164 protein-coding genes, 1 tRNA gene, 4 pseudogenes and 4 riboswitches are annotated in these 168,969 nt (G+C 39.0%); of the genes and pseudogenes, 113 read left to right on the top strand and 56 right to left on the bottom strand.

All coding sequences use genetic code 11. From position 1 onward, the window contains the following. Positions 1-182: 182 nt before the first annotated feature. On the bottom strand, positions 183-1,319 hold the full coding sequence (locus AB1471_RS08645) for an IscS subfamily cysteine desulfurase (protein WP_367779357.1): 1,137 nt from the start codon (positions 1,317-1,319) through the stop codon (positions 183-185). A 119-nt stretch (positions 1,320-1,438) separates the two neighbouring features. On the opposite strand from AB1471_RS08645, the gene nadB reads away from it, so the two are divergent. The 3 genes from nadB to nadA are packed head-to-tail and all read left to right on the top strand — an operon-like array spanning position 1,439 to position 4,956. Continuing rightward, on the top strand, positions 1,439-3,034 hold the full coding sequence (gene nadB, locus AB1471_RS08650) for an L-aspartate oxidase (protein WP_367779358.1): 1,596 nt from the start codon (positions 1,439-1,441) through the stop codon (positions 3,032-3,034). Then, the gene (gene nadC, locus AB1471_RS08655; protein WP_367779359.1) at positions 2,988-3,848 is read left to right on the top strand and encodes a carboxylating nicotinate-nucleotide diphosphorylase; all 861 of its coding nucleotides are present in this window, start codon (positions 2,988-2,990) and stop codon (positions 3,846-3,848) included. The genes nadB and nadC overlap by 47 nt, the downstream gene beginning before the upstream one ends. Next, positions 3,841-4,956 carry a quinolinate synthase NadA gene (gene nadA / locus AB1471_RS08660; RefSeq protein ID WP_437342349.1) on the top strand — a complete coding sequence of 372 codons (1,116 nt, stop codon included), beginning with the start codon at positions 3,841-3,843 and terminating at the stop codon, positions 4,954-4,956. The genes nadC and nadA overlap by 8 nt, the downstream gene beginning before the upstream one ends. A gap of 164 nt (positions 4,957-5,120) precedes the next feature. On the opposite strand, the gene AB1471_RS08665 is transcribed toward nadA, so the two are convergent. Then, the gene (locus AB1471_RS08665; protein WP_367779360.1) at positions 5,121-5,411 is read right to left on the bottom strand and encodes a hypothetical protein; all 291 of its coding nucleotides are present in this window, start codon (positions 5,409-5,411) and stop codon (positions 5,121-5,123) included. Positions 5,412-6,387: 976 nt separating this feature from the next. Between AB1471_RS08665 and AB1471_RS08670 the strand changes: the two genes are divergently transcribed. From AB1471_RS08670 to sinI, 17 genes are all read left to right on the top strand, one after another. Then, positions 6,388-7,206 carry a purine-nucleoside phosphorylase gene (locus AB1471_RS08670; RefSeq protein WP_367779361.1) on the top strand — a complete coding sequence of 273 codons (819 nt, stop codon included), beginning with the start codon at positions 6,388-6,390 and terminating at the stop codon, positions 7,204-7,206. A gap of 318 nt (positions 7,207-7,524) precedes the next feature. Continuing rightward, on the top strand, positions 7,525-7,638 hold the full coding sequence (locus AB1471_RS08675; protein ID WP_367779516.1) for a hypothetical protein: 114 nt from the start codon (positions 7,525-7,527) through the stop codon (positions 7,636-7,638). A gap of 129 nt (positions 7,639-7,767) precedes the next feature. Further along, positions 7,768-8,160, top strand: coding sequence for a hypothetical protein (locus tag AB1471_RS08680; protein ID WP_367779362.1), 393 nt, complete (start codon positions 7,768-7,770; stop codon positions 8,158-8,160). Positions 8,161-8,486: 326 nt separating this feature from the next. Then, positions 8,487-8,684, top strand: coding sequence for an NETI motif-containing protein (locus AB1471_RS08685; RefSeq protein ID WP_367779363.1), 198 nt, complete (start codon positions 8,487-8,489; stop codon positions 8,682-8,684). A gap of 78 nt (positions 8,685-8,762) precedes the next feature. Continuing rightward, positions 8,763-8,864, top strand: a riboswitch (purine riboswitch). Positions 8,865-9,011: 147 nt separating this feature from the next. Further along, positions 9,012-9,503 carry a 5-(carboxyamino)imidazole ribonucleotide mutase gene (gene purE / locus AB1471_RS08690; protein WP_367779364.1) on the top strand — a complete coding sequence of 164 codons (492 nt, stop codon included), beginning with the start codon at positions 9,012-9,014 and terminating at the stop codon, positions 9,501-9,503. Next, entirely contained in the window at positions 9,496-10,623 is a 1,128-nt protein-coding gene (purK, locus tag AB1471_RS08695) for a 5-(carboxyamino)imidazole ribonucleotide synthase (protein ID WP_367779366.1), read from the top strand. Before purE ends, purK begins: the two co-directional genes overlap by 8 nt. 15 nt (positions 10,624-10,638) lie before the next feature. Next, a complete protein-coding gene (gene purB / locus AB1471_RS08700) occupies positions 10,639-11,937 on the top strand; it encodes an adenylosuccinate lyase (RefSeq protein WP_367779367.1) in 1,299 nt (432 codons plus the stop codon). A 72-nt stretch (positions 11,938-12,009) separates the two neighbouring features. Then, positions 12,010-12,726: a phosphoribosylaminoimidazolesuccinocarboxamide synthase gene (gene purC, locus AB1471_RS08705; RefSeq protein WP_367779368.1), complete on the top strand. Its 717-nt coding sequence runs from the start codon at positions 12,010-12,012 to the stop codon at positions 12,724-12,726. After that, positions 12,723-12,977: a phosphoribosylformylglycinamidine synthase subunit PurS gene (gene purS / locus AB1471_RS08710; RefSeq protein ID WP_367779369.1), complete on the top strand. Its 255-nt coding sequence runs from the start codon at positions 12,723-12,725 to the stop codon at positions 12,975-12,977. The genes purC and purS overlap by 4 nt, the downstream gene beginning before the upstream one ends. Next, positions 12,974-13,660, top strand: coding sequence for a phosphoribosylformylglycinamidine synthase subunit PurQ (gene purQ, locus AB1471_RS08715; protein WP_367779370.1), 687 nt, complete (start codon positions 12,974-12,976; stop codon positions 13,658-13,660). The genes purS and purQ overlap by 4 nt, the downstream gene beginning before the upstream one ends. After that, complete coding sequence (gene purL / locus AB1471_RS08720; protein ID WP_367779371.1) at positions 13,644-15,860, top strand: phosphoribosylformylglycinamidine synthase subunit PurL; 2,217 nt, start codon at positions 13,644-13,646, stop codon at positions 15,858-15,860. The genes purQ and purL overlap by 17 nt, the downstream gene beginning before the upstream one ends. After that, positions 15,845-17,266, top strand: a complete 1,422-nt coding sequence (gene purF / locus AB1471_RS08725) for an amidophosphoribosyltransferase (protein ID WP_367779372.1) — start codon at positions 15,845-15,847, stop codon at positions 17,264-17,266. The genes purL and purF overlap by 16 nt, the downstream gene beginning before the upstream one ends. An 11-nt stretch (positions 17,267-17,277) precedes the next feature. Further along, positions 17,278-18,312 (top strand): phosphoribosylformylglycinamidine cyclo-ligase, encoded by a 1,035-nt coding sequence (gene purM / locus AB1471_RS08730; protein WP_367779373.1) that lies wholly within the window; start codon positions 17,278-17,280, stop codon positions 18,310-18,312. A gap of 18 nt (positions 18,313-18,330) precedes the next feature. After that, positions 18,331-18,939: a phosphoribosylglycinamide formyltransferase gene (gene purN, locus AB1471_RS08735; RefSeq protein WP_367779374.1), complete on the top strand. Its 609-nt coding sequence runs from the start codon at positions 18,331-18,333 to the stop codon at positions 18,937-18,939. Positions 18,940-18,941: 2 nt separating this feature from the next. After that, the gene (gene purH / locus AB1471_RS08740) at positions 18,942-20,477 is read left to right on the top strand and encodes a bifunctional phosphoribosylaminoimidazolecarboxamide formyltransferase/IMP cyclohydrolase (protein WP_367779375.1); all 1,536 of its coding nucleotides are present in this window, start codon (positions 18,942-18,944) and stop codon (positions 20,475-20,477) included. Between the two features lie 127 nt (positions 20,478-20,604). Further along, positions 20,605-21,864 carry a phosphoribosylamine--glycine ligase gene (gene purD, locus AB1471_RS08745; RefSeq protein WP_367779376.1) on the top strand — a complete coding sequence of 420 codons (1,260 nt, stop codon included), beginning with the start codon at positions 20,605-20,607 and terminating at the stop codon, positions 21,862-21,864. 346 nt (positions 21,865-22,210) lie between these two features. Further along, positions 22,211-22,306, top strand: a riboswitch (cyclic di-GMP riboswitch). Between the two features lie 34 nt (positions 22,307-22,340). Beyond that, positions 22,341-22,457, top strand: a complete 117-nt coding sequence (sinI, locus tag AB1471_RS08750; RefSeq protein WP_367779377.1) for a DNA-binding anti-repressor SinI — start codon at positions 22,341-22,343, stop codon at positions 22,455-22,457. A gap of 72 nt (positions 22,458-22,529) precedes the next feature. Here the strand turns inward: sinI and AB1471_RS08755 are convergent, their stop codons facing one another. Both AB1471_RS08755 and AB1471_RS08760 read right to left on the bottom strand, forming a co-directional pair. Further along, positions 22,530-22,850: a helix-turn-helix domain-containing protein gene (locus AB1471_RS08755; protein ID WP_367779378.1), complete on the bottom strand. Its 321-nt coding sequence runs from the start codon at positions 22,848-22,850 to the stop codon at positions 22,530-22,532. Positions 22,851-23,104: 254 nt separating this feature from the next. Beyond that, a complete protein-coding gene (locus AB1471_RS08760; RefSeq protein WP_367779379.1) occupies positions 23,105-23,383 on the bottom strand; it encodes a YgaP family membrane protein in 279 nt (92 codons plus the stop codon). 156 nt (positions 23,384-23,539) lie between these two features. On the opposite strand from AB1471_RS08760, the gene AB1471_RS08765 reads away from it, so the two are divergent. From AB1471_RS08765 to AB1471_RS08795, 7 genes are all read left to right on the top strand, one after another. After that, on the top strand, positions 23,540-25,273 hold the full coding sequence (locus AB1471_RS08765; protein ID WP_367779380.1) for an adenine deaminase C-terminal domain-containing protein: 1,734 nt from the start codon (positions 23,540-23,542) through the stop codon (positions 25,271-25,273). Between the two features lie 43 nt (positions 25,274-25,316). Continuing rightward, entirely contained in the window at positions 25,317-26,333 is a 1,017-nt protein-coding gene (locus tag AB1471_RS08770; RefSeq protein ID WP_367779381.1) for a DUF3048 domain-containing protein, read from the top strand. 24 nt (positions 26,334-26,357) lie between these two features. Beyond that, positions 26,358-26,657, top strand: a complete 300-nt coding sequence (locus tag AB1471_RS08775; protein ID WP_367779382.1) for a YerC/YecD family TrpR-related protein — start codon at positions 26,358-26,360, stop codon at positions 26,655-26,657. Positions 26,658-26,932: 275 nt separating this feature from the next. Next, a complete protein-coding gene (pcrB, locus tag AB1471_RS08780) occupies positions 26,933-27,607 on the top strand; it encodes a heptaprenylglyceryl phosphate synthase (protein ID WP_367779383.1) in 675 nt (224 codons plus the stop codon). A 183-nt stretch (positions 27,608-27,790) separates the two neighbouring features. Then, positions 27,791-30,028 carry a DNA helicase PcrA gene (gene pcrA / locus AB1471_RS08785; RefSeq protein WP_367779384.1) on the top strand — a complete coding sequence of 746 codons (2,238 nt, stop codon included), beginning with the start codon at positions 27,791-27,793 and terminating at the stop codon, positions 30,026-30,028. 17 nt (positions 30,029-30,045) lie between these two features. Continuing rightward, entirely contained in the window at positions 30,046-32,064 is a 2,019-nt protein-coding gene (gene ligA, locus AB1471_RS08790; RefSeq protein WP_367779385.1) for an NAD-dependent DNA ligase LigA, read from the top strand. 5 nt (positions 32,065-32,069) lie between these two features. Next, complete coding sequence (locus AB1471_RS08795) at positions 32,070-33,290, top strand: CamS family sex pheromone protein (RefSeq protein WP_367779386.1); 1,221 nt, start codon at positions 32,070-32,072, stop codon at positions 33,288-33,290. A gap of 97 nt (positions 33,291-33,387) precedes the next feature. Here the strand turns inward: AB1471_RS08795 and AB1471_RS08800 are convergent, their stop codons facing one another. The 6 genes from AB1471_RS08800 to putP form a co-directional block, all read right to left on the bottom strand. Beyond that, positions 33,388-35,787: a glycogen/starch/alpha-glucan phosphorylase gene (locus tag AB1471_RS08800; RefSeq protein ID WP_367779387.1), complete on the bottom strand. Its 2,400-nt coding sequence runs from the start codon at positions 35,785-35,787 to the stop codon at positions 33,388-33,390. Between the two features lie 5 nt (positions 35,788-35,792). Then, complete coding sequence (gene glgA, locus AB1471_RS08805) at positions 35,793-37,232, bottom strand: glycogen synthase GlgA (protein WP_367779389.1); 1,440 nt, start codon at positions 37,230-37,232, stop codon at positions 35,793-35,795. Beyond that, a complete protein-coding gene (locus tag AB1471_RS08810) occupies positions 37,229-38,254 on the bottom strand; it encodes a GlgC family sugar phosphate nucleotidyltransferase (protein ID WP_367779390.1) in 1,026 nt (341 codons plus the stop codon). The genes glgA and AB1471_RS08810 overlap by 4 nt, the downstream gene beginning before the upstream one ends. Then, a complete protein-coding gene (locus AB1471_RS08815; RefSeq protein ID WP_367779391.1) occupies positions 38,251-39,408 on the bottom strand; it encodes a glucose-1-phosphate adenylyltransferase in 1,158 nt (385 codons plus the stop codon). Before AB1471_RS08815 ends, AB1471_RS08810 begins: the two co-directional genes overlap by 4 nt. Before the next feature lie 43 nt (positions 39,409-39,451). Further along, positions 39,452-41,314: a 1,4-alpha-glucan branching protein GlgB gene (gene glgB / locus AB1471_RS08820; RefSeq protein ID WP_437342350.1), complete on the bottom strand. Its 1,863-nt coding sequence runs from the start codon at positions 41,312-41,314 to the stop codon at positions 39,452-39,454. Between the two features lie 375 nt (positions 41,315-41,689). After that, entirely contained in the window at positions 41,690-43,174 is a 1,485-nt protein-coding gene (gene putP, locus AB1471_RS08825; RefSeq protein ID WP_367779517.1) for a sodium/proline symporter PutP, read from the bottom strand. Positions 43,175-43,654: 480 nt separating this feature from the next. Between putP and AB1471_RS08830 the strand changes: the two genes are divergently transcribed. Together AB1471_RS08830 and AB1471_RS08835 are read left to right on the top strand one after the other, a co-directional pair. Then, entirely contained in the window at positions 43,655-43,879 is a 225-nt protein-coding gene (locus AB1471_RS08830; RefSeq protein ID WP_367779393.1) for a hypothetical protein, read from the top strand. Between the two features lie 546 nt (positions 43,880-44,425). Further along, positions 44,426-44,953 carry a hypothetical protein gene (locus tag AB1471_RS08835; protein WP_367779394.1) on the top strand — a complete coding sequence of 176 codons (528 nt, stop codon included), beginning with the start codon at positions 44,426-44,428 and terminating at the stop codon, positions 44,951-44,953. Positions 44,954-45,536: 583 nt separating this feature from the next. On the opposite strand, the gene AB1471_RS08840 is transcribed toward AB1471_RS08835, so the two are convergent. The 3 genes from AB1471_RS08840 to AB1471_RS08850 form a co-directional block, all read right to left on the bottom strand. Further along, positions 45,537-46,145: a hypothetical protein gene (locus AB1471_RS08840; protein WP_367779395.1), complete on the bottom strand. Its 609-nt coding sequence runs from the start codon at positions 46,143-46,145 to the stop codon at positions 45,537-45,539. A gap of 180 nt (positions 46,146-46,325) precedes the next feature. Beyond that, the gene (locus AB1471_RS08845) at positions 46,326-46,877 is read right to left on the bottom strand and encodes a hypothetical protein (protein ID WP_367779396.1); all 552 of its coding nucleotides are present in this window, start codon (positions 46,875-46,877) and stop codon (positions 46,326-46,328) included. Then, positions 46,874-47,629, bottom strand: coding sequence for a hypothetical protein (locus tag AB1471_RS08850; protein WP_367779397.1), 756 nt, complete (start codon positions 47,627-47,629; stop codon positions 46,874-46,876). Before AB1471_RS08850 ends, AB1471_RS08845 begins: the two co-directional genes overlap by 4 nt. Positions 47,630-48,066: 437 nt before the next feature. Here AB1471_RS08850 and AB1471_RS08855 point away from each other — a divergent pair, with 437 nt between their 5' ends. The 6 genes from AB1471_RS08855 (at position 48,067) to AB1471_RS08880 (ending at position 53,854) form a co-directional block, all read left to right on the top strand. Then, positions 48,067-48,510, top strand: a complete 444-nt coding sequence (locus tag AB1471_RS08855) for a YueI family protein (protein ID WP_367779398.1) — start codon at positions 48,067-48,069, stop codon at positions 48,508-48,510. Positions 48,511-48,755: 245 nt separating this feature from the next. Further along, entirely contained in the window at positions 48,756-49,046 is a 291-nt protein-coding gene (gene gatC, locus AB1471_RS08860) for an Asp-tRNA(Asn)/Glu-tRNA(Gln) amidotransferase subunit GatC (RefSeq protein WP_367779399.1), read from the top strand. A 12-nt stretch (positions 49,047-49,058) separates the two neighbouring features. Beyond that, on the top strand, positions 49,059-50,513 hold the full coding sequence (gene gatA, locus AB1471_RS08865) for an Asp-tRNA(Asn)/Glu-tRNA(Gln) amidotransferase subunit GatA (protein ID WP_367779400.1): 1,455 nt from the start codon (positions 49,059-49,061) through the stop codon (positions 50,511-50,513). A gap of 14 nt (positions 50,514-50,527) precedes the next feature. Next, complete coding sequence (gene gatB, locus AB1471_RS08870) at positions 50,528-51,961, top strand: Asp-tRNA(Asn)/Glu-tRNA(Gln) amidotransferase subunit GatB (protein WP_367779401.1); 1,434 nt, start codon at positions 50,528-50,530, stop codon at positions 51,959-51,961. Between the two features lie 221 nt (positions 51,962-52,182). Beyond that, entirely contained in the window at positions 52,183-52,737 is a 555-nt protein-coding gene (locus tag AB1471_RS08875; protein ID WP_367779402.1) for a thioredoxin family protein, read from the top strand. Positions 52,738-52,918: 181 nt separating this feature from the next. After that, positions 52,919-53,854, top strand: a complete 936-nt coding sequence (locus AB1471_RS08880; RefSeq protein ID WP_367779403.1) for a diacylglycerol kinase — start codon at positions 52,919-52,921, stop codon at positions 53,852-53,854. Positions 53,855-54,105: 251 nt separating this feature from the next. Here AB1471_RS08880 and AB1471_RS08885 read toward each other — a convergent pair whose 3' ends face one another. Beyond that, entirely contained in the window at positions 54,106-54,546 is a 441-nt protein-coding gene (locus AB1471_RS08885; protein ID WP_367779404.1) for an NUDIX hydrolase, read from the bottom strand. Between the two features lie 229 nt (positions 54,547-54,775). On the opposite strand from AB1471_RS08885, the gene rlmD reads away from it, so the two are divergent. The 8 genes and pseudogenes from rlmD to AB1471_RS08925 all read left to right on the top strand — a co-directional run bounded on the left by rlmD (position 54,776) and on the right by AB1471_RS08925 (position 64,275). Beyond that, positions 54,776-56,164 (top strand): 23S rRNA (uracil(1939)-C(5))-methyltransferase RlmD, encoded by a 1,389-nt coding sequence (rlmD, locus tag AB1471_RS08890; protein WP_367779405.1) that lies wholly within the window; start codon positions 54,776-54,778, stop codon positions 56,162-56,164. Positions 56,165-56,502: 338 nt separating this feature from the next. Next, a complete protein-coding gene (locus AB1471_RS08895; RefSeq protein WP_367779406.1) occupies positions 56,503-57,042 on the top strand; it encodes a DUF3967 domain-containing protein in 540 nt (179 codons plus the stop codon). 697 nt (positions 57,043-57,739) lie between these two features. After that, positions 57,740-58,504, top strand: a complete 765-nt coding sequence (locus AB1471_RS08900) for a CAP domain-containing protein (protein WP_367779407.1) — start codon at positions 57,740-57,742, stop codon at positions 58,502-58,504. Positions 58,505-58,851: 347 nt separating this feature from the next. Next, on the top strand, positions 58,852-59,061 hold the full coding sequence (locus tag AB1471_RS08905) for a hypothetical protein (RefSeq protein WP_367779408.1): 210 nt from the start codon (positions 58,852-58,854) through the stop codon (positions 59,059-59,061). Between the two features lie 109 nt (positions 59,062-59,170). After that, the gene (locus tag AB1471_RS08910) at positions 59,171-59,908 is read left to right on the top strand and encodes a Bax inhibitor-1/YccA family protein (protein ID WP_437342352.1); all 738 of its coding nucleotides are present in this window, start codon (positions 59,171-59,173) and stop codon (positions 59,906-59,908) included. A gap of 35 nt (positions 59,909-59,943) precedes the next feature. After that, a complete protein-coding gene (locus tag AB1471_RS08915) occupies positions 59,944-60,147 on the top strand; it encodes a hypothetical protein (protein ID WP_367779410.1) in 204 nt (67 codons plus the stop codon). Between the two features lie 207 nt (positions 60,148-60,354). Beyond that, positions 60,355-62,244 carry a BglG family transcription antiterminator gene (locus tag AB1471_RS08920; RefSeq protein WP_367779411.1) on the top strand — a complete coding sequence of 630 codons (1,890 nt, stop codon included), beginning with the start codon at positions 60,355-60,357 and terminating at the stop codon, positions 62,242-62,244. A 174-nt stretch (positions 62,245-62,418) separates the two neighbouring features. Further along, positions 62,419-64,275, top strand: a pseudogene (locus tag AB1471_RS08925) (fructose-specific PTS transporter subunit EIIC). Between the two features lie 55 nt (positions 64,276-64,330). Here the strand turns inward: AB1471_RS08925 and manA are convergent. After that, positions 64,331-65,281 (bottom strand): mannose-6-phosphate isomerase, class I, encoded by a 951-nt coding sequence (gene manA, locus AB1471_RS08930; protein ID WP_367779412.1) that lies wholly within the window; start codon positions 65,279-65,281, stop codon positions 64,331-64,333. 141 nt (positions 65,282-65,422) lie between these two features. Here manA and AB1471_RS08935 point away from each other — a divergent pair, with 141 nt between their 5' ends. Next, positions 65,423-65,686: a hypothetical protein gene (locus AB1471_RS08935; RefSeq protein WP_367779413.1), complete on the top strand. Its 264-nt coding sequence runs from the start codon at positions 65,423-65,425 to the stop codon at positions 65,684-65,686. Positions 65,687-65,996: 310 nt separating this feature from the next. On the opposite strand, the gene AB1471_RS08940 is transcribed toward AB1471_RS08935, so the two are convergent. The 5 genes from AB1471_RS08940 to AB1471_RS08960 all read right to left on the bottom strand — a co-directional run bounded on the left by AB1471_RS08940 (position 65,997) and on the right by AB1471_RS08960 (position 68,981). Beyond that, positions 65,997-66,488: a hypothetical protein gene (locus tag AB1471_RS08940; protein WP_367779414.1), complete on the bottom strand. Its 492-nt coding sequence runs from the start codon at positions 66,486-66,488 to the stop codon at positions 65,997-65,999. Beyond that, positions 66,485-67,078, bottom strand: a complete 594-nt coding sequence (locus AB1471_RS08945; RefSeq protein WP_367779415.1) for an ATP-binding cassette domain-containing protein — start codon at positions 67,076-67,078, stop codon at positions 66,485-66,487. Before AB1471_RS08945 ends, AB1471_RS08940 begins: the two co-directional genes overlap by 4 nt. Beyond that, positions 67,075-67,473, bottom strand: a complete 399-nt coding sequence (locus tag AB1471_RS08950; RefSeq protein WP_367779416.1) for a hypothetical protein — start codon at positions 67,471-67,473, stop codon at positions 67,075-67,077. Before AB1471_RS08950 ends, AB1471_RS08945 begins: the two co-directional genes overlap by 4 nt. A 113-nt stretch (positions 67,474-67,586) precedes the next feature. Next, complete coding sequence (locus AB1471_RS08955) at positions 67,587-68,597, bottom strand: hypothetical protein (RefSeq protein WP_367779417.1); 1,011 nt, start codon at positions 68,595-68,597, stop codon at positions 67,587-67,589. Positions 68,598-68,699: 102 nt separating this feature from the next. Then, complete coding sequence (locus AB1471_RS08960; protein WP_367779418.1) at positions 68,700-68,981, bottom strand: uberolysin/carnocyclin family circular bacteriocin; 282 nt, start codon at positions 68,979-68,981, stop codon at positions 68,700-68,702. Between the two features lie 183 nt (positions 68,982-69,164). On the opposite strand from AB1471_RS08960, the gene AB1471_RS08965 reads away from it, so the two are divergent. The 5 genes from AB1471_RS08965 to AB1471_RS08985 all read left to right on the top strand — a co-directional run bounded on the left by AB1471_RS08965 (position 69,165) and on the right by AB1471_RS08985 (position 75,048). Further along, entirely contained in the window at positions 69,165-69,365 is a 201-nt protein-coding gene (locus tag AB1471_RS08965) for a hypothetical protein (RefSeq protein ID WP_367779419.1), read from the top strand. Between the two features lie 458 nt (positions 69,366-69,823). Further along, a complete protein-coding gene (locus AB1471_RS08970) occupies positions 69,824-71,209 on the top strand; it encodes a YjiH family protein (RefSeq protein ID WP_367779420.1) in 1,386 nt (461 codons plus the stop codon). A 20-nt stretch (positions 71,210-71,229) separates the two neighbouring features. Then, positions 71,230-72,531: an aspartate aminotransferase family protein gene (locus AB1471_RS08975; RefSeq protein ID WP_367779421.1), complete on the top strand. Its 1,302-nt coding sequence runs from the start codon at positions 71,230-71,232 to the stop codon at positions 72,529-72,531. A 43-nt stretch (positions 72,532-72,574) separates the two neighbouring features. Next, positions 72,575-73,576: an agmatinase gene (gene speB / locus AB1471_RS08980; protein ID WP_367779422.1), complete on the top strand. Its 1,002-nt coding sequence runs from the start codon at positions 72,575-72,577 to the stop codon at positions 73,574-73,576. 62 nt (positions 73,577-73,638) lie between these two features. After that, the gene (locus AB1471_RS08985) at positions 73,639-75,048 is read left to right on the top strand and encodes an NAD-dependent succinate-semialdehyde dehydrogenase (protein WP_367779518.1); all 1,410 of its coding nucleotides are present in this window, start codon (positions 73,639-73,641) and stop codon (positions 75,046-75,048) included. Positions 75,049-75,416: 368 nt separating this feature from the next. Here the strand turns inward: AB1471_RS08985 and AB1471_RS08990 are convergent, their stop codons facing one another. The 7 genes from AB1471_RS08990 to AB1471_RS09020 form a co-directional block, all read right to left on the bottom strand. Continuing rightward, the gene (locus AB1471_RS08990) at positions 75,417-76,454 is read right to left on the bottom strand and encodes a YheC/YheD family endospore coat-associated protein (protein ID WP_367779423.1); all 1,038 of its coding nucleotides are present in this window, start codon (positions 76,452-76,454) and stop codon (positions 75,417-75,419) included. 197 nt (positions 76,455-76,651) lie between these two features. Then, positions 76,652-77,095 (bottom strand): CotY/CotZ family spore coat protein, encoded by a 444-nt coding sequence (locus AB1471_RS08995; RefSeq protein WP_367779424.1) that lies wholly within the window; start codon positions 77,093-77,095, stop codon positions 76,652-76,654. A gap of 16 nt (positions 77,096-77,111) precedes the next feature. Further along, complete coding sequence (locus tag AB1471_RS09000) at positions 77,112-78,326, bottom strand: ATP-grasp domain-containing protein (protein WP_367779425.1); 1,215 nt, start codon at positions 78,324-78,326, stop codon at positions 77,112-77,114. Between the two features lie 704 nt (positions 78,327-79,030). Beyond that, positions 79,031-79,123, bottom strand: coding sequence for a YjcZ family sporulation protein (locus tag AB1471_RS09005; RefSeq protein WP_367779426.1), 93 nt, complete (start codon positions 79,121-79,123; stop codon positions 79,031-79,033). 615 nt (positions 79,124-79,738) lie between these two features. After that, positions 79,739-79,927 (bottom strand): hypothetical protein, encoded by a 189-nt coding sequence (locus tag AB1471_RS09010; RefSeq protein ID WP_367779427.1) that lies wholly within the window; start codon positions 79,925-79,927, stop codon positions 79,739-79,741. Between the two features lie 217 nt (positions 79,928-80,144). Beyond that, a complete protein-coding gene (locus AB1471_RS09015; protein ID WP_437342351.1) occupies positions 80,145-80,894 on the bottom strand; it encodes a CsxC family protein in 750 nt (249 codons plus the stop codon). Between the two features lie 698 nt (positions 80,895-81,592). Then, positions 81,593-82,459 carry an HAD-IIB family hydrolase gene (locus tag AB1471_RS09020; RefSeq protein ID WP_367779428.1) on the bottom strand — a complete coding sequence of 289 codons (867 nt, stop codon included), beginning with the start codon at positions 82,457-82,459 and terminating at the stop codon, positions 81,593-81,595. A 443-nt stretch (positions 82,460-82,902) separates the two neighbouring features. Here AB1471_RS09020 and AB1471_RS09025 point away from each other — a divergent pair, with 443 nt between their 5' ends. After that, positions 82,903-83,160 (top strand): DUF2573 family protein, encoded by a 258-nt coding sequence (locus AB1471_RS09025; protein WP_367779429.1) that lies wholly within the window; start codon positions 82,903-82,905, stop codon positions 83,158-83,160. A gap of 251 nt (positions 83,161-83,411) precedes the next feature. Here AB1471_RS09025 and AB1471_RS09030 read toward each other — a convergent pair whose 3' ends face one another. Both AB1471_RS09030 and AB1471_RS09035 read right to left on the bottom strand, forming a co-directional pair. Beyond that, a complete protein-coding gene (locus AB1471_RS09030) occupies positions 83,412-83,732 on the bottom strand; it encodes a spore coat protein (protein WP_367779430.1) in 321 nt (106 codons plus the stop codon). Positions 83,733-83,744: 12 nt separating this feature from the next. Next, positions 83,745-83,966: a hypothetical protein gene (locus AB1471_RS09035; RefSeq protein ID WP_367779431.1), complete on the bottom strand. Its 222-nt coding sequence runs from the start codon at positions 83,964-83,966 to the stop codon at positions 83,745-83,747. 195 nt (positions 83,967-84,161) lie between these two features. Between AB1471_RS09035 and AB1471_RS09040 the strand changes: the two genes are divergently transcribed. The 18 genes from AB1471_RS09040 to sufB all read left to right on the top strand — a co-directional run bounded on the left by AB1471_RS09040 (position 84,162) and on the right by sufB (position 101,823). Continuing rightward, positions 84,162-85,079, top strand: coding sequence for a proline dehydrogenase family protein (locus tag AB1471_RS09040; protein WP_367779432.1), 918 nt, complete (start codon positions 84,162-84,164; stop codon positions 85,077-85,079). A 343-nt stretch (positions 85,080-85,422) separates the two neighbouring features. Next, complete coding sequence (locus tag AB1471_RS09045) at positions 85,423-87,804, top strand: 3-hydroxyacyl-CoA dehydrogenase/enoyl-CoA hydratase family protein (protein ID WP_367779433.1); 2,382 nt, start codon at positions 85,423-85,425, stop codon at positions 87,802-87,804. A 35-nt stretch (positions 87,805-87,839) separates the two neighbouring features. Then, complete coding sequence (locus AB1471_RS09050; RefSeq protein ID WP_367779434.1) at positions 87,840-89,018, top strand: acetyl-CoA C-acetyltransferase; 1,179 nt, start codon at positions 87,840-87,842, stop codon at positions 89,016-89,018. A gap of 31 nt (positions 89,019-89,049) precedes the next feature. Then, a complete protein-coding gene (locus tag AB1471_RS09055) occupies positions 89,050-90,834 on the top strand; it encodes an acyl-CoA dehydrogenase FadE (protein ID WP_367779435.1) in 1,785 nt (594 codons plus the stop codon). Positions 90,835-90,985: 151 nt separating this feature from the next. Then, positions 90,986-91,345: an arsenate reductase family protein gene (locus tag AB1471_RS09060; protein WP_367779436.1), complete on the top strand. Its 360-nt coding sequence runs from the start codon at positions 90,986-90,988 to the stop codon at positions 91,343-91,345. Positions 91,346-91,430: 85 nt separating this feature from the next. Beyond that, positions 91,431-91,814 (top strand): glycine cleavage system protein GcvH, encoded by a 384-nt coding sequence (gcvH, locus tag AB1471_RS09065; protein WP_367779437.1) that lies wholly within the window; start codon positions 91,431-91,433, stop codon positions 91,812-91,814. Between the two features lie 206 nt (positions 91,815-92,020). After that, a complete protein-coding gene (locus AB1471_RS09070) occupies positions 92,021-92,374 on the top strand; it encodes a toprim domain-containing protein (RefSeq protein WP_367779438.1) in 354 nt (117 codons plus the stop codon). Positions 92,375-92,382: 8 nt separating this feature from the next. Continuing rightward, positions 92,383-92,694 carry a thioredoxin family protein gene (locus AB1471_RS09075; protein ID WP_367779439.1) on the top strand — a complete coding sequence of 104 codons (312 nt, stop codon included), beginning with the start codon at positions 92,383-92,385 and terminating at the stop codon, positions 92,692-92,694. A gap of 190 nt (positions 92,695-92,884) precedes the next feature. Beyond that, a riboswitch (SAM riboswitch) is annotated at positions 92,885-92,991 on the top strand. Between the two features lie 215 nt (positions 92,992-93,206). Beyond that, on the top strand, positions 93,207-94,232 hold the full coding sequence (locus tag AB1471_RS09080) for a methionine ABC transporter ATP-binding protein (RefSeq protein WP_367779440.1): 1,026 nt from the start codon (positions 93,207-93,209) through the stop codon (positions 94,230-94,232). Continuing rightward, on the top strand, positions 94,225-94,893 hold the full coding sequence (locus AB1471_RS09085) for a methionine ABC transporter permease (RefSeq protein WP_367779441.1): 669 nt from the start codon (positions 94,225-94,227) through the stop codon (positions 94,891-94,893). The genes AB1471_RS09080 and AB1471_RS09085 overlap by 8 nt, the downstream gene beginning before the upstream one ends. 26 nt (positions 94,894-94,919) lie before the next feature. After that, entirely contained in the window at positions 94,920-95,765 is an 846-nt protein-coding gene (locus tag AB1471_RS09090) for a MetQ/NlpA family ABC transporter substrate-binding protein (protein ID WP_367779442.1), read from the top strand. A 212-nt stretch (positions 95,766-95,977) separates the two neighbouring features. Then, complete coding sequence (locus AB1471_RS09095) at positions 95,978-96,118, top strand: hypothetical protein (RefSeq protein WP_367779444.1); 141 nt, start codon at positions 95,978-95,980, stop codon at positions 96,116-96,118. A gap of 131 nt (positions 96,119-96,249) precedes the next feature. Then, positions 96,250-96,408, top strand: a complete 159-nt coding sequence (locus AB1471_RS09100) for a YuzK family famiily protein (RefSeq protein WP_367779445.1) — start codon at positions 96,250-96,252, stop codon at positions 96,406-96,408. A 213-nt stretch (positions 96,409-96,621) separates the two neighbouring features. Then, positions 96,622-97,404, top strand: coding sequence for a Fe-S cluster assembly ATPase SufC (sufC, locus tag AB1471_RS09105; RefSeq protein ID WP_367779446.1), 783 nt, complete (start codon positions 96,622-96,624; stop codon positions 97,402-97,404). A gap of 17 nt (positions 97,405-97,421) precedes the next feature. After that, on the top strand, positions 97,422-98,729 hold the full coding sequence (gene sufD / locus AB1471_RS09110) for a Fe-S cluster assembly protein SufD (protein WP_367779447.1): 1,308 nt from the start codon (positions 97,422-97,424) through the stop codon (positions 98,727-98,729). Further along, positions 98,729-99,958 carry a cysteine desulfurase gene (locus AB1471_RS09115; protein WP_367779448.1) on the top strand — a complete coding sequence of 410 codons (1,230 nt, stop codon included), beginning with the start codon at positions 98,729-98,731 and terminating at the stop codon, positions 99,956-99,958. The genes sufD and AB1471_RS09115 overlap by 1 nt, the downstream gene beginning before the upstream one ends. Next, positions 99,948-100,385 (top strand): Fe-S cluster assembly sulfur transfer protein SufU, encoded by a 438-nt coding sequence (sufU, locus tag AB1471_RS09120; RefSeq protein ID WP_367779449.1) that lies wholly within the window; start codon positions 99,948-99,950, stop codon positions 100,383-100,385. The genes AB1471_RS09115 and sufU overlap by 11 nt, the downstream gene beginning before the upstream one ends. A gap of 40 nt (positions 100,386-100,425) precedes the next feature. Continuing rightward, entirely contained in the window at positions 100,426-101,823 is a 1,398-nt protein-coding gene (sufB, locus tag AB1471_RS09125) for a Fe-S cluster assembly protein SufB (RefSeq protein ID WP_367779450.1), read from the top strand. 157 nt (positions 101,824-101,980) lie between these two features. On the opposite strand, the gene AB1471_RS09130 is transcribed toward sufB, so the two are convergent. Beyond that, on the bottom strand, positions 101,981-104,101 hold the full coding sequence (locus AB1471_RS09130) for a LysM peptidoglycan-binding domain-containing protein (protein WP_367779451.1): 2,121 nt from the start codon (positions 104,099-104,101) through the stop codon (positions 101,981-101,983). A gap of 437 nt (positions 104,102-104,538) precedes the next feature. Between AB1471_RS09130 and AB1471_RS09135 the strand changes: the two genes are divergently transcribed. From AB1471_RS09135 to lipA, 9 genes are all read left to right on the top strand, one after another. Next, positions 104,539-105,384 (top strand): DUF72 domain-containing protein, encoded by an 846-nt coding sequence (locus tag AB1471_RS09135; RefSeq protein ID WP_367779452.1) that lies wholly within the window; start codon positions 104,539-104,541, stop codon positions 105,382-105,384. 18 nt (positions 105,385-105,402) lie between these two features. After that, the gene (locus tag AB1471_RS09140; RefSeq protein ID WP_367779453.1) at positions 105,403-106,227 is read left to right on the top strand and encodes a sulfite exporter TauE/SafE family protein; all 825 of its coding nucleotides are present in this window, start codon (positions 105,403-105,405) and stop codon (positions 106,225-106,227) included. Between the two features lie 22 nt (positions 106,228-106,249). Next, positions 106,250-107,647 carry a bifunctional metallophosphatase/5'-nucleotidase gene (locus AB1471_RS09145; RefSeq protein WP_367779454.1) on the top strand — a complete coding sequence of 466 codons (1,398 nt, stop codon included), beginning with the start codon at positions 106,250-106,252 and terminating at the stop codon, positions 107,645-107,647. A 289-nt stretch (positions 107,648-107,936) separates the two neighbouring features. Further along, positions 107,937-108,194, top strand: a complete 258-nt coding sequence (locus tag AB1471_RS09150; RefSeq protein ID WP_367779455.1) for a hypothetical protein — start codon at positions 107,937-107,939, stop codon at positions 108,192-108,194. 297 nt (positions 108,195-108,491) lie between these two features. Beyond that, the gene (yunB, locus tag AB1471_RS09155; protein ID WP_367779456.1) at positions 108,492-109,247 is read left to right on the top strand and encodes a sporulation protein YunB; all 756 of its coding nucleotides are present in this window, start codon (positions 108,492-108,494) and stop codon (positions 109,245-109,247) included. Between the two features lie 63 nt (positions 109,248-109,310). Further along, positions 109,311-109,492: riboswitch (Lysine riboswitch) on the top strand. A 118-nt stretch (positions 109,493-109,610) separates the two neighbouring features. Continuing rightward, the gene (locus AB1471_RS09160) at positions 109,611-111,236 is read left to right on the top strand and encodes a Na+/H+ antiporter NhaC family protein (RefSeq protein WP_367779457.1); all 1,626 of its coding nucleotides are present in this window, start codon (positions 109,611-109,613) and stop codon (positions 111,234-111,236) included. 238 nt (positions 111,237-111,474) lie between these two features. Continuing rightward, complete coding sequence (locus tag AB1471_RS09165) at positions 111,475-113,007, top strand: sodium-dependent transporter (RefSeq protein WP_367779458.1); 1,533 nt, start codon at positions 111,475-111,477, stop codon at positions 113,005-113,007. Between the two features lies 1 nt (position 113,008). Beyond that, positions 113,009-113,116 carry a MetS family NSS transporter small subunit gene (locus tag AB1471_RS09170; RefSeq protein ID WP_367779459.1) on the top strand — a complete coding sequence of 36 codons (108 nt, stop codon included), beginning with the start codon at positions 113,009-113,011 and terminating at the stop codon, positions 113,114-113,116. 219 nt (positions 113,117-113,335) lie between these two features. Beyond that, complete coding sequence (gene lipA, locus AB1471_RS09175) at positions 113,336-114,256, top strand: lipoyl synthase (protein ID WP_367779460.1); 921 nt, start codon at positions 113,336-113,338, stop codon at positions 114,254-114,256. Between the two features lie 71 nt (positions 114,257-114,327). Here lipA and AB1471_RS09180 read toward each other — a convergent pair whose 3' ends face one another. Next, positions 114,328-115,005 (bottom strand): YhcN/YlaJ family sporulation lipoprotein, encoded by a 678-nt coding sequence (locus AB1471_RS09180; protein ID WP_367779461.1) that lies wholly within the window; start codon positions 115,003-115,005, stop codon positions 114,328-114,330. 113 nt (positions 115,006-115,118) lie between these two features. Here AB1471_RS09180 and AB1471_RS09185 point away from each other — a divergent pair, with 113 nt between their 5' ends. Beyond that, complete coding sequence (locus AB1471_RS09185) at positions 115,119-115,400, top strand: YutD family protein (protein ID WP_367779462.1); 282 nt, start codon at positions 115,119-115,121, stop codon at positions 115,398-115,400. A gap of 129 nt (positions 115,401-115,529) precedes the next feature. Here the strand turns inward: AB1471_RS09185 and AB1471_RS09190 are convergent, their stop codons facing one another. Next, positions 115,530-115,772 (bottom strand): cytosolic protein, encoded by a 243-nt coding sequence (locus AB1471_RS09190; RefSeq protein ID WP_367779463.1) that lies wholly within the window; start codon positions 115,770-115,772, stop codon positions 115,530-115,532. Between the two features lie 178 nt (positions 115,773-115,950). Between AB1471_RS09190 and hepT the strand changes: the two genes are divergently transcribed. The 3 genes from hepT to AB1471_RS09205 all read left to right on the top strand — a co-directional run bounded on the left by hepT (position 115,951) and on the right by AB1471_RS09205 (position 118,270). Continuing rightward, on the top strand, positions 115,951-116,388 hold the full coding sequence (gene hepT, locus AB1471_RS09195) for a type VII toxin-antitoxin system HepT family RNase toxin (RefSeq protein WP_367779464.1): 438 nt from the start codon (positions 115,951-115,953) through the stop codon (positions 116,386-116,388). Between the two features lie 131 nt (positions 116,389-116,519). Beyond that, positions 116,520-117,287: a TIGR01457 family HAD-type hydrolase gene (locus AB1471_RS09200; protein WP_367779465.1), complete on the top strand. Its 768-nt coding sequence runs from the start codon at positions 116,520-116,522 to the stop codon at positions 117,285-117,287. A 20-nt stretch (positions 117,288-117,307) separates the two neighbouring features. Beyond that, positions 117,308-118,270 carry a 2-hydroxyacid dehydrogenase gene (locus AB1471_RS09205; protein WP_367779466.1) on the top strand — a complete coding sequence of 321 codons (963 nt, stop codon included), beginning with the start codon at positions 117,308-117,310 and terminating at the stop codon, positions 118,268-118,270. Positions 118,271-118,358: 88 nt separating this feature from the next. Here the strand turns inward: AB1471_RS09205 and AB1471_RS09210 are convergent, their stop codons facing one another. After that, positions 118,359-118,595 carry a NifU family protein gene (locus tag AB1471_RS09210; protein WP_039810717.1) on the bottom strand — a complete coding sequence of 79 codons (237 nt, stop codon included), beginning with the start codon at positions 118,593-118,595 and terminating at the stop codon, positions 118,359-118,361. Between the two features lie 102 nt (positions 118,596-118,697). Here AB1471_RS09210 and AB1471_RS09215 point away from each other — a divergent pair, with 102 nt between their 5' ends. After that, a complete protein-coding gene (locus AB1471_RS09215; protein WP_367779467.1) occupies positions 118,698-119,030 on the top strand; it encodes a YuzD family protein in 333 nt (110 codons plus the stop codon). A 77-nt stretch (positions 119,031-119,107) separates the two neighbouring features. On the opposite strand, the pseudogene AB1471_RS09220 reads toward AB1471_RS09215, so the two are convergent. Then, positions 119,108-119,331, bottom strand: a pseudogene (locus AB1471_RS09220) (hypothetical protein); the annotation flags it as partial. 159 nt (positions 119,332-119,490) lie between these two features. Continuing rightward, a complete protein-coding gene (locus AB1471_RS09225) occupies positions 119,491-120,558 on the bottom strand; it encodes an NAD(P)/FAD-dependent oxidoreductase (protein WP_367779468.1) in 1,068 nt (355 codons plus the stop codon). 245 nt (positions 120,559-120,803) lie between these two features. Between AB1471_RS09225 and AB1471_RS09230 the strand changes: the two genes are divergently transcribed. Further along, positions 120,804-121,040 carry a YuzB family protein gene (locus AB1471_RS09230; protein WP_367779469.1) on the top strand — a complete coding sequence of 79 codons (237 nt, stop codon included), beginning with the start codon at positions 120,804-120,806 and terminating at the stop codon, positions 121,038-121,040. Between the two features lie 341 nt (positions 121,041-121,381). Continuing rightward, positions 121,382-121,744, top strand: a complete 363-nt coding sequence (locus AB1471_RS09235; protein WP_367779470.1) for a HesB/IscA family protein — start codon at positions 121,382-121,384, stop codon at positions 121,742-121,744. A 97-nt stretch (positions 121,745-121,841) separates the two neighbouring features. On the opposite strand, the gene AB1471_RS09240 is transcribed toward AB1471_RS09235, so the two are convergent. Together AB1471_RS09240 and AB1471_RS09245 are read right to left on the bottom strand one after the other, a co-directional pair. Then, entirely contained in the window at positions 121,842-122,489 is a 648-nt protein-coding gene (locus AB1471_RS09240) for an SDR family oxidoreductase (protein WP_367779471.1), read from the bottom strand. Between the two features lie 70 nt (positions 122,490-122,559). Next, positions 122,560-123,555, bottom strand: coding sequence for an NAD(P)/FAD-dependent oxidoreductase (locus AB1471_RS09245; RefSeq protein WP_367779472.1), 996 nt, complete (start codon positions 123,553-123,555; stop codon positions 122,560-122,562). Positions 123,556-123,929: 374 nt separating this feature from the next. Between AB1471_RS09245 and AB1471_RS09250 the strand changes: the two genes are divergently transcribed. From AB1471_RS09250 to AB1471_RS09270, 5 genes are all read left to right on the top strand, one after another. Beyond that, positions 123,930-125,144 (top strand): NAD(P)/FAD-dependent oxidoreductase, encoded by a 1,215-nt coding sequence (locus AB1471_RS09250; RefSeq protein ID WP_367779473.1) that lies wholly within the window; start codon positions 123,930-123,932, stop codon positions 125,142-125,144. A gap of 71 nt (positions 125,145-125,215) precedes the next feature. Next, positions 125,216-125,701: an NUDIX domain-containing protein gene (locus AB1471_RS09255; RefSeq protein ID WP_367779520.1), complete on the top strand. Its 486-nt coding sequence runs from the start codon at positions 125,216-125,218 to the stop codon at positions 125,699-125,701. Between the two features lie 185 nt (positions 125,702-125,886). Then, a complete protein-coding gene (locus AB1471_RS09260; RefSeq protein WP_367779474.1) occupies positions 125,887-126,009 on the top strand; it encodes a YuiA family protein in 123 nt (40 codons plus the stop codon). 223 nt (positions 126,010-126,232) lie between these two features. Next, positions 126,233-126,550, top strand: a complete 318-nt coding sequence (locus AB1471_RS09265; RefSeq protein WP_367779475.1) for a YuiB family protein — start codon at positions 126,233-126,235, stop codon at positions 126,548-126,550. A 244-nt stretch (positions 126,551-126,794) separates the two neighbouring features. After that, positions 126,795-127,451, top strand: coding sequence for a hypothetical protein (locus tag AB1471_RS09270; RefSeq protein ID WP_367779476.1), 657 nt, complete (start codon positions 126,795-126,797; stop codon positions 127,449-127,451). 150 nt (positions 127,452-127,601) lie between these two features. On the opposite strand, the gene AB1471_RS09275 is transcribed toward AB1471_RS09270, so the two are convergent. After that, positions 127,602-128,420: a cobalamin-binding protein gene (locus AB1471_RS09275; RefSeq protein ID WP_367779477.1), complete on the bottom strand. Its 819-nt coding sequence runs from the start codon at positions 128,418-128,420 to the stop codon at positions 127,602-127,604. A gap of 32 nt (positions 128,421-128,452) precedes the next feature. Beyond that, positions 128,453-128,923, bottom strand: coding sequence for a divergent PAP2 family protein (locus tag AB1471_RS09280; protein WP_367779478.1), 471 nt, complete (start codon positions 128,921-128,923; stop codon positions 128,453-128,455). 148 nt (positions 128,924-129,071) lie between these two features. Between AB1471_RS09280 and AB1471_RS09285 the strand changes: the two genes are divergently transcribed. The 4 genes from AB1471_RS09285 (at position 129,072) to AB1471_RS09300 (ending at position 133,525) form a co-directional block, all read left to right on the top strand. Next, positions 129,072-130,577 carry a leucyl aminopeptidase gene (locus AB1471_RS09285; protein WP_367779479.1) on the top strand — a complete coding sequence of 502 codons (1,506 nt, stop codon included), beginning with the start codon at positions 129,072-129,074 and terminating at the stop codon, positions 130,575-130,577. Between the two features lie 701 nt (positions 130,578-131,278). Beyond that, positions 131,279-132,607, top strand: a complete 1,329-nt coding sequence (locus tag AB1471_RS09290) for a Na+/H+ antiporter family protein (protein WP_367779480.1) — start codon at positions 131,279-131,281, stop codon at positions 132,605-132,607. Positions 132,608-132,703: 96 nt separating this feature from the next. Then, the gene (locus tag AB1471_RS09295) at positions 132,704-132,862 is read left to right on the top strand and encodes a hypothetical protein (RefSeq protein WP_367779481.1); all 159 of its coding nucleotides are present in this window, start codon (positions 132,704-132,706) and stop codon (positions 132,860-132,862) included. Positions 132,863-133,138: 276 nt separating this feature from the next. Continuing rightward, the gene (locus AB1471_RS09300; protein ID WP_367779521.1) at positions 133,139-133,525 is read left to right on the top strand and encodes a hotdog fold thioesterase; all 387 of its coding nucleotides are present in this window, start codon (positions 133,139-133,141) and stop codon (positions 133,523-133,525) included. A gap of 87 nt (positions 133,526-133,612) precedes the next feature. Here the strand turns inward: AB1471_RS09300 and mnhG are convergent, their stop codons facing one another. The 9 genes from mnhG to AB1471_RS09345 all read right to left on the bottom strand — a co-directional run bounded on the left by mnhG (position 133,613) and on the right by AB1471_RS09345 (position 141,205). Then, entirely contained in the window at positions 133,613-134,002 is a 390-nt protein-coding gene (gene mnhG, locus AB1471_RS09305) for a monovalent cation/H(+) antiporter subunit G (protein ID WP_367779482.1), read from the bottom strand. After that, positions 133,986-134,270 carry a Na(+)/H(+) antiporter subunit F1 gene (locus AB1471_RS09310; protein WP_367779483.1) on the bottom strand — a complete coding sequence of 95 codons (285 nt, stop codon included), beginning with the start codon at positions 134,268-134,270 and terminating at the stop codon, positions 133,986-133,988. The genes mnhG and AB1471_RS09310 overlap by 17 nt, the downstream gene beginning before the upstream one ends. Next, positions 134,270-134,746 carry a Na+/H+ antiporter subunit E gene (locus AB1471_RS09315; RefSeq protein ID WP_367779484.1) on the bottom strand — a complete coding sequence of 159 codons (477 nt, stop codon included), beginning with the start codon at positions 134,744-134,746 and terminating at the stop codon, positions 134,270-134,272. Before AB1471_RS09315 ends, AB1471_RS09310 begins: the two co-directional genes overlap by 1 nt. 6 nt (positions 134,747-134,752) lie before the next feature. Then, positions 134,753-136,234 carry a Na+/H+ antiporter subunit D gene (locus AB1471_RS09320; protein ID WP_367779485.1) on the bottom strand — a complete coding sequence of 494 codons (1,482 nt, stop codon included), beginning with the start codon at positions 136,232-136,234 and terminating at the stop codon, positions 134,753-134,755. Then, complete coding sequence (locus AB1471_RS09325) at positions 136,227-136,568, bottom strand: Na(+)/H(+) antiporter subunit C (RefSeq protein ID WP_367779486.1); 342 nt, start codon at positions 136,566-136,568, stop codon at positions 136,227-136,229. Before AB1471_RS09325 ends, AB1471_RS09320 begins: the two co-directional genes overlap by 8 nt. Next, positions 136,568-136,993 (bottom strand): Na(+)/H(+) antiporter subunit B, encoded by a 426-nt coding sequence (locus AB1471_RS09330; protein WP_367779487.1) that lies wholly within the window; start codon positions 136,991-136,993, stop codon positions 136,568-136,570. Before AB1471_RS09330 ends, AB1471_RS09325 begins: the two co-directional genes overlap by 1 nt. Next, the gene (locus AB1471_RS09335) at positions 136,990-139,395 is read right to left on the bottom strand and encodes a Na+/H+ antiporter subunit A (RefSeq protein ID WP_367779488.1); all 2,406 of its coding nucleotides are present in this window, start codon (positions 139,393-139,395) and stop codon (positions 136,990-136,992) included. The genes AB1471_RS09330 and AB1471_RS09335 overlap by 4 nt, the downstream gene beginning before the upstream one ends. 422 nt (positions 139,396-139,817) lie before the next feature. Then, complete coding sequence (locus AB1471_RS09340; RefSeq protein ID WP_367779489.1) at positions 139,818-139,973, bottom strand: hypothetical protein; 156 nt, start codon at positions 139,971-139,973, stop codon at positions 139,818-139,820. Positions 139,974-139,996: 23 nt separating this feature from the next. Next, entirely contained in the window at positions 139,997-141,205 is a 1,209-nt protein-coding gene (locus AB1471_RS09345) for an MFS transporter (protein ID WP_367779522.1), read from the bottom strand. A 485-nt stretch (positions 141,206-141,690) separates the two neighbouring features. Here AB1471_RS09345 and kapD point away from each other — a divergent pair, with 485 nt between their 5' ends. Continuing rightward, complete coding sequence (gene kapD, locus AB1471_RS09350; protein WP_437342353.1) at positions 141,691-142,263, top strand: 3'-5' exonuclease KapD; 573 nt, start codon at positions 141,691-141,693, stop codon at positions 142,261-142,263. 187 nt (positions 142,264-142,450) lie between these two features. Here the strand turns inward: kapD and kapB are convergent, their stop codons facing one another. Then, the gene (kapB, locus tag AB1471_RS09355) at positions 142,451-142,852 is read right to left on the bottom strand and encodes a kinase-associated lipoprotein KapB (protein ID WP_367779491.1); all 402 of its coding nucleotides are present in this window, start codon (positions 142,850-142,852) and stop codon (positions 142,451-142,453) included. 94 nt (positions 142,853-142,946) lie between these two features. Between kapB and AB1471_RS09360 the strand changes: the two genes are divergently transcribed. The 3 genes from AB1471_RS09360 to AB1471_RS09370 all read left to right on the top strand — a co-directional run bounded on the left by AB1471_RS09360 (position 142,947) and on the right by AB1471_RS09370 (position 145,384). Then, a complete protein-coding gene (locus tag AB1471_RS09360; RefSeq protein ID WP_367779492.1) occupies positions 142,947-143,687 on the top strand; it encodes a peptidylprolyl isomerase in 741 nt (246 codons plus the stop codon). A gap of 63 nt (positions 143,688-143,750) precedes the next feature. Next, positions 143,751-144,980 carry an aminopeptidase gene (locus AB1471_RS09365; RefSeq protein WP_367779493.1) on the top strand — a complete coding sequence of 410 codons (1,230 nt, stop codon included), beginning with the start codon at positions 143,751-143,753 and terminating at the stop codon, positions 144,978-144,980. A gap of 197 nt (positions 144,981-145,177) precedes the next feature. Next, positions 145,178-145,384 carry a hypothetical protein gene (locus tag AB1471_RS09370; RefSeq protein ID WP_367779494.1) on the top strand — a complete coding sequence of 69 codons (207 nt, stop codon included), beginning with the start codon at positions 145,178-145,180 and terminating at the stop codon, positions 145,382-145,384. An 80-nt stretch (positions 145,385-145,464) separates the two neighbouring features. Here the strand turns inward: AB1471_RS09370 and AB1471_RS09375 are convergent, their stop codons facing one another. Next, positions 145,465-146,319, bottom strand: coding sequence for a MurR/RpiR family transcriptional regulator (locus AB1471_RS09375; RefSeq protein ID WP_367779495.1), 855 nt, complete (start codon positions 146,317-146,319; stop codon positions 145,465-145,467). 118 nt (positions 146,320-146,437) lie between these two features. On the opposite strand from AB1471_RS09375, the pseudogene gnd reads away from it, so the two are divergent. The 4 genes and pseudogenes from gnd to AB1471_RS09395 form a co-directional block, all read left to right on the top strand. Further along, a pseudogene (gene gnd, locus AB1471_RS09380) lies at positions 146,438-147,190 on the top strand (phosphogluconate dehydrogenase (NAD(+)-dependent, decarboxylating)); the annotation flags it as partial. Positions 147,191-147,202: 12 nt separating this feature from the next. Beyond that, complete coding sequence (locus AB1471_RS09385; protein ID WP_367779496.1) at positions 147,203-148,543, top strand: GntT/GntP/DsdX family permease; 1,341 nt, start codon at positions 147,203-147,205, stop codon at positions 148,541-148,543. Between the two features lie 65 nt (positions 148,544-148,608). After that, entirely contained in the window at positions 148,609-150,144 is a 1,536-nt protein-coding gene (gene gntK, locus AB1471_RS09390; protein WP_367779497.1) for a gluconokinase, read from the top strand. A gap of 186 nt (positions 150,145-150,330) precedes the next feature. Continuing rightward, complete coding sequence (locus AB1471_RS09395; protein ID WP_367779498.1) at positions 150,331-150,591, top strand: DUF1871 family protein; 261 nt, start codon at positions 150,331-150,333, stop codon at positions 150,589-150,591. A gap of 129 nt (positions 150,592-150,720) precedes the next feature. On the opposite strand, the gene AB1471_RS09400 is transcribed toward AB1471_RS09395, so the two are convergent. Beyond that, positions 150,721-152,061, bottom strand: a complete 1,341-nt coding sequence (locus AB1471_RS09400) for a sodium-dependent transporter (RefSeq protein ID WP_367779499.1) — start codon at positions 152,059-152,061, stop codon at positions 150,721-150,723. Between the two features lie 179 nt (positions 152,062-152,240). On the opposite strand from AB1471_RS09400, the gene AB1471_RS09405 reads away from it, so the two are divergent. The 3 genes from AB1471_RS09405 to AB1471_RS09415 all read left to right on the top strand — a co-directional run bounded on the left by AB1471_RS09405 (position 152,241) and on the right by AB1471_RS09415 (position 155,101). Next, on the top strand, positions 152,241-154,439 hold the full coding sequence (locus AB1471_RS09405) for an RNA polymerase sigma factor sigma-70 region 4 domain-containing protein (protein WP_367779500.1): 2,199 nt from the start codon (positions 152,241-152,243) through the stop codon (positions 154,437-154,439). A gap of 225 nt (positions 154,440-154,664) precedes the next feature. Next, a complete protein-coding gene (locus AB1471_RS09410) occupies positions 154,665-154,928 on the top strand; it encodes a hypothetical protein (protein WP_367779501.1) in 264 nt (87 codons plus the stop codon). 38 nt (positions 154,929-154,966) lie between these two features. Next, on the top strand, positions 154,967-155,101 hold the full coding sequence (locus tag AB1471_RS09415; RefSeq protein ID WP_367779502.1) for a hypothetical protein: 135 nt from the start codon (positions 154,967-154,969) through the stop codon (positions 155,099-155,101). Positions 155,102-155,313: 212 nt separating this feature from the next. Here AB1471_RS09415 and AB1471_RS09420 read toward each other — a convergent pair. After that, positions 155,314-155,439: pseudogene (locus AB1471_RS09420) on the bottom strand (IS3 family transposase); the annotation flags it as partial. Positions 155,440-155,675: 236 nt separating this feature from the next. Between AB1471_RS09420 and yugI the strand changes: the two are divergent. Continuing rightward, positions 155,676-156,062, top strand: coding sequence for a S1 domain-containing post-transcriptional regulator GSP13 (gene yugI / locus AB1471_RS09425; RefSeq protein WP_367779503.1), 387 nt, complete (start codon positions 155,676-155,678; stop codon positions 156,060-156,062). A 113-nt stretch (positions 156,063-156,175) separates the two neighbouring features. Here the strand turns inward: yugI and AB1471_RS09430 are convergent, their stop codons facing one another. Then, positions 156,176-157,561: an AAA-type ATPase lid domain-containing protein gene (locus tag AB1471_RS09430; RefSeq protein ID WP_367779504.1), complete on the bottom strand. Its 1,386-nt coding sequence runs from the start codon at positions 157,559-157,561 to the stop codon at positions 156,176-156,178. A gap of 156 nt (positions 157,562-157,717) precedes the next feature. Between AB1471_RS09430 and pruA the strand changes: the two genes are divergently transcribed. The 3 genes from pruA (at position 157,718) to AB1471_RS09445 (ending at position 161,952) form a co-directional block, all read left to right on the top strand. Continuing rightward, complete coding sequence (gene pruA / locus AB1471_RS09435) at positions 157,718-159,262, top strand: L-glutamate gamma-semialdehyde dehydrogenase (RefSeq protein WP_367779505.1); 1,545 nt, start codon at positions 157,718-157,720, stop codon at positions 159,260-159,262. Positions 159,263-159,427: 165 nt separating this feature from the next. Then, positions 159,428-160,618 (top strand): ornithine--oxo-acid transaminase, encoded by a 1,191-nt coding sequence (locus tag AB1471_RS09440; protein ID WP_367779506.1) that lies wholly within the window; start codon positions 159,428-159,430, stop codon positions 160,616-160,618. Positions 160,619-160,707: 89 nt separating this feature from the next. Beyond that, on the top strand, positions 160,708-161,952 hold the full coding sequence (locus AB1471_RS09445; RefSeq protein ID WP_367779507.1) for a Glu/Leu/Phe/Val family dehydrogenase: 1,245 nt from the start codon (positions 160,708-160,710) through the stop codon (positions 161,950-161,952). 62 nt (positions 161,953-162,014) lie between these two features. Here the strand turns inward: AB1471_RS09445 and AB1471_RS09450 are convergent, their stop codons facing one another. Then, complete coding sequence (locus AB1471_RS09450) at positions 162,015-162,248, bottom strand: DUF378 domain-containing protein (RefSeq protein WP_367779508.1); 234 nt, start codon at positions 162,246-162,248, stop codon at positions 162,015-162,017. Between the two features lie 159 nt (positions 162,249-162,407). Between AB1471_RS09450 and AB1471_RS09455 the strand changes: the two genes are divergently transcribed. The 3 genes from AB1471_RS09455 to AB1471_RS09465 all read left to right on the top strand — a co-directional run bounded on the left by AB1471_RS09455 (position 162,408) and on the right by AB1471_RS09465 (position 165,842). Continuing rightward, the gene (locus tag AB1471_RS09455; RefSeq protein WP_367779509.1) at positions 162,408-163,571 is read left to right on the top strand and encodes an iron-containing alcohol dehydrogenase; all 1,164 of its coding nucleotides are present in this window, start codon (positions 162,408-162,410) and stop codon (positions 163,569-163,571) included. Between the two features lie 290 nt (positions 163,572-163,861). Then, complete coding sequence (locus AB1471_RS09460) at positions 163,862-165,211, top strand: glucose-6-phosphate isomerase (protein ID WP_367779510.1); 1,350 nt, start codon at positions 163,862-163,864, stop codon at positions 165,209-165,211. A gap of 223 nt (positions 165,212-165,434) precedes the next feature. Continuing rightward, positions 165,435-165,842 carry a YugN-like family protein gene (locus AB1471_RS09465; protein ID WP_367779511.1) on the top strand — a complete coding sequence of 136 codons (408 nt, stop codon included), beginning with the start codon at positions 165,435-165,437 and terminating at the stop codon, positions 165,840-165,842. On the opposite strand, the gene AB1471_RS09470 is transcribed toward AB1471_RS09465, so the two are convergent. Further along, a complete protein-coding gene (locus AB1471_RS09470) occupies positions 165,830-166,678 on the bottom strand; it encodes a potassium channel family protein (protein WP_367779512.1) in 849 nt (282 codons plus the stop codon). The genes AB1471_RS09465 and AB1471_RS09470 overlap by 13 nt on opposite strands. A 4-nt stretch (positions 166,679-166,682) precedes the next feature. On the opposite strand from AB1471_RS09470, the gene AB1471_RS09475 reads away from it, so the two are divergent. Next, positions 166,683-166,754 (top strand) — tRNA-Ala (locus AB1471_RS09475). A gap of 248 nt (positions 166,755-167,002) precedes the next feature. Here the strand turns inward: AB1471_RS09475 and AB1471_RS09480 are convergent. Continuing rightward, on the bottom strand, positions 167,003-167,695 hold the full coding sequence (locus tag AB1471_RS09480) for an MgtC/SapB family protein (RefSeq protein WP_367779513.1): 693 nt from the start codon (positions 167,693-167,695) through the stop codon (positions 167,003-167,005). A 116-nt stretch (positions 167,696-167,811) separates the two neighbouring features. Between AB1471_RS09480 and AB1471_RS09485 the strand changes: the two genes are divergently transcribed. Continuing rightward, positions 167,812-168,726 carry a DMT family transporter gene (locus AB1471_RS09485; RefSeq protein WP_367779514.1) on the top strand — a complete coding sequence of 305 codons (915 nt, stop codon included), beginning with the start codon at positions 167,812-167,814 and terminating at the stop codon, positions 168,724-168,726. The last annotated feature ends 243 nt before the right edge of the window (positions 168,727-168,969 follow it).

Here is a 168,969-nt window from a genome sequence, read left to right on the forward strand (position 1 = left end):
CAGCGCCGATGGTAGTTGGGGGACTCCCCCTGTGAGAGTAGGACGTCGCTAGGCACATGATAAAAAAACCGTTCCCGTTGGGGAGCGGTTTTTTTCTTTTCAATTGGCCCTTTGTCCATCAATGGACCGGGACCATGCGAGTGTTTCGAGTGGCAAGGAGCTCGAGGAAGTGAAGTTAGATCTTATAATGCGATTTTATTCTTTAATTGAAGATAAGGTAACAGTGCTTCATATAGCTGATCTAGGTGTTGTTCTGTTGTATTGGGACCAAACGAAATGCGTATGAATCGGTTGGCTTCGTCGACGGTTTTGCCGATTGCTGTCATAGTAGTGGCTGGATTTTGTTGTCCAATGTGACATGCACTTCCTGTAGAGACAGCGAGTTGCCGACGGTTGCACTCCAGCATGAGCAATTGGCCTTGGACGTTTGAGCTTGTCATTCCAACAATAGAGGGAAGTTGTTGTGCTCCCTCGATAGTGATTGATTTTGAGTAGGGTTGGATGAGATCGGTCCATTTTTTACGTAATAACAAGTAGTGTTGCTGATGATCGGTCATTTCATTTATGGCAATTTTAGATGCCGTGACAAATGAGGCAATTCCAGGGACATTAATGGTTCCAGGTCGAAATCCTTGTTGGTGTGTAGCGAGTTTATAAACGGATTCCCAGTGTAAATTGGGATTGATGTAGACGGCTCCAACGCCTTTTGGTCCTCCTACTTTATGACTTGAGATGGATAAGCTATCAACATTGAGTTGTTTTACATCAATTGGAAGTTTTCCGAAAGATTGAACACAATCGCAGTGAAATGGTATTCTCTTTGATTTTAAAAGAGCACCAATTTCTTGAATGTGCTGAGTGGTTCCAATTTCGTGATTGACATGCTGAATGGATACTAGAATAGTGTGAGCGGTAATGTTTTGTTCAATCACTGACAGTGAAATAAGTCCATCGGGTTGAACGGGAAGATAGGTTATTCGAAAGCCTTCTTCCTCAAGTGTAGAGAACGCCCCGAGAACGGAGGGATGTTCGAGCTTACTTGTTACAATGTGTCGGCCGCGATGGGCATGGCCTTTTACGATGGAACGAATGGCGAGGTCATTGGATTCTGATCCTCCACTTGTAAAAAAGATTCCGTTTTTTTCGCCATTTAATAATTCAGCAAGTTTTAGCTTACAAGTTGAAAAAAGATCCTCTGCTTCAGAACCGGTGTCGTGTAGGCTGCTGGGATTTCCAGGGAAATGGTTGGTGGCTTGAATATACGTTTCTACGGCTTCTTCTCTCATGGGTGTAGTGGCCGCGTAATCTAAGTAAATCATGTTTTCATTCCTCATTTCTACTAGATGAAAATGTTTCTCAAGATTAGGTATTGTATTTAGTGTAATGATATGTAAAGATAGGTGTCAAGACAATTGTAAAGATAGAAAGGTGAATCTTGATGCACTATGATGTCATAATCGTGGGAAGTGGAATCGCCGCATATGCTGTGGCACGTCGGTTAGCAGCTGAAAAGAGGGTAGCGATCGTTACAAAAAGTGCTCAGACAACCAGTAACTCAATGCTCGCTCAAGGTGGCATCGCTTCAGCATTTAGTGAAGAAGACCATTGGAAGGTTCATTATGAAGACACACTTAAAGCTGGGGATAATCACTCAAATAAGCTAGCTGTTACTTACCTTGTTCAGCAGGGGCCGAGAGTTGTCCGAGAATTAATTGCGGAAGGGATGGAATTTGATCAGGATGAATCCGCAGAGTATTTATTAGGAAGTGAAGGGGCACATTCGTACCGGCGGATTTTGCATGCTGGGGGAGATGCAACAGGAAAAAAATTAACGTCATTTTTATATAAAGAGATCGATCATCAAATTGATCTAATTGATTATTGCGCGGTAGTAGAATTAGTAGTTGAACAAGAGAGATGTGTTGGAGTTAAGGTTGTAGAGTCTAGTGGAGAAATCTTAAGTTTTTATAGCGATCATGTGGTTTTAGCAACAGGTGGATGTGGGAATCTTTTCACGCATTCTTCTAATGCAGCAACAGCAAATGGTGAAGGGCTGTCTTTAGCGTATTATGCAGGAGCTAAATTGGTAGATTTAGAGTTTGTTCAGTTTCATCCGACAGTATTAGAGGTGGATCATGGTTCTTGCGGGTTAATTTCGGAAGCGGTACGAGGAGAGGGTGCGTTATTAGTAACAGCTGCTGGAGAAAGAATCATGGAACACGTTCATCCGCTTAAAGATTTGGCGCCGAGGGATATTGTCGCAAGAGAAGTGTATCGCAGGATGATGGGAGGAGAAAAAATTTATTTATCGATCAATCATGTGAAAAATTTCACAGGAAGATTTCCTACCATTACATCATTATGCATGCAAGAAGGGATCGATTTGTCTAATGGAATGATTCCAATAAAGCCAGGCGCTCATTTTCATATGGGTGGGATTCAAGTGAATCAGGTTGGTCAAACGTCTGTTAATGGGCTTTATGCTGTTGGAGAAGTAGCGTGCACGGGTGTTCATGGGGCAAATCGACTGGCGAGTAATTCGTTACTAGAAGGTCTTGTGTACGGAGAATCACTAGCAAATTTTATTTTAGATCAACCCATATCGCATAAAAGAATCCCCCATGTGCACATGCGATCCGGTAATAAAGTGCTTCTATCGGCTCCTTTTTTAGCAAAGATAAAAGAACTGATGACGCATCATGTTGGGATTGAACGCACATCCAAAAAACTAGGAGACCTTGTGGGGGAACTTGGTGACCATTTATCCAAAGTGGATGTCGAGGATCTGGGTGGGTACCGTGCAGATGAGATTTTGCGCATTCATCAAATGACAGCAGCTTATTTAATCGCGAAATCAGCTTATGAGCGCGAAGAAAGCAGAGGCGCACATTATTGTGTGGATTTTCCTGAGAAAAATAAGGAATGGGAAGGTCGACAAATTGTTCAATTTATAACGCGAAATTTAGAGAGTGGGGGAAAAAAGACCAATGAATTTGTTAAAAGCGAGAAGACTGCTCGAGCAGTTTTTACATGAAGATCTTGGTGATCATGATTTAACAAGCCAGACCTTATTTACAGTAAATGACCATGGCAAAGCAGATTTTATTCTAAAAGATGATGGTGTGATTGCTGGACTGCCTTTGATTCAAGAGGTGTATCATCTGTTAGATCCGAGTGTTCGCGTTGAGTTATTTACACAGGATCGTCAAAAAGTAAGGGGTGGTGAACGCGTAGCTGAAGTTACCGGTCCAATTCAATCATTGCTTGCTGGCGAGCGGGTAATATTGAATTTACTTCAACGGATGAGTGGCATTGCAACGCTAACGAATCAAGCAGTAACAGCACTGAATAGCTGTCATACAAAAATATGTGATACAAGAAAAACAACTCCTGGTTTAAGAATGTTTGAAAAATACGCTGTGCGCTGCGGAGGTGGAGTTAATCACCGCTTCGGTCTTTACGATGGGGTCATGTTGAAAGACAACCATATTGCGTATGCAGGTTCGATCAGGCAAGCGGTTGAGACGGTTCGAAACCAAGTCGGTCACATGGTGAAAATTGAAGTGGAAATTGAGACGGAAGAACAGCTTCAACAAGCCATTGAATCAAAAGCGGATATCATTATGTTTGATAATTGTTCTGCAGAGACAATTCGTCAATGGATTAATCAAGTGCCACAATCGATTGTGACGGAAGCTTCAGGTGGAATATCCATTGATCAATTGAATGAGTATGGAAAATCGGGTGTGGATTTTATTTCGCTAGGTTTACTTACTCATTCAGTAAAAAGTTTGGATATTAGTCTTGATTTAAAGATGATGGGAAAGGAGAGAGCAAGGTATGCTTGATATGATCACGATGATGCCAGCTGAATATAAAGAGGCAAGCCATTTTGAGTTGATCACACGCGTGACAGCGATAAAAAAACGCATGGGAGACAGACTTTTTATACCAGGTCATCATTATCAAAAGGATGAAGTGATTCAGTTTGCCGATGCAACGGGTGACTCGCTTCAGCTTGCTCAGGTGGCAGCAAAGCAATATCAAGCAGAATTTATTGTATTTTGCGGTGTTCATTTTATGGCTGAAACAGCTGATATTTTGGCTACTCCTCATCAAAAAGTGATATTGCCTGATATGAGAGCAGGATGCTCCATGGCGGATATGGCAAATATCAACCAAACCGAACGCGGATGGGAGAAACTCAAGCAGCTTTTTGGCGATACGATTCTTCCGGTGACGTATGTGAATTCCACAGCAGCCATAAAAGCATTTGTCGGTCGTAACGGCGGTGCCACTGTAACTTCCTCGAACGCAAGCAAAATGGTCGAATGGGCTTTTGAGCAAAAGGATCGACTCTTTTTCTTGCCAGATCAGCATTTAGGAAGAAATACAGCTTTTGACTTAGGCATTCCGCTTACACAAATGGCCGTATGGGATCCAATTCGAGAAAAGCTTGAGTATGAAGGCGACCTTGATCAAGTAAAAGTGATTTTATGGAAAGGGCATTGCTCGGTTCATATGAACTTTCGGGTAGATCATATTGAACAAATTCGTCGTGAGGATCCTTCCATTTCGATTATTGTGCATCCTGAATGTACGAGAGAAGTGGTCGGTTTAGCAGATGACGCTGGATCAACAAAGTATATTATTGATACAATCGCACAGGCTGAAAAAGGGTCAAAATGGGCGATCGGTACAGAGATGAACTTGGTGAATCGATTGAAGAACGACTATCCAGACTTGCACATTCGTTCATTAAATCCAACTATGTGTCCGTGCCTTACAATGAATCGAATCGATCTCCCTCATCTTGCATGGATACTAGAGTCACTCGAGCGTAATGAAATACATAATCAAATAACGGTCGATAAAGACATTGCATACGATGCAAAACGTGCACTAGATAAAATGCTTTCGTTATCGAGCAAAAAACAGGAAAGTGTACGATTGTAAGAGGGTGAACGAAAAAAGAACATGGGGAAATCATTCCCATGTTCTTTTTCATGTCAGTATCTCTTCAGTGAAATAATCTAACACCATACATCCAGCTCCTTGAGCTACGATATTGTAGGATCCAGCTGATTTAGTAATCTGGACATGACTATTAGGATACTGAATCATTCGCTTTTCTGCTGTCTCAAAGGCGGCATCGTAGAAGAGTGGTTTTGGCACCAGAACTCCTCCGCAGATTCTATATTGGGCTGAAAAAGGAAAATTAAATTAGTAAGACCCATGCCAAAATAATGAGCGGCTTCCTTCACTACTTCTAAACAAAGTGGATCTTTCCTATCTAAAGCTTCTAAAACATGGTGAAAATCTAACTCATCCATATCATTAACTTCTTCTTGGAGAGAGGAGGCTTTACCACGTTTCAACCGTCTGATGACTTCGTCTCGAATGGCTGGCAAGCTGCTCTCCCGTATATTTTGAATCCATCTTTAATTTTTTAACGTCTAAGATCTTTAATTTTAAGTCAAGTTGCAATACTGTAGTATATAAACTTGTAATTTCTACCCCGATTAAGTAGTAATCGTTGGGGTTTATAACGTACATTAATGGTTTTCTTCCTCCACTTGATTCCCCGACTCCACTATCATATATAAGTCCTTCCTGTACGAGTTCATCTAATAAACGTGCACAAGTCGCATGTTTGTAACCTGCTAGTTCAGGTAAATGTTATACGAATTAAACTATATAAAAGTTTTAAACTCTTTTCTTTTGGTGATGTTAAGTTAACGAATTGCCTCAGTATATTTCTTCCAGAATCTAATTTTTATAGGTAATAAATTAAATGAATATGTAGAAATGAGTATGAAGCAAACAAACTTTTACTATTGAGGGAATCCTTCCTATCCCCATTATAAGACAGGAATCCGATTTGACATGCAAGATTTTATGATTAAGAACCTAAGTGGAGGGAGCTATGATTTCTTCTAAAGAGGTGTTGAATGGATAAATGCTATTTGATAGAGATTTTCCATTTAAATAATGATCGAAAAAGCTAAACTTCGTATTGCTCTAGTCACACTTTTCTACAACCCTTCAAAGCTATCCGTAGACCTTTAAAAAAGTAGGGTCTGAAACTTTTAAAAAGAAGTAATTATGAAATTTACTCAATTAGTATTTTAACAGGTTTCATAAAAAGACGAACTAGGCACTCTGGGTTTTTATCAAAAATAAAAAAAGAGTATGTTTTTTTATTTAACTATCACGTGTATTCTCGTTTTTTGTTGAACTTTTTATCATAATGATTTTTTCGTATTTACAATCGCTATAGACCTTATTATAATTAAAATGAGAATATTCAAAAATATTTAACAGGAGTTGATTTAATACTTTAAAAGTTTGATAAGATACATCTATTTCATTTAGGAGGAATTATTAATGCACGTATTACAAGATATTTTAGAAGCTAGAGACTTCATTATGAGCAAATTAGATGACCGCCCTACGATTGGATTGATTTTAGGATCTGGTCTAGGAATATTGGCTGATGAAATTGAAAACGCTATCACTATTCCATATAGTGAAATTCCTCATTTTGCAAAATCCAAAGCTATTGGACATGCTAATGAGTTAGTAATTGGACAGTTAAAGGGAAAAACTGTTGTAGCGATGAAGGGGCGTTTTCATTATTATGAAGGTTTTACACTAGATGAAGTTACGTTTCCAGTGCGTGTGATGAAGGCACTAAATGTAGAAGAATTGATTATTACCAATGCATGTGGCGCGGTCAATACAGATTTCCAACCTGGGGACTTAATGTTGATTTCCGATCACATTAATTTAGTTGCTACTAACCCTTTAATTGGGTCAAACAATGATGAGCTTGGAACTCGTTTTCCGGATGTGTCCAAAGTATACAATCCTGAATTACGAAGCATTGCTACGAAAGTGGCTAATGAACAAAACATTACTCTGCAAAATGGTGTATATGCTTGGTGGAGTGGACCAGCCTATGAAACTCCGGCAGAAATTCTTATGATTCGTACCTTAGGCGCAGATGCCGTTGGGATGTCAACCGTACCTGAAGCACTTGTGGCTGTTCATGGGAACATGAAAGTTTTAGGTATCTCTTGTTTAACAAACATGGCATGTGGAATTTTGGATCAACCATTAAATCATGATGAGGTAATTGAAGTAGCTGGTAAAGTTAAAATGAAATTTCTCGAATTAGTTAAGGGCGTTATAGAAGAAATTTAATTAGGGAAGATGTTCAAAGCTCTCGCATTGGGAGGATTTTCAGTTTCAGTTTTTTTTAGGTATGATTGGGTGGATTGTATTGAAGTTATAGAGTTACATGAAACTAATGGAATTACTAGTTTCAGTACCCAAATTTGCAACCTTTTTATTAAACTTTTTGTGTAGGAATTAATTGAATGTTTATCTATCATAAATTGGAATTGATTTCCTCAACTGATGAGTTTGAGGTAACAACTGAGCCCAGGTGGAAAGGTGAAGAGCTAAATAGAAAAGTACGAGGTGCTATAGAGGGATATCTAATGGGGCATATGTGGAATCATTGCCATTCTTGGTAGCACTCTTATTTTTTCTAGCTATCGAAAGTCTATTAATTTACGAACTGTTTTTGGTGGTTTAGCCATCCATTATTGGGTTACTGGTCTTAACATTTGAAAGTTTTTCAGCGAAGAACTCCAAGATACCAAATAAATGTCTGCACTAAGTAAAGTGATTCTCTTTCAAGGCGAGCAACATTACCTTATATGTCTAAGAATAAAGCGTTTCCTTAAAGGGAAGCGCTTTTTGCGTGCGACGGGCATTCCCACGATCGAAGATCGAATCGTTCAACAAGCGGTCGTAAATGTTCTTGAACCGAAGTTTGAAGAGTTCATCTTTCGCAAACGCTTAAGAGTAGCGATGATTCATCATCATCCAACCCAACGAAAAGGGTGGGCAATGATAACAAAAAGGACCATTGAATTTTTTGCGAAAATTGGTTTAGTGCCTGCGTACCAGTATTACTATGGTAAGCAGTATGGTCACAGTCTCGAAGAGTATGTTCAGCATTTGAAAGAAAAGAGCATAAAGAAGCGTGAGCGACTGATCCAACGAAAAAAAGAACGCAGGGAAGAGTACTATACTCCACAGCGCATCCGCCAAATATACTATGCAAAACAAAGGTTAGCAAAGAACTGATTAAAACGTCAAACACATTGGTAAGCCGTATGCCTTAATAGGGCACGTACGGTTTGATGAGGGGGTAGCCTTGAAAAAGGTTACCCTACTCTGCAAGTAATGTTTTTTTAAAAAAACAAATCAACTTTACTTTTTCCCTTGTGACTAGTAGGATTGCTTTTAAGTTATATCGGCAGAGTGTAGGGAACAATATGTAGGAGATGGATTGTAATCAATCTCTTTTTATATTTAATTTTTTATGAAGCGGACATTGTCACGCTTAAAAAGAAACTATATTTTGTAGCGGTGTCGTTTGAAGAGGGAAAATAGCACAGGAGGAAAGAAAAATGAGCAAGAAAATGTGGTTTGATGTTGAAGAACAAGAATCGATTGATGATTGTTTGAAAAGGATGACGGATCTTGGCTTTCGTCCGATTCGTCGTATGGAAGAACCAGTTTTTCAAGAAGTGAGAGAGGGATCTTCTGTAAAAAGAGAACCGATACGGCAAAAAATTCGATTTCAAGGAACGAAAAGCGAACAATAAATATTTTTTAAATAATAATGTTCGTTCTTAAGGTTGACGACTCCATGTCACCTTGTTATGATAAATACGAAAATACGACACGAATAAAGCATACGACCTCATATAATCATGGGAATATGGCCCAGAAGTTTCTACCCGGTTACCGTAAATGACTGGACTATGAGGGAAAGTGATGCCTTGGAATCCACTATGTCCTATCTAGGTACATAGGTATGCATTCGGAGCCCAGGTGAACAACTTTCCTTCATAAAAAATGGGGAATTTGTTGACCTGGGCTTTTTATGCATGAGGGAATGTAAGTTTAAAATAGATAATTGGAGTGAGACGATGACAGCTGTAGTTGGCGTGATTATGGGAAGTACATCAGATTGGCCTACGATGAAAAAGGCATGTGAAGTGCTAGATGAACTAGCCATTCCTTATGAAAAACAGGTAGTAAGTGCACATCGTACACCGGATCTAATGTTTGACTATGCAAGCCAGGCGCGGGAAAAAGGACTTAAAGTCATTATTGCTGGTGCAGGTGGGGCTGCCCACCTTCCAGGAATGGTTGCAGCGAAAACGACATTACCCATTATTGGTGTTCCGATTCAATCAAAAGCACTGAACGGACTTGATTCATTGCTATCAATCGTCCAAATGCCTGGCGGTGTTCCTGTAGCAACGGTAGCGATTGGAGAAGCTGGCGCGACAAATGCAGGTTTATTGGCTGCTCAAATGTTATCAGCGTTTGATTCTTCTATTGCAGATAAACTACAAGATCGCAGAAAAGTGAGCGAAGAAAAAGTGCTGAAAAGCAGCGGTGACCTGCATGAATAAAATTTTACCTGGACAAACGATCGGCGTGATTGGGGGCGGGCAGCTAGGTCGAATGATGGCTCTTGCAGCTAAGGAAGCAGGCTTTAAAATCGCTGTACTTGACCCAGGAGCAAACTCTCCTTGTGGTCAAATTGCTGATATAGAAATCACGGGAGCGTTTGATGACCGAGAGGCTCTGCAGCAGTTAGCGAAAGTCAGCGATGTCATCACGTATGAATTTGAAAACATTGATGCAGAAGCACTAGAATGGCTTTCATCGATTGCTCATATTCCACAAGGTTCAGAACTGATTCGGATCACTCAAGACCGGCGACTTGAAAAAGAAATGTTAGATCAAGCAAAAGTTCCTGTTGCATCCTATCAAATTATTAAAAACGAACGAGAATTATATGATAAGATAGAAACGTTCGGGTTTAACGCTGTATTAAAGACGTTAACAGGCGGTTATGACGGAAAAGGGCAGGTAAAAATAAAAAGTGCGTCAGATTTAAGGGATGGCACATTATTAATACAGAAAAATGGACCGTGCGTACTAGAGTCATTCGTTGACTTTACAAAAGAAATATCAGTGATTGTTCATCGTAATGAAAGGGGTCAAACAACGACTCTTCCAATCGCCGAAAACATTCATGTGAATCATATATTACATGAATCAATCGTGCCGGCAAGAATGGAACAAGCTGAACAAGATTTAGCGATAAAGCTTGCACTACAAATAGCAGATACAATTAAGCTTGTTGGAACACTAGCTGTTGAGATGTTTGTTACTGCATCTGGTGAAATTTACGTGAATGAATTAGCACCAAGACCTCATAATTCAGGTCATTATTCGATTGAAGCATGTGAAACGTCTCAATTTCACCAGCATATTCGAGCGATTACGAACTGGCCGTTAAAGAGTACAACTTTAGTCAAACCTGTTGTTATGGTAAATGTGCTAGGGCAACATGTTAAGCCAGTTCTAGAAGCGTTGGATGATTCGCCTGAATGGTCGATTCATTTATACGGCAAAGCAGAGCCGAAAGAGAACCGCAAAATGGGTCACGTTACGATTTTAACAAATGACATTGATCAAACTTTACAGAAAATTGATGAATCACAAATTTGGAAGACAACATAACTGGAGGTATAGACGATGATCGAACGTTATACACGCCCTGAAATGGGCAGTATTTGGACAGAACAAAATCGTTTTCAAGCTTGGTTGGAGGTTGAAATTTTAGCTTGTGAAGCATGGGCAGAGATTGGTGATATTCCGAAAGAAGACGTTCAAAAAATTCGTGCGAATGCTTCATTTAATGTGAATCGCATTAAAGAAATTGAAGAAGAAACACGTCACGATGTTGTAGCGTTCACACGCGCAGTATCTGAATCGCTTGGAGAAGAAAAGAAGTGGGTACATTACGGCTTAACTTCAACAGATGTTGTAGATACAGCAACTTCCTACCAATTAAGACAAGCAAATGAGATCTTGTTAAAAGACCTTGAGCGTTTTGTTGAAATTTTAGCCGTGAAAGCAAAGGAACATAAATTAACGGTCATGATGGGGCGCACGCATGGTGTGCATGCTGAGCCAACTACGTTTGGTTTAAAACTTGCTTTATGGCATGAAGAAATGAAACGTAATCTTGATCGTTTTAAATTAGCTGCTACTGGAGTGGAATTTGGCAAAATGTCAGGTGCTGTTGGAACCTATGCCAATATCGATCCGTTTGTTGAGTCGTTTGTATGTGAAAAACTAGGCTTGCAAGCTTCACCGATTTCAACACAAACACTTCAGCGTGACCGTCATGCAGATTATCTGGGTACACTTGCACTCATTGCTACCTCGATTGAAAAATTTGCTGTCGAAGTACGCGGACTTCAAAAAAGTGAAACACGCGAGGTTGAAGAGTTCTTTGCGAAAGGTCAGAAAGGATCTTCGGCAATGCCTCATAAACGTAACCCAATTGGTTCTGAGAATATGACCGGACTTGCACGTTTGATTCGTGGCTATATGCATACTGCGTATGAAAATGTACCACTTTGGCATGAGCGTGACATCTCTCACTCATCTGCTGAGCGCGTGATTCTACCAGATGCGACGATTGCCTTAAATTATATGCTAAACCGCTTTGGTAACATCGTGAAAAACTTAACGGTTTTCCCTGAAAACATGAAACGTAATATGGATCGTACACTAGGACTTATTTATTCACAACGTGTTCTTCTTGCTCTTATCGATAAAGGCTTATCACGTGAAGAAGCATACGATACCGTTCAACCAAAAGCCATGGAAGCGTGGGAAAGACAAGTGCATTTCCGTGAACTAGTTGAAGGTGAAGAAGCGATTACATCAAAACTTTCACCTGCTGAAATCGAAGACTGCTTTGATTACAACTATCATTTACAACATGTAGATATGATCTTCACACGACTTGGCCTGAACGAATAGTAGTAAAAGGGAGGTGTGATCCTCTCTTCTTATAATAAGTGAAATTATCGAATTACGAGGAGTGAACTTCACATGGAAAAAGGGCAACTGCTCTATGAAGGAAAAGCGAAGAGATTGTATTCGACAAATGAAGAAGGGATTCTTTGGCTAGAATACAAAGATTCTGCAACAGCTTTTAATGGTGAAAAAAAAGCTAGTATTGACGGTAAAGGGCAGTTAAATAACCTAATAACGAGCTTGCTTTTTGACAAGCTAAAGGAACAAGGAATTGATTCTCATTTTGTTCAAAAGCTTTCAGATCATGAGCAGCTTGTGCGCCATGTGGAGATTATTCCAATTGAAGTAGTCGTAAGAAATGTCGCAGCTGGTTCGTTAGCCAAAAGAATTGGGCTAGAAGAAGGGCAACCGCTGAAGCAAACGATTGTTGAATGGTATTACAAAGATGATGATCTAGGTGATCCGCTGATCAATGAAGATCATATTGCGATTCTCTCTTTAGCCCAACCAAAAGAATTACCGATTTTACGTGAAAAAGCACTTGAAATTAACCAGATTCTTACTGGTTTTTTCAACAACATTGGTGTAGACTTGATCGATTTTAAATTAGAATTTGGCAGAGCGAAAGATGGTTCGATTCTTTTGGCGGATGAAATTTCACCAGATACTTGCAGACTATGGGATTCAAAAACGAAGCAAAGACTAGATAAAGATGTATTTAGAAGAGATTTAGGTAGTTTGAAAGATGCATATCAAACGGTATTTACACGACTGGGAGGGGTTTCATCATGATGAAGGTAAAAATCTACGTAACGTTAAGAGAAAGTGTACTAGATCCTCAAGGAACTGCTGTTAAAAGCTCGCTTCATGCAATGAATTACCATGAAGTACAAGATGTTCGTATCGGTAAGTATTTAGAGGTGACAATCGCACCGTCAGATCGACCAATTGATGAAGTAGTAAGAGAAATGTGCGAAAAACTTCTCGCAAACACAGTCATTGAGGACTTCGAGTATGAGGTGGAGGAGGCCATCACACAATGAAATTTGCGGTGATCGTGTTCCCAGGATCAAACTGTGATATTGATATGTTTCATGCGATTAAAGATGAGCTAGGTGAAGAAGTAGAGTTTGTATGGCATGATTCAGAAGATTTAAGTGGTTTTGATGGAATCTTACTACCAGGCGGATTCTCGTATGGAGATTACTTGCGCTCTGGTTCCATTGCCCGTTTTTCAAATGTTATGAAAGAAGTAGTGAAGGCAGCTGAACAAGGGAAACCAGTACTCGGCGTGTGCAATGGCTTTCAAATTCTACTAGAAGCAGGGTTACTACCAGGTGCGATGCTTCGCAATACTAATTTAAAATTCATGTGCCGTACAGTGGGGCTACGTGTTGAAAATAATGAAACGATGTTTACCACAAGCTTTGATCACGGACAAACGATCCAAATTCCGATCGCCCACGGCGAAGGAAACTACTATTGTGATGACGCAACGTATAAACAGTTACTAGAAAACGGTCAAATTGCTTTTACTTATGAAGGCACCAACCCAAATGGCAGCTTAGGAGATATTGCGGGGATTACGAATGCACAAGGCAACGTACTTGGCATGATGCCACACCCTGAGCGAGCAGTTGATTCGCTCCTCGGAAGCGCAGATGGACTTAAATTGTTTCAATCGATTGTGAAGCATTGGAGGGACTCAAATGTCGTTACAGCTTGAACCAACAGCACAGAATATAAAAGATGAAAAGATTTATCGTGAAATGGGACTAACAGATGAAGAATTTGGCATGGTTGAATCAATTTTAGGTCACTTGCCTAACTATACAGAAACAGGCTTATTCTCCGTCATGTGGTCAGAGCATTGTAGCTATAAAAACTCAAAACCATTATTGAAAAAATTCCCGGTTACTGGCGAACACGTTTTGCAGGGACCAGGTGAAGGAGCCGGTATCGTTGATATTGGTGACGGGCAAGCGGTAGCATTCAAAATCGAAAGCCATAACCATCCTTCGGCAATCGAACCTTACCAAGGGGCTGCAACAGGTGTAGGTGGAATTATACGTGACGTATTTTCAATGGGAGCAAGACCAATCGCGGTTCTTAACTCTTTACGTTTTGGAGAATTGGAGTCTGCTCGTGTTAAATACCTTTTTGAAGAGGTAGTCGCAGGGATAGCAGGCTACGGCAACTGTATTGGGATTCCTACCGTTGGCGGCGAGATTCAATTTGATGCTTCATATGATGGTAACCCGCTAGTCAATGCTATGTGTGTTGGATTAATTGACCACAAGGATATTCAAAAAGGTCAAGCAAAAGGTGTAGGCAATACGGTTATGTACGTTGGCGCGAAAACAGGCCGCGACGGTATTCACGGTGCAACGTTTGCTTCAGAAGAATTAAGCGACACTTCTGATGAAAAGCGTCCAGCTGTTCAAGTGGGCGATCCATTTATGGAGAAACTGCTTCTTGAAGCATGTCTTGAATTGATTAAATCGGATGCGCTCGTTGGTATTCAAGATATGGGTGCAGCCGGGTTAACGAGTTCATCAGCTGAAATGGCTAGTAAAGCAGGTTCAGGAATTGAAATGAATCTAGACTTAGTGCCGCAACGTGAAACAGGTATGACTGCGTATGAAATGATGCTGTCTGAATCTCAAGAACGTATGCTCATCGTCATTAAAAAAGGACGCGAAGAAGAGATTCAAGAACTTTTCCATAAATACGACCTTGATGCAGTAGCTGTTGGTCACGTAACAGACGATAAAAATCTACGTTTGATTCATAAGGGCGAAGTAATTGCAGATGTACCAGCTGATGCATTGGCTGAAGATGCACCTGTGTACCATAAACCTTCAAGTGAACCGAGTTATTATCGTGAATTCCAAGCGATGCATAACGAGGAACCAGTTGTAGACAACATTGAAGAAACGCTTAATGATCTTTTGAAACAGCCAACCATTGCAAGTAAGGAATGGGTTTATGATCAATATGATTACCAAGTTCGTACAAATACAGTTGTCACGCCTGGTTCTGATGCAGCAGTGTTACGTATTCGTGGAACAGAGAAAGCATTAGCGATGACGACCGACTGTAACTCTCGCTATCTTTATTTAGATCCTGAAGTCGGTGGCAAAATTGCTGTAGCTGAAGCAGCGCGTAACATCGTTTGTTCTGGTGGAGTACCACTTGCCATTACAGATTGCTTAAACTTCGGAAACCCAGAAAACCCAGAAATTTTCTGGCAAATGGAAAAAGCAGTTGATGGCATGAGTGAAGCGTGTCACGATCTTGAAGCACCAGTCATTGGTGGAAATGTATCACTTTACAACGAAACAAATGGCACAGCTGTTTACCCAACACCTGTTGTTGGCATGGTCGGTCTAATTGAAAATGTCGAGCACATTACAACTCAGGTGTTTAAAAACGCTGGAGACCTTGTATATGTAATTGGTGAAACAAATACAGAGTTTGGTGGTAGTGAACTACAAAAACTCGTGCATGGTCGTATTTTTGGACAGGCACCAGCACTTGATTTAACAATTGAGAAAAGTCGTCAACAACAATTGTTACAAGCCATTCAACAAGGTCTTGTATCCTCAGCTCACGATCTTGCTGAAGGTGGACTTGCAGTGGCGCTTGCTGAATCAACATTTGGTACGAACGGTCTTGGCGTAGAAGTAGACTTAAAAGGTTCTGCTGTAACAGCTTTATTTAGTGAAACACAATCTCGCTTTTTAGTGTCTGTTGCACCTGAACAACGAAAGGCGTTTGAATCGACAGTAGATGCTGAACTAATTGGCATGGTAACTGACCAAGCTGCAATCATCGTCCGCAATGAAGGTCAAACGGTTGTGAACCGTTCAGTGAAAGAATTTGAAGAAAGCTGGAGAGGAGCGATTTCATGCTTGCTGAGCTAAGAGGGCTTAATGAAGAGTGTGGTGTGTTTGGGGTTTGGGGTCACGAGAGAGCTTCACAATTAACGTACTATGCACTTCAAAGCTTACAGCACCGCGGGCAAGAAGGCGCAGGGATCGTCGTATCTGACGGTCAAAAGCTGAATAGCCATAAAGGAGAAGGGCTTGTAACAGAAGTGTTCAGTCAACAGCAGCTTGATGAGCTCGAAGGTCATGGTGCGATTGGTCACGTACGTTATGCTACAGCTGGTGGTGGTGGCTATGAAAACGTCCAGCCACTACTCTTTCGCTCACAAACTGACGGACTAGCACTTGCGCATAACGGTAATCTAGTAAATGCAAATGCTCTAAAGCATCAACTTGAGCGTCAAGGAAGTATTTTCCAAACAACTTCTGATACAGAAGTGTTAGCTCATTTAATTAAACGTAGTGGCTATGAAAACTTAAGCGAGCGTGTGAAAAATGCGTTAACCATGCTAAAGGGAGCCTATGCGTTTGTTGTTATGACCGAGACTGAGCTTATGGTCGCACTTGATCCGAATGGTTTGCGCCCTCTTTCTTTAGGGCAAATCGGTGATGGGTACGTGGTTGCATCTGAGACATGTGCTTTTGATATTATTGGCGCTGAATATATTCGATCTGTGGAACCTGGAGAACTCTTGATTATCAATGACGAAGGAATTCGTTCAGAGCGTTTCACATATGCAACGAACCGTTCGATTTGTTCCATGGAATATGTGTATTTTTCAAGACCAGACAGTGACATTGATGGTGTTAACATTCACAGTGCACGAAAACGTCTGGGAAAGCAGCTGGCAGTGGAATCTCCGATTGAAGCGGATGTTGTAACAGGTGTTCCAGATTCTAGTATTTCTGCAGCGATCGGATACGCTGAAGCGACAAATATTCCCTATGAAATGGGCTTGATTAAAAATCGTTACATCGGACGTACGTTTATTCAGCCATCACAAGAGCTACGCGAACAAGGCGTAAAAATGAAGCTGTCACCTGTTCGTGGTGTAGTAGAAGGCAAGCGTGTTGTCATGGTGGATGATTCAATCGTCCGTGGAACAACAAGTCGTAGAATCGTGAACATGTTAAAAGAAGCGGGTGCAACAGAAGTTCATGTTGTGATTAGCTCACCACCGATCAAAAATCCATGTTTTTATGGCATTGATATAAGTACACATGAAGAATTGATCGCAGGTTCAAACTCTGTTGAAGAAATTCGTCAAATTATCGGAGCCGACACGCTAAGCTTTTTAAGCGTTGAAGGCATGGTTAAAGCGATCGGACGCCCGGATAGCGATGAAAATCGTGGTCAGTGTGTAGGGTGTTTTACTGGTAAATACCCGACCGAAATTTATCCAGACACGCTTCACCCTTATGAAAAAGAGCTTACTCAATAGGAGGAACTAAAATGTCTAATGCGTACCGTCAAGCAGGTGTTGATATAGAAGCGGGATACGAATCAGTAGAACGGATGAAAAAACATGTGAAGCGAACGAATCGTCCTGGTGTGATGGGTCCTTTCGGCAGCTTTGGTGGTATGTTTGATTTATCATCACTGGACTATAAAGAACCTGTGTTGATTTCAGGTACAGATGGTGTTGGCACAAAGCTGCGATTGGCATTTGCGATGGATCGTCACGATACGATTGGCATTGATTGTGTTGCGATGTGTGTCAATGACATTATTGCACAGGGAGCAGAGCCTCTTTATTTCTTAGACTATTTAGCAGTTGGTAAAGCCGTTCCTGAAAAAATCGAGCAACTTGTAAAAGGGATTGCTGATGGCTGTGAACAATCTGGCTGTGCACTCATCGGTGGGGAAACAGCTGAAATGCCAGGTATGTACGAAGAAGATGAATATGATATGGCAGGTTTTGCTGTAGGAGCTTGTGAGAAAAAAGAGATCGTCACAGGTGAGTCCATTGAAGAAGGTCATGTGCTAATAGGCTTACCGTCAAGCGGGATCCATAGTAACGGTTATTCCTTGGTTCGAAAAAGTCTTCTTGAAGATAAAGGTTATGTGTTAACAGACACGATTGATGGCTTAGATCAACCACTAGGTGAAGTTTTACTCACACCAACGAAACTGTATGCAAAAGCTGTTTTACCGCTTTTAAAGAAGGTTGATGTGAAAGGGATGGCGCATGTAACAGGAGGAGGCTTTTATGAAAATCTTCCTCGTATGCTGCGTGATGATTTGAGCGTTTCGATCCAATTGGGTAGTTGGCCAATTCATTCGATCTTTGACATCATTGGAGAAACTGCCTCTATGACACAAGATGAGCTGTTTCATGTTTTTAACATGGGAATCGGATTTGTTCTTGTGGTAGATAAAGAGGATGTCGATGAAACACTATCTTCTTTAAAAGCAACAGGTGAGACAGGGTATGTTATTGGAGAAGTTACAGGTGCAAATGAAGTCCGCGTATCATTTAAAGCGTAAAAGAGAAGGGGTGACATCATGACGAAAATAGCTGTATTTGCTTCAGGGAGTGGCAGTAATTTCGGCGCGATCTTACAAGCCATTGAACGCAAAGAGCTAGATGCCACAGTTGAGCTCCTCATTTGCGATAAACCAAATGCTTATGTAATGGAGAGGGCACGACAAGCTGGAGTTGATTCTTTTGTTTTTCAAGCGAAATCCTTTTCTTCAAAAGAACAGTATGAGCGAGTGATTCTTGAACAGTTGCAGTCAAAAAATGTCGAATGGATCGTACTCGCGGGCTACATGCGTTTAATAGGAACGGTATTGCTAACGTCGTATGAAAAGAGAATCATCAATATTCACCCCTCTCTATTACCTGCGTTTGCTGGCAAGGACGCGGTTGGACAAGCTATTGATTACGGTGTAAAAGTGATGGGTGTGACCGTTCATTTTGTGGATGAAGGGATGGACACAGGTCCGATCATTTCCCAGCAGTCCTTTCATGTTCAAGGTGACATGAGTCGTTCAGTGATTGAAGACCAAATTCATTTCATTGAACATGAACTGTACCCTGAGACACTCCAACAACTATTTACTAAAAAGGGCGTTCATATGGTGAATGCTAACGAAAGGATGGAGGAATGACGATGGCAAAGCGAGCACTCATAAGCGTATCGGATAAAGCAGGGATTGTGGAATTTGCTGAAGCACTCCACAATCTTGGCTATGAAATCTTGTCAACAGGTGGCACGAAAAATCTGTTAAAAGAAAACAATGTAGCTGTTACAGGTGTCGATGAAATAACAGGCTTTCCTGAAATTCTTGAAGGACGCGTGAAAACGTTGCATCCTTCCATTCATGGAGGACTTTTAGCGAAACAAGATAATGAAGCACATTTAGCTCAGTTAGAAGAACAAGGCATCCAACCAATCGATCTTGTTTGTGTAAATCTTTATCCTTTTCAACAAACAATTGTGAAGCCAAATGTTACAACTGATGAAGCGATTGAAAACATTGATATCGGTGGACCAACGATGCTTCGTGCTGCCGCAAAAAACCATGCTTACATTACGGTGGTAGTGGACGCGCTTGATTACGACACCGTTCTTGAGCAACTAAAAGAAGATGGCGCAGTTGATTTTGCTACACGACGTAAGCTCGCGGCGAAAGTTTTCCGTCACACAGCTGCGTATGACGCTTACATTTCTCAGTATTTAACCAAAGCAGTTGGGGAAGAAAATCCTGAGCGCATGACACTTACATATGAAAGACAGCAGGATTTACGGTACGGTGAAAATCCACACCAACAAGCTGCTTTCTATCGTAATCCACTGGGCTCTGAATTTTCGATTGCACACGCGAAACAACATCATGGAAAAGAGCTTTCGTACAATAACATTAAAGATGCGGATGCTGCACTTCAAATTGTAAAAGATTTTGATGAACCAGCAGCAGTAGCAGTGAAGCATATGAACCCATGTGGTGTTGGTACGGGAGAAGGTCCTTTTGAAGCCTTTCAAAAAGCGTTTGAAGCTGACCCAACGTCGATTTTTGGTGGGATTGTCGCTTTCAATCGTGAAGTAGATGGAAAAACAGCTCAAAAGCTTGTTGATATCTTTTTAGAAATTATTATTGCTCCTGCCTTCACAGAGGAAGCAATGGAAATTTTAACAACAAAGAAAAACCTTCGCTTACTGACTGTTCCATTTGACCGTAAGAAAGAGCATGAATTAATTTACACATCCGTTGAAGGTGGATTACTTGTACAAGAACAAGATCATTTCACACTCCAAAATGCAGATGTTCGAGTGGCAACGGATCGCAAGCCTACTGAAGAAGAATGGGCAGCTATGAAGATGGCTTGGAAGGTTGTGAAACACGTTAAGTCCAACGCAATCGTCGTGGCTGATGCTTTCATGACCCTCGGAATCGGAGCGGGTCAAATGAATCGCGTCGGTGCAGCTAAGATCGCACTAGAACAAGCGGGAGAAGGAGCGAAAGGTGCTAGTCTGGCATCTGATGCATTTTTCCCGATGGATGATACCGTAGAAGCCGCAGCCAAAGCGGGAATTACATCGATCATTCAAACTGGAGGCTCCATTCGTGATGAAGACTCCATCCGTAAAGCGAATGAATATGGGATTACAATGGTTTTAACGGGTGTTCGTCACTTTAAACACTAATTACTGATCTGTAAGATGTTCCATGTCCAAAGCATCTTACTCATGTCCATGTCTATTCGGCTGACTCGCTCAATTTGAGTCAGCCCCTTTTTTAATCTAAAAGATAAAGAGTAAAAGGAGTGTCACCATGAATGTTCTTGTGATTGGTCGAGGAGGAAGAGAACACGCAATTTGTTACTCGTTGTCAAAAGCTCCCTCTGTTAAAACGGTTTTTTGTGCCCCTGGGAATGCGGGTATTTCGGATGTAGCAGAACGTGTGGCAATCGAAGAAAATAACCATGCAGCTTTGGTGAATTTTGCTAAAGAAGAAAACGTGGAATTAACGATTGTGGGACCTGAACAACCTTTAGCTGAAGGGGTTGTAGATGTATTTTTAGCAGAAGGTCTGGCTGTTTTTGGTCCAACAAAAAAAGCGTCAATCATTGAAGGAAGTAAATCATTTGCGAAAGACTTAATGAAAAAGTATAACGTCCCAACGGCAGCTTATGAAACGTTTACTGATGCTGACCAAGCAAAGAGCTATATACAAAAGCAAGGTGCCCCGATTGTCATTAAAGCAGATGGCTTAGCAGCTGGAAAAGGTGTGATTGTTGCGATGACACTCGAGGAAGCGATAACGGCAGTAGATGATATGCTCGTTCACGGTCAATTTGGCTCCTCATCTGCACAAATTGTCGTTGAAGAGTTTTTACAGGGTGAAGAATTTTCTTTAATGTCTCTTGTTCACGAAGATGTTATCTTGCCACTAGAGCTCGCACAGGATCATAAACGAGCATATGATGGCGATCGTGGACCAAATACTGGTGGTATGGGAGCTTACTCACCAATACCACATTTGCCAAGAAATTTGACGTCAGATGCACTTGAAACGATTGTACAACCAGTCGTTGATGCGATGATTGCAGAAGGTCGTCCGTTCACAGGAGTTTTATATGCTGGATTGATTATGACAACGGGAGGACCAAAAGTCATCGAATTTAATGCACGCTTTGGAGACCCAGAAACTCAAGTGGTCCTTCCACGGTTAGAATCCGATTTAGCACAGGTGATTTTACAGTTGCTAAAAGGAACAAAGCCAGAAGTTGTTTGGTCAGAAAAATCACTGGTAGGCGTCGTATTAGCCGCCGAAGGCTATCCGGGAAAGTATGAAAAAGGTCTGTCATTAAACGCTTTTGAACAACAAGATCAAGAAACGATGATTTTTCACGCGGGTACGGAATGGGAAGAAAATAAACTTATTTCAACTGGTGGAAGAGTATTGCTCCTTGCTACAGCTGGTGGAACCATTCAAGAAGCTCAACAAAAGATATATGAAAAAATAGAGAATAAAAATACTGCAGGCCTTTTTTATCGAAATGATATTGGACATCGTGCAATAACAAAATAATTTTAAAAATGAACCTGATTATGGGTTCATTTTTTTATTTAAATAGTAGTGTTGACCGCTGGAGTTGTTTTGTCTCTTTTCTAGAGAAAATCTTTTTGCACCGATCGTTCTACAAAGAAAGGTCGTTTTATGAAGTAAATGAACATATCGTACATACTAATCGACACCAAAAGTTAACTTATTATATGAAGCGTAAAAAAGCGCTCATAAAATGTTGGAAAAGTCAGATAGTTTAGGTCTTTATAACTATTTAAGGTATATAGCAACTGATGATAATATAATAGCAGAGAAATTAAGAAAATGACTCTTTTAAAATCTGAACGGCTGTAATCAGCTTGATGATCACACCAGATAAAGGCAAACCAATTGAAAAGTTGGGACGCAAAGCCAACGGGTCTACGGCATATCAAGAAATGAATGCCAAGACGGCTGGGCTGCCTGAGGTACTGCACATTAGTATTTTAGGAGGGGGATAAATGGGTCAGACAATAGAACTTGATTTAGAATGGGTAGCCTTGATTCAAGAAGCGTTAGGAGCAGGTATTACTGAACAAGAAATTAATGATTGTTTAAAAGGGAATGACTGCCAATAAGAGGCGTGTTTGCAGGAGCATTTTTACTTTCATAAATGAATGAAAAATGACCTAAGCGAAAGCTCGCACAGGTCATTTTTGATTTTTTCGCCATTTATTGAACTCAATAAATTCTTTAAACTGGTCTTTTGAAATGCCTGAATCCATTGCTGATTTAGCTAAAATTATCCACTCTGTGTCCATGTTCGTTTGTTTATCGTCTGGGTCTAGTAAAGAATTAACCTTCACACCTAATACTGGAGCAATCTTTTCTAAGAATTGAATGGAGGGATTTTGTTGAAGATTTCGCTCTAATGAACTTACGTATGATTTTGCAACACCCGCTTTTTCAGCTAGTTCAGAAAGCGAGATTTTTTTTTCTTTACGTAAAGACTTTACCCGGTCACCAATCATAAACATCACCTACCTTGAATCGTATTGATTTTCAATATAAAGTAATTTTACCATACTCCTTTAGAATGGACACTATAACGCACGAATAATTATAAAAACCACAACTCCAATTTATGGGTTAGATGATAAATTTTACATTAAGAAGGCTTTTTAAAATTTTCACTCAAAAAAGCGCCAAAAGATAATTTCCTTTTGGCGAATGAGTATAGGGTATTATAAAATTGTCTTGCGATCATTCCCGCTTGAACTTTTATTTATTCCCCTACTTCTGTTGTTTCGTTATAAAGTGAGTTGCATGTTTCGTTTTCCCATCTTAGTGCATCGTCCATCCAACGGTCTTTTCGATCCCATAATGCGACGATCGGACAAAAGTGAAGAAAACCTTCTGCTATCTTCATGGCACCAAGGAAAGCAAGTAAAGCATAAGGTTGTCTCCAAGGTTTTCTAATCATTCGATCGATGGCAATACTTAATAATGAAAATCCAATTACCGTGCGAATAAATGAATTTGTACTTCCGATGTTTGGTTGCATAGCATCCATCTCCTAATGTGTAAGAATTGTGAAAACGCTTCATTTTTAATACCTAACTTCCGCTTTTCTTTAGTGCAGTAATTCACAAGATATGGTACGATGAAAATAAAATGGATACTTTTTTTCTAGCACAAGTGCCAGGAGGGATCAATAAGAATGAAACAACGATTTCCATGGAAAATTCAACATCTACGACAGCATACAGCGATTCTTGACGGCAGTGTGGCGCCGACCCTTGTCTTAAAGGATGCAAATTACCTTAATTCATCACTTAAAATGTGGCAAAAAGGGAATATATGGATTTATAAAGATCGCATTGTTTACGTGGGTAAAGATTTTCCATCCAATAGTAAAAATTGTGAAATCATTGATATGACGAATAATTGGGTTGTCCCTGGATATATTGAGCCCCATGTTCATCCTTTTCAGCTTTATAATCCCCATTCTTTCGCTGAATATGCATCGCAAACAGGCACGACAACATTTATACAAGACAACCTTATGCTTCTTTTACTGAACGACAAAAAGAAAGCGCTTCCTTTTATTCAGCAGTTTAAATCTTCACCGCTATCTTTTTACTGGTGGACCAGACTTGACTCACAAACTGAACTTGTGGAAGAGGATGAATTATTTACAAATGGAGAAATCAGAAATTGGTTGGATGATCCGAGTGTTCTTTTAGCAGGGGAACTAACAAGCTGGCCAAGACTGATGGATGGTGATGATTTGCTTCTTAGTTGGATGCAAGAAGCAAAGCTGAATTATAAACGGATAGAGGGACATCTGCCAGGTGCATCCGAAAAAACGATTGCCAAAATGACATTGTTTGGTGTGACAGGTGATCATGAAGCGATGACTGGAGATGAAGTGTGGACGCGTCTCGAACAAGGATTAGCGGTCACATTAAGACATTCGTCCATCAGACCGGACTTACCAAGATTGATTAAAGAGTTAAAAGAAAAAGGTCTTCGCTCGTTTGATAATTTCATGTTGACAACAGACGGTTCAACGCCGACTTTTTATAAAGAAGGTGTCATGGATCGTTTAATTTCAATAGCAATTGAAGAAGGAGTGGACCCGATTGAAGCGTACCATATGGCTTCTTTTTCGATTGCGAAATATTACCGTATGGAATTTATGCAAGGAATGATTGCGACGGGGCGAATGGCAACGTTAAATATTTTAACATCTCCTCAAAATCCAACCCCAGTTTTCGTTCTGTCGAAGGGTCAGTGGATGAAAAGGGATGAAGAACTCGTTTCTAACACGAAACAACCTGATTGGTCTACAATTAAAGCTTTAGATATAGATTGGGTCTTACAAGAAGATGATCTTCAATTCTCTATGCCTTGTGGAATTGAAATGATTAATAATGTGATTACAAAACCATATTCGATTCAGCTTGATGCATCAAGAGAAGAATTGAATCGCTCAAATGATGAATGTTTTTTACTGTTAATAGACCGCAATGGTAAATGGAAAATCTCTACGTTGTTAAAAGGGTTTGCCCGTGATCTTGGGGGTCTTGCTTCTTCATACTCAAATTCAGGTGACATTATTGTACTCGGCAAAAGTAAAAAAGACATGATAGCAGCCTTTGAGCGAATGAAACAACTTCAAGGGGGAATCGTTGCTGTTGATCAAGGTGAATTGATTCATGAAATTCCTTTATCCATTGGAGGCGTTATGTCTAATGATCCAATGGAGAAGATCATAGATGATGAAAGTCGTTTAAGAGAAGTGTTACAAGAAAGAGGATATATGCATGAAGATCCTGTATATACTTTGTTATTTCTTTCGTCGACTCACTTACCATATATCCGTATTACACAACGTGGTCTTTATGATGTAAAAAAGAAAACGGTACTCTTTCCTACGATAATGCGTTAAAATAAGAAAGTAAGTAAATCCCTATATAAGAGGTGTACTTTACATGAAAATCATTTTATTTATTTGTATGGCATTGATTTTAGTAGGCTGCAGCCAGGATCAAGAACAGTCACAGCAAAATCCAGTAGGCACATATGAAGAGGGAGATACTAATACCGATCTTTACCCACTTACTGGAGAAGAAATGCAAACGGCAAATGATCAGCGAGCTGTTTCGGTCGTGTTAAACAATCACCCAAGTGCTCGTCCACAAAGTGGTCTTGCAGAGGCAGATGTTGTGTATGAAATACTAGCAGAGGGGAAAATTACTCGACTACTTGCGATTTATCAAAGCACTTATCCAGAGCGGACGGGTCCGATTCGCAGTGCGCGTGATTACCACATTAACGTAGCAAATGGCTATGATAGTTTTTTTGTTTCTCATGGTTACAGTCCAGATGCTTTAGAAATGCTCGATAATGGTGTGATTGAACATATGAATGGTATTCAATACGAAGGGCAATGGTTTGTTCGTTCATCAGATCGTGTAGCTCCGCATAATTCATATAGCGGGCGAGAATTAATCGAAGAAGGTGCTGAACAAAGAGGAATTTCGCTCGAAGGTACCCCCGCTGGAATGGCGTTCACACAAGGCGAGGAAGTAGTTGATGACGGGCAATCTGCACAATCGTTCACAGTGTCCTATGATGATACTAGTGATTTATACACAAGCACTTACGATTATGATACCTCAACGGGTACATACTCACGAATAAACAATGGTGAAACAACGATTGACCAAGAAACAAATGAAGCAGTAGCCATTTCAAACATTATCGTTTTAGAAACTGATCATCAGGTAATTGATCAAGAAGGACGCTTAATAATTGATTTGGTTTCTGGTGGAGATGCTTATGTGTTTCAGCAAGGACAGTGGACAGCGATGACATGGCGTGATGTTGATGGGCGAATGGTTCCTTATTTAAATGGAACACCTGCACCATTATCGCCGGGTATGAGCTGGATTCACATTATCCCAACATCAAGTGGATTTGAACAATCCGTTACGATACACGAATAATTTTAAAGGAGTAGTGCATACATTATGCAAATTGAAAAACTAAGAGGAAAAGAACTAGACCAGTTATTTAATGCGGTTTTGTCACTTAAAGACTTAGATGAATGCTACGAATTTTTTGACGATCTTTGTACGATCAATGAAATTCAATCACTCTCTCAACGCCTTGAAGTTGCGCGCATGTTACGTAAAGGTAAAACATATCATAAAATAGAAACTGAAACAGGTGCAAGTACAGCGACTATTTCACGCGTTAAACGCTGCCTGAACTATGGCAATGATACCTATTCAATGGTGTTGGATCGCGTTGGTGATGAAGAGGAGTAACAGAAATGAAATAATGTACGAATCTAACTGGAACAAGCGCTTCCTCCTTCTGAGGGCGCGCTTTTTTGTTTTATTTCGGCGGCCACAAGCAGTCCTCATTCCGATGTTTAGCCATAGTCTACCGACCGAATCGATTATTTGAACATTTCTACACTTTATTCCAATAATTCTCACCTTTTTTCTCCCACGCTCTCATCTTTAAGCTTCACCCTATCGATGCTATAATGAAACGGATAAAGTTTCACGAAGAGTGTAATGAAATGGAGGATTCACCTATGTATGACGTCCAGGAATGGAAGCACGTATTTAAACTTGATCCGGCTAAAGAGCTTTCAGATGAAGCTGTAGAAAAAATCTGTGAGTCAGGTACGGATGCAGTCATGATTGGGGGTTCGGACGGCGTGACACTCGATAATGTATTAGATTTGTTGGTGAAAGTTCGCCGCTACACCGTCCCTTGCGTGCTAGAGGTATCCAACCTTGAGTCGGTCACACCTGGATTTGATTTATACTTTATCCCAACAGTGTTAAATTCGAACAATCCTAAGTGGGTTACTGGATTACATCATGAAGCCCTAAAAGAACATGGCGACCTAATGAATTGGGATGAAATTATGGCAGAAGGCTATTGCATTGTTAATCCTGATTGCAAAGCAGCAAAACTGACTGATGCCCAAACGGACCTAACAAAAGATGATATTATCGCTTATGCACGAATGACAGAGCGCCTATTTCAGTTACCGATATTTTATTTGGAATATAGTGGCGTGTACGGCGACCCTGAGATTGTCCAAGCCGTTCAAAATGAGGTGACCAATGCAACGTTTTTCTACGGTGGAGGAATAACATCTAAAGAAAAAGCAACTGAAATGGCAGCACACGCTGATGTGATCGTCGTTGGCAATTTAATTTATGAAAACCTTTCAGAAGCATTAAAAACAATCGTGTAAGAGGTTGAAGTGAGAATTTTTTGTCCAACAAGCAGTTGGATGCGACTAGAAAGCAGTTCATTGTCGGCATTTGAAAGTAATTAATCAAAATCAACATTCTTATGAGAAACTAGATTTTCAACAAGCTAGTAAAAGAGATGATTTTACATTATAATAAGAACAAATGTTCTAGAGGGTGAGAAAATGCAATTTTTAACGGATCGATTACTTAAAGGAATGAATCCTGAACAAGCAGAAGCAATTAAAGCAACAGAAGGTCCCCTGTTAATCATGGCGGGTGCTGGATCTGGAAAAACACGAGTGCTTACTCATCGTATCGCGTATTTAATGATTGAAAAAGGGATCGCTCCTTACAATATTTTAGCCATTACCTTTACAAATAAAGCAGCTCGAGAAATGAAAGACCGAGTGGGTCAAATTCTTGGAGGAGATTCAGAAAACGTATGGATTTCTACCTTTCACTCCATGTGTGTAAGAATTTTACGTAGAGACATCGACCGCATTGGTTATAACCGCAACTTTACTATTTTAGATTCAACGGATCAGCAGTCGGTTGTGAAAAGTATTTTAAAAGATAAGAACTTAGACCCGAAAAAATTTGATCCTCGTGGCATTTTATCAGTCATTAGCTCAGCGAAAAATGAACTGGTAACGCCTGAGCAGTTTTCAAAAGATACAGGAAGCTTTTACGAAGAAACAATCAGTGAGGTTTTTACTGAGTATCAGCGCAGACTTCGTAAAAATTCAGCTCTAGATTTTGATGATTTAATTATGCAGACGATTCACTTGTTTGAACGAATTCCTGAAGTGCTAGAGACTTATCAACGAAAATTTCAATATATTCACGTGGATGAGTATCAAGATACGAACCGTGCACAATATATGCTCGTAAAACAGCTGGCTTCTCGATTTAAAAACCTTTGTGTAGTGGGTGATTCTGACCAGTCGATTTATCGCTGGAGAGGAGCAGACATCGCAAACATTATGTCGTTTGAAAAAGACTATCCGAATGCACAAGTGATCATGCTTGAACAAAACTATCGTTCAACGAAAAAAATTCTAAACGCAGCAAATGAAGTCATTCAAAATAACCCGAATCGCAAGCCGAAAAATTTATGGACGGATAATCAAGATGGCCATAAAATTACCTATTTTCGGGCAGATAGCGAGCAAGGTGAAGCGCAGTTTGTCACGGGTAAGATAAATGAAATGGTTCAATCAGGCAAACGTAAACGCTCAGATATCGCGATTCTTTATCGCACAAATGCTCAATCGCGTGTGATGGAGGAAGTGCTGATGAAATCCAACATCGATTACACGATTGTTGGCGGCACGAAGTTCTATGATCGTAAAGAAATTAAAGATATTTTAGGTTACTTGCGCTTAGTCGCAAACCCAGCGGATGACATTAGCTTAACCCGAATTATTAACGTACCGAAACGTGGGGTTGGGGCAACTTCAGTTGATCGTATCGGAAATTATGCGAGAGATAACGACATGTCCATGTATGAAGCGTTGGGGTTAGGGGATTTTATCGGAATAAGTCCTAAAATCGCTAAAACCGTTATGGACTTTCGAGATTTCATCACTAACTTCACTCAGATGCAGGAGTATTTATCAGTAACGGAACTCGTAGAAGATATTTTAGAAAAATCAGGCTATCGTGAAGCGCTAAAAAAGGATAAAACAATTGAATCACAAAGTCGTTTAGAAAATATTGATGAGTTTTTATCTGTTACAAAAGCATTTGAAGAGGCGAGCGAAGATAAAAGCTTAATTGCTTTTTTAACAGATCTTGCGCTTGTTGCAGACATTGACCAATTAGATAAAGTAGAAACGACGTCAGAGCTTGTTACATTGATGACTCTTCACTCAGCAAAAGGGCTTGAATTCCCTGTGGTCTTTTTACTCGGCTTAGAAGAAGGTATTTTCCCTCACAGCCGATCGCTAACGGAAGAGGTAGAGATGGAAGAAGAACGTCGTCTTGCATATGTGGGGATCACACGTGCGGAAGAAGAATTATTCATCACCAATGCTCAAATGAGAACCCTTTATGGGCGAACCAACATGAATCCAGTTTCTCGTTTTATTGCTGAAATCCCTGTTGAACTGATCGAAGAACCGATGAAAAAGGAATCTTCTTCAAATCCATTTGGCATGAGAGGGAAAAGCGGTAGTTCGTTTAGTCAAAATAGACCACAATCTCGTAGACCGGTTAGTCGCCCAGCCCCAAATACAACAGGTGGTAGCGATATCAGTTGGGGTGTTGGAGATAAAGCGGAGCACGGTAAATGGGGAACTGGAACGGTCGTCAGTGTAAAAGGTCAAGGGGACTCAATGGAGTTAGATATCGCATTTCCAAGTCCTACAGGTGTGAAGCGTCTGTTAGCTAAGTTTGCTCCTGTGAAAAAAGTGACTTGATGAAAGGAAATAGGCCTATGCCACGTTCAACTGTTGAAAAAAGAGTATCAGATCTTCAGGATTTACTAAGTCAATACAATTATGAATATCATGTTTTGGACAAGCCATCTGTTCCAGACGTTGAGTACGATAAACTTTTACATGAATTAAAAGAACTAGAGGAGAAACATCCAGATCTGATGACACCAGATTCTCCTACGCAGCGGGTTGGAGGAGCGGTGCTTGAGCAATTTACAAAAGTAGACCACCGATCGCCGATGCTTAGTTTAGGTAACGCGTTTAATGAAGATGATTTGCGCGATTTTGATCGCCGTGTCCGTAAGATAGGTGATAACGATAACCTGTCTTACATTTGTGAGTTAAAGATTGATGGATTGGCCATTTCTTTGCGTTATAAAGATGGGTTATTTGTTCAAGGTGCGACGCGTGGAGATGGTTCTGTTGGAGAAGACATCACGGCTAATTTAAAAACGATTCGTTCGATTCCATTACGTCTTAGAAAGCCTTTTTCAATCGAGGTTCGTGGTGAAGCGTTCATGCCGAAAAATTCCTTTGTTGCGTTAAATAAAGAAAAAGAAAAAAGAGAAGAAGAACCGTTTGCTAATCCGAGAAATGCAGCTGCAGGATCTTTGCGACAGCTTGATCCAAGAATTGCAGCGTCACGAAATTTAGATTTATTTTTATATGGAATTGGCGATCCAGGTGAAACAGGGATCACATCGCAAAGTCAAGGATTGGATCTATTAAGTGGTCTTGGATTGAAAACAAATAAAGAACGTAAAAAATTAAACACTATTGAAGAAGTAATCGATTATATCAATGAATGGACGGATAAACGGGCAGACCTGCCTTATGACATTGATGGTATTGTCATAAAGGTAGATTCACTTTCTCACCAAGAAGAGCTCGGTGCAACAGCAAAAAGTCCGAGATGGGCAATCGCGTACAAGTTTCCAGCTGAAGAAGTTGTTACGGTTTTGCATGATATAGAGTTAAGCATTGGCAGAACGGGGGTTATCACACCTACAGCCCTTTTAGAGCCAGTAAGAGTGGCAGGCTCCACGGTTCAACGTGCATCGCTGCATAATGAAGACTTCATTCGTGAAAAAGATATTCACTTAGGTGATCACGTAGTTATTAAAAAAGCAGGTGACATTATTCCAGAAGTTGTCACTGTAATTTTAGATCGAAGAACAGGAGACGAACGTGAATTTAAGATGCCAACGCATTGTCCTGCTTGTGAAAGTGAACTCATACAGCTAGATGGGGAAGTAGCATTGCGATGTTTGAATCCGAAATGTCCTGCACAAATTCAAGAAGGTCTCATCCATTTTGTGTCTCGTAATGCGATGAACATCGATGGACTTGGCGAAAAAGTTATCACACAGCTTTTTAGAGAAAAGCTCATTGTAGACGTAGCAGATTTGTATCGTTTAACTATGGAACAACTCGTAGGATTAGAACGCATGGGTGAAAAATCAGCTTCGAATTTGATTAAAGCGATAGAGAGTTCAAAACAAAACTCACTTGAAAAACTTTTATTTGGACTAGGTATTCGTCATGTTGGAGCAAAAGCGGCAAAAACAATTGCTCAACATTTTGAAACGGTGGACGATCTAGTGCAGGCAACAGAAGAAAAACTTCTTTTGATCAATGAAATTGGTGACAAAATGGCTTCCTCGATCGTCACTTATTTTAACAAAGAAGATGTGCAAGAACTCATTGAAGAATTAAAAGAGGTCGGTGTTAATTTAACCTATAAAGGACCTAAATTGCACAGGGCTCAGAACGTTCATTCATTCCTCTCTGGCAAAACCATCGTGTTGACTGGAAAATTGACCAAATTGACACGAGAAGGTGCTAAGGAGAGAATAGAAATACTAGGTGGTAAAGTGACAGGAAGTGTTAGCAAAAAAACGGATCTACTCATTGCGGGAGAAGATGCGGGATCAAAACTGTCCAAAGCGCAGGACCTAGGTATTGCCATTTGGGATGAAAATCAACTCCTAGAAGAAATCAACGAACAAGAGGTGTAAGTCATATGAAAAAATGGATAGCATCAACAGTGGGTGTTTCGATCCTACTTGGAGGATGTATACCTTCATTTCAAAAAGATGATAAAGTCACTCCAGAAAATGGACCAGAAGATGAAAGCCAAACGGTTATCATCCCTGATTTTCAAATATCAGATGAATATTATAAAACACCTGTCCCTTTTGAAGCATCCTTGTCCAGAGGAATGGTCGTACAAAATATTGATTCAAACTATGATATTGCCGAGTTTGAGAATGGGCTTCTGAGAATTGCTAAAAGAGAATTTTCCACTGGAGATTACTATTTTAAAGAAGGTCAGTTCTTGGACAGTGAGACCGTTTCCAGCTGGTTAAAACGTGAATGGACAGACGACCAGCTAAAAGAGCAGCTAGAAGATGATGAAGATGATATCACAACTGTAGAAAATCTTGGTCTAAATCCAAAGGATAGCCCCAGTGATGATCTAACCCGCGAAGAACGTGCAAAAAATAGTCCGGAGTATTTGGCTCAAATCTTGGAACATAATTTATATGGGGAAGAAGATGGTCAACTAGGTGGCGTTGTTATTGGTCTCGCGATGAACTCAGTTTATTATTATCGAGATGATGACGATCCGTTTGGACCAAGGTATAAAGAAGAGATTTCACAAGGTAAAATTGAAGAAGAGGGACAAAAAATTGCACAAGAAGTCATAAAACGCTTACGTGAAATATCTGCAAGCTCTCCTGATAAGAAAGAACTTGCTGAAGTTCCCATCACAATTGCACTTTTTAAACAAGAGCCAGAAGGCTCTGTTATTCCAGGTACTTTCTTTTATTACGCATCAGCAAATGAAGGTGAAAACACTTTAAGTGATTGGACGCCGGTTAAAGAGGATTATGTATTATTCCCATTACCTAAAGCAGACGAAAAATTTCTTGACGATGACACAACCTTCAAGAACTTTAAACAAGACATTGAATCCTATTTCCCGAAAGATAATAATGTCATAGGAAGAGGGTTTTACCAAGGAGACAAAATGTCTAAGTTGAAAATTGATATTTCAATTCAGTTCTATGGCAAGGCAGAAATCATTGGCTACACACAATATGTCGCGGGGAAAATTATAGACGACTTTCCTTCATCTTTGGATATTGAAGTGAATATTACATCAGGCAATGGACAAGAAGCGCTCATTTTAAAAGAGCCAGATGATACAGAACCATGGATTCATATGTTCAATAATTGAAACTAAAGAGCAAGCGGCTCGTTATTCTACAAATTTAATCAATTAATATTTTATGAACAGTAAGAAAGAAGGAGGGCAACATGCCCTCCTTCTTTTTTCATTGTTGTGGTTGTATATTCCAAATGTCTTTTGCATACTGACTCACAGTACGATCGCTAGAAAAGAATCCGGATTGAGCGATATTGTGAATGCTCATTTGGAGCCATCTATCACGATCACTATAGGCATCTGCCACATTTTCTTGTGCTTTTACATAAGCGTGGAAATCTTTTAATAAAAAGTACTGGTCATTCTCCATTAAAAGAGAATCAGAGATTGTTTCAAAATCATAAAAAGAATCACGAAAGAATCCTGATGTCAGTTGATCCACAACTTTTTTGATTCGACGATCATTATGATAGTAATCATGAGAATGGTAGCCACCGTGCTTTTCATATTGCATAACTTGATCAGCCTTCAGACCAAAGATAAATATGTTTTCAGGACCAACTAAGTCTGCAATTTCTACGTTTGCACCGTCTTGTGTGCCCAGTGTGATCGCACCATTCATCATGAACTTCATGTTCCCAGTTCCTGAGGCTTCTTTACTTGCAGTGGAAATTTGTTCGCTAACATTCGTTGCAGGAATGATTTTTTCCGCTAATGAAACATTGTAGTTTTCTAGAAAAACAACTTTTATATAATCTTTTGTCACAGGATCATTGTTCACTACTTTTGCCACAGAGTGCACTAGTTTTATTATCTTTTTTGCATAATCATATCCTGGTGCTGCTTTTGCCCCGAAAATAAACGTACGAGGGTAGGGCTTGTAAGATGAATTCTCTTTCATTTGATTGTATAAATACATGATATGTAACAAATTTAATAGTTGGCGTTTATATGCATGTAACCTTTTAATTTGAACATCAAAAATTGAGTTTTCATCAATTTTTAGATTGTTTCGGTCATGAATGATTCGTGCTAATTCCTGCTTTTTCTTAAGCTTAATCTCGTTAATTTGCTGTTGGTAGGAGGAATCATTTGCATATGAAGATAGCTTTTTCAATTCTTCTGTGCGATACACCCAGTCCGGACCAATTGCATTAGAAATGGCTGAGTTAAGCTCAGGATTTGCTTGCACCAACCAACGACGATGCGTAATTCCATTGGTTTTATTATTAAATCGATCAGGGTAGAACCCATAAAAATTTTTCATTTCCCTCATTTTCAAAATTTCAGTGTGGAGCTTTGCAACTCCATTTACACTATGACTACCAACAATTGAAAGATGCGCCATTTTCACATAACCGTGAGCGACAATGGCCATTTGTTCGATACGATCCCAATCCCCAGGATATTGTTCCCATAATTCTTTGCAAAAGCGTTTGTTGATTTCTTCAATGATCATGAAAATACGAGGAAAGAGAGGCTTGAACAACTCAACCGACCATTTTTCTAATGCTTCTGAGAGAATAGTGTGGTTCGTATACGAAATAGTATTCGTTACGATACTCCACGCTTCTTCCCATCGCATACCTTCCTCATCAATCAAAATGCGCATGAGTTCTGGGATGGTGAGAGCAGGGTGAGTGTCGTTAATGTGAATCGCTACATATTCGTTAAAATGATACAGGTGGTCATGATTCTTCTTGTAATCTCTAATAATGCTCATTAAACTAGCTCTTACAAGGAAGTATTGTTGTTTTAAACGCAAAATTTTCCCGTCATTTGAAGTATCATTTGGATAAAGATATTCTGAAATTTGCTCGGTGTCTCGTTTGTATTGCATAAAGTCTTTGTGGGGAGGGAAGTGTTTAGCTGGTTCTGCTCCCCAGAGTCTTAATGTATTTACTCGATCCGTGTCATAGCCGATCACGGGCATATCAAACGGCACAGCCAGGACTGTTTCAGCATGCTCATGAACGTAGGTTAGTTTTCCGCTTTTGTCGATCCATTGAACATCGCCCCAAAACGGAACTTCAATAGCAAGATCAGGTTTGCGAACTTCCCATACATTGCCGTTTCGTAACCACTGCTCTGGTAGCTCAACTTGGTATCCATCGATTATTTTTTGCTCGAAAAGACCGTGTTTATAACGAATTCCATGTCCATAACCTGATAGTTTGAGTGAAGCCATAGAATCAAGAAAACAAGCTGCTAGACGACCCAATCCACCATTACCTAGGCCTGCGTCTGCTTCCTCTTTTTCTAATTCACGAAGATCAATGCCTAATTCTTCTAACCCTTGTTGAACCATATCTTTTACGCCAAGATTAATAAGAGAACTAACGAGTAGACGGCCGAGTAAGAACTCAATAGAAAGATAATACACTTCTTTATGCTCGCCTTTACGCGATTCCTCATTTGATGCGATCCAATTCGTGCTGACGTGTTCACGCACCATCATGCCAAGTGCTTGATAGTGGTCTCGTTTTGTTGAGTTCTCAAAGGAGACACCGGATGATTGTTCCAGACGTTGTAGAAATGACGCTTTAAATCTTTCTTTATCATTGAACATAGATTTTAGCGCCTCCTTTGTAACTTAGAATAAAGATTAACATATTCACTTGCTGATCGAGCCCAGCTATAATCTCCTGACATCGCATTTTCCATGAGCGCAGGCCATGCTTTTTTATGCTGATAGAAGGATAGAGCACGCTTAATGGAGTGCTTCATATCGTGTGCGTTGTAATCGGTAAATGTAAAGCCATTTCCAGATAAATAAGTCTCATTTAACGATTGAACGGTATCATTTAAACCACCTGTTTCACGCACAATGGGGATGGTTCCGTATTGTAGCGAGATTAACTGACTTAATCCACATGGTTCGAATAATGATGGCATCAAAAAAAAGTCAGCGCCAGCATAAATACGATGCGCGAGCGCCTCACTGAAGCCGATGTAGACGCCTGTTTTATCTGGATAAGTGGAGGCTAAATGATTAAAATATTCTTCAAATTCAGGGTCACCACTTCCTAAAACAACGAGTTGAATGTTTTCTTCTTCTAAAAGCTCATGCATTATACGCTTGACAAGTGACAGTCCTTTTTGTTCAGTAAGCCGAGTTACCATAGCAATAACTGGAGTATCTTGAACGAGCGGTAGGTTAAACTCTTCTTGTAATGCTGCTTTATTTTCAGCTTTTTTTGCGAGCGTTGTGTGACTATAATTCGCTTCAATGAGCGGGTCTTTTTCTGGGTGATAGCTATCTGTGTCGATGCCGTTAATAATGCCCTGTAGCTTGAATGATTGCTCACGTAACAGTCCATCGAGATTTTCACCAAAGAATGGTGTTTGGATTTCATTTTTATATGTAGGGCTGACAGTAGTCAATGCGTTTGAAGTTAGAATGGCACCTTTCATAAAGCTTACAGAGCCATTAAATTCTAACTCACCTGAATGAAAATAGTGTGAATCTAAACTTAAAAGATCCTCAAGAATGCCTTGAGGGAATAAACCTTGAAACTGTAAATTGTGAATCGTAAATACAGTGCGAATATCACGGTAATATGGATCGTTACGGTATTTTCGATCAAGAAGGAATGGCACCATACCGGTATGCCAATCGTGACAGTGAATAAGATCAGGTTTAAAAGGGATCATTGGAATTGCTTCTAAAATAGCTTGGCAAAAAAATGAAAAACGTTCTCCATCGTCGTAGTGACCATACAGAGAATCGCGTTTAAAATAATATTCGTTATCGATGAGATAGTAAGTAATCCCGTCGTGAATGAGTGTTTCAATACCGCAAAATTGCTTTCGCCAGCCAACTTGCACGGTCAGTGATGTGACTTTTTTCGCTTTTGTTAACAGTTCATCGGGAATCAACGAATACTTTGGCAAGATTACGCGCACATCAGCATTTAGTTTTTTTAGTTCTTTAGGTAGAGCCCCAGCTACATCACCGAGGCCTCCGGATTTTACAAATGGTGCACATTCTGCCACTGCGAATAGGACTCTCACTTACTCACCGCCATTTCACGAACACTGCCCTTTCGAAGAACGAGTGGCTTGTCTGGTGTTCCCTTTAAAGTAACGCCATCTAATACACGTACATTTTTATCTAGAATGACATACTCTAGTGTACAATTTTCTCCAATATGACTTTTTTGCATGACGATACAGTTTTTAACGAGAGCTCCTTCGCCAATTTTCACAGCTCTAGAAATAATACTGCTGTCAACGTTGCCTTTGATCGTTGCACCATTAGCAATCATCGAATTTGTGACAACAGATTCTGCCGAGTAGCGGGTAGGAGGTTCATCTTTTACCTTTGTAAAAACGGGTCTGTCGCTTGAAAACAACTGGTTCCAAACCGAATGATCAAGAAGATCCATGGAGTGGTTGAAATAGGATCTTATCGAATTCATGACTGCAACATAACCATTATGGTTATACGTACCGATGTTGTAGTTATGCAATGTTTGATTGGCGACATCCGAAATACTAATAAATTGAGAGGTTTTGCGATTTTCAATAAGTTCAATCAGCAAGGATTTCTTCAAAATATACATTTCAAGGGATTGGTCATGGCTCATCAGCTCTGTGATATCGTGATCGTGAATCAAGTGCTCGGCCAACGCTTCCTCAATATCAACGTTTGTAATCACATAGCTATTGGCAATAAAGACATAATCTTGATGGCTGCGTTTGAAAAAATCAATATGTTGCTCTAATCGAGCAAATGAACCTACACTACTATTTTCATTCGGTTCAAAACAGGGAGGGAAGAAAAACAAGCCATTTTTTTTTCGATCTAAATCCCAATTTTTACCTGAACCGATGTGATCCATTAATGAACGGTACTGATGCTTCGGAAAAATGGCCACACTCTCAACGCCTGAGTTGACCATATTTGAAAGAATGAAATCAATGAAACGATAGCGCCCTGCAAATGGAATAGAAGCAGCAGAGCGGTTTAATGTAAGATCTTGAAGGCCTTCAATCAAATTGGTTGCATCGATAACTCCTAACAAGCGGCTCATGCGATCACGTCCTTTCTTAGCTGTTCAACCATATGTTCGGTCACCAGAATGATTTCTGTGGAACCATTTTCAGGTTCGATGGTGACCCCATCTGGAATAGTAATTTTCTCTGGTACGATGGCCCGTCTTACAATCGCGTTTTGTCCAATGACGGCATCAGGCATAACAACTGCTTCTTCGATAAAAGTTCCTTTTCCAATTTCTACGCCTTGAAAAATTACTGAATGTTGTACCTTTCCTTCGATATAGCAGCCTTCATTTACAAGTGATTCTCGAACCTCTGCCAAAGAGGATAGGTATTGTGTTGGTCGGTTAGGGTTTTGTGAATAAATTCGCCAAGAATGATCGAATAAATTCAATCCAGGATTTTCTTCGAGAAGGTCCATGTTGGCTTCCCACAAGCTTTTCACAGTCCCAACATCTTTCCAATAACCTTCAAATGGATACGCCATCAATCTTTTTCCTGCATTTAAAAACAAAGGAATGATATCTTTACCAAAGTCATGAGTTGAAGCAGTATTGATGTTATCCATTTCTAAGTATTTCTTTAAATATTCCCATTTAAAGATATAGATTCCCATTGATGCGAGGTTGTTTTTTGGATGAGCTGGTTTTTCTTCAAATTCTGTAATTTCCATATTACTGTTTGTATTCATAATCCCAAATCGACTTGCCTCATCCCAAGGAACTTCGATAACTGAAATTGTGGCTTCCGCTTCATTTTGAATATGGTAATCAAGCATTTTGGAATAATCCATTTTGTAAATATGATCGCCTGATAACACAAGAACGTATTCGGGGTTATAGTGCTCGATATAATTCATATTCTGATAGATTGCATTTGCTGTACCACTATACCATTTAACACCTGAAGCTTCTGTATAAGGAGGAAGGACAGTCACGCCTCCATTACGTCGATCAAGGTCCCATGCGCTTCCTATACCGATATACGAGTTTAATACAAGAGGTTGATACTGTGTGAGAACACCTACTGTATCAATCCTTGAATTCGTGCAGTTACTTAGAGTGAAATCAATAATGCGGTATTTTCCTCCAAATGGAACAGCAGGCTTAGCAATGCTTGTTGTGAGTGAGTGGAGCCGGCTCCCTTGTCCTCCTGCTAATAGCATTGCCACACATTTTTTCTTTACCATAATGTCACACTCCTTAGTCGCTAGTTTGGAGATCACTGAAAGGTCACTTTGACGGTTTCCATACGGTTATGCCGTATGGAGGTATTTGAATGGAAAAAGATTGATTACGGTTGTGCGCGTTTATATTTTGCGTCGCTATTTTGCTTTTATGGTCTTTACCTGTCCCTCCATAAGATTCAAGATTACTGTTAAACACTTCTTGCCACTTTCCTTCAAATGGAACACCAATTTGAAAGGAATCATAGGTGGTGTTGGTAAAATTGCACGCGATCAGAAGGGTTTGGTTTTTACGTTTACCTCGACGAATGAAAGTGAAAATACTTTGTTCAGCGTTATCTGCATCAATCCATTCAAACCCTTTTTGATCATGGTCGTATGCATGTAGTGCTTTCTCTTTGTGGTAAAAAGATAAAAGATCCTTTGTAAAACGATCCATTTTCGCATGAGACTCATAATCTTTTAAGAACCAGTCTAAACCTTGGACAAACTTCCATTCATCATATTGTCCAAACTCGGCTCCCATGAATAAAAGTTTTTTCCCAGGGTGGACCATCATAAAACTTAACAGCAGGCGAAGCTGCGCAAACTTTTCCCAATACTCTCCGGGCATTTTATGCAAGAGAGAGCGCTTTCCATGCACAACTTCGTCATGAGAAAGTGGTAAAATAAAATTTTCTGTATATGCATAAAGGAGTGAGAAGGTCATTTTATGGTGATGATGTTTTCTTTCGGACGGTGGCAGTTCCATATACGCCAACAGATCATTCATCCAGCCCATATTCCATTTATAATTAAAGCCTAATCCACCTTCGTGAACAGGCGATGTTACTTTTGGCCAATCAGTAGAATCCTCAGCCATCATCAGGAAATGAGGGTTCTCATTAAAGACTGCAGTATTCAACTCTTGTAAAAATTCAACCGTATACGGATTAGGTGCAGGTGGTTCACTGTTTGCCCAATAAAGCATATTGGCCACTGCATCCACACGTAAACCATCAATACGGAACATTTCCATCCAAAAAAGAGCATTCGAAATTAAAAAGCTCCGAACTTCTCCTTTAGCTAAATTAAAATTCGCTGTTCCCCATTCCAAATTTTCTCGATCGCTAAAGGTGTCATATTCAAACGTTGGTTCACCATCGAACATATAAAGACCATGAGCATCCTTGCAAAAATGTCCAGGCACCCAATCAAGCAAAACCCCAATATCCGCTTGATGGCAGTGATCAATGAAATACATTAAATCGTGCGGTGTGCCAAAACGACTTGTGGGAGAGAAGTAGCCAGTTCCTTGATACCCCCATGATGCGTCTAAAGGATGTTCAGTAAGCGGGAGTAGTTCAATGTGTGTGAACCCCCGCTGTTTAACATAAGGAATCAATTCATCAACAAGTTCTCGGTATGTAAAATAAGAGCCATCTTCTTTTGTTTTCCAAGAATTTAAGTGTAGTTCATAAATCGAGAGAGGTCTTTCGTAAATAGGGCGTCTTTTGCGGACACGTTGCCGATAAAGCTTGTCGTTCCAAGAGTAACCCTTGAGATCATACACAATCGAGGCGGTATTTGGACGGACCTCTGAATAAAAAGCATAGGGATCTGCTTTTAAAATTGTTTCACCATTTTTTGTAGTAATCGCGTATTTGTAGAGCTCCCCTTCTAAGTTATGATCGATGAGAAGTGTCCAAATGCCTTCATCATTCAATTTTTCAAGGGGATGATGAGTGCTGTTCCACTGATTAAAATCCCCAACAACTGAAACCGACTTTGCGTGAGGAGCCCAAACAGTAAAACGTGTAATAATATCTTTACGTGATTTAACCAACTGAGCACCGAAAAATCTGTGAGCTCGATGTAGTGTACCTTCATGGAATAAATGAACATCAAATTCGCTAGGTGCTAAGATCATGGATGGACCACATCCTTTCAAAAGATTTTCTAGTACTCTAGTAGTACATATTCTACAAAGACTTAGAAAAACCCTTGATAAAATTGCATTTTTTTAGAATTGTTCAAATTTTATTATTGGAAGCGCTTTAAAAATGATGGAGTGAGTTGAAGAGGAGAAATCTTGACGTGAGTGCTTTGCGAAAATTTGCACTTTTTTTCCATTCAATGGGTGAATACATGCAGGTTTTGCGCATTTACGTGCCGGGGTCTGTTACTACATTTACCAGTATTCCATAATGCTGAAAATGAGAAATATAGATAAAAAAACCGGAATGTGGGGAACCACATTCCGGTTTCATTTTGTAAAGAAATCCTACTTACGCTTCTGTTCTAATTATTTGTTTGATTCAACTTCATGAACTTTTTCAAATGAGTCATAACCTGCACGAGTAACTTTTCGAGATCCACCAGTCATCTTGCTGACTAGAATGATTGCAAGTAAGCTCAAGAAGAATCCTGGGATCATTTCATATAAGAATCCGCTTAGGTCGAATACATATACCCAAAGGATAACCGTAATTGTACCAACAAGCATACCTGCAAGAGCTCCCCAACGGTTCATCCCTTTCCAGTATAGACTCAAGAGAATTGCTGGACCGAATGCAGAACCAAATCCTGCCCATGCATTACTAACAAGGTCCAAAATTGAACTATCAGAATTAAGTGATAGTGAAACAGCGACAATTGCAACCAAAAGCACAGACACGCGTCCGACGAATACTAGCTCTTTATCTGAAGCCTTACGTTTCAAGAACGTGTTATAAAAATCTTCTGTCAACGCACTTGATGTTACAAGAAGCTGTGAAGAAATCGTGCTCATAATTGCTGCTAAGATGGCAGCTAATAAGAACCCAGAAATCATTGGGTGGAACAGTACTTGAGAAAAGAACACGAAGATTGTTTCTGGATCCGCTAGCTCTTCTCCTTTAGTCGTTACATAAGCTAATCCAGTTAATCCAGTAAATACAGCACCAATGACGCCTATAACCATCCAACTTATACCGATACGACGAGCTGTTTTTAATGCTTTTACATCGCGAATCGCCATAAAACGTACGATGATATGAGGTTGTCCAAAGTAACCAAGTCCCCATGCCATTAATCCAAGAAATCCTAAAACGGTTGTTCCTTCAAAGAACGATGTTAAGGTAGGATCGATACTGTTTAGTGTATCGAATGTTGGACCAACCCCACCAAGTTCGATAAATGCAACAATAGGTACAAGAATCAGTGCAACAAACATGATACACCCTTGAACAAAGTCAGTCATACTTACAGCTAAGAATCCACCAAAAAGTGTGTAAGCAAGTACTACACCTGCTGTAACAATTAATCCAGTGAAGTAATCAAAACCGAAAGCACTTTCAAATAATACGCCGCCTGCTACCATTCCTGATGAAGTATAGACGGTAAAGAAGATAATAATTACAATTGCAGATACAAAACGTAAAATTTTCGTGTTATCTACGAAACGGTTTTCAAAATAATCCGGAATTGTAATTGAATCATTTGCCACTTCTGTGTATGTACGTAAACGAGGTGCGACAAAAACATAACTTAAATAAGCCCCGATTGATAAACCAACCGCTATCCACATGCCCGATAGACCGGAAACATAGATCGAGCCTGGTAAACCAAGTAACATCCAACCACTCATATCAGATGCTCCTGCTGACAATGCTGTAACGGCAGGGCCTAACTTTCTACCTCCCAACATGTATTCTGACAAGTCGCCAGTAGATTTTTTGTAGGCATACAAACCAATACCAAGCATAACTACAAAATAAATAGCGAGTGAAAGGTAAATTTCAAATCCTATTTCACCGGTTCCCACCAAATCTCCCCTTCGAAAAATGAATTTTTTTGTCTAAGATCCTTAAAAGATACTTATAGTTGAATAACCTATCAAATAAAGAACCTTAATTCAAGTGAGTTTAACTAAGAAGCGGATAGTGAATTAGTCTTAAGTCCCTATAACAATAGGGTTCAGGAGACTTTCATAAAAAAAAAAAAATAATAATATTCTGAATATTTAAATGCGATATTTGTCATATTTTTGGGGAAGTTTGTAAGTGTTGGGGAGTTAGAAAAACATTTTTAAGTACAGAGAAACAACATGACTATTTACATAAAATAGGTAAAGAATTTAAATTGTATTTTTTAGATGGAAAAACGTTAAAAGGGAAACTGTTAAAGGTGTTAAATACGAAATCATTTTGGAAGTGGAAACTATTCAAGGTGAGATAAAAGAAGCTTCAGTGTTTAAAGGTGCGATTAAATACATTACTTGAGTTATAGCATGGAAATTGTTTCGTTTGATATAATGGAAGCGCAATCAAATAGCGATATTGTGATTACTAGATTTGCACAAAGGGGAATGTATCAAATGAAATCTTTTAGAAAAATTGAAGTGTTAGAATCAAAAGGTCTTGTTATTGACGACGAACTTAAAAAACAAGCTGAAGATTACGGTTTTATACTCAAGTATAGAGCACCTGCTTCATTATCGTGGTCTTGGCAATGAGCCAATTAAAACTTATGATCGTAGCATTTATTACAATGCTTGTGGTTTTTCTGATTATAGAATGGCTATTTCCAACAGAAATAACTTTTCGTTATGTATTTAGTTACATTATGATGTTTTTTGCATTGTCTCTTGGAAACTATATTGGTCAGAAGAGACGAAAGAAATCTTAAAATTGTGTAAGATTAGTATTGTGGCGAAAAAGAGTGACCCCCCTTGGGTTTGCTTTTTTTCGTTAATCGCTCATTTTCTAATCGAGATTAGAATGCCTTAAGGTGTGTTTGTTACCTATAAGGGGTAAACATAAGGGGAACAACCTAAAAAGGGCTATATGAGCCTTATATGGCGTCTGTCAATGGTGAATGTCTGACTGAAGGGGTAACGGAGGGGGATTTAAGGAGTGGATTGACTCACTAGACCCCGAACCCTCTTATGGAATAACGTAAACAGATTGCAGCTGAAAAGAAGCGTGGGTTATTGTCGTGGTTGTTTGGTGTGAGGTATGGATGTAAATAAGGGTTATAAATATTTAGCGGGGTGCTTTTTATGAATGAAATTGATTACTCTTTGTGGTTATCTGCTGGTGCGGTTGCTCTATCTGCATTTACATTTTACGAGAAACTGTATAAATCTAGAGCAGTTATTAAAATAGCAGAAAGTAGTTCGAAGCTTTTTTATTCAAAACTAGAACCTACGGAGGGCGATCCGTATTATTTATTGATGAGCACGACAATCATTAATAAAAGTAGTGAGCCTATCTCTATTCATCGTTTTGAATTTCTCAGCAATGAAACTGGACTTCTAGTACATGACCCTTTTTATTCTGTGGAAGATGAATACACTTTAGGAAATGGTATATATGTGGAAGTTTCAACAAACCAGCATATTCTACCAGTAAAGACCTTGAAGCCATATGAATCTATCACAGGAATCATTGCTTTTCATCACTATGGCGCCAATAGTTACGGGGTCATTGAAGAAGGAATAATAAAAGGTAAATTAACTCTACGTACTTCTAGAAAATCATTTTCTAAAAATATTAACGTAGCATCGGAAGGTTTTATAGACATTTGAAAACCGGGCTATACATACTTGTCGATAATAAATCGTGTAGTGGTTACTCATGGGAATTTACGTAATATCCATTATGTCGCTTAACTACACTAAAGTGCGTCCCTGCATAAAAGGCTTTTTACGGTTCTCATTAATTACGTCCATTCATTTTTTTATGCAGCCTCTATAAAGAAACAATCAAACACCGTCAAATCAACGTTTACCATTCATTACCTTTGATATAAATCTGCATAAAATACTGTATATTTTTTGTCAAGATACAACAAAAAAGCCATGAAGGAATGATCCTACACGACTTATTGCGCTTTAAATTTGTGAGAATAAAATTGATAATTGATCAAACTAACTGCATTGAAACTTATAGCCCCATGAACTCTATAATCACAGAATTGTTCAAGTTTCACAACATTTTCTCTTTTAGTTACTTCTCTATTTACTGCATTCACGTTTATGTTCATGCTCTTGTTATTTGGATCCATCATCATTTCAACCATTTTGTCTACAAGATCATTGTGCTTTAAACTTTCATACCCAATATGCTACATTTTTGATTGAGATAGAATTGATCTTGCTGCTCCGTAGACTAGTAGGGCATAGATACTTGATAATACGCCTTCCAACCAGCATCTCCATCATTATTTGCATAAGGTGACATAATTAGAGTAGCCATTCTCATATTTCCTTGTAAATCAATATAACTTAAATCATATGCCATTTGATTTAAATAAATAGGTGGTGCCTCTTCCACTCTGTACCGTTCTGATCCAGAAAGGAAATGAAAACCATCATGCATAGTAAACGATCTTTGGTTAAGGCTAAGAATTTCGATTCCATCACCATGATTAAAAATGGTTGATGTAAAATTCATATCCGCTACATGGGCAAATTGATTTATAGAAGTCGTTTGGTATTCAACGTTAAACTGAAACATATTAGGTACTAATTCATCTACTTCTACTATCAGTTTTCCTAATCCCATAGGAGCTTCCATCTCAAAGACACCTTCACTCATTTCATACTCATACATAGTCAGCCACCAGTCAGCAAAAGGAGTATTTTGTTGGTTCATAAATGGAGATCCATCTTTTTCTAATTGCTCATCCATTTCACCTGTACTAGCTGAAGCATCCACTGGTAGATAAAAACCAAATACGAGAACAGCAAACAAAAACACCTTACTAATCATCTTCATTCAAAAAACCTCCTATACTTATTTGTATCAATTTACAATACTATCATGTTGCTAGATAAGAATGTAAGCGCTTTAATAAAAGGAGTAAAAACAACAGAACGTGAAATGCGGGTGAAATTTTTATTATTTTACATAATAAAACCGACTACACCTTAAATATGTAGCCGGTTGGCTGTCAATCTATTCAAGAAAATCCAAGTATTTTTCAATCTCTTGTTGTGCTAATTCTAACTCATCAAAAAAATCTTTCTCGTATTCTTCTAATTCCCGCTCAAACTCATCTATATCAATATGATTAGGATCAATTTCATCTACATCTATTTTATGAAAATAGTGAATAGCAATTTTGTTCAAATGTAGTGCGGCAGATGCTAATGGTCCAGTTATATACGGGCTGTTTTCTTTATAACCCTCGTAATCAAATTCGGTCAATTGTTCCATATTACCGTGTATAAACATCATTTCAAAAAAATCAATGTCAAGACCAAACATATTATGTTCGGGTTCTTTACCCGCTTCAATTGCCTCATAGTCTTCTCTTAAAAAATTTTCAATAGCAATCAATGAATCATAAATTTCTTGCGGTGATTTCGGTTCTCTTTCCTCTTCTTCTTTGGACTCATTTCCCTCTGTTGCGTCTTCTGTGGCCTCTGTGGATGTGACTGTTTCTTTTACTCCACATGCAGCGAGTAATAAAATTAATGCTGTAAACAATATCGTCATCTTTTTCATGATGGTAGATCCTCCTTCGTTAGCCACTCTTTTGTTCTATTTTGTCCTGTTTCAAATGCTTCTTTAGCCACTTCAAAGGATACGTTAAACTTTTCAGCAACTAATTCTGTTCGCTCGTCATCGTCTAGATCATCGTAATCCTCATGGTAAGCCAACTCCCACCAATAGAAAAACATTTCAAATTGTTCTTCTGTCGGATAGGTGTCTTTATTCATTGCGACCTGACTTGTGCCAGCCGCTCCGTAATCGTATTCAAATTTTCCATCTTCGTAAACGGTTCGCCCCATTGAGTAGCCACCCGCATCATATTGCCTTTCATCATCGATAAAGAATATAAATGTTTTATTTTTCGATCCTTCATTTACGAGTTTTTCAGAAATTAATTGCATTCCCTCTTCGTCGATTGAAAAAATATCGTTTGGAATGATCCAGTAGTTATGAAATCCATTTGGCAGAACTTCATGTTCAACCACCGGATAGCCCGGAACGTCTTTATTTTGCTCTGTGTCGTCTTTTTCTTCTTCTTTGGACTCAATACCTTCTGAATCGTCTACGACCTTTGTAGAGACTTCTGTATCTTCTGTCGGCATCATGACCGAACCCGCTACAAGCAAAACGGAACCGATGACCAATTTTTTAAGCGTAGCCTTTGATACTTTCGTCCCTTCTGCTTTTCTTTTCCTCCAATCAATAAATACAAAGATTAGTAATCCTAACCCTATAATTGCTAGTGTTGATGCTAAAAGTTCCATGCTGTTAGTTCCTCCTGCTGTGTTGTGTTCTTGTCAAAACTTTATTAATTTGACGTTGAACGCAGAAGAATAGCAGTTTCATATTCTTTTGTAAAATGTTGTTTTTTTCTGATGATTTTATTAACAAGAAACGCCCTGCTGCATCCACACGGACACCGGCAAGGCGTTTTTAGTGAACATCAGCCATGTATTGGTTACTCATGGGAGCGTCCATTCCGGTCAATCAATCATCATTTAGGCTCTAGCCAATTGTAAAATTGGACCTTTTTAACCAATGGTCTATTTAGTTCACGTTCACGTATAGTATTGCTTTTACAACACTACCTATACTTTTATCGGTTTAGGAATATACTTAGTGCAATAAACTGCATTATTTTCGACATTGATCTAAATGTTATTTATAATAATAATTATTATTTGATTGAAGAGGTGACAAGATGGCTGAAGGAAAAAAGAACGTCGATGACTATTTGCAAGAGGGTATTTATGGAGCGAAAGATACGTTGCCTGATGAACGAAGAATGTACCTCGGTACCATTCGAGAGCGTATTGAACTCGTACTGTTACAAAATCAATTACGTGAAGATGAGTTATATCCTGAGGTGGAGCAAGCAATTAAGGCTTACCCGGATATTCATTTATATCTAAATGGCAACATGGCTTATCGATTTTTATCAAAATACATTCAGCTTGCGTCAAACACAAATGCTTCTTATACAGTTGTTACAAACAAAGAGCATAACTCGCCGTACGGTTTAGTAGCAGCCCATGGTGCAGCCGTTGAGAGAGAAGAAATTGACATTCAAAAAAGAACTTCAAAGGACGATAAGAATAAATCAAAGGGATCTTTTTTCAGTAAGTTATTTGGGGAAAATAAATAATAAAAACAACTGTGGCTGCCGAGAAATTATCGGTAGCCAAATTTTTTTCTTCTATTGAAAAAGGGCGAGATTCTGTTCCATTCATACTATCGAATCTTTGCATGATTGAAAGGTTTCCACAGCTCTATCCTTTGTTAGCCCTAAAAATAGCGAACATCTCGACTTCTATTTGCCTTATAAAGCGCCTTTTTGGTATGATAAACAGTATTGTGAGTGTTCGAACATAAGCGGAGGTGACTGACACAATGACGAAAATTACAACAGATGAAGTAAAGCACGTAGCACATTTGGCTCGGCTATCCATTACAGAGCAAGAAGCAGAAAAATTTGCTGATCAATTAGGTGCCATCATCACCTTTGCAGAGCAGCTTAATGAACTAGATACAACGAACGTTGAACCAACAACTCATGTACTAGATATGAAAAATATTATGCGTGAAGACAAATCAATCGAGGGACTTCCTCGTGAAGATGTATTAAAAAATGCTCCAGACCATCAAGATGGCCAAGTTAAAGTGCCAACAATTTTAGAATAAGGAGGGACAGCGATGTCTTTATTTGATCATAAGCTAGCAGATCTTCAAGCGCTTCTACATAAAAAAGAAATCACTGTTACAGACCTTGTTAGACAATCTTACAAGCGTATTGCTGAAGTGGATGACAAAGTTCAAGCGTTCTTAACACTAGATGAAGAACGTGCATTAGCTCAAGCTGAAAAGCTACAATCTAAGGTTTCATCAAGCGATAATGGTCTTTTGTTTGGTATGCCGATTGGTGTAAAAGATAACATTGTCACAAAAAACTTACGCACAACTGCAGCGAGTAAAATTCTTGGCAACTTCGATCCGATCTATGATGCAACCGTCGTGAACAAGCTACAAGCGGCTGACGCAATTACAATCGGTAAGTTAAACATGGATGAATTTGCAATGGGATCTTCAAATGAAAATTCTCATTTCGCGAAAACAAAAAATCCATGGAATCTAGAAACGGTTCCAGGTGGATCATCAGGTGCTTCTGCAGCATCTGTAGCAGCGGGAGAAGTTTTGTTTTCACTTGGATCAGATACAGGTGGTTCAATCCGTCAACCAGCATCTTTTTGTGGAGTCGTTGGATTAAAACCAACTTACGGTCGTGTTTCTCGTTTCGGCTTGATCGCATTTGCATCATCACTTGATCAAATTGGTCCAATCACACGAAACGTTGAAGATAATGCTTATTTATTACAAGCGATTGCTGGACTAGATCCAAACGATTCGACGTCAGCAAACGTTTCTGTGCCTGATTATAAAGCTGCACTTACAGGTGACATTAAAGGATTAAAAATTGCTGTGCCGAAAGAATACCTAGGCGAGGGTGTAAGTGAAGAAGTACGCCAATCGGTCCGTGAAGCTTTGAAGGTTCTTGAAGGACTTGGCGCAACGGTTGATGAAGTATCACTTCCTCACTCGAAATACGGTGTAGCAACGTATTACTTGCTTTCTTCATCTGAAGCATCAGCGAACCTGGCACGCTTTGACGGTATTCGTTATGGCTATCGTGCTGAAAATACAGAAAATCTTGTTGATCTTTATAAAAAAACACGTGCTGAAGGCTTTGGCGATGAAGTAAAACGTCGTATCATGCTTGGTACGTATGCACTTAGCTCTGGTTATTACGATGCGTATTACAAAAAAGCACAACAAGTACGTACGCTAATCAAAAAAGATTTCGATGATATTTTCGAACAATATGACGTTGTAGTTGGACCGACAACACCAACACCTGCATTTAAAATTGGTGAAAAAATCGATGATCCACTGACGATGTATGCAAATGACATTTTGACCATCCCAGTAAACTTAGCAGGCGTACCTGGAATCTCCGTACCAGCTGGATTCTCAAATGGTTTACCACTAGGCTTACAAATTATCGGAAAACATTTTGATGAAAGTACCGTTTACCGTGTTGCTCATGCTTTTGAGCAAGCGACAGATCACCATAAACAAGGACCAGGACTGTAGGAGGGAGAACAAACATGACGAACTTTGAAACGATCATTGGGCTTGAAGTCCACGTAGAACTTAAAACAGATTCGAAAATGTTCTCTCCTGCACCTGCTCACTTTGGTGCGGAGCCGAACACAAACACGAATGTTATTGACCTAGGATATCCTGGCGTTCTACCTGTAATCAACAAGCGTGCAGTGGAATGGGGAATGAAAGCAGCACTGGCACTAAACTGTGAAATTGCCGATCATACGAAATTTGATCGCAAAAACTATTTTTACCCGGATAATCCAAAAGCCTACCAAATATCCCAATTTGATCAGCCAATCGGTGAGCACGGTTGGATTGAAATTGAAGTGGATGGCTACAAGAAAAAAATCGGGATTACACGTCTCCATTTAGAAGAGGATGCAGGTAAATTAACACACACAGATAAGGGCTATTCTCTTGTCGACTATAACCGTCAAGGAACACCACTTATTGAAATTGTGTCAGAACCAGACCTTCGTACTCCAGCGGAAGCCTATGCCTATTTGGAAAAAATCAAATCGATTATCCAATACACAGGTGTCTCCGATTGTAAAATGGAAGAAGGCTCACTTCGTTGTGACGCCAACATTTCATTGCGACCAGTTGGTCAAGAACAATTCGGTACAAAGGCAGAGCTTAAGAACTTGAACTCATTTAACTACGTGAAAAAAGGACTTGAGCACGAACAAATTCGTCAAGAACAAGTACTTTTATCTGGAGGAGAAATCCAACAAGAATCACGTCGTTTTGACGAATCAACGGGCAAAACGTTGCTTATGCGTGTAAAAGAAGGCTCAGACGATTACCGTTACTTCCCAGAGCCCGATCTTGTATCCATGTTCATTGATGAAGACTGGAAAGAAAGCGTTCGTGCTTCGATTCCTGAACTTCCAGATGTGCGTAAAAAGCGTTATGTTGAAGAACTTGGACTACCAAGTTACGACGCAATGGTCTTAACACTGACTAAAGAAATGTCTGATTTCTTTGAGTCAACACTTGAGCAAGGTGCTGATGCGAAGCAAGCATCTAACTGGTTGATGGGTGAAGTTTCAGCTTATTTAAATGCAGCACAAAAGGAACTGAAAGATGTAGCTTTGACGCCACAAGGATTGGCAGGTATGATCAAGCTAATCAAAGACGGTACAATCTCATCTAAAATTGCCAAAAAAGTATTCAAAGAGTTGATTGAAAAAGGCGGCGATCCGCAAAAGATCGTAAAAGAAAAAGGCCTCATTCAAATCTCGGACGAAGGCGAATTACTGAAATTCGTTTCGGACGTTCTAGATGCGAATCCACAATCAATTGAAGACTTTAAAAACGGGAAAGATCGCGCAATTGGTTTCCTTGTTGGGCAGATTATGAAAGCATCGAAAGGTCAAGCGAACCCGCCGATGGTGAATAAGATTTTGAATGAAGAGATTCGGAAAAGATAATGAGCAAAAAAACCGCCTTTTCGGCGGTTTTTGCTGTTTTTGGTCACTGGTGTGCTATAGGTGACAATGATTCCTATTGTGGATAATAAACATGGGAAAGTGATGGAAACATGCGCGGAATTCTGATCGAAATCTAATTCTAGCTTACACGCCAATCAAATTAGTAGGAATTAATCTAAACCTATGGCATTCTTAAATAAAATACAATATGAGGTGATCACATGACAACCCTAAACGAGTGGTTTGAAAAAGGTTTAACAACGGAGCAATACATAGATCAAATGTCGACCAATAAAGAAAATATGGCATCCGTATTAAACAAATTTAATTTACCAGAGGATCAAGCATTTTTTGACGAGCTTTCAAAGCGTAATTTGAAAGCGATCGCAATTACAGAAGACTGGTGTGCCGATGCCATGATGAATAATCCGGTGCTTATAAAGCTGGCTGAAAAATCAAATATAAAAGTCCGTTTTATCCAAAGAGATTCAAACCTTGAATTAATGGATCAATATTTAACAAACGGAACAGCACGCTCCATTCCAATCTTTGTTTTTGTAAACGACTTGGGAGAAGAAGTTGGCAAATGGGGTCCGCGCGCAGAAAAAGTTCAAGCATTTGTGGGAGATGCATTCACAAATCTTCCAGCAAAAGAAGATCCTACATTTAAAGAAGAACAGCAATTACTAATTAAAAAACTCACTGATGCCTACAAAGAAAGAGAAGATTTTTGGCTATTTGTTTATGAAGATTTGAAGAAAACGCTCCAATCTTAGCCAGAAATTTCGTTATATAAGTAGAAATAAACGTTAATAAAAGGTATGCTAATGATAAGTCGAGAATCGGCTTATTATTTTTTATGAAAAATCCAGATCATAACTCCTCAAGGTGGGATCAGCCCACTAAAAGAGAGCATACTGAAAAGATTGTAACTTATAAAGAGTAGGATGATTGACAGTGAAAAGAGCGAGAATTATTTATAATCCTACATCTGGTCGAGAGCTGTTTAAGCGTCGTTTACCAGATGTTTTAATGAAACTTGAACAAGCTGGATATGAAGCGTCATGTCACGCTACAACGTGTGAAGGGGACGCAACCAATGCTGCTGCGATTGCAGTCGAACGGGGCTATGATTTAGTCATTGCAGCGGGTGGAGATGGAACACTGAGCGAAGTAGTAAATGGCATGGCTGAAAAGTCGTATCGTCCGAAAATGGGCTTAATTCCGACGGGAACAACCAATGATTTTGCCCGCGCCCTCCATATCCCACGTGACATCGACAAAGCACTGGATATCATTTTACAAGGCGATACCATCCCGGTTGACCTTGGCCGAATGAACGACAAGTACTTTATCAATATTGCAGGCGGCGGTCGTATCACTGAATTAACGTATGAGGTGCCAAGTAGGTTGAAGACGATGCTTGGTCAGCTTGCTTATTATTTAAAAGGAATTGAAATGTTGCCTTCTTTTAAGCCATCTGACGTTCGTATTGAGTATGATGGCAAGGTATTTGAAGGAGAAGTCATGCTCTTTTTAGTTGGCTTAACGAATTCTGTTGGTGGCTTTGAAAAGCTTGCTCCAGACGCGTCCATGAACGATGGATTATTTACGTTAATGTTTTTGAAAAAGACGAACTTGGCAGAGACCATCCGAATTATTTCGCTCGTATTACGAGGAGATCATCTGAATGATCCGCAGCTTGTATATGTGAAAGCGAACCATATTAAAGTGACAGCGAAAGAGAAGGTTCTGCTTAATTTAGACGGAGAATATGGCGGCGTACTGCCAGCAGAATTTCAAAACTTGTATCGCCATTTAAGGTTTTTTGCACCACTGGACCAGCTTCGTGAGCAGGATCGGGTAGAGGAAGAAAAGTTCGTTGGAAATTAGTTTGTCGAATAAAAAGATTGCTCCTAGGTTAGTGAGTAATCTTTTTTTGTGGGGTTTTTTTGAAGCGGGGCGTAGGTCTTAGGATACAATCCGCGGATATTGGCGGTGTAGACTTCGATATCATCCTTGCAAGCTTCGATAACCACGACATAAACTTCGATACCGTATTCACAAACTTCGATAACTACGTATCAAACTTCGATAACAAACCACACAAAAAAGCTAGCAACAAAGCTAGCTTTCGCACAATACTATAACCAATCTACCGCATTATCTTGATTCGCAGCTAAATGAGTCGCCTCGTCAATTGGTGCCCATTGAAACTTAAAATGGAGTCCACCATCTTCCCCATCTCCATCAACAATGTGTTCCCATTCATCAGCTGTATCAGCTGTTACTTCTAAATGAAAGAAGTTCCGCTCATAATATTTCGCTCGATCCTCTGAGTAGTACATGTGTTTGTGAAGCTTTCCTTGAAGGTGAAGTTCCTCTCGCTTTAATCCGCTCTCCTCTTCCACTTCTCTATAAAGAGCGTCAATAAGAAGCTCAGAGTCTTCGACGGTTCCACCTGGTACTTGGAGTCCGGCTTCAGGGTGCTCGCAATGTTTAAAAACAAGCAACTCCTTTTGGTCGTTGTGCTCGCGTGTGATGTACGCCAGCACTTTTCTTTTAACGATTGGTGCATGTCCCATCCGTTGGTCCTCCTTCCGTTAGAATATTTAGAATTAAGAGAATAGTTTCTTTAGTTTACATAGTTCTATTGGATTAATCAACCTTTTTTTAAGAATTATATTGAGTGAATTAGGTTTCCCCGTTTCCATTAAACGTATACTCTACGCTTTCAAATCGCAGAAACGATCATAGTATGCTACAATGAACACCGATATTATGGACGTGATTTTAACGTAAAGGAAGATAAAAATGGCTAAAAAGCACGGGGGAGCACTCCCTGTTAAGAAGAACGATCTGATACAACTAACCATAGAAGATTTAACACATGAAGGGCATGGTGTCGGAAAAGTAGATGGCTATCCATTGTTTATTCCAAACGCATTGCCGGGTGAAAAAATAAATGTAAAAGTAATAAAAACCTCCAAGAATTATGGGTTCGGCCGTTTGATGGAATGGCATGAAAAAAGCCCAAATCGCGTAGAACCACCTTGTCCAGTCTACGATCGCTGCGGCGGTTGCCAACTACAGCATCTAAGCTACGATGGACAGCTTGCAGCAAAACAAAAACAAGTACAAGATGTGATGGCCCGAATCGGTAAGTTGCCTCATGTACCTGTTCACCCAACGATGGGCATGGAAGAACCTTGGCGTTACCGTAACAAAAGTCAAGTTCCACTAGGCATGAGTAACGGCAGCGTAATCGCTGGCTTTTATGCGAAAAGAAGCCATGAAATCGTCGATGTGAATCATTGCATCATTCAAGAAAAAGTAAGTGATGAAGTCATGTCACTTGTTAAACAAAAAGCGAATGAACTTGGCATTCAGCCATATGATGAAACTCACCATAAAGGTGTGTTGCGTCATGTCGTTATTCGCTACGGACGTACAACAGGCGAAGTGATGGTTATCCTTGTTACTCGAACGAATGACGTACCACATATGATGGAGTTAATCGACGTTCTTAAAGAAAACATTAAAGGCTTAACATCCATCATTCACAATGTTAATAAACAGAAAACAAATGTGATTATGGGTGAGAAGACTACGACTTTGTGGGGAAGAGATGTCATTTATGATTCAATCGGCGACATTCGCTTCGCTATTTCCGCAAGAAGCTTTTATCAAGTGAACCCAGTGCAAACAGAAGTCCTTTATAAAAAAGCGCTGGAATATACACAACTAACAGGAGAAGAATCAGTCGTAGACGCCTATTGTGGCATCGGCACCATCTCACTTTTCCTCGCCCAAAAAGCCAAGAAAGTATATGGCGTTGAAATTGTAGAGCAAGCAATAGAAGACGCGAAGCAAAATGCCGAATTAAATGGCATCGATAACGCTGAATTCGAAGCGGGACCAGCAGAAGTCGTCATCCCTAAATGGCACAAAGAAGGCAAAAAAGCAGACGTCATCGTCGTCGACCCACCACGAAAAGGCTGTGACGAAGCCCTGTTGGCTACAATTCTAGCCATGAAACCAAAGCGAGTAGTATATGTATCATGCAACCCTGGAACGTTGGCACGTGACTTGCGTGTGCTTGAAGAAGGTGGGTATGAAACGGTTGAAGTTCAGCCAGTGGATATGTTTCCGCAGACGAGTCACGTGGAGTGTGTGGCGCAGATCGTTTTAAAAAATGATTGATGGGATTAATGCCTCTCAAAAATTAAAATTTAGGAACTTATTATTATGTTCTATGATGGAGTAGAACTTTACCTATGATCTTTAAATCTCTAGTTGTGTCGAAAGAGTACTCCTTACTCCCGCACAAAGATTAGTCATCATGAAGTCTGACATTAAAAGTCAGGCTTCTTTTTTATATCCATTAACTCCTATGACATCAAATCTAACCTGTAACCTCCTACATCAATAATTGTAACTGTGAAACGTCTATACAAATAAATGTGACCGTGAACAAGGGATTCTATTGATACATGTAGAATACTTGCTATAAGAATATATGGTGAAAGGATGCGTGATCAATGAACGAAAAGAACAAGTGGTATAATGTTTTGGAAGCTGAAAAGGAAACCAAGATCCCTGATGCTACGATTCGGAGATACATACGTAACCACGGACACCATTTAAATATAAGAAAACGTGGTAAAAGTTATTTAATTGCTCATGATTCGCTTTCGATCATTAACAAGATACGTGAACTATATGACGATGGAAAACAGTTGCATGACGTTGAAGATACACTCAGAATGATGAACGTTCCTATGAATATGACTGTAGATGATGGTGAAAAAGGTGTGACTGTTACCGTAAGTGAAACCCTGATACAGCTACAAAAAGGCATAACTGAAGCTAATAAGTACATGGCTGAACAAATGGAATTTAATCAGTCATTACTTGAGGCGATTAAAAAGCAACAAGATTACATTGATACGAGAATGAAAGAACGCGATCAAAACCTTATGCAATCACTAAAAGAATCAACGGAAGCACGAAAAGAGATTGCTTCAGCTAGTGAAGAAAAGAAAGGTAGTATTTGGTCGCGAATGTTTAACAGACGATAATGACTGTTTAGAAGTAGAGGAACGGAAATTTTTCATTAAAAAGCAAGCTATATATTAAGAGGACCTCTAAGCCGTGGGTACATTCCTACGGTTTTTATTTTATTATTTCTAAGCTTATAAACCACTACCTGATCTCGGTGTTCGTTAAGATAATGATTACTTTTCATATTTCAACGAACGACTGAACCTTAATCAAGGCCACTTCGTTAAACTAATCGTTAATTATGTAGTTGTTTCAAGATAATATGGATGATGCAAGACATATCATAGGGATTAATGACGAAATCAATAAGAATTTGGAAGAGATCGCCGAGACTTAGTTATTAGCTATTAAATACCAATTTAGTAAATGTCGAAAATGCACCTGTTAATTAACTAAATATGGAATAATTCGTCATACTGCTGTCATATTTGTAAAAGGTTTTGCTGTCTAAAAACTTGTCAACACTAAAATAGCAGTAATAATATGAAAAGACTAATAAAACTACTAAATAATCATGTATTATCCTATATAGGAAAAATAATGGTAAACCCATTGAAGTCAATGGGTTTGCCATTTAATTTTGTCTAAATCTAACAATCTTACTGTGATAGAAACGAAGGTTGCACTTTATCCATTTTTAACCACGTTTATGACAAAAAAAGAATGATAGGATGAGTGTGTCGAAGAGACAACAACTAACGAGGAGGAGTTAACATGAAAGGTAAATCACTTATTATTTCAGGAGCTGTGGCGATTGCACTTCTAGTCGCTCCAACAACAACTCAAGGAGCAACTCCAGATTCTAAAAAAGAGATTCAAAAGCAGCAAGACATAGAATGGATGATTAAATGTCTTGATGAGAATAATCTATCTTTACAAGGATCTAAACTTAATAGTGAGGAAATTTTAGCTCAATTTAAAAAAGGGAACATCGATCTTTCTACTATAAAAGAAAACAAAGCTCAAGCAACACCTCAAAAACAAGAGCAACCAGTTGAAAAACCACAAGTAGAAAAGCCTGAATCACAAGATGTCGCTCAACCATCAAAGGAACAAGAAGCAACACCTAACAAATCAAATGAACAAGAAGATGCATCAGACGTATCAAGCTTTGAACAACAAGTAGTTGACTTGACGAATGCTGAAAGAAGTAAAGAAGGTTTAGCACCACTTCAACTAGATGTTGAATTAAGCAAAGTGGCAAAAGACAAATCAAAAGATATGCAACAAAATCAATATTTCGATCATAATAGTCCAACTCACGGTTCCCCATTTGATATGATGAAAGAATACGGAGTAAGTTACAAAAGCGCTGGAGAAAACATTGCTATGGGACAAGGTTCACCAGAAGAAGTTGTTCAAGCATGGATGAACAGTGAAGGACACCGTAAAAACATCATGAGTTCATCGTACACTCATATTGGTGTCGGCCATATTAAAGAAGGAAACTACTGGACACAAATGTTCATTGAAAAGTAATTTAAACAATAGAAGCTAGTCGCAAATGCGACTAGCTTTTTTTGGTGCGCTAAGTATGTTCATCAACTTACATCTTTTGGATACCTTTTACCTTTACAAGAAGATATGATTAGATTAGAAAATAGAAATAATACGTTGCTTGTGTAACCATCAAAAGGTTATAACCAACTGTAAACAGAAACAGAAAGTAATTACATAATAAGTTTTGGAAACCTTTTAAGAATAGGGGCGTATATAATGACAGTTGAAAAAGTATATAACAAACTAGTAAGAGATAACATACCGCAAATTGTTAGACAGAACAAGAGCCAATTACTTACGTAGCTACGGAAGAAGAAGTTAAGCCTATGTTATTGCATAAATTAATAGAGGAATTAGAAGAATTTAAAGCTACGCCTAACGAAGAAGAGTTAGCTGATATACTGGAAGTTATTGATGGGATAGTACACGCATACAATTTTGACATGGATAAAATATTAGCGTTAAAAGCTCAAAAAAAAGAAGAGCGTGGTGGATTTATAGAACGTATTCTTTTAGAAAAGGTAATACAAAAATGAGGGGAATAAGCGATTAGATGAGACAATTTTAATTAAATGACATAGCCTTTGAAGGGCTAAGGTTCATTTTAACCTCGTAGTTAAATTTTAATAAAGGGAGATGATGAACATCAGAACTGGAAATCCAACATTAAAAAACACCACCTTTGACCGTTTTCGTGGACAAGGGTTAGAAAACGGTATGACGATTCAAGGTACAGTGAATAAAACCTTGCTGCTTTTATTATTTTTGATGATAACGAGCATCTATTCATGGAACACTTTTTCCGCTAATCCAAGCGGTGCTTCTCTATTAATGATCGGAGGCGCTATTGGTGGGTTTGTTGTCGGATTAGTTACCATTTTTATTCCGAAAATTTCACCTATCACCGCTCCTATTTATGCGTTGCTACAAGGGTGTTTTATTGGGGCTATTTCAGCCTACTATAACACCGAGTTTGAGGGGATTGTTATCCAAGCCATCTTACTTACCTTTGGTACACTGTTTAGCTTATTGCTTGCCTATAAATCAGGATGGATCAAGGTCACACAAAAATTCAGACTCGGGATCTTCGCCGCAACTGGTGCAATCTTTGTCGTTTATTTAATCTCATTTATTGGTCGTTTTTTTGGTTTTACAGTCCCTCATCTTCATGAGGCAACGCCCATCGGTATTTTAATTAGTGTAGTGATTGTTATCATTGCTGCGCTAAATTTGGTGTTGGATTTTGATTACATTGACACGGGAGCCAAACAAAACGTGCCGAAATATTTTGAGTGGTATGCGGGATTTGGGTTAATGGTGACCCTCATTTGGTTATACATTGAAATCCTTCGTTTGTTAGCAAAAATACGAAGTAGAAAATAATTTTAAGTTAAAAGATAGCAGAAGGAGATGTATGGATGAAGTTTGGAATGCGGAAGCCAAGCTTGAAAAAGAGAGTTTCGGCTAGAACGAGTATAAAGCGACAAGTCGTTCATCGAGCTGGTTTGAAGATGCCAAGAGGGTACGGATGGGTTAGAAATCCTAAAAAGTATGCCCACAACAAAGTGTATCAGAAAACAACGTTTGATATTTTTAAGCTAATTAAAAAGTTGTTTAAATAATATACAACATCAAATGAACCTTGCACGCTAAAAGGATTTCCTGAGAATAGGGGAGACTTTCTCTAGTCTAAGAGTTAGCTCTTGTCGACTAAGGAAGGTACTCCTTTTTTAGTTTTAGGCACCATGTGGATTAGATGTATGAAACTTATGTTAAAGTGTAGATATGTTAATAATTAAGGTTTGATTAGGTAAATAGGAGAGAGCGAGATGGATGAAAAACAGTATAAACTACTAACCATATGTTTAAATGAGCCTCATAAAAAATTTTCCACACTTGAACTTTCAGAAGAACTTGACTGCTCTGAGAAAACAATCCGAAACTACTTTAAACAATTAGATGATTGGATGTCTGAGTACTCAAGCTGTCAGGTTATTCGTAAACCGAATCAAGGGATTTGGATAGAGGGCTCTGTTCAGAATATACAAGCGACGAAAAGATATTTAGAAAAACACCGTCACCTTATTGTAGATCGAGAAAAAAGCAGAACGGATTTAATGAATATCTTGTTTAATGAAACTAAAAAGCAATCAATTAAGGATCTTTCTGAAAGATTATTTAGGAATGCAGAAAGTATAAAAAAAGACATTGGTTCTCTTCAGCAGGAGTTAACCAAATATTATTTAGAAGTAGTCATTCGTCAGAAAGAAGGAATATCCATAGTAGGGAAGGAAGCGGATATTCGTGCTGCTTACGTACATTTCCTAATGGATATTTGGCATTCCGGTGGGTTACAATCCATCTTTGTTTTTATTTCTCAAAAGGATTATGAACTTGTATCTCATTATCTTTTGCAGTTACTGAGGGAAGAAAATGCACAGCTAACAGACGAAGCTCAAGTTCAATTCACTTTAATCGTTCTTTATTCTATTAAGCGAATAAAGCAAAGAAAAAGATTATGCTCGTTGTTATATGAACAATCTAGTATGACTTTATCAACGACACGATTCTTTGATCAAATCGAACGGACATTTACGTGTTCTTTAGATCATGAAGAAAGAAAATACTTATACTCTCTATTAACTCGGTCCAGGAAATTAAAAATGTCTAAAGATGATAAGAGCATTTCCGTAGATGCTTATCATTTTACTAAGTGGCTTGTTAAAAGACTTTCAGACCGTTGTCTTATTCCTTATGATCAAGACACACAGTTAATCAATCCTCTCTGTTCGCATATTGAGACAACGTTGACGCAAGGAGATCAATCTGTTTTTTCTTATAACCCGATGAAAGAAAAGGTTAAGAAAGAATACTATTACACATATGATCAAATCTATTCTTTGTTAGAGGAAGAAGCCCCTGAGTATTTAAAGATTTTCACAGATAGTGAAGTGGCTTACCTGACTCTTTATTTCGAATCGTCTTATGAAAGGCTAAGGAAAACAGACGGCAAAAATAAACGAGTTGTATTAGCATGCGCTAGAGGGATGGGAACAAGCATGTTATTGCAAGCCAAATTGGAACGTAAATTTCATTCGCTACAAATTGTAAAAACGACTTCATTTTCACACTTAAGAAAAGTGATAGAAGAAGAAAATCCTGATTATGTTATTTGTACAAAAGAACCAGATAACCTGTCGATTCCTTACATTGTTCTTTCACCAGTTTTAGACAAAGACGAGGAACAAAAACTAATTAATTTTATGGACACTTTCCATGATCAGAAAGTGAAGTACCCTGTGATCAAACGAGTACTTTCATCTAAGACGATTTTTCCACACCAATCATTCTCTAGTCCAATTGAAGCGATAAAATTTGCCTGTAGCGAGTTAGAAAAGAAAAAATTCGTTACTAAAGAATATGTCGAGACTGTTATCCAACGAGAAAAGCTATCCGCCACCACCTTTGAAAATGGTACGATGATTCCTCATGGAAGTGATAAAGAGGTGTTATCCTCTGTCATTTCAATTATTCATCTTTCAAATCCTATACTTTGGAATGATAAAAAGGTAAGTATTTTATTTTTACTTGCTTTAAAGGGAGATGAAATAGAAAGACGTGAGCTGTTTCGAGAGTTGCTGTCAATTTGTGAAGACAAAAAGCTTCTTCAACACATGAGGAACGTAGATAGTGCAAAGGAACTCTTGGACCTTTTGTGATGCGAATGTTTTTGGAGTTAAGCTGACTCATCACTTGATTGCTATGTTATTTTGAAAACGCTATCGATTTTTGCCGTTTAATACGGTAATAAAACGAATTTATCTTCTTTCTTGTTATTGTATTCTAGATATATAGAAAACAGTAAATCATTAAGAAAGAGGATGGTGTCAATTATGAAGTTAGTAGCTGTTACTTCTTGTCCTGTTGGAATCGCTCATACGTATATGGCTGCAGAGAAGTTACAAAAGACAGCCGAGGAGTTTGGCTTTGAGATAAAAGTAGAAACTCAAGGGTCTGTGGGGATCGAAAATGGATTAACAGAAGAAGATATTCAAAAAGCTGATGGTGTCATTATCGCTGCCGACAAAGGGATCGATATGAGCCGATTTGCAGGAAAGAAATTAATTGAAACGACGACAAAGGAAGCACTTAAAAATTCGAAATCGTTAATTGAACAGTTTAAGACTGGAAATGTTGAAGTTTATGGAACATCAAATGATGCTGTAAAAGTAGAAAAAAAAGAACGTAAATCAGCTCAAAATCCGATTTATAAACATTTAATGAATGGTGTCTCTTATATGATTCCATTTGTTGTCCTTGGTGGTTTATTAATCGCCATTGCATTAGCTTTTGGCGGAGATCCAACTGGAGATGGGTTAGCGGTTGTTGAAGGGTCTATTTGGGAAAAGATTCTTGATGTAGGTAGCGCTGGATTCTTATTTATGGTGCCAATTTTAGCTGGATTTATTGCTTATAGTATTGCAGATCGTCCTGGTCTTGCTCCTGGTATGATCGGTGGTTACATTGCAGCAAATGGAAGCTTTTATAATAGTGAAGCAGGTGCAGGGTTTCTTGGTGGAATTGTTGCTGGATTTTTAGCAGGTTATGTTGTTCTTTGGATTAAAAAATGGAAAGTACCAACTATGATTCAACCGATCATGCCGGTTCTCATTATACCAATTGTTTCAACTCTTATTGTCGCTTCTTTATTCATTTGGGTCATTGGTGCACCGTTTGCATCGATCATGACAGGTTTAACTTCTTTCTTAGATAGTATGTCTGGTTCTAGTACGGTGTTATTAGCATTAATTCTAGGCGCAATGATTTCATTTGATATGGGTGGCCCTGTAAATAAAGTAGCGTTTCTGTTTGGTAGTAGTATGATTCAAGCAGGGAACACTGAAATTATGGGTGCGATTGCGGTTGCTATCTGTATTCCTCCGATTGGAATGGGTCTTGCAACGATGATCAATAAAAAGAAATACGAAAAAGAAGAGATTGATGCAGGGAAAGCAGCTTTCACAATGGGGTTTGTAGGAATTACTGAGGGAGCTATTCCATTTGCCGCTAAAGATCCCCTACGTGTTATTCCAAGTATTATGGCTGGTTCAATGGTAGGTGCAGTGATTGCTATGCTAGGTCATGTAGGTAACAGTGTACCGCATGGAGGACCAGTAGTAGCCGCATTAGGTGCGGTGAGCAATTGGGGATGGTTCTTGATTGCCATTGCAGTTGGTGTTCTTGTAACCGCAATAATGGTTAACTTACTAAAGAAAAACGTTGAGGTGTAGAAAATGAAATTGATTGATTTAGTAACGGAAGACTTAATTTTACTAGAAACAACGGGAGATACAAAGGAACAAATCGTCAGTGAAATGGTTGAGTTAATCGATAACAACAATGGTTTACTAGATAAAAATTTATATGAAAAAGCTGTCTTTGATAGAGAAGCGATTAGCACGACAGGAATCGGCTTCGGGGTTGCTGTTCCTCATGGAAAATCAGAAGGTGTGACAAAAGCAACGGTAGCTTTTGCAAAACATCGTGCTGGAGTTGATTGGCAGAGTTTAGACGATGAACCTGTTCATTTAATCTTTTTAATAGCGGTTCCAACATCAAGTGCGGGAGACGATCATTTGAAAATTTTACAACTTCTTTCTAGAAAGTTAATCCATGACGAGTTCCGAGAGGGATTATTGGAAGCTACTACGAAAGAACAAGTACTAGAAATATTAAAAACAGTCGAATAATATAGTTGAAGGGTGATAGGCGCTTGTCAAATGACAGGCGCTTATCACCCTCTTTTTATGGATGAGATACAATCAATTGAATATTACCAGTGATTTCGAGTTCTCCTAAATCATTAGGTAAAATGAAATGATCTCCTTTGTGTAGATCGAATGTCCCTTGTTGTGTGGTAATCGTTCCTTCACCTTCAATCACGCTTACTAGCATGTATGGTTGATCTTGTTGGAACACCGCATTACCATTGATATCCCACTTATAAACGGAGAAGTAGGTTGCTTCTACATATGTGGTAACGGTGCCACCATTGATATCTTCCTTTGTTGGTAAAGTTGGCGAATCTTGATGTGGGATGGTCGTTACATCAATTGATTTTTCTAAGTGAAGCTCGCGTTTTTGACCATCATTGCCAACTCGATCATAATCATACACGCGATAGGTCGTATCTGAACTTTGTTGTGTTTCTAAGATAAGCACACCCGAGCAAAGGGCATGGATCGTGCCACTTGGGACGTAAAAGAAGTCACCAGGCTTTACTTTCACTCTTTTTAAGAGCGTATTCCACTCATGATTGTTTATCGCAGAAATGAATTCTTCTTTTGTTTGGGCATTATGACCAAAGATGATTTCAGCCCCTTCTGCGCAATCAATCACGTACCAACATTCGGTTTTTCCAAGTTCTCCATTCTCGTGTTCTTTCGCATAAGTATCATCTGGATGAACTTGTACGGATAAATCATTACTAGCATCTAAAATTTTTGTTAATAACGGAAAAACTTCCCCGGATGAATGTCCAAATAATTCTTTGTGATTCTTCCATAACTCTGCAAGTGTTTTTCCTTTATATTCGCCTTCTATTACAGTACTAGGACCGTTCGGATGAGCGGAAATGGCCCAGCATTCCCCTGTGTGATCAGAAGGAATCTCATAACCAAAGCGGTCTCTTAATTGTGTACCTCCCCAAATGCGTTCTTGGAAAATAGGTTGTAAAAATATAGGTGCTCTATTCAACATTATCACTCCTAAATAAGAAAAGTTCCTCCTTTATTATTTTGGAAAAATGACATGAAGTCAAATGTAAAACCGTAATGGATCAGATAAAACCCTAATGATGGACGATAAACTGAATCTATTAGTTAAAGAGGCTACCCTTTGGTTCTTCCACCCTTACATGATATGGATGTTTATATGACGGTTGACCCGGATACTTATAGGTTATTTCGAAAAGGAGAGATGAAAGTTAAAACAGTATATAAAATTATAGGAGGATTCGTTGTTTTTGTCGGTTTTGGATTTGGAACGTTTGTTTACTTAGATCATCATTTCAATAAAGAATCAGTACCGAGTGCAGAAGATATTGCGAGTAATAACAACCGTTCTAACACTGCAACGTATATGTCTCATGAGGATGAATGATTATCGTTCTAAACGTTCAAGGAGGATATTAACCCTATGTTAATCGATGATAAAGACATTACCGATGAACAGGTTTTAAAAGCTATTCATGGAATGTCCCATCAAAAGGTTCGATCAGAAGAAAATTTGATAGCATATTATTAACATAGGATCGTGTAAATTTTCTACACATTGAATTCTATACGAGTTTCTGTACGATTCACCCCCTTTTTATCCCCCTTTTTTTTAAAATAATATCGATAGTATAGAAAACCTTCTATCCAATAGAGACAGTACCAGTAAGGTAAGTTTTTCCTAATTTCGCAGTATCCTATATATAGTTGTTATAGGCTATAATGAATAATTTCTGAATTACTAATAAGAAAGCTTGGACACCAAAAACACCTACATTAAATAAAACAAAATCTTTTAACTTCAACTTCATAATCACCGAAAATAGAATAGCAAAAACTAACGGTGTAATATATTTCAGATTTTGAAGTGTATATATAAGCGTTTCATCAAATAAGAGAAGTAGGTATAAGGCTAAAAACAGGATTTGATTAACAATAAAAATACTGTTAAGAACTTTCTCTTGATTTTGTTCATAGTCAAGATCAAAAGAAGTTAAATGTCTAAGTATAAAATTAAATAAAATATTAACAAACATAATCAAAATCAGCATGGAAAAAAAGAACGCGAAAACTGTGATGATTAAGTTTTGAAATGTAGCTTCTAGATCAAATAAGTCTTTAACTTCTACCAAGATTAAGATGTTAATGGCTAGTAATGACAAAAGATTTATTAAAGTGATCTTTTTCATAGTGAGATTCTCTCGAATCTCACATTAAGATTCTCTTCTAATATGTACTCTTTATGATTAATCAACATAACAAGAGAATCGGATTTTAAAATTTTCTCTCTTAAAATAGAACAAGTATCCATATCTAAATGCTCAAATGGCTCATCCATAAACAAACAGTCCCAATCGTAATCTGTAAACAATGGGGAGATGATGATTTTTTGAATGGTTCCTTTTGATAGATTTTTACAAAGCGTATTTTTATGATCCTGCAAAGATAAAGTAGATAAAATCTTATCAATATTGATTTTATCATCTGGTATTTTAATCATTTTTTTTAGATAAAACTCTATAAAATCCCCGAGATTTAAGTATGGTTCGTAAAACGGCGTTGACGGAATAAAAAGGGTTTTTCTTTTATCATATTCTAATGTGACTTTGCCATTTTTGGTTTTCAAAATTCCCAAAAGAATTTTCAGTAATGTAGTTTTCCCTGTCCCGTTTTTCCCCTGCAACAAATACTTCTTCTTATGTGTTAAGGATAAACTGAAGTTCTTAAAAACATAACTTCCTTCTTTGTAAAAGAAATCAACGTTGCTTAGTTCAATCAAAGAAATAATCCCCTTTCAGCAGTTTCAATAATTGCAGACACCAATAATAAAATTAATGATAGGATAATCAAAACAAATATATGTTTGTGTTTGTCTTTATTTTCATTATTTTTATTTTTAATAATAAATGTGCGGAATAGCAACCAAGATAAATAAACCCATATTGTCATAGCATAAAATTCCACAAAAAAATGTGGTAAAAAGAGCTGAATAAGGTCTACTGCTTCGTTGTTTGTCAGAAAAACCTTTACGGAGAAAGTAGTGATATATATGTCAAGTAAAAATTTCCCTGCTCCCAATATAGGTATAACATACGGAATAACCGCAATAAAGTTATTAATAAATATTCCACTTGCGTCATGCAATAAACTTCCATGTTCATTAAATTCTTCCAAGGAGGAATTTTCCGGTATTGTTTTATCACTTATTAAAAAGATAAAACATAAAAATATCAGGATGTTAATTAAAAATAATATATTGATATGTTTTAGTAATGTTTTAATAATAATCACCTAACAAGAAAGACATTTATTACAACAAAGATAAAGAATATTTCGATTACCACAAAATAAAGAAAAAAGTTTTTTTGACTTATATAAGCTTCATACATTACTGTTTTGTAATTTAGGTAAAGTAAAACAATATAACCTACCACTAAATTTATCATGTAATAAAAAATAGCGATTGTCTCAAATTGCACTTTAAACAAAAAGAGAATGACTAAAATAGCTATACCTAAATATAATGGGTATGTTCGCTTAAATAAGACAGATTTATTCCAGGTGATAAAAAAAGGTGTTTTCAAATACTTATACATGAAGAAAAGTTGTTTATAATCAGAATCAAGGATGATTAACTCTGAGTATATAAAGAGATTTGCTATTAAATATAATAATGGTAAGTTAACTACCACATAATTAGGTACTGCACCTAACTGTAACCAATTTTCAGACACGGAAAACAACAGTATTCCAAATACTAATAAGGTTATAAGATACTTAACTACCCCAGAAATTTTCAGTTGTCCTTTAGTTACATAGTGGATATAAAAAACATTGATAGATAAACCTACTACAAACAATAGGATGGGAGCTAATAAGCTTTCAATGGTCAATAGTTTAATAATTGTGCTATGGATAATTATCACTTCAAACAAAAGAATACTAATCAAAATATAATATTTTTCTTTGATGTAAAAAAACAAAAAGGAATTTTTACTTCCGTAAAATGCATAAAAATCGTTTTTAAATATATGGATAATATTTTTATTACCACTAATCAGTGTTATTAAGAGAATGATATTTACTGGATTAATAGAAATGGAAAACACGTTTATATTTAACAAGTGAACTAAAGTTAAAATCTGTATCGGATAGAAAAAATAAAATAATAGTAAAAGTACTATAAAAAGGACAGACAGGTATTTTATAAACAATAAATTTGTCTTAGAATCGATATCTAGACTTTTTAGTGAGTTTTTAAATTCCGCTGATTTGATATTTGTAATTGTTTTTATCATTTGTTTACCTCTACTAATCTCAATACTGTATGACTAAATAGAGGGGATCTCTAAAAAGAAATCACCCCTATTTAAAATTATGAGTATTTTACATATGAATGATTACCAAGTTGTCGCGTAACCTGTACCGAATTTTGCAATGACTTGTTTAGCAGTAATTACTAGTGCCGTAGAAACAACGCCATAGCCTACGATGACACCTAATAAACTAACAATAGTAGCAATCGTACTATAAGTATCAATAGTAGTAATGATTACACCTGCTACAGCAGTAGAAATACCAAGGTTAGCCGCTAATAAAGGAAAAGATACGACTAATAAAGCCAAAGCCATTGATACACCTAAAACGTAAACCATTTGCTTTTTGTTTGAAGTAAGAGACATTAGATTTCCCCCCTTTCATATATTAGGATACTCATAACTATGTAAGATAATGGGTATCCTGTCAATACTATATATGGAATTTTTGGATTTATTTGTTTTTTGAAATTCAAGTGAACCTGTTATCTTGGATTGAATAGAGATCAACCCACTATGATTTACAAGACTATTAGGAGGAATGAACCTATGGTAAAAGAAGATGAAACGCTAGAGCAACTATGTGATCGAATAACCGAAGATAACCGACACGAATTTATTGAATGTGGCGAAGTTGGTAAGGAACGTGATCCATCTACCGATCAAAAGGATAACAGGGACAAACCTTTAGAAAAAGACTTATTCAGAAAAATCGAACCAAACGAACACCATGAGGACAAATACTATTAGTATATTTATCATTTAAAACTACACACAAGCGAACCAGTGCGTTATTTTGGCTATCTACAATAAGTGCAGTTATATTCGAATGAACTGTGTGTGAAAGCTATGTGAATAGCAAGTGAACCGTGTATGTGTAAACCACGTGTGAAAGTCTGTTCACCCAAGTGAAGCTCATTCAATGTTGTGATGGTGTGAAACAACTACCGCCCTTCGGTTGCTTAGGTCTTCCATGAATTCGCAAGAAAACCACTTACGATATCATTTCAGCCCCTGCGCCCTCAAACAACAATAAATTATGTGGAGATATCCTGTTCTACCGAAACGTTTCGAGCTTTATCTCTTTAAATAACCGAATAATCTAAATAAATTGACAATATATTTTCTCTTTGATAAATTAGCCCTTAGTACGTAAAAGCATCGAAGAGAGTAAGGTTATGCCATTTTTTAAATCAGAGGGGGAGTTTATGGGACTAGAAAACAGAATATTAAAACCGGAAGAGCAACCACCTTCAAAAACGACGAAAGATGTAATGAAATTTTTGATTCCATCCTTAGCAGGTCTCTTGTTATTCCTAATCCCGGTTCCGTTTCAAGGAAAGTGGACAATTGGTATTGGCATACTTGCTGAGAGTGTTCAAAACGTTTTTAATCCTTCTCTACCTTATTTAATGACTGGAGTTTTGTTTCTATCGGTTTTGCTAACCTTTGTGGCAAGATTCACTAAATCTGAAAGAATCCATCAATCCCCTTTTCTATCAAGCTTATTTAATGTTCATTGGTTTTGGTTGTCAATGAGAGTGGTTGGATTGATTTTTGCCTTATGTACGTTATTTAAAATTGGACCAGAAGTTATTTGGTCTGATGTAACAGGTGGAACGGTACTTTATTCTTTAGTACCTGTGTTAACAACGTGGTTTTTATTTTCAGCTTTACTCATGCCTCTCCTCCTTGAGTTTGGATTGATGGAACTCATTGGTACAGCCGTTCGTTCAGTCATGAAACCGGTTTTCAAGCTACCTGGACGTTCCTCTATTGATGCGCTTGCCTCTTGGATGGGAAGTGGAACGGTTGGGGTTTTAATCACTACGAAGCAATTTGAAGAAGGGTATTATACAAAACGAGAAGCTGCGGTCATCGCTACCAATTTTTCCGTTGCTTCAATCGCTTTTAGTTTAGTCGTGATTAGTTTCATTGATTTAGGTCATCTCTTTGTCCAGTTTTATGTAACCGTTGTCATCGCTGGTCTGGTAGCTGCATTTATTTGTCCACGAATTCCACCGCTGTCAAGAAAAGAGGACATTTACTATGAACCTGTTGGACAAAAGATTTCAGAAGATGTTCCAGAAGGAGTTGGGCGTACTAAGTGGGCATTTGACAATGCAGTCAATAAGGCATCTGAAGTAAAAAGTGCGAAGGCGGTTGTGAAGAAAGGGATGGAAAGTGTACTAGATATTTGGTTGGGGCTTATTCCTTTAGTTATGGCTCTTGGGACAATGGCTCTTATGTTAGCTGAATATACAAGCTTGTTTAATATTTTGTCCTATCCACTTGTGCCGGTATTAGAGTTGTTGCAAATACCAGAAGCAACGGAAGCTGCTCCAGCAATGCTTGTTGGATTTGCGGATATGTTTTTACCTGCAGTTGTTGGGTCTGGAATTGAAAGTGAGCTCACTCGTTTCGTTATCGCAAGCGTATCGCTAACACAGCTCATCTATATGTCTGAGATTGGTATCTTACTTTTAAAATCTAAAATCCCCTTGAACTTGCTCGATTTAGCGCTAATTTTCCTTCAAAGAACCATTATTACATTGCCAATTATCGCGCTAATGGCACATGTGTTTTTCTTCTAAATAGAAAGGTGTGATGGGATATGTCAAATATGTCAGTTAAACCAAGAGACCTCAATCAACAATGGGACGGTCTACTAAGCAAGTTATCGAAGAGATTAGCCCCTGGTATGGCGAAGGATCACCCAAATCTCCCAGTCGTGAAGGAAGAAGGAAGTTACTATTTTGGTTTAGATGGAAAAAAATATTTGGATTTTTCTTCAGGAATTGCAGTAACGAATGTCGGACACAGACACCCCAAAGTTGTTCAAGCAATTAAAGATGGAGCAGATAAACTTTTGCATGGTCCATCCGGGGTTATTATGTACCGCTCGATTCTACAGTTAGCAGATGAACTTGCGGAAATTATGCCGGGTGACATTGATTGCTTCTTCTTCGGAAATAGTGGGACCGAAGCGATTGAAGGAGCGATAAAATTAGCAAAGCATGTGACCGAACGACCTTATATCATCTCGTTTGTAGGGTGTTTTCATGGCAGAACACAAGGTTCTTTAAGTGTGAGTACCTCTAAAAGTAAATACCGTAAGCATTTGCAGCCGAATGGACTAACGTATCAAATTCCTTATTTTGATCCGTCACTTTCAATGTCTGAGGAAGAGGCCATTCAAAAGCTTGAAAAAGACTTCGAACAACTTTTCCAACATCAGGTCACTGCAGATGAAGTGGCAGCGGTCATTTTAGAACCTGTTCTTGGAGAAGGAGGTTATATCGTTCCACCTAAGAGTTGGATGAAGAAAATTCGAGAGATTTGTACACAACATAATATCCTTCTTATTTTTGATGAGGTACAGACAGGATTTGGACGAACGGGTGAGTGGTTTGCAGCAAATACATTTGATGTGAATCCAGACATCATCGCAGTTGCGAAAGGAATTGCTTCAGGACTTCCTTTAGGTGTGACAGGAGCCTCTTATGAACTCATGCAAAAGTGGCCATTAGGTAGTCATGCAACAACATTTGGTGGAAATCCTCTATCATGTGAAGCCGCATTGGCGAGCCTATCTGTCATTCGAGAGGAGCAATTACTCGAACATACAAAGGAAATGGGGGCCTATGCAAAATCGTTGCTCCTCCATCTGCAAGAAAAACACGATCTCATTAAAGAAGTCCGCCAAGTGGGACTAATGATTGGGATTGAAATTGCAGAGCCTTCTGCAGTCATCGAGCTTCTAAATTTATCTTTAGAAGAAGGCGTTCTGTTCTATTTATGCGGGAACAAAGGAGAGGTTATCCGAATGATTCCTCCTTTAACGGTGTCACAAGAGGAAATTAAAGAAGGAATTGAAAAATTAGATCTCGCATTAACAAAGTATAAACAGCTGTAAACAAAAGCTGACTAGATGAAAACTTACATAGGAGGGGATTTACATGTATCAACCAAAAGATTCATCCCAATCACCTAGATTTACGGGTGTACGTACATTTATGAGACTAGAAAACATTCAAACGACTGAAAATGTCGATTTTGTCGTTGTAGGTGTTCCATTTGACACAGCTGCATCAAATCGAGTAGGTACTCGATATGGTCCGCAACACATTCGAAATGCTTCCGTGCTATTACGTCCGTACAACCCTGATCAGGATATCAATATTTTTGATTATTGTTCAGGTGTTGATTACGGTGATATCGATGTGATTCCAGGAAATGTTTTGCGGACGTATGACCAAATGCAACAAGGGTTAAAACCAATTTTGGATGAGGACATTACCCCAATTATCTTAGGTGGAGATCATTCAATATCACTTGGAAACCTCCGAGCTTTTCATGATAAATTTGGTCCGATTGCGCTTGTTCATTTTGACTCACACGGGGACACGTGGGATCAATATTATGGCGAAAAATATATGCACGGTACACCGTTTAGACGAGCGGTTGAGGAAGGACTTTTAGATGTAGATCATTCCATACAAGTGGGCATGCGAGGTCCTTTATACGGACCTGGAGATATTCAAGATGCCAAGGATTTAGGGTTTGAAGTGATTACGATGAGTGAAACGAGAAAGCTTGGACAGCAAGAAGTCATTCGGCGAATTCATGAGAGGGTTGGAAAAGATCGTCCTGTGTTTGTCACATTTGATATCGATTTTGTCGACCCAGCGTATGCACCAGGTACGGGGACACCAGAAGTCGCAGGACCAACCAGTCATGAAGCGCTGGAATACGTACGTTCTTTAGATGGGTTAAATCTTGTTGGTTTCGACCTAGTAGAGGTTCTCCCTGCGTTTGATTCTGGTGAAATCACAGCGGGTCTCGCCTCTGCGGTTGCCTTTGAGATGATTAGTTTAGTAGCATTGAAAAAAAGAAGATTACTAGAAGGAGGTTCGGGTACACCTTCTAAAACTTTACTACAAGGGGCGGACAATCTATGACAAAGAATGATGTAGCGATTCAACAACAAGTGGCAGGGCTAAAGGCAACAAAAAGTAAACCAATTTATATCAATGGAGAGTGGCTTCGGTTAGATCAACAGATTGACGTAGTGAACCCATCGAATAAGAATGTCATTGCTTCTGTATCCTTTGGGGGAAAAGAAGAAGCGAACCATGCCGTGGAAGCGGCTTATGCAGCATTCCCTGAATGGTCTCAGCTGGTCGCTGGAGAACGATCTAAAGTCCTAAAGAAATGGTACGAATTAATTGATCAACATAAAGAAGAACTAGCAGAAATAATGACACGCGAACAAGGAAAGCCATTCAAAGAAGCATTAGGTGAAGTACTATATGCGAATAGTTTTGTTGAATGGTATGCAGAGGAAGCGAAACGAGTATACGGAGAAACCATCCCTAGTTCGCATACCAATAAGCGATTATTTGTAATCAAGCAACCAGTTGGAGTCATGGCGGCCATTACGCCTTGGAATTTCCCTGCTGCGATGATTACAAGAAAAGTTGCCCCAGCATTAGCAGCGGGTTGTACTGCAATCGTAAAGCCAGCAGAACAAACGCCATTAACTGCTCTACGATTGGCAGAACTTGCCCATGAAGCAGGAATACCAAAGGGTGTGTTTAACGTCATCGTCGGTGATCCGAAGGAAATTGGTGAGGTTTTTCTTCAAGATGATCGAGTGCGTAAACTGTCATTTACAGGTTCAACAGAGGTTGGAAAATTATTGATGAGAGGTGCAGCAGAAACGGTAAAAAAAATCTCCCTCGAGCTAGGAGGTCACGCTCCACTTATCGTTCTAGAAGATGCAGATCTTTCAAAAGCGGTTGAGGGACTAATTGGATCGAAGTTTCGTAACGCCGGACAGACATGTGTGTGTACGAACCGCGTCTATGTTCACCAGTCAATCTATGAGCCTTTCATGGACAAACTGACAGAAGCGTTTAAAAAGTTAACCATTGGTGACGGGTTTGAAGAGAATACAACGATCGGTCCTTTAATCGATAAAGATGCCGCTCAAAAAGTCGAAGAGCATGTTCAAGATGCTAAAGACAAAGGAGGAGACATTGTCGCAATTGGACAAAAGATCGACCATCTAAATGGCTATTTTTCTGAGCCAGTTCTAATTGGAAATGCAACAGATGATATGCTTTGCATGCGTGAAGAAACGTTCGGACCAGTTGCCCCTGTATCCACTTTTGACACAATTGGAGAAGTAATCGAACGTGCAAATAATACGCCATATGGACTTGCAGCATATGTATTCACAGAGAATATTTCTACGGCTATCAGCATTTCTGAACAATTAGAATATGGAATTATTGGACTAAATGACGGACTCCCATCAGTAGCACAAGCTCCATTTGGAGGATTCAAAGAAAGTGGACTCGGACGTGAGGGAGGGCATTATGGAATAGAGGAGTACCTGGAAGTGAAGTATGTATCTCTTGGGCTATAAGGTGGAGATTAGAATAGCATAGGCGAAAAGAGCGTGCTAATATGTAGGATTCATTGCATCCGAATTTAGTCTTGTGGAGTATTAAACCAAACGAAAGTAGCTTCAACAAAACCGGACACGTAGAATCAGGAGGAAAACAATCTTATTCTTTTTCACCTTATTGCACAGGTTTATGAAGTTTTGTCTACGTCTAAAAAATGTTTATAAAGCGAGTAAGAAATGATTCCAGGTTCGAGGGATGTTTATTTAAACAAGGCTAGTCGCTTTCTTCAGACGCAAAACAGTAAAGGGTATTGATAACTGAATCGAAGCGGGACCAGTCGAAGTTGTCATCCATGTATACTTTGTATAATCGTTATTTGACTATTTTAGAGGGGGGGTCGGTTATTAGTGGCTAAATATTTGGCGTAGTGAATGGTATTTCTCGCTACGTCTAATTCACCATTAAAAATCATCGGGACTCCAGGCCGCCAATTTACTTCAAATACCCACAATTTTTGGTTGTCATCGATGCCAACGTCGATTCCTAGTTCATCGAATGAGGTACCGTCGTATAAAGTATCAAAATGCTTAGAAAAGCTTAATGAGAAGTGCTCAAGTGTTTTTTTGACATTGAACCAGTCATCATTAAACTCTTCTTGTAAAAGGCGATCAAGATATGCAGTATAACCGCCGTTGCCTAAATTTGATGTAATGCTTCCTAAAGGTCCTATACGAGGGTAAATGGATGTTATGACCCATTTGCCTTCTCCATTTTTTTGAACATGCAACCGGAAGTCGTATACATGGCCAGATTTTATTTGGCATGAAATAAACTTTTGAACCAAATATTCTTCTTTCTGCATTTTAAGCAATGTCAAGGCCAGCAATTCTCGTTTCGTATAAATTGAAATATTTCCTGCCTCATTAATTTTGAATGTTTCATCATCCCCTTTTTCAATGAAAAGGATGCCGCTGCCTTGGTGCCCTGAAAGAGGTTTCATGATGATTTTTGGATATAGATTAATCATGTCCAGTAACATTTTTACATTCGTTAATTCGAGTGTTGGGATTAAAAATTCTTTAAATTCCTTACCTTTCATAATTCTTTCATAGACACTCACCTTATCTCCGATTGAATGACTGGTAAAGGGAATCCTATCATATAAATAATCTACGATTCGCTCTGCTTTCTCAGTCAGAGGATAGCTTGCATTATAAATGACATCTGGAAATGGATATTCCTTGTCGATCCACACACCATTTTCATAATATTTCCCGAGGATTGTCTCGTTTTCAATATCAACTTTACCTGGTGTAAAGTAAAAAAACTCCACACCTTCTGCTTTAGCCACACCTGAATAGGCATACGCCTTCTTTACTTTATTAGGGTCTGCCCGATGATGCAGCATACCAATTAAGGTCATGTTTTTCCAACTTCCCTTCTAAAAAATGCCCTTCTAAGAAAATGATTAGAAAAGCACTCTGTCCAAACATGAAGTCTTTTTAATTAGAATCACTGAACAGCTTTATCTATTTGTCTGGAATGTCTCATCGTGTTTGGATACGTGATTGTGAAAAAACTATCCATATTATGTTGCTATTAAAATAAACCGTGTCGGAGTTAACATTTTTGTTCAACAATGAGGACTCGGCGATTTACTAATTTAGGACTGATACATTGAACAGCACAAAAATTATTTATCGGTAAAGTTACTTTGAGGTTCGTTTTTTCTAACCGATGTGGAATACATATGGTATCTATATAATTTCCTTCTTCATCGGCTGGACGTAATAAAGACAAGCAGACATCCGATTTGTTTAATTTTTCAATTCGGAAAAAGCAGGTTTTCAATGGGCATTCTGGAGTTGAGGTAATACCATAGGCATAATACCGTTCTAATGTCGAGTAGGAATATAAAACAATTGGAATCGTTTCTGGTAGTACATCTTTAAGGACCGGTAAATTTGCTTTGTTCTGTATTTCATCAATCGATTTCAAAGTAGATCTCACACAACAAACTGATTCATCTTCTTTACGTTCTTCATATTTGTCTTCAATCATCATTTAATCACTCCAAAACTTATATAGGATCAAGATAAAAACGAATCTCTTTGGCGGCGTCCTTAGCAAACCTCATAGCTTCTTCTTTATTGTCAGATGATGCCAACACATACCCATATCGATGACCCATAGATAAAGGTGGCTGTAGGATCTTCCCTTTTTTAGGTTTAATGAAAACTTCTTCTACCCCAGGTAGTCGAGAACAGCGATTTTTTCCTGTCACCTTTAGTAATTTACCTGTAGCATTACTCGTTAAATAATGTGCATAAACAGACCTGTTAAATTTCTTTTCAAGGTTAGGCTTTTGTCTTAAAAATATTTTTATCGTTTCTTCTACTAAGTTAATTCCATAGGCGGTTTCAATGATTTGGTTCATTGCCCCCCCTGATATTCGTGGATTTATTTCAATTAGTCTCCACTCGTCATTAACCAATCTCATTTCTAAGTGGAAAGCGCCATTTTTCATGTTAAACCGTTTTAAAATCAAACGAACTGCATCATAGATTTTATTGTAAAAAACTTTATCTATATATCCGCTCAAACCATAACCGGTAACAATAAATCGTTTGGAAAACGTTATTTCTTGTTCAATCACTGCAACAATTTGAATTCTTCCATTGTAGACACATGCTTCAACCAAATATTGAGGACCCTCTAAATATTCTTCGATCAATACCTCATTGTTCTCTGTGTTTAATAACCTATCTATGGACTGTTCTAGTTGCCATTCATTTTTGGCAAATAAGACATCTTTAGATCCAGTTGAGATAGGTGTTTTCACAATAACAGGAAAGGCTCTTTTTTGTTTATTGAAATCTTCTAAGGAATCACCTTTTACATATCTTGCAAAAGATGGGGATACCGGAAGATCTTTTAAAAGTTCACGTGTTAAAACTTTATCTTCCATTTTTACTAAAGGGTCGGGGGAAATTGCAGTTATGCCTAACTCCTTTGCCAACTTTGCGGCTACGTGGACAAAAGGGTCAATAAAACTTAATATAGCTTCTATTTTTTTCCCTTGTTCTTGTAGTTCTTTCACCTTTGCTTTTAATAAATCATAATCAGTTAATTCCGTGCGAATCATTTGATGGACATCAGGAAAGTCAAGTCTGTTTTCGAAGAAGAGCTCTCTATCGGTAAGTAATACAGTAAAAAAACCGAGCCGTTCAGCGGCTTTTATTGCCTCCCTACTTGATCCAGATTTATTACTACCGATAAAAACAATTGTTTTCATAAAGTAAACTCATCATCCTTCCAAGTAGAAATGGTGGCATCTTTTAGCTATTATCTATATACAGAATATTAAATAGGGACTTGTTTGGTATAGGCCATTCAATAAAATAGGCTTCTCCTAACAATGTTTGTGTAATGCTGTGATAAAAGCATTACATACTGAAAATACTAAGTAACTTATTTACGTTTTTGTCCACGCTTGTCTAATAAAAATCGTGTCCTTGTGCAAGAAACAATTATGAATTTCATGTTCGTTCCTACGAAAAAATTCGAAAGATATATTACCGATTTTGGAGTGGTCTATTTTGGCGAATATTTAAGAATTTTGGCAGGTGCTAATTGCGGACAGGAGTTCAGTTGTTACAAAGTGATTGGGTATGAGTTTGAGAAGGATAGGTACTTTGCTGAACTTTCACGGTGAAGAGGAAGCACCAAGAACGGGCGAGGGGCACCTCTGCGAATTCTTCCCGAAAAAGACCGATTTTGATTTTCCATGTTCACAGAAAAAGAATGGGAACGATCTTTACATGTCGGGAGAATATCTTGGTTGGCCAGTGAAGCTTTTTTTGAGCGAAATGTTGCACTTGGATAGATAATTCACCTCATTAAAAAGAGACGATCTATAATTAGATCGTCATAGAGGAGGTATTACAGGGTAGGAACATGAGAAACTAGCTAAAACAAATTGAAGTGATTTGTTTTTTTCTAGTAACCGCCTCTACCACATGCACAACCCACGATAATCAAAAGAACGAAAATCACGACAACTAAAGCAAAACCGCTTCCGCCTCCAGACATACATTTCACCTCCAACAAGTAAATTGAGATACATTTTAAGCACTCCATATACTCTATGCTTCATTGGATTACGGTGGATAGATGAATGACACAGCCCTGGATAAAAACAAACAAAAATGAAAGTACTTAATGGCTGTTGATTAGTTAGTACCCATAACCGTTGCGCATTTCATTTTCAAAGATGAACAACATTCCATCATCGAAAAGAATATGTAGATGTCGCACGCAAATGTGGTGTTCGCGATCGGCTTGATTTCCTTTTCGCTGCTGCATTAAAGAAATAGAGGGGGTTCTGTAATAGGACTGGAACGATGATCTCGATCAGATTGAAAAGAACAGCCATTTAATGGAAAGAAAAAAGTAAGTGAGGTTCGGTATAGGATTATTAAAGACGTGATCATTTGATCGTCAGCCGATGCAATCAGGAAATTTGTTGTCACTCGCTATTTCTCTCCTTGTCCTTATTTGTCTACTAAAAAGATGGTAAAGAAATCGCGAGTTTTTTCATGTTTACATCAATTTTTTCACAAAAAGTGAGGGTGAATCAATGATAGAAAGATCCTCTCTCTATCAAATATTCCATTATAGGTGTGGTTGTCTGCTTTTTAACTAATGCTAGAAAATTCTTCTAAAAAGGCTTAGTAAAATAATGGTACGAATAAGCCTTCTAGGACGAAAAATTCTCCTACCACCAGAACCTCGAAGCCATACACCTTCGGACGTTTCTCCCATCATAACCCCATCAACATATCGTCCGTTATATTCCATTACTCTAACTGGTTGACCATAATATCGAGAATTCATATTATTCTTCTCCTCCTCTCCACTCTCTCTATTATGGTATGCATGCTATTTTGTGTTGTATAGATGTGTCACCAGTATTATCGAATTATTACTAAAATTTATCATCACACCTATAGAGTATGAAAAGAAAATAAAACGCATCTTCTCCATGTTGCATATGATAAATAAAGGGCAACTTCACCTACAGGTTGAGTCAGCGCGGATATAATAATATCGATCATTTTTTAGCTTGTGTTTGAAGATCAATTTGTCGTACTTGTAATACTGTAAGAGAGAGATCAACGACAATTTTTTCGCGTAGCTTATTAAATGTTTCATTCGCATCTACATGATTGGGAGAAAAATCAAGTTCAAAGAAATTTGCACTGACTAACTCACAATATGGTTGTTCATTATAAAAAACACTATTTTCAAAGAAGTATTGATCCTGGCGTGGAATCGTACTGTTTTTCTGATTAATAAATCGAGAACTGCTGCTTCTTGAAGATTCACCTAATAATGGTAGCAGGAAAAAATCATCATCATCATCTCTAAGGTCTGTGAAACCAGAAAATGGAACATCAGCAATTCGATCACGAATGACTCCATTACAGTCCGCTGTGGAGTATTCAATCTTTTTACGAATAAATCCTTCTACAAACAATTTGGCTCTTGTTGCTTCGCGGGGACTTAGACCTGGGGTTCTTATGTCATCACGAAATGCTACAGGTAAAAGTTTACATTGCGTTAGGAATATATCTTTCAACACTCGCTTAATCTCTAATGCTGGTGGATCAAGTGCAATATCTGCTTCTACTACGATTTGAAGTGTGGGCTCGGCTAATACAGCTGGAACTTTAATAAACCGTGCAAAAGTAGCAAAAGGTGTTGATGGTTCATTGGTTAAGGGGACTTCTGTCATTGATTCTATTGGACAAGGACTTTCAATGGAACGATCACTATTATTTGAATTATGTTGTTCGCTCATAATTATCCTCCATTTAGTATTTTGTGATGGCAGTAGTGTGTAACCGTATTGATAATCACATCGGTCACCATGGCATACGAAAGGATCAAAGCTACCCTCAGAAGTGAAGGAAGGATACCATGTATCTCGTCCTCGAATTGATCGCATCATGCATGAACGTCAGGAGGTACGCGTACAAATTGTTTAATTTTCCATTAGACATTTGTCTATTGATACATACACGGAAGACCTTCCCACTTAGTAAATTGTATTCTAATTGATAAGATTCCAGTCCGTGCAAAAAAAGAAGTATAGTTGTTTGAAACGATTCAGTATTTTATTTTTTTGGGGATATCTCTTATTTAAAAAGTTAACAGCTGACTTATTAAATCGATTCTTAAGTGTCTTTTCAAGACTTGTGTCAAAGTTACAAGAGAACTAAATAACTGTTAGAATTGCCAGTACCCTATAAAATGCTCTTCTTTGTGATTTCCCAAACTGGCAGAGGAGAGGGAATGAAAGGATGTTAGACGCGCTCCCACGACTTTAAGACATTCAATGATTTTTATACCAGAACCATCAAAAAAGCACCCCGAAGGATGCTAAGTAAAAATATACCGTCTTGGCGTACTCATCGTGTGAGACTCTTTAATGAAAAATAACCTTGTGCCTGATGATTTTGCAACGATTCAAAAGGCAGTACCTATGCCTTTTAACATTTACTCCTCAATAATAGATTTTAGTGTATTTAAAATCCCTTCTGAGTATTCACCCATTGCAACATTTGAATGAAAGCTTTTAGCTTCTCCTGTTGCATTTTCAACAAGATAACCATGTTTGACTGACTTAAGCATTTGTAAGTCATTGCCGCTATCACCAAAAGCGAAGGAATTCCCTAAACTTACTCCGTATTTTTTCAACATAAACGCTACAATTTTATCTTTACCAGTATCAAAAGGAATAAAGTCTACATCATAACTATCTTCTGGATCACCAGCGAGAGGGTTACATTTATTAATATTTACACTAATACCGTGCTGTTCAGCTTTTTCTCGAATGATTGAAAGGTTATGCTCATCAATGGTCGTATTATGCTCTTTGTAATAAAACTCTTTGTAATAAAAATTGTTCTTGAAGCGTGAACTGCCTAATTGCGTTTGTGCTTCCAAATAAATCTGGTAGTCTTGTTGTAATGATTGGACAATTTCTTGTACTTTCGACATTGAATAGTTTGTCTTTTGTAAACGTAAATTCCAATCTAAATCAGACTCCCCATAGTTCTGTTTGCTGAAATAGGTTATTTCTGTTCCTAAATTACTCGCTATAAAATGAGGGGATAATCTGAAGTTCCCTTTTTCCATTTTGTCTAATACAGACTCGATACTACTGCCTGTAACCCATCCAAACATAAGTTGTTGTTCCTCACTTTTTTGAACAAGGTATTCTTCTAATTCATATAATTTTTGTTGTTTCCTCTGATCAAGATTGTGAGAATAATATGTTTCATCAAAATCACAGAATACAATATACTTCGGTTTTTCTACGACTGAAAGTTGTTTGAATTTCTCTTTGTTATGTAGTAACACGAATGAACGCCTCCATTACTCTGTCAGTTCTTCTAGAGTGATACCAGGATATCCCTCCATTTTTTGATTATAATTTTTTTAACATAAGAATGCAAAAATTACTTTTATTGAGATATAGAAGTTTCATTTGGAATGTGATGATTATGTAAATAAAAGAGCAGCATAGACGAACAAATTTTGACATATTTACAATAGGTGTTGATAACGATTCTCAAATTGATTGACGAATGGTTAGTTGTTATCTAGACTGAAGATAAGACTCATGAAATCGAAATTTTAGATTTACTGTTACGCCTTTATGCATCCCTCATGGCAAAGGGCGTTGTACCGTTTAACAAACAAACGTTGTAGCCGCAATAGCAGCGGGTCAGTAAAAAATTGAAACCGTCTATTCGTGAGGCGGTTTTTCTAAATAAAAAATTAATATGAAGGGACTGATTAAAATGGCAAACGAACTTAGCGAACACCTTGAAGCCATGATTGATAAATATACGGAACTCTTAATCGGGGAAACATCCGAAGAAGCTGTTGAAAAAATTCAGCAATGGATCATCTATAACCACATTGCCAAATCAATGCCATCACTAGCTAAACACTGGAACTCTCTTTATCCAGAAGGAAAAGAGGAAATGAAAAAAGTTGTCCTTGAGATTCAGAAGAAAAATAAAGAGTTGAAAGCGAAAGAAGATAGTAGGGAGTAAGGTGTTAGTTGGTGGTGGAATAGGATGTTGGCTGGATCAAAATAAGCCTGACAGTTGTGCTGAGATGAAATGTTGAATTAGGAACTGGAAAAAATGTAAAGACCCACGAATTAATAAGAAACCTATTAAAAAGGAGCTGAATTTCAATCAGCTCCTTTTTTTCTTGTCATTTAAGTGGATAACCGTGTTTCAAAAGTTCACACTGATCCCAATTAGCAAAATAACATTTAAAGGAAATACGAAGGGTGAACTTAATGGACTGGTAACTGCGCCATATCCGTTTTAGCCTTTTGAGCATTTTGCTGTAAAGTCGCAGGAGTTTCTTGCGTGGGCTTGTACCAGCCTTGTTGTTTCATAAATTCGAACAGTTGATGTTGTGATTTTTGAGTTTCCCCGCAAATTGTAGATATCACATCAAATAAGGGTTGTGTACTTGCCTCGTTTAGTGCTGTGCTGTAGCTAACGCACAAATGCTTTTCTAAAATAAGTAGATCGGTTGCCCAATCTTGATCCGTCATCGCTGAGGGTGGTTGTGTTCCACCACTTGATTGTTGTCCCATTTCTTGTTGCATATGAAGGCCTCCCTATTGCATTCCTGCAGAAGTTTGTGATGTTGTTGATAAGAAATTTGTAAGTGTTTCGTAGTGCTTTCTGTGCATATTACAACATTCTTCTAGTTGGGCTTTTAGAGCGGGTTGTTGGCAGTTGGAAGCCGCGAAATGACTTTTTTTGGCCGCAAGTAAATTCCATGCGAGCATGTCTTCAATGTACAATGCATCTTTTGTTGAGAGGGATTGATTTTGCATGATCGATTTAGCCTCCTTTAGGTTCCTCTAGACTTCTCTTTTACGTTCTCCAAAGCGTTAAAAAATATACGACTATTGTTATATTAAAATCGTTACACGCATGATAAAATAGGGGAGAAACATATGAATATTTTTTATTTTCAAAAAACACAAAGCTCTTACAGGTGATTTCTGTATTCAGGGGGGGTTGACGTCATGGAACGATTGATGCGTGATTTCTTTTTGTTTCTATCTAAAAATAAACCAATGACGAAGGTGGCTAAGCAATATGGTCTTCGTTTTGGAGGAGCACGTTTTGTGGCTGGGGAAACGGTTGAGCAAGCAGTGAAATCGATTCAAGAGCTTAATCAAAAAGGTCTTTGTGTAACACTTGATTGCCTCGGCGAATTCGTGGATAACGAAAAAGAAGCGAGTGAGATGGCCGAACTATGTATAGAAGCAGTTCGTGCGATTGGAACGTATCAAATTGATTCTCAGCTTTCACTGAAATTAACTTCTATGGGTCTTGATTTATCTGAAGACGTCGTACTTGAAAACATGAGAAGAATTTTAGATGTGGCAGCTGAGTACGATGTTTTCGTGACGATCGATATGGAAGACTATGAGCATTGCGGTCGTACGCTTGAGGTATTCAAAAAACTTAAACATGAATACGATCACATTGGAACAGTTATTCAGGCGTATTTGTACCGGACAGAAGCTGATATGGAAGCACTTAGTGTTCATTCGCCAAACCTTCGACTTGTTAAAGGAGCCTATAAAGAATCCCCTGAAGTTGCTTTTCCTGAAAAACACGACGTCGATGCTAATTTTAAAAACATTATTAAAATGCATTTGTTGAATGGCAATTATACTGCAGTTGCTACACACGACGATGCAATGATTCAATATACAAAAGAGTTCGTGAGAGAGCATGGTATATCACGTGATCAATTTGAATTCCAAATGCTATATGGTATTCGGGAAGAGCGACAACGTGAGCTTCATAAAGAAGGGTACAAAATGCGCGTATATATGCCGTTTGGAACAGACTGGTACGGTTATTTTATGCGTCGACTTGCTGAACGTCCTGCAAACGTAGCGTTTGTTGCTAAAGGGATCATGAATCGATAGCACACCCTAATCGGCTGAAGGAAAAATCAGCCGATTGTTTTATGTGAAATATACGATTGTCATGACGTTTAGTTCCCCTCAAGTGGTCTAGTCATACTGGCTTGAGTGCAAAAAACATCATCCTAAAAGTAGCGGCTTATGTTTGTCGTTGCTGGACAATCCGCTTCAACTTTTGGTTGCGAAATGTTGAAAAATCAATTATGATAAAGGAGTGAAGAAAATTGAATATTTTTTTAATTTAAAAATGAATGATGGTTCATTCAATAAAATATGACAAAAATTTATGGTGTTTAATATTTTACACAGCTATTCATTCAAAAAAGCTTCAAAGGGGGAAACTAGTTTGGGCAGACACATTCAAAAAGCAGCGGTTATTGGTTCTGGAGTTATGGGGTCTGGCATTGCCGCTCACTTAGCTAACATTGGTATTCCAACATTATTGCTTGATATCGTACCCAACTCGTTAACGGAGCAAGAAAGTATAAAAGGTCTAACATTAGAGGACAAAGCTGTGCGCAATCGCATGAGTGCAGGAGCGATTCAAAATTTATTTAAACAAAAGCCAGCACCACTCTCTACGAAAGAAAATGCTGCACTGATTGAAGCAGGAAACTTAGAGGATGATATCCATCGTTTAAATGAAGTGGATTGGATTATTGAAGTTGTGGTTGAAAATCTTGATGTAAAGAAAAGGGTTTTTGAGCAAATTGAACAACATCGTAAAGACGGTAGCATTGTAAGTTCAAATACATCTGGTATTTCAATTGATGCAATGGTTGAAGGACGTTCAGATGATTTTAAAAAGCATTTCTTAGGTACCCACTTCTTTAACCCACCACGCTACCTAAAGCTTTTAGAAGTGATCCCGACGCCACTTACCGATCCATCTGTAGTGTCATTTATGAAAGAGTTTGGAGAAGATACACTTGGCAAAGGTGTTGTCATTGCGAAAGATACTCCAAATTTTATTGCTAATCGCATTGGAACATACGGCCTCCTTATGACTGCACAAGAAATGATTAAAGGCAAGTACAGCGTTGGGGAAGTTGATTCTGTGACGGGTCCACTAATAGGGCGTCCAAAGAGTGCTACATTCCGCACGCTGGATGTTGTTGGGTTAGATACATTTATCCATGTAGCAAAAAATGTGTACGACAAAGTGGAAGGGGAAGAAAAGGACGTTTTTGATGTTCCAGAATTTATGCTAAAGATGCGTGATAATGGGTGGCTCGGTAGTAAATCTGGTCAAGGATTTTTCTTGAAAAAGGGAAAAGAAATCTTCGAATTAAATCCAGAGACTCTTCAATATCAAGAACGCAAAAAACTTCGGGCACCATCTGTTGAAATGGCGAAACAGGAAAAAGGATTAGCGAATAAAATAAAAGCGCTTGTATATGCAAAAGATCGTGCTGGCGAACTGCTGTGGTCGATTTTATCACCAGCTCTTGTATATTCTGCAGAGCTGCACGGTGAAATTGCCGATGACATCGTCTCCATTGACCGCGCAATGAAATGGGGATTCGGCTGGAAAATGGGTCCATTTGAAACATGGGACGCAATTGGTTTAGAAAAGTCAGTTGAAAAAATGAAAGCAGAAGGTAAAACAATTCCTGCTTGGGTAGAAGAAATGCTTAGCGAAGGTCACATGACTTTCTATAAGGAAGAAGAGGGCGACCAATACTTCTATCAAGACGGCAGTTATCATTTAGTTGAAGAAAATGAAAAAGTAATCAATCTTAAACGATGGAAGAAAAAGAATGGCGTAATAAAGAAAAACACGGGTGCTAGTTTAATTGATTTAGGTGATGGTGTGGCACTACTTGAGTTCCACTCACCAAGCAACGCGATTGGCATGGATATTATCCAGATGATTAATTTTGCAGTTGATGAAGTAGAGAAGAACTACAAAGGACTTGTCATTGGAAATCAAGGCAAAAACTTCTGTGTTGGTGCGAATCTTGCGATGATTTTAATGGAAGCTCAAGACGATAATATGTTTGAGATCGATATGGTTGTGAAACAATTTCAACTTGCGATGTTGCGGTTGAAATATAGCTCATTCCCGGTTGTGGCTGCACCGTTTGGCATGACACTTGGTGGTGGTACAGAAGTTTGTTTACCGGCTGATCATATCCAAGCTTCTGCTGAAACGTATATGGGATTGGTAGAAGTTGGCGTCGGGCTGATTCCTGGCGGTGGCGGAAACAAAGAGCTGTATTTAAATTATTACAATAGCCTACCAAAAGGACTTGATTTTGACCTTCAAAAAGTCGCAAATAAAGTGTTTGAAACAATTGCAATGGCAAAGGTATCAACATCTGGTGCAGAAGCGAAGGAGCATCACTTCTTAACATCGGCTGATGGGATTAGTGCAAATGGCGATCACTTACTATATGACGCGAAGCAAGTGGTACTTCATTTAGCCGAAAACTACTCAGCTCCAGTGAAACGTAAGGTACCAGTCGTGGGTGAGACGGGATATGCGACATTACTTTTAGGAGCGCAATCCATGCACCATTCAGGCTTTATTTCAGATCATGATTTAAAGATTGCAAAAAAACTAGCTTACGTGATTGCTGGAGGAAAAGTGCCCTTTGGAACAGAGGTGGACGAAGAATACTTGTTGAAACTTGAGCGTGAAGCGTTCCTAAGTTTGATTACTGAACCAAAATCACAAATGAGAATGCAACACATGCTTGTGAAAGGAAAGCCATTACGAAACTAATTGATGTGACAAATATCATTTAAAGGGGGAGCACAATGCGTGAAGCAGTGATTGTCGCTGGTGCAAGAACACCAGTCGGGAAAGCAAAAAAGGGTAAGTTAGCGAACGTGCGTCCTGATGATTTAGGTGCACTTGCCGTAAGAGAAACCTTACAACGAGCAGGAAATTATGATGGAGAGATTGATGATTTAATTATTGGATGTGCGATGCCAGAGGCTGAACAAGGTATGAACATGGCTCGTAATATCGGTGCATTAGCAGGTCTTTCTCACACAGTACCTGCGATTACAATCAACCGTTACTGTTCATCAGGTCTTCAATCGATCGCTTATGGTGCAGAGCGGATCATGCTTGGTTATGCAGATACGATTATCGCAGGTGGAGCAGAATCAATGAGCCTTGTACCAATGATGGGCCATACGGTTCGTCCAAACATTCGTCTTGCGGAAGAAATGCCGGAGTACTATATGAGCATGGGGCATACAGCCGAAGAGGTTGCAAAAAAATACGGCATCACGCGTGAAGATCAAGATGCGTTTGCTGTGCACAGTCATCAAAAAGCAGCAAAGGCACTGGCTGAGGGCAAATTTAATGATGAGATTGTTCCTGTTGATGTAACGCTCAGGCACGTTGATGAGAAGCATCAAATGCAAGAGCGTCTCATTCACTTTTCACAAGATGAAGGCGTTCGAGCCACTTCTAACGTTGACACACTAAGCAAATTATCTCCTGTATTTTCTCGTACAGGAACGGTAACAGCCGGCAACTCTTCCCAAACAAGTGATGGTGCTGCAGCTGTTATGGTAATGGATCGTGAAAAAGCAGAGTCACTCGACTTGAAGCCTATCGCAAAATTTCGTTCATTCGCTGTCGGCGGGGTACCACCAGAAATTATGGGCGTAGGCCCAGTTGAAGCTGTTCCAAAAGCACTGAAACTAGCGGGGGTATCGCTCTCTGATATTGATTTATTTGAGCTAAACGAAGCGTTTGCTTCTCAATCCATTCAAGTGATTCGACAGCTTGGTTTAAATGAAGAAATCGTCAATGTAAATGGTGGTGCGATCGCACTTGGTCATCCACTTGGCTGTACGGGAGCAAAACTTACGCTTTCACTTTTGCATGAACTTCAAAGAAGACAGCAACAATTTGGCGTTGTCACAATGTGTATAGGTGGAGGAATGGGCGCAGCAGGTGTTTTTGAAATGATCAACTAAACAACTTTTGGGGAAAAGGGAGGAATTAATCATGTCAAACGAAACAAAATCAGTTGTTAAGGGTGGAAGCTTTTTAATCGAGGATATCGAAGTAAACGACGTATTTACTCCAGAAGACTACACAGACGAGCAAAAAATGATTGCAAAAACAACAGAAGATTATGTGATCAATGAAGTTGTACCTCAAATTGAGCACCTTGAAAATCATGAGTTTGATCGTTCGGTCAAGCTACTTAAATCAGCTGGTGATCTTGGTCTTTTAGGTGCTGATGTTCCAGAGGAATATGGAGGTCTTGGACTCGATAAAGTAAGTTCAGCGCTTATCGCTGAAAAAATGTCTCGTGCGGGTGGGTTCTCTATCACACACGGTGCTCACGTTGGAATAGGCTCCTTGCCAATCGTTCTTTTCGGTAACGAGGAGCAAAAGAAAAAATATCTTCCAACACTTGCTACTGGTGAAAAAATTGCTGCTTATGCACTAACAGAACCAGGTTCAGGATCTGATGCATTAGGTGCTAAAACCGTTGCAAAGCTTAACGAAGCTGGCACACACTATGTCTTAAACGGTGAAAAACAATGGATAACAAACGCTGGTTTCGCTGATGTATTTGTTGTATATGCAAAAATCGACGGCGAGCATTTCTCGACGTTTATTATAGAGCGCAATTTCCCAGGTGTTTCTGTTGGAGCGGAAGAGAAAAAAATGGGAATCAAGAGCTCTTCAACTCGTACACTCATCCTCTCTGACGCTGAAGTCCCGGTTGAAAATCTACTAGGTGATGCAGGAAGAGGTCATGTCATTGCCTTTAATATTTTAAATATCGGTCGCTACAAGCTAGGAGTAGGTACAGTCGGCGGTTCAAAGCGTGCACTTGAACTTGCGGTTAAATATACAAATCAGCGCCAACAATTTAAAAAGCCAATTTCTTCGTTTAATTTAACAAAAGAAAAGCTTGCTACAATGGGCGCGAAGCTTTATGCAACGGAGAGCTCAGTGTACCGTACAGTTGGTCTTTTTGAAGATCGCATGAGCCAGCTTAGTGAGGAAGAGGTTCAAGATGGTAAAGAAGTTGCGAAATCAATAGCAGAATACGCAATTGAGTGTTCATTGAATAAAGTATTTGGTACCGAAACGCTTGACTACATTGCTGATGAGGCACTTCAATTGCACGGTGGATACGGCTTTATGCAGGAATATGAAGTAGAACAGATTTACCGTGATTCGCGTATAAACCGCATTTTTGAAGGCACAAACGAAATCAATCGTCTTCTTGTACCTGGCACGTACCTACGTAAAGCAATGAAAGGTGAACTTCCGCTTCTGCAAAAAGCTCAAGCACTTCAAGAAGAAATAATGACGATGATGCCAGAAGAAGTTAGTGATGAGCCACTAGCGCAAGAGGCTTATCTTGTGAAAAATGCGAAAAAAATTGGGTTGCTTGCTGCTGGTCTTGCAGCACAAAAATATGGCAAAGCGCTTGAACAAGAACAAGAAGTACTTGTGAACATTGCCGATATCGTCTCTCTTGCGTACGCAATGGAATCAGCACTTCTTCGCACACAAAAAGCTGTGGCCAAAACAGGTCTTGAAAAGAATCAACAAAAAGTTCTTTATACACAAATTTTCTGTCAAGAAGCATTCAACGAAATCGAACAACACGCCAAAGAAACAATCATTGCTGTGGAAGACGGCGACACACTTCGTATGATGTTGTCAGCACTTCGTAAATTTACGCGCTACACGCCGGTGAACTTAGTTGTGAAAAAACGTGAAGCAGCAGCTAAGTTGATTGATGTTGAGAAGTTCGTCGTATAATGAGAAAAGGCGCCCAGCGAACATTTCGCTGGGTGTTTTTTAGAGGGAACTCTTTACTGTATCGAAGTTGTTACTAATCTTTCACATGTTCTATAATAGACGTATGCCAAAGTCCATTAACTGAGGTAAATTTAATACAGAGGTGATTAGTATGGCAATCACATTTTACTCGTATCCCAAATGTGGCACGTGTCGTAAAGCGAAAAAATGGCTTGATGAAGAAGGCACTTCCTATGAAGAAATTCATTTAGTAGAGGCCCCTCCGTCAAAAAACGAGCTTGAAAAAATGTATAAAAATAGTGGATTGGATATCAAGAAATTCTTTAATACAAGTGGCATGAAATATCGTGATTTAGGCTTAAAGGATCGTTTACCAGCTATGTCGGATGAAGAAAAGCTTGAACTTCTTGCTACCGATGGCATGTTAATTAAACGTCCACTGACGACTGACGGAAAGACTGTAACGGTTGGCTTTAAAGAACCAGAATTTGAACAGCATTGGAAGGTATAGATTGTTCTGAATCATTACTTGTGTTCGCGCTTTGAATATGCCAAGATTAGAATGTAGAACATAGATTGAATACGGAGGGGAAAACATGGGTTCACCAAAAGAGTTACGTTATTCTGAAGAACACGAATGGGTAAAAGAAGAGGACAATAAAGTACGCATCGGTATCACAGCATTTGCTCAATCTGAACTGGGCGACATCGTATTCGTTGAACTTCCAGAAGTAGGCGATGAGCTAAAAGCGGACGAGCCATTTGGCAGTGTAGAATCCGTTAAAACGGTATCTGAGCTTTATGCACCAGTAAGCGGAAAAGTTGTAGAAGTCAACGAAGACCTAAGTGATAGCCCTGAATTCGTTAATGAATCTCCCTACGAAAAAGCATGGATGGTTACCGTTGAGTTAAACAACACTGATGAGTTAGATAGTCTGATGACTGCTGAGAAATATGACGAAATGATCAACGAAGACTAAGCATTACATATGAAATGAGGCTGTCACCTGTTTAAGATACGGGTGGCAGTTTTTTGTTGAGGTTGGACAGAATTGAACCGATTTCGCTTTTGTTATTTGCTTTTCTAAAAGAAACAAGCGAAAATAAAGGTAGCATCATATACTACTGTAATCTAACGAACGAGGTTAGGTTTTGGATTAATATGGATGATAGGGTGTGATCTGTAGTGGATGACGTTGACGAGATAGTCATCATTGTCGAAGGAACGTCCGATAAACGAAAAGTACAACCGATTATTCGAGAGCCAGTTGATATTATTTGCACAAATGGCACAATCAGCTTTAACAAAATGGATGAATTAATCGAACAGCTAACAAACCGAGACGTCTATATTTTAGTGGATGCAGACGAGGCTGGAGAAAAACTACGCAAGCAATTTAAACGAGAATTCCCAGATGCTGAACATCTTTATATTGACCGTTCCTATCGCGAGGTGGCAACAGCACCCTCAAAACACTTAGCATCGATATTAGTAGCCGCAGATATCGATGTTTACACTGAGTATTTGGAAAAAGGATGAATCGATAAATGATCAATGAATGGTCCCTCGAGCTTTTAAATGCCAAGTTAGACAATGCTGAAAACACAGCACTTTATTTGTACACTCCGATGTGTGGAACATGCAAGCTAGCAAGCAGAATGCTCGAAATCACAGCAACAACTGTAACAGGTTATGAGATTGGAAAAGCGGATCTGAATTATGTCGGATCACTCGCAGAAACCTACCAAATTGAGAGCGTTCCCTGCTTGTTGATTTGGAAAAACGGTGAACTAGTGAAAAAAGCATATAAATTCGAATCTGTCCCCAATTTATACGAAACATTGCAAAGTCACTCATGATGGATATGAGTGGCTTTTTACATTTTTTTTAGTAGCAAACCGTTCGTCCATTCTTTCATTAAACAAAAAAATACGAACATTTTTTGTTGACACTTATTTTATATCCGTGATACGATGACTTTCGTAATAATAAAAGCGTATTGATTATGTAAATCGTATCAAGCGTTATTTAACTTAATATTATTCGTAACTCTTATTTAGAGCGGTGGAGGGATGTGCCCGATGAAACCCGGCAACCAGCAGTCTTTTGACTGGAAAGGTGCCAATTCACACAGGATAAAACCTGGAAGATGAGAGAAGGGACCTTAACTTTACGCGCCTTTCTGCTCATATAGCAGAAGGCGTTTTTTTAATGTAGTTAAACGGCATAATGATTTATAGTATGGTAAAACTATTTTTTGCTAGCATCTGCATGGGGATCGGTTAATCAGTAGAAGTGAAAAACGTATTGGAGTTATTTCCGAGTATCATGCAGCAGCTTACTCAATTTTAATCAAGAAAGAGGCGATGGAATGATTACAATCTCCAATGTCAAAAAGATATTTAAAACAAAGGATGGAAAGTTTACTGCCGTTGATGATGTAAACTTGCAAATTACAGAAGGTGAAATTTTTGGTGTCATCGGATATAGTGGTGCTGGGAAAAGTACACTCATTCGAATGTTAAATGGATTGGAATCTCCAACTTCAGGAACAGTTGATGTTAATGGCAAAATCATTTCTAATATAAGAGGCGCAGAACTTCGAAAAGCACGCCAAAAAATAAGCATGATTTTTCAACATTTTAATCTTTTATGGTCGCGAACTGTTCGAGAAAATATCTCGTTCCCACTTGAAATTGCGGGAGTGGATAAAAAAAAGCGGGAAAAAAAAGTTGATGAATTGATTGAGCTCGTTGGACTTAATGGCCGAGGGGGATCTTATCCATCACAACTTAGCGGAGGTCAAAAGCAGCGTGTTGGTATTGCACGTGCACTCGCTAACGATCCACAAGTATTGCTGTGCGATGAAGCGACATCAGCACTTGACCCACAAACAACTGATTCAATCTTAGAGTTGCTTGTGGATATCAACAAACGTCTTGGGCTAACGATCGTTCTGATCACACACGAAATGCATGTCATCAGAAAGATTTGTCACCGGATTGCAGTAATGGAAGATGGACGAGTAGTCGAGCTTGGCGATGTACTCGAGGTATTTAAACAACCTAAAGAGCAGATCACAAAACGATTCGTTCAACAAGTTACTGAGCCAGAAGAAACGCGTGAAACGATCGAACATCTGTTAGATGAGTACGAGGATGGTAAAGTGATTAAACTAACGTTTGTCGGTGAAGCAACTGAGCAACCGATAATCACAAATTTAATTCGATCGTTTGATATTAACGTGAATATTTTGCAAGGGAAGATTTCACAGACGCAAAATGGAGCGTATGGATCACTCTTCATCCATGTTCATGGTGTTCAGGAAGAGATTACAAAAGCCGTTGATTTCCTCGAATCAGCCAAAGTTGGGGTGGAGGTGATCACACATGATTGAACGAGTTTTTCCAAACGTTGATTGGGTGAAAATGTGGGAAGCATCATATGAAACGATTTATATGACACTCATAGCCACTGCATTTACGTTTGTAATTGGACTTTTATTAGGTTTATTACTTTTCTTAACATCGAAAGATAATATTCGGGAAAATAAGGTTGTCTATGGCATAACTAGTGTTATTGTGAACGTGTTTCGCTCGATTCCGTTTATTGTCTTAATTATTCTATTGATCCCATTTACACGGACATTAATTGGGACGGTTCGGGGAGCAGACGCTGCGCTTCCTGCACTGATCATAGGTGCAGCACCATTTTATGCACGAATGGTTGAAATTGCCCTTCGTGAGATTGATAAAGGGGTTATTGAAGCCGCTCGATCAATGGGAGCAAAAGTGAGCACGATTATCATAAAAGTATTTATTCCAGAATCATTGCCAGCACTTATTTCCGGTATTACGGTTACTACGATTGCATTAGTAGGTTACACAGCAATGGCAGGTGTGATTGGAGCAGGTGGACTTGGAAATCTGGCATTTTTAGAAGGGTTTCAACGTAGTCGTGACGATGTAACGCTCGCAGCTACGATCATCATAGTGATTATTGTGTTTGTTATCCAATTTATCGGTGATTTCTTCACCAATCGATTGGATAAAAGATAAATTTTTAGAAAAGGGAGAGATTACGAATGAAGAAATGGTTAACAGGAGCTTTAGCAGCAACAAGTATTTTCGCTCTAGCAGCATGTGGAGCAGACGATTCAACAGGTGATAATGAAGGAACAGAAGAAGGCGGACAAGTTGAACTTATTGTTGGTGCATCAAATGTTCCTCACGCGAAAATTTTAGAGGAAGCACAGCCTTTACTTAAAGAACAAGGGGTAGACCTTGTGATTGAAACGTACCAAGATTACATTCTTCCTAATCAGGATCTTGAAGCAGGGGAAATTGACGCAAACTATTTTCAAAGTCTCCCTTATTTCGAGCAGCAAATTGCAGAACTTGGCTATGACTTTGTTAATGCAGGTGGCATTCATGTTGAGCCAATCGCTGTTTATTCTCAAAAATATGATTCACTTGATGAGCTTCCAGACGGAGCGGAAATTATTATGAGTAATTCTGTAACTGATCATCCTCGTATTTTATCGCTGCTTGAAGAAGAAGGTCTCATTACACTTGATCCTGAAGTAGATAAAATGGTTGCTGAAGTTGGAGATATTCAAGATAATCCTAAAAACCTTGATTTTTCATTCGATGTTGAGGCATCACTACTCGTTCAATTCTACGAAAATGATGAAGGTGACGCAATTCTAATCAATTCTAACTATGCAATTGATGCAGGACTGAATCCACTTGAAGATTCAATTGCAATTGAAGGTTCTGAATCTCCTTACGTTAACATCATTGCAGTAAACAGTGGTGACGAAGATAACGAAGCGGTTCAAAAGCTTGTTGAAGTATTAATGTCCGAAGAAATTCAAGACTATATTTTAGAAGAATGGAATGGAAACGTCATCCCTGGTGATGCTGAATAATTGTCATGAAAACTCCTGTCATTTGACAGGAGTTTTATTATTGATGCAGCCCGATGTACGAGCGCATGGATGTAGATAAGGAGACGGGAATTCTAACATACGCGAAGTGATGCTCACAACTACACAAGCAAATTCAAAAAAGAAAGGATATACTGAATCCTTCGTATACTTTAGTCATAACATTAAAAAGGGACACTTTTGGAGCAGCATTCATGATGAAGGATGTTTTTACATTAAAAGATACTAACTCAAATTCATGTAGTAGCTATTCAAGCTGGTGTTGTTATGCTCATGCAGCGATAAAGGTTGTGTGGACATTACAAAAATTTAAAGAAGAAAATGCAACAACATAAAAAATTCAGAAAATAGGTTTATCTTGTGTTTAAACGGGTATACATCTTAATGTACATGAAACCATGCCACGGAAAAAACCGTAAAGGAATGATTCATTATCCATTTAATTAAAATGGAGTACACAGGTGAGATGGAAAAAGCCATGCTAAGCGCACATGGAATTGGCTATGAAACCTATAAGAGAGAGCATGATATTCGTATGAATGTTGAAATGAAACGAGAAGAAAATTATAAAAAAGGCCAGCAATTATTTGCGGACCTTGAAAGCAAACTTCACAGTAATATATAATAAGAAAGGTTGAAAAGTCAGTGTTTATTACACTGGCTTTTTTTAGTGCATATAATTTAGAAATTGGCTATTCCTATAGATGTGAAAATCCGCTGTCGAAAGAATCGCTGTAGGATTTGATTCTAGGTTTGATTTGTTATAAGATTGTAATGAGAATAAATTGAGAATGGTTATTCCATATCAAAATTGTCTATAAACGGAGGTAGTTAGGTTATGGCTTCAACGTTAGTGATAAAAGATCTTCATGTTGAAATCGAAGGCAAGGAGATATTAAAAGGTGTAAACCTTGAACTTGATAGCGGTAAAATTCATGTCATCATGGGACCAAACGGCACAGGTAAATCAACACTTGCTTCTGCAATTATGGGTCACCCGAAATTTGATGTGACAAAAGGTGAGGTTCTTCTTAACGGAGAGAACGTACTTGAGATGGAAGTAGACGAACGTGCACTTGCTGGACTATTTCTTGCTATGCAATACCCAAGTGAAATTACTGGCGTAACAAACGCAGATTTCTTGCGTTCAGCAATCAATGCGCGTCGTGAAAAAGGAAAAGAAATCTCATTGATGAAATTTATCAAAGAGCTTGATAAAAATATGGACTTCCTTGAAATGGATCAAAACATGGCACAGCGTTACCTGAACGAAGGTTTCTCTGGTGGAGAAAAGAAACGTAATGAAATTCTTCAACTAATGATGATTCGTCCTGAATTCGGAATTTTAGACGAGATTGATTCTGGTCTAGATATCGATGCTTTAAAAGTTGTTTCAAAAGGAATTAATCAAATGCGTAGTGAAGACTTTGGTTGCTTAATTATCACTCACTACCAACGTCTGTTGAACTACATTGAGCCAGACTTTGTTCATGTAATGATGCAAGGGCGTGTTGTCAAATCAGGTGGCCCTGAGCTTGCTGCGCGATTAGAGTCAGAGGGTTATGACTGGATTAAACAAGAACTAGGTATTGAAGACGAAACTGTAGGCCAAGAAGCGTAACTGATAGGAGGATGAATATGACGACACAAACGAAATTGCCGGTTGATCAGCAAGCGGTACAGGCTTTTTCTAAGAAGAATGGAGAGCCGAGCTGGCTGTCGTCCCTTCGATTGGACGCACTTGCGAAAGCGGATGAACTTCCACTACCGAAGCCGGACAAAACCAAAATTGCTAAATGGAATTTTACACAGTTTGCTAAACATACAGTAGACAGCGAAGTATACAGCTCTCTAGAAGATCTTCCTGAGAGCATCAAATCACTAATTGATGTTGAAAAGCAGCAAAGCTTGTATATTCAACGCAATAATACGCCTGCTTATTTAACTATTTCAGATGAGTTAAAAGAAAAAGGTGTTATTTTCACGGATATTCTAACAGCAGCGAAGGATCATTCTGAGCTTGTTGAACAATACTTTATGAAAGATGCTGTTAAAGTTGATGAGCACAAGCTTACGGCTTTACACGCTGCTTTAGTTAACGGCGGAGCATTTTTATATGTACCTAAAAATGTAGAAGTGACTGAACCAATTCAAGCGGTGTACGTTCACGATAACCCTGAAGCAACACTTTTCAACCACGTTTTAGTTGTGGCTGAAGATAATAGCTCAGTGACATACGTTGAATCGTATTTAGCTACAGAAGATGTGCAAGAATCGGTTGTGAATATCGTATCCGAAGTTGTAGCGAAGCAAAATGCGCGCGTCGTGTACGGTGCGGTTGATAATTTATCAGCTGGAACTACTACGTATGTAAATCGTCGTGGGGTAGCAGGTCGAGATTCACGTATTGAATGGGCACTTGGGATGATGAACGATGGCGATACGATTGCTGAAAATATCACGAAACTTATTGGTGACAATTCGTTTGGTGATACAAAAACGGTCGTTGTTGGTCGCGGAGACCAAAAGCAAAACTTTACAACAAATATTACGCACTGGGGCAAGAACTCAGAAGGTTATATTTTAAAACATGGCGTGATGAAAGATGCTGCTTCATCCATTTTTAACGGAATTGGAAAAATCGAACACGGTGCGACTAAGGCCAACGCGGAGCAAGAATCACGCGTATTAATGCTTAGTGAAAAAGCTCGTGGCGATGCAAACCCAATCCTTTTAATTGATGAAGATGATGTTACTGCAGGCCACGCTGCTTCTGTTGGCCGTGTAGATCCAATGCAGCTTTTCTACTTGATGAGCCGAGGAATTTCAAAGCATGAAGCAGAACGATTAGTTATTCATGGATTCCTTGCACCGGTTGTTACAAAACTTCCGATTGAGGGTGTTAAAAGACAATTGAGTGAGGTAATTGAAAGGAAAGTTCAATAATGAATGTAAGTGAGATCCGCAGAAGGTTTCCGATCCTTGATCAAGAAGTTAATGGTCAGCCACTTGTCTATTTGGATAGCGCAGCCACTTCACAAAAGCCGCTGTCTGTGATCCAAGCTTTAAATGAATACTATAGTGGGTACAATGCGAATGTACATCGTGGTGTTCACACGCTAGGAACGAAAGCAACAGATGGCTATGAAGGTGCGCGCGAAAAGGTTAAAACTTTTATCAATGCTTCCTCGACTGAAGAAGTTATTTTTATGCGTGGTACAACAACAGCAATCAATACGGTTGCTCAAAGCTATGGTCATGCAAATGTGGGAGAGGGCGATGAAATCGTCATTACACACATGGAACACCATAGTAATATCATTCCTTGGCAACAACTAGCAAAAGTAACGGGTGCAACACTTAAATATGTGCCTCTTCAAGAAGATGGGACGTTGTCATTAGAGGATGTTCGTGAAACGATTACATCACAAACGAAAATAGTGTCCATCATGATGGTATCCAACGTACTTGGTACGATGAATCCGATCAAAGAAATCACAAAAATTGCCCATGATCATGGTGCGGTTATGGTGGTGGATGGTGCACAAGCGGCTCCTCATATGAAAGTGGATGTTCAAGATCTAGATTGTGATTTCTTTGCATTTTCAGGTCATAAAATGGCTGGTCCAACTGGGATTGGTGTGTTATATGGCAAGAAGAAATGGTTGAATAACATGGAACCTGTAGAATTCGGTGGCGAAATGATCGATTTCGTTGGTTTGCACGAATCAACCTGGAAAGAGCTTCCTTGGAAGCTTGAAGGTGGCACACCGATCATTGCTGGAGCGATTGGTTTGGGCGCTGCAATCGACTTTTTAGAGGAGATTGGCCTTGATGCAATTGAAAAACATGAACACCATTTAGCAGCATATGCGCTGGAAAAAATGTCTGCGGTTGAAGGAATGACCATCTATGGTCCGAAAGATCCTAGCAAAAGAGCAGGCATTGTGACATTTAATCTCGATGATGTTCACCCTCACGATTTGGCTACTGTACTTGATGCAGAAGGAATTGCCATTCGCGCAGGTCATCATTGTGCTCAGCCATTGATGAAATGGTTGAACGTTTCTTCAACAGCACGTGCTAGTTTTTACCTTTATAATACAGAAGAGGACATTGATCGGTTAGTAGCGGGACTTGTGAAAACAAAGGAGTATTTTAGCGATGTCTTTTAATAACCTTGATACATTGTACCGTCAAGTCATTATGGATCATTATAAAAACCCACGTAATAAAGGTGCAATTGAAGATGGAAGTGTGACAATCGATATGAATAATCCTACATGCGGAGATCGCATTCACTTAACATTAGATGTGCAAGATGGCATCGTTAAGCAAGCGAAATTCGATGGAGATGGGTGTTCGATTTCAATGGCTTCTGCTTCAATGATGACACAAGTGATCACGGGGCAAAAAATAGAGACGGCTTTGAAAATGTCAGGGATCTTTTCCGATATGATGTTAGGCAAGGATTACGATGATTCAATCGACCTTGGTGACATCGAAGCATTACAAGGAGTGGCGAAATTCCCAGCACGAATTAAATGTGCAACACTTGCTTGGAAAGCGATGGAAAAAGGAATTGACTTGAATCAGGAATAGTGTTTTTGACACGTTTCTCATATTAAAAGGAGGAATCACCATGGCGAAGAAAATGCCAGATGTAGGAGATTATAAATATGGTTTCCACGACAAAGACGTTTCTCTCTTTCGCTCAGAGCGTGGTCTGACACGCGAAATCGTTGAAGAAATTTCACGAATGAAAAATGAGCCAAAATGGATGCTTGATTATCGTTTGAAATCACTTGAGCATTTCTATAAAATGCCTATGCCACAATGGGGAGGCGATATGAGTGGGTTGAATTTCGATGAAATCACTTATTACGTTAAGCCTTCTGAAAAAAGTGAACGCAGCTGGGATGAAGTACCTGAAGAAATCAAGCGTACATTTGATAAATTAGGTATTCCTGAAGCAGAACAAAAGTATTTGTCTGGTGTTTCTGCACAGTACGAATCTGAAGTTGTGTATCACAACATGAAAGAAGACCTTGAAGAAATGGGTATTGTGTTTAAAGACACTGACTCTGCTCTTCGTGAAAACGAAGAACTTTTCAAAGAACATTGGGGTACGATCATTCCATACTCTGATAACAAGTTCTCAGCGCTTAACTCGGCTGTATGGTCAGGCGGATCATTCATCTACGTTCCAAAAGGAGTTAAAGTTGATACACCACTTCAAGCATACTTCCGTATTAACTCTGAAAATATGGGACAGTTCGAGCGTACGTTGATCATTGCGGATGAAGGCTCAAGCGTTCATTACGTAGAAGGTTGTACGGCTCCTGTTTACACAACCAATTCTCTTCACAGTGCCGTTGTTGAAATCATCATCAAAAAAGATGCTTATTGCCGTTACACAACGATTCAAAACTGGGCGAACAACGTGTTCAACCTTGTAACGAAGCGTGCTGTATGTGATGCAAATGCAACAATGGAATGGGTTGATGGTAACATCGGTTCGAAGCTTACAATGAAATATCCAGCGGTGATCCTTCGTGGAGAAGGCGCACGTGGTATGACCTTGTCGATCGCTTTAGCAGGTAAAGGGCAACATCAAGATGCAGGAGCAAAAATGCATCACTTGGCACCTAATACGTCTTCAACGATTGTTTCGAAATCTATCTCAAAGCAAGGCGGTAAAGTAACGTACCGCGGAATCGTTCACTTCGGACGTAAAGCGCATGGCGCACGTTCAAACATCGAGTGCGATACGTTGATCATGGATAACCAATCGACTTCTGATACGATTCCTTACAATGAGATCTTGAACGATAACATTTCTTTAGAGCACGAAGCAAAAGTTTCGAAAGTATCTGAAGAGCAATTGTTCTATCTTATGAGCCGTGGAATCTCTGAAGAAGAAGCAACGGAAATGATCGTAATGGGCTTTATCGAGCCATTCACAAAAGAACTACCAATGGAATACGCAGTTGAAATGAACCGTCTTATCAAGTTTGAGATGGAAGGTTCCATCGGATAACCAAACGTTGGTATATCAAGAACACCCCCTCTACCATTTTTGGTGGAGGGGGTGTTTTATTATCAGACATTAAAACATCCAGACAGGTGAATAGCTTCCGGAGAGGTGTTGAAAGCTCTCCAGAAGCTATTGTTTAACAGCAATTAACTTTAAAATCTTACGCTGGTATTTTTAACTCTTGTCCTACGTAAATTAAATAAGGGCTAGAGATGTTGTTCAAACGAGCTAATTCATCTACTGTCGACCCAACCTGAATCGCAATAAGTGACAATGAATCTCCTGCTACTACATTATATGTAGATGAACCTGGTTCCGAAGGAGTGCTTCCTTCTCCATTAGGAATTTTTAACTCTTGGCCTACGTAAATTAAATAAGGACTAGAGAGGTTATTCAAACGAGCTAATTCATCGACTGTCGTTCCAGTTTGAATCGCAATAAGTGACAATGAATCTCCTGCTACTACAGTATATGTAGATGGGTTTGAATCGCCTGGTTCTGAAGGAGTGTTTCCTTCTCCATTAGGAATTTTTAACTCTTGTCCTATTTGAAGTAAATAAGGGCTAGATAGGTTATTCAAACGAGCTAATTCGTCAACTGTCGTTCCAAATCGAACCGCAATGGCAGACAATGAATCTCCCGCTACTACCTTATAAGTAGAAGGGTTGTCTCCAGGGTTTGAATCGCCCGGTTCAGAAGGCTCCTCCCCTTGTCCATTAGGAATTTTCAACTCTTGTCCTATTTGAAGTAAATAAGGGCTAGAGAGGTTATTCAAACGAGCTAATTCATCGACAGTCGTTCCAAATCGAACCGCAATACCTGACAATGTATCTCCCGAAACTACCGTATAAGTAGAAGGATTAGAATCACCCGGTTCACCTGGATCAGTAGGCTCCTCATTATCTCCATTAGGAACTTTTAACTCTTGTCCTACATAAATTAAATAAGGGCTAGAAAGATTATTCAAGCGAGCTAATTCATCAACGGTCGTACCAAATCGAACCGCAATGGCAGACAATGTATCTCCCGAAACTACCGTATAAGTAGAAGGATTAGAATCACCCGGTTCACCTGGATCGTCTGGGTCAGTAGGCTCCTCATTATCTCCATTAGGAACTTTTAACTCTTGTCCTACATAAATTAAATACGGGCTAGAGAGATTATTCAAACGAGCTAATTCATCGACAGTCGTATCAAATCGTACTGCAATGCCTGATAATGTATCTCCCGCCACTACCGTATAAGTAGAAGGATTAGGATCACCTGGATCACCTGGGTCGCCTGGATCACCTGGATCAGAAGGCTCCATATCATCATATTGATGTAATCCATTTCCCTCAATTATGGAGATTAGTTTACTAGGATAATCTGGATCGGTAGCATATCCTGCATCACTCAATGCTTGCGCTGCAACTCTATAGTCTGTTTCTCCTATAACTTTAGCGTAATGAGGACGTTGTAGGAATTCACCATGATCGTTAAAAGATTCTAAGTATGATGGATAACTCCTAAACTTTTCATCCCCTACTATTATCCATTCTCCGTTTAAATATTCCCAAGTAGGATACAAAGCATACGATCCATTATAATCACCTTTTATACCGAAAAGGTTATTATCATTGCGACTTAGTTCAGATTGTCCCCAACCTGTCTCTAATATTGCTTGGGCCATAATAATGGATGCAAGAATATTATTGCCGTTCATAGATTCAACAGCATGGGAAGCTATCGAATTAATAAAACCCTGTGTGTCAACTTTTAACATGAAAAAATTGTCATCCATTAAGGGTCCAAGGTAGGCAAATTTAGTTGAATCTGTAATATCATATTCAATATTCGGCTCTGTTTCCGTCGAGTCTTCTTGTTGTAAATCATCCTCACTAGATTCAGGTGTATTTTCTTCATCCTCTAGTTCTGATTCTTCCTCTGTTTCTTCTACAGGAGCTTCCACTTCTTCTTCAGTTTCTTCTACAGGAGCTTCCACTTCTTCCTCAGTTTCTTCTACAGGAGTTTCAATTTCTTCCTCAGTTTCTTCTACAGGAGCTTCAATTTCTTCTTCTGTTGCTAAAGCATTATCTTCTGAAATCAATTCGTCACCAAACTCTAGTAATTGTTGTTGATCAGTATCTAGTTCTTCAGATGAAAAAGCCCCTACTGCTGGAGAGAACATGTTGATCGTCATAATCGATGCTGTTGAAGTAGTAACGATTGTTCTTTTAACTTTTAACTTCTTTCTCTGAGAAGATAACTGGTTCATCGTTATTTTCCTTTTTTGCCGCATTTCTTTCTCCTCCTTTTTAAATTGGTCTTTTTAATGGAATTTTAAAATACCTTCTCCTCAAATTAGGTCATGAAGCCACCTCTTGAAATAGGAGAATCCCTTTAAATTCCATCTAAAATAGTTTTATCAAATATATAAGACTATTATGATGTGAGTATACCAATATGTAGATAGATTTCCAATACAATAATTTAAGCAATTTTGTGGAGTTTGAAAATTGAGTCGGATATGAATTCGACTTCATCTATCAAGCCTCGATATATTCAAATATAGAAGATTTGTTTATTTTGTATTATATTTACATTATTTTCAAAAATAATAGGTTGTAGAGAAATTGATGGAATCATCATTTGGGAGGCGTTTTGTCTTTTTGATTGGTGATTGCTCTATCATTGCGTATGGTACAATCATAGTTATACATAGTAGTAGGTGATAAGATGATTTATATTGGGTTAACTGGATGGGGGGATCATCCTGACGTGTATCAGCGTTCATCTAGCCGAGATAAGTTAAAAGATTATGCAAGTCATTTTCCTGTGGTGGAACTTGATGCTTCTTTTTATGCGATTCAGTCTCAGCGCAATATGGAAAGATGGGTAAATGATACACCTAATTCTTTTCAATTTATTGTGAAAGCTTATCAAGGAATGACCGGTCATCAACGTGGGGATATTCCTTTTGATTCAAAAGAAGCGATGTTCCAAGCGTTTGTCCAATCCCTTCGACCGTTGATTGAAAGTGGAAAGCTTGGGATGGTGTTATTTCAATTTCCACCTTGGTTTGATTGTCAAAAAGCTCATGTTGACTATATTCGCTTTTGTAAAGAACGGCTTGAAGACTTACCTTTATCAATCGAATTCCGTAATCAAACTTGGTATAGTGATGCATTCAGGGATCGAACCGTATCATTTTTACAAAAAGGCGATTGGATCCACAGTGTTTGTGATGAACCGCAAGCTGGGGAAGGATCGATTCCCATTGTGCCCATTGCAACGAACAACGACGCTACACTCGTTCGATTTCATGGTCGAAATGTTCATGGTTGGACACGCAAAGGAAACGAAGACAATTGGCGTGAGGTTCGGTATTTATATGAGTATAATGAACAAGAACTTCTTGAATGGGTTCATATACTTAAAAAAATACAGCGTCAGTCTAAAGATGTTTATATTTTATTTAATAATAATTCTGGTGGTCATGCTGCTCGAAATGCCAAACATCTAATGCAATTATTAAAAATTGATTACGAAGACTTAGCATCGAGACAGCTTGATTTATTTTAATTGACGGAGATGACAACCATGGAATGGATTATATTACCGCTTATTGGTTTGGTAGCGGGCGCAATTGGTTCGTTGATTGGGCTTGGTGGAGGAGTGATTGTGGTACCTGCCCTGTTGTTTTTTGGTTCAACACTTGGGATAGTTGAAGGGATCACACCTCAAACTGCTGTTGGCATCTCTCTTGTAGTGATGATTTTCACAGGTCTGTCATCGACACTTTCTTACATGAAGACAAAAACAGTAGATATTAAGAGCGGCTTGCTCTTTTTTATTGGAAGTGGACCAGGAACGATTTTAGGTGCATGGGTAAATCAAACTCTTACACTAGATTCGTTTCATCTTTCATTCGGTGTGTTTTTGCTCTTTTTATCATTCATTCTAATGATTAGAAATAGAATAAAGCCAATTGAGCGATTTAAAACAACTTCTTATCAACGCTATTTTACTGACCCACAAGGTGTAGATTATCAATATGGTTTCCCACCACTCATCGGTGCTACCGTTGCATTTTTAGTAGGATTTGCATCTGGATTATTGGGCATTGGTGGTGGGGCGGTGATGGTACCGCTCATGATTATTGCCTTTTTATTCCCACCTCATGTAGCAGTTGGGACATCCATGTTCATGGTGTTTTTATCTGCGTTAACTGGCTCAGCGTCACATATCGTACTAGGTAACGTCAATTGGTTATATGTATTAGCGCTAGCGCCAGGAGCTTGGTTCGGTGCAAAATTCGGTGCTTGGCTCAATTTTCGATTGCAGTCAGATAAACTTGTTCTCGTACTAAGAGTGATTCTCGTACTAATTGCCATTCGCTCGATTATTGATGGCCTAGTAGGGTAACAGAAAGGTGGAGTTACTCCCTATGAAAGAAAAAATATATCTTTATCATACAAATGATCTTCATAGTCACTTTGAGAATTGGTCGAGGATTCGAGATTACATACTGTCACGCAAACGACATCACCAGAAAAAAGGTGAACCCGTGTTCGTCTTTGATATTGGTGATCATGCCGATCGATCACATCCGCTAACTGAAGGATCAAAAGGAAGAGAAAATGTTCGTTTGCTTAATGAAGTCGGATATGATGCAGTTACCATTGGCAACAATGAAGGCATTACATTTCCTTATGAAGACCTCAATCATTTATATGATGAAGCTGAGTTTGAAGTCGTGGTAGCGAACCTTTTTACTAAAGAGGGTAGTAGACCTGATTGGGTAATCCCGACGTTGATTAAGAAAACTACAAAAGGAACGAAGATTGGGATTGTTGGTGTAACCGCAGAATATGGGGCGCTTTATGATCGGCTTGGTTGGCATGTGACATCAGCAAAGGATGAGTTAAAGGCACAAGTTCGTGTGTTAAAAGAACAGGCGGATATCATCCTATTTCTTTCCCATTTAGGTATTCGTGAAGATGAGTGGGTGGCAGAAGAATGTCCAGATATTGATGTTATTATGGGTGGACACACACACCACGTGCTGGAATTGGGTAAAATTCATAACAAATCTCTACTTGCAGCTGCAGGAAAATATGGCATGTATATAGGAAAGATTGAACTTGAATTTGATCATGAAACGAAGCGCATAACGGATAAAACAGCTTCACTTGTTAATACGGAATCTTTGCCTCCTTCTTCAAACGAAATGCGAGAAATTATGCAGTGGCATGAAGAAGGAAAAAAGCTTTTATCGGGTGTTGTGACTAATCTCGATCAGTCTCTCGATCATCATCCATTGGCCCCAACGCATTTAGCTAAAATGTTAAGTTCTGCGATCGTTGAATGGTGTGGGGCCGATTGTGGAATGATTACGGGCGGACTTTTATTGGATGAGCTACCTGCAGGTCCAGTAACAGTCTATGATCTACATCGTATATTACCGCACCCAATAAACCCTTGTGCTGTAGAACTGTCAGGAAGTGAGCTAAAAGAAGTTCTTAGACAATCTCAAAATCAAGAGTGGCCAACAACTGTGGTCAAAGGGCTAGGTTTCAGAGGAACAATTCTAGGAACGTTTGTGTATGAAGGGATTGAAAGCAGAGCTAACCAATTTTTTGTAAATGATGAACCAGTTGAAACGGATAAAACATACACAGTAGCGACGGTTGATATGTTTACGTTCGGTTTCTTTTTCCCGGCAATGCAACGAGCAAAAAAACAGTATTTTATGCCTGAGTTCCTACGTGATATTTTAAAAGAAAAAATCAAGCGGTTAGAACCAGATTTTTCTAAAAATTCCATTCAATCTACCGATAAATAATTTATAGAGAAGATGTACTTTAAGATGAAGAAGGACAATGAATAGAATAACAAACCTCTTTCATCCATTATGTGGACGTTAGAGGTTTTTTTGTGCATCAATTTTTATTAGATGAACTACGGACAATTTTCCTGCAACTTGGTGCTGACATTCCTAATTTTGTTGTGAAACGGCAATGACCAAAGCGTCTGTATCCGTAATGGATATGGGCGTTTCCCTTTTAATAATTTAACACAAAAACAAAAAACAAAACATAAAATGAAATAAAATATAAAATGGGGTGAAGTCGTTGAGTAAATGTAAAGAATGTAAAGGGCTTTGTTTTCTTGGAATATTTATTACTTTAGGGGCCATAGCTATAAGCATAGCAATTAGTGTAAAAGCACTTATTGATGGAATTGCCTTTGCTCCTGACTTTGAGGAAACATTTATAGAAATATATTTAGTATTTGGATTACTGTTCTTTGTTCTAATATTGATTATCGCGGTAATCATTTTAGTGATCTGTCTAGTTAAAAAATCCAAACATCATTGTGATTGTGATTAAGGGTACACAATTGTGTGTGTAACTCTCTAGACCAACAGGCTACACGCATAAGTGAGTGGTAGAAAAAAGTTAATGAGAAATAACCCATCCTGCTGTGGCTTGAACTGTAACCCGAATAATGGACACTTTTAAAAAAGTCCTACAAGAGCTGGGAACGCGTCATTATAGAGCCATGAACTAAGTTTAATTGCTGTGCTTGATGTTGTTATTATCAAGACATGATGTTAGTCGATCTTTAGAATACAGGAAAATCGCCCAATTCTTCGCATACACTAAAGCGAAGGAGGGCGTTTTTTTATGAAATGGAAACCGAAGCGTACACTAGGGCCCTTGCCAATGCGTTATGTTTGGCTATTCTCCTCCATTCTTTTTATCGGTTTTACTGTTCTAGGGTTGTGGTTAATTAATACGGGAATCAAGCCCTCGCTCATGCTTTATGCAGAATCACAAACGAAAAAAATTGCGGCTCTCGTGATCAGCAGGGCGGTAAGTAGTGAAATTGCAAACGAAATGGGTATAAATGATATTGTCGAAAATGTATCACCGGATTCTTCAGATATCACGTTTAATGCAGAGATTATGAACCGATTGCAAACAGAAACGACTCAACTTGTCCAAGCACAATTGAAAGCAATTGAACGGGGAGATACAAGTATTTTGGATTCATTGACTCCTGAACTGGATATTGAACTGGATACTGGAGGTTTAGGTGATACCGAGGGCATCGTTTATACGGTGCCGCTTGGTCAGGCGACGAATAATGCTTTGCTTGGAAACCTTGGACCGCAAATTCCGATCCGATTTCATGCAATAGGAAGCGTGACCTCCCAAATCATTCCGAAAATGACTGATTTTGGTATTAATAATGTATTTGTGGAAGTGAGCATTCGTTTAAGCGTAAATGTGCAGATTATTGTACCGTTTGCAACACAATTAACAACAATCGAACAAGATATTCCGGTTGCTATGGGTATATTTAGAGGTGAGGTTCCAGACTTTTATAATGTTGGGGAAGGCATGACACCAGCGATACCTTTACCTCCTTCTAATTAACACTTGTCAAGAAAAGATTTGGATGATAATATAGGTATGTAAAAAGAATAAACCACATCATACCGATGGGGTAGAGGAGCGGTTTTCAAGAGTATACTGTGTGAGGATGACAACAACGATCACAGTTGAAAGGGAAAACTGCCGAAATGATATTATCTGTCAAGGTTGTATCATTGGGGTTATCTTAAAGAAGGATAACACTCTCATTGCATAACTTGTTTATGTTATGAGGAGCTACAGATCGTGATGGAGCATACATTACTGTAAATATAAGGGTAATGGTAGAGTCCTCTATCATTGCCCTTTTTTGCGTTTTTTTCACGTCTTGCGCGCCTCCATACCCTATCAAAAAAGGAGGATATTATGGAAGGAACTTGGTTATCATTATTACCACCGATTATTGCCATCTTTATGGTGTTAATCACAAGAAGAGTACTCCTATCATTAGGAGCAGGGATTGTCACAGCGGCATTGCTTTTAACGGACTTTGCTGTGGTAAATACGTTAAAAACGTTATGGTTGTCATTTAGCGGTTTATTCTGGTCATATGGATCAGATGGAGCTGCAGGAGAATTAAATGTTTGGAATATCTTTATCATGCTATTTTTGCTTATCTTAGGTGTAATTACTGCATTTATTAACGTCTCAGGTGGAGCAAGAGCATTTGGTGAATGGGCGATGAAACGTGTGAAAACACGTGCTGGAGCCCAAGTGATGACGGCTTGCTTAGGTGTTATTATTTTTATTGATGATTATTTTAACAGTCTAGTAGTTGGACAAGTTGCAAGACCGGTTACTGACCGACACAAGGTATCTCGTGCAAAACTATCTTATTTACTTGATTCAACAGCTGCACCAGTGTGTGTAATATCTCCCGTATCAAGCTGGGGAGCTTACATCATCACTATTATCGCTGCAATATTAGCTGATCATGCGATTACTGAATACACAGCGTTCTCTGCATTTATGCAAATGGTGCCGATGAATCTTTATGTTTGGGCGGCACTTGGTGTTGTCTTTATCGTCGCTTTTCGCGGTGTTGATTTTGGTCAAATGCGTAAGCATGAGGACAGAGCGATTGAAACAGGTAAATTATATGATGAAACAAAAGAAATTCCAGGTGAGTTGAAAACCGATTTGCCAACAAGTAAGCATGGAACAGTTGGTGATTTGATTTGGCCAATCGTGGCGTTACTTATCGGAACCGTTGCAGCGATGCTTTGGACAGGCAGTCAGCTATACACAGAAGAGACTGGTCAATCAGCATCACTGCTAGATATGTTTGCCTATACTGACGTGGCGACATCATTGGTTTACGGTGGAATGGTTGGACTTGTAGTGACAATTGGCTTTTTCATTCGCCAGGTCAAGCGCTCAAGCAATATTGGTGGAGCAGAGTTTTTCCTTGCATTAAAAGAAGGAATCAAATCCATGTTGCCGGCTATTTACATTTTATCCTTTGCATGGATGATTGTTGGATTGATTGGAGATATAAAAACAGATGAATACTTAGCAGGCATTGTGGAAGCTTCAAATCTCTCTGTTGCATGGCTTCCAGTTATCTTGTTTGTTGTCGCAGGAGTGATGGCCTTTTCGACGGGTACATCATGGGGATCATTTGCGATCTTACTTCCGATTGCTGGCTCGGTAATGGCAGCAACTGATATTTCATTACTATTACCAGCAATGGCCGCTGTTCTTGCAGGATCGGTATTTGGAGATCATTGTTCACCGATGTCAGATACAACGATACTTTCCTCAACTGGAGCGGGAAGTAATCACATTGATCACGTTGTAACACAAATTCCTTACGCAGTTACAAGTGCAATTATTGCTGCTGCTGGTTATGTACTTCTAGGATTCACAGGAAACACATGGTTGGCGCTTGGCTTGGTTGCTATCTTGTTAGTTGTATTTGCTATTGTTATGGGAAGAAACCCAGATAAGGCAAGAGTTGTTTCGGCTGACGAAGCACTAGCAAACAAATAATCTTTTATCAAAAAGAGTTACCTGCTAAGGGTGACTCTTTTTGTGTTTAGAAAATCTTAAATTAATATAAATATGGAAGTATTTAGTTTATTTTTTGATAATTCGACATAATTAAATTTTTTTCGAAATTATCTTTAATATTTAGGTATTAAGTGCTATAATTATTTCAGATTACACAAAATAATCAGAAAATAACGAACTTCCAGTAATGTTTGGAAGAAAAACAAGGAGGAGAAAGATGGATCGTCAACAATGGGGAACTCGCGCTGGCTTTATTTTGGCAGCAGTCGGTTCAGCGGTAGGTCTAGGAAACATCTGGCGCTTTCCGTACGTTGCTTATGAAAATGGTGGTGGAGCATTCTTAATCCCGTACTTATTCGCTCTTTTAACAGCAGGAATTCCAATCCTTATAATGGAATTTACCATGGGACATAAGTATCGAGGATCAGCACCATTAACATTTTTCCGCTTGGGCGGTAAAAAATCAGAGTGGATCGGCTGGTGGGGGTTAAGTGTAGCATTTATTATTTCCACTTATTACGCAGTTATCATTGCTTGGTCAATGAGATATACCATTTTTTCATTCAATCAAGCGTGGGGAGAGGACCCTGAAGCATTTTTATTTAGTGAATTTTTGAAGTTAGATGTTGCACCTGGTGAAACAGGTGGAATGGTATGGGGGATATTAATTCCGCTAATCATAGTGTGGGGGCTCGCACTAGGAATTTTGTTTAAAGGTGTTAAAAAAGGAATTGAAATGGCCAATCGAATTTTCATTCCAACACTTGTTGTCTTATTTTTAATTATTGTTGTACGTGCTGTGACGTTACCTGGAGCAGCAACAGGTTTAAATGCTTTCTTCGAACCGAATTTTGATCTTATCACGGATCCAACGATTTGGGTCGCTGCATATGGTCATATTTTCTTTAGTTTATCAATTGCCTTTGCAATTATGATTACATATTCAAGTTATTTATCAAAAAAATCGGATATTACAAACAATGCCTTCATTACAGGTTTTGCTAACTCTGGATTTGAGTTGCTTGCGGGTATTGGGGTGTTTGCCGCATTAGGTTTCATGGCGACTCAAATGAATGTTCCGGTTGCTGATGTTGCTGATGCTGGAGTGGGACTTGCCTTTGCAGTATTCCCACAAATTATTAACCAGTTTCCAGGAATGAACGGATTGTTCGGCGTATTATTCTTCTTGTCACTTACTCTTGCTGGTCTAAGTTCTCTAATATCGATTACAGAAACATATGTGGCAGGGATATCTGAAAAATTCGGAACTTCTCGGTCGAAAGCTGTAGTCTTTGGTGGAGGATTGGCTGCTATTATTTCGACTCTTTTTGCAACACAAGGCGGATTGTTCTTCCTAGACGCTGTAGATTACTTCATTAACCAATTTGGTGTTGCTGCATTGGGATTAGTTGAAGTTATTATGGTCATTTGGATCTTAAGAAAAGCAGACGGATTACGTTCACACGCAAACCTTACATCTGACATTAAATTGGGTGGTTGGTGGAAGTTCTGTCTAGTATTTATTACACCAATCGTACTTGGTTACATGATGTTTGGTTTGTTGAAACAAAACATCCTTCAAGAGTTTGCTACTGACACGGGGAACTATGAAGGGTACACGACAACGTTCGTATTATTTGGAGGGGTAGCTGTTGCAGGCGCTGCATTAATCCTAGGGATTCTCTTATCGCTTACTAAATGGAATAAAAAACACGCTAGTTTCAATGAAGAAGATAAAAAGGTGGGATAATATGTCAATGGGTGCGATTGTTATGATGATTGTAGGGATCGGCTTACTTTGGGGCGGACTTACTGCAAGTATTGTAAACGCTGTAAGAAAATCAAGAAAAACCGCATAATAAAACGTTTAAAGAGTCTGCCTCGGCGGGCTCTTTTTACTTTTATCTACGCCATTAATCATGATAGGAGCTTATTGTAAGCAATCTTGTTTTCAACATAGCACTGTGATAAGGTGGAATTATATAATACATAAATGAAAGTCTGTTATTTTTGTATTGCTCTTGTTAACTTCGAACGGAGTTCTTATCATAAATACGTATAAGGTGGGAGAGAGTAAAATGAGTACAACGACGAAAGACGGCTATTTGAGAAAGCCAGAGTGGTTGAAAATTAAGCTGAACACGAACGAGAACTACACAGGATTAAAGAAAATGATGCGGGAAAAAAATCTTCACACGGTATGTGAAGAAGCGAAATGTCCGAATATTCATGAATGTTGGGGGATAAGAAGAACGGCAACATTTATGATTTTAGGTGACGTCTGTACACGTGCATGTCGTTTTTGTGCAATCAAAACAGGTCTGCCAACAGAACTTGATTTAGCGGAGCCAGAACGAGTGGCTGATTCTGTTCAATTGATGAACTTGAAGCATGCTGTGATCACAGCTGTTGCGCGAGATGATTTAAAAGACGGAGGAGCAGAGGTATTTGCTGAAACGGTCCGCGCAATTAAAAGGAAAAATCCTTTTACAACTGTTGAAGTTTTACCATCTGATATGGGTGGTATTTATGAAAATATCCAAACGTTAATGGCTGCTCGCCCTGATATTCTTAATCATAATATCGAAACGGTCGAGCGCTTAACACCAAGAGTTCGAGCACGTGCAAAATATCACCGATCACTCGAGCTTCTTCAGCGATCTAAAGAGCTTCAACCTGACATCCCGACAAAATCTAGTCTGATGATTGGTCTTGGGGAAACGAAAGAAGAAATTATACAAACAATGGATGATCTGCGTGCACATGATGTAGATATTATGACGATTGGACAGTATTTGCAGCCATCGAAAAAGCATCTTCCAGTTCTCAAATATTACACACCTCAAGAATTTGGTGAACTACGTGAGATCGCAATGACAAAAGGATTCAAGCATTGTGAAGCAGGACCTCTTGTGCGTTCATCGTATCATGCTGATGAGCAAGTAAACGCTGCATCTAAACAGCGCCAAGCTCAAGGTGAAAAACAACAGCAAGCATAAAGAACATCTAGCCAAGGAAACATAGGGCGTCTTTTATAATGTTTCCTTAATTAGGATAAAAAAACAGCAGATTATGCATCTGCTGTTTTTTTGCGTCCAATATCCATTGCAGCTGGTGCTAAATCGATTTCGTTCTCTTTCATTATCGTGTTTGAAATTTCTTCATCCTTCGTTTCACCATTCTCATTTTCCCCGTCACCCACTGGATATCCTTGTGGAGAACTTTCTTTCATCATTTCAATCGTGGCACTGATAGCTGTTTCCATATCCTTTTTGGATAAATGAGTTTGCGCTAGGTTTTCCACATTTACCCGAAGAGATGGGTCATCTGTCACATAGACGTGAAACCATCTTGGGATAACGGAAAGAGCATTACGTTTGATTTGATCAGCCGTCTCATTGCGATCTATATCGGCGTCTTCAGCGATCTGATATGAGATGAGTACCTCTTCATCAGTCACGACGGTCGTGACGCTTTCCACTCCTTGGACAGCAGAGCCAAAACGGCTGATAGCATCGGCTGTAACTTGGCGATCGAGCTTATATTCTTTTCCATTCATTTCACCACGATGGTCATCTGGATTGGTGGCCAAACTTGCGTATCCAAAATCATTCTCTGTTGTGTTATTCTCCATTGTTTCTCCAGTGGAAGAATTTTCATCCTCGCTTTGAACAGTTGGTAAATTGGGTGCTGAACAAGCACTGAGTACGAGAGATCCCATCAATAAAAATGCACCATACCTTTTCATTATTTTCGCCTCCCTGTGCTTAGAATCTCCAAGTAAAGAGTGGATTTTCGTAGTAAATGCTGGTTTTTGCGGTATAATGATGTCAAGGGATTGAAAAAAGGGTGGTGTCTTTTGTGATTACTGTTCATAATCACTATTATGAGATCGTGGATGAGTTCCGCGAAGCATTCGAACAAGAAGCATTTGAAGAAAGATACAGTGAAATTCTCCATAAATATGATTTTATTGTTGGTGATTGGGGCTATGGCCAACTTCGATTAAAAGGGTTTTTTGACGATCAAAACCAAAAATCATCGTTTGATACAAAAATTTCAACGGTGAAAGATTATTTATATGAGTACTGCAATTTCGGTTGCCCGTATTTTGTGATGAAAAAGGTTGAAACAAAAAAGTGACCCGCCGAGGTCATTTTTTTGTTTTTTTAATCAGGTGCGGATTTATTTTGTCATAAAAATGGAATTCGGACAGTAAAGAAAAGCTAAAAAGGTTTACATAATATATATAAATCACCGTTAATTTCCTGTTTAAGGCATGTGAGATGCAGGGTCCGTTCTCGGAATGTCTTTGTGTAAGCTTTTATTTTCGTAATTGTATGCACTGTAATATCGTTGTCCCTCTCGCCATGGTCCTGATTTATTTCTGACGAGTGTATATTTGCCTCGTGGTGATCCATAGGGACCTTCGGGCAATGATTCTGGTATAAGATACTGTCTTCCAACTTCAACGTTGGAGAAATCGTGGTATTCCTCTTTCTGGTCATCAAACAAGCTATATTCACCTCCTTTATTGTAGCTTGCCCATTTCACAGATCTTTTGTGCGTGTTTATAAGTAATGAATGCTCACTAACCTGCAACTCAAGAAGACGTACGAAAGATCAATCATAAATGTGGTACACTAAAGATGAGAATTACTTTTACTCTTAACCTTAATGGAGCGTGACAATCATGTATTTTGTGGATCGTGAAAAAATTGAGCAAACACTACTATATATGGAAAAACAACTGGAGTTTATTGGAAAAAATCGTTCTTTTCAAACAGAATTGGAGCAATTAGCTTTTGAGCGTAGTACGCATGTATTAATTGAAGTGATTTTGGATATAGGAAATACGATGATTGATGGTTTTATCATGCGTGATCCTGGAAGTTACGAAGACATCATTGACATTTTAGATGATGAGAAAGTAATTACAAAAGACATGATTGAACCTTTAAAAGAAGTGGTTGGTGCACGAAAATCACTTGTTCAACAATACATAGAAGTAGATCACGATAAAATTTTCACTTTATTTTTAAATGCACTGCCCTCTCTAAAACAATTTCCATTTAGCATTCGAAAGTATTTAACGAATGAACTTGGTCCAGTATCTGCCTTTAAAAATTAACGGATGAGCACCGTCGCTTTATAAGATGGTGCTTTTTTCAGGTCGTGAAAATTGATGATTCAAAATGATTACGACATGATAAACTATATTGTGAAAGAATGCACGAATTAACTGGAAGGATGACAACGAAAATGAAGTCTTACAAAGGATATTTAATTGACCTTGATGGCACAATGTATAGAGGAACAGAGCGAATTGAAGAAGCTGTAACGTTTGTGAAAAAACTTAGAGATAAAGGACTTCCTTATTTATTTGTTACAAACAATTCTTCTAAAACACCTGATCAAGTTGCGGCACACTTGACTCAATTTGATGTGCCGGTTACTAATGAGCAAGTGTTTACCACTTCAATGGCGACAGCTGCTTACATTTCAGAAGAGAAAAGCAATGCTTCTATTTATGTGATTGGTGGAGAAGGGATACGCCAAGCGCTGACTGACAAAGGAATGAAGCTTGTGACGGACTCTCCAGATTATGTGGTGGTAGGGTTAGACCGAGAAATTACGTATGAAAAGTTAGCGCTCGGTACACTCGCTGTGCGGGGTGGGGCAAAGTTTATTTCCACTAATGGTGACATTGCCATTCCGACTGAACGAGGATTATTACCTGGAAACGGGTCTCTCACGTCAGTTATAGCTGTTTCCACTCAAACCCAGCCTTTATTTATTGGCAAGCCAGAAGCTGTCATTATGGAACAAGCATTAGAGGTTCTTGGTTTACCAAAAGAGGATGTTCTGATGATTGGCGATAACTACGATACCGATATAAAAGCTGGCTTGAATGTTGGCATGGATACACTGATCGTCCATACCGGTGTAACAACGGTTGAAATGCTTGAGGAAATGGACCAGCAACCAACGTACTCTATTTCTTCACTAGCTGAGTGGGACATTCGATAATTTTAAAGGGGGAAACCAGGATGAAAAAGGTTTTTATCACACGCAAAATTGATGACCGTGTAATTCACGAGTTGAAGCAACATTTTTCTGTCGAAGTGTGGCCACACGAGGATAAGCCTGTTCCGCGTGAGGAATTACTTAGACAGGCCAAGACTGCTCATGCGTTGATGACAATGCTGTCTGATAAAGTGGATGCTGAATTATTCAACCATGCACCTGAGCTTAAAATCGTCGCTAATTTAGCAGTAGGATATGACAACATTGATGTCAAAGAAGCAACGGAACGAGGTGTGACCATATCAAACACGCCTGATGTGTTAACTGGTACAACAGCAGATCTTACGTTTTCATTGTTGATGGCTGTTGCAAGACGAATTGTTGAAGCAAGTGAATATATTAAAAACGGCGAATGGCAATCCTGGTCACCTTATTTACTTGCTGGCAGTGACATTCATCACAAAACAATAGGCATCATCGGCATGGGGAGTATCGGAGAAGCGGTAGCAAAACGTGCAAAAGGATTTGATATGGACGTGCTGTATCATACACGTTCTCGTAAGCGGGAAGCGGAAGAAGCATTCGGGGCAAAGCACGTTTCGTTAGATGACTTATTATCCCAATCAGATTTTGTTGTTTGCTTAGCACCTTTAACAGCTGAAACAAAAGGAATGCTAAGTACTGAACAGTTCGCTAAAATGCAGAAAGGTGCCTTTCTCATCAATGCAGGCAGAGGTCCTGTGGTGGATGAAAATGCCTTATTTGCAGCCCTTCAAAATGGAGAAATCGCTGGAGCGGGACTTGATGTATTTGAAAATGAACCAATCAGCAAGGACCACCCACTGCTGTCACTACCTAATGTTGTAGCTGCACCTCATATTGGCAGTGCTTCACGCGCAACGAGATATACCATGATGGAATTGTGTGCAGAAAATATAACGAACGTGTTAAATGGGAAAGATGCAGTGACAGCTGTTCGTGCATAATAGAACGAAAAACCCCCTCACAGTGTTTGTGAGGGGGTTTGAGCATTATAAGAAGTGGATACGTACCACTCACATTATAGAAGTACAATTAAAATACTTGTTCTACCTCAACTACGCCAGGAACTTCTTCAAGTAGTGCGCGCTCGATACCCGCTTTTAGTGTAATCGTCGAGCTTGGGCATGTACCGCAAGCACCAAGAAGCCTAAGTTTTACAATGCCATCTTCAACGTCCACTAATTCACAGTCTCCACCATCGCGAAGAAGGAATGGACGAAGTTTATCAAGAACCTCTTGAACTGAATCTTTCATTTCAACTTCTGTCATTCGAATCGACTCCTTTCCTGCCTTCTATTATAATAAGAGTGACGAAAAAAATCCATCCATCTAGATTAAATGATTCCCTTTAATTGAAAGGAAGTGCTCATCATGTCATTAAAAACAGTCACAGTCACCGTTTACGGAACCGAAACCATCTGCCCAAGCTGTGTCGGTGCTCCATCTTCTAAAGAAACATACGAATGGTTAGAAGCAGCCATCGGAAGAAAATTTCCAACGCAACCATTCAAAATGGACTATGTAGATATAAATCTTGAACAACAGGATGAAAAAAAAGCTGCGTTTGTCAATCGAGTAGTAGAAGAAGATTTATTCTACCCCGTCGTGTTGATTGGTGACGAGATTGTTGGGGAGGGAAACCCAAGATTAAAGACGGTGTTTGCTGAGTTTGAGAAATATGGGTATAAAGCAGAAAAAGAATAAGTGGTACCTGTCACCTTTAAACCATTGGTGGTTTTTGTTAGCTGTAGCGTACATTGTTGAAGTCTTTGTGTTAGCATTTATAAAAACAGCAGCGATCTCTCACAAAGATCGCTGCTGTTTTTGTGCAGGCACTGTTTAATAAACGGCATGAAATATCGACTGCACCCCAGTAGTATCTTGCTGAACCAACTAATAACAGAATCATTGCGACTGTAAATAGATTAGGGTTGGTACTAACTGTTCCAGCTAACAAAAAGTTAAGATTCATAAATGCCCCTGCAACTAAAGCCGGAACCGTCAGACAACCTAGGACCAATTATTAAATTATGAACATCACTTACGAAATCACTCTTATCTTAGTAGGTGTAGGTACATTTTTGATTATCATCGAAAAACCACGCTCAAATGAAAGAGCGTGGTTTTTAGTAAATATTGAGTGATTGCGAAAGTTGGAGAAACCCTATCCATTATGATACTTGTACATCCACAATACACCAGACTTCAATAAACGGGCGATGCGTCCTGTAATCGTGCGGTCTGCAAGATAGGCAAAGCCTTGTTTCTTGCCAAGTGAGCCCATAAATCCTTTGAGCTTGATTTTAGGCATTTCAGCGGGTAATTCTTCGTTATTCCAACGCATCATCAATACTTTGACAATTTGCTCTGCTTGTTCTTCAGCGAGCTGAGCACTTGGAGCAAAAGGCAGGCTTGCACAATCTCCGACGATGTAAACGTGCTCGTCATCAGGTAAATTGTGATGTGGAGACAACACTAATCGTTTAGAAGAATCTGTTTCACATGGAATGTTTCGCACAACTTCCACTGGTTGAATACCTGCTGTCCAAACGCAAACATCCACAGGAATTGTTTCCTCATGGTTAAAGAGCATGTTTGGCTCAACCTTTGTAATGTTCGAGTTACTGACAATGTCAACATTGTTCGCATCGAACCATTTTTGAACGTAGCTACTAAGGCGGACAGGGAATGCTGGTAAGATGCGCTCGCCGCGATCAAATAGCTTGATGATTAGGTCTGAGCGGCTTTCCCTAAGTTCACTCGCTAATTCAATGCCACTAAGGCCTGCACCGACTATCCCAACAATAGAGCCAGATGGTAGGTTGGAAAGCTTTTCATATGTTGCGCGGGCTTGGTAGATCGACTGAATACTATGTGTGTATTCATCTGCGCCAGGTACGTTATGGTATTTGTCTTCACAGCCAAGTCCCACAATCAGATCATCATAGGACACAGATGATCCATCTTCTAACCTAACTTGTTGATTTGTTGTGTCAATATTCGAAACTGTGCCGTATCGAATCGATAATCGCTCGTGCTCAGGGAAACCAACTCGTACTTCTTGGTCTGAAATCGTACCCGAAGCTAAAGCGTAATATTCGGTTTTCAAGCAGTGATAAGGTGTGCGATCAATCATCGTGATTGTCACATCATCCGGGAGTTGGTTCGGCAAAAGGCGCAACAAAACACGCATATTGCCGTATCCTCCACCAAGTAAAACTAACTGTCTCATGGAAAACCCTCTCTTTGCAATCAGCGTTTGGTGTGCGTAAGCACTTTCAATATGATGCCTATTCACATAAAAAGTGAATTAATTCGACTATATTCATAAAAAGTATAGCGGATTAAGGTCAGATGTACAATAACAATAAAGGAATTCCTTCACAATTCTCACTTTTCTTTTGTCGAAATTGAATTCAAATCGTTGACGGTTAGATGTAAACAAGGTAGCATGGATGAGTAGTGAGAGGTGAAAATATGAAACCGATTATCGAGTTTTGCATCAGTAATTTAGCCAGCGGTGCACAAGAGGCACTTGAAGTTTTAGAGCGAGATCCAAACCTTGATGTGATTGAATATGGTTGCTTAGGTTATTGTGGAAAATGTGCAGCTTCGTATTTTGCACTCGTCAATGGAGACATTGTGGAGAGCGAATCACCAAAGAAGCTTGTTGATGAGATTTATATTTATTTAGAAGAAAATCCAATGTTTTAATAGATAAAATGAGCAAAAGCCCAGTTGGTCGTTGACCAATTGGGCTTTTATATAAATTTTTGTGCTCGTTCTTCACATAATTATTGCTAAAAATGGAGGTTACATCTATAAATTAAAAATGTTGTAAGAAAGGTTTGTTGCTTGACAAAAGGGGCGTTAAAATAGACGTCCTCCCCTTCAAATGGGTGTAAAGGATATAAAATTTTTAAATTAAATCGTTCAACTTGCTCCTTACACAATAACTAAATTACCGTCTCACTCCTATTACAAATTCAAATGGTTGAGACACTGGATCATAAAAGTTATACTGAACGTACAAATGAATTTTCGGAGGTGTTAGGATGGATAAGGTAATCGATTTATCCGAAGCTGCTGCGCTACAGGTGAAAGATATGATGAAGGAAGCGGAAGAAGAAAACGCTTATCTTCGTGTGGCTGTTAAAGGTGGCGGTTGCAGTGGATTATCATATGGTATGGGCTTTGAACATGAAGTAACATCAGAGGATAAAGAAGAAGATCATCACGGCATTCGAGTCATCGTCAAAGCAGAAGATGCAGATATTTTGCGAGGAACTGAAATTGACTATAAACAGTCACTTATGGGTGGTGGCTTTACGATCAATAATCCTAATGCGATTGCATCATGTGGGTGTGGGTCTTCATTCACAACCGCAACGAAAAAAGGTACACCGGAAAATTGTTAACAAATGAAATGTAACCTGCAGGGACAAAGAGTCTCTGCAGGCTTTTTTAATCCCTGATAAAGGACACCCCCATTCATCATTCCAATGGGGGTGCACGTTATAAAGCCTCTAAAGCTTTCTCAATTTCCGTCTCACCATTCAACATCTCAAATGGTTTACGGTGCAAGCCTTCTACAAGTAACGATTCAACCAAAACAGTCGCTACATCTTCACGTGTGATTGATCCAGCTATGCTTGAAAGTTTAGTGCTAGCTTTGATTTTTCCTGTTGCAGGTTCGTCCACAAGGGCTCCAGGGCGAACGATTGTATAATTGAGTCCACTGTTGACTAAGTGTAAGTCAGCAGCATTTTTTGCTTTTAAATAGTGATAAAAGGATTCATTGTCAGCGTAGGCAGAAGGGTTATCTGCACCAACTGAACTTAAAATGATAAATCGTTCTACACTTTTTTCTCGTGCATAATCAATGGCTTTTTTCGCACCTAGCTCATCTACAGCTGTCGTTTTATCAGAACCTGTATCAGGTCCAGAACCTGCTGCGAAAATAACCGCGTTGACATCTTCCATCACATAGTCAAAATCATTTTCAAGATCAGCGATAACCGGACTAGCGCCCAATTTTTTCATTGTCGACGCTTGTTCGGTTTTACGTACCATCGCTTTCACAAGATGTTGCTCGCTTTTAGCTAATTTTTCAACAACCATTTTACCAGTTGTTCCATTTGCTCCAATTACAAGTACGTGCATACGTCATCACCTTTCGAAAATATGCTTTCTTTTACCATACCCGAGTAGCGTTGACTTAAACACAGATCTCTTATTCGAACATGGACGTACTGTGCATTGGTTGCACACGTGCTTTTGGATCAATGGAGGCTTTTGCGTTGTTTACAGCCGTAGGTGCTTCACCAAAGCCTGATGCGATCAGTTTCACTTTTCCATCATACGTACAAATGTCACCAGCAGCGAAAATGCCTGGTATATTCGTTTCCATACGTGAGTTTACAACGATTGAATTTTTTTCAATGTCTAGGTTCCAGTTTTTGATTGGACCTAAAGAGGAAACAAATCCATAATTAACAAGCAAATCGTCTAAGTCAATGGTAATGGTTTCTTCTTCGCGACCTTTTTGGAGAACAAGTGCACTCACTTGATCTTCAATTGATTGATACCCAACTGGCGTGTATGGTGTCATGATGTTCACTGATGAATTCATCAACTGTTCTACACTATGCTCGTGTGCGCGGAATTTATCGCGGCGGTGAACGAGTGTGACAGATTTAGCGATTGGTTCAAGCATGAGGGCCCAGTCAACTGCAGAATCGCCTCCACCACATAGAACGACTTTTCGGCCAGCAAACGCTTTAAGATCGGGAACGAAATAATGAAGGTTTTTGTCTTCAAAATTAGTTAAACCATCAAGATCCAACTTTCGTGCTTGGAATGCACCGTTACCTGCTGTAATGATAATCGTACGTGTATGATGAATCTCTTGATCGGTTGTTAATGTAAATGTGCCATCTTCATGTTTTTCGACATTAGTGACTTCTTGATTTAAGCAAATAGTAGTGTCGAATCGAGACATTTGTTCTTCTAAATTATCAACAAGTTCTTGAGCGCGGACTTTCGGAAATCCAGCAACATCGTATATATATTTATCCGGATACAAGGTAGACAGCTGTCCACCTAGCTGAGGCAGGCTTTCAATAACTTTAACACTAGCTTGTCGCATGCCACCATAAAAAGCTGTGAATAGCCCAACCGGTCCGCCCCCGATTACCGTAATGTCATATACTTGTGTATCTTCTTTCATGCATGATCCCTCCAATAAATACGCCCCTTTTTAAGAGGCGAAATTTTCTTTAAATATTGTCCAATTTGAACAATGCTGAATGTATTTTACCATATTCTCATTTCAAACAACTACCAAAGGGGCATGTTTGCACATGATTTCAGTCTTTGGAAGAGAAAAAAATGATTGACAAAGTTTTCTGATTTACTACATACATCTTGAAAAAGAGACAAAAAAGAACTATGCTTGAAGGAGATATGAAATCATGAGCAATTGTATCTTCGAATAAGTTGCTATTCTTGATAGTGAATGTTATCACAAACTTAAGTGATTAGGGGCTTCGGTGGCGCCTTAAACACCATCGTAATTTTAACGTAAAGGTGGAAGTGATCCAAGTGAAGAGACCTACAGTGGTTGTACTAGGAGCAGGATATGGCGGGTTATCCGTTATTACAAAACTTCAAAAGCTAATTAACGCGGATGAAGCAGACATCGTTTTAGTAAATAAAAACGATTACCATTATGAAACAACGTGGTTGCATGAAGCATCAGCAGGAACGATGCCTCACGACAAAGTACGTTACGATATTGGCGGCGTATTAAACAAAGGGAAAGTAGACTTTGTGAAGGCTTCTGTTGAAAACATTGATACAGAGGCACAAAAAGTTATTACAGACCGTGCAGAAATTTCATACGATCATCTGGTAGTTGGACTTGGCTTTGAAGGCGAAACGTTCGGCATTCCTGGTTTGAAAGAACATGCTTTTTCAATTGCTAATATCAAAGCAGCTCGTCAAATTCGTGAACATATTGAATATCAATTTGCGACATATAGCTTAGAAGAAGTTAAAGATCCTTCACGCTTAACGATCGTTGTCGGTGGCGCAGGGTTCACTGGAATCGAGTTCTTAGGTGAATTAGGCGAACGTGTTCCTGAACTATGTGAAGAGTATGATATCGATCCAAAAGCTGTTCGCATTCTTTGTGTAGAAGCGGCGCCAATGGTTCTTCCTGGTTTCGATAAAGAACTTGTTGATTACGCAGTTGGTCATTTAGAGAGCAAAGGAATTGAATTCTCAATCGGTACACCAGTTGTAGAAGCAACTCCTGAAGGCGTAAAAATTAAAAAAGGCGAAGATGTTTTTGAAGAAATCAAATCATCAACGGTTGTTTGGGCTGCTGGTGTTCGTGGTAACTCAATCATCGAAAAAGCTGGTTTTGAAAACATGCGTGCACGTGTGAAAGTAGATCCAGATCTTCGTGCTCCTGGTCACAATAATGTCTTTATTGTTGGGGATTGCGCACTTATGATCAATTCTGAAACCGATCGTCCTTACCCACCAACAGCACAAATTGCGATGCAACAAGGTGCACACGTTGCACACAATCTTGTCGCATTAATTAAAGGTACAGCGCTTGAACCATTCACGCCTGACCTTAAAGGAACAGTTTGTTCACTTGGTGGAAATGAAGCAATCGGAGAAGTATTCGGCCGTAAAATCACAGGTAAACGTGCTGCAATTATGAAAAAAGTAATCGATAATCGTGCCCTATTAATCATTGGTGGACCTGGTCTTGTGTTTAAAAAAGGGAAACTAAACATGATATAAGAGGTATCTCAGGCAGAGCAGAGCAACTACACATTGCTCTGCTTTTTTCATTATGAAAAAGAGGGGTAGTCATTATGAAACATGGAAAGGTTTGGCTAGCAGTGGCTGGTTTGGTGGAAAACGAACGTGGAGAATGGCTCGTTGTAAAAAAGAAGTATGGTGGACTAAAAGGAGTATGGTCACTGCCAGCTGGATTTGTGGAGATGGGGGAGACAGCGGATCAAGCTGTCCAGCGCGAAGTGTTCGAGGAGACAGGTGTAAAAACTGAGGTTGAGCGTGTAATCGGTATTAGAACCGGTGTAATTAGCAATGAAATAAGTGACAACATGATCATTTTTGCATTGACAAGCGTTGTAAGTGAACCAGTCATTACTGTCCAAGAAACCGAAATTCAAGAAGCACAGTGGATTTCAAAAGAGCAGCTAGAAAAAGGTGAAGGCGTTTCAAAAATGATTCCAAGTATGATCAAAGAGCTACGAACAGAAGGCTTTGTAAAACAACCACTATCAGACCCAGGTAAGCAGTTTAAGTACACAATGTATCATTTGTTTTTATAAAATCAGATTCATTATCCTGTAAAGTATACTCATAGTTCTAAATTTTCTGATAATTAAAGGAAAACAGAGAAAAGTCCCTATGTATTCGCTTACATGGGGGATTTCCGACCTTTTTGACACTTTTCATACTTTAATTATGCGTGCTATAGTTACTCTCAACCACAACTTGAGAGGGGATGAATCGAATGAAAAAGAAACAGAGACAATCAGATAAATCATGTGATTATTGTGCAGGAAAAGGCTATTTCCAACTACGTCTAGGCGGCTCAGAAACGTGCCCTTGCTGTGGCGGAACCGGAAAAAAATAGTATAGTCATCTATGAAGTATCCATATAGGTAAAGCCTGGATCATAGTGATTCAGGTTTTTTCGTGCTGATGAGGACATTTTTAATTTTTAGATGTTCTACAGTTAAACGCTAACCTTCTACAGTGCAGCTCAAATTTGACAGGTACATGAATATTAGATTGCTAATATTGCACCTCTGCTGCAAATAAGGTAGACTGTTCTAGTGAATGTGGAGGTGGTTTTTTTGGATATTGCTCAATTATTGATTTCGATGCTATTATTTTTAGTTTTATTTTTCGGCATCGGATTTTTGTTAAATATGCTACTTAGAATGACCTGGATTATGGCACTTATTTATCCAGTCATCACGATTTTAATTGTGGATGATGTTCGGTTTATCGAGTATTTTCGTTCTCCTGGTGAGTCTTTTGCAGCACTCGGTGATAAATTGACTTCATTAGCTGTTGCAGATCTTTTAATTTTATCAAGTGGTATGGCAGGTGCAATTGTGGCGGGGCTCGTCATGAAATGGTTACGTGCCAATGGTTACCGAATGTTCTAAAGGCTCCCAGTATACGTGGAGCTTTTTTTATTGTCCGTGTATACTGATTTTTTAGTGATACTTACCGTTCGCCTAAAAAATCTTATTTCTCTAAAAATGGAAAACCATAATCTTGTTTTACAAAAATAAGCTTGATAAATTTTCAGTTTGTCATCGTTCACCTTGAAATTTAGATCACATGTACAATCAGGCATATTTGTTCTCATCCCTAAATAAACTGAAAAAAAGAGAGGAGAATGTTCTGATGGAATTAGCTTTAATAATAATTGGGTTTATCTTTTTAGTTGTTATCGCTTTATTTGCTTTACTAACTCTTGGACTATCTTTTAAAAAGGAAAATTGTATTTGTTGCCTCGCTGGAGGTATTTTGCTTGGGGTCACCGCCATCGCAATTGGTGTATTTGATTTTGTTATATTCTTTGCAGATCAGGCGTTAGTACCCATATTCACAAATATAATAGCGGTTGTTTTTCTTCTTATCGCTCTATTTTTATCGCTGCTTATACTATTATCCACGAAAAAGAAAAGAGAATTTTGTTGTCTTGGTAGTGGGATTGCTCTAACAGGCATAGGAATTGGAACCGGGATAATCATAGCAGTGGTCACCTCACTCGATTTCCCTGCCGATCTGATGATTGCTCTCATTTTGTCGATCATTACATTAGCTGTTATCATAATTGTTGCTTTCGTCGTCGTCCTTCTTTCTCTTAAAAAATGTACGGAACTTTGTTGCCTTGGAGGCATCTTTGCTTTGTTGGGCGTTGTAACGGGATTGCCTCTAGCGGGAGGATTTGCATCTTCAGATTTTGAACTCGCTGTAGTAGGTGGGAGTCTGATAGGATTTGTAATAATATTGGGTATATTAGCTTTTTTGGCCACAAAAAGTACTAAAAAGGAATAACAGTTAGTAAGGGTCAACCTTACTGAAAAAATCAGAAGAGAGCTGGAGGTATCTCGATGAAACCTGCCTCCAGCTCTTCTACAATCTAAACATGGTAGATGAATAATGGATAATTAAAAATAGCGGAGCGTGTCAAATAGACGCACTTCGCTATTTTTGTCTAGTTTGAAATAATTTGGGTAACTGGATATCTTCATAAGCTTCGGGGTGAAGGATATTGCCAAGCGTCCAAATCCCTTCAAGTAACCTTGGGGATGGTCGACAATAAAGTGCTTCTTCTAAAATGTGAACTCGATTTTGTATAATTGCATCCAACTTAAGCCAGTTCGGCCGCTTTTTTAAAATCTGAGGTTTGATTTTTTCTTTTTGTACTCCTACCCACGCTAGGCAAATGTGCTCAGGGTTTCGATTGTATACATCTATCCAATCTGTTTGAACACTAGCAAGGTCTACATCTTTAAAAACATTTCTTCCCCCAGCAAGCTCACTCACTTCAGTTAGCCAGTTGATTGAGCCTGGGGTAAATATTGGCTTAGGCCACCATTCCCAGTAGAGCGTTGGCTTATTCTTGATTTCTTTTGAAGCTAAATGAAACTTTGACAATACGGCTTTATAAGTAGTAAGTGTCTTTTCAGCATGTTCCTCGTACCCAACAGCTTTTCCAAGGGTAAGTAAGTCTTCGCCAATTTCTTGTAAGCTTTGAGGGTTCAAAATAATATGTGGGATGTTACGTTTAACAAGTTGTTCAATATTTTTTTCCATACCAGGAACGCTAAGCGACGCTAAAACAAGATCGGGCTTCAATTTTTCTAAAAGATCCATATCAATTGATAAGTCTGGGCCAAGTCGTGGTAAATGACGAATGGATGCTGGCCAATCCGAATAATCATCAATACCAATAAGAAAATGCGTTAACCCTAAATAATGAACCAATTCAGTATTGCTCGGGCAAATTGAAACGAGCTTCAAGAATGAAAACCCCTTTCTCTGTTAAACACGTTTTAAAAATATTGGATGATCAGCGTTAAAATGACTCCTGTCACCCCTCCGAAAAATACTTCAATGGGCTTGTGGCCTAACAGTGTTTTTAATTCTTTTCGCTTTTCTTCATCGTCTTTATTCGTCCAACCTTTTGCTTCATTTACAAATGTATTGAAATCTTTCATTAGTTGATTGATGACTGCTGCTTGCTCTCCAGCTTGAAATCGCACGCCTGTCGCATCAAACATTGTAATGATAGCAAAAACGGTAGCAAGGGCGAACACAGGAGAGGATAATCCGCTTTCCAGTCCAATCCCAGTTGCAAGTGCTGTAACAGCTGCTGAGTGTGAACTTGGCATTCCACCTGTCGACGTAACGAGTGACCAGTCAATTTTTCTTGTTACAATAAATTGAATGGGTACTTTGACCACTTGGGTAAATAAAATAGCGAAAATCGATGCCCAAAGAGGAAAATTTGTGAAAAGTTCCATAAGTGACTGCCCCCTTTCTTATGGCATAAAATGGACATTATTTTCTGTCATTATATCATACATCGTTGACTCAAAACGGTGAGTGAATACATCATATATCGTAATATTTTTTTTTTTCTGTATAATGAAATATGGAGGTGTTTTTTAGATGAAATGGACTATACATAACGAAGATGCATTACAACAAACACATGATTGTCTCGTTGTGGGGCTGTGGAATAAACCATCTAAGTTCGAAGGACTGTTAGGAGATTTAAATGGTCAATTTGATGGAGAATTAACGTCACTCGTCAAAGAGGGAGATCTGTCATCAAAAGTAAAAACCGTAACAAAAATCCCGTCATTAGGGAGAAGCAAAGCAAAACGTATCATCTTTGTTGGGTTAGGAAGAGAGAAAGATTTAACATTTGATGCTTTACGTGAAAGCTTTGGTGTGGCAGGTAAGCTTATAAAGAAAAGCCGCTTTAAGAATATTTCAATTGCGCTTGATACGTTTACTACAGATCGCATTGAAGCAACAGATGTGGCACACGCGTTAACGGAAAGCATCATTCTTTCTACTTACGCATTTGAAGGTTATCGTCAAAAATCAAATGTACCAGAAGTGAACATTGAGTCGCTTGCTGTTTACACGGATATAGATAAAAAAGAAATAAATGCAGCACTAGAAGTGGGACAAGCGTTAGGTGAAGGGACAAACACAGCTCGTACGCTTGTTAATATGCCTTCAAATCTATTAACACCAACTAAAATGGCTGATTATGCACAAGAGCTTGCTGATAGATATGGTTTTGAAGCTGAAATTCTCGGTCTTGAGGAAATGCAATCGATTGGCATGGGTGCGTTGCTTGCCGTCAATCAAGGATCTTCTGAGCAACCAAGAATGATTGTTTTAAAGCACAAAGGAAGAGAAGAATGGACCGATGTTCTTGGTCTAGTCGGTAAAGGAATCACATTTGATACAGGTGGTTACTCTATTAAACCAAAAGATGGAATTGTTGGCATGAAAGCAGATATGGGCGGAGCGGCTGCTGTTCTCGGTACAATGGAGATCATCGGAAAACTACAGCCAGAGCAAAATGTAGTCGCGGTCATCCCAGCGAGTGATAACATGGTCAGTTCGACTGCATTTAAACCAGATGATGTGATCACTTCTCTAAGTGGAAAAACGATAGAGATATTAAATACAGACGCGGAAGGACGCTTGGCTTTAGCAGACGGCGTTACGTATGCTAAACAGCATGGAGCAAACTATATCGTGGACGTAGCAACGCTCACAGGTGGTGTGATCGTGGCGTTAGGGCTTGATAAAACGGGTGCTTTAACAAACAATGAAGAATTATTTGAACAGGTGCTTGAAGCGTCAGCAGAAGCTGGGGAATTCATCTGGCAGCTTCCATATACAGAAGGCGATAAGAAACGCGTGCGCAAAAGCCCGGTAGCTGACCTGAACAATTCACCAGGTCGCGACGGACACGCACTCTTTGCTGGAGCATTTATTGGTGAGTTTACTGAAGGAACACCATGGGTGCACCTAGACATAGCAGGAACTGCAACAACCAAATCAGCGCACAACTTAGGACCAGCTGGAGCAACAGGTGCCATGACGCGTACTCTTGCACTTTTTGTTGAACAATTTTCACCTAATAAATAGAACAATTGATGTTTCGAACTTTTGATATAACGAACAATAAAGTGGAAACTATAAGATCGTAAAATTGACTGCCCAAGAGATTGGCGGTCTATTTTTCTTTCATCCAATGATGGGGATAGAAGCCCTGTAATAAAAAAGTAAAGGCCGATTTCGTATACCTTTCTTAACCATACTATTAAAAGGTTGATATGATACGTGGAAGCGTTCTAGTATGTGGAAAGATGAATTCAACGATTATTGTGGAAAAGTTTAGTCTTGCAGAAACAGGATCATTGCCAAATTTGGTCTTGCCCAAACAGAGAGTTGGTTGACCTAAATGGTGAACTTCGTGAACACTATGTAAAGAGGTGAGAAACACCCCCTCCAAACATCATTGTTACTTTTCGTAGAAAATTATCTGAAAAAATAAAGGGATAGTTCATATTCGGACATTTCTTTACACCATTCAAACCATTTATCACGATTCTCCCAATTATAATCAAATAATGCCATAATAGATGATTTTTCTTCCATTCAATCCCTCTATTCTGTTAAAATATTTATATTAACAGAAAATTCAATAATATACTACCTGTTAAAAGCAGCCAAAGTAAAAAGATTCTATCATTTTGTTGACTCTTTTTTAATGGTTTGTTAATGTTTTAGTACGTTACCTGTTTATCAGACTAAAGAACAAGAGTTCAGATTGGGAGGTTGATTGAGTGAATGCTGTCATTATTGCTGTCTTGCTTATGCTGATTCTAAGTTTGTTTAGAATTAATGTCGTGATTGCTTTGATTGCTGGGGGAATCGTAGGGGGGTTCGTAGGAGGACTTTCTGCTGATGAAATCGTAAATGTATTTTCTGAAGGTGTTGGAGGCGGTGCGAATATTGCCTTGAGTTATGCACTATTGGGTGGATTTGCTGTGGCGATTTCTTATACGGGTCTTCCAAAGCTTTTAGTAGATAGGATTGTAAAAATGGTAAGTAGACGAGGGGAGGCGCGCCAACAAGCATTGCCAAAAGTACTTATCGTATTAGCAATTTTATTTATATCATGTTTGTCACAAAACGTTGTGCCTGTACACATTGCGTTTATCCCGTTGTTAATTCCACCATTATTGTTGGTCATGAATGAACTGCAAATTGATCGTCGTTTAATTGCAACGGTGCTTACGTTTGGTTTAACAGCTCCATATATATTATTACCTTATGGCTTTGGTCAGATTTTTCATGAAACGATTGCAACCAATATGGAATTAAGCGGATTAGCGATAAATCTTAGTGATATTCCAATAGCAATGTTGATTCCGACTGCAGGGATGGTTGTTGGTCTAGCCATTGCCATTTTCTTTAGTTACCGTAAGCCAAGGAAGTATATACAAAAGCCGGTTACTACTATATCCAAAGATGTCCGTAATGAAAAAATGGTTTCTAAAAAAGACTTTACCGTTACAATTATCGCGATCATTGCGGCACTTGTTGTTCAGACAGTTATCGGGTCCATGGTATTTAGTGCGGTTGTAGGTCTTGGTATTTTATTTATCACAGGAACGGTAAAACTACGCGACCAGGATGATTTGATGACGGACGGAATGAAAATGATGGCGTTTATCGGTTTCGTGATGATTGCTGCAAATGGATTTGCTGCGATTCTCATTGCAACAGGTGATATTGAAAATCTTGTGAGTGGAGCAACTTCTGTGATTGGCGATAATAAAGCACTTGCTGCATTGCTTATGCTACTTGTTGGACTCGTTGTAACGATGGGAATTGGCTCTTCATTTGCAACGATTCCGATCATTGCGGTTATTTTTGTTCCACTGGCTCTTCAGTTAGGTTTTAGTCCAATGGCAACAATTGTGTTAATTGGTACGGCAGGAGCGCTTGGTGATGCAGGTTCGCCAGCTTCAGATAGTACGCTCGGGCCAACCGCTGGATTAAATGCAGATGGTCAACACAATCACATTTGGGATACGGTTGTACCTACTTTTGTTCATTATAATATCCCATTAGTTTTATTCGGTTGGATTGCTTCGTTGATCCTATAAAACAAGTAGTAGGCTGAATTCTCATTTGGCGCGTTTGCCCAAGCTCATCGTCCTTTTTCACATATGAATATAAGGAACGAAGAAGGAGGGATCAGAATGCCGCCAAGAGGTTTACGCTACGGTCGACCTGGATACGGAGGTGGTTTTGGTAGGCCAGGTTTTGGCCGACCATTTCGTCCGTACTATCGACCGTTCTACCGACCATATTTTAGGCCGTACTTCCGACCATTTCGACCATTTCGACCATATTATTAACAGCTAGAAATCCACGACTTTATGATATTTATCGATTATGCTTTAAGTGCCCCAGAAGGGTGCTTAAGGCTTTATTATTTTCAAATAGTTTTTTGCTGAATAGATAAAGTTGCTGACCAGATTTGTGCAAGTCATTTTGTGGCTGAATGGTAGAAGTTTTCATGCGGAAATGCAGAATCTCATGCTATCTTTTGTTCTTGATTTTTCTCTATCAACGCTTCAAGATAAAAGAGAGACAAGGGAAAGGGAGTGGGAGAAGCTATGGATTTAGCAAAGATGCAAAATGATCATACCCTATTAAATGCTCTAGGAATTGAAATCGTTTCGATAGAAGAAGGGGAAGTTATTGCAACGATGCCTGTTGATGAGCGCACACGTCAACCTCTTGGTTATTTACATGGTGGAGCTTCAGTTGCGCTAGCGGAGACGGTTGCCAGTTTTGGATCAGTGGCACTCATCAATTTAGATACACATACGTGCTTTGGGCTCGAGATAAATGCCAATCATATTAAAGCAAAAAAAGATGGTATGGTAACAGCAAAAGCGACTACAATTCATCGCGGTCGTACGACAATGGTGTGGGAAATCAAGATTGTAGATGAGCAAGATCAGCTTATTTGTATTTCAAGATGTACCGTTTCTGTCGTTGAAAAAAGATCGTAAATGTTACCCTCATCCTAGAAAAGAATAACTGCAAAAGAAGAGGACTCGATTGACCAGCTAAAGCAAAAAAAGAATCCCGACGACATGTCAGGATTCTTCTTTTTTTGCTTTTTTGTATTCATCATTTCTTGTTTCATAGTGATCTTTTTTCGCAAGGTCATCTTGAATTGATTCATCTGCAAGTTTAACACCAGAGTTATAAGCTGCTCTTGCGATTAAGTGACCGCCAACTGGCGCTGTAATGAGAACAAAGAAAATTGCTATCACGACACGTGAACTGAAGATCCCTTCTTCGGTAAAAAAGAAAATCAACGTTCCAATTAATATACACATGACCCCAAGCGTAGCACTTTTAGAAGCCGCGTGTGTTCGACTATACACATCAGGGAGACGAATAAAGCCAAGCGCTGTTACAACGCTAAAAAATGCCCCCACAAGAACGAAAAATGCAATCACAAAACTACTTATTTCGGTCATGTTGGATAATCTCCCCTTTCTCTAAATATTTGGAGAAAGCAACCGTTGAAATGAAAGCAAGAATTCCAAGAAGAAGGATAACCTCTAAAAATACACTCGTTCGCAACAAAATGGAAACAAGCCCGATGACAGAGATTAAACTGATTCCTATAGAATCAAGAGCTATAACGCGGTCTGGCGTTGTAGGACCTTTAATCACACGATACACAAGGGCGATCATGGATAACACGATAGCGATGAGCGAGATAGATACAACCATTGTTAACATTATCGGCTCACCTCCGTAATTGCTTTTTCAAATCCATCCCTGATCGATGACACCAAATTTTGAACATCTGTGATATGCAATGCATGAATGTATAACGATTGATTATCATCACTGACATCAACAACAAGTGTGCCAGGCGTTAACGTAATGAGCAGAGAGAGTAGTGTTACTTCCCACTTGCTTTTCAGCGCTGTATCATACTTGAAAATGCCAGGTGTAATGTTCATTTTTGGTCTTAAAATAATCGTGAACACTTCCCAGTTTGCTTTAATGAGTTCCCTCGTAAACAAAATCGTTAGCTTTACAACAGCGACCACGCGCCCCATATAAAAACGTGATTGAAAAAATCGTCTCATCGCAAATATAACGAGCATGCCAAGGAAGAACCCAACGATAAAGCCAGATGATGTAAATGATCCACCTAAAAACATCCAAAGAAACGCCAAAAAGAAATTTAATAATAGTTGAAATGCCATATCACATTACTCCTTTAGCACTGCGTCTATATAGATTGCAGGGTTTACGAGTGGTTCTACTGCCTGTGTGATAAACGGTCGAACCGCTTCTGCACCGACTCCGTAAGCGATCGCAATCATAATAAGTGCGGCCGCAGGGATCAACAGACGATAGGCCAGATGAGCTTTTGCCCCGTGATACTCTTTAGGCGTTCCCCAAAAACCATTCGTAAAGATTCTCATTGCAGAATAAAGCACGAGCAAGCTTGAAAGAAGAACTAGTCCAGGGCCAATATAATCTTCTGCAACAAAACCGCCACGTACAATTAACAGTTTACCAACAAATCCACTTAGTGGTGGAATACCTGCAAGTGATAAAGCTGCGATAAAATATGTCCAGCCAAGCCATGGATACTTTTGTATAAGGCCACCCATGTCTTTTAAATGACTCGATCCAACAATGGCAATCATAATTCCAACAAGAAGGAAAAGAGCTGCTTTGATCACCATATCATGTAGAAGGTAAAATACTGCTCCCTCTAATGCATCTGGCGTCATTACAGATACACCGTATAAAATAACACCAACGGCAATGATAATGTTATAAATGATGATCATTTTCACATCACGATACGCAACTGCCCCAATAATACCGACCACGATGGTTAACAGTGATAACACACCTAAAACTGTATGCGTATAGCCTACGTCATGATAGAAAAATAAAGTATACGTTCGCATAATCGAGTAGATCCCGACTTTTGTTAACAAGGCACCGAACAGAGCTAGTACAGGAATCGGTGGCGCGTGATATGAACTAGGTAACCAGAAGTAAAGCGGGAATATAGCACCTTTTAATCCAAATACGAGTAAAAAGAGAATCGCGATAACCGTGACAATTCCAGGTTGATCAATTTCAGCTATTCGCTGTGATACATGCGCCATATTTAGTGTGCCAACAACAGAATAAAGGTACGCTATTGCAGTAACGAAAAGTGCAGAAGATATGACATTGATTAAAACGTACTTGATCGATTCTCGTAACTGAGCTTTTCTCCCACCTAAAACAATGAGTAAATAAGAGGCGATCAAAAACACTTCAAAGAATACAAACAAGTTAAAAATGTCACCTGTTGTGAATGCGCCATTTATTCCGACTAATAGAAATTGAATTCCAATATAGTAGAAAAAACGTTCGTGCTCTTCATCCATGTAATAAATCGAATACCAGATGACAAACAGCGTAATGATACTCGTCGTTAAAACAAGTAGGGCTGATAGCATATCAGAAACGAGCGGGATGCCGTATGGTGCGGGCCAGTCGCCTAAGTTTAACGTTTGAATGCCGTCTTGTTTCACTGTGGCTACTAAAATAATGGAAGCAACAACAGCTCCAATTGAAGCAATAATCGAAATGACTCGCTGTGCTTTAATGCGCTTCGGGAAGAACATTAAAATAACAGCTGTAAGTAATGGAATTAGAATCGGAAGTAAAGGTAAGTTAATCATTCGTTTCAGTACCTCTCATTTGCTCCATATTGTCCGTGCCGAGCTCTTGATACGCTCTATAAGCAAGAACTAAGAAAAACGCTGTTACCCCAAAACTGATAACGATTGCGGTTAACACTAATGCTTGAGGGAGTGGGTCAGTATAAGAATGGACTCCCTCCCTCAAAACAGCAGCTTCACCCGTTTTAAGACCACTCATCGTTAGTAACAATAGATGAGCGCCATGACTTAAAAGAGCTGTGCCAATGATAATACGCAATAAGCTTTTTGATAAAATCAAATACATTGCACTCGAAAAAAGTATACCGATTACAATTGACATAAGAATCTCCATTATTCACTCTCCCCTATCGTCTGAATAATGGTCATTGTTACACCTATTACGACTAGGTACACCCCAATTTCAAAGAAAACAGCTGTGTGAAGAGAGGTTTTTCCTAAAATAGGAAGAGTGAAATAGTCGAAAGCATGTGTTAAAAAAGGTTTGTTGAATAACAATGCACCAGTTGCGGTTAAAACGGACATCAACAATCCTGCTGCAGTCATGATTTTAAAATCAAAAGGCAGGATCGCCTTTAATGTTTTTATATCGTAAGCAAGCAACAACAAAACGAGCGCTGCAGAGGTTATCAATGCTCCGACAAAGCCTCCGCCAGGTTCATAGTGACCAGCAAAGAAAAGGTGAAGAGCAAACAAAATAATCATAAAAGAGATAACCGACGTGACAGTTTGTAAAATTACATCGTTTGTCTTTTTCATTTCTTTTCCTCCCTTGGTCCGCGGAATCGGATCATCGCGTAAATACCCAAGCCTGCGACGCCAAGTACACATATTTCAAATAGTGTGTCAAAGCCACGGAAGTCAACTAAAATAACGTTGACCATATTACCTCCGGCTGCTAAGTCATACACATTATCAATATGGTATTGAGAAATCGAATCAAATGATCGACTGCTAAAGGAAGATATCGAAATTAACGTTATTGTTAGTCCGACCAGCATAGATAAAAAAGCATTTCCAAATCGGAATCGCATTCTTTCTTCTTTTCTGCTGATCTCAGGTAAATGATAAAAGCAAAGTAAGAATAACGCGACAGTAACGGTTTCAATAACTAGTTGTGTCAGTGCTAAGTCAGGCGCTCTAAATAGGACGAAAAATAGCGCAACTGAGTAGCCAACAACACCAAGTGCAATGATTGAGGTTAAACGTGACTTAACGAATAAGATAGTTACTGCCCCAGCAATCATGACAAGAGCGAGCACAACTTCATATGCTTTAATTTCAGCAAGGTTTGAAGTATCAATTGAAAAACCATCTTTGATGATGAGTGTAGAAAGTAAGATCGCAACAAAAAATGAGAAAATGTACACTAAATACGTTCTCATAAACCCTGACATAACACCGTTTGTTAAACGATAACCGCCCGACTCACTTCTAGACAAGCTTCTATCATACATTCCATTTAACGTAAATCGTTCAGGTATTCTGTTATAAATCTTTTGCCATTTAGCAAGCGTTGAATACAGGACGATCCCTGTCAAAATAATTCCTAATGTCATAAACAATTCTGGCGTAAAGCCGTGCCAAAAGTAAATATTAACATCAACTGTTTGGCCAGATGCAACTAAGCTAGGTAAAATTGCCTCAACAGCAGGTTTAATCATAGTATTTGACAATAAGTTCGGGAAAAAACCAAAGACGACCACTAGGGTAACTAGAATAATTGGTGAAATCAACATACCAATTGGTGCTTCATGCGGTTTTTTCGGAAGCTTATCGAATTGAGGCTTTCCTAAAAATGTTTTAAAGACAAGCTTGATACTGTAAATAAACGTGAACACACTTGCGACCCATGCAAGAACAGGGAATAGCACACCCCATGTGCTTAGATTGAAAAGGTCCAACTCAAAAACGGAGATCATCCCAGTTAAGAACATTTCTTTACTTAGGAAACCGTTAAACGGGGGAAGACCCGCCATCGAAAAAGAACCAATTATCGCAATGGTAAAGGTAATTGGCATTAAATTTACGAGGCCACCGAGTTTTCTAATATCTCGTGTACCTGTCTCATGATCGACAATTCCTGCCATCATGAACAAACTTCCTTTAAAGGTTGCGTGGTTAATCAAATGGAACACAGCAGCAATTGTAGCAATCATATAAACATTGTCATCAAGTTGGTCGTAATGAAGTGCCGCAGCACCTAATCCAAGTAATGACATGATTAATCCGAGCTGACTGATCGTTGAATAAGCAAGTATCGCTTTTAAATCAGTTTGTTTGACTGCATTGAAGGATCCCCAGAACAACGTGAATATTCCAAAAGCAGCAACTAACCAAAGCCATAGTCCTGATTCTGCAAAAACTGGACTCATACGAGCAACCAAATAAATACCCGCTTTTACCATCGTTGCAGAGTGAAGGTAGGCACTAACTGGAGTAGGTGCTTCCATCGCATCAGGTAACCAAATGTGAAACGGAAACTGAGCTGATTTTGTAAACGCACCAAGTAAAATTAAGATTAATGCCGGAATAAACAAGGGTTCAGTAATAAGCGTTGTAGACATACCGATAAGTTCTTGGATGCTAAACGTATTACCCATAATGTACAGAAGCACAATCCCACCGAGCATAGAAAGTCCACCAAAAACGGTAATCAGCATTGATTTTTGAGCGCCATAACGTGAACGCTCGCGATCATACCAATAACCGATCAAAAGAAAAGAAGAAATGGACGTAAACTCCCAGAACATATACAACACAATTAAGTTATCTGAAAGAACGACACCAAGCATTGCACCCATAAACATCAATAAATAAACATAGAAGTTATGAAGGGCTTCTTTCTCTTTTGCTAAATAGTAAATGGAGTACAAAACCACGAGTGAACCAATTCCCGTAATGAGAAGGGCGAATAATAACCCTAACCCGTCCAAGTGAGCGATAAAGTTAATCCCAAGAGATGGAATCCACTCAACGGTTTTGGTAACAGTTTGCCCATCTCTTGTGAGGGGCATGAACTGAATAAAGTAAATAAACAAAGTGAGTGGCACAAGTAAAACGAACCATCCTGTATGAATATTTCGGAATCCCTTAAAGAGAAAAGGGATAAAGACTGCCGATAAGAAAGGCAGTACGATGGCAAGGTGAAGCAGCGACAACGAAATCCCTCCTTTAACATACATCACAATCACATTATGCTTTTTGAGTGAATAAGCATACTAACACATTTAAATAAGGACCACGTGTATATGCAGTGTTTGTTCTGCATAAGCAGTCCTTTGTGACTTGACCTCTATATTTACGCGTAAAGAAAGTATAACGTAAAAAAACAAAGTTTGCATCTTAGAAACCCACGACATCCGTTGATTTTTCATGCTTTATATATATGAAGAAAGAGGTGATAAAAAAATTTTAAATTATGTAATTTTGTCGAAAATTGTAGGTTATTCCCGGCGGTATTCGTGTGATTTCTTCAAAAATACTTTTCTTTATTTTAGGAAACTCTTATCATGGAAGAGAATGGTTAGAGATTAAGTGTAAATTTAGGAGAGTAATTGATGAAAAACACTTAACAGGATATCTACTGTTCCGGAAATGATTGTGTCACGTCAATGCTTTTCGCTAGTGTATCGTTAACTGCAGATACAGTTTGAATTTCTTTAATCGCGCCTATCCATAATAAAATACACAAAGGAAGCAATAAACCTACAGTGATATAACCTATTGTCATTCTCATCTTTTTCACTCGTTCCTTATAAACTAACCTAATGTTTCTTCAAGAACCTTTATTTGTCTTCGGCTCCACCAAAGTAAACCAAATGCACACAGAAATAATGCACCCGTTACATAAAAAACGGCGGAAATTCCGATAAAACCAGAAACGATTCCTCCGAAAGTTGGTCCAATCACATTACCTAAAAACCGAAAACTTTGATTATATCCTAGGACCTCACCTTGCATAGAAACCGGTGCCGAAAGCCGGATAAAGGCTGTAACACAGGGAATAATCCCTCCAATCGCTATACCAAAAAGAAAGCGTAAAATGATAAGCTGCCAAAGTTCTGTGACAAGGGCTTGCGGAATGATAAATAATGCGGACAAAATCAAGAGGAATGTCAGTACCTTTTCATAGCCAATGGCATCTCCAATTCGCCCCCAAGAACGAGTCGCTATTAAATTCCCAAAACCAGTTGCAGAAAAAGCAAGTCCGGATAGGAAGGCAATATTAGCAGCAGAGGTCAAACTATCGACATACAACGCAAGTAGTGGTTGTATGCTAAAATTTGCCATCTGTACGAGGAATGATAACATCATCACTGTCCATAACAGACGTTGACCTGAAATGTGTTGAAGTACTTGTTTCCTTGTATACGAATCCCTACCTTGTTTATCTACCGAATCCCTTTTTTCTGAAATGCCAATCATTACGACTGTCGCAGCAATTGTAATAGATGTAGCTGTGATGAGAAATGTATAACTAAATCCGACCGAATCAGCCAATAACCCACCGATTAATGGTCCGAACAAACCTCCACTAACTGTTCCCATTTGTAACGTGCCAAGTGTTCGACCTGCAATATGTCGAGGGGTCTGAGAAGATATTAAGGCAAGTGAAGTAGGAATAAAACCGGTTACTATACCCATAAACATACGAAGAATAAAGAGTCCTTCAACCGATTTAATAAAGCCCATAAAAAAAATAGACAAAGCAATCCCGTAGCCTGTGATCAGCAAAATTGGTTTATAGCCAAATCGATCCCCAACGCGTCCCCATATAGGTGACACTAAAAAGGCTGTTAAAAACGTAACACCAAATACGAGACCAGACCATTTCTGTACATATTGATCAGAAAAATTTCCCATCGTTTCAATGTATAAAGACAAAAAGGGTAAGATCATCGTTGTACTCGCAGAGACTAAAAAATTTGCAATCCACATAATAATTAAATTTTTCTTTTCAATCGGAATGATAGACACCTTCTTTTACAAGAATCACTGATTTTTCCGTAGAGATAAAAAGTTTATCGTTAGATTATTTATCGTCCAGCTCTGTACAGTCAGCCTTCTGAGTAAGTGTTTCGAGTGCTGTAGTAATAAAATGCCCTTCTCAAATCGCCTCCTAATTGTGGGGCTGACAAACGGCTTATGCTTTTATTGCTTCGCTTTCCTAAATAATTATACAGGATAGATTTTTGAGCGCAACAGCAGGAGAAAAGGATCAATATTTGTCGCAAGAAAATTCAGACTCCTCTCCCTCCTATTTCGTTTTGCATGGTATAATAAACGATAATATGAAAATCTGAGACTTGTTTTTATAGGAAAAAATAATTACTTTTATTCAGCTTCTCGATGTGCCTAAACTGCATGAACTGCTGACGCTTTTGATTAAGAAGGGAAGTGACTATGTGAGAGGAAAAGAAAAAAAGCTGATCTTCATTGATTTTGAATTTTCGATGCCTGATGGTCGTGGGCCAAAAGGATTCTTTCCTGAGATCATTGAAGTCGGGCTCGTTTGTGTAGAGAGTGCTAAAACGAGTCAATATTCCAGCTACGTTAAACCAAGAGTTTTTAAACGGTTATCAAGGCGCTGCCGTTCCTTTTTAAGCATTAAACAAGAAAATGTGGATAGTGGTATTACGCTTACGGCACTCGTTAAACATTTATCGAATTTTAATAATGATGGAAGTAATATTGTCGTTACGTGGGGCAATATGGACATGAAGGTGTTGAAGCAAAACTGCGATCGTGCAGGCTTAACCTTTCCTTTTAGCGGAGAATTCATTGATTTATCAATGGAATATAAACGATTTTTTGGTGATCGTAACCAAACAGGTCTGTGGAAGGCCGTACAGGAATATGGAAAGGACGGTGTTGGCAATCATCATAAGGCACTCGATGATGCTATGACGACGTACCATATCTATCAACTTGTTGAAAAGGACAAGCGTTATTTAGATAAAGCTGAACCCACTACAATTGGTGACAGGATTGATTTGGCTAAATTACAAGATTTATTAGTGCAATAAGACTTAGGGAAGAAAGCGATCATTACGTTGATCGCTTTCGAGCCTGAACGCCAGCTTCCACTTTTATATAATCCAGCTCCAGCAGGCAGGCCCTCGGGTCGTAAGTGATCCGACTGCGGTGGTAAAGAACGCCCTCCTCGCCGGTTCCCTTACGCCTGTCGAGCCTAAACGCCAGCTTCCACTTTTATTACTTAAAAGTTATGGAGTACATCAGTTCGTATTCTTTTTTGACGCCTTGGAGTGCGGCTTTGCTTTTTTCGTTAAAAGGATTTGGCTTGCTGGTAAGGTCCTTTTGTAGATCGTTCACAGTCGACTTGAGACTATCAAAATAGTCACCTACTTGTCCGTCAAATGATTTTATCATACTATAAGGAATGTTGGCTCTTTCATTAAAGGACAGGGCTTTTCTTTCATGAAAAAGAGGAACATCTACTTCGTTTGGATGGTGGAGATCCCCTTGCCTTGGATGCTTAGTCACCTCTTTAATTTGTACGACTGCATGAGAACCTTTATCTTCTGTCACCTGAGCTATGTATGCACCGGTTTTATAAAACGCTCTCACGAATTGCCCGTTTTCGAATATTGTCATAGTGTTGACTCCTTTCTATTGCTTTCTTTCATTGTAAAGGAAATGAATGATTTTTTGTTGTATTTGAGGTAAAGTAATTGTGGAGGCGAGACAAATGAAAATAAGATTGATGAGTCTATTATTACTACTGATTCTAGTTTTAGCCGCTTGTGGAAGCACGAATGATGGAGTTTCTTCAGGTGAAAATGAAGATGATAAAGAACCACCTGTAGAAGACGAAGTGGATAATGAGGCAACAGATGAGGAACAACCAACAGTGTTTCCCCAACTCTCAACTGAGGTAGGAGAAAACGAACCTGTTGTTGAAATGACAACGAATATGGGTGTTATTAAAATTAAATTGTTCCCTGAGTATGCGCCTAAGGCTGTAGAAAACTTCTTAACGCATAGCAAAGATGGATATTATGATGGGGTAACGTTTCACCGAGTAATAAATGATTTCATGATTCAAGGTGGAGACCCAACCGGCACTGGCGAAGGTGGGGAAAGTATTTATGGAAAAGCCTTTGAAGATGAGTTTTCACGATCGTTAGTTAACCTTCGAGGAGCTTTATCTATGGCCAACTATGGAGAAAATACAAATGGTAGTCAATTTTTTATCGTTCAAAACAAAGTGGTTAATGACTCACAGCTAAGCGATGAATTACCTGAAGAAATTATAGAAGCGTATAAAGAAAATGGTGGAACGCCTTTGCTTGATTTTAAACATACGGTGTTTGGACAAGTGATTGAAGGGCTAGAAGTCGTTGACGAAATTGCTGCAGTAAATGTTGACTCATTAGATAAACCTGATGAAGACGTCATTATTGAAAAGATCGAAGTCATTCAAGAGTAATGGATTGAAAGGGAGGGACTGCTATTTAGTGGTCTCTTTTTACATTGTTGAGGGGGAAAGTAAATGTCTCATGACACACAGCTAAATCGTTATGCTGAACTTGCGGTAAAAGTTGGAGTTAATGTGCAACAAGGACAATATTTATGGATTTCAGCGCCTGTTGGTACCGAGAATTTCGTACGAAAAGTAGTAAGAAACGCTTATGAAGAGGGTGCATCTAATGTGCATGTTCAATGGCATGATGAAGTAGTTACACGCACACATTATGAAAGAGCACCTGAAGAAGCATTTAACCATTTCCCTTCCTGGCTCGTTCAAGCACATGATGACCTTGTCGAAAAGAATGGAGCGATTTTGCAAATAGAAGCGGAAGATCCAGATTTATTAAAAGGGATCTCCTCTGATCGCGTAACTACTTTTGCAAAAGTGAAGGGCGAGGCGTTAGATGCTTTTTATGGAGCGATTGAAACCGATCGAATTAGCTGGTCAATTTTAGCCGTTCCGTCACAAAAATGGGCGGATAAAGTGTTTCCAGAGCTTCCTGAAGAAAGTCGCATGAAGAAGCTTTGGAATACAATTTTTAAAACAGTCAGATTAGAGCATGAAGATCCTGTTGCTGAGTGGAAACAGCACATAGAAAGACTTCAAGCACGTGCGCTTGCATTAACAGAGAAAAAATTTACAAAGCTTCATTATCGGGGGCCAGGAACCGATATTACGGTAGCACTTCCTGAAGATCACATATGGTTGACAGGAAGTAGTAAAAATCAAGCGGGTGCAGCGTTTATCGCTAATATGCCAACAGAAGAAGTGTACACAGTTCCTCATAGGCTAGGGGTGGATGGCTATGTTTCGAACACTAAACCTTTAGCATACCAAGGGAATATAATCGATCAGTTCACGTTAACATTTAAAGAGGGACAAATTGTTAATGTAAAAGCTGAGGTAGGACAAGAGCTTTTAGAGAAAATCGTGGCAATGGATGATGGCTCGTGTTATTTAGGGGAAATCGCACTCGTTCCACATGAGTCACCAATATCAAGCTCTGGTATCTTATTTTTCAATACTTTATTTGACGAAAATGCATCAAATCATTTTGCCATTGGCTCTTGCTACCCTACTTGTGTAAAGGGTGGAGATGAAATGAATGATTTGGAGCGAGAAGTACATGGGTTAAATGATAGTGTTGTGCATGAAGACTTTATGATTGGGTCAGCAGAAATGGACATTGACGGGATTCATGAAAATGGGACGGTTGAACCAATCTTTCGTAAAGGCAACTGGGCTTTTTAAACGGGAAGATAGCTCTTTAAGGCATCAATGACACAACAGGTTAGGTCAAAGCGCCTTCGGTCCAGTGCTCCTTATGATTGCCTGAGCTAACGAGTCTCTTCTACTTTAGACACGAAACTTTCACCACGGGTTAGTGGTATGGTGTTCTATCGCTTGTTATAATGAAGCCAGACATGCAGTGAAAGGGTGACTTTAGCATGAACGGCTGGTTTATATTAAATTTGTTTTTATATTTCCCAGAAGATAAGTCTGAATATATTCCCGCGGCATTTTGGATGTTGCTATTTCTTGTGTTTACAATTTACACATTTCGTTGGATTGTGCGTGTATCTAAGAAACAAGAAGAACAGACACGAGAAATGGCAGAAGAGGTTACACGTAAGCGACAGAAACAAAACTCGTAACTATTTCCTAGGAAATAAACTAAGTATACGATAAGAACCGACGATCGAACTTTCTTTAAGAGAGTTCGGTCGTCGGTTTTTTAAATTCTTTTTGTCGAAATTGCGTTTCTCATTTTTTCGAGTGATTCTTGTCCGCTAGAATTCAGTGTGCGCATAATGCTAACATACAACACGTCAATGTAACTGAGCTGCGCAATTCGAGAAGAAAGTGCTTCAGATCGATAATCTGTTTCATCCGAAATCGTGTAGAGTGGGATGTCCACTTGCTTGCTTAAAGGTGATTTCGCCAAATTTGTTATGGCGATTGTTTTCGCACCAGTGTCCTTGGCGATCTGACAAATTTTAAGCACGTCTTTTGTTGATCCAGAGTGAGAAATAAAAACGGCACAATCCTCTGGACTAAGCTGAGAAGCGCTCATAAGTTGGATGTGAGAATCAGTTGGAGCTGATACGTTCAAACCAGTCCGGATAAATTTATGATAAGCATCCATTGCTAAGATATACGAACCGCCACTTCCATAAAATTCAATTTTACGCGCGTTAATCATCACTTGCGTGACTTTATTAATTTCCTCGGCATCAAGAATTTGCATCGTATCTTCAAGTGTCTTCATATTCGAACGAAAAACTTTTTCCGCTAGGCTTTTTGTGTCATCATCCTCTGTCACTGCGTCGTGAATATTTTTAAGAGGGGTAACGACTTCTGATGCTAGAGAGATTTTCATTGCTTGGTATCCTGTGAATCCGATTCTTTTACAAAAACGAAAGACCGTCGAATCTGCCACTTCAAGTTCTTCGGCGAATTGTGTAATGGTTAAATGGATGATGTGTTTTGGATCTTTTAAAATGAAATCTGCAATTTTCCGATCTTTTTCACTGAAGCTTGGATACAGTGACCTAATTTTTGTTAAGCACAAATGATTGACTATTTTCATAGGAAATTCCCCTGACTCTTTTTCTCTTTATTATAAGAGAAAAAAATTCCTGTTGAAAGCGATTGCAAAAGAAATATTTTTCTTTATAATGATGATATGAATAAAAATATGTCGAATTATCGAAGCATTGATTACATCATTTACAGAAAAAAGAATTTTATGGATGATGGTGCCTGCGGGAGAAGCATCGGAAACAGTGTTTCAAACGTTATTAGAGAAAACAAATGAAAACGATATCATTATTGATGGAGGAAATGCTCACTATAAGGATTCAATTCGCAGAGCCAGTTTAGCAAAAGAAAAAGGCGTCTTCTTCTTCGATTGTGGAACGAGTGGAGGTACAGAAGGTGCACTAAATGGTGCTTGTATGATGATAGGCGGAGACGAAGGAGCGTTTAAAGAAATCGAACCGCTATTCCAAGATATTACGGTGGAAAACGGTTATCTGCATACAGGACCAGCTGGAAGTGGCCATTATTTAAAAATGGTTCACAACGGCATTGAATACGGCATGATGCAGTCTATTGCTGAAGGGTTTGAAGTATTGGATAAAAGTCCTTTTCCTTATAACTTTAAAGAGGTGGCGGGTGTGTTCAATAATGGTTCCGTTATTCGTTCTTGGTTAATGGAGTTAACACAATCAGCTTTTTCAAAAGATGATAACTTATCTTCTATTAAAGGTGTTATGCATTCATCGGGTGAGGGGAAGTGGACGGTTGAAGAAGCATTAAATCTTCAAGCGGCTACACCAATTATTGCGCTGTCACTTATGATGCGTTATCGCTCACTTGACAACGATACATTCTCAGGCAAAGTTGTTGCTGCATTACGAAATGAATTCGGCGGACATGCTGTTGAAAAGAGTGAATAGGAGGTTACGAAAATGACAGGATCAACGTTAATTTTAATTGCAGTTGCAGGTATTTTCTTATTACTATTTTTAGTAATGCGTACGAAACTTCATGCATTCGTTGCACTTTTACTTGTTAGTTTACTAGTGGGAATTGCTGCTGGAATGCCACTAGAAGAAGTATTAAAATCAGTAGAATCAGGAATGGGCGGCACCCTTGGATTCGTAGCTGTTGTTGTTGGCCTAGGTGCCATGTTTGGTCGCATGCTCGAAGTTTCAGGTGGAGCAGAGCGTCTTGCTCAAACATTGATTGGAAAATTTGGCGAGAAAAATTCACAGTGGGCTCTTGGGTTAGCTGGTTTCATCGTTGCCATCCCAGTATTTTTTGATGTTGGATTTATCATTCTAGTACCAATCGTTTATGGATTAGCCCGAAAAACGGGGAAATCACTTCTATTTTACGGAATTCCTCTTTTAGCAGGTCTTGCGGTAACGCATGCGTTTATTCCACCGACACCAGGACCAATTGCCGTAGCAACGATCATTGGTGCAGACCTTGGTTGGGTTATTCTGTTTGGTGTGCTCGCTGGTATTCCTTCTATGATTCTGGCAGGTCCGGTATTCGGAAAATACATTGCAAAAAAAATACATGTAGTTGTGCCGGAATATATGGAAGTTGAAGAAAAAGAAGTAGATAAAGATCTTCCTAGCTTTGGTTTAATTGCGTTTCTAGTGTTCATTCCATTAGTGCTTATCTTGGCGAATACGCTTTCAGGAGTTCTTCTTGATGAAGGGAATGCAGTTCGTTCATTTCTAACATTCTTAGGACACCCTTATGTCGCGCTTACGATTGCGACTCTCTTAACATTTATCCTATTAGGTACTCGCCGTGGTTACACACGTGATGAAGTACAAAGCATTGCAACAAAAGCACTTGAGCCAGCAGGAATTATCATTCTTGTAACAGGTGCAGGTGGTGTGTTTAAGCAGATTTTAATCGATTCTGGTGTAGGTGACGTACTTGGTACGATGATGGCAAACTCTGCACTTCCACCGATTTTAATGGCGTTTGCAATTGCTGCACTCGTCCGCATTGCACAAGGTTCTGCAACGGTTGCAATGGTTACGGCTGCCGGACTGATTACACCGCTAATTGATGCAATTGGCTATACGGGCCCTGTTTTAGGTCTGATTGTTATTGCGATTGCAGCTGGTTCTACAGTCGTTTCCCACGTAAATGACTCAGGTTTCTGGTTAGTAAACCGCTACTTCGGACTTGATGTCAAAGATACCCTTAAAACATGGACCGTCATGGAAACCATTATTGGGGTTGTAGGGTTCCTAGTTGTATTTACTATAAGCTTGTTTCTATAATAAAAACAAAAGAGCTGATACATGCGATTGTCAGCTCTTCATTCTCTTCTAGGAGGACATTTTTGATGCAAAATACCCATATGATTGGCGTGGACATTGGCACGACGAGTACAAAAGCCGTCGTGTTTAAAATAAATGGTGAATTCGTAGCAAGAGAAAATATTGAATACCCTTTATATACACCGAATCCAGAAACAGCAGAGCAAGATCCAGATCAAATTTTTGAAGCTGTACAGGAAGCGATTCGGTCAAGTATTGAACAAAGCGGGTTATCACCGGAAGCGATTGCGTTTGTTTCATTTAGCTCAGCCATGCACAGTGTGATTGCGGTTGATCGATCTGGGAGACCACTCACTCGATCAATCACATGGGCAGATAATCGTAGTAATGACTATGCTAAAAAAATAAAAGAAACAACGGGTCATAACATTTATATGCGTACTGGAACACCGATTCATCCCATGTCACCTTTAGCTAAACTTGCGTGGCTTCATGGAGAAAACCCTGAATTGTGTAAGCGAGCAGCAAAATTCATTTCAATAAAAGAATATGTATTTTATAAGCTGTTTGGAAAATATGAAGTGGATTACTCCATTGCTTCAGCGACTGGGATGTTTAATTTAGAAGCGTTGGATTGGGATGAGGAAGCACTTGAAGTAGCGGGTGTGTCTCGTGATAAGCTTTCTGATCCTGTCTCAACAACTCACTCCATTCAAGGCATGTCCCTTGAATATGCATCTGAAATGGGGTTGCTACCTGAAACAACCTTTTATCTAGGTGCAAGTGATGGTGTATTATCAAATTTAGGTGTAAATGCAATTGAAAAAGGGTCGGTGGCTGTTACGATCGGAACAAGTGGTGCTATTCGTACCGTAACGAATAAACCAGTGACAGATCCAAAGGGGCGAATTTTTTGTTATGCATTGACGGAAAATCATTGGGTTATTGGTGGTCCTGTTAATAATGGCGGACTGATTTTAAGATGGTTGCGAGATGAATTGTGCCAAGATGTTATGAAGGATGCACAGGTACTCGGACGAAATGCGTACGATTTATTAACGGAAATGGCAGATCAAGTTCCACCTGGTGCTCAAGGGGTTATTTTTCATCCTTATATGGCAGGGGAAAGAGCACCGATTTGGAATGCGAATGCACGTGGGTCATTTTTTGGTTTAGGGATGAATCATAAAAAAGAAGATATGGTCCGTGCTGTTTTAGAAGGTATTTTGTTTAACCTATACAGCGTTTTGCTTGCGCTTGAGGAATTAATTGGCGAACCAACGCGCATTCAAGCAACGGGCGGTTTTGCTCAATCAGCAATTTGGAGACAAATGCTGGCAGACATATTTAATCAAGAGGTAGTGGTACCAGAAAGTTTTGAGAGTTCATGCTTTGGTGCGTGTGTGCTCGGTTTATATGCTTCAGGAGAAATGGAGAGACTCGAGGATGTCAGTCAGCTTGTTGGAGCAGTGCATACCCATCAACCAACAGAAGAAGCTGCATTGACATATCAAAAGGTCATACCGATGTTTATTCGTCTTTCTCGTCTATTTTCTGAAGAATATGAGGAAATGGCTAAGTTGCAGCGGAATTTAAGATAAAAATGGGGCTGCCTGGGGCCCTATTTTTAAAAATAGGTTTAATAGTATTAAGGGTGAAAAACCCTTACTCCGCTTATTCAGCTTCCATTTTTTCTAGCATTTCTGTAACAAATAACACATCCTTTTCATTTCTCTATTCTATGGTATGATAGATTCAGCCAATTTCAAAATGATTAGGTGGGGCACATGGATATAAAAGAGATGAATCTTAAATTAATTGCAATATTACAAGAGTGGGATCCGTTCAATGTGGGGGAAGAAGCATATGATACGGAAATTGTAGACGTCGTTCAAGCAATACACAACCTGCATCACCCATCCGACTTAGCCAAACGAATTCAAACGATTTATGAATTTTCATACGAGCAATGGATTCCACTACAAGACTGCACAAAAATTTCCTATAAACTTTTAGCAGTGAAAATGGATGCGGTTTGTAGTTTATAACAAAAGCGCAAGCAGCTGCCCGGTGTAGCTGGATGAAAATACTCTATTTAGAGTAAACAATATAGTAAATGATATTTAAACCATAAACAAAAGCGGTTGCCTATACATTAGGCAACCGCTTTTGTTTAATTAGATTAGTTTAAATGATTGTAGAAATATCATCAATATCGCGAGTGGAACAAAAACTTTAATTAAAAAGTACCAAACCGTCATCCAAGGTTTGGGCCCGCTAGAGCCTTTGCTTAACTCTGTGAAAACATCTTCCTTTTTCAGTTGGAAACTGACAAATAAGCTGATCAACAAAGCACCAAGAGGGAGACCAAAGCTACTCGTAATGTAGTCAGCAAAATCAAAGATTACATACCCCATAATGGTAACGTCCGTTAACACGCCAAAAGAAAGAGCACTTGGAATCCCAATAGCGAAAATAAGAGAACCTGCGATCCACGTATACTGTTTGCGTTTGCGATCGTTTCCTCTTGAAAAGGATGCAACGACCATCTCGAGTACGGAGAATGCTGAAGTCAAAGTCGCAAATAGCAGAAGTACCAAAAATACAAACATAAAAACGCCGCCAAATACCAACTCATTAAAAACAGCAGGCAACACAACAAACACAAGTCCTGGGCCTTCATTAGGTTCAAAACCTAGTGCAAAAACAGCTGGAAAAATTACAAGTCCTGCTAAAATAGAAATAATAATATTTAAGGAAGCGACAGACAACGCTGATCGTCCAAGATTTTCTTTATCACTTAAATAAGATGAATAAGTAATCATTACAGCTAGACCAACACTTAGTGCAAAAAAGGCTTGTCCAAGTGCGAGCAGCATTGTTTCTCCGCTAAAGTAACTCCAGTCTGGAATAAATAAAAATTCCAAACCTTCTGAAGCCCCTTCTAATGTCATCGAACGAATCGCAAGTACAACAAACAAAATTAAAAGTGCGGGCATCATAAATGTACTCGCTTTTTCAATGCCTTTTTGAATGCCTCCTTGTACAATCAAGATCGTTATAAGCATAAAGATCAGTTGGGCAAGGAGCACTTCAACAGGGTTAGCGATAATGGAATCAAACAAAGCTCCATATTCCCCCTGTGTTAAACCACTCAATCCACCTGTAACACTGCGTGCAAGGTAAGACAGTATCCACCCTCCAACAACACTATAAAAAGATAAAATAATAATGGCAATGATTGTCCCGAAGATTCCAATTACAGACCAAGGAGTAGAAGGTGCTAACTTTTTAAACGTACTAATTGCATCGGTCTTTCCTTTTCGGCCAATCACGAATTCAGCAAGTAAAATCGGTCCTGAAATAACAACTGTAAATAAAATGAAAAAGAGCAAAAAGATACTACCACCGTTTGCGCCGGCCGTGTATGGGAACTTCCAGATTGCGCCCAGACCAATCGCAGATCCTGCCGCGGCCAAAACGAATCCCAATTTTGTAGACCATTGTTGGTTATTCATAAGGTCATTCTTCCTTTCGTTTTCTGATGATTTGTAAATCCTACTATAATTTTGTCGAAATATAAAGAATAAAATTTATATTTGTCGAAAATATTATTATCTCCCTTTTTATATAACGACATTACTGGAAGATTTAGCGATATAATTACACATAGAGAATGAAGAGGAGAGGGGTTAGCATGGATGGCAATAGGCCTACACAACAATCAAAAGAAGAAATTTGGTACGAGTCTGTAGAATTCATCGAACAGCACGTACCACGAATTGAACATTTTTTTATTCAATTAGGAACTTCTAAAGAAGACATTCCACAGTTAGTGTGTGCTGTTTTTGAAAAATATAAGCAACAATCGACCGATTCTACGAAAGCTCCATCTATCGATCATTTTTACCAAATAGCATTTGCGGTCCATAAGAAGGAAGAAGAAACACGGGAATTAGAGCAAGAAGGTCGTATTCACGAAGAACGACTGTTTGTCTATGCAGAAGATCAACAGCTACATGATGCGATTCAATTACTTCCTTTAAACGAACGAGCCATCATCATTCTTACTTTCTTTCATTCTTTAAATGAGATTGAAATAAGTAAAGTTGTGTCTTTAAGCTGTGAGGAAATTACGAGTGAGTTGAAAGTTTCTTGGCGGAAATTGACAAAAATCTTGTCCGATCAAGAAGGGGCAGATTTAACCGAAGAGCAAGTGGGAAAATGGATGTCTTTTCTGGATGCATCCTATTCCAAGATGCAATTAATCTCATCGCCAAACGCAATTAACGAGCAGTTAAACAAAGAACATCAACCGTCTGTTCAACAAGTGAAAAAATACCAATCTAAATTTTTTTGGCTAGCTGTTGCTGCACCAATCGTTCTTACAGTGGGGCTTGCATTTTTGATTCCGACTGGTGAACAGGAAGCAGCGGGCGAAGGTGACGGTCGCGGAACGGAAGAAGAGAATATAGAAGAAGGTTTAGCAGCATTGGATCAAGCGTTTGAGGCCAGGTTGCCACAACTAGCAGAAGACCTTGGGCTATCGGTAGAAGAATTAAATGAGCTTACATTTGTTATTGACCAAAAAATGTGGCTTGAAGATGTTAAAGAAATGATCGAATCAGAAGAAGCTCTAGAAGTTCGAGGGCATTTTGCTGATTTTGATTTGGATGCATATGCAGAAGACATACTTGCACAGCTAGTTCCTCCATTAGAGTTTCTTAGCTTTGAATACAATGAAACGAAGAAGTATACAGATGATATTACATTAGCTGATTCTGATCTCCTTGCTTATAACTATCTATACCGTATCAACGGGTTGAGCGGGGTGTATAATCAAAAACTAAACGAGTATCAAATAGAGTTTGGCGAATTGAAAGGGCAACCATTTACGGATGAATCGTTGCCAAAAGAAATCGAAGGGTTTTTAGATAAAATTCATCAAAATGGGTTTGTGTATACATTTATAACTTCAACTGAAACATTCGAAGTGAAGCTAGGTGGAGAGTACTTCAATAATCAAATCAGTGTTTTAGACCCTCTTTACCAAAATTATTTGCAAGATCGTCCATCCTTGCCGTTCGTAATAGGCGAAGACATGCAAATGAGTTATTCCGATGCGACTGAAACGCTTATTAAAGCAGAGCAGTGGCTAAAGGATATAGAAAAAGGAACGAGCGAAAATATGTGGAATGAAATACGGTTGATGCCAGTATTTAATGAGTTAGCAATGCAACATAGAGAGCTGTTAACACGATTTATTCTTGGTTCATTTAAGGATCCAGTATTTCAAGAAGGTTTACTAAGGCAAGAGGTGAAACAAGCATGGGAAACAGTGATTAAGACAGAGAATGCAGATGAGTATGAAACGACTTCGATTGTCAACGAACATTATGAAAAACTAGCGGAGACGGACTTCACTGAGATAAGGGATTGGTATGATCGAAATAAGGTAGTTGAAACTACATATGATTCACAAGCCTGGTATGATCCTTTTCAGAATTTCACGATTCCTCTTGAAAATGAGGTATCAGACATTTTTACACAATACCAACAGGAAAATGACGTTGAAATACTTAAACAACTTTCAGCTCATGAAGTTGTTCAATTTTACTTACATGCTATCTTTCTTGGGGATATAGGAACTGCCTTTTCGCTATTGGCTGACACAGAAGACAGACCGAGTGAAGAGCAATTTATTGCCGAGATAGAAAGAGAATCTCTATACACTCAAGATTTTAGTGAACTAGGTCACGTATCAATTAATTATGAAGACGAAGAGTATCTCTTAGTATCAGTGGGATTCGTATCAGGGTATATATTTCAAATAATGATAAGTGATGAGGGTGAAGTATACAAAGTGGTTTATGATCAAGGACATTTCTTAGAATGATATTTCTGCAGCCTGATTCCTAAATTCATAGGGGATCGGGTTGTTTGATTTTTACAGGAAACGTTATGGTTATAGAAACTCTGAACTGCATATTTAACTTCTTCAGCTGAACGGAAGCGTATGGTGTAAACACAAGATAGATGGCATATTTTCTGAAAATCGAAATAGGTTAGAAGGAGATTTCCAAATGGAATCTAAATCTGTTTTTGGAGGTGGAACTAAATCATGAGTGATTTTCTGAAAAATTGTAAGGAGTGTTGTTTAGCCCTTGGTTTAGCTGTTTTCGGAGGTTTATTTTTAATACCTATTTCATTATCCTTAGTTGTAGCGGCAGCTCTTAACGAAATCGGTGGTGGAGGAGCACAAGAAACAGCTGCGATTATTATACTTATTGTTGTATTGATTATCGTGATAGTTGTTTTGGTACTTCTGGTATTACTAGCCGCTACTCTTATTAAAGTGGCTAAGAAAGCTTGTTGTGTTAAATAAAAAGTGTGAATTTTTAATGTATGTGAGGAGGAGAGGTTTTGAGTGATAATCAGTCTTCAATGAAAGAGTGTACCGAACATTTAAGCACTACAATCATTGTTGCAGCAATTGCTGGTAGTTCAGTTGTTGGTGGCTTGTTTCTGGTGACTTTATTAATACAGTTCATTGTTTGACATAATGAAGGTTTGATAACGAAAAACTTCCTGTTCTAAGTACTATGACTTTTAATTAAAGAATACTTTAGAAGGAAAATTAAACTCAAGACAATAATTTCAGGTTTTTGATGAAACTTTTGATTAAGACCATTTCTTGAAGTGCTCCCTGTCAAGTAGACAGGAATTTAAAAAGCCATACTAAGCAGCCTGATTCCTAAATTCATAGGGGATCAGGTTGTTTGATTTTTATTGGAAACGTTGATGTTATAGAAACGAATATACTTCTGAACTGCATTCTTAACTTCTTCGGCGGAACGGAATCGAAAGAGGTTAAAACATTCTGATTTGAAGTGGCTAAAAAAGTTTTCATTGCACGCATAATCCCAACAGTTTTACTTTCTGGAATTTTCTGTCTGATATAGGGAGATTATATCAACTTTTGGCAGGTTTTTTTAGAGTGCCAATTGGATCGGTAAAATATCCTTATATTGGATGTTCAATAACAAAACAATTTTTGAATTATCTTGTCTCTTATGATATAATCAATAATTGCGTGTAAACGATAAAATAATATATAACAGGAGATGTTCCCATGTCTACAAATTTCGAAGCAGGACAAGAGCTTAAAGGTAAAGTAACTGGCATTCAGCCATACGGTGCATTTGTTGCGCTTGACGAGAATACACAAGGTTTAGTTCACATTTCTGAAATCACTCACGGTTACGTAAGTGATGTAAGTGAGCACCTTACAGTAGGACAAGAAGTTAATATTAAAATTCTTTCAGTTGACGAGAAAGCTGGAAAATTCAGCCTTTCAATCCGTGCTACTGAAGAAGCTCCAGAAGTTAAGCCGCAGGCTCGTAAAGAACGCCGTCAAGCTCCTTCAAAAGCTGTCTCTCACACAGAAGATACAACTGGCTTCAACAGCCTAAAAGACAAGCTTCAAGATTGGATCGACCAATCTGATATGAAACGATAAAAACAAACGTATGAGCCTAAGCCTTCACAGCCGTAGGAGGAGGGAGGCATCCCACCTCAGCGGCAGGATCACTTACGATCCGTGAGGCTGCTCTTTTGAAAAGTCCGGACACCTTATTTAGGTGATCCGGATTTTTTTTGTCTGATTAAATTGTTTTTCTTTAACCGATATTGCAAGTTTTGTCGACTCATACCTAATGCATCCGCTGTTTTCGTTATGTTGTAGTCATGATACTGAAGCGCTTTTTGAATATAGTACGATTCCGCTTCTTGTAAAAAAGCATCCAATGCTTGTATTGCTTTTCCTTCACGAACCATGAAGGCCGAACTATCTAATGTTGGTTTCGAACTCATCGGATCCTCGAATTTCAAACGGAAATAATGGGGAAGGTGAGTAAACAGCAGCATCGTGTCCTGATCCATCGCAAACATGGATGCTTCTATCACGTGTTCAAGTTCACGAACATTGCCTGGCCAATCATATTCATAGAATAATTGGATCACTTCATCCGATACTTCTTCAATAAGTGTTTGGAAGCGAGTATTAAAATGATTGATAAAATAAGTGCAAAGCGCTCGTATGTCTTCTTTGCGATCGCGTAGACTCGGCACAAAAATGGTCACTTCACTCATTGTGTAATAAAGGTCTTTATCTAATTTCCCTGACTGAATCGCATCAATTGGGTCTTCACTCAGCGTTAAAATAGGGTAATGGTTAGGTCGTTCCGTCATCCTACTTTCTTTTCTCCATTCAACCAAATGTTGCGTTAACTTTTTTTGCAAATTTAAGTCGAGGCATTCTAAATGGTTGATAAACCAAGTAGATGGACCTTCAGTGTGAGTTTCTTTCTCCTTGGAGAATAATAATTCCTGCAATCGTTCAGTAGGCAACGAACGGCAATCAATTGATCGAAAGGCGTGAGTACCTAATTGTCGTTCCATATGAATGCTTTGTGCTAGTCGCTCTTTCCCGCTACCAGCTTCTCCTGTAAGCAAAATCATGCTACAAGTTTGACTCGCTTTTTTTCCTTCAAAAATCATTTCTTTTATCAGTGGTGAAGTATCAGTCCAGTGATCAAACGTTGAAAGGTTTGAAGGAGCTGAACCCAAATGACCTATATACTGCTCCATTGAAGAGACATCACGCGTAATTTCAATCGCGCCAACTACATTTTTTTCAACGGTTATGGGATACGTATCATTTAACGTCGTAATTTCATGCCCTCGCATATTAAAATAAGACTGTTTAACATTTAAAACAGGCTTTTTCGTTGCAAGAACTTGAAGCAATGTACTCCTTTCATCAGGATGAAATTGAAAAACATCAACTAATCGTTTATCTAAAATATCGGTTTCTTCCATAGATTCCATTTCTCGAATTTTTTGGTTGTATAGGATGGTTCGTCCGTTTAAATCGACCACGTGAACCCCTTGTTGTATGTGATCAAGCGCTTGAGCAACAAATTGAATATCAAGATAATTTCCTCTTGGTACGCTCATTTCGCCAACTCCCTTTGCATATATTAAAAACTGAAAACAAAAAATACTTGAAATTTACAAACATCTTTTGCATTATTATATATGTAAGGGTTTTCTTACTGCAAATTTTTTTTGCTATTACAGCCAAAACATCACTCATTATATAGGAGGTTTACTATGATTCCGTACAAGCATGAGCCGTTTACTGATTTTTCTGTGAAAGAAAACAAGAAAGCGTTTGAAGAAGGTTTACAAACCGTTGAGAGTTATCTGGGTCAAGACTACCCACTCATCATCGGCGGAGAACGTGTGATAACTGAAGAAAAAATTGTTTCTTATAATCCAGGGAAAAAAAATGAAGTAGTAGGGCGCGTTTCAAAAGCGAATCAAGATATTGCTGAAAAGGCAATGCAGGTAGCTGATGAAGCATTTAAAACTTGGCGAAAAGTAAAGCCTGAGATTCGTGCTGACATCTTGTTCCGTGCAGCCGCAATTGTACGCCGTCGTAAGCATGAGTTTTCTGCTCTGCTTGTGAAGGAAGCTGGTAAGCCTTGGAACGAAGCAGATGCTGATACAGCGGAAGCGATCGATTTCCTAGAATATTATGGTCGCGAAATGCTTGCATTGAAAGATGGAAAAAAAGTGGAAAGTCGCCCTGGTGAATACAATCGTTATGATTACATTCCACTAGGTGTTGGAGTGGTTATCTCACCATGGAATTTTGCTTTTGCCATTATGGCTGGTACAGCAGTTGCTGCTCTAGTTGCAGGGAACACTGTACTACTTAAACCTGCATCAACAACACCAGTCGTTGCAGCTAAGTTTGTTGAAGTAATGGAAGAAGCGGGTCTACCTAAAGGAGTTCTTAACTATATTCCTGGTAGCGGTAAAGAAGTAGGAGATTATCTTGTTGATCACCAACGCACTCGTTTCATCTCATTCACAGGTTCACGTGACGTTGGTACACGCATATATGAGCGTGCAGCGAAAGTTCAGCCAGGTCAAGTTTGGTTGAAGCGTGTAATCGCAGAAATGGGTGGAAAAGATACGATGGTTGTTGATCAAGATGCTGATCTTGAATTAGCTGCTCAATCAATTGTGAAATCTGCATTTGGATTCAGTGGACAAAAATGTTCAGCTTGTTCTCGCGCAGTTGTAGTTGAAAATGTATATGATCAAGTACTCGACCGTGTGGTTGAATTAACAAAAGAACTATCACTTGGGGAAACGACAACACCAGAAACATTCATGGGTCCAGTCATCGACCAAGCTGCATTTGATAAAATTACAAGCTACATCGAGATCGGTAAAGAAGAAGGTCGTCTTGTTGCTGGAGGAGAAGGGGATAGTTCAAAAGGTTATTTCATTAAACCAACCGTATTTGCTGACCTACATCCTAATTCACGCCTTATGCAAGAAGAAATCTTTGGTCCTGTTGTCGGCTTTACTAAAGCGAAAGATTTCGATCACGCAATTGAAGTTGCAAACGACACTGACTATGGCTTAACAGGAGCTGTTATTACAAACAACCGTATGAATCAAGAAAAAGCGCGTGAAGATTTCCATGTGGGTAATCTTTATTTCAACCGTGGCTGTACTGGCGCGATTGTTGGCTACCAACCGTTTGGTGGATTTGATATGTCAGGTACGGACTCTAAAGCGGGTGGACCAGATTATCTAACTCTTCACATGCAAGCGAAAACAACTTCTGAAATGCTTTAATCAACATAAGAAATTGAGATACCGGCCTAAAGGGGATTATGAATAGAGCGGGGGGCCTAAAAGTTCCCATTCAAAGGTTAAACGAATGCTGTAGCCTTTTCTGTTCACTGAGATCTTTACGGGTCGGTATTTTTTTATAAATGAACATTAATACGGAGGGATTTTATGACATCATCATCAAGCATTATTGAGCAAACCGAAAAATTTGGAGCACATAATTATCACCCACTGCCAATCGTTATTTCTGAGGCTGAAGGAGTTTGGGTTAAAGATCCTGAAGGCAACCGTTACATGGATATGCTTAGTGCGTATTCTGCTGTAAACCAAGGGCATCGTCACCCTAAAATCATTCAAGCATTAAAAGACCAAGCTGATCGTGTAACACTGACTTCTCGTGCATTTCATAATGACCAACTAGCACCATGGTATGAACTAATTTGTGAACTGTCAGGAAAAGAAATGGCTTTGCCAATGAATACGGGGGCAGAGGCAGTTGAAACGGCAGTTAAAACAGCAAGGCGTTGGGGCTATGAAGTAAAAGGGATCCCTGATAACCAAGCAGAAATCATCGCTTGTAATGGGAATTTTCATGGTCGTACGATGACAGCTGTTTCTCTTTCGTCAGAAGATGAATATCAACGCGGTTTTGGACCAATGCTACCAGGTATAAAGCTAATTCCTTATGGCGATTTAGACGCGTTGAAAAATGCAATTACTCCAAACACCGCAGCATTTCTAGTTGAGCCGATTCAAGGGGAAGCCGGTATCATTTTTCCACCTGAAGGATTCTTAAAAGCAGCAGGTGAGATTTGTAAAGAAAACAATGTATTATTTATTGCAGATGAAATACAAGCTGGTCTTTGCCGTTCAGGAAAAATGTTTGCATGTGAATGGGACGATGTCGAGCCTGACATGTATATTTTAGGAAAAGCACTTGGTGGAGGCGTTTTCCCGATATCGTGTGTTGTTGCAAATCAGGAGGTACTTGGCGTTTTTAACCCGGGGTCACACGGATCAACATTCGGTGGAAACCCAATGGCATGTGCAGTTTCTATTGCTTCATTAAACGTATTGACTGAAGAAAATTTAGCGGAACGTTCACTCGAAATGGGTGAATACTTCATGGGTGCTTTAAAGAAAATGAACAACCCAATCATTAAGGATGTACGCGGAAGTGGACTATTTATTGGAATGGAATTAACAGAACCAGCGCGTAAATATTGTGAAGCTTTAAAGCGAGAAGGGCTTCTATGCAAAGAGACACATGACACAGTTATTCGATTTGCACCACCGCTTGTGATCTCTAAAGAGGAGCTTGATTGGGCGATTGAACGAATCGTTCGTGTTCTGTCTTAAAATACGCGCGAAATCTATTCTTTTAAAATGTATCTATGTTACAATCATGCCGATACATACTAACGAAATAAAAGAGGCGAACATCTATCATGGAAGAAAATTTAAATCTTTTTACGTCCACACAAGAGGTTATTCACGAAGCATTAAAAAAAATGGGCTACGATGAAAGCGTTTATGAACTAATGAAAGAACCATTGCGTTTATTAACAGTTCGTATGCCTGTTCGGATGGATGATGGGACCACTCGTGTGTTTACTGGGTATCGTGCTCAGCACAATGATTCAGTTGGACCTACAAAAGGGGGCGTTCGTTTTCATCCTGATGTAAATGAGGAGGAAGTAAAAGCCTTATCTATGTGGATGACATTAAAATGCGGTATTGTGGATTTACCTTATGGTGGAGGAAAAGGTGGAATTATTTGTGATCCACGTACGATGTCAATAGGAGAAGCTGAGCGCTTAAGTCGTGCGTACGTTCGTGCAATCAGTCAAATTGTTGGACCAACGAAAGATATTCCGGCACCTGATGTGTATACAAACTCTCAAATTATGGCTTGGATGATGGACGAATATAGCCGAATTGACGAATTTAATTCTCCAGGATTTATTACAGGTAAACCAATAGTTCTTGGGGGTTCTCAAGGACGTGAAAAAGCAACAGCTCAAGGTGTTACCATTTGTATAAAAGAAGCAGCTAAAAAGCGTGGAATTGACTTGAAAGGTGCACGTGTGGTTGTACAAGGTTTCGGTAATGCTGGAAGCTTCCTTGCTAAATTTATGCATGAAGCGGGTGCGAAGGTCATCGCAATTTCAGATGCACATGGTGCGATTCATGATCCAAACGGACTTGATATTGATTATTTATTGGATCGACGAGATAGCTTTGGAACCGTTACAACGCTTTTTGAAAATACATTAACAAATAGTCAATTGCTTGAAATTGAATGTGACATTTTAGTACCGGCGGCAGTTTCAAACCAAATTACTATTGAAAATGTAGATCGAATCAATGCATCCATCATTGTTGAAGCAGCTAATGGTCCAACGACGATGGAAGCAACGAAAAAGCTAAACGAACGCGATGTTTTGCTTGTACCAGATGTTTTAGCAAGTTCAGGTGGCGTAACGGTTTCTTATTTTGAATGGGTTCAAAATAACCAAGGGTACTACTGGACAGAAGACAAAGTAAACGAAAAGCTTGAGAAAAAAATTATCGATGCGTTTAATCAAGTGTATGATTTAGCACAAAATAGACGAGTAAACATGCGCGTAGCAGCTTATATGGTTGGTGTTAAAAAAGCTGCGGAGGCTTCACGTTTCCGTGGATGGGTCTAAGAAAATTTTTACCTACAATTTAAAAAACTGGTGACCCGCATTTAAAGGGTCACCAGTCTTTTTTAATTTACTGGATGTGGATCTGCTTCTTGCTCAACCTCTTCAGATGGTTTAAACAACAATCCTAGATTAATGAGACCAGCGATACCGACAAGACCATACACAAGTCGAGATAATGCGGCATCTTGGCCACCAAAAAATGAAGCAACTAAATCGAATTGGAAAAATCCGATAAGACCCCAATTTAAAGCTCCTATAATAGTAAAAGCAAGGGCAATTCGCTGAATAGGACTCAAATTATTCCTCTCCTTTTTCAAATGTATTAGTTTTAGTATGGTTTGCAATTTATTTTTTATTCAGATAGAACGACTTACTAGATCGTATATGAGCATCTATTTTGCAAATAAGAAGAACATACTTGATAATAAACATGGAAATTAAAGGAGGCGGAAGGAATGAATACATTTACATTTTATAATCCAACTAAATTAATTTTTGGAAAAGATCAACTTGAACAATTAAAAGAAGAAATACCACAATACGGAAAGAATGTTCTTGTCGTTTACGGTGGAGGAAGTATTAAAAGGAATGGTTTATATGATAAAGTAATCGCAACACTTAACGAAATTGATGTGACGGTTTCTGAATTATCAGGTGTTGAACCCAACCCTCGATTAACGACTGCTGAAAAAGGAATTGACATTTGTAAAAAAGAAAACATTGATTTTATTTTAGCGGTAGGTGGAGGAAGTGTTATTGACTGCACGAAGCTAATAGCAGCAGGGGCAAAATATGATGGAGAAGCTTGGGATCTTGTAACGAAAAAAGCGGTAGCTTCAGAAGCTCTACCATTCGGTACGGTCTTAACGCTTGCAGCAACAGGATCTGAAATGAATGCTGGTTCCGTTATTACTAACCTTGAAACACAAGAAAAATATGGATGGGGAAGCCCTGTCACATTCCCTAAATTCTCAATTTTAGATCCACAAAATACATTTACAGTTCCTCAAGATCAGACGATTTACGGAATCGTGGACATGATGTCTCATTTATTCGAGCAGTATTTCCACAATGCATCGAATACACCTGTACAAGATCGTTTGATTGAAAGTGTTTTACGTACGGTTATTGAAACAGCGCCTAACCTAGTTGAGGACCTTGAAAACTACGAATTACGTGAAACTATCCTATACAGTGGAACATTAGCGCTGAATGGTATGCTGCAAATGGGCTATCGCGGCGACTGGGCATCTCATAATATTGAGCATGCGGTATCTGCCGTTTATGACATCCCACACGCCGGCGGGTTGGCGATTTTATTCCCGAACTGGATGAAGCATAATTTAGAAGTAAACGAAGGCCGATTTAAGCAAATGGCTGTTCGCATATTTGACGTAGATCCTGAAGGGAAAACCGATAAAGAAGTTGGACTTGAAGGAATCGAACAACTACGTGTATTCTGGACTAGCATTGGAGCACCATCTCGTTTGGCGGATTATGACATTACAGACGAAAAGATCGATGTTATGGCAGGTAAAGCGATGATCAATGGTGAGTTTGGTAACTTTAAATCTCTTCGAAAAGACGATGTTGTAGAAATTTTGGCCGCATCGCTCTAGATTTTGATTGTCGAGAAATTCTAAGTGTAGTTGTAGATTTCTTCAGCGTGCAGTATGGTGTTAACGCCATACTGCACGCTGAAGAATGATTAAATGCAAAGAAAGCTCATATCATTATATTTTTGTTTTTTACAAACGAAAAGCTGTTGGCCATAGGGTGGTCATCAGCTTTTTTAGTAGAAAAATACTATATATTTTAATGTATTCGCTTTCATCAAAGGACCTTTCTTGATTCTGATGGGTTCTTTCGATAAAGTGAAAGAGGGAAATCTATTTAACGGAGGAACGACATGACGCATATTCGTTTTGATTATTCAAATGCACTTGATTTTTTTGGTGAGCACGAGCTTACATATCTTCAAGATACGGTAAAACAAGCTCATCACTCTTTACACGAAGGAACAGGAGCTGGAAGTGATTATTTAGGATGGATTGACCTTCCAGTGAACTATGACCAAGAAGAATTTTCACGTATTCAACAAGCGACAAAAAAAATTCAAGGTGATTCTGATGTGCTTTTAGTCGTCGGAATTGGGGGCTCTTATTTAGGCGCTCGTGCAGCGATTGAAATGTTAAATCACAGCTTTTACAATGCAATAACGAAAGAACAGCGTAAAACGCCGCAAGTCATTTTTATTGGAAATAATATTAGCTCTACGTATATGCGTGACGTAATGGATGTGTTAGAGGGCAAAGATTTTTCAATCAACGTGATCTCGAAATCAGGTACAACGACAGAACCAGCGATCGCATTCCGCATATTCCGTAAACTTTTGGAAGAAAAATATGGAGTGGAAGAAGCAAAAGGTCGTATTTATGCAACAACAGATAAATCAAAAGGTGCTCTAAAAACGTTAGCTATGGAAGAAGGCTTTGAAACGTTTGTTGTTCCTGATGATGTTGGTGGTCGTTATTCGGTTTTAACTGCAGTAGGTTTACTGCCGATCGCTGTGAGTGGTGTTGACATCGAGTCCATGATGAAAGGTGCTCGTGATGCACGCGATGTTTACAGCTCATCTGAACTTGCAGAAAATGAAGCGTACCAATATGCAGCCATTCGAAATGTTTTATATAACAAAGGTAAAACAATTGAAATGCTGATTAACTATGAACCGGGCCTTCAATACTTTAATGAGTGGTGGAAGCAATTATTTGGTGAAAGTGAAGGAAAAGATTTAAAAGGCATTTTCCCATCATCGGCTAATTTTTCAACAGACCTACATTCACTAGGGCAGTATGTTCAAGAAGGGCGTCGTGACCTATTCGAAACAGTTGTAAAAGTAGGAAAACCACGTCATGAATTGACGATTGAGGAAGCACCGAGTGATCTTGATGGACTGAATTACCTTGCTGGTGAGACAGTTGATTTTGTAAATAACAAAGCATTCCAAGGTACACTGCTCGCTCATAATGACGGAGGCGTACCTAATCTTGTTGTTGAAATTCCAGAAATGGATGCCTATACATTCGGTTACCTTGTGTACTTCTTTGAAAAAGCGTGCGCAATGAGCGGTTATCTTTTAGGTGTAAATCCATTTGACCAACCGGGCGTTGAAGCATACAAAGTGAATATGTTTGCATTGCTTGGTAAACCAGGATTTGAAGACAAAAAGGTAGAACTTGAAAAACGATTAAAATAATGAACAAAAGAGTGAACATGAGCTGCGGCCTTGTTCACTCTTTTTTGGATGGATTTTTTTTGTGAAAATTTCATTTTAAATAGAAGATTGGAGCTCAAGGGCAGAATTCGGTCAGTAACAAGTCACTTCGGTAACTCTATATCCAGAAAATTTTACACTTCTAACTTTCTGAATAACCCCATATTTATCGGAAAAACTATTTCATAAAAGGAGCGTGCAAACCATGATAGAAGTAAAATCTTCATTAAAAGGTTTTAAAACCACTTTATATAAGCTTGAAACAATTCTTAAGCCATTAGGATTTTCGATTGGTGGAAATTGGGAATACGATCACGGCTATTTTGACTATCCATTGTCAAAAGAGGGTTCATATGTATATGTTCGCATTCCTTTTACAGCAATAGAAGGAGAGCTTGACCGACCAGGTGTCGTTGTAGAACTAGGCACTCCATTTATACTTGGTCACCAGTACCAAGCTGGTGTGGACGAAGAAGCAACAGTTGGAACCGTGACTGCTTCGTTTAATCAATTCCAACAACCAACAGATCCAGATACAGAAATCCCAAATGAATTTGAAAAAGAAGGTAGAGTTATTATTCAAAGAGTAGAACAAGCGATTCAAGAAAATTGATCCATTGATTGACTCAGTGCTCTTCCCACTGTCGCTTGAGATTCAATGATTGTCGTAGCACCTGCTTTTTTTGCAGAATCAACTTGTTCATTCGTTAACAGTTCAATGACACAAGGGACCGTTGGGTGAAGTCGACGTATTGTTAATAGTGTCAAAATTGTTTGGGCATCAGCTGTCTCTTCATCGACATGTTGATTCGCTGTAAGAATAATTGCTGAAGCAGTATGAATTGAAGCCTTTTGAAGTGTTTCAGAGTGAAATGGTTTTCCTTTAATAAATTGACAAAGTGACGATTCGAATAAAGGATGCCGGTTTAGAGAATTATCAATCAACACAAAGGATGTTTTCTCGTTTTGTTCGAGCAACCACAATGTGCGAGCATTCCATCCTACGATAATTACATGCTTGTGCCCATGATGCGTCTGTGTTCCATTTAATATTGCTTGTTGCCTTGTAAATGCTGAAGAGGCGATCATAAAAAAATAGCTTGAAATCAAACCAGCCCCAAGTAAAATAATGAATACTGTCAACAAACGACCAGTTTGGGTAGCGGGAGCATAATCACCATAGCCAACAGTAGACATAGTGATTAATACCCACCACGCTCCTTCTGCGTACGTTGGAAACGTTGATGGTTCAATCAAATGAATTACAAATCCAAAAAAACTTATGAATAAACCGATCAATATGATTAAATACAACCATTTCGGCACCCGCCAAACCCACGCCCAGTTCATCAAATTTATCACCTCAAAAACAGTGTTGCCAATTTCAGAATAAAATTTCACAAACCTCTTGTCATGGCAGGTTTTAGCAGTATAATAAAACGTATACACTCAAGGGGCTATAGTTCAGCGGGAGAATGCGTCGCTGGCAGCGATGAGGTCAGGGGTTCGAATCCCCTTAGCTCCATATTGTGAAACCCTCTAAGCTCTAGGCTTAGAGGGTTTTTCTTTTTGAATGATGAGGGCGTTGCTCAATAAATAAGGTGGGCTCACGTATACCGAAATGGCGAAAACCAAGCTAAGTAAGCAAGTGTGACGAGTCCAACGTACAAATTTGTTTTTTTAGGGTAGGGACTACCCGAATAGACTACTAAATAACTGTTACTGGTATTAACAAGAATCTCCCACTTCAAGCGTAGCTAAGTGGTGAGTAGTTCAACTGCTCTCAATCTCCACACCCATAACTCCGGGAAGCTTTGACACGAACGTATAAATCTCAGTGATTTGACGTTTATGATGTACAGACGTTTTTAAGTCAATTAAATGAAGCTCGTTTTTCATATCCTTTAATCGCATTTTGTCTACTTTGATTTTGTTCTGACCAAGTTTTTCTACTACAGGACTTACATCATTCGCATGGTGAACAACGATTTTCAAATACAATTCTTTTTCCTTTAGCCGCCTAGGTCCAATCCACATCAACAATAGCGGCAGTATTTCCACACTAATAATGAGTAATATAACGCCTAGTATCGCTTCTGCATAAAATCCTGCTCCGACTGCAATCCCCACTCCTGCAGCTCCCCAAATAATCGCAGCTGTTGTCAATCCAGAAATTGTATCATTCCCACGATGCATAATGACCCCAGCACCTAAGAAACCTATTCCAGAAACAATCTGTGCAGCAAGGCGTAAAGGATCCATCGTAATATTCGCTTCAGTGTCTCCTGAAAACGAATAAGCTGATTCGATAGAGACAATCGTCAACAAGCAACTTACAATCGAAATAACTAAGCTCGTCTTTAAACCAACTGGCTTGCGCTTTAACTCTCGTTCAATTCCTATAATTAAACCTAAAAGTGCAGTTAAGCCTAATTTCAAAATAACGATCTTATCGATTAAAATCATACTTGCTCCCCCTTCAAAACATCCCATAGTATTGCATTGATCTTACTGGTAAAATACAAGCTATCTATGTATATATGTATTTCGATTATATCTATCGGTTGGAAGGAGTGTTCGCCATGAATCATCCAAAACGAAACGGCTATATAGCAATCGTTATAGGCGTTTTTACAGTAGCTTTATCAGCTATATTTGTGAAATTATCACATGCTGATCCAAGTGTGATTGCCTTTTATCGCATGCTTTTTAGTGTTGTCATTATGGCACCTATCTTTTTTCTCTACTATAGAAGAGAAGTGTCAAAGCTTACCCGTCGTGATTGGCTATTTTCAACCATTGCTGGTATATTCTTAGCTTTTCACTTTATCTTATGGTTTGAATCGCTTCAGTATACGTCAGTAGCGAGTTCCACTGTTCTTGTTACTCTTCAACCACTTTTTGCGTTCGTCGGAGCATACTTTTTCTTTCAAGAACGTTTTACGATCAAATCACTTCTGGCAGCTGTTATAGCTATTATTGGTAGTTTCATCATAAGCTGGGGGGATTTTAGAATAAGTGGTATGGCATTGTACGGAGATATTCTCGCTCTAATTGCCTGCGCGCTTATCACTGCCTATCTATTATTCGGACAAGACGTGAGAAAAAGACTATCAATTATCACCTATACATTTATTTTGTATAGTATCAGTACGATTGTTTTATTCGTGTACGTCATTGTCAATGGCGACTCATTAGGACCGCTACCAGCAGAAGAATGGATGTACTTTATTCTCTTAGCTGTCTTATCAACATTATTAGGGCATTCCTTATTTAACTGGTCTCTTAAATGGATCAGTACAACCGTTATTTCAATGGCCATCTTATTTGAACCTGTACTAGCTACTATTTTAGCTTATACAGTGTTAGGGGAGAATGTTCAGCTCACACAAATTGTGGGAGGTAGCATCGTCCTTGGTGGATTAGCGCTTTTTATATTAGACGGAAAGAAGGTAAGGGGATCGTCAGGAACAAAACAATTCTTGAAAATGAAATAAAATTTCACCTCTCTAAAAAAAATTAAAATAGCTATTGCGTAATGTTATTTTCCGTGATATATTATTACTCGTCCTTAAGGCAGCTGAACGAAACAAACGGCTGAAAAACATTTTAAAAAATGTTGACATAATATCTTAAAGGGTGTACGATTATAAAGTCGCTCGAGAGAGTAACAAGAACGCAATAGCTTGAACCTTGAAAACTAAACAACCTAAAACGTCAACGTTAATTCTTGATTTAAA

The sequence above is a fragment of the Jeotgalibacillus marinus genome (genome assembly GCF_040801915.1).
Lineage (GTDB): Bacteria > Bacillota > Bacilli > Bacillales > Jeotgalibacillaceae > Jeotgalibacillus > Jeotgalibacillus marinus.

What these genes read in the sequence shown, in the direction of transcription:
- AB1471_RS08645 (WP_367779357.1), bottom strand. Translation starts at nt 1,319, where the DNA reads ATGATTTACTTAGATTACGCGGCCACTACACCCATGAGAGAAGAAGCC.
- nadB (WP_367779358.1), top strand. Translation starts at nt 1,439, where the DNA reads ATGCACTATGATGTCATAATCGTGGGAAGTGGAATCGCCGCATATGCT.
- nadC (WP_367779359.1), top strand. Translation starts at nt 2,988, where the DNA reads ATGAATTTGTTAAAAGCGAGAAGACTGCTCGAGCAGTTTTTACATGAA.
- nadA (WP_437342349.1), top strand. Translation starts at nt 3,841, where the DNA reads ATGCTTGATATGATCACGATGATGCCAGCTGAATATAAAGAGGCAAGC.
- AB1471_RS08670 (WP_367779361.1), top strand. Translation starts at nt 6,388, where the DNA reads ATGCACGTATTACAAGATATTTTAGAAGCTAGAGACTTCATTATGAGC.
- AB1471_RS08685 (WP_367779363.1), top strand. Translation starts at nt 8,487, where the DNA reads ATGAGCAAGAAAATGTGGTTTGATGTTGAAGAACAAGAATCGATTGAT.
- purE (WP_367779364.1), top strand. Translation starts at nt 9,012, where the DNA reads ATGACAGCTGTAGTTGGCGTGATTATGGGAAGTACATCAGATTGGCCT.
- purK (WP_367779366.1), top strand. Translation starts at nt 9,496, where the DNA reads ATGAATAAAATTTTACCTGGACAAACGATCGGCGTGATTGGGGGCGGG.
- purB (WP_367779367.1), top strand. Translation starts at nt 10,639, where the DNA reads ATGATCGAACGTTATACACGCCCTGAAATGGGCAGTATTTGGACAGAA.
- purC (WP_367779368.1), top strand. Translation starts at nt 12,010, where the DNA reads ATGGAAAAAGGGCAACTGCTCTATGAAGGAAAAGCGAAGAGATTGTAT.
- purS (WP_367779369.1), top strand. Translation starts at nt 12,723, where the DNA reads ATGATGAAGGTAAAAATCTACGTAACGTTAAGAGAAAGTGTACTAGAT.
- purQ (WP_367779370.1), top strand. Translation starts at nt 12,974, where the DNA reads ATGAAATTTGCGGTGATCGTGTTCCCAGGATCAAACTGTGATATTGAT.
- purL (WP_367779371.1), top strand. Translation starts at nt 13,644, where the DNA reads ATGTCGTTACAGCTTGAACCAACAGCACAGAATATAAAAGATGAAAAG.
- purF (WP_367779372.1), top strand. Translation starts at nt 15,845, where the DNA reads ATGCTTGCTGAGCTAAGAGGGCTTAATGAAGAGTGTGGTGTGTTTGGG.
- purM (WP_367779373.1), top strand. Translation starts at nt 17,278, where the DNA reads ATGTCTAATGCGTACCGTCAAGCAGGTGTTGATATAGAAGCGGGATAC.
- purN (WP_367779374.1), top strand. Translation starts at nt 18,331, where the DNA reads ATGACGAAAATAGCTGTATTTGCTTCAGGGAGTGGCAGTAATTTCGGC.
- purH (WP_367779375.1), top strand. Translation starts at nt 18,942, where the DNA reads ATGGCAAAGCGAGCACTCATAAGCGTATCGGATAAAGCAGGGATTGTG.
- purD (WP_367779376.1), top strand. Translation starts at nt 20,605, where the DNA reads ATGAATGTTCTTGTGATTGGTCGAGGAGGAAGAGAACACGCAATTTGT.
- sinI (WP_367779377.1), top strand. Translation starts at nt 22,341, where the DNA reads ATGGGTCAGACAATAGAACTTGATTTAGAATGGGTAGCCTTGATTCAA.
- AB1471_RS08755 (WP_367779378.1), bottom strand. Translation starts at nt 22,850, where the DNA reads ATGATTGGTGACCGGGTAAAGTCTTTACGTAAAGAAAAAAAAATCTCG.
- AB1471_RS08760 (WP_367779379.1), bottom strand. Translation starts at nt 23,383, where the DNA reads ATGCAACCAAACATCGGAAGTACAAATTCATTTATTCGCACGGTAATT.
- AB1471_RS08765 (WP_367779380.1), top strand. Translation starts at nt 23,540, where the DNA reads ATGAAACAACGATTTCCATGGAAAATTCAACATCTACGACAGCATACA.
- AB1471_RS08770 (WP_367779381.1), top strand. Translation starts at nt 25,317, where the DNA reads ATGAAAATCATTTTATTTATTTGTATGGCATTGATTTTAGTAGGCTGC.
- AB1471_RS08775 (WP_367779382.1), top strand. Translation starts at nt 26,358, where the DNA reads ATGCAAATTGAAAAACTAAGAGGAAAAGAACTAGACCAGTTATTTAAT.
- pcrB (WP_367779383.1), top strand. Translation starts at nt 26,933, where the DNA reads ATGTATGACGTCCAGGAATGGAAGCACGTATTTAAACTTGATCCGGCT.
- pcrA (WP_367779384.1), top strand. Translation starts at nt 27,791, where the DNA reads ATGCAATTTTTAACGGATCGATTACTTAAAGGAATGAATCCTGAACAA.
- ligA (WP_367779385.1), top strand. Translation starts at nt 30,046, where the DNA reads ATGCCACGTTCAACTGTTGAAAAAAGAGTATCAGATCTTCAGGATTTA.
- AB1471_RS08795 (WP_367779386.1), top strand. Translation starts at nt 32,070, where the DNA reads ATGAAAAAATGGATAGCATCAACAGTGGGTGTTTCGATCCTACTTGGA.
- AB1471_RS08800 (WP_367779387.1), bottom strand. Translation starts at nt 35,787, where the DNA reads ATGTTCAATGATAAAGAAAGATTTAAAGCGTCATTTCTACAACGTCTG.
- AB1471_RS08810 (WP_367779390.1), bottom strand. Translation starts at nt 38,254, where the DNA reads ATGAGCCGCTTGTTAGGAGTTATCGATGCAACCAATTTGATTGAAGGC.
- AB1471_RS08815 (WP_367779391.1), bottom strand. Translation starts at nt 39,408, where the DNA reads ATGGTAAAGAAAAAATGTGTGGCAATGCTATTAGCAGGAGGACAAGGG.
- glgB (WP_437342350.1), bottom strand. Translation starts at nt 41,314, where the DNA reads ATGATCTTAGCACCTAGCGAATTTGATGTTCATTTATTCCATGAAGGT.
- AB1471_RS08830 (WP_367779393.1), top strand. Translation starts at nt 43,655, where the DNA reads ATGGAAATTGTTTCGTTTGATATAATGGAAGCGCAATCAAATAGCGAT.
- AB1471_RS08835 (WP_367779394.1), top strand. Translation starts at nt 44,426, where the DNA reads ATGAATGAAATTGATTACTCTTTGTGGTTATCTGCTGGTGCGGTTGCT.
- AB1471_RS08840 (WP_367779395.1), bottom strand. Translation starts at nt 46,145, where the DNA reads ATGAAGATGATTAGTAAGGTGTTTTTGTTTGCTGTTCTCGTATTTGGT.
- AB1471_RS08845 (WP_367779396.1), bottom strand. Translation starts at nt 46,877, where the DNA reads ATGAAAAAGATGACGATATTGTTTACAGCATTAATTTTATTACTCGCT.
- AB1471_RS08850 (WP_367779397.1), bottom strand. Translation starts at nt 47,629, where the DNA reads ATGGAACTTTTAGCATCAACACTAGCAATTATAGGGTTAGGATTACTA.
- AB1471_RS08855 (WP_367779398.1), top strand. Translation starts at nt 48,067, where the DNA reads ATGGCTGAAGGAAAAAAGAACGTCGATGACTATTTGCAAGAGGGTATT.
- gatC (WP_367779399.1), top strand. Translation starts at nt 48,756, where the DNA reads ATGACGAAAATTACAACAGATGAAGTAAAGCACGTAGCACATTTGGCT.
- gatA (WP_367779400.1), top strand. Translation starts at nt 49,059, where the DNA reads ATGTCTTTATTTGATCATAAGCTAGCAGATCTTCAAGCGCTTCTACAT.
- gatB (WP_367779401.1), top strand. Translation starts at nt 50,528, where the DNA reads ATGACGAACTTTGAAACGATCATTGGGCTTGAAGTCCACGTAGAACTT.
- AB1471_RS08875 (WP_367779402.1), top strand. Translation starts at nt 52,183, where the DNA reads ATGACAACCCTAAACGAGTGGTTTGAAAAAGGTTTAACAACGGAGCAA.
- AB1471_RS08885 (WP_367779404.1), bottom strand. Translation starts at nt 54,546, where the DNA reads ATGGGACATGCACCAATCGTTAAAAGAAAAGTGCTGGCGTACATCACA.
- rlmD (WP_367779405.1), top strand. Translation starts at nt 54,776, where the DNA reads ATGGCTAAAAAGCACGGGGGAGCACTCCCTGTTAAGAAGAACGATCTG.
- AB1471_RS08895 (WP_367779406.1), top strand. Translation starts at nt 56,503, where the DNA reads ATGAACGAAAAGAACAAGTGGTATAATGTTTTGGAAGCTGAAAAGGAA.
- AB1471_RS08900 (WP_367779407.1), top strand. Translation starts at nt 57,740, where the DNA reads ATGAAAGGTAAATCACTTATTATTTCAGGAGCTGTGGCGATTGCACTT.
- AB1471_RS08905 (WP_367779408.1), top strand. Translation starts at nt 58,852, where the DNA reads ATGTTATTGCATAAATTAATAGAGGAATTAGAAGAATTTAAAGCTACG.
- AB1471_RS08915 (WP_367779410.1), top strand. Translation starts at nt 59,944, where the DNA reads ATGAAGTTTGGAATGCGGAAGCCAAGCTTGAAAAAGAGAGTTTCGGCT.
- AB1471_RS08920 (WP_367779411.1), top strand. Translation starts at nt 60,355, where the DNA reads ATGGATGAAAAACAGTATAAACTACTAACCATATGTTTAAATGAGCCT.
- AB1471_RS08940 (WP_367779414.1), bottom strand. Translation starts at nt 66,488, where the DNA reads ATGAAAAAGATCACTTTAATAAATCTTTTGTCATTACTAGCCATTAAC.
- AB1471_RS08955 (WP_367779417.1), bottom strand. Translation starts at nt 68,597, where the DNA reads ATGATAAAAACAATTACAAATATCAAATCAGCGGAATTTAAAAACTCA.
- AB1471_RS08960 (WP_367779418.1), bottom strand. Translation starts at nt 68,981, where the DNA reads ATGTCTCTTACTTCAAACAAAAAGCAAATGGTTTACGTTTTAGGTGTA.
- AB1471_RS08965 (WP_367779419.1), top strand. Translation starts at nt 69,165, where the DNA reads ATGGTAAAAGAAGATGAAACGCTAGAGCAACTATGTGATCGAATAACC.
- AB1471_RS08970 (WP_367779420.1), top strand. Translation starts at nt 69,824, where the DNA reads ATGGGACTAGAAAACAGAATATTAAAACCGGAAGAGCAACCACCTTCA.
- AB1471_RS08975 (WP_367779421.1), top strand. Translation starts at nt 71,230, where the DNA reads ATGTCAAATATGTCAGTTAAACCAAGAGACCTCAATCAACAATGGGAC.
- speB (WP_367779422.1), top strand. Translation starts at nt 72,575, where the DNA reads ATGTATCAACCAAAAGATTCATCCCAATCACCTAGATTTACGGGTGTA.
- AB1471_RS08990 (WP_367779423.1), bottom strand. Translation starts at nt 76,454, where the DNA reads ATGACCTTAATTGGTATGCTGCATCATCGGGCAGACCCTAATAAAGTA.
- AB1471_RS08995 (WP_367779424.1), bottom strand. Translation starts at nt 77,095, where the DNA reads ATGATGATTGAAGACAAATATGAAGAACGTAAAGAAGATGAATCAGTT.
- AB1471_RS09000 (WP_367779425.1), bottom strand. Translation starts at nt 78,326, where the DNA reads ATGAAAACAATTGTTTTTATCGGTAGTAATAAATCTGGATCAAGTAGG.
- AB1471_RS09005 (WP_367779426.1), bottom strand. Translation starts at nt 79,123, where the DNA reads ATGTCTGGAGGCGGAAGCGGTTTTGCTTTAGTTGTCGTGATTTTCGTT.
- AB1471_RS09010 (WP_367779427.1), bottom strand. Translation starts at nt 79,927, where the DNA reads ATGAATTCTCGATATTATGGTCAACCAGTTAGAGTAATGGAATATAAC.
- AB1471_RS09015 (WP_437342351.1), bottom strand. Translation starts at nt 80,894, where the DNA reads ATGAGCGAACAACATAATTCAAATAATAGTGATCGTTCCATTGAAAGT.
- AB1471_RS09025 (WP_367779429.1), top strand. Translation starts at nt 82,903, where the DNA reads ATGGCAAACGAACTTAGCGAACACCTTGAAGCCATGATTGATAAATAT.
- AB1471_RS09030 (WP_367779430.1), bottom strand. Translation starts at nt 83,732, where the DNA reads ATGCAACAAGAAATGGGACAACAATCAAGTGGTGGAACACAACCACCC.
- AB1471_RS09035 (WP_367779431.1), bottom strand. Translation starts at nt 83,966, where the DNA reads ATGCAAAATCAATCCCTCTCAACAAAAGATGCATTGTACATTGAAGAC.
- AB1471_RS09040 (WP_367779432.1), top strand. Translation starts at nt 84,162, where the DNA reads ATGGAACGATTGATGCGTGATTTCTTTTTGTTTCTATCTAAAAATAAA.
- AB1471_RS09050 (WP_367779434.1), top strand. Translation starts at nt 87,840, where the DNA reads ATGCGTGAAGCAGTGATTGTCGCTGGTGCAAGAACACCAGTCGGGAAA.
- AB1471_RS09055 (WP_367779435.1), top strand. Translation starts at nt 89,050, where the DNA reads ATGTCAAACGAAACAAAATCAGTTGTTAAGGGTGGAAGCTTTTTAATC.
- AB1471_RS09060 (WP_367779436.1), top strand. Translation starts at nt 90,986, where the DNA reads ATGGCAATCACATTTTACTCGTATCCCAAATGTGGCACGTGTCGTAAA.
- gcvH (WP_367779437.1), top strand. Translation starts at nt 91,431, where the DNA reads ATGGGTTCACCAAAAGAGTTACGTTATTCTGAAGAACACGAATGGGTA.
- AB1471_RS09075 (WP_367779439.1), top strand. Translation starts at nt 92,383, where the DNA reads ATGATCAATGAATGGTCCCTCGAGCTTTTAAATGCCAAGTTAGACAAT.
- AB1471_RS09080 (WP_367779440.1), top strand. Translation starts at nt 93,207, where the DNA reads ATGATTACAATCTCCAATGTCAAAAAGATATTTAAAACAAAGGATGGA.
- AB1471_RS09085 (WP_367779441.1), top strand. Translation starts at nt 94,225, where the DNA reads ATGATTGAACGAGTTTTTCCAAACGTTGATTGGGTGAAAATGTGGGAA.
- AB1471_RS09090 (WP_367779442.1), top strand. Translation starts at nt 94,920, where the DNA reads ATGAAGAAATGGTTAACAGGAGCTTTAGCAGCAACAAGTATTTTCGCT.
- AB1471_RS09095 (WP_367779444.1), top strand. Translation starts at nt 95,978, where the DNA reads ATGATGAAGGATGTTTTTACATTAAAAGATACTAACTCAAATTCATGT.
- AB1471_RS09100 (WP_367779445.1), top strand. Translation starts at nt 96,250, where the DNA reads ATGGAAAAAGCCATGCTAAGCGCACATGGAATTGGCTATGAAACCTAT.
- sufC (WP_367779446.1), top strand. Translation starts at nt 96,622, where the DNA reads ATGGCTTCAACGTTAGTGATAAAAGATCTTCATGTTGAAATCGAAGGC.
- sufD (WP_367779447.1), top strand. Translation starts at nt 97,422, where the DNA reads ATGACGACACAAACGAAATTGCCGGTTGATCAGCAAGCGGTACAGGCT.
- AB1471_RS09115 (WP_367779448.1), top strand. Translation starts at nt 98,729, where the DNA reads ATGAATGTAAGTGAGATCCGCAGAAGGTTTCCGATCCTTGATCAAGAA.
- sufU (WP_367779449.1), top strand. Translation starts at nt 99,948, where the DNA reads ATGTCTTTTAATAACCTTGATACATTGTACCGTCAAGTCATTATGGAT.
- sufB (WP_367779450.1), top strand. Translation starts at nt 100,426, where the DNA reads ATGGCGAAGAAAATGCCAGATGTAGGAGATTATAAATATGGTTTCCAC.
- AB1471_RS09130 (WP_367779451.1), bottom strand. Translation starts at nt 104,101, where the DNA reads ATGCGGCAAAAAAGGAAAATAACGATGAACCAGTTATCTTCTCAGAGA.
- AB1471_RS09135 (WP_367779452.1), top strand. Translation starts at nt 104,539, where the DNA reads ATGATTTATATTGGGTTAACTGGATGGGGGGATCATCCTGACGTGTAT.
- AB1471_RS09140 (WP_367779453.1), top strand. Translation starts at nt 105,403, where the DNA reads ATGGAATGGATTATATTACCGCTTATTGGTTTGGTAGCGGGCGCAATT.
- AB1471_RS09145 (WP_367779454.1), top strand. Translation starts at nt 106,250, where the DNA reads ATGAAAGAAAAAATATATCTTTATCATACAAATGATCTTCATAGTCAC.
- yunB (WP_367779456.1), top strand. Translation starts at nt 108,492, where the DNA reads ATGAAATGGAAACCGAAGCGTACACTAGGGCCCTTGCCAATGCGTTAT.
- AB1471_RS09160 (WP_367779457.1), top strand. Translation starts at nt 109,611, where the DNA reads ATGGAAGGAACTTGGTTATCATTATTACCACCGATTATTGCCATCTTT.
- AB1471_RS09165 (WP_367779458.1), top strand. Translation starts at nt 111,475, where the DNA reads ATGGATCGTCAACAATGGGGAACTCGCGCTGGCTTTATTTTGGCAGCA.
- AB1471_RS09170 (WP_367779459.1), top strand. Translation starts at nt 113,009, where the DNA reads ATGTCAATGGGTGCGATTGTTATGATGATTGTAGGGATCGGCTTACTT.
- lipA (WP_367779460.1), top strand. Translation starts at nt 113,336, where the DNA reads ATGAGTACAACGACGAAAGACGGCTATTTGAGAAAGCCAGAGTGGTTG.
- AB1471_RS09180 (WP_367779461.1), bottom strand. Translation starts at nt 115,005, where the DNA reads ATGAAAAGGTATGGTGCATTTTTATTGATGGGATCTCTCGTACTCAGT.
- hepT (WP_367779464.1), top strand. Translation starts at nt 115,951, where the DNA reads ATGTATTTTGTGGATCGTGAAAAAATTGAGCAAACACTACTATATATG.
- AB1471_RS09200 (WP_367779465.1), top strand. Translation starts at nt 116,520, where the DNA reads ATGAAGTCTTACAAAGGATATTTAATTGACCTTGATGGCACAATGTAT.
- AB1471_RS09205 (WP_367779466.1), top strand. Translation starts at nt 117,308, where the DNA reads ATGAAAAAGGTTTTTATCACACGCAAAATTGATGACCGTGTAATTCAC.
- AB1471_RS09210 (WP_039810717.1), bottom strand. Translation starts at nt 118,595, where the DNA reads ATGACAGAAGTTGAAATGAAAGATTCAGTTCAAGAGGTTCTTGATAAA.
- AB1471_RS09215 (WP_367779467.1), top strand. Translation starts at nt 118,698, where the DNA reads ATGTCATTAAAAACAGTCACAGTCACCGTTTACGGAACCGAAACCATC.
- AB1471_RS09225 (WP_367779468.1), bottom strand. Translation starts at nt 120,558, where the DNA reads ATGAGACAGTTAGTTTTACTTGGTGGAGGATACGGCAATATGCGTGTT.
- AB1471_RS09230 (WP_367779469.1), top strand. Translation starts at nt 120,804, where the DNA reads ATGAAACCGATTATCGAGTTTTGCATCAGTAATTTAGCCAGCGGTGCA.
- AB1471_RS09235 (WP_367779470.1), top strand. Translation starts at nt 121,382, where the DNA reads ATGGATAAGGTAATCGATTTATCCGAAGCTGCTGCGCTACAGGTGAAA.
- AB1471_RS09240 (WP_367779471.1), bottom strand. Translation starts at nt 122,489, where the DNA reads ATGCACGTACTTGTAATTGGAGCAAATGGAACAACTGGTAAAATGGTT.
- AB1471_RS09245 (WP_367779472.1), bottom strand. Translation starts at nt 123,555, where the DNA reads ATGAAAGAAGATACACAAGTATATGACATTACGGTAATCGGGGGCGGA.
- AB1471_RS09260 (WP_367779474.1), top strand. Translation starts at nt 125,887, where the DNA reads ATGAAAAAGAAACAGAGACAATCAGATAAATCATGTGATTATTGTGCA.
- AB1471_RS09270 (WP_367779476.1), top strand. Translation starts at nt 126,795, where the DNA reads ATGGAATTAGCTTTAATAATAATTGGGTTTATCTTTTTAGTTGTTATC.
- AB1471_RS09280 (WP_367779478.1), bottom strand. Translation starts at nt 128,923, where the DNA reads ATGGAACTTTTCACAAATTTTCCTCTTTGGGCATCGATTTTCGCTATT.
- AB1471_RS09285 (WP_367779479.1), top strand. Translation starts at nt 129,072, where the DNA reads ATGAAATGGACTATACATAACGAAGATGCATTACAACAAACACATGAT.
- AB1471_RS09295 (WP_367779481.1), top strand. Translation starts at nt 132,704, where the DNA reads ATGCCGCCAAGAGGTTTACGCTACGGTCGACCTGGATACGGAGGTGGT.
- AB1471_RS09300 (WP_367779521.1), top strand. Translation starts at nt 133,139, where the DNA reads ATGCAAAATGATCATACCCTATTAAATGCTCTAGGAATTGAAATCGTT.
- mnhG (WP_367779482.1), bottom strand. Translation starts at nt 134,002, where the DNA reads ATGACCGAAATAAGTAGTTTTGTGATTGCATTTTTCGTTCTTGTGGGG.
- AB1471_RS09310 (WP_367779483.1), bottom strand. Translation starts at nt 134,270, where the DNA reads ATGTTAACAATGGTTGTATCTATCTCGCTCATCGCTATCGTGTTATCC.
- AB1471_RS09315 (WP_367779484.1), bottom strand. Translation starts at nt 134,746, where the DNA reads ATGGCATTTCAACTATTATTAAATTTCTTTTTGGCGTTTCTTTGGATG.
- AB1471_RS09320 (WP_367779485.1), bottom strand. Translation starts at nt 136,234, where the DNA reads ATGATTAACTTACCTTTACTTCCGATTCTAATTCCATTACTTACAGCT.
- AB1471_RS09325 (WP_367779486.1), bottom strand. Translation starts at nt 136,568, where the DNA reads ATGGAGATTCTTATGTCAATTGTAATCGGTATACTTTTTTCGAGTGCA.
- AB1471_RS09330 (WP_367779487.1), bottom strand. Translation starts at nt 136,993, where the DNA reads ATGAAAAAGACAAACGATGTAATTTTACAAACTGTCACGTCGGTTATC.
- AB1471_RS09340 (WP_367779489.1), bottom strand. Translation starts at nt 139,973, where the DNA reads ATGAGAATGACAATAGGTTATATCACTGTAGGTTTATTGCTTCCTTTG.
- kapD (WP_437342353.1), top strand. Translation starts at nt 141,691, where the DNA reads ATGCCTGATGGTCGTGGGCCAAAAGGATTCTTTCCTGAGATCATTGAA.
- kapB (WP_367779491.1), bottom strand. Translation starts at nt 142,852, where the DNA reads ATGACAATATTCGAAAACGGGCAATTCGTGAGAGCGTTTTATAAAACC.
- AB1471_RS09360 (WP_367779492.1), top strand. Translation starts at nt 142,947, where the DNA reads ATGAAAATAAGATTGATGAGTCTATTATTACTACTGATTCTAGTTTTA.
- AB1471_RS09365 (WP_367779493.1), top strand. Translation starts at nt 143,751, where the DNA reads ATGTCTCATGACACACAGCTAAATCGTTATGCTGAACTTGCGGTAAAA.
- AB1471_RS09370 (WP_367779494.1), top strand. Translation starts at nt 145,178, where the DNA reads ATGAACGGCTGGTTTATATTAAATTTGTTTTTATATTTCCCAGAAGAT.
- AB1471_RS09375 (WP_367779495.1), bottom strand. Translation starts at nt 146,319, where the DNA reads ATGAAAATAGTCAATCATTTGTGCTTAACAAAAATTAGGTCACTGTAT.
- AB1471_RS09385 (WP_367779496.1), top strand. Translation starts at nt 147,203, where the DNA reads ATGACAGGATCAACGTTAATTTTAATTGCAGTTGCAGGTATTTTCTTA.
- gntK (WP_367779497.1), top strand. Translation starts at nt 148,609, where the DNA reads ATGCAAAATACCCATATGATTGGCGTGGACATTGGCACGACGAGTACA.
- AB1471_RS09395 (WP_367779498.1), top strand. Translation starts at nt 150,331, where the DNA reads ATGGATATAAAAGAGATGAATCTTAAATTAATTGCAATATTACAAGAG.
- AB1471_RS09400 (WP_367779499.1), bottom strand. Translation starts at nt 152,061, where the DNA reads ATGAATAACCAACAATGGTCTACAAAATTGGGATTCGTTTTGGCCGCG.
- AB1471_RS09405 (WP_367779500.1), top strand. Translation starts at nt 152,241, where the DNA reads ATGGATGGCAATAGGCCTACACAACAATCAAAAGAAGAAATTTGGTAC.
- AB1471_RS09410 (WP_367779501.1), top strand. Translation starts at nt 154,665, where the DNA reads ATGAGTGATTTTCTGAAAAATTGTAAGGAGTGTTGTTTAGCCCTTGGT.
- yugI (WP_367779503.1), top strand. Translation starts at nt 155,676, where the DNA reads ATGTCTACAAATTTCGAAGCAGGACAAGAGCTTAAAGGTAAAGTAACT.
- AB1471_RS09430 (WP_367779504.1), bottom strand. Translation starts at nt 157,561, where the DNA reads ATGAGCGTACCAAGAGGAAATTATCTTGATATTCAATTTGTTGCTCAA.
- pruA (WP_367779505.1), top strand. Translation starts at nt 157,718, where the DNA reads ATGATTCCGTACAAGCATGAGCCGTTTACTGATTTTTCTGTGAAAGAA.
- AB1471_RS09440 (WP_367779506.1), top strand. Translation starts at nt 159,428, where the DNA reads ATGACATCATCATCAAGCATTATTGAGCAAACCGAAAAATTTGGAGCA.
- AB1471_RS09445 (WP_367779507.1), top strand. Translation starts at nt 160,708, where the DNA reads ATGGAAGAAAATTTAAATCTTTTTACGTCCACACAAGAGGTTATTCAC.
- AB1471_RS09455 (WP_367779509.1), top strand. Translation starts at nt 162,408, where the DNA reads ATGAATACATTTACATTTTATAATCCAACTAAATTAATTTTTGGAAAA.
- AB1471_RS09460 (WP_367779510.1), top strand. Translation starts at nt 163,862, where the DNA reads ATGACGCATATTCGTTTTGATTATTCAAATGCACTTGATTTTTTTGGT.
- AB1471_RS09465 (WP_367779511.1), top strand. Translation starts at nt 165,435, where the DNA reads ATGATAGAAGTAAAATCTTCATTAAAAGGTTTTAAAACCACTTTATAT.
- AB1471_RS09480 (WP_367779513.1), bottom strand. Translation starts at nt 167,695, where the DNA reads ATGATTTTAATCGATAAGATCGTTATTTTGAAATTAGGCTTAACTGCA.
- AB1471_RS09485 (WP_367779514.1), top strand. Translation starts at nt 167,812, where the DNA reads ATGAATCATCCAAAACGAAACGGCTATATAGCAATCGTTATAGGCGTT.